The organism is Blastococcus saxobsidens (assembly GCF_002938435.1).
In the GTDB taxonomy this organism is placed as follows: Bacteria; Actinomycetota; Actinomycetes; order Mycobacteriales; family Geodermatophilaceae; genus Blastococcus; species Blastococcus saxobsidens.
Genome location: NZ_POQT01000001.1, coordinates 1 through 226,916, shown reverse-complemented (window position 1 = coordinate 226,916; position 226,916 = coordinate 1). Strand labels below are relative to the sequence as shown.

218 protein-coding genes, 4 tRNA genes, 2 pseudogenes and 2 riboswitches (1 of these 226 running past the window's edge) are annotated in these 226,916 nt (G+C 74.4%); of the genes and pseudogenes, 89 read left to right on the top strand and 135 right to left on the bottom strand.

The window, feature by feature from the left end:
* The 3 genes from C5507_RS01125 to C5507_RS01110 form a co-directional block, all read right to left on the bottom strand.
* On the bottom strand, positions 1-882 hold the 5' portion of the coding sequence (locus tag C5507_RS01125; RefSeq protein ID WP_104526677.1) for an MSMEG_6728 family protein. The gene continues 33 nt to the left of window position 1, outside the view; only the first 882 of its 915 coding nucleotides appear in the window; it begins with the start codon at positions 880-882; its stop codon lies off the left edge, out of view.
* A gap of 342 nt (positions 883-1,224) precedes the next feature.
* Positions 1,225-2,082: an NAD-dependent protein deacetylase gene (locus tag C5507_RS01115; RefSeq protein WP_104526676.1), complete on the bottom strand. Its 858-nt coding sequence runs from the start codon at positions 2,080-2,082 to the stop codon at positions 1,225-1,227.
* Positions 2,083-2,137: 55 nt separating this feature from the next.
* Positions 2,138-2,848 carry a response regulator transcription factor gene (locus tag C5507_RS01110; protein ID WP_104526675.1) on the bottom strand — a complete coding sequence of 237 codons (711 nt, stop codon included), beginning with the start codon at positions 2,846-2,848 and terminating at the stop codon, positions 2,138-2,140.
* Positions 2,849-3,235: 387 nt separating this feature from the next.
* On the opposite strand from C5507_RS01110, the gene C5507_RS01105 reads away from it, so the two are divergent.
* Positions 3,236-3,499 (top strand): GlsB/YeaQ/YmgE family stress response membrane protein, encoded by a 264-nt coding sequence (locus C5507_RS01105; RefSeq protein ID WP_104526674.1) that lies wholly within the window; start codon positions 3,236-3,238, stop codon positions 3,497-3,499.
* Positions 3,500-3,578: 79 nt separating this feature from the next.
* Here C5507_RS01105 and C5507_RS01100 read toward each other — a convergent pair whose 3' ends face one another.
* The 3 genes from C5507_RS01100 to C5507_RS01090 form a co-directional block, all read right to left on the bottom strand.
* Positions 3,579-4,604 carry a CNNM domain-containing protein gene (locus tag C5507_RS01100; RefSeq protein ID WP_104526673.1) on the bottom strand — a complete coding sequence of 342 codons (1,026 nt, stop codon included), beginning with the start codon at positions 4,602-4,604 and terminating at the stop codon, positions 3,579-3,581.
* Positions 4,601-6,007, bottom strand: a complete 1,407-nt coding sequence (locus C5507_RS01095) for a hemolysin family protein (protein ID WP_104526672.1) — start codon at positions 6,005-6,007, stop codon at positions 4,601-4,603. The genes C5507_RS01100 and C5507_RS01095 overlap by 4 nt, the downstream gene beginning before the upstream one ends.
* Before the next feature lie 182 nt (positions 6,008-6,189).
* A tRNA-Arg gene (locus C5507_RS01090) sits at positions 6,190-6,262 on the bottom strand.
* 184 nt (positions 6,263-6,446) lie between these two features.
* Here C5507_RS01090 and C5507_RS01085 point away from each other — a divergent pair.
* The 3 genes from C5507_RS01085 to C5507_RS01075 are packed head-to-tail and all read left to right on the top strand — an operon-like array spanning position 6,447 to position 8,504.
* Positions 6,447-6,767, top strand: a complete 321-nt coding sequence (locus C5507_RS01085) for a GNAT family N-acetyltransferase (RefSeq protein ID WP_104526671.1) — start codon at positions 6,447-6,449, stop codon at positions 6,765-6,767.
* A gap of 35 nt (positions 6,768-6,802) precedes the next feature.
* A complete protein-coding gene (locus tag C5507_RS01080; RefSeq protein WP_104526670.1) occupies positions 6,803-7,612 on the top strand; it encodes an Fpg/Nei family DNA glycosylase in 810 nt (269 codons plus the stop codon).
* Between the two features lie 58 nt (positions 7,613-7,670).
* Positions 7,671-8,504, top strand: a complete 834-nt coding sequence (locus tag C5507_RS01075) for a glycoside hydrolase family 25 domain-containing protein (protein ID WP_104526669.1) — start codon at positions 7,671-7,673, stop codon at positions 8,502-8,504.
* Positions 8,505-8,525: 21 nt separating this feature from the next.
* On the opposite strand, the gene C5507_RS01070 is transcribed toward C5507_RS01075, so the two are convergent.
* Positions 8,526-8,834, bottom strand: a complete 309-nt coding sequence (locus C5507_RS01070) for a putative quinol monooxygenase (protein WP_207225909.1) — start codon at positions 8,832-8,834, stop codon at positions 8,526-8,528.
* An 82-nt stretch (positions 8,835-8,916) separates the two neighbouring features.
* Between C5507_RS01070 and C5507_RS01065 the strand changes: the two genes are divergently transcribed.
* Positions 8,917-10,320: a ferredoxin--NADP reductase domain-containing protein gene (locus C5507_RS01065; protein ID WP_207225908.1), complete on the top strand. Its 1,404-nt coding sequence runs from the start codon at positions 8,917-8,919 to the stop codon at positions 10,318-10,320.
* Here C5507_RS01065 and C5507_RS01060 read toward each other — a convergent pair.
* From C5507_RS01060 to C5507_RS01035, 6 genes are all read right to left on the bottom strand, one after another.
* Positions 10,317-11,426 carry an inositol monophosphatase family protein gene (locus C5507_RS01060; RefSeq protein ID WP_104526666.1) on the bottom strand — a complete coding sequence of 370 codons (1,110 nt, stop codon included), beginning with the start codon at positions 11,424-11,426 and terminating at the stop codon, positions 10,317-10,319. The two genes, C5507_RS01065 and C5507_RS01060, sit on opposite strands and share 4 nt — an antisense overlap.
* On the bottom strand, positions 11,419-14,226 hold the full coding sequence (gene ppc / locus C5507_RS01055) for a phosphoenolpyruvate carboxylase (RefSeq protein WP_104526665.1): 2,808 nt from the start codon (positions 14,224-14,226) through the stop codon (positions 11,419-11,421). Before ppc ends, C5507_RS01060 begins: the two co-directional genes overlap by 8 nt.
* 94 nt (positions 14,227-14,320) lie before the next feature.
* Positions 14,321-15,181, bottom strand: a complete 861-nt coding sequence (locus tag C5507_RS01050; RefSeq protein WP_104526664.1) for a tetratricopeptide repeat protein — start codon at positions 15,179-15,181, stop codon at positions 14,321-14,323.
* A gap of 128 nt (positions 15,182-15,309) precedes the next feature.
* Positions 15,310-16,290 carry a TIGR03557 family F420-dependent LLM class oxidoreductase gene (locus tag C5507_RS01045; protein WP_104526663.1) on the bottom strand — a complete coding sequence of 327 codons (981 nt, stop codon included), beginning with the start codon at positions 16,288-16,290 and terminating at the stop codon, positions 15,310-15,312.
* A 38-nt stretch (positions 16,291-16,328) separates the two neighbouring features.
* Complete coding sequence (locus tag C5507_RS01040) at positions 16,329-17,528, bottom strand: ABC transporter permease (RefSeq protein ID WP_104526662.1); 1,200 nt, start codon at positions 17,526-17,528, stop codon at positions 16,329-16,331.
* On the bottom strand, positions 17,525-18,442 hold the full coding sequence (locus tag C5507_RS01035; protein ID WP_104526661.1) for an ABC transporter ATP-binding protein: 918 nt from the start codon (positions 18,440-18,442) through the stop codon (positions 17,525-17,527). The genes C5507_RS01040 and C5507_RS01035 overlap by 4 nt, the downstream gene beginning before the upstream one ends.
* Before the next feature lie 120 nt (positions 18,443-18,562).
* Here C5507_RS01035 and C5507_RS01030 point away from each other — a divergent pair, with 120 nt between their 5' ends.
* On the top strand, positions 18,563-19,306 hold the full coding sequence (locus C5507_RS01030; protein WP_278044336.1) for a UdgX family uracil-DNA binding protein: 744 nt from the start codon (positions 18,563-18,565) through the stop codon (positions 19,304-19,306).
* A 57-nt stretch (positions 19,307-19,363) separates the two neighbouring features.
* Here C5507_RS01030 and C5507_RS01025 read toward each other — a convergent pair whose 3' ends face one another.
* Both C5507_RS01025 and pdxH read right to left on the bottom strand, forming a co-directional pair.
* Positions 19,364-20,734, bottom strand: coding sequence for an MFS transporter (locus C5507_RS01025; RefSeq protein WP_207225907.1), 1,371 nt, complete (start codon positions 20,732-20,734; stop codon positions 19,364-19,366).
* Entirely contained in the window at positions 20,731-21,378 is a 648-nt protein-coding gene (pdxH, locus tag C5507_RS01020) for a pyridoxamine 5'-phosphate oxidase (RefSeq protein ID WP_104526738.1), read from the bottom strand. The genes C5507_RS01025 and pdxH overlap by 4 nt, the downstream gene beginning before the upstream one ends.
* A gap of 206 nt (positions 21,379-21,584) precedes the next feature.
* On the opposite strand from pdxH, the gene C5507_RS01015 reads away from it, so the two are divergent.
* The 3 genes from C5507_RS01015 to C5507_RS01005 all read left to right on the top strand — a co-directional run bounded on the left by C5507_RS01015 (position 21,585) and on the right by C5507_RS01005 (position 26,723).
* A complete protein-coding gene (locus C5507_RS01015) occupies positions 21,585-22,703 on the top strand; it encodes a citrate synthase 2 (RefSeq protein ID WP_104526659.1) in 1,119 nt (372 codons plus the stop codon).
* Between the two features lie 92 nt (positions 22,704-22,795).
* Positions 22,796-23,908, top strand: coding sequence for a phosphoserine transaminase (gene serC / locus C5507_RS01010; RefSeq protein ID WP_207225906.1), 1,113 nt, complete (start codon positions 22,796-22,798; stop codon positions 23,906-23,908).
* Positions 23,909-24,038: 130 nt separating this feature from the next.
* Positions 24,039-26,723 (top strand): ATP-binding protein, encoded by a 2,685-nt coding sequence (locus tag C5507_RS01005; protein WP_242611327.1) that lies wholly within the window; start codon positions 24,039-24,041, stop codon positions 26,721-26,723.
* A 12-nt stretch (positions 26,724-26,735) separates the two neighbouring features.
* Here C5507_RS01005 and C5507_RS01000 read toward each other — a convergent pair whose 3' ends face one another.
* Together C5507_RS01000 and C5507_RS00995 are read right to left on the bottom strand one after the other, a co-directional pair.
* Positions 26,736-28,211 carry a circularly permuted type 2 ATP-grasp protein gene (locus C5507_RS01000; protein WP_104526658.1) on the bottom strand — a complete coding sequence of 492 codons (1,476 nt, stop codon included), beginning with the start codon at positions 28,209-28,211 and terminating at the stop codon, positions 26,736-26,738.
* Positions 28,208-30,136, bottom strand: a complete 1,929-nt coding sequence (locus C5507_RS00995; RefSeq protein ID WP_104526657.1) for a S9 family peptidase — start codon at positions 30,134-30,136, stop codon at positions 28,208-28,210. Before C5507_RS00995 ends, C5507_RS01000 begins: the two co-directional genes overlap by 4 nt.
* A 246-nt stretch (positions 30,137-30,382) precedes the next feature.
* Between C5507_RS00995 and sepH the strand changes: the two genes are divergently transcribed.
* Genes sepH through C5507_RS00975 form a run of 4 tightly spaced genes read left to right on the top strand, consistent with a single transcriptional unit; the run spans position 30,383 to position 35,459 of the window.
* On the top strand, positions 30,383-31,282 hold the full coding sequence (sepH, locus tag C5507_RS00990) for a septation protein SepH (protein WP_104526656.1): 900 nt from the start codon (positions 30,383-30,385) through the stop codon (positions 31,280-31,282).
* Positions 31,283-31,332: 50 nt separating this feature from the next.
* A complete protein-coding gene (locus C5507_RS00985) occupies positions 31,333-33,117 on the top strand; it encodes an ABC transporter ATP-binding protein (protein WP_104526655.1) in 1,785 nt (594 codons plus the stop codon).
* On the top strand, positions 33,114-34,949 hold the full coding sequence (locus tag C5507_RS00980; protein WP_104526654.1) for an ABC transporter ATP-binding protein: 1,836 nt from the start codon (positions 33,114-33,116) through the stop codon (positions 34,947-34,949). Before C5507_RS00985 ends, C5507_RS00980 begins: the two co-directional genes overlap by 4 nt.
* A gap of 36 nt (positions 34,950-34,985) precedes the next feature.
* Positions 34,986-35,459: a YflT domain-containing protein gene (locus C5507_RS00975; RefSeq protein WP_104526653.1), complete on the top strand. Its 474-nt coding sequence runs from the start codon at positions 34,986-34,988 to the stop codon at positions 35,457-35,459.
* Between the two features lie 25 nt (positions 35,460-35,484).
* Here the strand turns inward: C5507_RS00975 and C5507_RS00970 are convergent, their stop codons facing one another.
* Positions 35,485-36,291, bottom strand: a complete 807-nt coding sequence (locus tag C5507_RS00970; RefSeq protein ID WP_104526735.1) for a TrmH family RNA methyltransferase — start codon at positions 36,289-36,291, stop codon at positions 35,485-35,487.
* Between the two features lie 53 nt (positions 36,292-36,344).
* On the opposite strand from C5507_RS00970, the gene C5507_RS00965 reads away from it, so the two are divergent.
* From C5507_RS00965 to C5507_RS00950, 4 genes are all read left to right on the top strand, one after another.
* Entirely contained in the window at positions 36,345-37,313 is a 969-nt protein-coding gene (locus tag C5507_RS00965) for an NAD(P)/FAD-dependent oxidoreductase (RefSeq protein ID WP_242611325.1), read from the top strand.
* A gap of 130 nt (positions 37,314-37,443) precedes the next feature.
* Positions 37,444-38,163: an ABC transporter ATP-binding protein gene (locus tag C5507_RS00960; protein ID WP_104526652.1), complete on the top strand. Its 720-nt coding sequence runs from the start codon at positions 37,444-37,446 to the stop codon at positions 38,161-38,163.
* Positions 38,160-38,933, top strand: coding sequence for an ABC transporter permease (locus C5507_RS00955; RefSeq protein WP_104526651.1), 774 nt, complete (start codon positions 38,160-38,162; stop codon positions 38,931-38,933). Before C5507_RS00960 ends, C5507_RS00955 begins: the two co-directional genes overlap by 4 nt.
* Complete coding sequence (locus C5507_RS00950; protein WP_207225905.1) at positions 38,849-39,550, top strand: TetR/AcrR family transcriptional regulator; 702 nt, start codon at positions 38,849-38,851, stop codon at positions 39,548-39,550. Before C5507_RS00955 ends, C5507_RS00950 begins: the two co-directional genes overlap by 85 nt.
* Before the next feature lie 183 nt (positions 39,551-39,733).
* Here the strand turns inward: C5507_RS00950 and C5507_RS00945 are convergent, their stop codons facing one another.
* A complete protein-coding gene (locus tag C5507_RS00945; protein ID WP_104526650.1) occupies positions 39,734-40,567 on the bottom strand; it encodes a thioesterase family protein in 834 nt (277 codons plus the stop codon).
* Between the two features lie 27 nt (positions 40,568-40,594).
* Between C5507_RS00945 and C5507_RS00940 the strand changes: the two genes are divergently transcribed.
* Complete coding sequence (locus tag C5507_RS00940) at positions 40,595-41,563, top strand: aldo/keto reductase (protein WP_104526649.1); 969 nt, start codon at positions 40,595-40,597, stop codon at positions 41,561-41,563.
* On the opposite strand, the gene thpR is transcribed toward C5507_RS00940, so the two are convergent.
* From thpR to C5507_RS00915, 5 genes are all read right to left on the bottom strand, one after another.
* Positions 41,475-42,098, bottom strand: coding sequence for an RNA 2',3'-cyclic phosphodiesterase (gene thpR / locus C5507_RS00935; RefSeq protein ID WP_278044354.1), 624 nt, complete (start codon positions 42,096-42,098; stop codon positions 41,475-41,477). The genes C5507_RS00940 and thpR overlap by 89 nt on opposite strands.
* Positions 42,099-42,118: 20 nt before the next feature.
* On the bottom strand, positions 42,119-42,505 hold the full coding sequence (locus tag C5507_RS00930; RefSeq protein ID WP_104526647.1) for a hypothetical protein: 387 nt from the start codon (positions 42,503-42,505) through the stop codon (positions 42,119-42,121).
* A gap of 65 nt (positions 42,506-42,570) precedes the next feature.
* Positions 42,571-43,953, bottom strand: a complete 1,383-nt coding sequence (locus tag C5507_RS00925) for an MFS transporter (RefSeq protein ID WP_242611322.1) — start codon at positions 43,951-43,953, stop codon at positions 42,571-42,573.
* Positions 43,950-44,384: a MarR family winged helix-turn-helix transcriptional regulator gene (locus C5507_RS00920; protein WP_104526645.1), complete on the bottom strand. Its 435-nt coding sequence runs from the start codon at positions 44,382-44,384 to the stop codon at positions 43,950-43,952. The genes C5507_RS00925 and C5507_RS00920 overlap by 4 nt, the downstream gene beginning before the upstream one ends.
* Positions 44,385-44,450: 66 nt before the next feature.
* Entirely contained in the window at positions 44,451-46,004 is a 1,554-nt protein-coding gene (locus C5507_RS00915) for an NCS2 family permease (RefSeq protein ID WP_104526644.1), read from the bottom strand.
* A gap of 144 nt (positions 46,005-46,148) precedes the next feature.
* Here C5507_RS00915 and C5507_RS00910 point away from each other — a divergent pair, with 144 nt between their 5' ends.
* Entirely contained in the window at positions 46,149-46,430 is a 282-nt protein-coding gene (locus C5507_RS00910) for a DUF2530 domain-containing protein (protein ID WP_104526643.1), read from the top strand.
* On the opposite strand, the gene C5507_RS00905 is transcribed toward C5507_RS00910, so the two are convergent.
* The gene (locus C5507_RS00905) at positions 46,427-47,236 is read right to left on the bottom strand and encodes a DUF3027 domain-containing protein (RefSeq protein WP_242611321.1); all 810 of its coding nucleotides are present in this window, start codon (positions 47,234-47,236) and stop codon (positions 46,427-46,429) included. The two genes, C5507_RS00910 and C5507_RS00905, sit on opposite strands and share 4 nt — an antisense overlap.
* Before the next feature lie 108 nt (positions 47,237-47,344).
* Here C5507_RS00905 and C5507_RS00900 point away from each other — a divergent pair, with 108 nt between their 5' ends.
* Together C5507_RS00900 and C5507_RS00895 are read left to right on the top strand one after the other, a co-directional pair.
* The gene (locus C5507_RS00900; RefSeq protein ID WP_104526642.1) at positions 47,345-48,859 is read left to right on the top strand and encodes an MFS transporter; all 1,515 of its coding nucleotides are present in this window, start codon (positions 47,345-47,347) and stop codon (positions 48,857-48,859) included.
* Entirely contained in the window at positions 48,856-49,305 is a 450-nt protein-coding gene (locus C5507_RS00895; RefSeq protein WP_242611320.1) for a DUF2771 family protein, read from the top strand. Before C5507_RS00900 ends, C5507_RS00895 begins: the two co-directional genes overlap by 4 nt.
* Before the next feature lie 12 nt (positions 49,306-49,317).
* On the opposite strand, the gene C5507_RS23450 is transcribed toward C5507_RS00895, so the two are convergent.
* Positions 49,318-49,710, bottom strand: coding sequence for a cold-shock protein (locus C5507_RS23450; RefSeq protein WP_104526640.1), 393 nt, complete (start codon positions 49,708-49,710; stop codon positions 49,318-49,320).
* 139 nt (positions 49,711-49,849) lie between these two features.
* Between C5507_RS23450 and C5507_RS00885 the strand changes: the two genes are divergently transcribed.
* On the top strand, positions 49,850-50,209 hold the full coding sequence (locus C5507_RS00885; protein WP_242611319.1) for a YidH family protein: 360 nt from the start codon (positions 49,850-49,852) through the stop codon (positions 50,207-50,209).
* Positions 50,206-50,526, top strand: coding sequence for a DUF202 domain-containing protein (locus C5507_RS00880; protein WP_242611318.1), 321 nt, complete (start codon positions 50,206-50,208; stop codon positions 50,524-50,526). The genes C5507_RS00885 and C5507_RS00880 overlap by 4 nt, the downstream gene beginning before the upstream one ends.
* On the opposite strand, the gene C5507_RS00875 is transcribed toward C5507_RS00880, so the two are convergent.
* Complete coding sequence (locus C5507_RS00875; RefSeq protein ID WP_104526638.1) at positions 50,513-51,085, bottom strand: nucleotidyltransferase family protein; 573 nt, start codon at positions 51,083-51,085, stop codon at positions 50,513-50,515. The two genes, C5507_RS00880 and C5507_RS00875, sit on opposite strands and share 14 nt — an antisense overlap.
* A gap of 83 nt (positions 51,086-51,168) precedes the next feature.
* Here C5507_RS00875 and C5507_RS00870 point away from each other — a divergent pair, with 83 nt between their 5' ends.
* Positions 51,169-51,936 (top strand): endonuclease/exonuclease/phosphatase family protein, encoded by a 768-nt coding sequence (locus C5507_RS00870; protein WP_104526637.1) that lies wholly within the window; start codon positions 51,169-51,171, stop codon positions 51,934-51,936.
* Between the two features lie 51 nt (positions 51,937-51,987).
* Positions 51,988-52,314 (top strand): hypothetical protein, encoded by a 327-nt coding sequence (locus tag C5507_RS00865; protein ID WP_104526636.1) that lies wholly within the window; start codon positions 51,988-51,990, stop codon positions 52,312-52,314.
* Positions 52,315-52,389: 75 nt separating this feature from the next.
* Here C5507_RS00865 and C5507_RS00860 read toward each other — a convergent pair whose 3' ends face one another.
* Both C5507_RS00860 and C5507_RS00855 read right to left on the bottom strand, forming a co-directional pair.
* Positions 52,390-52,620 carry a hypothetical protein gene (locus C5507_RS00860; RefSeq protein ID WP_104526635.1) on the bottom strand — a complete coding sequence of 77 codons (231 nt, stop codon included), beginning with the start codon at positions 52,618-52,620 and terminating at the stop codon, positions 52,390-52,392.
* Between the two features lie 116 nt (positions 52,621-52,736).
* Positions 52,737-53,249, bottom strand: a complete 513-nt coding sequence (locus C5507_RS00855) for a hypothetical protein (RefSeq protein ID WP_104526634.1) — start codon at positions 53,247-53,249, stop codon at positions 52,737-52,739.
* A gap of 52 nt (positions 53,250-53,301) precedes the next feature.
* On the opposite strand from C5507_RS00855, the gene C5507_RS00850 reads away from it, so the two are divergent.
* Positions 53,302-55,554, top strand: coding sequence for a helicase-associated domain-containing protein (locus C5507_RS00850; protein WP_104526730.1), 2,253 nt, complete (start codon positions 53,302-53,304; stop codon positions 55,552-55,554).
* Between the two features lie 46 nt (positions 55,555-55,600).
* A complete protein-coding gene (locus C5507_RS00845; RefSeq protein WP_104526633.1) occupies positions 55,601-55,918 on the top strand; it encodes a DUF1905 domain-containing protein in 318 nt (105 codons plus the stop codon).
* Here the strand turns inward: C5507_RS00845 and C5507_RS00840 are convergent.
* Positions 55,884-56,384, bottom strand: a complete 501-nt coding sequence (locus tag C5507_RS00840; protein WP_104526632.1) for a DUF1648 domain-containing protein — start codon at positions 56,382-56,384, stop codon at positions 55,884-55,886. The two genes, C5507_RS00845 and C5507_RS00840, sit on opposite strands and share 35 nt — an antisense overlap.
* 38 nt (positions 56,385-56,422) lie before the next feature.
* Between C5507_RS00840 and C5507_RS00835 the strand changes: the two genes are divergently transcribed.
* The gene (locus C5507_RS00835; protein ID WP_104526631.1) at positions 56,423-56,875 is read left to right on the top strand and encodes a PaaI family thioesterase; all 453 of its coding nucleotides are present in this window, start codon (positions 56,423-56,425) and stop codon (positions 56,873-56,875) included.
* A 15-nt stretch (positions 56,876-56,890) separates the two neighbouring features.
* Here C5507_RS00835 and C5507_RS00830 read toward each other — a convergent pair whose 3' ends face one another.
* Both C5507_RS00830 and C5507_RS00825 read right to left on the bottom strand, forming a co-directional pair.
* Positions 56,891-57,382 (bottom strand): SRPBCC family protein, encoded by a 492-nt coding sequence (locus C5507_RS00830; protein ID WP_104526630.1) that lies wholly within the window; start codon positions 57,380-57,382, stop codon positions 56,891-56,893.
* 10 nt (positions 57,383-57,392) lie between these two features.
* Positions 57,393-58,037: a TetR/AcrR family transcriptional regulator gene (locus C5507_RS00825; RefSeq protein WP_104526629.1), complete on the bottom strand. Its 645-nt coding sequence runs from the start codon at positions 58,035-58,037 to the stop codon at positions 57,393-57,395.
* A gap of 183 nt (positions 58,038-58,220) precedes the next feature.
* Here C5507_RS00825 and C5507_RS00820 point away from each other — a divergent pair, with 183 nt between their 5' ends.
* Together C5507_RS00820 and C5507_RS00815 are read left to right on the top strand one after the other, a co-directional pair.
* Positions 58,221-59,906: a DNA repair helicase XPB gene (locus tag C5507_RS00820; protein ID WP_104526628.1), complete on the top strand. Its 1,686-nt coding sequence runs from the start codon at positions 58,221-58,223 to the stop codon at positions 59,904-59,906.
* A 58-nt stretch (positions 59,907-59,964) separates the two neighbouring features.
* Positions 59,965-61,737, top strand: coding sequence for a DUF3592 domain-containing protein (locus tag C5507_RS00815; protein WP_130504321.1), 1,773 nt, complete (start codon positions 59,965-59,967; stop codon positions 61,735-61,737).
* Here the strand turns inward: C5507_RS00815 and C5507_RS22020 are convergent.
* A complete protein-coding gene (locus tag C5507_RS22020; protein WP_158657453.1) occupies positions 61,734-62,129 on the bottom strand; it encodes a PIN domain-containing protein in 396 nt (131 codons plus the stop codon). The two genes, C5507_RS00815 and C5507_RS22020, sit on opposite strands and share 4 nt — an antisense overlap.
* Before the next feature lie 335 nt (positions 62,130-62,464).
* On the opposite strand from C5507_RS22020, the gene C5507_RS00805 reads away from it, so the two are divergent.
* On the top strand, positions 62,465-64,216 hold the full coding sequence (locus C5507_RS00805; RefSeq protein WP_242611317.1) for a DEAD/DEAH box helicase: 1,752 nt from the start codon (positions 62,465-62,467) through the stop codon (positions 64,214-64,216).
* Between the two features lie 342 nt (positions 64,217-64,558).
* Entirely contained in the window at positions 64,559-64,804 is a 246-nt protein-coding gene (locus tag C5507_RS00800; RefSeq protein WP_207225904.1) for a DUF6458 family protein, read from the top strand.
* A 287-nt stretch (positions 64,805-65,091) separates the two neighbouring features.
* Here C5507_RS00800 and C5507_RS00795 read toward each other — a convergent pair whose 3' ends face one another.
* On the bottom strand, positions 65,092-67,518 hold the full coding sequence (locus tag C5507_RS00795) for an ATP-binding cassette domain-containing protein (RefSeq protein WP_104526625.1): 2,427 nt from the start codon (positions 67,516-67,518) through the stop codon (positions 65,092-65,094).
* Positions 67,519-67,559: 41 nt separating this feature from the next.
* Positions 67,560-68,300, bottom strand: a complete 741-nt coding sequence (locus tag C5507_RS00790) for a phospholipid scramblase-related protein (RefSeq protein ID WP_104526624.1) — start codon at positions 68,298-68,300, stop codon at positions 67,560-67,562.
* 63 nt (positions 68,301-68,363) lie between these two features.
* Here C5507_RS00790 and C5507_RS00785 point away from each other — a divergent pair, with 63 nt between their 5' ends.
* Both C5507_RS00785 and C5507_RS00780 read left to right on the top strand, forming a co-directional pair.
* Complete coding sequence (locus C5507_RS00785) at positions 68,364-69,635, top strand: ArgE/DapE family deacylase (RefSeq protein WP_104526623.1); 1,272 nt, start codon at positions 68,364-68,366, stop codon at positions 69,633-69,635.
* Complete coding sequence (locus C5507_RS00780) at positions 69,632-70,303, top strand: HD domain-containing protein (RefSeq protein ID WP_104526622.1); 672 nt, start codon at positions 69,632-69,634, stop codon at positions 70,301-70,303. The genes C5507_RS00785 and C5507_RS00780 overlap by 4 nt, the downstream gene beginning before the upstream one ends.
* Here the strand turns inward: C5507_RS00780 and C5507_RS00775 are convergent.
* Positions 70,239-70,520 (bottom strand): DUF4031 domain-containing protein, encoded by a 282-nt coding sequence (locus C5507_RS00775; protein ID WP_104526621.1) that lies wholly within the window; start codon positions 70,518-70,520, stop codon positions 70,239-70,241. The two genes, C5507_RS00780 and C5507_RS00775, sit on opposite strands and share 65 nt — an antisense overlap.
* Positions 70,521-70,558: 38 nt before the next feature.
* Here C5507_RS00775 and C5507_RS00770 point away from each other — a divergent pair, with 38 nt between their 5' ends.
* Complete coding sequence (locus C5507_RS00770; protein ID WP_104526620.1) at positions 70,559-71,554, top strand: Gfo/Idh/MocA family protein; 996 nt, start codon at positions 70,559-70,561, stop codon at positions 71,552-71,554.
* Positions 71,555-71,654: 100 nt separating this feature from the next.
* Positions 71,655-72,308 carry a hypothetical protein gene (locus tag C5507_RS00765; protein WP_104526619.1) on the top strand — a complete coding sequence of 218 codons (654 nt, stop codon included), beginning with the start codon at positions 71,655-71,657 and terminating at the stop codon, positions 72,306-72,308.
* Positions 72,309-72,353: 45 nt separating this feature from the next.
* On the opposite strand, the gene C5507_RS00760 is transcribed toward C5507_RS00765, so the two are convergent.
* The 4 genes from C5507_RS00760 to thrC all read right to left on the bottom strand — a co-directional run bounded on the left by C5507_RS00760 (position 72,354) and on the right by thrC (position 77,011).
* Positions 72,354-73,136 (bottom strand): DUF72 domain-containing protein, encoded by a 783-nt coding sequence (locus C5507_RS00760; protein WP_104526618.1) that lies wholly within the window; start codon positions 73,134-73,136, stop codon positions 72,354-72,356.
* 258 nt (positions 73,137-73,394) lie between these two features.
* The gene (gene groL / locus C5507_RS00755) at positions 73,395-75,029 is read right to left on the bottom strand and encodes a chaperonin GroEL (RefSeq protein ID WP_104526617.1); all 1,635 of its coding nucleotides are present in this window, start codon (positions 75,027-75,029) and stop codon (positions 73,395-73,397) included.
* A gap of 283 nt (positions 75,030-75,312) precedes the next feature.
* On the bottom strand, positions 75,313-75,513 hold the full coding sequence (locus C5507_RS00750; RefSeq protein ID WP_104526616.1) for a cold-shock protein: 201 nt from the start codon (positions 75,511-75,513) through the stop codon (positions 75,313-75,315).
* Between the two features lie 196 nt (positions 75,514-75,709).
* Positions 75,710-77,011, bottom strand: coding sequence for a threonine synthase (thrC, locus tag C5507_RS00745; RefSeq protein WP_104526615.1), 1,302 nt, complete (start codon positions 77,009-77,011; stop codon positions 75,710-75,712).
* A 12-nt stretch (positions 77,012-77,023) separates the two neighbouring features.
* Positions 77,024-77,150: riboswitch (SAM riboswitch) on the bottom strand.
* A gap of 59 nt (positions 77,151-77,209) precedes the next feature.
* Here thrC and C5507_RS00740 point away from each other — a divergent pair.
* Complete coding sequence (locus C5507_RS00740) at positions 77,210-78,031, top strand: HAD family hydrolase (protein ID WP_104526728.1); 822 nt, start codon at positions 77,210-77,212, stop codon at positions 78,029-78,031.
* A 14-nt stretch (positions 78,032-78,045) separates the two neighbouring features.
* Here C5507_RS00740 and C5507_RS00735 read toward each other — a convergent pair whose 3' ends face one another.
* The 5 genes from C5507_RS00735 to rarD all read right to left on the bottom strand — a co-directional run bounded on the left by C5507_RS00735 (position 78,046) and on the right by rarD (position 84,821).
* Positions 78,046-78,912, bottom strand: a complete 867-nt coding sequence (locus C5507_RS00735) for an ABC transporter permease (RefSeq protein ID WP_104526614.1) — start codon at positions 78,910-78,912, stop codon at positions 78,046-78,048.
* A gap of 83 nt (positions 78,913-78,995) precedes the next feature.
* On the bottom strand, positions 78,996-81,908 hold the full coding sequence (locus tag C5507_RS00730) for an alpha/beta fold hydrolase (protein ID WP_104526613.1): 2,913 nt from the start codon (positions 81,906-81,908) through the stop codon (positions 78,996-78,998).
* Positions 81,909-81,964: 56 nt separating this feature from the next.
* Entirely contained in the window at positions 81,965-83,131 is a 1,167-nt protein-coding gene (locus C5507_RS00725) for a LytR C-terminal domain-containing protein (protein ID WP_130504320.1), read from the bottom strand.
* Positions 83,132-83,448: 317 nt separating this feature from the next.
* A complete protein-coding gene (locus C5507_RS00720; protein WP_104526611.1) occupies positions 83,449-83,787 on the bottom strand; it encodes a DUF3263 domain-containing protein in 339 nt (112 codons plus the stop codon).
* A gap of 116 nt (positions 83,788-83,903) precedes the next feature.
* Positions 83,904-84,821 carry an EamA family transporter RarD gene (gene rarD / locus C5507_RS00715; protein WP_104526610.1) on the bottom strand — a complete coding sequence of 306 codons (918 nt, stop codon included), beginning with the start codon at positions 84,819-84,821 and terminating at the stop codon, positions 83,904-83,906.
* Between the two features lie 53 nt (positions 84,822-84,874).
* On the opposite strand from rarD, the gene C5507_RS00710 reads away from it, so the two are divergent.
* Positions 84,875-85,270 carry a DUF5313 family protein gene (locus C5507_RS00710; RefSeq protein WP_104526609.1) on the top strand — a complete coding sequence of 132 codons (396 nt, stop codon included), beginning with the start codon at positions 84,875-84,877 and terminating at the stop codon, positions 85,268-85,270.
* Here C5507_RS00710 and C5507_RS00705 read toward each other — a convergent pair.
* Together C5507_RS00705 and C5507_RS00700 are read right to left on the bottom strand one after the other, a co-directional pair.
* Positions 85,270-85,342 (bottom strand) — tRNA-Thr (locus tag C5507_RS00705). The two genes, C5507_RS00710 and C5507_RS00705, sit on opposite strands and share 1 nt — an antisense overlap.
* Positions 85,343-85,390: 48 nt before the next feature.
* Complete coding sequence (locus tag C5507_RS00700; protein WP_104526608.1) at positions 85,391-86,059, bottom strand: hypothetical protein; 669 nt, start codon at positions 86,057-86,059, stop codon at positions 85,391-85,393.
* Positions 86,060-86,206: 147 nt separating this feature from the next.
* Here C5507_RS00700 and C5507_RS00695 point away from each other — a divergent pair, with 147 nt between their 5' ends.
* From C5507_RS00695 to C5507_RS00685, 3 genes are all read left to right on the top strand, one after another.
* Positions 86,207-86,980 carry an ABC transporter permease gene (locus tag C5507_RS00695; protein ID WP_104526607.1) on the top strand — a complete coding sequence of 258 codons (774 nt, stop codon included), beginning with the start codon at positions 86,207-86,209 and terminating at the stop codon, positions 86,978-86,980.
* 111 nt (positions 86,981-87,091) lie between these two features.
* A complete protein-coding gene (locus C5507_RS00690) occupies positions 87,092-88,417 on the top strand; it encodes a S1C family serine protease (RefSeq protein ID WP_104526727.1) in 1,326 nt (441 codons plus the stop codon).
* Positions 88,418-88,461: 44 nt separating this feature from the next.
* Positions 88,462-89,742 (top strand): DUF445 domain-containing protein, encoded by a 1,281-nt coding sequence (locus C5507_RS00685; protein WP_104526606.1) that lies wholly within the window; start codon positions 88,462-88,464, stop codon positions 89,740-89,742.
* Positions 89,743-89,760: 18 nt separating this feature from the next.
* Here the strand turns inward: C5507_RS00685 and C5507_RS00680 are convergent, their stop codons facing one another.
* From C5507_RS00680 to C5507_RS00655, 6 genes are all read right to left on the bottom strand, one after another.
* Complete coding sequence (locus C5507_RS00680; protein WP_104526605.1) at positions 89,761-90,189, bottom strand: CBS domain-containing protein; 429 nt, start codon at positions 90,187-90,189, stop codon at positions 89,761-89,763.
* A 173-nt stretch (positions 90,190-90,362) separates the two neighbouring features.
* Entirely contained in the window at positions 90,363-91,343 is a 981-nt protein-coding gene (gene rlmB, locus C5507_RS00675; protein WP_242611316.1) for a 23S rRNA (guanosine(2251)-2'-O)-methyltransferase RlmB, read from the bottom strand.
* Entirely contained in the window at positions 91,325-92,728 is a 1,404-nt protein-coding gene (cysS, locus tag C5507_RS00670) for a cysteine--tRNA ligase (protein WP_104526603.1), read from the bottom strand. The genes rlmB and cysS overlap by 19 nt, the downstream gene beginning before the upstream one ends.
* A gap of 10 nt (positions 92,729-92,738) precedes the next feature.
* Positions 92,739-93,266: a 2-C-methyl-D-erythritol 2,4-cyclodiphosphate synthase gene (gene ispF / locus C5507_RS00665; protein WP_104526602.1), complete on the bottom strand. Its 528-nt coding sequence runs from the start codon at positions 93,264-93,266 to the stop codon at positions 92,739-92,741.
* Entirely contained in the window at positions 93,263-93,952 is a 690-nt protein-coding gene (ispD, locus tag C5507_RS00660; protein ID WP_104526601.1) for a 2-C-methyl-D-erythritol 4-phosphate cytidylyltransferase, read from the bottom strand. Before ispD ends, ispF begins: the two co-directional genes overlap by 4 nt.
* Positions 93,953-94,002: 50 nt before the next feature.
* Positions 94,003-94,485 carry a CarD family transcriptional regulator gene (locus tag C5507_RS00655; protein ID WP_092195384.1) on the bottom strand — a complete coding sequence of 161 codons (483 nt, stop codon included), beginning with the start codon at positions 94,483-94,485 and terminating at the stop codon, positions 94,003-94,005.
* A 131-nt stretch (positions 94,486-94,616) separates the two neighbouring features.
* Between C5507_RS00655 and C5507_RS00650 the strand changes: the two genes are divergently transcribed.
* The 4 genes from C5507_RS00650 (at position 94,617) to disA (ending at position 98,847) form a co-directional block, all read left to right on the top strand.
* Complete coding sequence (locus C5507_RS00650; RefSeq protein ID WP_104526600.1) at positions 94,617-95,465, top strand: UbiA family prenyltransferase; 849 nt, start codon at positions 94,617-94,619, stop codon at positions 95,463-95,465.
* Between the two features lie 131 nt (positions 95,466-95,596).
* Positions 95,597-96,172 carry a copper chaperone PCu(A)C domain-containing protein gene (locus C5507_RS00645; RefSeq protein ID WP_104526599.1) on the top strand — a complete coding sequence of 192 codons (576 nt, stop codon included), beginning with the start codon at positions 95,597-95,599 and terminating at the stop codon, positions 96,170-96,172.
* 107 nt (positions 96,173-96,279) lie between these two features.
* Complete coding sequence (gene radA / locus C5507_RS00640; protein ID WP_207225903.1) at positions 96,280-97,647, top strand: DNA repair protein RadA; 1,368 nt, start codon at positions 96,280-96,282, stop codon at positions 97,645-97,647.
* A 114-nt stretch (positions 97,648-97,761) separates the two neighbouring features.
* Positions 97,762-98,847, top strand: a complete 1,086-nt coding sequence (gene disA, locus C5507_RS00635) for a DNA integrity scanning diadenylate cyclase DisA (RefSeq protein ID WP_104526597.1) — start codon at positions 97,762-97,764, stop codon at positions 98,845-98,847.
* Between the two features lie 30 nt (positions 98,848-98,877).
* Here disA and C5507_RS00630 read toward each other — a convergent pair whose 3' ends face one another.
* On the bottom strand, positions 98,878-99,558 hold the full coding sequence (locus C5507_RS00630) for a MucR family transcriptional regulator (RefSeq protein ID WP_104526596.1): 681 nt from the start codon (positions 99,556-99,558) through the stop codon (positions 98,878-98,880).
* 77 nt (positions 99,559-99,635) lie between these two features.
* On the opposite strand from C5507_RS00630, the gene C5507_RS00625 reads away from it, so the two are divergent.
* Positions 99,636-100,529: an HhH-GPD family protein gene (locus C5507_RS00625; RefSeq protein ID WP_165400488.1), complete on the top strand. Its 894-nt coding sequence runs from the start codon at positions 99,636-99,638 to the stop codon at positions 100,527-100,529.
* A gap of 147 nt (positions 100,530-100,676) precedes the next feature.
* On the opposite strand, the gene C5507_RS00620 is transcribed toward C5507_RS00625, so the two are convergent.
* From C5507_RS00620 to C5507_RS00590, 7 genes are all read right to left on the bottom strand, one after another.
* The gene (locus C5507_RS00620; protein WP_104526594.1) at positions 100,677-103,214 is read right to left on the bottom strand and encodes an ATP-dependent Clp protease ATP-binding subunit; all 2,538 of its coding nucleotides are present in this window, start codon (positions 103,212-103,214) and stop codon (positions 100,677-100,679) included.
* Between the two features lie 347 nt (positions 103,215-103,561).
* Positions 103,562-103,912, bottom strand: coding sequence for a histone-like nucleoid-structuring protein Lsr2 (locus C5507_RS00615; RefSeq protein ID WP_104526593.1), 351 nt, complete (start codon positions 103,910-103,912; stop codon positions 103,562-103,564).
* Positions 103,913-104,060: 148 nt separating this feature from the next.
* Positions 104,061-105,581, bottom strand: coding sequence for a lysine--tRNA ligase (gene lysS / locus C5507_RS00610; protein WP_242611315.1), 1,521 nt, complete (start codon positions 105,579-105,581; stop codon positions 104,061-104,063).
* Between the two features lie 11 nt (positions 105,582-105,592).
* On the bottom strand, positions 105,593-106,399 hold the full coding sequence (locus C5507_RS00605) for a type III pantothenate kinase (protein WP_104526592.1): 807 nt from the start codon (positions 106,397-106,399) through the stop codon (positions 105,593-105,595).
* Between the two features lie 4 nt (positions 106,400-106,403).
* Positions 106,404-106,907, bottom strand: a complete 504-nt coding sequence (panD, locus tag C5507_RS00600; RefSeq protein ID WP_282957575.1) for an aspartate 1-decarboxylase — start codon at positions 106,905-106,907, stop codon at positions 106,404-106,406.
* Positions 106,904-107,785: a pantoate--beta-alanine ligase gene (panC, locus tag C5507_RS00595; RefSeq protein WP_242611314.1), complete on the bottom strand. Its 882-nt coding sequence runs from the start codon at positions 107,783-107,785 to the stop codon at positions 106,904-106,906. Before panC ends, panD begins: the two co-directional genes overlap by 4 nt.
* On the bottom strand, positions 107,782-108,726 hold the full coding sequence (locus tag C5507_RS00590; RefSeq protein WP_104526591.1) for a Rossmann-like and DUF2520 domain-containing protein: 945 nt from the start codon (positions 108,724-108,726) through the stop codon (positions 107,782-107,784). Before C5507_RS00590 ends, panC begins: the two co-directional genes overlap by 4 nt.
* Before the next feature lie 282 nt (positions 108,727-109,008).
* Here C5507_RS00590 and C5507_RS00585 point away from each other — a divergent pair, with 282 nt between their 5' ends.
* On the top strand, positions 109,009-109,761 hold the full coding sequence (locus tag C5507_RS00585; RefSeq protein ID WP_104526590.1) for an SDR family oxidoreductase: 753 nt from the start codon (positions 109,009-109,011) through the stop codon (positions 109,759-109,761).
* A 3-nt stretch (positions 109,762-109,764) separates the two neighbouring features.
* Here C5507_RS00585 and C5507_RS00580 read toward each other — a convergent pair whose 3' ends face one another.
* A complete protein-coding gene (locus tag C5507_RS00580) occupies positions 109,765-111,378 on the bottom strand; it encodes a DUF6779 domain-containing protein (RefSeq protein WP_104526589.1) in 1,614 nt (537 codons plus the stop codon).
* Positions 111,379-111,489: 111 nt separating this feature from the next.
* Between C5507_RS00580 and C5507_RS00575 the strand changes: the two genes are divergently transcribed.
* Positions 111,490-112,095, top strand: a complete 606-nt coding sequence (locus C5507_RS00575; RefSeq protein ID WP_104526588.1) for a DUF1684 domain-containing protein — start codon at positions 111,490-111,492, stop codon at positions 112,093-112,095.
* Between the two features lie 85 nt (positions 112,096-112,180).
* On the opposite strand, the gene C5507_RS00570 is transcribed toward C5507_RS00575, so the two are convergent.
* The 3 genes from C5507_RS00570 to C5507_RS00560 all read right to left on the bottom strand — a co-directional run bounded on the left by C5507_RS00570 (position 112,181) and on the right by C5507_RS00560 (position 114,768).
* Entirely contained in the window at positions 112,181-113,173 is a 993-nt protein-coding gene (locus C5507_RS00570; protein WP_104526587.1) for a glycine betaine ABC transporter substrate-binding protein, read from the bottom strand.
* 147 nt (positions 113,174-113,320) lie between these two features.
* The gene (locus tag C5507_RS00565) at positions 113,321-114,052 is read right to left on the bottom strand and encodes an ABC transporter permease (RefSeq protein ID WP_104526724.1); all 732 of its coding nucleotides are present in this window, start codon (positions 114,050-114,052) and stop codon (positions 113,321-113,323) included.
* A complete protein-coding gene (locus C5507_RS00560) occupies positions 114,049-114,768 on the bottom strand; it encodes an ABC transporter permease (protein ID WP_242611313.1) in 720 nt (239 codons plus the stop codon). The genes C5507_RS00565 and C5507_RS00560 overlap by 4 nt, the downstream gene beginning before the upstream one ends.
* Positions 114,769-114,785: 17 nt before the next feature.
* On the opposite strand from C5507_RS00560, the gene C5507_RS00555 reads away from it, so the two are divergent.
* Positions 114,786-115,976, top strand: coding sequence for an ABC transporter ATP-binding protein (locus C5507_RS00555; RefSeq protein WP_104526586.1), 1,191 nt, complete (start codon positions 114,786-114,788; stop codon positions 115,974-115,976).
* On the opposite strand, the gene C5507_RS00550 is transcribed toward C5507_RS00555, so the two are convergent.
* From C5507_RS00550 to dacB, 10 genes are all read right to left on the bottom strand, one after another.
* On the bottom strand, positions 115,977-116,492 hold the full coding sequence (locus C5507_RS00550) for a DUF3180 domain-containing protein (protein ID WP_104526585.1): 516 nt from the start codon (positions 116,490-116,492) through the stop codon (positions 115,977-115,979).
* Positions 116,493-116,499: 7 nt separating this feature from the next.
* Positions 116,500-117,006 (bottom strand): 2-amino-4-hydroxy-6-hydroxymethyldihydropteridine diphosphokinase, encoded by a 507-nt coding sequence (gene folK / locus C5507_RS00545; RefSeq protein WP_104526722.1) that lies wholly within the window; start codon positions 117,004-117,006, stop codon positions 116,500-116,502.
* Between the two features lie 84 nt (positions 117,007-117,090).
* Positions 117,091-117,468 carry a dihydroneopterin aldolase gene (gene folB / locus C5507_RS00540; RefSeq protein WP_242611312.1) on the bottom strand — a complete coding sequence of 126 codons (378 nt, stop codon included), beginning with the start codon at positions 117,466-117,468 and terminating at the stop codon, positions 117,091-117,093.
* Positions 117,461-118,309 carry a dihydropteroate synthase gene (folP, locus tag C5507_RS00535; protein WP_242611310.1) on the bottom strand — a complete coding sequence of 283 codons (849 nt, stop codon included), beginning with the start codon at positions 118,307-118,309 and terminating at the stop codon, positions 117,461-117,463. Before folP ends, folB begins: the two co-directional genes overlap by 8 nt.
* Complete coding sequence (gene folE, locus C5507_RS00530; protein ID WP_104526583.1) at positions 118,306-118,923, bottom strand: GTP cyclohydrolase I FolE; 618 nt, start codon at positions 118,921-118,923, stop codon at positions 118,306-118,308. Before folE ends, folP begins: the two co-directional genes overlap by 4 nt.
* Before the next feature lie 90 nt (positions 118,924-119,013).
* Complete coding sequence (ftsH, locus tag C5507_RS00525; protein WP_104526582.1) at positions 119,014-120,993, bottom strand: ATP-dependent zinc metalloprotease FtsH; 1,980 nt, start codon at positions 120,991-120,993, stop codon at positions 119,014-119,016.
* Positions 120,994-121,170: 177 nt separating this feature from the next.
* Entirely contained in the window at positions 121,171-121,758 is a 588-nt protein-coding gene (gene hpt / locus C5507_RS00520) for a hypoxanthine phosphoribosyltransferase (protein ID WP_104526581.1), read from the bottom strand.
* The gene (tilS, locus tag C5507_RS00515; RefSeq protein WP_104526580.1) at positions 121,755-122,783 is read right to left on the bottom strand and encodes a tRNA lysidine(34) synthetase TilS; all 1,029 of its coding nucleotides are present in this window, start codon (positions 122,781-122,783) and stop codon (positions 121,755-121,757) included. Before tilS ends, hpt begins: the two co-directional genes overlap by 4 nt.
* An 8-nt stretch (positions 122,784-122,791) precedes the next feature.
* Entirely contained in the window at positions 122,792-123,880 is a 1,089-nt protein-coding gene (locus tag C5507_RS00510) for a zinc-dependent metalloprotease (RefSeq protein WP_104526579.1), read from the bottom strand.
* Between the two features lie 104 nt (positions 123,881-123,984).
* The gene (dacB, locus tag C5507_RS00505) at positions 123,985-125,406 is read right to left on the bottom strand and encodes a D-alanyl-D-alanine carboxypeptidase/D-alanyl-D-alanine endopeptidase (protein WP_104526578.1); all 1,422 of its coding nucleotides are present in this window, start codon (positions 125,404-125,406) and stop codon (positions 123,985-123,987) included.
* A gap of 78 nt (positions 125,407-125,484) precedes the next feature.
* Here dacB and C5507_RS00500 point away from each other — a divergent pair, with 78 nt between their 5' ends.
* Positions 125,485-125,979: an inorganic diphosphatase gene (locus tag C5507_RS00500; RefSeq protein ID WP_104526721.1), complete on the top strand. Its 495-nt coding sequence runs from the start codon at positions 125,485-125,487 to the stop codon at positions 125,977-125,979.
* Positions 125,980-126,187: 208 nt separating this feature from the next.
* Here C5507_RS00500 and C5507_RS00495 read toward each other — a convergent pair.
* From C5507_RS00495 to tmk, 3 genes are all read right to left on the bottom strand, one after another.
* Positions 126,188-126,260: transfer RNA gene (locus C5507_RS00495), tRNA-Thr, on the bottom strand.
* A gap of 104 nt (positions 126,261-126,364) precedes the next feature.
* Complete coding sequence (locus C5507_RS00490) at positions 126,365-127,549, bottom strand: DNA polymerase III subunit delta' (protein WP_104526577.1); 1,185 nt, start codon at positions 127,547-127,549, stop codon at positions 126,365-126,367.
* Positions 127,546-129,792: a dTMP kinase gene (tmk, locus tag C5507_RS00485; protein ID WP_165400486.1), complete on the bottom strand. Its 2,247-nt coding sequence runs from the start codon at positions 129,790-129,792 to the stop codon at positions 127,546-127,548. Before tmk ends, C5507_RS00490 begins: the two co-directional genes overlap by 4 nt.
* Before the next feature lie 219 nt (positions 129,793-130,011).
* Here tmk and C5507_RS00480 point away from each other — a divergent pair, with 219 nt between their 5' ends.
* Positions 130,012-130,824 carry a trans-aconitate 2-methyltransferase gene (locus C5507_RS00480; protein ID WP_242611306.1) on the top strand — a complete coding sequence of 271 codons (813 nt, stop codon included), beginning with the start codon at positions 130,012-130,014 and terminating at the stop codon, positions 130,822-130,824.
* A 749-nt stretch (positions 130,825-131,573) separates the two neighbouring features.
* Here the strand turns inward: C5507_RS00480 and C5507_RS00470 are convergent.
* The 3 genes from C5507_RS00470 to C5507_RS00460 all read right to left on the bottom strand — a co-directional run bounded on the left by C5507_RS00470 (position 131,574) and on the right by C5507_RS00460 (position 137,850).
* Positions 131,574-132,332: a class I SAM-dependent methyltransferase gene (locus tag C5507_RS00470; RefSeq protein ID WP_104526574.1), complete on the bottom strand. Its 759-nt coding sequence runs from the start codon at positions 132,330-132,332 to the stop codon at positions 131,574-131,576.
* Entirely contained in the window at positions 132,332-135,208 is a 2,877-nt protein-coding gene (gene topA, locus C5507_RS00465; protein WP_104526573.1) for a type I DNA topoisomerase, read from the bottom strand. The genes C5507_RS00470 and topA overlap by 1 nt, the downstream gene beginning before the upstream one ends.
* A gap of 377 nt (positions 135,209-135,585) precedes the next feature.
* The gene (locus tag C5507_RS00460) at positions 135,586-137,850 is read right to left on the bottom strand and encodes a sodium-translocating pyrophosphatase (RefSeq protein WP_104526572.1); all 2,265 of its coding nucleotides are present in this window, start codon (positions 137,848-137,850) and stop codon (positions 135,586-135,588) included.
* A 295-nt stretch (positions 137,851-138,145) separates the two neighbouring features.
* Between C5507_RS00460 and C5507_RS00455 the strand changes: the two genes are divergently transcribed.
* A complete protein-coding gene (locus C5507_RS00455) occupies positions 138,146-140,755 on the top strand; it encodes a DEAD/DEAH box helicase (RefSeq protein ID WP_242611305.1) in 2,610 nt (869 codons plus the stop codon).
* Positions 140,756-140,767: 12 nt separating this feature from the next.
* On the opposite strand, the gene C5507_RS00450 is transcribed toward C5507_RS00455, so the two are convergent.
* The 7 genes from C5507_RS00450 to ssd all read right to left on the bottom strand — a co-directional run bounded on the left by C5507_RS00450 (position 140,768) and on the right by ssd (position 145,637).
* Entirely contained in the window at positions 140,768-141,130 is a 363-nt protein-coding gene (locus tag C5507_RS00450; RefSeq protein ID WP_165400485.1) for an Rv3654c family TadE-like protein, read from the bottom strand.
* Complete coding sequence (locus tag C5507_RS00445; RefSeq protein WP_249027805.1) at positions 141,127-141,504, bottom strand: TadE family type IV pilus minor pilin; 378 nt, start codon at positions 141,502-141,504, stop codon at positions 141,127-141,129. The genes C5507_RS00450 and C5507_RS00445 overlap by 4 nt, the downstream gene beginning before the upstream one ends.
* A gap of 3 nt (positions 141,505-141,507) precedes the next feature.
* Complete coding sequence (locus C5507_RS22945) at positions 141,508-141,765, bottom strand: DUF4244 domain-containing protein (protein WP_242611302.1); 258 nt, start codon at positions 141,763-141,765, stop codon at positions 141,508-141,510.
* Positions 141,766-141,881: 116 nt separating this feature from the next.
* Entirely contained in the window at positions 141,882-142,625 is a 744-nt protein-coding gene (locus C5507_RS00435; protein ID WP_104526569.1) for a type II secretion system F family protein, read from the bottom strand.
* Positions 142,622-143,425, bottom strand: a complete 804-nt coding sequence (locus C5507_RS00430) for a type II secretion system F family protein (protein WP_104526719.1) — start codon at positions 143,423-143,425, stop codon at positions 142,622-142,624. Before C5507_RS00430 ends, C5507_RS00435 begins: the two co-directional genes overlap by 4 nt.
* Complete coding sequence (locus C5507_RS00425) at positions 143,422-144,561, bottom strand: TadA family conjugal transfer-associated ATPase (RefSeq protein ID WP_104526568.1); 1,140 nt, start codon at positions 144,559-144,561, stop codon at positions 143,422-143,424. Before C5507_RS00425 ends, C5507_RS00430 begins: the two co-directional genes overlap by 4 nt.
* Positions 144,558-145,637 (bottom strand): septum site-determining protein Ssd, encoded by a 1,080-nt coding sequence (gene ssd / locus C5507_RS00420; RefSeq protein WP_104526718.1) that lies wholly within the window; start codon positions 145,635-145,637, stop codon positions 144,558-144,560. The genes C5507_RS00425 and ssd overlap by 4 nt, the downstream gene beginning before the upstream one ends.
* Positions 145,638-145,762: 125 nt before the next feature.
* Between ssd and C5507_RS00415 the strand changes: the two genes are divergently transcribed.
* Positions 145,763-146,608: an HAD family hydrolase gene (locus tag C5507_RS00415; RefSeq protein ID WP_104526717.1), complete on the top strand. Its 846-nt coding sequence runs from the start codon at positions 145,763-145,765 to the stop codon at positions 146,606-146,608.
* Positions 146,609-146,728: 120 nt separating this feature from the next.
* Here the strand turns inward: C5507_RS00415 and C5507_RS00410 are convergent, their stop codons facing one another.
* Positions 146,729-147,517 carry a Fic family protein gene (locus C5507_RS00410; RefSeq protein ID WP_104526567.1) on the bottom strand — a complete coding sequence of 263 codons (789 nt, stop codon included), beginning with the start codon at positions 147,515-147,517 and terminating at the stop codon, positions 146,729-146,731.
* Between the two features lie 65 nt (positions 147,518-147,582).
* Here C5507_RS00410 and C5507_RS00405 point away from each other — a divergent pair, with 65 nt between their 5' ends.
* A complete protein-coding gene (locus C5507_RS00405) occupies positions 147,583-148,134 on the top strand; it encodes a histidine phosphatase family protein (protein ID WP_104526566.1) in 552 nt (183 codons plus the stop codon).
* Positions 148,135-148,506: 372 nt separating this feature from the next.
* Here the strand turns inward: C5507_RS00405 and C5507_RS00395 are convergent, their stop codons facing one another.
* Complete coding sequence (locus C5507_RS00395) at positions 148,507-149,001, bottom strand: FKBP-type peptidyl-prolyl cis-trans isomerase (protein ID WP_104526565.1); 495 nt, start codon at positions 148,999-149,001, stop codon at positions 148,507-148,509.
* A gap of 86 nt (positions 149,002-149,087) precedes the next feature.
* Between C5507_RS00395 and C5507_RS00390 the strand changes: the two genes are divergently transcribed.
* On the top strand, positions 149,088-150,002 hold the full coding sequence (locus C5507_RS00390) for an epimerase (protein WP_104526564.1): 915 nt from the start codon (positions 149,088-149,090) through the stop codon (positions 150,000-150,002).
* An 11-nt stretch (positions 150,003-150,013) separates the two neighbouring features.
* Here C5507_RS00390 and C5507_RS00385 read toward each other — a convergent pair whose 3' ends face one another.
* From C5507_RS00385 to def, 3 genes are all read right to left on the bottom strand, one after another.
* Positions 150,014-150,343, bottom strand: coding sequence for a tetratricopeptide repeat protein (locus tag C5507_RS00385; RefSeq protein WP_104526563.1), 330 nt, complete (start codon positions 150,341-150,343; stop codon positions 150,014-150,016).
* 40 nt (positions 150,344-150,383) lie between these two features.
* The gene (locus tag C5507_RS00380) at positions 150,384-151,562 is read right to left on the bottom strand and encodes a glucose-1-phosphate adenylyltransferase family protein (RefSeq protein WP_104526562.1); all 1,179 of its coding nucleotides are present in this window, start codon (positions 151,560-151,562) and stop codon (positions 150,384-150,386) included.
* A 72-nt stretch (positions 151,563-151,634) separates the two neighbouring features.
* Positions 151,635-152,192 carry a peptide deformylase gene (gene def / locus C5507_RS00375; RefSeq protein WP_104526715.1) on the bottom strand — a complete coding sequence of 186 codons (558 nt, stop codon included), beginning with the start codon at positions 152,190-152,192 and terminating at the stop codon, positions 151,635-151,637.
* 67 nt (positions 152,193-152,259) lie between these two features.
* Here def and C5507_RS00370 point away from each other — a divergent pair, with 67 nt between their 5' ends.
* The 4 genes from C5507_RS00370 (at position 152,260) to C5507_RS00355 (ending at position 156,404) form a co-directional block, all read left to right on the top strand.
* On the top strand, positions 152,260-153,207 hold the full coding sequence (locus tag C5507_RS00370; RefSeq protein WP_242611301.1) for a cobalamin biosynthesis protein: 948 nt from the start codon (positions 152,260-152,262) through the stop codon (positions 153,205-153,207).
* 216 nt (positions 153,208-153,423) lie between these two features.
* Positions 153,424-154,137: a PAS and ANTAR domain-containing protein gene (locus C5507_RS00365; protein WP_104526560.1), complete on the top strand. Its 714-nt coding sequence runs from the start codon at positions 153,424-153,426 to the stop codon at positions 154,135-154,137.
* Positions 154,138-154,239: 102 nt separating this feature from the next.
* Positions 154,240-154,902 (top strand): lysophospholipid acyltransferase family protein, encoded by a 663-nt coding sequence (locus C5507_RS00360; protein ID WP_104526559.1) that lies wholly within the window; start codon positions 154,240-154,242, stop codon positions 154,900-154,902.
* Positions 154,899-156,404 (top strand): cobyric acid synthase, encoded by a 1,506-nt coding sequence (locus C5507_RS00355; protein ID WP_104526558.1) that lies wholly within the window; start codon positions 154,899-154,901, stop codon positions 156,402-156,404. The genes C5507_RS00360 and C5507_RS00355 overlap by 4 nt, the downstream gene beginning before the upstream one ends.
* Here C5507_RS00355 and C5507_RS00350 read toward each other — a convergent pair.
* Positions 156,391-156,780 (bottom strand): acyl-CoA thioesterase, encoded by a 390-nt coding sequence (locus C5507_RS00350; protein WP_104526557.1) that lies wholly within the window; start codon positions 156,778-156,780, stop codon positions 156,391-156,393. The two genes, C5507_RS00355 and C5507_RS00350, sit on opposite strands and share 14 nt — an antisense overlap.
* 39 nt (positions 156,781-156,819) lie before the next feature.
* Here C5507_RS00350 and C5507_RS00345 point away from each other — a divergent pair, with 39 nt between their 5' ends.
* Both C5507_RS00345 and C5507_RS00340 read left to right on the top strand, forming a co-directional pair.
* The gene (locus C5507_RS00345; protein ID WP_104526556.1) at positions 156,820-157,446 is read left to right on the top strand and encodes an MSMEG_1061 family FMN-dependent PPOX-type flavoprotein; all 627 of its coding nucleotides are present in this window, start codon (positions 156,820-156,822) and stop codon (positions 157,444-157,446) included.
* 31 nt (positions 157,447-157,477) lie between these two features.
* A complete protein-coding gene (locus C5507_RS00340; protein ID WP_104526555.1) occupies positions 157,478-157,903 on the top strand; it encodes a VOC family protein in 426 nt (141 codons plus the stop codon).
* Positions 157,904-157,923: 20 nt separating this feature from the next.
* Here the strand turns inward: C5507_RS00340 and C5507_RS00335 are convergent, their stop codons facing one another.
* On the bottom strand, positions 157,924-158,121 hold the full coding sequence (locus C5507_RS00335) for a hypothetical protein (protein WP_104526554.1): 198 nt from the start codon (positions 158,119-158,121) through the stop codon (positions 157,924-157,926).
* A gap of 172 nt (positions 158,122-158,293) precedes the next feature.
* Here C5507_RS00335 and C5507_RS00330 point away from each other — a divergent pair, with 172 nt between their 5' ends.
* Complete coding sequence (locus C5507_RS00330) at positions 158,294-158,833, top strand: type II toxin-antitoxin system PemK/MazF family toxin (protein WP_104526553.1); 540 nt, start codon at positions 158,294-158,296, stop codon at positions 158,831-158,833.
* A 1-nt stretch (position 158,834) separates the two neighbouring features.
* Here C5507_RS00330 and C5507_RS00325 read toward each other — a convergent pair whose 3' ends face one another.
* Both C5507_RS00325 and C5507_RS00320 read right to left on the bottom strand, forming a co-directional pair.
* Positions 158,835-159,050 carry a hypothetical protein gene (locus tag C5507_RS00325; RefSeq protein WP_242611300.1) on the bottom strand — a complete coding sequence of 72 codons (216 nt, stop codon included), beginning with the start codon at positions 159,048-159,050 and terminating at the stop codon, positions 158,835-158,837.
* A gap of 106 nt (positions 159,051-159,156) precedes the next feature.
* Complete coding sequence (locus tag C5507_RS00320) at positions 159,157-160,230, bottom strand: AbrB family transcriptional regulator (RefSeq protein WP_104526551.1); 1,074 nt, start codon at positions 160,228-160,230, stop codon at positions 159,157-159,159.
* Positions 160,231-160,366: 136 nt separating this feature from the next.
* Here C5507_RS00320 and cobC point away from each other — a divergent pair, with 136 nt between their 5' ends.
* The gene (gene cobC, locus C5507_RS00315) at positions 160,367-161,449 is read left to right on the top strand and encodes an Rv2231c family histidinol phosphate aminotransferase CobC (protein ID WP_104526550.1); all 1,083 of its coding nucleotides are present in this window, start codon (positions 160,367-160,369) and stop codon (positions 161,447-161,449) included.
* 11 nt (positions 161,450-161,460) lie between these two features.
* The gene (gene cobA, locus C5507_RS00310; RefSeq protein ID WP_242611299.1) at positions 161,461-162,684 is read left to right on the top strand and encodes a uroporphyrinogen-III C-methyltransferase; all 1,224 of its coding nucleotides are present in this window, start codon (positions 161,461-161,463) and stop codon (positions 162,682-162,684) included.
* Positions 162,685-162,690: 6 nt separating this feature from the next.
* Here cobA and ygiD read toward each other — a convergent pair whose 3' ends face one another.
* Complete coding sequence (gene ygiD / locus C5507_RS00305) at positions 162,691-163,542, bottom strand: 4,5-DOPA-extradiol-dioxygenase (RefSeq protein WP_207225902.1); 852 nt, start codon at positions 163,540-163,542, stop codon at positions 162,691-162,693.
* Between the two features lie 427 nt (positions 163,543-163,969).
* Here ygiD and C5507_RS00300 point away from each other — a divergent pair.
* Positions 163,970-164,782: pseudogene (locus C5507_RS00300) on the top strand (DUF222 domain-containing protein); the annotation flags it as partial.
* Positions 164,783-164,862: 80 nt separating this feature from the next.
* Positions 164,863-165,117, top strand: a complete 255-nt coding sequence (locus C5507_RS22940; protein WP_242611298.1) for an HNH endonuclease signature motif containing protein — start codon at positions 164,863-164,865, stop codon at positions 165,115-165,117.
* Positions 165,118-165,135: 18 nt separating this feature from the next.
* Here the strand turns inward: C5507_RS22940 and C5507_RS00295 are convergent, their stop codons facing one another.
* Positions 165,136-165,843 (bottom strand): (2Fe-2S)-binding protein, encoded by a 708-nt coding sequence (locus C5507_RS00295; protein WP_104526549.1) that lies wholly within the window; start codon positions 165,841-165,843, stop codon positions 165,136-165,138.
* A 141-nt stretch (positions 165,844-165,984) separates the two neighbouring features.
* On the opposite strand from C5507_RS00295, the gene acs reads away from it, so the two are divergent.
* From acs to C5507_RS00280, 3 genes are all read left to right on the top strand, one after another.
* Positions 165,985-167,934, top strand: a complete 1,950-nt coding sequence (gene acs, locus C5507_RS00290) for an acetate--CoA ligase (RefSeq protein ID WP_104526548.1) — start codon at positions 165,985-165,987, stop codon at positions 167,932-167,934.
* 126 nt (positions 167,935-168,060) lie between these two features.
* Entirely contained in the window at positions 168,061-168,561 is a 501-nt protein-coding gene (locus tag C5507_RS00285; RefSeq protein WP_104526547.1) for a phage holin family protein, read from the top strand.
* Positions 168,562-168,566: 5 nt separating this feature from the next.
* Complete coding sequence (locus C5507_RS00280; RefSeq protein WP_104526546.1) at positions 168,567-169,493, top strand: alpha/beta fold hydrolase; 927 nt, start codon at positions 168,567-168,569, stop codon at positions 169,491-169,493.
* Between the two features lie 70 nt (positions 169,494-169,563).
* Here C5507_RS00280 and C5507_RS00275 read toward each other — a convergent pair whose 3' ends face one another.
* Genes C5507_RS00275 through nth form a run of 5 tightly spaced genes read right to left on the bottom strand, consistent with a single transcriptional unit; the run spans position 169,564 to position 173,351 of the window.
* Positions 169,564-170,745, bottom strand: coding sequence for a MarP family serine protease (locus tag C5507_RS00275; RefSeq protein ID WP_104526545.1), 1,182 nt, complete (start codon positions 170,743-170,745; stop codon positions 169,564-169,566).
* Between the two features lie 5 nt (positions 170,746-170,750).
* Positions 170,751-171,200, bottom strand: a complete 450-nt coding sequence (locus C5507_RS00270) for a plastocyanin/azurin family copper-binding protein (RefSeq protein WP_242611297.1) — start codon at positions 171,198-171,200, stop codon at positions 170,751-170,753.
* Between the two features lie 14 nt (positions 171,201-171,214).
* On the bottom strand, positions 171,215-171,976 hold the full coding sequence (locus C5507_RS00265) for an NUDIX hydrolase (RefSeq protein ID WP_242611296.1): 762 nt from the start codon (positions 171,974-171,976) through the stop codon (positions 171,215-171,217).
* A complete protein-coding gene (locus C5507_RS00260; RefSeq protein WP_104526544.1) occupies positions 171,973-172,551 on the bottom strand; it encodes a TlpA family protein disulfide reductase in 579 nt (192 codons plus the stop codon). Before C5507_RS00260 ends, C5507_RS00265 begins: the two co-directional genes overlap by 4 nt.
* Positions 172,551-173,351: an endonuclease III gene (nth, locus tag C5507_RS00255; protein WP_104526543.1), complete on the bottom strand. Its 801-nt coding sequence runs from the start codon at positions 173,349-173,351 to the stop codon at positions 172,551-172,553. The genes C5507_RS00260 and nth overlap by 1 nt, the downstream gene beginning before the upstream one ends.
* A gap of 100 nt (positions 173,352-173,451) precedes the next feature.
* On the opposite strand from nth, the gene C5507_RS00250 reads away from it, so the two are divergent.
* Positions 173,452-173,694, top strand: coding sequence for a hypothetical protein (locus C5507_RS00250; RefSeq protein WP_104526542.1), 243 nt, complete (start codon positions 173,452-173,454; stop codon positions 173,692-173,694).
* Positions 173,695-173,841: 147 nt separating this feature from the next.
* Positions 173,842-174,516 (top strand): Crp/Fnr family transcriptional regulator, encoded by a 675-nt coding sequence (locus tag C5507_RS00245; RefSeq protein ID WP_104526541.1) that lies wholly within the window; start codon positions 173,842-173,844, stop codon positions 174,514-174,516.
* 72 nt (positions 174,517-174,588) lie between these two features.
* Here C5507_RS00245 and C5507_RS00240 read toward each other — a convergent pair whose 3' ends face one another.
* Genes C5507_RS00240 through sp36 form a run of 3 tightly spaced genes read right to left on the bottom strand, consistent with a single transcriptional unit; the run spans position 174,589 to position 176,062 of the window.
* On the bottom strand, positions 174,589-175,407 hold the full coding sequence (locus C5507_RS00240) for an NUDIX hydrolase (protein WP_104526540.1): 819 nt from the start codon (positions 175,405-175,407) through the stop codon (positions 174,589-174,591).
* Positions 175,404-175,895 carry a RidA family protein gene (locus C5507_RS00235; protein ID WP_104526539.1) on the bottom strand — a complete coding sequence of 164 codons (492 nt, stop codon included), beginning with the start codon at positions 175,893-175,895 and terminating at the stop codon, positions 175,404-175,406. Before C5507_RS00235 ends, C5507_RS00240 begins: the two co-directional genes overlap by 4 nt.
* Entirely contained in the window at positions 175,892-176,062 is a 171-nt protein-coding gene (gene sp36, locus C5507_RS22570) for a Sp36 family protein (protein ID WP_165400484.1), read from the bottom strand. Before sp36 ends, C5507_RS00235 begins: the two co-directional genes overlap by 4 nt.
* Positions 176,063-176,196: 134 nt before the next feature.
* Here sp36 and bagA point away from each other — a divergent pair, with 134 nt between their 5' ends.
* The 3 genes from bagA to C5507_RS00220 are packed head-to-tail and all read left to right on the top strand — an operon-like array spanning position 176,197 to position 180,702.
* Positions 176,197-177,192, top strand: coding sequence for an ATPase BagA (gene bagA, locus C5507_RS00230; protein WP_104526710.1), 996 nt, complete (start codon positions 176,197-176,199; stop codon positions 177,190-177,192).
* Positions 177,189-178,403, top strand: coding sequence for an ATPase BagB (gene bagB, locus C5507_RS00225; RefSeq protein WP_242611295.1), 1,215 nt, complete (start codon positions 177,189-177,191; stop codon positions 178,401-178,403). The genes bagA and bagB overlap by 4 nt, the downstream gene beginning before the upstream one ends.
* A 40-nt stretch (positions 178,404-178,443) precedes the next feature.
* Complete coding sequence (locus C5507_RS00220) at positions 178,444-180,702, top strand: transglycosylase domain-containing protein (RefSeq protein WP_104526537.1); 2,259 nt, start codon at positions 178,444-178,446, stop codon at positions 180,700-180,702.
* 41 nt (positions 180,703-180,743) lie between these two features.
* Here C5507_RS00220 and C5507_RS00215 read toward each other — a convergent pair whose 3' ends face one another.
* The gene (locus tag C5507_RS00215) at positions 180,744-181,196 is read right to left on the bottom strand and encodes a GatB/YqeY domain-containing protein (RefSeq protein WP_104526536.1); all 453 of its coding nucleotides are present in this window, start codon (positions 181,194-181,196) and stop codon (positions 180,744-180,746) included.
* A 52-nt stretch (positions 181,197-181,248) separates the two neighbouring features.
* On the opposite strand from C5507_RS00215, the gene C5507_RS00210 reads away from it, so the two are divergent.
* Positions 181,249-182,160, top strand: a complete 912-nt coding sequence (locus C5507_RS00210) for a metallophosphoesterase (protein ID WP_104526535.1) — start codon at positions 181,249-181,251, stop codon at positions 182,158-182,160.
* An 80-nt stretch (positions 182,161-182,240) separates the two neighbouring features.
* Positions 182,241-182,314: transfer RNA gene (locus tag C5507_RS00205), tRNA-Pro, on the top strand.
* Between the two features lie 101 nt (positions 182,315-182,415).
* Here the strand turns inward: C5507_RS00205 and C5507_RS00200 are convergent.
* On the bottom strand, positions 182,416-183,696 hold the full coding sequence (locus C5507_RS00200) for an MFS transporter (RefSeq protein WP_104526534.1): 1,281 nt from the start codon (positions 183,694-183,696) through the stop codon (positions 182,416-182,418).
* Positions 183,697-183,945: 249 nt separating this feature from the next.
* On the opposite strand from C5507_RS00200, the gene C5507_RS00195 reads away from it, so the two are divergent.
* From C5507_RS00195 to C5507_RS00170, 6 genes are all read left to right on the top strand, one after another.
* Entirely contained in the window at positions 183,946-185,298 is a 1,353-nt protein-coding gene (locus tag C5507_RS00195; RefSeq protein ID WP_104526533.1) for a hemolysin family protein, read from the top strand.
* On the top strand, positions 185,295-186,398 hold the full coding sequence (locus C5507_RS00190) for a hemolysin family protein (protein WP_104526532.1): 1,104 nt from the start codon (positions 185,295-185,297) through the stop codon (positions 186,396-186,398). The genes C5507_RS00195 and C5507_RS00190 overlap by 4 nt, the downstream gene beginning before the upstream one ends.
* Before the next feature lie 4 nt (positions 186,399-186,402).
* On the top strand, positions 186,403-188,223 hold the full coding sequence (locus C5507_RS00185; protein ID WP_104526709.1) for a S9 family peptidase: 1,821 nt from the start codon (positions 186,403-186,405) through the stop codon (positions 188,221-188,223).
* A 91-nt stretch (positions 188,224-188,314) separates the two neighbouring features.
* A riboswitch (cyclic di-GMP riboswitch) is annotated at positions 188,315-188,389 on the top strand.
* A 14-nt stretch (positions 188,390-188,403) separates the two neighbouring features.
* Complete coding sequence (locus C5507_RS00180; RefSeq protein ID WP_104526531.1) at positions 188,404-189,018, top strand: hypothetical protein; 615 nt, start codon at positions 188,404-188,406, stop codon at positions 189,016-189,018.
* A 60-nt stretch (positions 189,019-189,078) separates the two neighbouring features.
* A complete protein-coding gene (locus tag C5507_RS00175) occupies positions 189,079-189,657 on the top strand; it encodes an RNA polymerase sigma factor (protein WP_104526530.1) in 579 nt (192 codons plus the stop codon).
* On the top strand, positions 189,654-190,430 hold the full coding sequence (locus C5507_RS00170) for a hypothetical protein (protein ID WP_104526529.1): 777 nt from the start codon (positions 189,654-189,656) through the stop codon (positions 190,428-190,430). The genes C5507_RS00175 and C5507_RS00170 overlap by 4 nt, the downstream gene beginning before the upstream one ends.
* Before the next feature lie 24 nt (positions 190,431-190,454).
* On the opposite strand, the gene C5507_RS00165 is transcribed toward C5507_RS00170, so the two are convergent.
* Together C5507_RS00165 and C5507_RS00160 are read right to left on the bottom strand one after the other, a co-directional pair.
* On the bottom strand, positions 190,455-191,504 hold the full coding sequence (locus C5507_RS00165) for an aspartate-semialdehyde dehydrogenase (protein ID WP_211295498.1): 1,050 nt from the start codon (positions 191,502-191,504) through the stop codon (positions 190,455-190,457).
* Entirely contained in the window at positions 191,501-192,769 is a 1,269-nt protein-coding gene (locus tag C5507_RS00160) for an aspartate kinase (protein WP_104526528.1), read from the bottom strand. The genes C5507_RS00165 and C5507_RS00160 overlap by 4 nt, the downstream gene beginning before the upstream one ends.
* 75 nt (positions 192,770-192,844) lie before the next feature.
* Here C5507_RS00160 and C5507_RS00155 point away from each other — a divergent pair, with 75 nt between their 5' ends.
* Complete coding sequence (locus C5507_RS00155; RefSeq protein ID WP_104526527.1) at positions 192,845-194,440, top strand: phospholipase D family protein; 1,596 nt, start codon at positions 192,845-192,847, stop codon at positions 194,438-194,440.
* A 44-nt stretch (positions 194,441-194,484) separates the two neighbouring features.
* Here C5507_RS00155 and fdhA read toward each other — a convergent pair whose 3' ends face one another.
* Together fdhA and C5507_RS00145 are read right to left on the bottom strand one after the other, a co-directional pair.
* Positions 194,485-195,699: a formaldehyde dehydrogenase, glutathione-independent gene (gene fdhA / locus C5507_RS00150; RefSeq protein WP_104526526.1), complete on the bottom strand. Its 1,215-nt coding sequence runs from the start codon at positions 195,697-195,699 to the stop codon at positions 194,485-194,487.
* A 151-nt stretch (positions 195,700-195,850) separates the two neighbouring features.
* Positions 195,851-196,621 carry an MIP/aquaporin family protein gene (locus C5507_RS00145; RefSeq protein WP_104526525.1) on the bottom strand — a complete coding sequence of 257 codons (771 nt, stop codon included), beginning with the start codon at positions 196,619-196,621 and terminating at the stop codon, positions 195,851-195,853.
* Positions 196,622-197,004: 383 nt separating this feature from the next.
* Between C5507_RS00145 and leuA the strand changes: the two genes are divergently transcribed.
* A complete protein-coding gene (leuA, locus tag C5507_RS00140; RefSeq protein ID WP_104526524.1) occupies positions 197,005-198,738 on the top strand; it encodes a 2-isopropylmalate synthase in 1,734 nt (577 codons plus the stop codon).
* Between the two features lie 27 nt (positions 198,739-198,765).
* On the opposite strand, the gene mnhG is transcribed toward leuA, so the two are convergent.
* The 9 genes from mnhG to C5507_RS00095 all read right to left on the bottom strand — a co-directional run bounded on the left by mnhG (position 198,766) and on the right by C5507_RS00095 (position 209,226).
* On the bottom strand, positions 198,766-199,209 hold the full coding sequence (gene mnhG / locus C5507_RS00135; protein ID WP_104526523.1) for a monovalent cation/H(+) antiporter subunit G: 444 nt from the start codon (positions 199,207-199,209) through the stop codon (positions 198,766-198,768).
* Positions 199,206-199,547 (bottom strand): monovalent cation/H+ antiporter complex subunit F, encoded by a 342-nt coding sequence (locus C5507_RS00130; protein WP_104526522.1) that lies wholly within the window; start codon positions 199,545-199,547, stop codon positions 199,206-199,208. The genes mnhG and C5507_RS00130 overlap by 4 nt, the downstream gene beginning before the upstream one ends.
* Positions 199,544-200,122, bottom strand: a complete 579-nt coding sequence (locus C5507_RS00125) for a Na+/H+ antiporter subunit E (protein ID WP_104526521.1) — start codon at positions 200,120-200,122, stop codon at positions 199,544-199,546. Before C5507_RS00125 ends, C5507_RS00130 begins: the two co-directional genes overlap by 4 nt.
* Entirely contained in the window at positions 200,119-201,858 is a 1,740-nt protein-coding gene (locus C5507_RS00120; RefSeq protein WP_207225901.1) for a Na+/H+ antiporter subunit D, read from the bottom strand. The genes C5507_RS00125 and C5507_RS00120 overlap by 4 nt, the downstream gene beginning before the upstream one ends.
* Positions 201,855-202,382, bottom strand: a complete 528-nt coding sequence (locus tag C5507_RS00115; RefSeq protein WP_104526520.1) for a Na(+)/H(+) antiporter subunit C — start codon at positions 202,380-202,382, stop codon at positions 201,855-201,857. The genes C5507_RS00120 and C5507_RS00115 overlap by 4 nt, the downstream gene beginning before the upstream one ends.
* Positions 202,379-205,264 (bottom strand): Na+/H+ antiporter subunit A, encoded by a 2,886-nt coding sequence (locus C5507_RS00110; RefSeq protein ID WP_104526519.1) that lies wholly within the window; start codon positions 205,262-205,264, stop codon positions 202,379-202,381. The genes C5507_RS00115 and C5507_RS00110 overlap by 4 nt, the downstream gene beginning before the upstream one ends.
* A gap of 198 nt (positions 205,265-205,462) precedes the next feature.
* Positions 205,463-207,283, bottom strand: a complete 1,821-nt coding sequence (locus C5507_RS00105; RefSeq protein ID WP_104526706.1) for an ABC-F family ATP-binding cassette domain-containing protein — start codon at positions 207,281-207,283, stop codon at positions 205,463-205,465.
* Between the two features lie 54 nt (positions 207,284-207,337).
* Complete coding sequence (locus tag C5507_RS00100; RefSeq protein ID WP_158657452.1) at positions 207,338-208,630, bottom strand: MFS transporter; 1,293 nt, start codon at positions 208,628-208,630, stop codon at positions 207,338-207,340.
* Positions 208,627-209,226 (bottom strand): winged helix-turn-helix domain-containing protein, encoded by a 600-nt coding sequence (locus tag C5507_RS00095; protein ID WP_104526517.1) that lies wholly within the window; start codon positions 209,224-209,226, stop codon positions 208,627-208,629. The genes C5507_RS00100 and C5507_RS00095 overlap by 4 nt, the downstream gene beginning before the upstream one ends.
* A 141-nt stretch (positions 209,227-209,367) precedes the next feature.
* Here C5507_RS00095 and C5507_RS00090 point away from each other — a divergent pair, with 141 nt between their 5' ends.
* From C5507_RS00090 to C5507_RS00080, 3 genes are all read left to right on the top strand, one after another.
* Positions 209,368-210,366, top strand: a complete 999-nt coding sequence (locus C5507_RS00090; RefSeq protein ID WP_104526705.1) for a pirin family protein — start codon at positions 209,368-209,370, stop codon at positions 210,364-210,366.
* 103 nt (positions 210,367-210,469) lie between these two features.
* Positions 210,470-211,438 (top strand): pirin family protein, encoded by a 969-nt coding sequence (locus C5507_RS00085; protein ID WP_104526516.1) that lies wholly within the window; start codon positions 210,470-210,472, stop codon positions 211,436-211,438.
* A complete protein-coding gene (locus C5507_RS00080) occupies positions 211,435-211,875 on the top strand; it encodes a PPOX class F420-dependent oxidoreductase (protein WP_211295497.1) in 441 nt (146 codons plus the stop codon). Before C5507_RS00085 ends, C5507_RS00080 begins: the two co-directional genes overlap by 4 nt.
* 64 nt (positions 211,876-211,939) lie before the next feature.
* Here the strand turns inward: C5507_RS00080 and C5507_RS00075 are convergent, their stop codons facing one another.
* Together C5507_RS00075 and C5507_RS23265 are read right to left on the bottom strand one after the other, a co-directional pair.
* Positions 211,940-212,686, bottom strand: coding sequence for a VOC family protein (locus C5507_RS00075; protein WP_104526515.1), 747 nt, complete (start codon positions 212,684-212,686; stop codon positions 211,940-211,942).
* 78 nt (positions 212,687-212,764) lie between these two features.
* The gene (locus tag C5507_RS23265; RefSeq protein ID WP_104526514.1) at positions 212,765-214,825 is read right to left on the bottom strand and encodes a TPM domain-containing protein; all 2,061 of its coding nucleotides are present in this window, start codon (positions 214,823-214,825) and stop codon (positions 212,765-212,767) included.
* Between the two features lie 121 nt (positions 214,826-214,946).
* Between C5507_RS23265 and C5507_RS00065 the strand changes: the two genes are divergently transcribed.
* A complete protein-coding gene (locus tag C5507_RS00065; protein WP_104526513.1) occupies positions 214,947-215,321 on the top strand; it encodes a Rieske (2Fe-2S) protein in 375 nt (124 codons plus the stop codon).
* A 147-nt stretch (positions 215,322-215,468) separates the two neighbouring features.
* Complete coding sequence (locus tag C5507_RS00060) at positions 215,469-215,888, top strand: nuclear transport factor 2 family protein (protein WP_104526512.1); 420 nt, start codon at positions 215,469-215,471, stop codon at positions 215,886-215,888.
* A 94-nt stretch (positions 215,889-215,982) separates the two neighbouring features.
* Here C5507_RS00060 and C5507_RS00055 read toward each other — a convergent pair whose 3' ends face one another.
* From C5507_RS00055 to C5507_RS00005, 11 genes and pseudogenes are all read right to left on the bottom strand, one after another.
* Positions 215,983-217,134 (bottom strand): ABC transporter ATP-binding protein, encoded by a 1,152-nt coding sequence (locus C5507_RS00055; protein ID WP_104526511.1) that lies wholly within the window; start codon positions 217,132-217,134, stop codon positions 215,983-215,985.
* Entirely contained in the window at positions 217,131-218,177 is a 1,047-nt protein-coding gene (locus C5507_RS00050; RefSeq protein WP_104526510.1) for an ABC transporter ATP-binding protein, read from the bottom strand. Before C5507_RS00050 ends, C5507_RS00055 begins: the two co-directional genes overlap by 4 nt.
* 8 nt (positions 218,178-218,185) lie before the next feature.
* Positions 218,186-219,118, bottom strand: coding sequence for an ABC transporter permease (locus tag C5507_RS00045; protein WP_242611294.1), 933 nt, complete (start codon positions 219,116-219,118; stop codon positions 218,186-218,188).
* 40 nt (positions 219,119-219,158) lie between these two features.
* A complete protein-coding gene (locus C5507_RS00040) occupies positions 219,159-220,172 on the bottom strand; it encodes an ABC transporter permease (RefSeq protein WP_242611293.1) in 1,014 nt (337 codons plus the stop codon).
* 100 nt (positions 220,173-220,272) lie between these two features.
* Positions 220,273-221,979: an ABC transporter substrate-binding protein gene (locus tag C5507_RS00035; RefSeq protein ID WP_104526508.1), complete on the bottom strand. Its 1,707-nt coding sequence runs from the start codon at positions 221,977-221,979 to the stop codon at positions 220,273-220,275.
* 234 nt (positions 221,980-222,213) lie between these two features.
* On the bottom strand, positions 222,214-223,038 hold the full coding sequence (locus C5507_RS00030; RefSeq protein WP_104526507.1) for a MetQ/NlpA family ABC transporter substrate-binding protein: 825 nt from the start codon (positions 223,036-223,038) through the stop codon (positions 222,214-222,216).
* Between the two features lie 52 nt (positions 223,039-223,090).
* The gene (locus tag C5507_RS00025) at positions 223,091-223,750 is read right to left on the bottom strand and encodes a methionine ABC transporter permease (protein WP_104526506.1); all 660 of its coding nucleotides are present in this window, start codon (positions 223,748-223,750) and stop codon (positions 223,091-223,093) included.
* Positions 223,747-224,838, bottom strand: coding sequence for a methionine ABC transporter ATP-binding protein (locus C5507_RS00020; RefSeq protein WP_104526505.1), 1,092 nt, complete (start codon positions 224,836-224,838; stop codon positions 223,747-223,749). The genes C5507_RS00025 and C5507_RS00020 overlap by 4 nt, the downstream gene beginning before the upstream one ends.
* A 337-nt stretch (positions 224,839-225,175) precedes the next feature.
* A complete protein-coding gene (recR, locus tag C5507_RS00015) occupies positions 225,176-225,775 on the bottom strand; it encodes a recombination mediator RecR (protein ID WP_104526504.1) in 600 nt (199 codons plus the stop codon).
* 43 nt (positions 225,776-225,818) lie between these two features.
* Positions 225,819-226,157 carry a YbaB/EbfC family nucleoid-associated protein gene (locus C5507_RS00010; protein ID WP_104526503.1) on the bottom strand — a complete coding sequence of 113 codons (339 nt, stop codon included), beginning with the start codon at positions 226,155-226,157 and terminating at the stop codon, positions 225,819-225,821.
* A gap of 54 nt (positions 226,158-226,211) precedes the next feature.
* Positions 226,212-226,916 (bottom strand): annotated as a pseudogene (locus C5507_RS00005) (DNA polymerase III subunit gamma/tau); the annotation flags it as partial.

Sequence of the window (226,916 nt, the reverse complement as noted above, 5' to 3'; positions counted from 1 at the left end):
GAAGAGCGCGCGGGGGTCCTGGAGGGTCGCGGGCGGCCGGGCGGCCGCCCGCGGCACCACCCGCTCCCAGCGCGCCGGTCGCCGGTGCGGCAGCAGCTCGCGCCCCTGGAAGAGGTAGTCGCCCACCACCTCGCCCATCAGCAGCCCGGCCCCGTGCTCGACGGGCAGGCCGATCCGGTCACCCGGTCGCACCTCGTCGAGGAAGGCCGACAGCTGGCGGAGGTCCTTGGCCGGCCGGCGCCCGGAGATCTCCTTCGACAGCGCGCGCAGCTCGGCGGGGTCCAGTCCGGTGGCGTCGACGTCGATCCCCGACTGCGTGCCGAGCCCGACCACGCCGGCGGCCAGGCACGCGCCCAGCTCGTTGTGCGACCGCGGCCGCGCCACCCAGACCCGCACACCCTGGGGCTCGGGCCGCGGGGGCACGTCGTCCGGCCCCGGCCAGAGGTAGGGCAGGTCGTCCGGCTCGGGGCCGAACAGCTCGGCGAAGCGGCCGCGGTAGAACTCCGGGTCCTTGGCGACCAGGTTGGACCGGTGCGACAGGTGCAGCGCCTCGTTGCCGATCCAGGAGGGCAGCAGGCCGGCCGCCGCCAGCTCAGCCTGCGACCGGCCGATCACCTCGGGGGCGAACTCGCCGATCTGCGCCTCGGTGGTGTCGGCGAAGCCGCGCTCGCGCCAGACCCTGGCCATCGCCAGCCCGTAGGCGACCAGCGCCGGGGTGCGGCCCTTCCACATGAGGACGGCGGGATGGCTCGCCCAGCCGTAGTCGGGGAGCTCGAGCGCTCGCAGGATCTGCAGGGTCTCCACCCGCTGCTTGCCCAGCCGCGGGGAGTCCAGCAGCCGCGCGCTGTCGGCGAAGTCGGCCACCGGCACGAAGGTCTGCATCGCCCACCATCGTGACCGAACGCGCCGTTGCCCGCCGGATCAGCCGTGGCCTTCCTGCAGGGGCCCGCCGCGAGCGTGCGAGCGGTGGGGGGGCAGGGAGGTCCTTTCGCCACCACGCCGGCCCGCGCTCCCCCAGGCCGGTCTTGGCCAGCTGCACCCGGGCGCGGGCGGCGGCGACCGCGGCGTCGTCCCCGGCGGCCGTGCGCACCGCCGAGCGGGCCACGCCCAGGTGGTGCAGCAGCCGGGTCGGCACGTCGTCGGGCAGCGCCGGGTCGGCGGTCCGCCAGCGGCGGCCGTCCACGACGACGTACCGGCCGTCGTCGGTCGGCTCGACCTCGCGGCTCATCCGGCCAGGCGGGCCGCGAGCGCCGGCAGGACCTGGCCGAGCGGGGCGTCGACCCGCACGTCGGCCTTGGCGTCCCCGCGCGTCGGTCCGACGTTGACGATCCCGACCGGGATGCCGAGCTTGGCCGCGCGCAGCACGAACCGGTAGCCGCTCATGACCGACAGGGAGGAGCCCAGCACGAGCAGGCCGCCGGCCTCCTCGACCAGGGCGAAGCAGGAGTCGACCCGGTCGCGGGGCACCGTCTCGCCGAAGAACACGACGTCGGGCTTCAGCAGGTCCTCGCCACAGGCCAGGCAGTCGACCATCACGAAGCCGTCGAGCACCGCGTCGGGCAGCTCGGCGTCGCCGTCGGGGTTGATCTCGTCGACCCGCGGGCCGAAGCCGGGGTTGACCGCCTGCAGCCGTTCGTCGAGCGCCGCACGGTCGGCGACGTCGCCGCAGCCGAGGCAGACGGTGCGGTCGAGGCCGCCGTGCAGCTCGACGACGTCCCGGGCGCCGCCGGCCTGGTGCAGGCCGTCGACGTTCTGCGTGATGACCCCCCGGAGCAGCCCTGCGGATTGCAGCTCCGCCACCGACCGGTGGCCGTCGTTGGGACGGGCGGCCCGCATCTGCCGCCAGCCGACGAAGCTGCGCGCCCAGTACCGGTGCCGACCGCGAGGGTCACGGGTGAAGGTCTGGTAGGTCATGGGGGTGTGCCGGCGGAGGCTGCCGGTGGCGCCCCGGTAGTCGGGGATCCCCGAGTCGGTCGACAGCCCGGCGCCGGAGAGCACCACGACGTCGCCGTCGGCCACGAGGTCGGCCAGCGCGTCCACCGAGGCGCCGGTCCCCGCGGTGGCGGGAGGTGCGAGGGTCACGCCCCCATGGTCCCTGCCCGCAGGCGGGAGCGCCCGTGCCGGATCCCGGGTGCGGTCAGACCTCGGCGGGGACCTCGGCCGGCGCGTGCGCGCCGCAGGTGCAGGCCGGCCCGCGGGCCTTGAGCACCAGGGACACCGCGTGCGACCGGTCGCGGGCGCCCAGCTTGCGCAGGATCGCCTTCACGTGGGACTTCACGGTGTCCTCGGAGATGAACAGGTTCTGGCCGATCGAGCGGTTGGACTGGCCCTTCACCAGCTCGTCGAGCACGTCGGACTCCCGGCGCGTCAGCGGCACCTCGAGCACCAGCTCGCGCGATTCGGGCACGCCGTCGGTCTCACCGCGGCGGATCTGCGGGTCGACGACGGTGCGGCCGGCGCGGGCGGCGAGGATCGCCCAGCCCAGGAGCGTGGACGAGGTGTTCATCAGCAGGTAGCCGCGCACACCGGCGGCCAGGGACTCGTTCACCACGGCGGGGTCGGCGGACACGGCGACGGCGACGATGGCCAGCGTCGGGTAGCGGCGGCGCAGGTCGCGGCAGGCGCTGAGCGTGGCGGCGCGGCCGGCACCGAGCTCGACGATGACGGCGTCGGGGCGGGCGGACTCGGCCAGCGTCAGGGCGCGGCGCGGCTCACCGGGGGCGCTGACCGCCAGGAGCCCGGCGGTCTCGTCCACCATGCCGACCAGACCGCGGCGCAGCACCGGAGCGTCGGCGAGGATCAGGACGCGGATCGCTCCGCGGGTGGTGCCGGGCATCGGGCTGGACACGGTGGCTGCTCTGCTTTCCGTTCGACGAGGTGCTGACCTGCACTCCATCGACCGGGTGAACGCGCAGCTTGAGCGATCACGCAGTGCGTTCCCGGCGTGGCCGGCTCACCGGCGCATCCGCCGTCGCCCGGAGCACCCACGGTCGACCCCCGCGAGGCGCAGCGCGGCTTCCCGCTGACCGTCCGTCCTCGGGCACCGGGCCTCGGCGGGCTGGCCTCCCGACCGGGCCGCACGCACCACCGACGCGTTCATCCGGCGTCGGGATCCCCACCGGTGCACCGTCGTCCGGTCGGCTGCTGCCGGACCGATCGAGGGGGCCGCCGATCCGGAGGCCACCGACGCGCAGTGGGCGTTTGTCGCCGTCGGCCCTCAGGCATCTGTGAGGCCATGATCGGATTCCTCGTCGCCGGCCTCATCATCGGCGCGCTCGCGCGCCTCCTCAAGCCCGGGAAGCAGAACCTGGGCATCGTCGCGACCCTGCTGCTTGGCCTCGTGGGCTCGGTGATCGGGGGCGTCGTCGCCAACCTGCTGGGCACCGGGGACATCTTCGAGCTCAACGTGCTCGGCTTCGTCGTGGCGGTGATCGCCGCGGTGCTGCTCATCGGCGTCGCGGAGGGGATCGCCGGCTCTCGCAACCGCTCGGTGCACTGAGCGCACGCCGCCGGCGAACCCCTGCTGCGGCCGGGCCCCGATCCGGGGCCCGGCCGCACTGCTGTCCGGGCGCCGGTGGTCAGGCCGCCGGAGCGGCGGACCGGGGGAACAGCCGGCGGAGCACGTCGGCCAGCGTGACGACGCCGACGACCGCACCGCCGTCGGTGACGACGGCCAGGTGGTTGCGCGTCTCGCGCATCGACTTGAGCGCCGCGTGCACGGTGGTGCCGGCGGCCAGGGCGAACACCGGGCGGGCGAAGGGAGCCGCCGGTGCCTCGTCGGGTGCGGTGAGGGTGTCGCGGACGTGGACCACGCCGGTGAGCTGCTCGCCCGCGGCCGCGCCGAGCAGGATCCGCAGGTGACCGGAGCGGTGGGTCTCCCCGCGCACCTCGCCGACGGTCGCGGCGGCGCGGACGCCGGTCGGGCGGGAACCGGAGCCGAGCAGTTCCCGGACGGTGAGCCGCTCGAGCTCCAGCGCCACGGAGATCTGCTCGGAGAAGCTCGCGTCCAGGGCACCCACGTTGGCCGAGTGCTCCACCAGGTGGCGCAGCGCGTCCGGGCTGTGCCCGACGGCGAGCTCGTCGGACGGCTCGACCCCGGCCCGGCGCAGGATGGCGTTCGCGGCCGCGTTGAGCGCCCGCAGCAGCGGCCGGAACACCGCCATGAACGCCCGCATGGGTGCCGCCAGCAGGGTGGCCGAGCGCTCCGGGTGCGCGATCGCCCACGACTTGGGGGCCATCTCCCCGACCACCAGGTGGATGAACGTCACCACCAGCAGCGCGAGGACGAAGCCGACGACGTCCGCGGCCACCAGGGGCAGCCCCCACGACCCGAACAGCGGCGTGAGCCAGTGGTGCACCGCCGGCTTGCTGATCGCACCGAGCGCCAGGGTGGCCGCGGTGATGCCCAGCTGCGAGCCGGCCAGCAGCAGCGTCAGCTCCGAGGAGTTGCGCAGCGCCGCACGGGCGGACCGGCTGCTCGGCGCGGCCTCCTCCAACCGGTGCCGCTTGGCGGCCAGCGCGGCGAACTCCACCGCCACGAAGAACGCGCTCAGCGCGACGATCACCACGGTGGCGACGACGACCACCCACGGGTTGTCGCTCATCGGGTCCCCTCCTCGGCTGCCGGGGCCGAACCGGACCCGCCGGTCGTCCTCGCGCGGTCGGGGAGTTCCAGGCGCACCCGGGACGGCACGTGCCGCTCCACGGCGAGCACCTGCAGGTGGAGCAGGCGCGCGGTGGGCTGGTCCTCGTGGACGAGGTCACCGGGATCTGGGGGCAGCTCGACGGTCAGTTCCGTCCCGGGCTCGGGCAGGGTCCCGGAGACGGCGATGACCAGGCCGGCGACGGTCTCGAAGTCGCCCCTCGGCAGGTCGACCCCCAGGGCGCGCTCGACCTCGTCCATGTGGACGTCCCCGGGCATCTCCCACACGCCGTCACCCTCCACGGGCACGTACTCGGGGTGCTCGGTGTCGTGCTCGTCGGTGATCTCCCCGACCAGTTCCTCGGCGAGGTCCTCCAGCGTGAGGACGCCGGCGAATCCGCCGTACTCGTCGATCACGCAGGCCATCTGGTTGTCCGACCCGGCGAGCTGGCCGAGCGCGTCGGGCAGCGGGGTGAACGTGGAGAGGACCAGGCTCTCGCGGGCGATGGCCGTCACCGGCGCGGCTCCCGGCTGCCGGGTGGTCAGGACGTCGGCCAGGTGGACGACACCGACGACGTCACCCGTCCCGGTCTCCAGCACCGGGTAGCGGGAGTGCCCGGAGGTCATCAGCTCGCGCAGGTGGTCGATGGTGTCGGTGTCGGCGACGGTGCCCACCCGGGGTCTCGGGATCATCGCGTGCCCGACGTCGCGGTGCGGGAAGTCGAGGATGCGGTCGAGCATCATCGACAGCTCCTCGGGGAGGTCCCCGCGCTCGCGGGACTCCTCGACGATGTACGCCAGGTCGCGGGCGGTCGCGGCGTGCTCGACGTCGTGCACCGGCTCGATCCGCAACGCCCGCAGCAGCATGTTCGACGCCTGGTCGAACACCGTGATCAGCCAGCCGAAGACCTTCAGGTACACGGTCGTCGACGCGGCCAGCCGGCGGGCGACCGGCTCCGGCCGGGCGATGGCGAGGTTCTTCGGCAGCAGCTCCCCGAACAGCATCTGCACGACCGTGGAGAACAGCAGCGCCAGCACGGCACCGATGCCGACGCTCACGGCGGTCGGGATGCCCACGCCGCCCAGCATCGCGCCCAGGGACCGGCCGATCAGCGGCTCGGCGACGTACCCGACCAGCAGCCCGGTGACGGTGATGCCCAGCTGCGCGCCGGACAGCATGAACGAGGTGCGGCGGGTGACCCCCAGCGCCCGCTCGGCCGCGGTGTCACCGCCCTGGGCACCGACGGCCAGCGCCGAGCGGTCGACCGCCATGTAGGCGAACTCCTGGGCCACGAAGTACGCGGTCACCGCGGTGATCGCCAGGACCACCAGCACGCCCAGCAGCAGGGTGAGCACTTCCGTCACCGGCCGCGCACCTGCTCACCGGAGGTGGGGTGCGCGGCCTGGGTTCTGTGACTTGTGCTCATGGCTCTCTTCGACGGGGGTGGGTCGGCGCGGACGCGCTGCCTCGACGTCCAACGCGCGGGTGGGCGGCGCGGTTCCACCCGAGGTGGTGCGGCTGCCACCCACCCCGTCCACGACTGCGGTGCCCCCGGCAGGATTCGAACCTGCGACACACGGTTTAGGAAACCGATGCTCTATCCCCTGAGCTACGGGGGCCTGGGCGCACTCGACGCGCCCCCGACCGACGCCCGAGAGGCTATCGGGTGGCCGCCCGGGAACCCCGGCCGGACCCGACTCGTCGGCGCAGAAGAGCGACGACGCTGCTCCCCAGGGTTACGGTGCTACGACGAACGTCGCGCTCCGGCAACGACGCCGGGGATGACGGAAGGTGGGTCGCAGCATGGAGACGACAGTGGTCGACGTCCCCGAGAAGGGGCGCTTCGAGGTCCGGCAGGGCGAGCGAGTCGTCGGTCTGGCCAGCTACCACGTCGAGAACGGCCAGATGACGCTCCCGCACACCGAGGTGGACCCCTCCCTGGGCGGCCAGGGCATCGGGAAGGCGCTGGTCGCCGGCGTCCTCACCGCTGCCCGCGAGCGGGGTCTGACCGTGCTCCCCTACTGCTCCTTCGTCCGGCACTACATCCAGCAGCACCCCGAGACGACCGATCTCGTGGCCCCGGCGGACCGGCCGCACTTCGGCCTGGCGACCGCCGCCCACTGAGCGGACCGGTCCGGGCGGCGACCTAGGCTGCGCGGATGCCCGAGGGCCACACCCTGTTCCGCCTCGCGCGGGAGCAGTCGATCCTGTTCGCCGGCCGACCGGTGCACGTCACCAGCCCGCAGGGCCGGTTCGACGCCGGCGCCGCGCTGCTCGACGGTCGGGTGCTGGACGAGGTCTTCTCCTACGGCAAGCACCTGTTCGCCCGCTTCGGCGGCGACCACCTGCACGTGCACCTGGGCCTCTACGGCTCCTTCACCACGGGTGCGGGCATGCCGCCGCCCCCCCGGGGAGCGCTGCGGATGCGCTGGGAGGCCGACGGTCCCGATGGCGCCGGCGTGTGGACCGACCTGCGCGGACCCACCGCCTGCGAGGTGCTCCCCGCCCCCGAGGTGGACCGCATCCTCGACCGCCTCGGTCCCGACCCGCTGCGCCCCCGCGCCGACGGAGCCGCGGCCCTCCGTCGCATCTCCGCCAGCCGGACGGCGATCGGCGCGCTGATCATGGACCAGGCCGTGCTGGCCGGCGTCGGGAACGTCTACCGGGCGGAGATCCTCTTCCGGCACCGGGTGTCCCCCTTCCGGCCCGGTCGCCAGGTCGACGCCGACCTCTGGGCCGCCATGTGGGCCGACCTGGTCACCCTGATGCGGGCCGGTGTCCGGATGGGCCGGATCGTCACCACCCGCCCCGAGGACCGGTCGCGGCGCAGCGGTGCCGTTCGCCGCGAGGACGCGCACTACGTGTACCGGCGCACCGGTCTCCCCTGCCGGATCTGCGGCACGGAGGTGCGTACGCAGGTCATGGTGGGCCGCAACCTGCACTGGTGCCCGGTCTGCCAGGCGGTCTGATCAAGGCATCGCCGGCACCCGGCTGGCACCCGGCTCCGGCGTGTACGTTCGCGCCACGATGAGATCGGCATCACGATGGGTGGTCCCCGCTCTCGCCGTCGGCGCCGCCCTGCTCGGTGCTCCGGCGACGGCGACGGCTGCCCCCGTGGAGACCTCCGGCTTCCTGCGGACCGTCGGGTACGACGTCTCCCACCCGCAGTGCGGCACGGACCTGCCGGACGACGCCGCGTTCGCCGTCGTCGGGGTCAACGGTGGCCTGGCCACCCGGACCAACCCGTGCCTGGCCGACCAGCTGACGTGGGCGGCCGGCTCCTCCGGCGTGGTCCCCGGCCAGCCGGCGCTGCAGCTGTACCTCAACACCGCCAACCCCGGTCAGCTGCGCGACCAGGTCGTCACCTGGCCCTCCGGCGGCGAGACGCCCTACGGACGGTGCGACGGCGGCAACTCGATGGCCTGCTCGTGGCAGTACGGCTGGGAGCGGGCACGCACCAGCGTCGAGGCCTTCTTCCGTCCCGCGGCGCGGGCGGCCCGGCTGGACAGCCGGCCGCAGCGCTACACGTGGTGGCTGGACGTGGAGACGATGAACACCTGGCAGACCGGGTCCGACGACGCACGCGCCCGCAACCGCGCCGCCCTCGAGGGCATGGCCGAGTACCTGACCGACGAGGACGGCCGGGTCGGCCTGTACTCGACCGGCTACCAGTGGGCCCAGATAGTCGGCGAGGTGCCCGACGACAGCCCGCTGGCCGGTCTGCCCAGCTGGCTGGCCGGCGCGACGTCGCTCAGCGGCGCCGTGGCGGCCTGCGAGCGGTCACCGCTGGTGCCCGACGGCGAGGTGGAGCTCACCCAGTACGTGCCGGACGACCTCGACCGCAACCACGCCTGCCGCTGAGCCACCCCGCGCCGGAGCAGGTCAGACGGCGCCCTTGTCCGGGTCGCCGGCCGGCAGCGCCGAGAGCCGGCGCACGTCCGGCGGAGCCGCCAGCTTGTCGGCCAGTGCCGCCCCCAGCGTGGTCAGCGCCTCCGCCTTGCCGTGCGCCCGGAGCGCGTCCGGGCTCTCCCACCGCTCCACCATGACGAAGACGCCGTCGCCCTCGTGCAGGGCGTACAGCTCGCAGCCGGGCTCGGCGTGCACCTTCGGGACCGCGGCCAGGATGGCCTCCCGGACGGCGTCCACCGCGTCCGGCCGTGGGGTGATCGTGGCGACGACGACGACGGGCACGGGTGCCTCCTGGGGCGACGGGGATGGGCCGATCGGACGCCAGCTCTGGTGGAGCGGCTCCGGCGGGGCCAGGATGCCAGTCGTGGCCGACGACGGAACTCCCCCTCCCCCCTCGTCCGCCCATCCCCTGCGCGTGGCGGTCATCGGCGCCGGACCGGCCGGGATCTTCGCCGCCGATGCCCTGACCCGGCAGAGCGACGTCCCGGTCGCGATCGACCTCATCGACCGGCTGCCGACGCCGTTCGGGCTGGTGCGCCACGGCATCGCGCCCGACCACCCGAAGATGCGCGCCATCCGGGACACGCTGCACCGCAGCCTCGACCACCCGCTGGTCCGGTTCGTCGGCAACGTCGAGATCGGCACCGACATCACGCTCGACGAGCTCCGGCGGCACGTCGACGCCGTCGTCTACACCTACGGTGCCGCGCTGGACCGGCAGCTGGGCATCGAGGGCGAGGACCTCCCGGGCAGCCTGGCCGCCACCGAGTTCGTCTCCTGGTACTGCGGCCACCCCGACGCCGACCGCGGGCGGGTGGAGGCCGCGCTCGCCGGCGCCCGCTCCGCGGTGGTGGTCGGGGTCGGCAACGTCGCCCTCGACGTCGGCCGGGTCCTGGCCCGCACCGCCGCCGAGCTGGAGCCCACCGACATGCCGCAGCACGTGCTCGACGCGCTCGCCGCGGCGCCGATCGAGGAGGTCACCGTGCTCGGCCGGCGCGGCCCCGCGCAGGCCACCTTCACGACCCAGGAACTGCGCGAGCTCGACGGGCTGGCCGACGCGACCGTGCTGGTCGACCCGGCCGAGCTGGAGCTCGACCCCGGCAGCGAGGAGCGGGCGGCCGCCGACCGGAACGTCAGCCGCAACCTCGCCGTCCTCCGCGGCTGGGCCGACCACACCGCCACGGCCGGTCGCGTGCGGCTGCGGCTGCGCTTCTTCCGCCGCCCGGTGCGGCTGCTCGGCACCGACCGGGTGACCGGCGTCGAGGTGGAGCGCACCGCGGTCGACGGCGACGGCCGGGCCGTGGGTACCGGCGAGCTGGAGGTCGTCCCCGCCGACCTCGTGGTGCGCTCGGTCGGCTACCGGGGCACGCCGCTGCCGGGGCTGCCCGTGGACGAGCGCTCGGGGACGGTCGCGAACGAGGCCGGGCGGGTGCTGCGCGACGGCCACCCCTCCCCCGGGGAGTACGTGGCCGGCTGGATCAAGCGGGGCCCGACCGGGGTGGTCGGGCACAACAAGCACGACGCGCGGGAGACGATCGCCGGGCTGCTGGCCGACGCCGCGGACGGCACGCTGCTGGTGCGCGGACCGGTCGACGACCTCGTGGCGACGCTGCAGGCCCGCGGCGCGGAACCGCTGCTGCTGGAGAACTGGCGAGCGATCGACGCCGCCGAGCAGTCCCTCGGCGCCACCCGCGGGCGGGCCCGCACCACGATGCACGAGCGGGAGTCGCTGCTGGCCGCCGCCCGCGCCGCGGCCGCCGGGAGCTAGCCGACCGCGCGGATCAGCGCCTCCGCCTCCGACGTCGAGGAGGCGGCGGCGAACCGGATCTTCGCCTCGGTGTCGGGCTCCAGCCGCAGCGGCCGGCCGGCCGGGTCGAGAGCGGCCCCGCCGGCGGCCAGCAGCACCCCGAGGCCGCCGGCGACGTCGTGCACGTGGGTGCCGCTGCGGTCCAGGTCGTGCCATGCCGCCGCCGCGCCGTCGGCCACCAGGCACAGGTCCACCGCGGTGCAGCCGGTCACCCGGATCCGCCGGACCGTCGACGGCACGGCGACCGTCTGCCCGGACGGCCCGCTGGGGACGACGACGGTGCTGCCCGGCCGGGGCGCGATCGGCACCCCGTCCCGCTCGGCACCGATCCCGTGCACGCCCGTCCACCGCCGGCCCGAGGCCAGGTCCGCCACCAGGCCCGCCACCGGGACCCCGTCGTGCACCAGGGCCGCCGAGAACGCCCACGGCGGCATGCCCGCGGAGAAGTTGCCGGTGCCGTCGAGCGGGTCGAGCACGATCCACGGGTCGGAGGCGGTGACCGGGCTGTCGCGGCGCTCCTCGCTCAGCACGGTGACCCCGAGCGCCCCCAGCACGTCCACCGCAGCGGCGTGCGCGGCCTCGTCGGCGGCCAGCGAGGGGCTGCCGTCGTCCTTGGTCCGCTCCTCGCCGCTGTCGCGGGCCAGCCCGACGGCGATCTCCACCCGGCTGGCCGCCAGCGCCGCGAGGTAGCGGAACCGGTCGGCCAGGGCTGAGCCCTCGCCGGGGCCGACGACGGCGCGGCACCGGTCGGTGCTGCCGTGCCGCACCTGGGCGCAGCCCCAGCCCATGGCCAGCGCTCGCACGGCCGGGTGCTCCAGCGGCACCCCCGACCGCCGCAGCACCACCGCCTCGGCGAAGCCCTCGGGGTGCCACTGCCGGCGCACGAGCGCCGCGGCCTGCCCCCCGTCCACCAGCACGCGCAACCGCGGGTCGTGCACCGCGGGCGCCAGCGCCTCGGGCGACATCCCCAGCGACAGCGCCGCCTCCCGGATCTCCGCGCCGCTGACCGCCACCCGCAGCTCGCCGTCGGGCACGGGCCGGCGCCGGAGGAACCAGTGCTCAGCCACTGTTGCGCAGCGCGGTCGCGATGCCGTTGATCGTCAGCTGGATGTTGCGGCTGGTCAGCTCGTCGTCCTCCCCGCTCCGGCGCCGCCGCAGCATCTCCACCTGCAGGTGGTGCAGCGGCTCCAGGTAGGGGAAGCGGTTGCGGATCGACCGGGCCAGCGAGGGGTTGTCGGCCAGCAGCTGGTCGTCACCGGTGACGGCGAGGGTCATCCGGCAGGTGCGCTCGTGCTCGGCGGTGATCCGATCGAACACCCGCGCGCGCAGCTCCTCGTCGGGTACCAGCTCGGCGTAGCGCGCGGCCAGGCCCAGGTCGGTCTTGGCCAGCACCATGCCCATGTTGGACAGCACGGTGCGGAAGAACGGCCACCGCCGGTGCAGGTCGCGCAGCCGCTCCAGCCGCTCGGCGGAGTCGCCCACCCACTCCTCCAGCGCCGACCCGGTGCCGTACCAGCCGGGCAGCATGATCCGCGTCTGCGACCAGCTGAACACCCACGGGATCGCGCGCAGGTCGGCGATGGAGTTCCCGGCCTTGCGCGACGGCGGGCGGCTGCCGATGTTCAGCTCGGCCAGCTCGCCGATGGGGGTGGCGGCCCGGAACCACTCGACGAAGCCCGGCGTCTCGTGCACCAGCTCCCGGTAGGCGCGCTGCGCGCCGCCGGCCAGCTCGTCGAGCAGCGCGTAGGCGTCCTCGGCGTCGTCGCCGAGCCCCTCGACGTCGAGCAGCGTGGACTCCAGCGTGGCGGCGACCAGCGCCTCCAGGTTCCGTCGGGCGAGGTCGGGGTCGGCGTACTTGGCCGCGATGACCTCGCCCTGCTCGGTGATCCGCAGCGCACCGGCCACCGCGCCCGGCGGCTGGGCCCGGATCGCCTCGTAGCTCGGCCCGCCTCCACGACCGACGGTGCCGCCCCGGCCGTGGAACAGCCGCAGCCGCACCCCCTCGTGGCGGGCCAGCTCCACCAGCTCCAGCTCCGCCCGGTACAGCGCCCAGTTGGCGGCGAGGTAGCCGCCGTCCTTGTTGCTGTCGGAGTAGCCGAGCATGACCTCCTGCACGTTGCCCCGGTTGCCCAGCAGCGCCCGGTAGAGCGGTTGGTCGAGCATCGCGCCCAGCGTGCTCGCCGCGCTCTGCAGGTCGCCGATCGTCTCGAACAGCGGCGAGATGCCCACCGGGCACGTGGGGCCGTCGGCGCCCGCCGGGTCGAGCAGGCCCACCTCCTTGAGCAGGACGGCGACCTCGAGGACGTCGCTGACCGACTCGCACATGCTGATCACGTAGTTCGGGATCGTCCGCGGCCCCAGCAGCGCCACCCGTTCGGCCGCGGCGAGCAGCACGTCGAGCTCCGTGCGCGCCTCCTCCGACAGCTCCGCGTCGGGGCGGACCAGCGGACGGCGCAGGGTCAGCTCCCCGGCCAGCAGCTCCACCCGGGCGGCCTCGTCGAGGGCCGTGTAGTCGTCGCACACCCCGGCCCAGGCCAGCAGCTCGCCGACGACCTGCTCGTGCACCGACGAGTTCTGCCGCAGGTCCAGCCCGCAGAGGTGGAAGCCGAACACCTCCACCGCCTCGCGCAGCCGCAGCAGGCGGTCGTCGGCGAGCGAGCCGGCACCGTGGCTGCGCAGCGAGGCGTCGACCACGTCGAGGTCGGCGCGCAGCTCGTCCGGCTCCTCGTACGGCGGCAGCCCCGGCACCGGCTGGGCGCCGCCCGGCACGGAACCCAGCACCCGGGCCGCAGTCGCGGCCAGCCGCGCCGAGATGCCGGTCAGCGCCCGCCGGTAGGGCTCGTCGGCGCGGAACGGGGAGTCGTCGCGCGAGGCGTCGGCCAGCGCGTACAGCTGCGGGGTGGGGGTGACCAGCCGGTCGGACATCGACAGCTCGTTGCGCAGCTCGGCCAGCTCGCCCAGGTGGTGGCCCAGCGCCGTGTCCGCCTGCCGCGTGGTGGCCCGCCGCAGCGCCTCGGCGGTGACGAACGGGTTGCCGTCGCGGTCGCCGCCGATCCAGGAGCCGGGCAGCAGCATCGGCCGGCGCAGCAGCCCGGCCCCGGGCCACCGCTCCTCGACCGCCCGCCGCAGCTCGGCGTTGATGGCCGGGACGACGTCGAACAGCGACAGCTCGTAGTAGCGCAGCGCCTCGTCGATCTCGTCCTGCAGCCGCAGCCGGGACAGCCGCAGCAGCGCCGTCTGCCAGAGGGTCAGGACCGAGCGCCACAGCTGCGCCGACCACGCGTCGTCGACGTCGCCGTCGACCGCGCGGTCGCGCTGCCGGATCAGCTCGGTGATCTGGCGCTGCACCTGGAAGACGGTCTTGCGGCGCACCTCGGTGGGGTGCGCGGTGACCACCGGGCAGACGAGGGCTCCGGCGAGCTCGCGGGCGACGTCGTCGGCGGGGAGGTCGGCCCGGTCCAGCAGCGCGAAGGTCGCCGCCAGGCTGCCCTTCTGCGGGGGTGAGCCGGCGCGACGGTGGTGCCTCCGGCGGCGCTCGTGGTGGATGTCCTCGGCGAGGTTGGCCAGCACGGAGAAGTGGCTGAACGCCCGGATGAGGTGGTTGGCCGACCGCACGTCGAGCTCGGCCAGCCGGTGGGCCAGCTCCACCCGGTCGACCTCCGAGCGGCGGATGCGGAAGGCCTCCCGGCGCGTGGACTCGACGAGGTCGAGCACGTCGGGACCGGCCTGCTCGCCGATCACCTCACCGAGGACCCGCCCCAGCAGGCGGATGTCCTCGCGCAGCGGCAGCTCGTCGGCGCGCTCGTCCGGCGGGGGGCTGTCGGCGTGGGAACGGAGGTCGGCGACGTCGACTGTGGCTTCGGACACACGTGCAGTATCCGACCCTCGTGTGACGGGGAGGCTACGGCCCCGCCCCGAATCCCACCCGGTGCTCGCGACGGGCGGGACTCGGGGTCCGCCGTCAGTCGCGCTCGAGCTCCTGCAGGCACTGGGCGGCCAGCTGGTCCCCGGCTGCGGCTCCCAGGCGGAACTGCTCGACGGCGCCCTCGAGGTCCCCGCGATCGGCCAGCAATACCGCCAGGTTCTGGTGGCAGTACGGGTCCCCGGCGGCGATGCCGCTGCGGTAGGCCTCCTCGGCGGCCTCCTCGTCGCCCAGCTCCTCGCGGTAGAGGTTGCCCAGCGGCAGCCAGGCCACCTGCTCCCCCAGCTTCGCGCCGCGCTCGAGCACCGAGCGCGCCTCGGCCGAGCGGCCGGTCTCGCGCAGCAGGTGCGCGAGGTCGGCGCGGGCGGCCGGGAAGTGGTGCTGCCCGGCGCGCAGGTCCGCCTCGAGCGACGGGTCCAGGCTGGAGCACCAGCGCCAGCAGGCGACGACGGCGGCGGCCTCCTCGTCGCCGGCCGCGGCGAACTCCTCGGCCACCGCCATGGCCTGCTCCCGCTCGCCCTGGTCGCGCAGCAGGAAGGCCAGCTGCAGACCGCCCTCGAGGTCGCCGGCGGCCGCGGCACCCCGGTAGGCGCGCATGGCACCGGCCAGGTCGCCGAGGTCCTCCAGCACCAGGCCGAGGTTGCGCCAGGCGTCGGCCTCGCCGCCGCGCAGCGCGATCTCGTAGGCGTCGACCGCCTCCTCCCAGCGGTCCTGCGCGGCGAGCGAGTTGCCGAGGTTGTAGGCGGCGACGCTGTCGCCGAGGTCGAACGCGCGACGGAAGCACGCCTCGGCGTCGGCCTGCCGGCCGGCGTCGGCGAGATCGCAGCCGAGGTCGATGAGCGCATCGGCGTCATCGGAGGCGAGCAGCCGCCGCAGCCGCACGTCGAGGTCCTCGGTCATGCCGCCGATGATCAGGGCCGCAGGGCCCCCTGCGCTGCCCCCTGCGGCGCCACCTCACCCCAAGGGAGCGGCCGGGAGCCGATCGGTCACCCGATCAGCTGTCCCGGCCCCCGACGACGGCGCGCCCGTCAGCTCCCGAACGCCTCGCGCCAGGCCGGCAGCAGGCGGTCCCGCGTCCACTCCAGGTAGGGCTGCTGCTGGTCCCCGCCGATCTGCACGAGGGCCAGGTGGGTGAAGCCGGCGTCCGCGTACTCCTTGGCGCTCTCGATCACGGCCTCGACGTCGTCCCCGCACGGGATGCTGCCCTCGACGTCCTCCTCGCGGACGAACGAGCTCGCCGCGTCGAAGGCGCTCGGCCCGGGCAGCTCGGCGTTCACCTTCCAGCCGAGGCCGAACCAGCGGAACAGGCTGTGGGCCCGGGTCACGGCGGCCGCCTTGTCGGTGCCGTAGCTGATCGGCATCTGGGCGACCTTCGGCTTCCCCGCGCCCCCGGCCGCCTCGAAGGCCTCCACCAGCTCGGACAGCGGATCGGTCGCGACCAGCACGTCGGCGAGCTCACCGGCGATGGTGGCCGCCTGCTTCCCGCCGGCGGCGAAGCCGATGGGTACCCGCGTGTCCGGGAGGTCCCAGAGCTTGGCCGACTCGACGTCGAAGTGCTCGCCGCGGAAGTTGGTGTGGCCCTCGCCGTCGAACAGGTCCCGGATGATCTGCAGCGCCTCCATGATCATCTCGTGGCGGACGTCGGCCGGCGGCCAGCCGGCGCCGACGACGTGCTCGTTGAGGTTCTCGCCCGCACCCAGGCCCAGGGTGAACCGGCCACCGGACAGGATCTGCAGCGTCGCGGCCTGCTGGGCCACCACGACCGGGTGGTAGCGGAAGATCGGGCAGGTCACGTAGGTCATCAGCGGGATGCGGCTGGTCGCCTGCGCCGCCGCCCCGAGGGTCACCCACGCGTTCGGCGAGTGACCCATCTCGTCCAGCCACGGGAAGTAGTGGTCGCTGCTGACGGCGAAGTCGAACCCGACCTCCTCCGCCCCCACCACGTGGCCGACGAGGTCCTTCGGCCCGGCCTGCTCCGTCATCATCGTGTAGCCCAGCTGCATGCCCATGCGGCGCGGCTACCCCGGGTCGGTTACGGCCAACCGGGTCAGCCGCGCCCGGCCTCCAGCGCCTCCCGCAGCCTGGTCTTCCCGCTCGTGCGCAGCAGCGCGCCGGCGTAGATCCGCCCGCCGATCCGGACCGCCGCGACGATCGCCACCAGCATGATGACGACGGCGACGGCGATCTCCCAGACCGCGACCTCCCCGGCGGCCTGCCGGACCGGCATGACCAGTGGAGACAGACCGGGCACGTAGGACGTGACCACGGCCATCGTGCCCGCGGGGTCCGACGCGGCCTGGAGGCCGATGAAGAAGCCGACCACCAGCAGCAGGATCATCGGGGTGAGCACGCTGCCGAGGTCCTCCTGCCGGCTGACCAGCGACGCCGCCATGGCGAAGATCGCCGCGTAGAACGCGTAGCCGAGGACGAACCAGAGGACCACCGAGACCACCGTGCCGACGAGGTCCCCCGGCACCGCGACGAGGTCGAAGGCCAGCGCCCCGGCGACGCCGATGACGCCGATGATCACGATCTGCGCCAGGCCCAGGACGCCCAGGCCGATGATCTTGCCGGCCAGCAGCTGCCAGGGGCGCATGGTCGCGAGCAGCAGCTCGACCACCCGGCTGGACTTCTCCTCCACCACGCCCTGCGCGATGAACTGGCCGAACATGATCAGCAGGCCGTAGAGCAGGACCACGCCGATGATCGCGACGAGGACCTGCTCCTGCTCGGCCTCGTCGTCCTCACCGCTCAGCGCGGTGACCTCCACCTCGGGCACGGCCGCGAGGTCGACGCCGGCCTCGGCCAGCTGCTCGGCGACCGCGATGCCGGCGACGGCGGCGTTCACGACCGCCTCCATGGTCGGGCTGCGGTCCCGGAGGAGGAGCTCGGGCGCCGGCCCGGACGCCAGCAGCGCGCCGTCGACCTCCCCGGCCTCCACCGCGGCGCGGGCGGCGTCCTCGTCGTCCAGCTCCACGACCGTGACGTCGACACCGACCGCCTCGCCCTGCGCCTCGACGGCGGCGGCCACCGCGGAGCCGTCCCCCACGATGCCGAGTCGCCGCTCGTCGCTCCCGGAGCTCATGAGCACCTGGAAGAACAGGAGCCCGAGCAGCAGCAGGATGGTGACGCCCAGGCCGACGAGGAAGTTCTTGTCCCGCAGCCGGGTGGAGATCTCCCGGCCGGCGACGAGCCGGACCAGCTCGCCGCTGCCCGGGCCGCGCTCGGTGCTGCTGGGCGCACTCACGCCGCCACCTCCTCGTCGGTGCGCGGGTCGGCGACCGCGCCGCGGAACAGCTCGACCAGGGTGGGTTCGCGCCAGGCGAAGTGCGTCACCCGCCCGGTGCGCAGCGCGGCGGCCAGCACCGCCTGGTCGTCGGCCCCGTCGGGGAGCTCGAGCAGCGTGTCCCCGGCCTGCTCGGACACCACCCGGGTCCCGGGCAGCGCGGCCGCCCAGCCGGGCGCGGCGTCCGGCACCACGACCCGCAGCAGCCGGCCGGCCTCCCGGCGGCGAAGCTCCTCCACGGTCCCGGTGGCGACCATGCGCCCCCGGGCGAGGATGCCGACGGAGTCGCACAGCCGTTCCACGAGGTCCAGCTGGTGGCTGGAGAAGACGACGGGAACGCCGGTCCGGACCTGACTCAGCAGCGCCTCGGCGAGCGAGTCGACGCCGACGGGGTCGAGGCCGGAGAACGGCTCGTCGAGGATCAGCACCTCGGGCCGGCTCACCAGCGCGGCGGCCAGCTGGACGCGCTGCTGGTTGCCCAGCGACAGCTTCTCGACGGCGTCGCCGCGGCGGGCACCGAGGCCCAGCCGCTCCACCCACTCCGCGGAGGCGCGGGCCGCGGCGGCGGCATCCAGGCCGTGCAGCCGGGCGAAGTAGGTGATCTGCTCCCCGACCTTCATCTTCGGGTAGAGCCCGCGCTCCTCCGGCATGTAGCCGACCCGGCGGCGGGTCCGCTGGTCCAGCGGGCGCCCCTGCCAGCGGACCTCGCCGGCCTCGGGCACGACCAGGCCCATGGCGATGCGCATCGTGGTGGTCTTGCCCGCGCCGTTGGAGCCGCAGAACCCGAACATCGATCCCGGCTGCACCGTGAAGCCGACGTCGTCGAGCACCTGGTTCGCGCCGTAGCTCTTGCGGAGCCCGTCGAACTCGAGCACCTGTCCTCCTGCCGTCGTGGGACCCGCTCCGGACCTTAGCGGTGCTCCGGACCTGTCCCGTACCGGTACTCCCCTCGGGCGGGCCGCCCGCCGGACCCGCGTGGACGCTGCCGGCCGCGGGTGAACGGACGGCGAACCCGTCGCCTCGCGGGGAGCGCGCCGGTGCGGTGTCATCGGGCCATGAGCGAGCGCGACGGCGTGGCGCAGCCACCCACCGGTGTCGACCTGGAGCAGCTGCGCAGCGCCGCGGCCGGCTGCCGGGCGTGCGAGCTGTGGCAGGACACCACCCAGACGGTCTTCGGCGAGGGCCCCGAGACGGCCCGGGTCGTGCTGGTCGGCGAGCAGCCCGGCGACCAGGAGGACCGGAAGGGCGAGCCGTTCGTCGGCCCGGCCGGACGGCTGCTGGACAAGGCGCTCGGCGACGCCGGGATCGACCGCGCGACGGCGTACGTGACCAACGCCGTCAAGCACTTCGGCCACACGCTCAAGGGCAAGCGGCGCATCCACCAGACGCCGGGCGCCGAGCACCTGCGGGCCTGCCGGCCGTGGCTGGAGGCGGAGTTCGCCGTCCTGCAGCCGGAGGTGGTCGTGGCGCTCGGCGCGACCGCGGCGAAGTCGCTGATCTCGCCGTCGTTCCGGATCACCCGCGAGCACGGGCAGCTGATGCCGTGGACGCCGCCGGGCGTGCGCGCCGCCGAGGCCGCGCTGCCGGAGGCCGACCAGGACGAGGACGCCCCGCACCAGACCTGGATCCTCGCCACCACCCACCCGTCGGCGATCCTGCGCACGCCCGACGAGGCCCGGGACGCCGCCTACGCCACCCTCGTCGCCGACCTGACCGTGGTCGCTCGCGCGCTCGCCTGAGGGCGGGTCCGGACCCCGACCCCGGGGAAGTCGTCGTCCGGACGGCCGATCGGGGCGCTACTTTCCCGAAGCAGCGCTGTCGGTGTCCACCGCCGAGCGCGAGGCGCTGAAGAGCCAGAACGACGGGACGAGCAGGGCGACGGCGACCATCGCCAGCACGACCACGACCCCGCCCGACACCATCGCGACGGTCACCCCGGCGGCGCTGGCCAGCGCCCCCGCCCGCAGGTCACCGAGCCGCGGGCCGCCGGCCACGACCACCAGGAAGACGCCCTGCATGCGCCCGCGCATGTCGTCGGGGGCGGCCAGCTGCAGCATCGAGGACCGCAGCACCGCGCTGACCATGTCGCCGGCCCCGGCGACGGCGAGGAAGAGCACCGCCAGCCACAGCGAGCCCGCGTAGCCGAACCCGATGATCGCCACGCCCCACACCACGATCGCGACGAGGACGGCCGCGCCCTGCCGGTCCATCCGTGACACCCAGCCCGACGTGAGCCCCATGACCAGCGCGCCGATCGAGACCCCGGCGAACAGCCAGCCCAGGGCGTTCGGCGAACCGGCGAAGCGGGTGGCCTCCAGCTCCGGGAACACCGCCTGGGGCCAGGCGAAGAGCATCGCGATGACGTCGACGACGAAGGTCATCAGCAGGACCGGCTGGGTGCGCAGGAAGGCGAAGCCCTCCCCCACGCCGCGCACCGCGGCGCCCAGCCGCACCACCCCGGCCCGGCCGCCGGGCGGCAGCGCCGGCAGACCGCGCAGCAGCAGCGCCGCGACGAGGAAGCCGACCGCGTCGATGACGTAGGTGAGGAACAGCTCGCCGCTGGCGATCAGCACGCCGGCCAGCAGCGGCCCGGCGATCACGCCCACCTGCCGCACGGTCATCGCCAGCGCGTTGGCCGCCGGCACCAGCGGGATCCCGACGACGGCGGGGATGGCGGCGCTGCGGGCGGGCTGGTTCACCGCGGCGAAGCCCGACACGAAGGCGGTCAGGACCCACAGCAGCGCGAGGTCGCCGCCGCCGGGCAGGAGCGCCTGGACGGCGAGCAGCGCACTGGTGACGGCAGCGCCGGTCGAGGTGATCAGCATCAGCCGCCGCCGGTCCATGACGTCGGCGATCGCACCGCCGAGCAGCCCGAACACCATCAGCGGGACGAGCGCGACCAGCGACGTCACGCCCACGAAGAAGCTGTCGCCGGTCAGCGCGTAGACCTGGAACGGGACGGCGACCAGCGTCATCTGCTGGCCGATCATCGTCAGCGCCACCCCGCCGAAGAGCCGCCGGTAGGCGGGGATCCGCAGCGGGGTCGTGTCGACGGCCCAGCCGCGGCGACGGCGCACCGGCTCGGGGACCGGCTCCTCGATCGCGCGGCCGCCCTCGACCGGGTCGACCGGGTCCAGCGGGTCCTGCGGGTCCTGCGGAGGGCTCACGGGGCGAGCCGCTGGACGATCCAGCCGCCACCCTCGGCCTCGTCGAGCACGAACCGCAGCCGGTCGTGCAGCCGGTCGCCGCCGCCCTGCCAGAACTCCACCCGCTCGGGGACCACGCGGTACCCACCCCAGGCCGCCGGCCGGGGCAGCGGCCCCTCCGGCGTCTGGGCGTCGAGCAGCCGCACCCGTTCGGCGAGCTCCTCGCGGGAGCCGACGACCGTCGACTGCACCGACGCCGCCGCCGCGAGCTGGGCGCCGCGCGGGCGGGGGTCCCAGAGCCCGTCGGAGGCCGTCCCACCGATGCGCTCCACCCGGCCGGCCACCCGCACCTGGCGCTGCATCGCGTGCCAGGGGAAGACCAGTGCCGCCCGCGGGTTCACCGCCAGCTGGGCGCCCTTGGTCGAGGCGTAGCTGGTGCCGAACACGAACCCCGAGGTGTCGTAGCCCTTCATCAGCACGATGCGGGCGTCCGGCGCACCGTCGGCGTCGGCCGTGGCGACGACGACGGCGTTGGGCTCGGGCAGTCCGGCGGCGACGGAGTCGGCGAACCAGCGGTCGAACTGCTCGTGCCACGTGGGCGCGAGGTCGTCCTCCGAGAAGCGGCCGGCGTCGTAGTCGCGGCGCATGCGGGCGAGGTCGGGCACGCCGCCATGGTTCCACCGGCCGCCGCCCCCGGCTCGGACGGGCGCCCAGCGGTTCGCGCCGACGAGGCCGTCAGCGGCGGGCACGCGCGTCGGGCGGCATCCACGCGGCCCCCCGTGTGCCTGGCCGTGGACGACGGCCTAGGGTCGGCAGGCAATCGTGCGCCCCCACGGGCGTATGCAGTCCCGCGCGCAGAGGAGCATGCGAGATGGCCGACGACTTCGTACCCGGCCTGGAAGGCGTCATCGCCTTCGAGACGGAGATCGCCGAACCGGACAAGGACGGCGGTTCCCTGCGTTACCGCGGCGTCGACATCGAGGACCTCGTCGGCAAGGTGACGTTCGGCAACGTCTGGGCCCTGCTGGTCGACGGCAAGTTCGGCCCGGGCCTCCCGCCGGCCGAGCCGTTCCCGATCCCGGTCCACAGCGGTGACGTGCGGGTCGACGTCCAGGCCGCCCTGGCGATGCTGGCCCCCTTCTGGGGCTACCGCCCGCTGCTGGACATCTCCGCCGAGGAGGCCCGCGACCAGCTGGCCCGCGCCGCGGTCATGGCGCTGTCCTACGTGGCGCAGTCCGCCCGTGGCATCGGCACCCCCGCAGTCCCGCAGAAGCGGATCGACGAGGCCTCCACCATCGTCGAGCGCTTCATGGTCCGCTGGCGCGGCGAGCCCGACCCGCGCCACGTCGCGGCCGTCGACGCCTACTGGACCTCGGCCGCCGAGCACGGCATGAACGCCTCCACGTTCACCGCCCGCGTCATCGCCTCCACCGGTGCCGACGTCGCCGCCGCCATGTCCGGCGCCATCGGCGCCATGTCCGGCCCGCTGCACGGCGGCGCCCCCTCGCGGGTGCTGCACATGCTCGACGAGGTCGAGAAGACCGGCGACGCCGAGAAGTACGTGAAGGACCTGCTCGGCCGCAAGGAGCGGTTGATGGGCTTCGGTCACCGCGTCTACCGCGCCGAGGACCCCCGCGCCCGCGTGCTCCGCCGGTCCGCCCAGGAGCTCGGCGCCCCGCGTTTCGAGGCCGCGCTGGCCCTGGAGAACGCAGCCCTCAAGGAGCTGCGCGAGCGGCGTCCCGACCGGCCCGTGGAGACCAACGTCGAGTTCTGGGCGGCCATCGTCCTCGACTTCGCCGAGGTGCCCAGCCACATGTTCACCTCGATGTTCACCTGTGCCCGCACCGCCGGCTGGTGCGCGCACATCCTCGAGCAGAAGGAGACCGGCCGCCTGGTGCGCCCGTCGGCCCGCTACGTGGGCCCGGACTCCCGCAAGCCCGAGGCCGTCGAGGGCTGGGACACCATCAACCACCAGGCCGCCGCGATCTGAAAGAGGACCCCGCCCCACTCACCCCTCGCACGCTCGGGGCGAGCCTCCGGACGGGGCCACGACCGACCGACCTGAGAAGGATTTCCTCCCGGATGAGCATCACCATCCCCGCCGAGCTCCTGCCCGCCGACGGCCGGTTCGGGTGCGGTCCGTCCAAGGTCCGCCCGGAGGCGCTGCGGGCCCTGGCCGGCGACGGGGCGGCGATCATGGGCACCTCGCACCGCCAGGCCCCGGTCAAGAACCTGGTCCGGCGGGTGCGGGAGGGCCTGACGCAGCTGTTCGACCTGCCCGACGGCTACGAGGTCGTGCTGGGCAACGGCGGGACGACGGCGTTCTGGGACGCCGCGCTGTTCGGTCTGATCCGCGACCGCGCCGCCTTCGGCACCTACGGGGAGTTCTCCGCGAAGTTCGCCTCCGGCGCCAAGGAGGCCCCCTTCCTGGGCGACCCGGTGGTCGTCACGGCCGCGCCCGGCTCGCTGGCGCTGCCGACGGCCACCCCGGGCGTCGACGCCTACGCGTGGGCGCACAACGAGACCTCGACCGGGGTGATGGCGCCGATCGCCCGTCCGTCGGGCACCGAGGACGCGCTGGTGCTCGTCGACGCCACCAGTGGTGCAGGTGGCCTGCCGGTCGACGTCTCGCAGACCGACGTCTACTACTTCGCCCCGCAGAAGTCCTTCGCCGCCGACGGCGGCCTGTGGGTGGCCCTGATGTCGGCCGACGCCCTGGAGCGGATCGCCGAGATCAAGGCCTCGGGCCGCTGGGTGCCCGGCTTCCTGGACCTCTCGATCGCGGTGGACAACTCGTCGAAGGACCAGACCTACAACACCCCGGCCGTGGCCACGCTGTTCCTGCTCGCCGACCAGATCGACTGGATGCTCGGCTTCGGCGGGCTCTCGGGTGCGGTCGCCCGCAGCCGCGACTCGGCCGGCCGGCTGTACGGCTGGGCGGAGAAGTCGCCGTACGCGACGCCGTTCGTCGCCGACCCCGAGCACCGCAGCCTCGTCGTCGGCACCATCGACTTCGCCGACACGGTCGACGCCGGTGCCCTGGCGACGACGCTGCGCGCCAACGGCATCGTCGACGTCGAGCCCTACCGCAAGCTCGGCCGCAACCAGCTGCGCGTGGGCATGTTCCCGGCCGTCGAGCCCGACGACGTCACCGCGCTGACCGCGTGCATCGACCACGTGGTCGGGCGGCTCTGACGGCCTCCGCCAGGCACCCAGGAGACGTCGGTACCGTGCTCGTCCCTGGACGTCGGAGCCCCGTCGCCTCCCGCCGGTGCACATCCCGTCCGCAGCTGCCGTCGATCCTCGTCCCCCGCCGGAGGTGAGCGTGGTCCCCGACGCATCGGGTCCCGGCACCGATCTGTTCGCCGCCGGCGGCGAGGCCGGCCGGCTGATGGCCGCCTACGACTGGGCCGCCAGTCCTGTCGGGCCGGTCGACTCGTGGCCGGCGGGGCTCTGCCACGCCGTCCGAACCCTCCTGGTCTCCAGATTCCCCATGGTGCTCACCTGGGGCCCCGAGTTCACCCAGTTCTACAACGACGCGTACGCGCCGTTCATCGGCGCCAAGCACCCCGCGATCGGCGAGGACATCCGCGTCACCCTCGCCGAGGGGTGGGATGCGCTGGGCCCACCCATCGCCCGCGCCATGACGACGCTCGAGGCGTCGTGGCTGCCCGGCCTGCTCCTCCGGCTCGAGCGATCCGGGTACGTCGAGGAGACCTACTTCACCGTCTCGCACGCGCCCGCGTTCGACGACGAGGGCCGGGTCGCGGGCATGCACGGCGTCTGCACCGAGGTAACCGGCCAGATCCTCGGCGAGCGGCGGCAACAGCTCCTGCACGACCTGGCCACCGTCGGCAGCCGGCTCGGCGACGAGCAGGAGACGGTGGCGGCGATGTGCCGCGCGCTCGAGGCGGGCGCGTTGGACGTCCCCTTCGCAGCCGTGTACCTCTCCGCGCCCGGCGAGCCCGGGTTCCGCCGCGTCGCGACCGTGGGCTGCGACGCCCGCCTGCTGCCGGACACCGCCGGCAGCGAGGCCGAGCTGACCGGCGTCGTCGCCGGGCTGGACGTCACCGGCGGCCCCTTCGGTGACCGGGTGACCGACGCGGTGGTGCTCCCGCTCACCGCCACCCGGGACGGCGAGCCGCTGGGCCTGCTGCTCGCCGGCAGGAGCCCCAACCGCGCGCTGGACGCCGAATACCGGTCCTTCTACGAGCTCGTGGCCGGCCAGTTCGCCGGTGTGGTCGTGAACATCCGCGCGTTCGAGTCCGAGCGGCGGCGGGCCGAGTCCCTCGCCGAGCTGGACCGCGCGAAGACGACCTTCTTCTCCGACGTCAGCCACGAGCTGCGCACGCCGCTGACCCTGCTCCTGGGTCCCATCGGCGACGTCCTGGAGAGCAGCCCCCACCCCCTGCCGCCGGACGTGCGCGAGCAGCTGGAGCTGGCGATGCGCAACGGCCGGCGCCTGCAGCGGCTGGTCAACGACCTGCTCGACTTCGCCAGCATCGAGGCCGGGCGGGTGACCCCCGTCCGGGTGCGGACGGACGTCACCACGTTCACCGCCGAGCTCGCCGGCATCTTCCGCTCCGCCGCCGAGCGCGCCGGGCTGCGGCTGACCGTCGACTGCCCCCCGCTGGAGCGGCCCGCCCACGTCGATCCCCGCATGTGGGAGAAGATCGTCGTCAACCTGCTGGCCAACGCGGTCAAGTACACGTTCGTCGGCGGGATCGACGTGACGCTGCGGGACGAGGGCGACTCGTTCTCGCTGGCGGTGTCCGACACCGGCGTCGGCATCGTGGCCGAGGAGCTGCCGAACCTCTTCCAGCGCTTCCACCGCGTCAGCGGGGCCACGGCCCGCACCCGCGAGGGCTCCGGGATCGGCCTGGCGATGGTGCACGAGCTGACCGTGCTGCACGGCGGCTCGGTCGCCGTCGTGAGCGAGCCCGGTCGCGGCAGCACGTTCACCGTCACCCTGCCCTTCGGTGCGCCCGACACCGAGGCGGACGGTCCGACGGCGGTCCCGTCGGAGGCCGCGCGCGGCGAGGCGGCCAGCTGGGAGGACGACACGGCCCGCCCCCGGGACGAGGAGACCGGCGGCTCCGACGGCGCCACGGTGCTGGTCGTCGACGACAACGCCGACATGCGGGCGTACCTCACCCGCCTGCTCGCACCGCACTACTCGGTGCGCACCACCGCCAACGGCGAGGAGGCACTGGCCGCCGTCGCCGCCCGGATGCCGGACCTGGTGCTGACCGACGTGATGATGCCGCGCGTCGACGGCTTCGAGCTGCTGCGCGCGCTGCGGGCGGACCCGGTCACCCGTCCCGTCCCGGTGATCATGCTGACCGCCCGGGCCGGCCAGGAGGCCTCCGTCGAGGGCCTGCAGGCGGGCGCCGACGACTACCTGGCCAAGCCGTTCCGGGCCGCGGAGCTGCTGGCCCGCGTGCGCGTCGTGCTGGAGCGCGCCGGCGGCCGGGCGCTCCCGCCCTCCGTGCCCCTGCCGGACGCGGCCCCGGACCCCGTCCGGGACCCGCTGCCGACCGTGCCCGTGCCCGCCCTCCCCGTGACCCGGCCCGAGCCCGAGGCCCAGGGCGGCCAGGCGCCGGCGCTCCGGTCCGGGGACCCGCACGCCGTGGAGTGGCGGCTGCCCGCGGAGCTCGCCTCGATCCCGGTGGTCCGTCGCCGGCTGCGGGCCCTGATGGCGGGTGCAGGGGTGGACCCCGACCAGTCCTACGACCTCCTGCTGGCTGCCTGCGAGGCGGCGAGCAACGCGATCGAGCACGCCCAGGACCCGGTCGTGCCGGTGATCGACGTCGCCGCCCGGGTGAGCGACGAGCAGGTCGAGATCACGGTGCGCGACCACGGCCAGTGGCGCGAGCGGGTGCCCAGCATGGACCGTGGCCGCGGCTCGACGCTGATGAGCGCGTTCGCCGACGTGACCGCGACGCCCAGCCCCGAGGGCACCCTGGTCCGGATCCGCTCCCCCCGGCTGCGAAGCCGCCCCGCCGGCTGATCCGCGGACGGGTCAGCCCAGCAGCCAGGTGTCCTTGCTGCCGCCGCCCGGCACTCCCGGCCGGCCCGGTCCCTCCTCGGGGGCCACCCGGGTCAGGGCCAGCGGCAGCACGGACGTCGTCGCGCCGGCCACCGAGAACACCCGGAGGTCCACGGCGCGGGGGCGCAGCACGCCGTCGGCCAGGGTGGGGACGGTCGAGGGCTCCAGCGGCTCCCGTGCCACGAAACGGTGCGGGGCCGCGGCGATCTCGCGGCACAGCGCCTCGAGCTCGGCGGCGGAGCAGGCGGGGCCGTGCACGATCCGCCGCCCGCCGTACCCCGCGACCTCCTCGACGTCGAGCTCGTGCAGCCGGCCACGCACCTCCGCCCACGCCGCGGGATCGGCCAGCACCCAGGCCGGGACGGAGTCGAGCAGCGGCTCCTCGCCCAGGTAGAACCGGACCATGGAGGGCACCCAGGCGTAGCCGGCGGCGTCGTCGGCCACGCCGTTGCCCGGCACGTTCGCCAGCCCCAGGCGTCCCGCCCGGACCGCCTCGGTGAGGGCCACGTCCAGCGGCACGTCGGCACCGATCCGGTACGCGCCGGAGGTCGCGTCGTCGAAGCGCCGGTACAGCACGTCCACCGGCACCCGCTGCCCGCCGACGGCCGCCTCGAGACCGCCGTCGCCGCGCGGCCACAGGTCACCGGCGCGGACCAGCGGCACGTCGAGGGCGGCGGCCAGCACCTGGTGCTCGAACCACGCGCCGTCGGACTCGCCCTGGGTGAGGAGCGCGATCCGCGGCGCACCCGGGGTCCCGGGCGGTGCGGCGTCGGCCAGCGCCCGGGCCAGCAGCGGGATCGCCTCGGCGGGGTCGGCGACCGGCCGCCCGACGGCGCCGAACAGCTCCGGCGTCACCGTTCGGGCGCTGTCGCGGTTGGCCAGCGCGTAGCCGATGCCCGAGGGCACCTGCAGGTTGTCCCGGACCACGACCCATCGGCCGTCCGTCGACCGCACGACGTCGGTGGCCGCCACGGTCGCCCGTCGCTGACCGGGCCACGCCCGGGAGACCGACTCGGGATCCCGCCCCGGGCTGTGCTCGACCGCCCACCCCGGGAGCACGCCGGCCCGCACGATCTCGGCGGCGCGGTCGGCGTCGCCGCGGCGGCGTCCGGCCGGCCGGTAGGCGTCGGCGAGGAAGGCGTCCAGCGCACGGTGCCGCTGCACGATGCCGGCCGACAGCGTCGCCCAGCTCCGCGCCCCGACCAGCCGGGGGACGGGGTCCATGGGGACCGGGCGCAGCTCCTGCCGGCCGTCCACCCACACCGACGTGGCGACGCCGAGCGCCTCGCGGCGCGCGGCCAGCTCGGTGTCGGCGTCGGCCAGCCCGTCGCGGCCGATCCGCTCCAGGGCAGCCGCCAGCGACACCCACCCGCTGCGCGGCCGGCCGTCCGGACCGACGGCCTCGTCGGTGCGCACAGGTGGGTATCCGGCGAACAGCTCCCCGCTCACAGCCAACGATCGAACCAGGCGGCCAGGCGGCGGCCGAGCTCCACCACGTTCTCCCGGCCGACGACGGCGTGACCCTCGCCGGCGAAGAGCAGCAGGTCGCTGCACGCGCCGCGGGCCTGCAGCGCCTGGTGCGCCTGCACCGACTCGGCGACCGGCACGTTGGTGTCCCGGTCCCCGTGGGCGAGCAGCACCGGGGCGGTGACCCGGTCCAGCGCGGTCATCGGCGAGATCGCGGCCAGCATGTCGCGATCGGTCACCGGATCGCCGTACTCGGTCACCGACGCCGCCGCCATCCACGGCTCGGTACCGGCGAAGAAGGTCCGCAGGTCGCTCATGCCCGCCAGTGAAGCCCCCGCGGCGAAGAGCTCGGGCCAGCGGGTCAGCGCGACGAGCGTCAGGTAGCCGCCGTAGGACCAGCCGTGGGCGCCGATCCGGCCGGGTGCGGCGATCCCGGCGATCACCAGCTCGTCGACGGTGGTGCGGACGTCGGCGAACGAGGCCTCCCGGGCCGGGCCGTCGTCGGCGGTCATGAAGGCACGCCCGAAGCCGCCGGAGCCGCGGACGTTGGGCGCGAAGACCGTCAGCCCCGCGGCGACCAGCGACTGGGTGACCGGCGACCAGGAGGGGCGCTCCTGCCCCTCGGGTCCGCCGTGGAAGCTGACCACGGTGCGGTTCGGCCCCGGCGTCCCGCGCGGGGTGTAGAGCCAGCCGGACAGCGGCATCCCGTCGGGCGCCACGTACTCGTGCAGCACCGGTTCGACGAGCAGCCGGGGATCGGGGCGGGCCGGGGTGCAGGCCAGCGGCTCCGCGGCGCCGTTCCCGTCCAGCGGCACCCGCCAGAGCCCGCGGGGCGCGCGCGGGCCGCTGAGCTCGGCGACGACCGCGGCGCCGCCGGACAGCGGCGCCCAGCCGGACAGCACCGGTTCGGGCAGCGCCAGCTCGCGGACGAGCGCGCCGTCGGAGAAGGCGTGCACCCACAGCTGGCTGGTCCCGCCGCGGGTCCACAGCGCCAGCACGGTGCCGTCCGGACGCAGCGCGTAGCCGTCGAGGTCGGCATCCGGCCGGTACAGGACGCGGCGGCCGGCCGAGGGCACGCCGTCGTCGTCCACCGGCACCTCCACCAGGCCGGCGCGGTCGGTGCCGGGCGGGCCCGGGAGGGCGGCGCGGACCAGCACGGCGCGCCCGTCGCCGCGGAACCGGCCGTCCTCGGAGGCGATGCCTCCGGGGGCGTCCAGCCGGATCGCCCGGCGCTGCACACCGGTGGCGACGTCGATGACCACGACGTGGCGGAAGGCCCGTGGCCCACGGCGGGCGAGCACGGTGCGGTGGTCGGCGGAGACCGCGGTGACCGACAGGAAGCCACCGGAGGCGAGCGTGCGCAGCTCCCCGGCGACGACGTCGACGAGCACGACGTCGGCGTCCGGCCCGTTCCCGGGCGCGATCGAGCAGGCGTAGTGGCCGGGTCCGGCCCAGCAGCCGGCGAAGACGGTGGCCCGGGGATCGGCGCCGGCGAGCACGCGGTGCCCGGTTCCGTCGGGGCGCACCGCGTGCAGCTCGGCGCAGATGGAGCCGCCGGGGCTCACCAGGTAGGCCAGCCACTCGCCGTCGGGGGACCAGGTGACGGAGATGACCTCCTGGTCGGGGTCGGAGAGCACCGCGGGAGGGGCGAGCCCGTCGAGGTCGGCGACCTCCAGGCGGGGCAGGCCCGACCGGTCGGAGACGTAGGCGATGCGGCGCCCGTCCGGCGCCGGGGCGGGGCACCAGACACCGGTCGCGCCGGCGATGGCGGAGATGGCGGCACGGACGTCCGCGGCCAGCGTCTCGGGCGGCGCGAGCGCCTCGAGCGCCGGCATCGACGGCCCGGGGACGCCGGCGGCGAGCCCTGCGGGCACGGCCGTCCGCCGGGAGGTCACCGGGCTGGCCATCGCGCCTCCTCGGCTCGGGGTGGTCCGCGGAGCCCTCCACCGTGCCGGGCGCTCGTTGCGGTTGTGTGTCAGGGCTGTCATCGGCGTGGAAAGCCCGCTTCCGCACCCCCCGCGGGAGGGACCTGCGCCACGCCTCCGCACCGCGCCACGCCGGGCGGCCTGCGCGCGGTGCCCGCCGTCCCCGGATAGCCTCGGGGGCCGGGCCCGGCGATCTGCCCGCCCCCGATGCCTGCAGGAGGCCGCCCCATGCGCACGCTGCGCCTCGTGGCGCTCTCCGAGGACGGGAAGAACCTGATCCTGATGGCCGACGGCCCGGACGGCGCCGACGGCGAGAAGTTCGAGCTGCCCGTCGACGACCGCGTCCGCGCGGCCGCCCGCGGCGATGCCCGGCGGCTGATCCAGATCGACGTCGACATGGGCACCGAGCTGCCGCCGCGGGTGATCCAGTCCCGCATCCGGGCCGGCGAGACGCCCGAGCAGGTGGCCGCGTCCTCCGGGACGCGGGTCGAGCGGATCATGCGGTTCGCCCACCCGGTCCTGCAGGAGCGGGAGCGGGTGGCCGACCAGGCCCGCGAGGCCCGGGTGCGGCTGTCGGAGAGCGCGCCCGGCGTGGCGCTGCAGCAGTTCATGATCGAGCGCCTCCGGCTGATCGACACCGACATCGACGCCGTCCGCTGGGACGCCTTCCGCGGCGACGACGGCTCCTGGGCCGTCACCGGCGCGTGGCGGGCCGGCGAGAAGTCCGGCACCACCCGGTGGCGCTTCGACCTGCCCTCGCGCACCGTCACCCCCTCGGACGCGGCGACGACCGACTTCGCCGAGGGCACCCGCCTGGTGCGGGTCGTCCCCGAGGTGGCGCCCGCCCCGCGTGGCCGGCCGGTGCAGGTGGTCCCCGACCCCGAGCCCGTCCCCGAGCCGGCCCCGGTGCCGCACGCCCTGGCCCAGCCGGCCGACGAGCACGTCCGTGACGTGCACGCCCCCGACGGCACGCCGGACGACGACGCGATGGCGGCCCTGCTCGACGAGGTGGCCGAGCACGACACCGTCGTCCTCGGCCACAACGGCGGCGACGGCGACGACGAGGACCCGCGCGCCCGCATCCCCGCGTGGGAGGACATCGTGTTCGGGGTTCGCCGCAACCGCTGAGCGAAACTCCTTCGCCAGCGTCAGTACCTGCCTCTAGCGTGTGCGGTGCCATGGACGACGCCGCGCACTCCCCCGGTCCCGACGGCGCGGGGAAGCTGTCCGCGCTCGCCCGCCTGTGGCCCTTCGCCCGGCCCTACCGCGGGCTCATCGCGCTCACCTTCGGCGCCGCCCTGCTGGCCACGCTGGCCCAGCTCGCCCTACCGCTGGTCACCGCCGCCGTGGTGGACGGCCCGATCGCCGAGGGCGACCGGTCGGCCCTGGTCCCCCTCCTCGGCCTGGCCCTGCTGTTCGGGGTGGCCGAGGCCGCGCTGTTCTTCGTCCGGCGCGTGGCCATGAACCGCAGCTGCCTGCAGCTCGAGCGCGACCTGCGCGACGCGCTGTACCAGCGCCTGCAGCGGCTGCCGGTCGGCTTCCACGACCGCTGGGCGTCCGGCCAGCTGCTCTCACGGGCGACGACGGACATGTCCACCATCCGCCGCTTCGTCGGCTTCGCCGCGGTGTTCCTGGTGGTCAACCTGATCACGTGCGTCGTCGTCCTGGCCCTGCTCCTGGTCACCTACTGGCCGCTGGGGCTGGCCGTGGCGGCCACCACCGTGCCGCTGACCGTGCTGGGCATGCGGTGGGAGCGCCGCTACAACACCGAGTCCCGGCGCGTGCAGGACCAGCAGGGGGAGCTGACCACCGACGTCGAGGAGGCCGTCCAGGGCATCCGCGTGGTGAAGTCGCTGGGCCGCAGCGGCCTGGTCTTCGACCGCTACGACGCGAAGGCGACGCAGCTGCGCCGGCTGGAGCTGGACAAGGTGCGCACCCTCGCCCTGCTGTGGTGCCTGTTCGAGCTGCACCCCCAGATCACGCTGGCGATGATCCTGGTGGGCGGCGCGATGGCGGTCAGCAGCGGCGCGCTCACCATCGGCGGGCTGGTCGCCTTCGTCGCGCTGTTCACCGTGCTGCTCTGGCCGATCCTGTCGCTGGGCTTCCTGTTCGCCTTCGCCCAGGAGACGGCCAGCGCCTGCGACCGCGTCGGCGAGCTGCTGGACGCCCCGGTGACCGTCGCCGACCGCCCGGGTGTGCGGCCCGCCGTCGTCGGCACCCCGGCCCGGCTGCGCTTCGAGGGTGTCCGGTTCACCTACCCGGGCTCGGCCGAGCCGGTGCTCGACGGCGTGGACCTCGACCTCCGGCCCGGTGAGACCGTCGCGCTCGTCGGGGCGACCGGGTCCGGCAAGACCACGCTGACCGCGCTGGTCCCCCGCCTGCACGACGCCTCCGGGGGCCGGATCACCGTCGACGGCTCCGACGTCCGCGACCTCCCGCTCGCCCAGCTGCGCAGCGTGGTGGCCACCGCCTTCGAGGACGCGACGCTGTTCTCGATGAGCGTCCGGGAGAACCTCACCCTGGGCCGGCCGGACGCCGGGGACGACGCCGTCGCCGAGGCGCTGCGGGTGGCGCAGGCGCAGTTCGTGCACGACCTGCCGTGGGGCCTGGACACCCGGATCGGCGAGCAGGGGCTCTCGCTGTCCGGCGGTCAGCGGCAGCGGCTGGCCCTGGCCCGCGCGGTGCTGGGGCGCCCCTCGGTGCTCGTGCTCGACGACCCCCTCTCCGCGCTCGACGTGCACACCGAGGCGCTGGTGGAGCGGGCGCTGCGGGAGGTGCTCGCCGGCACCACGGCGCTGGTCGTCGCGCACCGCGCCTCGACGGTGCTGCTGGCCGACCGGGTGGCGCTGCTGGCCGGCGGCCGGATCGCCGCCGTCGGCACCCACAGCGAGCTGCTGGCCACGGTGCCCGCCTACCGCGACCTGCTGGCGCAGGGCAGCGAGCTGACGGAGGTGGCCCGATGACCACCGCCGCTCCCCCGCCGGCCGAGCAGCAGTGGCGCGGCGTCGCCACGGAGGACACCGAGGAGCTGTCGGCCGGCGCCGGCGTCTTCCTGCGCGCCCGCTCCCGGCGGCTGCTGCGCGAGCTGCTGCGCCCGCACCGGCGCACGCTGTGGGGTCTGCTGCTGACCATCCTGGTCCAGAACGCCGCCTGGCTGGCCGGCCCGCTGCTCGTCGGCATCGGCATCGACGTCGCCGTCCCGGCGCTGGTCGAGCGGTCCGATCCGTGGCCGCTGATCTGGATCGCCGGGGCGATGGTCGGAGCGGCGCTGGTGGACACCGGCCTGCGCTACGTGTTCCTCACCCGCTCCGGGCGGATGGGGCAGGCGGTGCTGCTGGCCCTGCGCCGGCAGGTGTTCCGGCACGTGCAGCGGCTGCCGCTGTCGTTCCACGAGCGCTACACCTCCGGCAAGACCATCAGCCGGCTGACCAGCGACGTCGAGGCGCTCGCCGAGCTGCTCGACGAGGGGCTGGACAGCCTGGTCACCGCGCTGTTCAGCGTCGTCACCATCGGCGTCGTGCTGCTGGTGCTCGACCTGCCACTGGGGCTGGTCGCGCTCCTCGGGTTCCCGGCGCTGTTCTTCGTGGCCCGCTGGTTCCAGCGCAACTCCACCGCGGCCTACCGGCGCACCCGGGAGACCATCGCCGCGCTCATCGTCCAGTTCACCGAGACGTTCGGCGGCATCAGGGCGGTGCAGGCCTTCCGCCGCGAGCCGCGCAACGACGCCCTGTACGCCGCCCTCGACGAGGACAACCGGCGTGCCCACCACCGGGCCTTCTGGCTGATCGCCGTCTTCATCCCGGCGGTGACCCTGATCGGGAACCTGGTGAGCGTTGCGGTGCTCGGCATCGGGGCGGCGCGGGTCATCGACGGTGGGCTGGCCATCGGCACCCTCGTGGCGTTCCTGCTCTACCTGCGCCGTTTCTTCGACCCGCTGCAGGACGTCGCCATGTTCTACAACTCCTACCAGTCGGCGACGGCGGCGCTGGAGAAGCTGTCCGGGGTGCTGGAGGAGCGGCCCACCGTGCCGGAGCCGAGCGACCCGGTGTCGCTGGGCGAGCCGGCCGGGGAGCTCGTGCTCGACGGGGTCCGTTTCGGCTACACCGACCGGGTCGTGCTCCCGGAGCTGCGGCTGACCGTGCCGGCCGGGCAGACGGTGGCGCTGGTCGGGGCCACCGGCGCGGGCAAGTCGACCCTGGCCCGGCTGGTGGCCCGGTTCTACGACCCGACGGCCGGTGAGGTGCGCCTCGACGGGGTGCCCCTGGACCGCCTGACCGACACCGACCTGCGCCGCGCGGTGGTGATGGTGACCCAGGAGAGCTTCCTGTTCTCCGGCACGATCGCCGACAACATCGCGTTCGGCCGCCCCGGGGCAACCCGCGTCGAGGTGGAGGCCGCCGCCCGCGCCATCGGGGCGCACGAGTTCATCGCCGCGCTGCCCGACGGCTACGACACCGACGTCCACCGGCGGGGTGGGCGGCTCTCGGCCGGTCAGCGGCAGCTGGTGAGCTTCGCCCGGGCGTTCCTGGCCGATCCGGCCGTGCTCATCCTCGACGAGGCGACCAGCTCGCTGGACGTGCCGAGCGAACGGCTGGTGCAGCGTGGCCTGCGGACCCTCCTGGCCGACCGGACGGCCCTGATCATCGCCCACCGGCTCAGCACGGTGGAGTTCGCCGACCGCGTTCTGGTCATGGAGGACGGGCGGATCGTCGAGGACGGCACGCCGGCGGACCTGGTCGGCGGCGCCGGCCGGTTCGCCGGGCTGCACCGTGCATGGGCCGACAGCCTGGTCTGAGTGGAACAGCCCGCCCGGCCGGGTAGTTGACCGGGCATGAGTGCTTCCGTGTCGATGCCTCTGGGCGGCGTCCAGGTGGGTTCCTACGACAGCTACGAGCGGGCGCAGGCCGCCGTCGACCACCTCTCCGACGAGAAGTTCGCCGTGGAGAACGTGACGATCATCGGCACCGACCTGCGGATGATCGAGAAGGTGACCGGCCGGATGAGCCTGGGCCGCGCCGTGGCGGCCGGTGCAGCCGGCGGCGCCTGGTGGGGTCTGTTCGTCGGCCTGCTGCTGGGCATCTTCGCCGAGGACGGCGCCAACTGGGTGGGCTCGGTGCTGACCGGCCTGCTCATCGGCCTGGCGTTCGGTGCCGCCTTCGGCGGGATGGGGTACGCGGCGACGCAGGGCAAGCGGGACTTCACCAGCACCAGCCAGATCACCGCCAGCCGCTACGACGTGATGTGCAACCCGGCCCACGCCGAGGAGGCCCGGACGATCCTCGCCCGCTTCTCCCTGCGCGGCTAGTCGGAGGCCTCCTCACAGGGGGCCGTCAGCGGAGGGTGGCGAAGGCGACCGCCGCGGCGGCCGCCACCCCCAGCGAGTCGACGCCGGCGCGCATCGGGATGCGGGCGCGCACGCGGGCGGCCTGCTGCGCTTCGACGGTGAGCCCCGGCCCCTCGGCGCCGAGGAGCACCGCGGTGCGCGGATGGGCCCGCGGATCGACGTCGTCGAGGTCCACCGCGTCCGCAGCCGGGGTCAGCGCGACCGTGAGGTAGCCGGCCTCGTGCAGCCGGGTGAGACCGCCGGGCCACTCGGGCAGCACCGCGAACGGCAGCGACAGCACGTGCCCCATCGAGACGCGCACCGAGCGCCGGTAGAGCGGATCGGCGCACCGCGGGTCCAGCAGCACCCCGTCCACCCCGAGCGCAACCGCGGACCGCGCGATCGAGCCCAGGTTCTCCGCGTCGTTCAGCGCCTCCAGGACGGCCAGCCGTCGCGGTGCCGCGGGATCCGGTCCGGCCAGCAGGGCGTCCAGCTCGGCCGGGGGGCGGCGGTCGGCCGAGGCGACGACACCCCGGGTGAGCCGGAACCCGATCACCTCCGACAGCACCCACTTGTCCGCCTCGTAGGCGGGCACGTCCGCGGGCAGCTCCAGCGCCGCCACCCGGCCCGGCACGCCGAAGACGGCGCGGACGCGGTACGGCGAGGCCAGGAGGCGCTCGACCGCCGGCACGCCCTCCACGATCACCGGCCCGGTGCCACGCGGGGTGCCCGCCGGCCGGTCGCCCGCCTTGAGGTCGCGGAAGTCGGCCACGCGGGGATCGGCCGGGTCGGTGATCAGGACGGGTGCGGACACGTCGCGATTCTGCCGGGTGGGCACCGGGCGGCCGGAGCCCGCAGGATCGAGCCGTGGCCGATCAGACGCTGGATGCACCCGTGACCGTCGTCGGGGCCGGCATCGCCGGGCTCTCGTGCGCACGCGCCCTGGCCGGGGCCGGTGTCACCGTCCGCGTGCTGGACCGGGGCCGCCGGCCCGGCGGGCGGATGTCGTCGCGCACGATCCACGGCCGCCCGGTCGACCTGGGCGCCTCGTACCTGACCGCCGGCGCGGACTCCCCCTTCGCCGGCGTGGTCGGCGACTGGGTGACCCGTGGCCTGGCCCGGCCCTGGACGGACACGTTCGCGGTCGCGGGGCCGGACGGCCTCCGGCGGAGGACCACGGGCCCGCTGCGCTACGGAGCACCCGCCGGTCTCCGCAGCCTCGTCGAGGACCTCGCGACCGGGCTGACCGTCTCCTCCCAGCACACCGTGCGGCAGGTGACGCCGGGGCCGGTCGTCGACGGCGCCCGCGTGCCGGCCGTGGCACTCGCCATGCCCGGCTCCCAGGCCGGGCGCCTGCTGGACCCGGCGAGCGCCCTCGCCCGGGAGGCCGCGGCGGAGGAATGGCGACCGACCCTCGCCGTCGTGCTCGGGTGGTCCTCGCGCCGCTGGCCGGCCGACCTGCACGGCGTCTTCGTGAACGACTCACCGGTGCTGGAGTGGATCGCCGACGACGGGGACCGCCGGGGCGACGGCGCGCCCGTCCTCGTGGCCCACACGACGCCCGACCTGGCCGCGCGGCACCTCGCCCATCCGGACGCCGCCGTGCCAGAGGTGGTGGGCGCCGTCCGGTCGGTGCTCGGGATGCACGCCGATCCCGACTGGACCCACGTGCACCGCTGGTCGTCCGCGAAGCCGGCGGCTCCCCGCGACGAGCCGTTCGCGCTCGTCGACGGGATCGGCCTGTGCGGTGACGGGTGGCACGCACCCTCGAAGGTGGAGAGCGCGTGGGCCTCGGGCGCCGCGCTCGGCCGGGCCCTCGCCGCCACGCTGTCCTGACGGCGGGGGTCCGCGTGGACCCACGCCGCCCGGACAGCAACGGGCGACGGCGACGGGCTCCCTTGACGTCGGACGAAGAACTCACCTAGCGTTGAGTTTATCAGCCGTTGAGTTCTCCTGGGAGCGCGTCATGGACGCCATCACCGTCACCGATCTCGTCGTCGACCGCGGGAGGCGCCGCGTCCTCCCCGGTCTCACGTTCTCCGTCCCGGCCGGGGAGGTGACCGGCCTGCTCGGGCCCAGCGGCAGCGGGAAGAGCACGCTGATGCGCGCGATCGTCGGGGTCCAGCGCGTCCGCTCCGGAACCGTCGACGTGCTGGGTCACCCGGCCGGCTCCCCCACCCTGCGGTCCAGGGTCGGCTACGTCACCCAGGCGCCCAGCGTCTACGCCGACCTGACGGTGCGGGAGAACGTCCGCTACTTCGCCGCGCTGTACGGGCGCGGAGTCGCGGAGGCCGACGCCGCCGTCGCCGACGTCGGCCTGCGGGATGCCGCCGGGCAGTTGGTCGCCGACCTCTCCGGCGGCCAGCGCGGCCGCGCCTCCCTCGCCTGCGCCCTCGTCGGCGCTCCCGAGCTCCTGGTGCTCGACGAGCCGACGGTCGGTCTGGACCCGGTGCTGCGGGTCGAGCTGTGGGACCGGTTCCACGCACTGGCGCGCGCCGGCGCGACCCTCGTCGTCTCCAGCCACGTCATGGACGAGGCCGCCCGGTGCGACCGGCTCCTCCTCCTGCGCGACGGCGCCCTGCTCGCCGACACCACCCCGGCCCAGCTGCGCACCGACGGCCGCTCGCACGACCTGGAGGAGGCGTTCCTGAACGTCGTCCGCGCCCGCGAAGGAGTGACGGCATGAGCACCACCCAGCACCTCAGCGCACGCCTCGCGCTGGCGACCACCGGCCGCGTGCTGCGCCAGCTGCGGCACGACCACCGCACGATCGCGATGATGCTGATCCTGCCCAGCCTGCTGCTCGGGGTGCTGCACCTGCTGTGGCGCGACCTGCCCACCGCACCGGGGCAGCCGGGCACCTTCGACCGGGTCGGGCTGACGATGCTCGGCGTCTTCCCCTTCGTCGTGATGTTCCTGGTCACCAGCATCGCGATGCTGCGGGAACGCACCTCCGGGACGCTGGAGCGGCTGCTCACCACTCCGCTGTCGCGGCTGGACCTGCTGCTCGGCTACGGCCTCGCCTTCGGGCTCGCGGCGGCGCTGCAGGCGGTCGTGACCGTCACGGTGGCCACCACGCTCTACGACCTGGACGTCGCCGGGCCGGTGCGGCTGGTCGTGCTGATCGCCGTCGTCGACGCGGTGCTGGGTGTCGCCCTCGGCCTGCTGGCCAGCGCCTTCGCCCGCAGCGAGTTCCAGGCCGTGCAGTTCATGCCGGTGATCGTGCTGCCGCAGTTCTTCCTCTGCGGACTGCTCCTGCCCCGCGAGCAGATGGCCGGGTGGCTGCAGGCGATCAGCGACGCGCTCCCGCTGACCTACGCGGTCGAGGCCCTCGGCGAGCTCGGGCGCTCGGCGGAGGCGACGGGCACGATGTGGACCGACGTCGGCGTCGTCGCCGGCGCCGCCCTGCTCGCCCTCGCCCTGGCGGCGGGCACCCTGCGGAGGAGGACCGACTGAGCACCGCGCAACCCCGCCGACGGACCGGACGACGCCCGGGCAGCCCCGACACCCGGAACGCCGTCCTGGCCGCCGCCCGCGCCGCGTTCGCCGAGCGCGGGTTCGACGGCGCCACCATCCGCCAGATCGCCACCGCCGCCGGCGTCGACCCCGCGCTCGTCCACCACTACTTCGGCAACAAGGACAAGCTCTTCCTGGCCGCGATCGAGGCGCCGGCGAACCCCGCGGAGCTGCTGCCCGAGGTACTGGCCGGCGGCACGGAGAACCTGGGCGAGAACGTCGTCCGGCTGCTGCTGCGGGTGTGGGACGGCCCGATGCGGCCGGCGGCGCTGGCGCTGGTCCGCTCCGCGGTGACCAACGAGTGGACCGCCCGGCTGCTGCGGGAGTTCCTCGTCTCCCAGATCCTGCGGCGGGTGGTCGGCACCCTGGGGTTGCCGGCCGCCGAGCGCGAGGCCCGGGGCTCGCTGGCCGCCTCCCAGCTGATCGGGCTGGTCATGGCCCGGTACGTGCTCCGGGTGGAGCCGCTGGCGTCGGCGTCACCGGAGTCGATCGTGGCGGCGGTCGGCCCCACCGTCCAGCGGTACCTGACCGGCGACGTCGACCTACCGAAGCCCTGACCCGTCCTCCCTCACCGTTCCGGGTCCTCCCTCGTGGTCGACCGCGAGGGGGACCCGGAACGATCAGGTCCCCTGATCATCGGGGAGGGCCCTGGTCAGCCTTCCGCGACGGGAACGGCTCCGGCCGGCGGGCGCACCACCGCATGCTCGGCCACCACGCCGGTGCTGTGCCGCGGTCGGTCATCAGGGCGAGCGCGCGAGCTGACGGCTCTGCGCGACCAGCCGGCCGGTGGAGTCCCAGATCCGGTAGTCCTCGTCGACCCAGCCGCCGGAGATCTCGCTGGAACGGGCCTCGACCAGGCACCAGCCGGGTGCCGGCAGGGCACGGACGAGCACCTGCAGCTGGACCGTCGGCGCCCAGCCCAGGTTGCCCATCGCGAAGCTGGTGGGCGGGAGGGCGTCGCCGAAGGTCAGGAGCGCGAGCGGGTCGGGCTCGCGGCCGTCGGTGAACCGCATCCACGCCCGCAGGACGGGCTCGCCCGAGGGCTGCCCGAACGCCCATCCCGCGGTGGCGATGTCGAGACGGGTGTCCACGCGCAGCGACAGCCCCGGCACCTGCACGCCGGGGGGCGCGAGGTCGCGGTGCTCGGCGACGGAGAAGCACTCCTCGACGGGCGGGACGTCGGGCATCGGGTGGGAGTACTCCGACGTCGTGGAGGTGAGCGTCGCCGTCGTGGCCTGGACCGTGAGGGCGGGGCCGCCGTCGTCGGACAGCGTGACGAGCGAGTGGGCCAGCGTGCGGCCGGCCGGACCCGGGAGGACGGTCAGCGTCGCCGGACCGGCGGCGGGCGCGCGCAGGTAGCTGGCCGACAGCGCGACCGGGTGCGCGTGCGGGCTCTCCAGGACCGCGGCCCGGCCGACGACCGCCAGCAGGTACCCGCCGTTGAGGATGCCGCCGCCGATGTCCCACCCCGGATCGAGCTCGGCGACGAGCCCGCCGCCCTCGGACCGGCGGACGTCGGTCGCGGTGTCGAACGCCGAGGTGGGCGCGGGCGGAGGTCCATCGGTCTGCGACACGGCGAACAGGGTGCCAGGGTGGTTCCCATGGAGTACACGCACCTGGGTCGCAGCGGCCTGCAGGTCTCCAGGCTGTGCCTGGGAACCATGAACTTCGGCTGGAAGACGGCCGAGGCCGACTCCCACGCGATCATGGACCGCGCGCTGGACGAGGGCATCAACTTCTTCGACACGGCCAACGTCTACGGCTTCGACGCCGGCAAGGGCCGCACCGAGGAGGTGCTCGGCAGCTGGTTCGCCCAGGGCGGGGAGCGCCGCGAGAAGACGGTCCTGGCCACCAAGGTCTACGGCGGCATGTCGGACTGGCCCAACGACACGTTCCTCAGCGCCCGCAACATCGTGCGCGCCTGCGAGGGCTCGCTGCGCCGGATGGGCACCGACTGGATCGACCTCTACCAGTTCCACCACGTCGACCTCCGCACGCCGTGGGACGAGATCTGGCAGGCCTGCGAGACGCTCGTCGCCCAGGGCAAGGTGCTCTACGTCGGTTCCTCCAACCACGCCGCCTGGCAGATCGTCGAGGCCAACGCGATCGCGGCCCGCCGCAACTCCACCGGACTGGTCAGCGAGCAGTCGCACTACAACCTGCTCACCCGGCACGTGGAGCTGGAGGTGCTGCCGGCCGCGCTGCACCACGGAGTGGGCATCCTGCCGTGGAGCCCGCTGGCCGGCGGCCTGCTGGCCGGGGCGCTGCAGAAGCCGGAGGGCACCCGCCGCACCGAGGACCGGCAGCAGAAGCGGATCGAGGCGCACCGCCCCGCTCTCGAGCAGTACGAGGCGCTGTGCGACGACCTCGGCTCCGCGCCGGCCGACGTCGGTCTGGCCTGGCTGCTGCACCAGCCTGCCGTGACCGCGCCGATCGTCGGGCCGCGCACGATGGAGCAGCTCGAGGGCGCGCTGACCGCGCTCACGGTCGAGCTGGACGACGCGTCCCTGGCCCGGCTGGACGAGATCTTCCCGGGCTATCGGCCCGCGCCCATGGAGTACGCGTGGTGACCGTCCAGGAGGCGACGACCTCGTAGGCGGGGGTCCGCCCCAGCCGGCTCTCCCACAGCCGCACCTCGCGCACCGGCCACTCCGGGCCGCGGTAGCCCGCCAGCCGGTCGGTCAGCGCGCCGTCGGCGGGCCGGCCGGGCCGCCAGCGGCCCAGCGTGAGGTGCGGGCGGAACGGGCGGTCCTCCACCGGCAGGCCCAGTTGCCGCGCGACGCCCGCGAGCCGGCCGGCCAGCCCCACCAGCGGGGCGACGTCGCCGTCGAGTCCCACCCAGGCCACCTGGGGCCGCCGCGCCGAGCCGAACCGCCCACCGCCGGCCAGCCGGAGCGTCATGGGCGGGGTCCCGGCCACCGCCGGCGCCGCGGCGGTCACCAGCGCGGGCTCCTGCGCCTCGGGCACCCGGCCGAGGAACAGCAGCGTCAGGTGCCACCGCTCCGGCGTCCCCCACCGGGGCGCACCGGGGGCGTCCCGGAGCGGGGCGAGGGCTCGGTCGAGGTCGTCCCGGGCGGGCACGGGCGGGTCGACGGCGAAGAACAGCCGCCGGGCGGAGGCGGGGTTCAGACGGGCACCCGCAGTCCGGCCCGCCGCAGCTCGGCGACCAGGCGCAGCCGCTCGACCTCACGAGCACGCCCTTCGGGGCAGCCGGCCAGCGACGACGGCACGCCGAGCATGCCCGCGGCCTCCAGCAGGACGTCGTCGTAGGCGGCGAGCAGTCCCCGGCGCCGGGCCATGGGCGCACCGGCCGGGACCAGGTCCACCTGCCGCCCGAGCCGGCGCAGGTCGGCGGCCACGCGCTCCAGCGGACGGCCGGAGGGGGCGGGGTTCCGCGCCGCGTGCCGACGGGCCGACCGGCGCTCCAGCCACCGGGTCAGCGGACCGAAGAGGACGACAACCGCGGCGAAGCCGGCGAGGATCGCGACGAGCTGGATCAGTGCGGTGGACATGTCCGCCCCCTGCGCCCGATGGGAACCGGTGGTGCCGACGGTACGCCCGGGCGGGGGCAGCCGCCTCAGAGCGACTGCTGGCCCGGCGCCTGCTCGGCCATCTTCTCCTCCTCGGCCCGCAGCCGCGGCGACGGGACGGCGGCCCGCTGCGCTCCCACCCGCAGGCGGAGGCGCAGCGGCGTGCGCCCCAGCTCCAGCCGCACGGTCCGGCGCCGCGCCAGCCAGGCGGCCGCGGCCAGGCCGGCGACGACGCAGATGGCGCCGCCGAGGATCAGCCCCCACGGCGCCCCGAGGTGCTCGGAGATCCAGCCGACCAGCGGGGCACCGACCGGGGTGCCGCCCATGAAGCACATGAAGTACAGGGCCATGACCCGGCCGCGCATCTGCGGGTCCACGCCCAGCTGCACGAAGCTGTTGGCGGCCACGCTGAACATGAGCCCGGCCGCACCGGTGGGCACCAGCATGAGGGCGAAGGCCACGTACGTGGGCATGAGCCCGGAGACGACGGTGAGCAGGCCGAAGAGCACCGCCGAGCCGACCAGGAACCGTTGCCGCGGCCGCACGCTGCGCCGGGTGGACAGCAGCGCACCCGACAGCGAGCCCACGGCGAAGCAGGTGGAGAGCAGCCCGAAGGCCTGGGCGCCCAGGTCGAAGGTCTCGCGGGCCATCAGCGCGATGGTCACCTGGTAGTTGAAGCCGAAGGTGCCCAGCACGAAGGCGAGCGTCATGGCCAGGACGAGGTCCGGGTGCGCCCAGGTGTAGGCCAGCCCCTCGCGCAGCTGACCGCGGCCCCGCGCCACCGGCGGGCTGGGTTGCAGCTCGTCGGTCCGCATCCCGGCCAGCGCGGTGATGGTGAAGGCGAAGCTGGCCGCGTTGAGGAGGAACGCCGGAGCGGTGTTGCCCGACGCCGCACCGATGAGCAGGCCGGCCACCGCGGGCCCGATCAGCCGGGCCCCGTTGAAGATCGTGGAGTTGAGGCTGACGGCGTTGGTGAGCAGCGCCGGCCCGACCATCTCCGACACGAAGGCCTGGCGCACCGGCGCGTCGATGGCCGAGACGGCCCCCAGCGCCCCCGCCAGCACGAAGACGTGCCAGAGGGCGACCACGTCGGCGACGACCAGCAGACCGAGGACCAGCGACAGCAGCCCCATGCACGCCTGGGTGGCCAGCAGCATGCGGCGCTTGGAGTAGCGGTCGGCCAGGACGCCGCCGTACATGCTGAGCAGCAGCGACGGGCCGAACTGCAGCGCGGTGATCAGCCCGAGGGCCACGCCGCTGTCGTCGGAGAGCTGGAGCACCAGCCAGTCCTGGCCGATCCGCTGGATCCAGGTGCCGGTCAGGCTGAAGAGGTTCGCCGAGGCGTAGCGGCGGAAGTTCCGCACCCGCAGGGCGCGGAACATCCCGTTGCCGGGCTCGGGAATCGACTGGTCAGTGCTCGTCCAGGTCACCCACTGGCCAGCTTGTCGATGATCTCGGCCGCCTCGCGGAGCACCGTGCGCTCCTCGGCGGTGAGCTCCTGCAGCCGCCCCGCCAGCCAGGCCTCCCGCGCCCGGGCCTCGACCGAGAGCATCTCCTCGGCCGCGGCCGTCAGCTCGATGACCACCTGCCGCCCGTCGGTCGGGTGCGGCGTGCGGGTGACCAGCCCCATCCCCTCGAGCGCGACGACGACCCGCGTCATCGAGGGCGGCTGGACCCGCTCGTGGCCGGCCAGCTCACCCGGGCTCATCGGACCGTGCCGCTTGAGCGTGGACAGCGCGGCGAGGTGGGTGAGCGTGACCGACGTGTCGACGCGCTGGTTGCGCAGCCGGCGCGAGAAGCGCATGACCGCCAGGCGGAGGTCGTGCGCGAGCGCGGCGGTGTCCAGCGTCGTCCGGCTCACGATGCTTAGCCTAACTCAGCAACACAGCTCCGCTGGGGAGAACGAGCCTCCGGCCACTCCACCGACTCAGAAGAGCTGCTGCAGGGGCTCCAGGGCGAAGTAGACGACGAACATCACCGCGATGACCCACATCAGCGGGTGGACGTCCCTGCGCCGCCCGACCACCAGGCGCAGCAGCACGAAGCTGACCACGCCCGCCCCGATGCCGTTGGTGATCGAGTAGGTGAAGGGCATCAGGGCGATGGTCAGGAACGCCGGGATGACCAGCGACATGTCGTCCCAGGCCAGGTACCGGATCTGGGTGATCATGAGGGCACCGACGATCACCAGCGCGGGCGCGGCGGCCTCCGCCGGGACCACGCCGACCAGCGGCGTGAAGAAGACCGCCACGAGGAACAGCAGACCCGTGACGATGCTGGCCAGGCCCGTGCGGGCGCCGTCGGCGACGCCGGCCGTGCTCTCGATGTAGGTCGTGTTCGACGAGACGCTCCCGGCGCCACCGGCCGCCGCCGCCAGCGAGTCGACCAGCAGCACCGGCTGCGACTTGGGCAGGTTGCGCTTCTCGTCGAGCATGTCGCCCTCGGCGCCGACGGCGGTCACGGTGCCGACGGTGTCGAAGAAGTCGGCGATCATGATCGAGAAGACGATGAGCAGCGCGGCGATGATGCCGATGCGCTCGAAGCCGCCGAACAGCGAGAAGTTGCCCAGGAGGGAGAAGTCCGGGCTGCTGACGACGTCGTCGGGCAGCACGGGCGCCTGCAGCCACCAGCCGCGCACGTTCTCGCCGTCCGCGCTGAAGCGCGGTCCGATGTCGGCGACCGCCTCGACGACGATGGCGAGCACCGTCGTCGCCACGATCCCGATGAGCAGCGCGCCCTTGACCTTGCGGACGACGAGCACCGCGCTCAGCAGCAGGCCGACGACGAAGACGAGCATCGGCCAGCCGGCCAGCTGCCCCTGGTCGCCGAAGCTGATCGGCGTGCCCTGCCCCGCCCGGACGATGCCGGCGTCGGCCAGCCCGATGATGGTGAGGAAGAAGCCGATGCCGACGGCGATCGCCGTCTTCAGCTGGGCGGGGATGGCCTCGAAGACGGCGCGGCGGAAGCCGGTGAGCACGAGAACGGTGATCAGCAGGCCCTCGAGCACGATCAGGCCCATGATCTCCGGCCAGGACAGCTGGGTGGCCGCGAAGACCGCGACGATCGCGTTGATGCCCAGCCCGGTCGCGAGCGCGAACGGGTACCGGCCGACGATGCCCATCAGGATCGTGAGGATGCCGGCCAGGAGGGCCGTGACCGCGGCGATCGACTCGAAGGGCAGGACGGTGCCCTCGACGTCGGCACCCTGGACGCCGTCCGGGCCGACGATGCTGGTCAGGATGATCGGGTTGAGCACCACGATGTAGGCCATCGTGAAGAAGGTGGTGAGACCACCGCGCAGCTCGCGGCTCGTGGTCGAGCGGCGGGCGCTGATCTCGAAGTAGCGGTCCAGCCCGTTCTTCGGCCGGACGCGGGGCCCCTCGCTGCGGCGCGGCGTGGGCGTGCCGGCCGCGACATCGGCGGGGGTGTCCCCGACGGCGGTGGCGGAGGCGTCCGCGGACGGGCGGGACTTGTCGGACATGCGGTCTCTCCGGTGACGAGGCGGCGGGGCATGGCGGGCGGCCCTGCCCGCGCCCGGCCTACGAGGCAACGAGCGGCGACAGCGTGCCACACGCCCGTGCCGGGCAGCTCGGCACGTGACCGACCCGCAATCTAGGGTGCCCTCGTGCCCGGTCCACGGAAGCAGGCCCCGCCTCCGCTGCAGGTCGACACGGCCCGCGTGGTGCTGGCCGGGATCGCGGTGTGGGTGGTCGCCCTCGTCGTGCTCCTGGTGCTCGGCGACCGGGTGGACCGGCTGTGGACCTGGACCTGCGTGGCCGCCATCGCGCTGGCCCTCCTGGGCCTCGGGATCATGCGCTGGCAGCAGTCGAAGGACCCCTCCGCCCCCCACCGCTCGCAGGCTCGCGGCGGGCCCCTGCGGAGGGGCCGTTCCAGCGACGACGCCTAGAGGACGTCGTAGTCCGCGGTGTCGTAGCGCGCCGAGGTGACCACCTCGGTGTCGTCAGCCGGGGCCAGCGTCGCCTGGCTGTGCGCGCCGCAGCCGTAGTCGGCGGTCACCACGCGCCCGTCGGCCGGGGCGTAGGCGTTGCCGCAGGCACCGAGCACCTGCCGGAGCGTTCCGGCCAGCGGCAGGTAGAAGCCGCAGGTCGCGCACGGCCCGGGCGCCTGGCGGGCCATCGGTGCGGAGGGACCGAACTCACCGACGGTCCAGCGGCCCACCGCATCGGAGCGCCCCTCGCGGGACATCACGCGCTCGCGACCGAGCCCGAGCTCGCCGGCGACGACGCGCCCCTCCGGGTCGTCGGCCGAGTCGTCGTCCACCGTGTACGCCGGCACCAGGCGGACGTCGTCCTCGGTCGACGGCAGGACGTCGCCGACCGAGAGGTCGCCGGGCCGCAGCCGCTCGTGCCACGGCACCCACGCGGGGGCGAGCAGGGCCTGCTCGCCGGGCAGCAGGACCACCTCGTCGACGGTGACCTGCTCCTCCCCCGGGACGCGGGCCAGGGTGACCGCCCAGTGCCAGCCGACGTAGCCGGTCAGCCGGCTGGCGAAGGTGTGGGTGAGCACCTCGCCCAGCTCCGCGGCCGAGCCGTCGGCGGCGGCGACCTGTTCCGGGCCGGAGCCCAGGTGCTCCCCGACGAGGTCGGGGTCGCCGGCCGTCTCGACGGCGGCCGCGCGGGCCTGCTCGACCGCGGCGGTCAGCGCGTCGTCCGGGGCGGATGCGGGCCGGACTACGGCGAGGGGATCGGACACCCCCCCATTGTGGCGGACGCCGGACCCCCGGTGGGACAGCGCGTCCCCCGGGGTCGCGGCGGCGGGCGCCGGGACCGGACCGCCAGGTCGGTGCTGCACCATGGTCACGTGTCCGCCGCCCGCCGTCCGCCCGGAGCCCCCCGGCGGTCGCGGCTGTCCCGGCGCGCGCTCCCGCCCGGCCCGGACCGCCAGGACACCACTCCGCTCGGCGTCCCCCGGCCGATGACGCGGCCCCTGCCGTCCGCGGCCGTCCAGCCGCCCGGCGACGACCGGCCGAAGGTCACCGTCACCCGCGTGGCCGCCGCCCGCAGCCGGGAGCTCACCGTCGCCGCGGCCCGCCGGGTGCGCGCCGCGAGCCGGGCCGACGGTGCCGAGGAGAGCGGCCTGTCCCACCTGCTGTCGGTCAACGCGCTGCACATGGCCGGCGACGCGATGATCGCCGTCTCCCTGGCCGGCACCCTGTTCTTCGCCGCCACCACCGATGCGCAGCGGGGCAACGTCGCCCTCTACCTGCTGGTGACGATGGCCCCGTTCGCCCTGCTCGCCCCGGTCATCGGGCCGGCGCTGGACCGGCTGCAGCGGGGCCGGCGCTGGGCGATGGCCACGTCGCTGGTCGGCCGGGCGGTGCTCGCGCTGGTGATGGCCGCGCACTTCGACGACATCTGGCTCTACCCCGCCGCCCTGGGCGTGCTGGTCCTGTCCAAGGCGCACAACGTGCTGCGGGCCGCGGTGGTCCCCCGGGTCCTGCCCGGCGCGATGTCGCTGACGTCGGCGAACGCCCGCCTGTCGGTGTTCGGCCTCGCGACGGCCGGTGTGGCCGGTGCACTGGCCGCCGGGATCGCGGCCGTCCTCGGGTTCGACTGGGAGCTCTGGGCGACCGCCGCGGTGTTCGTCGCCGGCGGGGTGCTCGCCGTGCGGCTCCCGGCGCACGTGGACGTGCCGACCGGCGAGGATCCGGCCGACGTGCTCAGCACCACCGAGATCCGTGTGGCGGGCCGGCGGCGCCGGGTGAGCCCGCACGTGGTGCTGGCGCTGCGGGCGAACGCCGCGCTCCGCGGGCTGGGTGGTTTCCTCACCATCTTCTCGGCCTTCCTCGTGCAGGCGACCTTCGCCGACGGCTGGGAGGCGACCCTCGCCCTGGGCGCGATCGCGGCCGCGGCCGGCATCGGCAGTTTCGCCGGCACGGCGGTCGGCTCCCGGCTGCACACCGCCGCTCCCGACCGGCTGGTGCTCTACGCCGCCGCGACGGCCGCCGCGGTGACCGTGCTCGCCGCGGTCTTCTACGGGTTCTGGATGGCGGTGCTGGTGGCCGGGGTGGCCGCCGTCGCCAACGCCCTCGGCAAGGTGTCCCTGGACGCGATCATCCAGCGGGAGGTCCCCGAGCGGCTGCGCGCCTCGGCCTTCGCCCGCTCCGAGACGATGCTGCAGCTGGCCTGGGTGGCCGGCGGCGCGCTGGGGATCGCCCTGCCGCCCACCGGCTGGCTGGGGTTCACGGTCGCGGCGGCGCTGCTCGCCCTCGCCGTGGCCCTGGTGCTGTGGACCCTGCACCGGAGCCGCCGTCCGGCGGCCCCGACGGGGGCCCCGGACCCGCCGACGGCGCCGGTGGGACCGTCGTGGTCGTGAGAACGCCCGCCGCCGCCCTGCTCGTCCTCGGTCTCGCCGGCTCGCTGGTCGGCTGCGCAGGGGAGCCCGACGGCCCCGGGGACGTCCGCGCGCAGGCCGGCGTCCAGGACGTCACCGCCCGGCCCACGCAGTACTGCGTGGGCGGGGAGCCGCAGCTCTACGAGGCCACCCCGCCGATCGTGGAGGTCTCCCCCGACACGACGATCAGCCTCACCGTGCCGGAGGTGATCGCCGACCGCGGCTGGCAGGTGCAGGTGTTCGACGAGCGGCTGCAGGAGGTCATCGGCGAGGTCGAGGTCCCCGAGGGGACGACGACGTTCGACGGGATCAACTCCTCCGACGTCGTCCCGCCGGCCTTCTACCTCGTGGTGGTCGAGGACAAGGGCGGCGACTGCGGGGAGTGGACCGGCGCCTGGCCGGTCGGCTTCCTGCGCGCCGGCGGCTGAGCGGCTGCCGCCTCAGCCCTCGAGGTCGCCGGCGACGGCGCGCAGCACCGAGGCGACCTTGCGGGCGTGCCCGCGGTCGGGGTACCGGCCGTGCCTCAGGCCCTCGGAGACGTCGTCGAGCAGCTTGATCAGGTCCTCGATGATCGGGACCAGCTCGTCGGGCTTCTTGCGGCCGGCGGCGGCGACCGTGGCCGCGACCGAGGGCAACGGGTCGAGCAGCCGCACCTGCAGGGCCTGGTCGCCCCGGCGGCCCGCCACGATGCCGAACTCCACGCGCTGACCCGGCTTGAGGTCGGTGCCGGCCGGGAGTGCGTCCTTGTGGACGAAGACGTCCGGCCCGTCCTCGCGGGACAGGAAGCCGAAGCCCTTCTCCGCGTTGAACCACTTCACTCTGCCGGTGGGCACGGTGGATCCCTCAGTTCTCGGTGTCGCGGCGCACGGCCGGGGAACGACGACTGCGGCTCGGGACCGCTCGATGCACAGGTTAACCGTCCGTGGTGACCTCCCGGACCTGCCTTTTCGGGCGCGTCCCTACCCTGACCGCGTGCCCGTATCCCCGGAGTTGCCCGACCATCCGGACTACCGCTTCACGCTGGCCAACGAGCGCACGCTGCTGGCGTGGCTGCGCACCGGGCTGGCGCTGGTGGCCGGAGGGGTCGCCGTCGCCACCTACGCGCCCGACCTCGGGGTCCGCTGGGGCAGCGCCGCCGTGTCGCTGGCGCTCGTCCTGCTCGGGCTGCTCACCGCGCTCGCCGGGTACGGCCGGTGGCGGGCCAACGAGGCGGCGATCGAGGCGGGGCGCGCCCTGCCGTCGAGCCTGCTCGTCCCGGCCGTGGTCGCCGCCGTGACCGCGGTCGTGGTCGTCGTCGCCGTCCTGGTCGGCGTGGAGGTGCTGCGCGGGTGATCGTCCCCATGGAGACCCAGCCCGAGCGCACCGTCCTGTCCTGGCAGCGCACCGGTCTGGGGATGCTGGCCGTCGCCGGTCTGGTCGCGCACCGGGCGGTGGGCACGGCGCGGCCCGCACTCCTCGTGGCGGCGGGGATCACGGCGCTGCTCGGGTTGCTGATGCTCGGCCGGCTGGCACCGGCCCGCTACCGGCAGGTGTGCCGCCGGGTGGCCGAGAACCGGGCGGTCAGCGACCCGACGCCGGCCCGGGTGGCGACCGCCGGCGTCGTCCTCGCCGCGGTCGCGGCGGCGGCGGCCGTGCTCATGCCGGACTGACCGCCGGCACGATCCCCAGGCGCTCGAGGAGGGTCAGGAAGACGACGGCGAAGTCGTTGGTCGCCACCTGCCGGGCGACCTCGGCCCAGTCCACCTGCTCGCGCAGCGCCCGGGCGACCGGCAGCATCCGCCCGAAGTCGCAGTAGTGCTCGTCCAGGGCCATCAGCTTGGTGACGAGGATGTCGGTCGGGTCCATCACCGGCATCTGGACCGACAACACCGGCAGGACCTCGGCCCGTTCCACCAGGTCGATCTCCGCGGGGCGGCCGCAGGTCCGCCAGAGCACGTCGACGAAGACGTCGTCCCGCTCCACCTTGAGCAGCCAGTCCTCGGCGGGGTCGACCACCTGCAGGCCGGCGTCGACCAGCGCCTTGGCCGCCCGCTCGGCCTCCGCCGCGGGGACGAGGAAGTCCGCGTCGTGGTCGGGTTCGGGGGCGCCACGGACCCAGGCGGCGTACCCCCCGCACAGCGCGAAGGGCACCTCCCCCTGCTTCAGCGCCACGGCTGTGCGCTTGAGCAGGTCGCGCACCCGGTCGCGGGGAGAGGGAGTGGGCTGCACGGAGGGCTCGCTACCCGCCGGTAGTCGCCGCACGCATGCGGACAGGGGGTAGATCCCGGTCCGGCCGGGGCACAGGAACTGTCGTGCGCATCGCGAGCTTCAACATCCTGCACGGACGCTCCCTGGAGGACGGCCGGGTCGACGTCGACCGGCTGGCCTCCGCCGTCAAGACCCTGGACGCCGACGTGCTCGGTCTGCAGGAGGTCGACCGGGACCAGCCCCGGTCCATGGAGGCCGACCTCACTGCGGTCGCCGCCGAGGCGATGGGCGCGGTGGACTCGCAGTTCGTCGCAGCCCTGTCCGGCACGCCGGGCGGCACCTGGATGGCCGCGACCGGCGACGAGCAGCCCGGGTCGGCCAGCTACGGGATCTCGCTGCTCTCCCGCTACCCCGTCCTCTCCTGGCGGGTGGTGAGACTGGCGCCGCTGCGCGCCAGCGTCCCCCTCTGGTCGCCGGACTCCCGGCGCCCGTTCCTGGCGCGGGACGAGCCGCGGGTCGCCGTCGCCGCGGTGATCGACGGGCCGTCCGGGCAGTTCACCGTCTGCAACACGCACCTGTCCTTCATCCCGCGGTGGAACGGGCACCAGCTGCGCACGCTGGTCCGCTCCCTGGAGGACACCCGGGAGCCTTTGGTGGTGATGGGTGACCTCAACATGCAGCAACGCGCCGCGGCGCGGAACAGCGGGCTGACGCCGATCGCCTCGGTGGCCACCTTCCCGGCCGGCCGGCCGACGCGGCAGCTCGACCACGTGCTCGTGCGCGGCCGCCTGCGCGCGGCCGGCGCCGCCGAGGCGGTGCAGCTGCCGCTGTCGGACCATCGCGCGCTGGTCGTGCCCGTCGAGGCGGGCTGAGTGTTACCGGACGACTCGCGAAGCTCGCGCGGCTAGGCCACGATGCGGTGCATGGCCACCAGCGGAACAGCTCGCATCCTGACGCTCGTCGCCACCATCGTGCGGGTGGTGTTCGCCGTCATCGCCGCGGTCATCGTCGTCCACGCGGTGTTCGTGCTCTTCGAGGCGAACCCGGCCAACGGGCTGGTGCAGTTCGCCGCCGACTGGCGCGACTCGTTCGGCTGGTTCACCAAGGACCTCTTCACGCCGTCGGACCCGAAGATCGCCGAGGCCATCAACTCCGGCCTGGCCGCGCTGGTGTGGGTGGTCGTGGGCAGCCTGCTGTCGAAGCTGATCGTCCGGCTGGCCCCGTCTCCCAAGGTGGAATCGAGGTCCTGACCCACCCGGTGACCGCCACGTCCGGGTGACCGCCCGGCCCGCCGCTGGTCCGCGACGGGCCGGGGCCATGACCTGCTAGCGACGGCGCCGGCCCTCGGCGGTCTGCACACCTGCCCGGTTCGGCTTGTCCGTCGGGTGCGCGTAGCGCACGCGGGCGGCCGGGATCGGGAACGTGTGGTCCTGCCCGAAGGGCGACAGCGGTCCGGCCACCGAGGCGGAGAGCTCGGTCAGCGGCGGGCCACCGTCCTCGGACTCGCCCCAGGTGGGCTCCACCAGGTGCGCGTGCTTCTCGTTGCGCTTGGCCATGACGCCTCCGTGTGCGGTAGCTCGTGCACCGCGCGGTGCACTGTCGGTCCTCATCTTCCTGGATGCCTCCCGCGGAGCGCACGTCACCGCCCCGTGCGGAGGAGCCGGGATCGTGATCAGCGGCTCCGGCCGGCGGTCCGGGCGCCGTGGACGGTGCCCGCGTCCTCGGCGGTGAACACCCACCGGTCGCCGCCGACCGGCGCGGCGAGCACGGCGGCGCCGTCCAGCGCCTGCACCGCACGAGTCCGCCAGACGGCGGTGCTCAGGAGACGGAGCCGGACCGGCTCGTCGAGGCCGTCGGGCTCGAAGGACAGGTGGGCTGCGCCGGCCACCCGCAGCGTCCCGGGTCGCCACGGGGTGCCGGCCAGCGCCCTGCGCCACCGGATCGTGCGCAGCAGCGCACCGGCTCCCACCACGACGGCGGTCGTGCCACCGAGCAGCAGCGCGACGACGACCAGGCCCAGGCCGGGCGGCCGCCGGCCGGCGTCACCGGCCATCGCGACCGCCGCGACGCCGAGCAGCACCGCGAGGACGACGGCGACGAGGCCGCCGCCCAGCCAGCGCAGGGCACCGACCCGGTGGGCGTCCAGGGCGGCCCGGGTGCCGGGGTGTTCACTCGCGGGGTGCATCCGCCCATGCTGGCAGCAGCGTCGCCCGGCACGGCGACGTAGCGTGGACCGGATGCCCACGGAAGCCCCTGCGACGCTCGCCGCCTGGCTGCGCACCCGCAGCGACGAGCAGCTGAGCGCGTTGCTGGTGGCCCGGCCCGACATCGCCCGCCCCGCCCCCTCCGACGTCGTCGCGCTGGCCAGCCGCCTGGCGGTGCCGGTCTCGGTGGACCGCGCGCTCGACGAGCTCGACGCCGCCACCCTCCAGGTGCTCGACGTGGTGCTGCTCGCCCCCACCGACGGCATGGCCCCCGACGAGCTGATCGCGGCGCTGCCCGAGGTGCCCGACGACGTCCTGGCCGCGGCCGTGGACGCGCTCACCACCCGGGCGCTGCTGTGGGGCGACGACGTCCTGCACGCCCCCGACCCGGTCCGGCGGGCGGTCCGCCACCCCGCAGGGCTCGGCCGCCGCGCGCTGGACCTGCGGCTGCAGCTGCCCGCCGACCTGCCCGCGGCTCTGGCGGAGCTGGCGTCCGAGGAGCGCGAGGTGCTCGAGCGGCTGGCGGGCGACCGCCCGGTCGGGCACCTGCCCGACACCCCGGGCAACGGCGCGGGCTCCCCCGCCCGCCGGCTGCTGCAGCGCGGGATGCTCGCGCGCATCGACGCGCTCAACGTCGAGCTGCCCCGCGAGATCGGTCTGGCCCTGCGCGGCGACCTCCCGTACGGCCCGCCGCGGCGCCGTCCGGAGCCGGTGGTCGCCACCCGGGACCCGAAGGCCGTCGACCGCCAGTCCGCCGGCGCGGCCCTGGAGACCGTCGGGCGGATCGGTGAGCTGCTGACCCTCCTGGAGGACGAACCGGCCGGGCTGCTGCGCAGCGGCGGGGTGGGCGTCCGCGACCAGAAGCGGCTGGCCAAGGCGCTGCACGTGCCCGAGCCCGAGGCGGCCTGGCTGCTGGAGCTGGCGTTCGCGGGCGGCCTCCTGGACGTGGGCGGCCCGCATCGCGACGAGTGGCTGCCCACGCGCGGCTACGACGTCTGGCGGGAGCAGGACCTCGCCGACCGCTGGGCCGTGCTCGCGGCCGGCTGGCTGGGCAGCACGCGGTTGCCGTCGCTGGTGGGCGTGCGGGACCTCGCCGGGAAGTCGGGCAACCCGCTGTCGCCGGACCTGGTGCGGCACACCGCGCCGGCGATCCGCCGATCGGCGCTCGCCGTGCTGGCCGAGCTGCCGGCGGGCTCGGGCCTCGGCCCGGACGACGTCACCGCCCTGCTGCGCTGGCGCACCCCCCGCCGAGCCGATCGGCTGGCCCCGGTGCCCGACATGCTCGCCGAGGCGGCCCGGCTGGGCGTGCTCGTCTCCGGCGTGCTCTCCGCCGGCGGGCGCGGCCTGCTGACCGCCGGCGAGGACGGCGCCGCCGATGGCATGCGCGGACTGCTGCCCGAGCCGGTCGACCACGTGCTGGCGCAGCCGGACCTGTCGCTGATCGCCCCGGGACCGCTGGTCGCCGAGCTGGCCGACACGCTCGCCGTCGTCGCCGACGTGGAGTCCTCCGGGGGCGCGACGGTGTTCCGGGTGTCGGAGGGCAGCGTGCGACGGGCCCTGGACGTCGGCTGGTCGGCGTCGGAGCTGCACGACTTCTTCGCCAAGGCCTCCCGGACACCCGTGCCCCAGGCGCTGGACTACCTGGTCGACGACGTCGCCCGGCAGCACGGCCGGCTGCGGGTGGGCGCCATCGAGTCCTACGTGCGCTCCGACGACCACGGGTTGCTCTCCCAGGTGCTGAGCGACCGCCGGGCCGCGTCGGCCGAGCTGCGCCGGCTGGCGCCAGGTGTCCTGGTCAGCGGTCTGGGCGCCGACGAGGTGCTGACGGTGCTGCGCGAGGCCGGGTACGCGCCGGCCGGGGAGACCCCCGGGGGTGCGGTCCTCACCCGGCCGCCCGCCAGGCCGCGCGCCGCCGGGCGGCGCACCGGGCCGGAGCCCTCCCCCGCCGCGCGACCGCTGCGCACCGACGAGCTGGCGGCGGTGGTGCGGGAGATGCGCGCCGGGGACGCCGCGCTGGCGGCCCGCCGCGGCGAGGCGGTCCGCCAGGTGCCGGGGGTGACGACGGCGTCGACGCTGGAGCTGCTGTCGCGCGCGGTGCGCGAGGGCGTGCCCGTGTGGCTGGGCTACGTGGACGCCCAGGGCAGCGGCAGCCAGCGCGTGGTGCAGCCGGTGTCGCTGGTCGGCGGATTCCTGCAGGGCTACGACGAGCGGCGCGGGGAGAACCGAACGTTCGCCGTGCACCGGATCACCTCGGTGGCGCTGGTGGAGGCCGACGACGCGGGCTGACCGCGGGCACCGTTCCCCGTCGGTGGGACGCCCTACCGTGCCGCCCGTGACCGAGACGTTCACCGCCGTCCTCCGGGAGCACGTCGGCCCGGCCCCGTGGCACTTCCTCACCCTGCCGCCGGACCTCGCCGACGACGTGCGGGAGTCCGGTGCGGGCGCCCGCGTCGGGTTCGGCTCCGTGCGGGTCACGGTCACGGTGGGGAGCAGCACCTGGCAGACCTCGGTGTTCCCCGACGCACGCAGCGGCTCCTACCTGCTGCCGGTGAAGCAGCCGGTGCGGGTCGCCGAGGGCCTGCGGGCCGGTGACAGGGTACTGGTGGAGCTCACCGTCAGCCGGGACGCGGCACCGCGTAGCGGCGGGTGACCATCCAGACGGCCCGGGCGATGACGACGATCGAGTAGACGCCGATCGCCACCGGACCCTCCGGCCCCAGGCCGGGATCGGCCATGCCGGCCGTGCGCACCACCAGCACCTGGACGGCGGCGAGCAGCAGGAGCGTCGCTGCCCCGAACCACCACATGTCCTCGGCCAGGAGCCGCCGCAACCGGGCGAGGTGCTCCGGCCGCTTCCAGTGCTCGGGGTGCGGGACGGTGATGTGCTCGGCGGGGATCCGCGCGAGGAACCGCACCAGGCCCACGAAGAGGGCTGCGGCGCCCAGGCCGAGCGCAGCGAAGGTCACCAGCGCGGCGGTCCGGCTGCTCCAGGCGTCGACCTCGCCGCTGCCGCCGAAGTGGATCGGCACGCGCTCCGGCAGCCGGCGCAGCGCCCAGACCCAGGCTGCCGCGAAGAGCACCCCGGCACCGGCGAACCACCTCCGCGCGCTGCCCACGCCCCGAACCTGGCGGGCGGCTCCGGCATGCTGCCGGAGTGACGTCGAGCATCCAGGAGCGGCTCGTCCCGGAGCTCGGCTGCTTCGGCTGCGGGCCGGCCAACGACCGCGGTCTGCGGCTGCGCAGCTTTCCCGGCGACGACGGCGTGACGGCGTCGTTCACCCCGTGGCCGGAGCACGACAACGGTCTGGGTTACCTCAACGGCGGCATCATCTCCACGCTGCTGGACTGCCACAGCGCCGCCGCCGTGCTGCACGAGGCCGACCTGCGCGGCTACCCGACCCTCCCGGGTGCCGATCTGCCCTACGTCACCGCCGGGCTGGACGTCCGCTTCCTGCGGCCGGCGCCGCTGACGGAGCCGGTGTCCCTGCTCGCGGTTCTCATCGAGGCCGGGGAGTCGGAGATGACCGTCGACGTGCAGCTGCACTGGGACGGCAAGCCGCGCGCCACCGCGGTCGCGCACTGGAAGCGCTGGCGCCCGCGCAGCTGAGGGTGGACGGGGCGGTCACCGCGACGCAGCGGCGCCCGCTTCCGCCACCGCCTTCAGGCGGGCGAGCGTGGTCTCCATGCCCTGCCGCAACTCCGTCCGGCGGTTCCCCGCGCGGAAGATCCGCTCGATCACGAACCAGCCCACCCGGGTGACCGGGCGCTCGACCTCGTAGCTCTCGATCACGCGGGTCCCCCCGCCCTGCTCCTCCAGCCGGTACCGCCAGACCACGGTGCCCGCCATCGGCTCGGTGCGGGCGAAGGCGAACTCCCGGCCCGGGGCGGCCACCCGGACCACCGGACGGTTCTTCCAGGTGCGGCCGGCCGCCGTGGCGTTGACCGCCTCGAAGCGGGCGCCGACCGCGGCGCCGGTGGCGCCGTCGAGCCACCGGCAGCTCCGGATCTCCGGGCTGAACTCCGGCGTGCGGGTCACGTCGGCGATCAGGGCGTAGACCTGGTCGGGAGGGGCGTCGACCAGGGTGCTGACCTCGTCGCGGTCCAGTTGCTGCATCGTTCTCTCCTCACATCGTGGTGCCTGGCGGGTCGTAGGCGGACAGGAACAGGTCGATGGCGGTGCCGGTGAGCCGGCTGAAGGTGCCCTCGCCATAGGTCACGCCCGGCTGGTTGGCGAGCTGCTGGGAGATGAGACCGGACAGGACGACCGTGTAGAGGCGCACGGCGTCCTCCCCGTTCGCGGCCGGGGAGAGCTGGCCCAGACGCACCGCTTCGGCGAACTCCTCCTGGACGGTGGCCATGTCCTCGCGGCTGGGCTCGAACGTCTGCGGGGAGGGCTGGAAGCCCGGCACGGGCCGCCAGTGCAGCAGCTGCGCCAGGGCCGGGTGCTCCACCGCCCAGCGCACCACCGCCTCGCCTCCCGCCCGGATGCGCTGCGTTCCCCGCGGGACACCGACCAGCGCCGCCTGGACCGCGGCCTGCTCCTCGGCGAGACCGCGGGCGAAGAGCGCGTCGTACAGGGCGTTGCGGGAGGGGAAGTACTTGTAGAGCGAGGGGCCCCGGATGCCCAGCCGGCGGGCGACCTCCGACAGGCTCAGGGCCCCGGCGCCCTCCTCGGTCATCAGCGCGATGGCGTGGTCGAGGGCCTCCGCCCGCATCGCCGCGCGGCGCGACTCCACCCGGGACGACGGCGGGCTAGCGGGAGTAGCCATGGCTAGAGGGTGTAGCCGAACCGGTCCGGCGTCAAGGCCTCCTTGAGCGACGGCAGCGGTCGGCCGGCGGCTCGCCCGTCCGAGCCGCCGGACGACGGAAGGCACGGTCCTCCCGCCGCGTTACCGTGGACAGTCCGGCGCGCTCGCCCGCGCCGCAGTTCCCGAGCGAAGGATGCGTGCGCGTTGAGCGACGGCCCCCTGATCGTCCAGTCGGACAAGACCCTGCTGCTGGAGGTCGACCACCCGCTGGCCCGTGAGTGCCGCGCGGCGATCGCGCCGTTCGCCGAGCTGGAGCGCTCCCCCGAGCACGTGCACACCTACCGGGTGACGCCGCTGGCACTCTGGAACGCGCGCGCCGCCGGGCACGACGCGGAGCAGGTCGTCGACGCCCTCGTCCGCTACTCGCGCTACCCGGTGCCGCACGCACTGCTGGTCGACGTCGCCGACACGATGGACCGCTTCGGCCGGCTCACGCTGGCCAACAACCCGGTGCACGGGCTGGTGCTCACCAGCACCGATCGCGCGGTGCTGGAGGAGGTCATCCGGTCGAAGAAGGTCGCCCCCATGCTGGGCGAGCGCATCGACGCCGACTCCGTCGTCGTCCACCCCTCGGAGCGCGGCCGGCTCAAGCAGGCGCTGCTCAAGGTCGGCTGGCCGGCCGAGGACCTCGCCGGCTACGTCGACGGCACGGCGCACCCGATCGAGCTCGACCAGGCCGACTGGCAGCTGCGCGACTACCAGCAGGAGGCCGTCGAGGGCTTCTGGGCCGGCGGCTCGGGCGTCGTCGTCCTGCCCTGTGGTGCCGGGAAGACGCTGGTCGGCGCCGCGGCGATGGCCGAGGCCAAGGCGACCACGCTGATCCTGGTGACCAACACCGTCTCCGGGCGGCAGTGGAAGCGGGAGCTCATCGCCCGCACGACGCTGACCGAGGAGGAGATCGGCGAGTACTCCGGGGAGCGCAAGGAGATCCGGCCGGTCACCATCGCGACCTACCAGGTGATCACCACCCGCCGGAAGGGCGAGTACCGGCACCTGGACCTCTTCGACGCGCAGGACTGGGGCCTGATCGTCTACGACGAGGTGCACCTGCTGCCCGCGCCGATCTTCCGGCTGACCGCCGACCTGCAGTCCCGCCGCCGGCTCGGTCTCACCGCCACGCTGGTGCGCGAGGACGGGCGCGAGGACGACGTCTTCTCCCTCATCGGGCCCAAGCGGTACGACGCGCCCTGGAAGGACATCGAGGCGCAGGGCTACATCGCGCCGGCGGAGTGCATCGAGGTGCGGGTGGCGCTCGACGACGAGGAGCGGATGACCTACGCCGTCGCCGAGCCCGAGGAGCGGTACCGGATCGCGGCGACCGCGCAGTCGAAGCTGCCGGTCATCCGCCGCGTGCTGGAGCGCCACCCCGACGAGCAGAAGCTGGTCATCGGCGCCTACCTCGACCAGCTCGAGGCACTGGGTGAGGCGCTCGACGCCCCGGTGATCCAGGGGTCGACCACCAACAAGGAGCGCGAGCGCCTCTTCCAGGCGTTCCGCATCGGGGAGATCAAGACCCTCGTCGTCTCCAAGGTCGCGAACTTCTCCATCGACCTGCCCGAGGCCGCCGTCGCCGTCCAGGTGTCGGGCACGTTCGGGTCGCGGCAGGAGGAGGCGCAGCGGCTCGGCCGGGTGCTCCGCCCCAAGGCCGACGGCCGGCAGGCGCACTTCTACACGGTGATCAGCCGCGACACCCTGGACAGCGAGTACGCCGCCCACCGGCAGCGCTTCCTCGCAGAGCAGGGCTACGCATACACGATCGTCGACGCCGCCGACCTGGCCGGTCCGGGCGAGGTCAACGGCCCCGACTGGGTGGACGAGCCCGCCGACTGAGCGGTTCGACTGTCGCGCGCCACCACGGGTGCCGAAGGCCAGTGACGTGGAGACCTTCGTGACCGCGGTCGGAGGCTTGCTGGTCGGACTGGTCGTGCTGTTCTGCCAGAGCTGGTGGCAGCGGCGGCGGGCGACGGCGCGTCGCGCGGAGCTCGACCGAGGCGGCGGCGCGACGATGCGGGCGCACCTCGCCCTCCCGGGCCACCGTGCGAGGGCGGGGCAGGTGGCCCTCGCCCCCGGGCACGCGGTCTGGGCGGCCAGGTGGGGTGGCCGACGGGTGGACCTGGCGGGTGCGGACGTCCTGTCCAGGGCGATGGCGATCGATTTATCCAGCGGCCCCGACGACGTCGTTCTCCGCCTACGGCTGACCGACGGTCGGGTCGTCTCCCTGACGCTGAGCGAGCACGACGCCGACGTGCTCACCGACTGCCTCCCCACGTTGCCCGCGGCCACCCGGACCTGGCCGGGCACCGCGCCGAAGGCCGGGCACTCGTGGTGGGCCTGGCTGCTCCTGGGCGTGAGCGGGCTGTGGATCGCCTTCTGCCTGTGCATGTACGTCACCGGCTACTCCGCCACGGTCACGGTCCTGGGCGGTGACGGCGAGGGCTTCTGCGACGTCGTGTGGGAGGACCCCGACGGGATCGAACGCAGCGGCGAGGCGGACTGCTACGACGAGCCCGCCGGCAGCCGGTTCGACGTCCGGGTCACCGGCTGGCCGGACCCGGGCGATCCCACGACGGGGGGCACGTACGTGGGCATCGCCCTGATGTTCGGGCTCCCGCCGGCACTCGTGGGCGGTCTCCGTCTCCGCCACCTGAGCAGCCGCCGGAGGGCGTGGGCCGCGTCGGAGGAGCCGCCCGCTCCCGCCGTGCCGGCGTCTCCCCCGCCCCCGCTCACCACAGCCGACCTCGTACCGCGACCCGGGGAGCAGCCGGCGGCGCTCCTCGCCCGGCTCGCGCCCCACGCCCGCCGCCAGGTCCCGACGGAAGGCTGGGAGGACGCCCGCCGTCCCAGTGGTGCCCGCTCGACCGTCCGCCCGATGTCCGTGCTCGCCGGCTTGGCGTGGCCGGTCGGGCTGGTGGTCTTCGTCGTGGCGGTGATGTGGCCAGTGCCTGCGCAGGGGTACGCGCTGGCCACGGGACCCACGGTGAGCACCCAGGCGACGAGCACCGGGGAACGCGCCTTCGACTCCTTCGGTCCCGTCCCCGGCATGGTCACCGTGCGCTTCCGCGACACCCAGGGGCGTGTCCGGGAGACCGATGTCGCCGTCGACCACGGGTTGGCGAAGGGCACGGAGGCGGGCATCGAGTACTCCCGGTCCGACCCATCGGCCGCGCGACTGAGCGGGGACGACGACGCGTTCGACCGGGCTGCGGCCCTCAGCGCGGCCGGGCTCGTGGTCGGGGTGCTGTGGGCAGGAGGCCTCGGCCTGTGGTTCCGGCGTCGCGGGCGGGCCGTCCGCAGCGCCCGCACCGTCGCCTCGCGGCCGGCACTCGGACTGCTCACCGCCGACTTCGTCGGGCACCCCGTCGTGCTGGCCGTCGACCCGGTCGTCGCCCCCGTCACGTTCGTCGCCGTGCCGGTGCAGCTGCCGTTGCCCCAGGGCACCGTCGCTCGGTTCCTGGAGTCCTCGACGCCGCAGCTGTCGGCGCGGGGAGCCCTGCGCGCCGGGGAGCTGGTCGTCCTCCAGGTCGAGGGGGCCGGCGGGCCCATGCTGCCCACGGGACGGGCCGCCGAGCTGCCCCTCGCAGCGGTGCGCGACCTGCTGGACAGTGCCGGCGCGCCGGCTCGGCACGACTCGTGGGAGCCGCTGGACCGGTCGGCACCCTAGGCCGACAGCTGCTCCACGGTCCCGAGCGGCACGATGCCCTCGGCCCGGGCTCGGACGGCCTCGTCGACGGTGACGAACAGGTCGGCCTGCAGCCGGGTCACGGCCAGGTACTCGGCATCCTGCGTCTCCATGCCGCGCTCGCGGGCGATCTGCCAGGCGACCCGGCGGGAGACGCGGTCGCCGAGCAGCCGGACCTTGATCCCGGTCAGGACCTCGTGCCTCCGCAGCGCCTCGGTCTCGGTCAGCTCACCCTGTCGGACGGCGTCGAAGAGCAGCGCGAGCGCCTGCGAGCGGAGCAGCTGCGGGGCGACCAGCTGATGGCCGGCAGCGACCTCCACCCCCTCGGCGACGAGGTGCAGCAGCGTGGGTGCGTCGATCCCGAACCGCGTCATGCGGCGGACCGTAGCGGCGCCGGCGGACCTGCCTCGTTGCTCCGGGCGCGGCGCCCGCGGCGATACGGCCCCGACCCCTCCGTTCCCACCCGCCGCAGGGAGCAGGAGGCGCCTGTGAAAGCCGGGACCGACGGGGCGTGACGAGGCGTTCCGTCCACACATGAGGATTCCCACACCGGCCCTGCCGCTCCCGCGCATTCCCAGCTCAGCGGCGGTATGGCGGTCCGCCATACGTGGCGGCGGGCGAGGCACGCGGCAGGCGGCCGGTTGGGCGTGTCGTCTCCGCGCCAGCGAAGATGGGTCCCGACATGGGGAGTGCATTGCGAGCGGAGACCTTGAGCCCGCAGACGACCGGCCGACCGCTCCGAGCGTGGCAGCAGACCGCGCTCAGCCAGTACGAGGAGAGCTCCCCCAAGGACTTCCTGGTCACCGCTACGCCGGGCGCCGGAAAGACGACCTTCGCCCTGACGCTGGCCGCCCGGCTGCTGTCGAGGCGCGAGGTCGCCCGCGTCGTCGTCGTCTGCCCGACCGACCACCTCCGGCTGCAGTGGGCCGAGGCGGCCGACCGGATGGGCATCGTCCTCGATCCCAACCTGACCAACGCCGTCGGACCCGTCCGCGCCGGCACCCAGGGCTACGTGACCACCTATGCGCAGGTGGCCGGCAAGCCGATGCTGCACGCGGCACGGTCCACGGCGGTCAAGTCGCTGGTGATCCTCGACGAGGTCCACCACGCCGGTGACGGTCTCTCCTGGGGCGAGGCGGTCGAGGAGGCCTACGGCATGGCCGCCCGCCGGCTGTGCCTGACCGGGACGCCGTTCCGCACCAAGCCCGACGAGCGCATCCCCTTCGTCCGGTACGAGGAGGACACCTTCGAGGGCGAGGCGGGCGGCCTGGTCAGCCGCGCCGACTACACCTACGGCTACAAGGAGGCGCTGGCCGACAACGTCGTCCGCCCGGTCGTCTTCGCCGCCTACACCGGCACCTCGCGCTGGCGGAACTCCGCCGGTGACGTCGTCGCCGCATCGCTGTCGGAGGCCGGCACCAAGTCGGTGGAGATGCAGGCCTGGCGTACCGCGCTGGACCCCAAGGGCCAGTGGGTGCCGCACGTCATCGCCGCGATGGACGACCGGATCACGCACCTGCGGGAGGAGGGCGGCATGCCCGACGCCGCCGGCCTGATCCTCGCCAGCGACCAGGACGACGCCCGGGCCTACGCCAAGATCGTCCGCCGGGTCACGGGCAAGCCCGCCGAGCTGATCCTCTCCGACGACCCGAAGGCGTCGAAGAAGATCGAGCGCTTCGCCACCGGGTCGGCCCGGATCGCCGTCTGCGTCCGCATGATCTCCGAGGGCGTCGACGTCCCGCGGGCCGCCGTCCTGGCCTGGATGACCTCCTACCGGACGCCGTTGTTCTTCGCCCAGGCCGTCGGCCGCGTCGTCCGGTCCCGGGCCACGCACGAGTCGGCCACCGTGTTCCTCCCCGCCGTCCGCCCGCTGCTCGCGCTGGCCGCCTCCATGGAGGAGCAGCGCAACCACGTCATGCCCCCGCCGCGGACCCAGCCCGACGAGGAGCTGGAGGCGCTCGACCTGCCGCCGCGGGAGCCGCGCGAGGGCGAGATGAAGCAGTGGGAGGCACTGGAGGCCGACGCACGGTTCGCGCACGTCCTGCACAGCGGCACCGCGCACACCGGAGAGGGCTCCGGCGCCACGGTGGTCGTCGGCGAGGAGGAAGAGGAGTTCCTGGGCATCCCGGGGCTGCTCACCCCGGCGCAGACGGCGGAGCTGCTGGCCAAGCGGGACGACGAGCTGCGGCTGCGGATCGCTGCCAGCCACCGGGCCGACGACGGCGACTTCATGCTGGTCGAGGACCACCCGGACGAGGACGACGCCGGCCGCTCGTGGCGCGACGCCGCCGAGCTGCGCCGGGAGATCAACAAGCTCGTGAACCGGGTCGCGGCACGCACCTCGCAGCCGCAAGCCGTGGTGCACACCCAGCTGCGCCAGTCCGTGCCCGGGCCGCCGTCGGCGTCCGCATCGGTCGACGTGCTGCGCGCCCGCCGGGAGCGCCTCCGCACGATGCTCTGACGACGGCGCCGGCCGAGTGAGCAGTTCCGGTTGCTCGTCTCGGCGCGTCCAGCCGTGTCGGCGCCGACAACTGCACATTCGGCCGCGGCGCCCGACCGGCAGGGGCGACCGCTGACGGATCCGGCCTCAAGCGGTCGGCAGCAGGCTGCGGGTGGCGGCCATGGCGACGGCATCGGGCGATCGCGGTCCTGACGCCGGTGTCCGCGTCTGAGGCCCCTCGGGCCCCACCCGTTCGGGGGATCTCGCGCCCTGAGGGGGTTCGCGGCAGGCCGTGCGGGACACCGCTGCATCCGCGGCGACAGCCGCCGGTTCGTGCTGCGGACCGCGAGGAAGGAGTTCGCCATGCGACTCGGAACCGCCATCGTGCTGCTCGCGCTCGGCGCGATCCTGACCTTCGCCCTCCGGGTGGACGTCAGCGGCGTGGACCTCCAGGTGGTCGGCTGGATCCTGATGATCGTCGGCGCCCTGGGCATCGTCCTGGAGCTCGCCGTCTGGGGTCCCCGCCAGCGCCGGGTGACCCGCACCGACGCCTACGGGGATGCCGACGGTGCGCCCGTCCGCCGGAGCACCACCGAAGAGCGCTACTGAGGGCTGCGCCCTCGGGCGCACCCCCGGTACGAACGCACGAGAGCCCCCGCCCTGACGGCGGGGGCTCTCGTCACGTCAGGTCCGGACCGGATGACGGCCGCCTCGCGGCGGAGAGCACAACACGGCTCCAGGCCCCCGACCGAGGTCGGGGCGGTAGTCCGTGAAGGCGGTAACCAAATGGCACCCGGGGGCACGATGCACCCGGCCCGGACATCACCGAGGCTACCCCCGCGACGACGACGATGCCGCCCCAGCCGCCCCGGCGATCCGCACCGCGACCCCTCTCCTCAGCCGCCCACGTAGGCCGCGAGGTGCTGGCCGGTGAGCGTCGACCGGGCGGCGACCAGGCCGGCCGGCGTGCCCTCGAAGACCACCCGGCCACCGTCGTGCCCGGCTCCCGGCCCCAGGTCGATGATCCAGTCGGCGTGTGCCATGACCGCCTGGTGGTGCTCGATGACGATGACCGACTTGCCGGAGTCCACCAATCGGTCGAGCAGGCCGAGCAGGTTCTCCACGTCGGCGAGGTGCAGCCCGGTCGTGGGCTCGTCGAGGACGTAGACGTCGCCCTTCTCCGCCATCTGGGTGGCCAGCTTCAGCCGCTGCCGCTCGCCGCCGGAGAGGGTGGTGAGCGGCTGGCCGAGGGTGAGGTACCCGAGGCCGACGTCGGCCAGCCGTTCCAGGATCGCGTGCGCCGCCGGCGTGCGTGCGTCGCCGTCGCCGAAGAAGTCGCGGGCCTCGGCGACCGGCAGCGCGAGCACCTCGGCGATGTTCTTCCCGCCGAACGTGTACTCCAGCACCGACGCCTGGAACCGCCTCCCCCCGCACTCCTCGCACGGGGACTCGACGGTGGCCATGACGCCGAGCTCGGTGTAGATGACGCCGGCGCCGTTGCAGGTGGGGCAGGCGCCCTCGGAGTTGGAGCTGAAGAGGGCCGGCTTGACGCCGTTGGCCTTCGCGAACGCCTTGCGGATCGGCTCGAGCAGCCCGGTGTACGTGGCCGGGTTGCTGCGCCGGGAGCCCTTGATCGCCCCCTGGTCGACCGTCACGACCCCGTCCCGGCCGACGACGGACCCCGTGCTGATGCTTCCCTTCGCTCCGCAAGCGTCGCGAACGAGCGAGCTCTTTCCCGATCCGGCCACACCGGTCAGCACGCACAGCACCCCGAGCGGGATGTCGACGTCCACGTCCTGCAGGTTGTGCGTCGACGCGCCGCGGACCTCCAGCGCGCCGGAGGACGACCGCACCGACCGCTTGAGGTGCGCCCGGTCGTCGAGGTGGCGGCCGGTCACGGTGTCGCTCGCCCGCAACGCCTCCACGGTGCCCTGGAAGCAGACCATCCCGCCTTCCGTCCCGGCGCCCGGACCGAGGTCGACGACGTGGTCGGCGATGGCGATGGTCTCCGGCTTGTGCTCGACGACCAGCACGGTGTTGCCCTTGTCGCGCAGCTGGAGCAGCAGGCCGTTCATCCGCTCGATGTCGTGCGGGTGCAGCCCGATCGTGGGCTCGTCGAAGACGTAGGTGACGTCGGTCAGCGACGAGCCGAGGTGGCGGATCATCTTGGTGCGCTGCGCCTCTCCCCCGGACAGCGTGCCCGCCGGCCGGTCGAGGGAGAGGTAGCCCAGCCCGATCTCGGAGAAAGAGTCGAGCAGGTGCTGCAGCCCGGTGAGCAGCGGGGCGACCGATGGCTCCTCCAGCGCCCGGACCCAGTCCGCGAGGTCGCTGATCTGCATCGCGCAGAGGTCGGCGATGTTCTTGCCCCCGATCCGCGACGACCTGGCCTCCGGGGTGAGCCGGGTGCCGTCGCACTCGGGGCAGGTCTGGAACGTGATCACCCGCTCGACGAAGCGCCGCACGTGCGGCTGCATCGCCTCGACGTCCTTGGACAGCATCGACTTCTGGACCTTCGGGATCACGCCCTCGTAGGTAAGGTTGACGCCCTCGACCTTGATCTTGGTCGGCTCCTTGTAGAGGAGGGCGTCCATCTCCTTCTTCGTGTACGTCCCGATCGGCTTGTCCAGGTCGAGGCCGATGCCCTGGAACAGGCGGCCGTACCACCCGTCCATGCTGTAGCCCGGGACCATCAGCCCGCCTTCGTTCAGCGACTTCGAGGCGTCGTACAGCGCGGTGAGGTCGAAGTCGGAGACCGAACCCATGCCCTCGCACCGCGGGCACATGCCGCCGAGGTAGACGACGTCGCGGACGACGTTCTTCTCGACCCGGCCGCCGGACTTCTCGGTGCTCATCACCCCGCTGGCCTTGCGCGTCGGGACGTTGAAGGAGAACGCGGTGGGCGGGCCGATCTGCGGCTGCCCGAGCCGGCTGAACAGGATGCGCAGCATCGCGTTGGCGTCGGTGGCCGTGCCGACGGTGGAGCGGGGATTGGCGCCCATGCGTTCCTGGTCGACGATGATCGCCGTCGTCAGGCCTTCCAGGAGGTCGACCTCCGGCCGGGCCAGGTTGGGCATGAAGCCCTGCACGAAGGCGCTGTACGTCTCGTTGATCATCCGCTGGGACTCCGCGGCGATCGTCCCGAAGACCAGCGAGCTCTTGCCCGAGCCGGAGACGCCGGTGAACACCGTCAGCCGGCGCTTCGGGAGCTCGACGCTGATGTCCTTGAGGTTGTTCTCCCGCGCGCCGAGGACCCGGATCAGGTCGTGGCGGTCGGCGGGATGCAGCTCGGGCGCCTGCGTGCCCGTCTCCGTGGCCGTGCTCATCGGGTCTCCCATCGCCGGCGGTGAGGTCTGCGTCGAACGGGTCAGTTGAAGCCGCGGTCATCCTGCTTGAGCGCGGTGTCCACGGTGAGCGCGGACGCGATGACCATGCTGGCGAGCGGTTCGGGCAGGCGGTAGTGCACGAGGACGACGTACCGGTCCGCGGTGGTGAACATCGTGCGGGCCAGGCCCTCCCACTTCTTCGTGATGCGGGCGACCTCCGTGCCGGCCGCGTCGACGACGGCGAAGTCCCAGGCCCGCCAGTTCTCCGCCTGGATCGCCCCGATCACCTGGTCGCCCACCACGAGGTCGAACCGGATCCTGCCGAAGACGTTGGCCTGCACGATCTCGCCGAGCGGGGTGCCGTCGGGCCGCTCCACGACGACCCGCGACTTCATGACCTTCGCCGGGCGGGTGAGCACCAGCACCGGCCCGCGGGCGTCGCGGACCTCCAGCCGGTGGGTGAGGAACTGGTCGAGCTGGGTGAAGAGGCGGACCGCCTTCTTCGCCGTGCTCTGCCCCACCTGGACGACGGCGCCGATCTGCGCCCCCTGGCCGTCGAGGACCGCGTACTCGTTGGTCAGCTCGATCAGCTTCGTCTTCTGCGAGACGAGGAGCACCGGCTGGTCGTAGAGCGAGGGGCCCGCGGGCACCTGCTGGGCGGGCGCCGGCGGCGGACCCGCCTGCTGCAGGTGCTCGGTCCAGCCCTGGCCGTCCCACCAGCGCGCGCTCGGGCCGCCGGCCGGATCGGGGTACCAGCCGGGGGGCGGCGGAGGTCGGGTCACGGGCGACAAGCTAGCGCCCCGGGGCGACAGATCCGGCCGCCGAGTCGTGCCAGACTCCGCCGCATGGCCGACCGCACCCCCGTCGAGGCCCGCGTGCTCTCCGCCGTCGACGAGCAGTGGGCGGTGGACCGGCTGCGCGAGCTGGTCGCCGTCCCGTCGGTGGGCGGCACCGCCGCCGAGAGCGAGGTGCAGCACCTGCTCGCCGGCCGGCTCGCCGAGCTCGGCTGCGACGTCGACCTGTGGCCGATCGACCTCGCGGAGGCGGCGACCGCGCCCGACGCTCCCGGCCAGGAGGTCGGGCGCACCGAGGCCTGGGGCGTCGTCGGCACCGTGCCCGGGGACGACGACGGCCGGCCCGCGCTGATCCTCTCCGGCCACACCGACGTCGTCCCGCCCGGCGACCGCGCGCTGTGGGACGGCGACCCGTTCGTCCCCCGAATCGCCGGCGGTGCGCTGCACGGGCGCGGCGCCTGCGACATGAAGGCCGGCGTGGCCGCCGCACTCGCCGCGCTGCACGCCCTGCGGACGGCGGGGGTCCGGCTGGTCCGGCCGCTCGCGCTGCACGGCGTCGTCGGCGAGGAGGACGGCGGGCTGGGCGCCTGGGCCACGCTGCGCCGCGGCCACACCGGCGACCTCTGCGTCATCCCCGAGCCCACCGACCGTGCCGTGGTCACCGCGCACGCCGGCGCGCTCACGTTCCGGCTCGAGATCACCGGGCACGCCGCGCACGCGGCCATGCGCGACCGCGGCGTCAGCGCGATCGAGCTGTTCGGCCACGTGCACGCGGGACTGCAGGCCTTCGAGGCCGAGCGGCAGCGGGACGCCGACCCCCGGTTCGGCGAGGCGCGCTTCCCCTACGGGATCTCGATCGGCCGCGTGCAGGCCGGCGACTGGGCGAGCTCGGTGCCCGACCGGCTGGTCGCCGAGGGGCGCTACGGCGTGCGCCTGGGCGAGCCGCTGGAGACGGCGCGGGCGGCGCTGGAGCAGCGGCTGGCCGCGATCTGCGACGCCCACCCCTGGCTGGCCGGCCACCCGGTGCGGCTGTCCTGGACCGGCGGCACGTTCGCCAGCGGTCAGCTGGAGGGCGGGCATCCGCTGCTGCCCGCCGTCCGGGCGGCCGTGACCGACGCCGGGGGCGCACCGCCGGCCGAGCGCGCGCTGGCCGCCGGCACGGACCTGCGGCTGTACGCCGCCGCCGGCATCCCGACGCTGCACTACGGCCCGGGGGACCTGAACCTGGCGCACGGGCCGCAGGAGTCGGTGCCCGTCGCGGAACTGGTCACCGCGGCGCGTGCCTTCGCCCTGCTCGCCCTCCGCACCTGCGGTGCCCGATGAGCACCCTCGTGGGCTTCGACGCCTGGGCCGAGCTCGCCGGCGACTCCCCCACCTCGCGCACCGAGTGGGCCGCCGTCGTCGCCGCCTGGAGCGAGCCGCACCGCCGGTACCACGACCTCGCCCACCTGGCCGCCGTCCTCGGGATGGCCGGCCGGCTCGCTGCCGGGGCGCCCGATCCCGACGCCGTCCGGCTGGCCGCCTGGTACCACGACGTCGTCTACGACCCGCAGCGCCCGGACAACGAGCAGGTCAGCGCCGCGCGGGCCCGCGCCGGCCTGCGCGGCCTGGTGTCCGACGAGCGGGTCGAGGAAGTGGTCCGGCTGGTGCTGCTCACCGCCTCGCACGACCCCGCCCCCGACGACCGCAACGGCGCGGCCCTGTGCGACGCCGACCTGGCCGTGCTCGCCGGCCCGCCGGAGGCCTACGCCGCCTACGCCTCGGCGATCCGAGCGGAGTACGGGCACCTCTCCGACGAGGAGTTCACCGCCGGCCGGATCGCCGTCCTGGAGCAGCTGCTGGCCCTCCCGCGGCTGTACCGGCTCCCCGACGTCGCCGGCTGGGAGCCACGCGCCCGGGCGAACCTGGCCGCCGAGCTGGCGCTGCTCAGGTCGCGCGCTGCGGCGGGCGGGGCTTCCGGGAACGCAACCCCGCCGCCATCAGCCGGCTGAGCAGCTCCCGGGAGCCGACCGGCTGCGCCCCCGCCGCGACGGCGATCTCGTACAGGTCCTCGGGGATGTCGTAGTGGTCGCCCTGGAACGCCCGCCGCGGGATGCCCAGCTCGGCGGCGACGAAGGCGTGCAGCTCGTCGTAGGACACGTCGCTGACCAGGTGCGACCACCTCCGCCCGCGCCACGGCCACACGGGGGTGTCGATCAGCACGGCCACGCAGGGCAGTCTGCCGGGCCGCGACTAGCGTCTGCCGGGTGAGCGCAGAGATCCGCTGGGGAGTCGTCGGACCGGGCCGCATCGCCGAGAACGTGGTGCGCGACTTCCCGCACGTCCCCGCTGCGCGGCCGGTCGCCGTCGCCTCCCGCTCGCAGGCACGCGCCGACGCCTTCGCCGCCCGCCACGGGCTGGACCGGGCGCACGGCTCCTACGCGGGGATCATCGCCGACCCGGACGTCGACGTGCTCTACATCGCCACGCCGCACCCGCAGCACCACGCGATCGCGCTGGCCGCGCTGCGGGCCGGCAAGGCGCTGCTGGTGGAGAAGGCCTTCACCGCCACCACCGCGGGGGCGGTGGAGGTGGTCGAGCAGGCCCGGCGCAGCGGCGTCTTCACCATGGAGGCGATGTGGACCCGGTTCCAGCCGGCCGTCGTCGCCGTCCGCGAGCTGATCGCCGACGGCGCGATCGGGGAGGTCCGCTCGATGCAGGTCGACCTCGGCGTCAGCCGCCAGTACGACCCCGTGGACCGGCTCTTCGCCATGGAGCTCGGCGGCGGTGCGCTGCTCGACCTCGGCGTCTACGTGGTGTCCTTCGCCCAGATGCTGCTCGGAACGCCGGAACGCGTCGTCGCCACCGGATCGCTGTTCCCCAGCGGTGCCGACGCGGAGGCCGCCCTGCTGCTCGAGTACGGCGACGGCCGCTCGGCGACCCTGCTGACGTCGCTGCGCAACGCCCTGCCCGGGCAGGCCCGCATCTTCGGCACCACGGGGTGGATCGACGTCCTGCCGCGCTTCCACCACCCGCAGACGTTCGTGCTGCACCGTGCCGGCGCCGAGCCCGAGGAGATCACCCGCCGTCCGGTGGGTGCCGGGTACGCGCACGAGCTGGTCGAGGTGACCGAGTGCCTGCGGGCCGGCCGCACCGAGAGCGCCGTCATGCCGCTGGCCGACACCCTCGCCGTCCAGGACGTGCTGGGGCGCGCCGCCGAGCAGCTGGGCGTGCGGCACCGCGAGGCGATCGACGTCCTCTGATGGGTGATCCCCGCCCGGCGGACTTCAGGGTTCCCCCGGCCCTGCCGATATCCGAGCGACGAGCCGCATCGGCGGCCCATGTTCGGAGGGAACACGATCCATGGCTCTTCTCGAAGGTCTGGCCGCTGTCATCGCCAAGGTCGCCGGCGCCAGCACCGCAGCGCAGGTGGCGACCGGGCTGGGCATCGCGACCGCCGGGATCACCGGGGCCGGCGCTGCCGGCGCCCTGCCCGAGCCGGTGCAGGACGTCGTCGCTCAGAGCGTGGAGACGGTGTCCCCCTTCGATCTGCCGGACTCGAGCGACTCGTCCTCCGACGACGCCATCGAGACCGACGACTCGGGCATCGACGGCCCCGGTGACGACGCGGCAGGCGATGCAGCCGACGACAGCACCGAGGACTCGACCGGCGACCGCGGCCTGGACAACGCCCTCGAGCACGCCGACGAGCACGCCCAGGAGGCGCTGCTGAAGGCGCAGGAGCGCCAGGCCACGAAGGACGCCGAGAAGGCCACCCGGGACGCCGCAAAGGACGCCGAGAAGGCTGCCCGCGACGCCGCCAAGGAGCAGGAGAAGGCCGCCCGCGAGGCCGAGAAGGCCGCACGGGAAGCAGCCGATGAGGCCCGGGAGGACGCCGAGGAGGCAGCCGAGCAGGCTCGGGAGGCCGCCGAGGAGGCAGCCGAGCAGGCCCGGGAGGACGCCGAGGAGGCCGCTGAGCAGGCCCGCAAGGACGCGGGGAAGCCCGAGGACGACTGACCCCCTCGACGGTCGGGTCCCGGACGGGCCCGGCCGTCGATCGGATCAGGGCGCCGACCAGGCCACCCCGGTCGCCTGGTCGGCGGTGGGCACACGGGTCGGCGTGAGGCCCGCCCGGCGGACGGCGTCGGCGAACACCACGGCGTCGATGACCGCGTTGCAGCCCGGATCGTTGTTGAAGTAGACGAGCACGTCCTCCTCGCCGTACGTCGCGGCGATGCGATCGGCCCACAGCTGCAGGGTGCCGGGGCGGTAGCCCCACCCCTCGAAGCCGTGGTGGAAGCGCAGGTAGCCCCAGTCGGTCGTGCGCCAGAGCGGGGCGACCGGCTGCTCGTCGCGGTCGGCCCAGCACAGCGCTGCCCCGTAGCGCTCCAGCAGCGCCCGGACGTCGTCGGTCCACCACGACTCGTGCCGCGGCTCCACCGCCACCCGCGCCCCGGCCGGGAACTGCGCCAGGCAGTCACGCAGCAGCTCGGCGTCGGCCTTCAGCGTGGGCGGGAGCTGCAGCAGGATCGTGTCCAGCTTGGTGCCCAACCCCGCCGCGCGCTCCATCAGCCGGCCGACCGGCTCCTCCGGTTCGCGCAGCCGCTTGATGTGGGTGAGGAAGCGGCTGGCCTTGACCGACCACCGGAAGTCGTCGGGGGTGCGGTCCTTCCACTTCACGAAAGTCTCGCGCTCGGGCAGCCGGTAGAAGGCGTTGTTGCTCTCCACCGTGGCGAAGTGCTGGACGTAGTGCTCCAGCCACAGGCGCTGGGCGAGCTCCTGCGGGTAGAAGGCGCCCCGCCAGTCGCGGTACTGCCAGCCCGAGGTCCCGATGATCACCGCCACGGCAGCCGCCTACCCTGCGCTGTCATGGCTGACGCGCATCCCGGGGCCCACTCACCCGCCCGGTTCAAGGACCCGCGGAACCCCGACTTCGGGGAAGTAGGGGTTTGGACGACGTCCCAGAGCCCTGGTTCCCCGAAGTAGGGCTCTGCGGGATCCCGCGGAGCCGGCCACCCCAGGAACGCCGACAGGGACGGTCCGCTGGAGAGCGGACCGCCCCTGCCGGGCAGTGCTGGTGTCACATGGTGCAGGGAGCCGGACTCAGAAGTCCATGCCGCCCATGCCACCCATGTCGCCGCCGCCGGCGGCAGCCGCAGAGGCCTTCTCCGGCTTGTCGGCGATGACGGCCTCGGTGGTGAGGAAGAGCGCCGCGATGGAGGCGGCGTTCTGCAGCGCCGAGCGGGTCACCTTGGCGGGGTCGATGATCCCGGCGGCGACCAGGTCCACGTACTCGCCGGTGGCGGCGTTGAGGCCCCAGCCGGTGTCCGAGTTGCGGACCTTCTCCGCCACGACGCCGCCCTCGAGGCCGGCGTTGATGGCGATCTGCTTCAGCGGCGCCTCGAGCGCGACGCGCACGATGTTCGCGCCGGTGGCCTCGTCACCCTCGAGCTCGAGCTTCTCGAACGCGACGGCGGCGGCCTGCGCGAGAGCGACGCCACCACCGGCGACGATGCCCTCCTCGACGGCGGCCTTGGCGTTGCGCACCGCGTCCTCGATGCGGTGCTTGCGCTCCTTGAGCTCGACCTCGGTCGCGGCACCGGCCTTGATGACGGCGACGCCACCGGCGAGCTTGGCCAGGCGCTCCTGGAGCTTCTCGCGGTCGTAGTCGGAGTCCGACTTCTCGATCTCGGCGCGGATCTGGTTGACGCGACCCTGGATCTGGTCGGCGTCACCGGCACCCTCGACGATCGTGGTCTCGTCCTTGGTGACGACGACCTTGCGGGCGCGGCCCAGCAGCTCGACGCCGGCGCTCTCGAGCTTGAGGCCGACCTCCTCGCTGATGACCTGGCCACCGGTGAGGATGGCGATGTCGCCGAGCATGGCCTTGCGACGGTCACCGAAGCCCGGGGCCTTGACGGCGACGGACTTGAAGGTGCCACGGATCTTGTTCACGACCAGGGTCGCGAGGGCCTCGCCCTCGACGTCCTCGGCGATGATGGCCAGGGACTTGCCGCCCTGCATGACCTTCTCCAGCAGCGGGAGCAGGTCCTTGACCGAGCTGATCTTCGAGTTCACGACGAGCACGTACGGGTCGTCGAGGACGGCCTCCATGCGCTCGGCGTCGGTCACGAAGTAGGGCGAGATGTAGCCCTTGTCGAAGCGCATGCCCTCGGTGAGCTCGAGCTCGAGGCCGAAGGTGTTGCTCTCCTCGACGGTGATGACACCTTCCTTGCCGACCTTGTCCATGGCCTCGGCGATGAGCTCACCGATGGCGGGGTCAGCGGCGGAGATCGAGGCGGTGGCCGCGATCTGCTCCTTGGTCTCGACGTCCTTGGCGGTCGAGAGGAGGTACTCCGAGACCGCGGCGACGGCCTTCTCGATGCCCTTCTTCAGGGCCATCGGATTCGCGCCGGCGGCGACGTTGCGCAGACCCTCGCGCACGAGCGCCTGGGCCAGCACGGTGGCGGTGGTGGTGCCGTCACCCGCGACGTCGTCGGTCTTCTTGGCGACCTCCTTGACGAGCTCGGCCCCGATCTTCTCCCACGGGTCCTCGAGCTCGATCTCCTTGGCGATGCTCACACCATCGTTGGTGATGGTGGGCGCGCCCCACTTCTTCTCAAGAACGACGTTCCGGCCACGGGGGCCGAGGGTCACCTTGACGGCGTCGGCGAGGATGTTCATGCCTCGCTCGAGGCCGCGGCGCGCCTCTTCGTTGAACGCGATCATCTTGGCCATGTGGTGATGTCCTCCGAGCATGGATCGCTGCACGGCCGGGTGGGTGCCCGCGACGGACGACACCGGGTGACACGGACTCCCTTGCGTCCGCGCGCCGGCGCCTCACCGTTCCGACCTGATTGGCACTCGGGAGCCCCGAGTGCCAGAAACGAGTTTGGCACTCGACCCCTGCGAGTGCAAGAACGGGGTTCCGGAAGCGACGCTCCGGGGTGACATGCGGACCCCGCGACATGCGCCGAGGCCCGGCCCCCGAACGGGGACCGGGCCTCGGGACGTGCCGGGGTCAGGCCGCGGTGACGCCGTCGGCCTGAGGGCCCTTGGCGCCCTGGACGACCTCGAAGGTGACCCGCTGGCCCTCTTCCAGGCTCTTGTACCCGTCCATCTGGATGGCCGAGTAGTGGACGAAGACGTCCTGGCCGCCGTCGACGGCGATGAAGCCGAAGCCCTTCTCGGCGTTGAACCACTTCACGGTGCCCTGTGCCACGTGTGCTCCCACGTTTCGTGCGTACGGACGGTCCCTCTGGATCGGGGAACCGGGTCTAGCTCTTCCGCCCGTTCGGACACGAACATGGAACTGGAACCGCGCGAGAAGGTACAACAGAAAAGACCTGGTGGAGCGACAACTTCGCCGGATCGATACCCGGATCGGGCTACGCGTCGGCGTCCGGTGGGTCCGGGTGTCAGCCGATCAGGCCCGCCGCCCGGACCGACTTGAGCGACGGGTCGACCCGGTGCGTGGGCCCGACGACGGGCAGCAGCGGGTCGAGCGTCTTCAGGCCCTCACCGGTGTTGAGGACGACGGTCTCCTTCGCCGGGTCCAGCCGGCCGTCGCCCACCAGCTGCCGCAGGACGGCGACGGTGACGCCACCGGCGGTCTCGGCGAAGACGCCGGTGGTGCGGGCCAGGTCGCGGATGCCCTGGACGATCTCCTCGTCACCGACCCGGCCCACCGCGCCACCGGTGCGCCGGATCGCGTCCAGGGCGTACGGGCCGTCGGCGGGGTTGCCGATGCTCAGCGACTTGGCGATGCCGAACGGCTTGACCGGCTTGACGACGTCCCAGCCGTTGTCGAACGCCGTGGCGATCGGGTCGCAGCCGGCCGACTGGGCGCCGAAGATCGTCCACTCGGTCGCCTCGACGATCCCGGCGGCGGTCAGCTCGCGGAATGCCTTGTCCACCTTGGTCAGCAGGGAGCCCGACGCCATCGGGATGACGACCTGGGCCGGGATGCGCCAGCCGAGCTGCTCGGCGATCTCGTAGCCCATCGTCTTGGAGCCCTCGGCGTAGTAGGGGCGCACGTTCTGGTTGACGAAGGCGGTGTCCTCGAACTCGTCGGTCTCCGCGAGCTCGCTGGTCAGCCGGTTGACGTCGTCGTAGGAGCCGTCGACGGCGACCAGCGTCTGCCCGTAGACCGCCGACTGCACGATCTTGCCGGGCTCCAGGTCCGACGGGACGAACACGAACGACGGCAGGCCCATGCGGGCGGCGTGCGCGGCCACCGAGTTCGCCAGGTTGCCCGTGGAGGCGGCGGCGATCTTGGTGTAGCCGAGCTTCTTGGCCGCGGTGGCGGCCAGGCTGACCACGCGGTCCTTGAACGAGTGCGTGGGGTTGGCCGAGTCGTCCTTGACCCACAGCCCACCGGTGAGCCCGAGCTCCTCGGCGAGCCGGTCGGCGCGGACCAGGGGCGTCATGCCCGGGTCGAGCGACACCCGGCCGGCCGGGTCCTGCCCGACCGGGAGGAGGGCGGCGTAGCGCCAGATGTTCTGCGGCCCGGCTTCGATCTGCTCGCGGGTGACGGCCTTCATCAGCTCGGGGTCGTAGTCGACCTCCAGCGGGCCGAAGCACTCGGCGCAGGCGTGCTCGGCGACGAGACCGAACGTGGCCCCGCAGTTGCGGCAGACGAGGCCGCGGGCCGGACACGGAGGAACGGGACCACCGGCGGACGAGTCGGCCTGGGCGGAACCGGGAGCGGTGAGAGTCATACGACGACTACCTCCTCATCTTCCCCGCGTCGGGCCGTCGAGCCGCGCGGGACGGAATTGGCACCTCCCGCTGCGCGAGCGCAGTCGGCGGTTGCCGGGGCTTCATCGGGCCGTGTCCCTCTGCCCCTCTGGATGAGTGAACGCCACGAATCGTACCCAGTGCCGCGCGCCGGGCTGACGACGGCCAGGATGTGGCACGTGGCAGCGCGCGTCGTCTACACCGACCTCGACGGCACGATGGTCGGCCCACGGGGCTCCTTCTGGCACACGGCGGGTCGCGAGCTGACCGACGGCCCGGCCGGCGCGCTGCTGGATCTGCACCGGGCCGGGGTGGCGTTGGTACTGGTCAGCGGGCGCACGTACGAGCAGGTCATCGAGGCCGCGCGCATCTTCGCCGCCGACGGCGCGATCGCCGAGCTGGGCGCCACGATCGGCTGGGGCGCCGGCATCACGCCGCACCGGCTGCGCGGCGAGCTGCCCGAGCGGTACGGCGACCGGACGCCGATGGCGGTGATGGCCGAGCTCGGCGTCGTCGAGGAGCTGATCGCCGCGCACGCCGGCCGGCTGGAGTGGCACGCCCCGTGGCACGCCACCCACGACACCGACGCGCTGCTGCGCGGGCGGGTCGACCCGCTGTCGGTCGACGCCTGGCTGGCCGAGCAGGGAGTGGGCTGGCTGACCATCAAGGACAACGGCGCCATCCCGGGGTCGCCCCGGTTCGGGCTGGACGACGACCCGCTCCCCCCGCGGGTCTACCACCTGATGCCGCGCGGCATCTCCAAGGGCGCCGCGATCGCCTGGGACCTGGAGCGCAGAGGCCTCTCCCCCGACGACGCGATCGCCATCGGCGACAGCGTCAGCGACCTGGACATGGCGCCCGCCGTCGGCCGGCTGTGGATCACCGCCAACGGTGCCGCCGTCGACGGCATGACCGGCCTCATGGACGCCGTTCCCAACGTGACCGTCACCGACGCCGCGATGGGCGAAGGCTGGACCCAGGCCATCAAGGCGTCTCTGTAGACGGGGTCCTTCTACTAGCTCGTGACGTCGCGGCGGGCGAAGTGGCGGAAGCCCAGCGCGGTGAAGATGGCGATGTAGACCAGCGACTGGATGACCCCGCGGTACAGGTCGCCGGAGTCGATCGGCGTCTGCAGCAGGTCGGTCCAGGCGAACTCCTCCGCGGTCGGGAACCAGTCGCGGATCGACCCGAGCTGCTCCACCTGGTCCAGGATCGCGAAGACGACCATGGTGAAGACCGAACCGCCGACGGCGGCCAGCGGCGCGTCGGTGATCGTGGAGAACCAGAACGCCAGCGCCCCCACCACGAGCAGGTGGACGGCCAGGTACCCGAGCATCCCGGCCAGCCGCAGCATGCCGTCGCCCTGGTCGAGGGTGATCCCGATGGGCGTCCGGATGTCGTCGAAGCCGAACGCGATGCCGCCGGCGACCACCGCGACCGTCGCCAGCGTGAGCAGCGCGGCGACCGACTGCACCAGCGCGGCCAGCCACTTCTGGCGGAGCAGCCGCATCCGGGGCACCGGCGTGGCCAGCGCGTACCGCAGCGAGCCCCACTGCGCCTCGACGGCGACGGTGTCGCCGAAGAAGAGCGCGTAGACCACGACCAGGAAGAAGCCGGTGGTCGCGAAGAGCACGAACAGGGTGAAGTTCAGCCCGCTGGAGGTGGCGACGTCGACCAGGTTGATCCGGCTGTTCTCCTGCGCCTCCTCCGAGGCGCCCAGCTGCAGCGCCCCGATCAGCACCAGCGGCAGGGCCACCATGAGCGCGTACACGCCGAGGGTGCGGCGCCGCTTGAACTGGCGGCGCAGCTCGACCGAGAGCCGCAGGGTGCGCTCGGGCCGGTAACCGGCGACCGCACCGGTCGGTTGCACGTGCTGTGTCATGGCTCGACTCCGGCCTCGATCCGCTCCTCGGTCGCTGGCGCTCCCTGCGATGCTCTCTCGGCCGTCGTTCTCGCGAGTCGCGGTCATGACTCCCCCACCAGCGCGAGGAAAGCGTCCTCGAGCCGTCGTCGTGGCGTGAACTGGTCGACGGCGACGCCCGAGGACACCAGCGCCTGGAGCGCGTCGGACCGGCGGGCGCCGTCCAGCTCCGCCACCAGCCCCTCGTCGGTGCGGGCGGCGGTCACCCCCGGCACGGCCCCGAGGACGGCGATGGCGCGGTCGGTGTCGGCGTCGTCGGTGAGACCGACCAGCACCGACCCGCCGGTGCCGACGATCTCATCCACCGTGCCCTGCACGATCTTCTGCCCCCTGGCCATGACGACGACGTGGCTGCAGGTCTGCTCGATCTCGCTGAGCAGGTGGCTGGAGACGATGACCGTCCGGCCGGTGGCGGCGTAGTCGCGCAGCACCTCGCGCATGGCGTGGATCTGCGGCGGGTCCAACCCGTTGGTCGGCTCGTCGAGCACCAGCAGGTCCGGCAGGCCCAGCATCGCCTGGGCGATGGCCACCCGCTGGCGCATGCCCTGGCTGTAGCGGCGGACCGGCCGGTCGATCGCCGCGCCGAGCCCGGCCACCGCGATCGCCTCCTCCATGTGCGCGTCCTCAGGCGGACGGCCCGTGGCGGCCCAGTACAGCGTCAGGTTGTCCCGGCCGGACAGGTGCGGCTGCAGCCCGGTGCCCTCGACGAAGGAGCCCAGCCGCGACAGGACCGGAGCCCCCGGGCCGGCGGCGTGACCGAAGATGCTGATCCGCCCCTCGGTCGGCTTGATCAAACCCATGAGCATGCGCAGCGACGTCGTCTTGCCCGCGCCGTTGGGGCCGAGCAGCCCGAGCACCTGACCCCGGCGCACCTCGAACGACAGGTCCTTCACCGCGACGAAGCCGTCCTTGTAGGCCTTGGTCACGCCCTCGAAGCGCAGCGGGACGTCCTCGCCGTCGGGCTGGACGTGCGACACCTGGCGGCGCCGGCGAGCGCCCCACCAGCGAGCGGCCAGCCAGCCCAGGAGCCCCAGCGCGGCGAGGACGCCGAGCAGGACCCACCAGCGCGAGGAGCCGGCGGCGTTCTCGGCCTCCCCACCGACCTGGGGCACCGCGAGCACCGCGGCGTCGCCGTCGGCGAGCGCGACGGAGTAGACGCCGGCCTCGGCCGGCAGGGCGAACGCCTGGTCGGTGGAGGAGACGACCACCCGCATCGTGTGGCCGGTCTCGAACCGGTGCACGATCCCGGGCAGCGTGACGCTCACCTGCGTCGGGCTCGTCGGGTCGGCCGAGATGCCGGTCAGGGCCAGCGGGGCGACCAGGCCGCCGGGCAGGGTCATGCTGCCGTCGGGGCCGACGTCGTAGAGCTTGGCGAACAGCGTCGCCTCGCCCTCGGGCGCGGCCACGAGCAGGTCGACCGTCGCGGCACCGACGACCTCCACCGGCTGCTCCAGCGGGGTGCTGTCGAAGGCGGCGTACTGGCCGGGGATCTCCAGCGTCATGCCGCCGAGGGCGGCGGTGAGCGCGCCGAGGCCGGGCACGGTGGTGAGCGAGGCCGGGGTGCCACCGGCGGGGGTCACGACGGGTTGCAGCGGCCCGCTGACCCGCACGTCGCGGCGGGCGGTGGGCTCGTCGCCGCCGAGGCCGGGGTACTGCTCGGCGACGATGGTCCGGTTGCCGCCCTGGACCCGCCCGAGGGTGCTGCCCAGGCCGGTGGGCGCGGGGTACTCGAAGCCGGTCCCCGGGTCCTCGCCCTGCTCGCGCAGGTGCCAGTCGAACCAGCCGGCCACCTGCTCGCGCAGGGCCTGGGTCTGGCTCTCCGACGACGACGCGTCGTGCCCGCCGCCGAACCACACGACCTTGACCGGGGTGCCGTCCGCGGCGATCCCCCGCGCGTTCGCGTCGGCCTGCCCCAGCCCGAAGAGCGAGTCCTGGGTGCCCTGGATCAGCAGGGTCGGCGCCTCGATGCGGTCGAGCACGCCGGCCGGGCTGCTGCGATCGAGGACCGCGGCCACCTCGGGCGTCAGCGTCCCGGATTCCGCGGCGGTCTGGTACGCCGCGCAGATCTCGGCGCGGAAGCGACCACAGGTGAGCAGCTGCTCCACGGCCTGCGGGTCCTGCGCGGCTCGCTCGAGCAGCTCGGCCGGGACCGCGCCCGGCCGGCGCTGCGAGGCGCCGGGGGCCGCTGCGGTGCCGTCGTCGACGGTCGGGCCGCCCTCGTCCCCGTCCCCGTCGCCACCGGTGCCGCCGCCGAAGCCGTCGAGCAGCCCGCCGGAGGAGCCGATGCCGAAGAAGAGGCCGGCCCACAGCCGCTTGTAGACGCCGGCCCCCTGCGTCTGCGGGGTGGCGGCGACGGTGTCGGCGTCGACGTCGCCGGTGTGCGAGGGGAAGAGCGCGGTGGTCAGGGAGTTCCAGGTGATCTGCGGGACGATCGCGTCGACCCGGTCGTCGTAGGCGGCGCCGAGGAGGGCCAGCGCTCCGCCGTAGGAGCCGCCGGCCACGCCGACGCGCGGGTCGCCGTCCCCGTCCAGCTGCACCTCGTCGCGCTCGGCCAGCAGGTCGAGCAGCGTGGAGAGGTCCTCGACCTCGAAGCGCGGATCGTTGAGGCCGATCTGGCCGGTGCTCTCGCCGAACCCGCGAGCCGAGAAGGTGAGGACGACGTAGCCGCGCTCCGCCAGGTCCACGGCGTCGTCGGCGACCGACCGCTTGCTCCCCCCGAAGCCGTGCGCCAGCACCACGGCCGGGGCCGGCTCGTCGCTGTCGGGCAGGTAGAGGGTGGTGTCGATCTCGGCCGCGTCCCGGCCGCTACCGGAGGGGACGCGGGCGTCCTCGGTCCGGATGTCGGCGGCCGCTGCCGGGGGCGCGAGGACCAGGGCGGCCGAGGAGACGACGGCGGCGAGCAGCGCCGCGAGCGTGGCGCGCCCGCCCGCTCGCGCGGGCCTACGGAGGGAGCGCACGCAGCGCCCAACGGCCGGGACCCCGCGAGTGTTCCGCGAGGCCCCGGACGGCTGGATCAGGGCTGCCAGTTGCCCGTGGCGACGATGACCAGGCCGGGCGCGGGGGTGCCGCTGACCTCGAAGAACCGGGGCGCGGGGCCGGCCAGCTCCGGGAACTGCGCGACCAGCTGCTCGGCGGCCTGCCGCTGCTGCTCGTCGCCCTCGGTGAAGAAGACCGTGGTGGTCGGGATGTCGCTGCCGGGGTAGGCGCCGGTGCCGGGCGACTCCCAGCCGCCGGCGACGACGACGGAGGAGATCTTGCCGGCCAGGCCGTTGACGGTGGTGGCGTTGAGCACGGTGACCGGCGCACGCACGTCGGAGGCCACCTCGGGCTCGAGGGAGATCGGCTCGTTGGCCAGCGGCGGCAGCTCGGCGGTGGGCGGCGCGACGACCGGGGCGGTGGTCTCCGGCGCGGTCGCCGCCACGGGCTGCGTGGGCTGGGGCTTGGTCACGGTGTAGACGCCGAGGACGGCGAGCGCGACCACGACCATGGCGACGAGCCCCTTGAGGACGAGACGGGGCTTGCGCTCCTCCTCGTCCTCGAACAGGACGTCAGGGGTGCCGTTGCGCTTGGCCGCCTTGCGGCGCGCGGCGTCGGCGGCCTGGCGCTGGGCGCGGTAGGCGGCGCGACCGCGCTGGCCCGATCCGGCCTCGGCCTCCGCGTCGACGGCGAGGTCGTCGTCAGCGGCGTGGTCCTCGTCGATCTCGAACGCGTCGACCTGGTCGTAGTCGTCGTACCCGTCGTCGAGGCGGTCGGACTCGCGGCGGGCCGCGGTGCCGCGCTCGGGGATGGCCGTCGTGGCGGGCGGGATCAGCGCCTGCGGGAGGTCCAGGTCGGTGCCCAGGTCGAAGGCGGGACGCGAACCCTCGTCGGCCCGGGACGGCTTGGTCCAGTCCCCGTAGGAGATGGACGGGGCGCCCGCGGGGGTGGTCTGGCGCGGCACCCGGGGCACGCGGGGAGCCGGACGGGGCGCGCGGGTGAGGTTGCGGCCGGTGGAGACGAGCGGCTCGTCCTCGACCCAGGTGCGCGACGGCGCGAAGCTCGGGGAAGCGGTCTTGGCGGCGGTGTGCACGGGCGCGGCGAACAGCGCCTCCCCGTTGGACACCGGGGCCAGCACGTCGGCACCGCGGCCGGGGGCGGCCGCACGCACGGGCACCGACCGGTCGAGACGGGGCTCCGCCACCGAGGCGCCGCGCACGGGGCCGGCGGGCCGCGGCGCGGGGGCGACGACCGCACGGCCACCGACGGGGACCGGGGGCAGCGGCAGCCGTGAACGCGACTTCGGCCGCCCAGCGTCGGCGGGCGGTGCGTCGAGCCGGGCCTCGCGGCGCTCCGAGCGTTCCCGCCCCGGTGCCGTCGGGTGATCACCCAGGCCACGGGCCGCCCCCGGCCACGAGCCATCGGGGGCATCGGTCCTGCGCCGTCCAGCGGCTGCAGGAGCGTTCCCCTGGTTCAGTCCGTCACTGCCTGACGCGGCGTGCCTGCCCACGGTGAGCGAATCTAATCGATGTCATTCGATCTGCCCAGGATTTGAGACGAACGCGTTCGTTGCCGCGCCGTCCGCAGCCTGCGGAGGCGCTGCACGAGCAGCGGATCGGCGGCCAGCGCCTCGGGGCGGTCGACCAGGGCGTTGAGCGCCTGGTAGTAACGGGTGGGCGTCGTATCGAAGAGGTCGCGGATCGCCGTCTCCTTGGCTCCGGCCCGCCGCCACCACTGCCGCTCGAACCCGAGCATCTCGTGCTCGCGCCGGGACAGAACTCCCGCGCCGACCTGCGTGGATGCCTCCCCTGACCCGTTCGCCCGGGGCGGGGAGACCACGGGGGCTGGGTCGCTGGTCATCGCTCGTTCATCTCCTGGGCCGTCCCGTCTCCCGGGCAACCCGGGAGGCTCGGGACCGACCGTAGACGGGGCCACCGACGTTTTCGCTCTCCCGCCGCGCCGGGGTTCCGAGCAGGTCAGGGGACGAGCGGAACGACCTCGCGTGACGTCCGCCGGGCCCCCGCCCGGGCGTGTCGCAGCATGTCCGCGGTGAACACCGCCAGCGCGACCCAGACGATCACGAAACCGACCAGCCGGGCGGGCGGCATGGGCTCGCCGTAGACGAAGACGCCGATGGCCAGCTGCATCAGCGGCGTGAGGTACTGCAGCAGGCCGACCGTCGAGAGCGGGATCCGCCGGGCCGCCGCCGCGAACAGCAGCAGCGGTATCGCCGTCGCCACCCCGGAGCTGACGAGCAGCAGGGCGTGCCCGGCGCCCTCACCGGTGAACGTGCCGGCTCCGTCGGCGTGCAGCAGCGACAGGACGACGACGGCGGGACCCGCGACGAGCGCCGTCTCCAGGAACAGGCCCGGGGCGGCCTCCACCGACACGAGCTTCTTCATGAGCCCGTACAGGCCGAAGGTCAGGGCCAGGCTCAGCGCGATCCAGGGCGGCCGCCCGTAGTCCACCGTCAGGACCGCGACCGCCACGGCGGCGATCCCGACGGCGGTCCACTGCAGGGGGCGCAGCCGCTCGGAGAAGACGACGACGCCGAGCACCACGCTCACCAGCGGGTTGATGAAGTAGCCCAGCGACGTCTCCACGACCTGGCCGGAGTTCACGCCGAACACGAAGATCAGCCAGTTCCCCGCGATGAGCACCGCCGCTCCGGATAGCACCAGGAGGGTCCGCCGGTCGCGGACCGCGGCCCGCACGTGCCCCCACCGGCGCAGCGCGCTCAGCAGGAGGCCGACGAACAGCAGCGACCAGAGCACCCGGTGGGCGACGATCTCCACCCCGCCGGCCGGCTCGAGCAGCGGGAAGTACAGCGGGAAGAGGCCCCACAGGGCGTAGGCGCCCAGCCCGGAGACCACCCCCAGGCGACGCTCGTCCACCCGAGAACCGTACGCCGCGTCGTTCCCGGCCCCGTGCGGCTTACCGTCGAGGGGTGAGCAGACAGCGACCGAACCCGCTGCAGTGGGTCTGGTACGCCCTCGGGGGGCGGCTCCCCCGCCACCTGTCGCCCTGGGTGCTCGCCGACACCACCCGCCGGACGTGGGTGTGGCGCCACCTGGCCCGCGCCGCCGTCCAGATGCTGCCGATCGTGGTGCTCTGCCTGCTGGTGCCGGTGCCGATGGCCTACCGCGTGTCCGCGGCGGTCGGCGGGTTCCTGCTCGGCCTGCTGTTTTCCCTGGCGTTCATGGTGGAGACCATCGAGCACCGGGTGGTCAAGGCCGGCTACGAGCCGGGGACGGCGGCGCGGGTGCGGGCCGAACGGGTGGAGCGGGAGCGCCTGGAGCGGCTGTCCCCCTACCGGCGCGACGGCTCGGGCAGCTTCGACTGAGCCGACGAGGGGACTCGAACCCCTAACCGCTCGATTACAAGTCGAGTGCGCTACCAATTGCGCCACGCCGGCGGCGGCCAGCACCGCCGGCCGCGTCGATCGTAAGTGCCGGACCCTCGCTCAGGCCGCTTTGGTCTCCGAGCTCGGGCCCGACCGCCGCGGTCCCCCGCGGACGAAGCCCGTCGGGTCGGCGCTGTCCAACGGTCCGGCGGCGAGCCACCGGGCGAAGCCGTCGGGGTCGCGGCGCTCCAGTTCGTCGAGCAGCTGGCTCCGCCGGACGACGAGCCCCTGCCGCGTCGCCGGCTCGAGCGACCCGCGCAGGGCGACCCCCGTACGCACCCACTCGTCGGCCAGCTCGGACGTCGGCAGACCGGCCGCGACCGGCATCCCGAGAACGACCGGGTGCCCGAAGTCCTGCACCCGCGCAGGGCGCCCTGCTTCCACCTGACGCCTGCGCAGCCAGCGGGTGACGGCCCAGCCGGCGCCGGCCATGCCCACCAGCAGCACCGCGAACCCGCCGCCGAGGAGCAGCGCGGCCCCGCTGAGCACCAGGAGCACCGCCACGGTCACCGCCGCCGTGTGCAGCGCGGACTCGGTGATCGAACGACGGCGCGGCGCCGGCGTCTCGCGGGCGACGCCGGCGGCGATGCAGCCGGCCATGGCGCCGGACACGAGGACGGCGACCAGCCCCGGCCCGCGCAGCGCGACGCCCCCGATGACCGCGACGGCAGCGAGGAGGACCAGGGCGACCCCGGCCAGGAACCGGGCGAAGGGACCACGGACGGGCACGAGCAGCCTCCACGGCGGACGAAGCGAACGGCGGCCCCGGGGCCGCCGGCCCTGCCACTACCCGGGATCGGCCGCTCATGCACACCGCGCCACGAACCGGTCACCCGCTTCCCGTCCGCGCCGGGCCCCCGGGCAGGATTCCCCGCCGTGGGCTCCTCCGTGGTCGACGTCGACGTCCGGCTCGCCGTCGTCCTGGTGGTCCTGACCGCCGTGGCCGTGGTGGCCGGCCGGCTGTCCGGGCTCGGCGAGGACCGCCCGGTGCTGGTGGCCGCCGCGCGGGCCACCGTGCAGCTCGCCGTCGTCTCGGCGCTGCTGCTCGTCGTCATCGAGTCGCTCTGGCTGTCGGCGGCCTTCGTCCTGCTGATGATCAGCGTCGCGACGGTCACCGCGACCGGCCGCGTCACCGATCGCCCCCTACGCTCGCCCGGCTCCGCCCGCAGGCTGCTCGCCGTCGCCCTGCCCGTGGTCGGCGGCGCCGCCCCGGTGGTGGCGCTGGTCCTGGCCAGCGGCACGGTGCCGCTGCGCGGCGCGGCCGTCATCCCGGTCGCCGGCATCCTCATCGGCGGGGCCATGACCGCCACCTCGCTGGCCGGCCGGCGGCTGCGCGAGGAGCTCGACCAGCGCCACGGCGAGGTGGAGGCGGCCCTCGCCCTCGGCCTCCTGCGCCGGGACGCCGTCCTGCTCGTCGCCCGGCCGGTCGCCGGCACGGCGCTCGTCCCACCGCTGGACCAGACGCGCACGGTCGGTCTGGTCACGCTCCCGGGCGCATTCGTCGGCGTGCTGCTCGGTGGCGGCAGCCCCCTGGAGGCCGGCGCGGCACAGCTGCTCGTGCTGATCGGCCTCCTCGCCGCCGAGGTCCTGGCGGTCTGGGCCGTCACGGAGCTGGTGGCCCGAGGCCGGCTGCTGCCCGTGCCCCGCTGACCGGTGCGTCCAGGAACCTCACAGCCCGCCCCCAGCGACGAAGCAGCCCGGCGGCGCACAGTGGGTGTCGACGGCACGGCCGGACGGCAGCGCCAGGAGAGGATCGGACCCGTGAGCGAGCCCCAGCACCCCGGAGCAGGTCAGCACTTCGGCTGGCAGCCCCCGCACGCGACGCCCCAGCACCAGCCCACGGCGCCGCACCCGACCACGCCCCACCCGACCACCCCGCACCCGACCACCCCGCACCCGACCACCCCGCACCCGATGGCCCAGCAGCCCTACCCCGGCTACGGCGGCCTGCCGACGCCCCCGGCCGAGAACCCGGAGCGCCGCTCCGCCCCCCGCGGCGGCCGGCTGCGCATCGGCCTGGCCGGGCTCGTCGCCGGCGCCCTGATCGGCGGTGGCGCCGGCGCCGGCGTCGCGACGCTGCTGGACGACCAGGGGTCCTCCTCGGTCACGTCGTCGGGCACGCAGAGCGTGACCATCGAGAACCCCGAGCGCGCCACCACCGCCACAGCCGCCGCCGCCAAGGCCGCGCCGAGCGTCGTCACCGTCTACGTCGCCAGCGGCTCGGGCGCAGGCAGCGGTTCGGGCGTCGTGCTCACCGCCGACGGCTACGTGCTGACCAACAACCACGTCGTCGCCGGGGGCGGCCCGAACGGCTCGGTGCAGGTGCGCACGGCCGACGGCACCCTCTACGACGCCGAGGTGGTCGGCACCGACCCCGCGTTCGACCTGGCGGTGCTCCGGCTGGACGGGGCCGACGACCTGACGGCGGCCACGTTCGCCGACTCCGACGCGCTGCAGATCGGCGACGTCGCCGTGGCCATCGGCGCCCCGCTCGGCCTGTCCAACACCGTCACCGACGGCATCATCAGCGCCACCGGGCGGGCCGTCGCCACCGGTTCCACGCAGGACGACGCGACCGTGCTCGACGCCATCCAGACCGACGCCGCCATCAACCCGGGCAACTCCGGTGGCGCGCTGGTCGACGCCGCCGGCGAGGTGATCGGCATCAACACCGCGATCGCCACGGTCGCCTCCGGCATGCCCGGCGGGCAGTCGCAGAGCGGCAACATCGGCGTGGGCTTCGCCATCCCCGGCAACACCGCCCAGCGCGTGGCCCAGCAGATCATCGAGACCGGCAGCGCCACCCGCGCCTTCCTCGGGGTGAGCGCCCGCACCGCGGCCGACGACGAGAACAGCGAGGTGGGCACCGGCGCCCGGATCGAGACCGTCGAGCCCGGCAGCGCCGCCGAGCAGGCCGGCCTGCAGGTGGGCGACGTCGTCACCGCCGTCGGCGACCGCCCCGTGACCACCTCCACCGAGCTGACCGCCGCGGTCCGGAGCGAGGCCCCGGGCGAGACCGTGGACCTCTCCGTCCGGCGCGGCTCGGACACCCGGACCGTCGAGGTCACCCTCGGCGAGACCAGCTGAGGCGCGGGAGCGACCACCCGCGCCCGATCCCTAGGCTGGGCCGGGTGGCCGCTCCCCGACTGACCGTCCCCTTGGCCGGCTCGCTCGACGACCCGGCCCGGGCCCGCGACCTCGCCCGCATGAAGCGGCTGGCGACCGGCCTGTTCGGGCTCGCCGCCGCCGTCTTCCTCGCCTGCGTGCTGCTGGGCGAGGACGCCGGCGCCTGGGTGGGGTACGTGCGGGCCACCGCGGAGGCCTCGATGGTCGGGGCGCTGGCCGACTGGTTCGCCGTCACCGCGCTCTTCCGGCACCCGCTGCGGCTGCCGATCCCGCACACCGCGATCATCCCGCGCAAGAAGGACCAGATCGGCGAGAGCCTCGGCACCTTCGTGCAGGAGAACTTCCTGACCCGCGCCGTCGTCGAGGAGAAGCTGGCCACCATCGACGTCCCGGGCCGCCTGGGTGCCTTCCTCGAGTCCCCCGGCCGGGCCGAGCGCCTGGGTGGGGACGCCGCCGCCGTCCTCACCGCCGTCACCGACCTGCTCAAGGACGACGACGTGCAGCCCGCCGTCGCCGCACTCGTCGACCGCAAGCTGCACGAGACGCCCGCCGCCCCGGCCGTCGCCCGGGTGCTGGAGCTCGTCGTGGACGGCGACCGGCACCAGGAGGTGCTGTCCGCGGCGCTGCGGCTGATGGCCCGCTTCCTCGAGGAGAACCGGCTGGTCTTCCGCGCCCAGCTCGGCGACGCCTCCCCGGCCTGGGTCCCCGACTGGGTGGACGACCGCGTGTTCGACCGCGCGTTCGCCGGGGTGCACAGCTTCCTGGAGGAGGTCGGCGCGGACCCGCGCCACGAGCTGCGCCGCGCCTACGACGTCCGGCTGCGCGAGTACGTGCACGCACTGCGCACCGATCCCGCCGCCGCCGCCCGGGTCGAGGAGTTCAAGAAGGAGCTGCTGGAGCACCCGGCGGTGCGCGACTGGTCGGGGTCGCTGTGGACCACCGCGAAGAAGGCCGTGCTGACGGCGGCCGCCGATCCGACGTCGCCCCTGCGGGCCCGGGTCACCGCGCTGGTCCTCGACGGCGCCCGCCTGCTCAGGACCGACCCGACCGTGCGGGAGCTGGTGCAGCGGCACAGCCGGCGCGCGGCCGGCTACGCCGTCGAGCGGTTCGCCGCCGACGCCGCCGACCTGGTGAGCAGCACCGTGGCCCGCTGGGACACCGAGGAGACCAGCCGGCGGATCGAGCTGCAGGTCGGCCGCGACCTGCAGTGGATCCGGGTCAACGGCACCGTCGTCGGCGGGCTCGCCGGCCTGGTGATCTACACCGTCGCCCAGCTGCTGGGCTGAGCCTGCGAGGGCAGACGGTCAGCTCTGGATGTAGTCGACGAGCTGCCGCCGCTCCTCCTCCAGCTCGTCCAGCCGCGCCTTGACGACGTCGCCGATCGAGACGATGCCCACCAGCACGCCCTCGGCGACGACGGGGACGTGCCGCACACGGTGGTCGGTCATCGTCCGCGCGAGGCTGTCCACGCTGGCTTCGGGCGGGCAGACGTGCACCTGGGTCGTCATCACGCTGGAGACCGGATCGGCGAGGAGCCCGGCCCCGCGGTCGTGCAACCCGCGGGCCACGTCCCGCTCGGAGACGATGCCGTCGATACGGCGACCGTCGGAGGACACGACCAGCGCGCCGATCCCCTTCTCCGCCAGCAGCGCGAGTGCCGACCGGACGCTGTCGGAACCGTCGATGGTCGCGACCGCGCGTCCCTTGGTGCGGAGCAGTTGGCTGATCTGCACGCCGGCCTCCCGGGAGCCTCCATCACCGCCGCGGACGCGTCCGTCCTCGACGCGGAAGCCGACTGTGGCAGAGGACCTCCCCGCGCGCCAGGGGTCGCGGCACGGGACGTCCGGTACGCCCCCGGGCGAGGCACGTGGCCCGCGCGCCCCCGGGCGAGGCACGTGGCCCGCGCTCAGCGGCGGGCGGCCGCCGCCTGGTACAGCGCGATGCCGGCCGCGACGCTGACGTTGAGCGACTCCGTGTCCCGGCCGATGGGGATCCGGACGACGACGTCGCACTTCTCCCGGACCAGCCGCGACAGGCCGGTGCCCTCGGCGCCCACGACCAGCGCCACGGGGTCGGCGAAGCCGTCGTACTCGTGCAGGTCGACGTCGCCGTCCCCGGCCAGGCCCACCGTCTGCAGCCCGGCGTCCTGGTAGGCGGTGAGCGCGCGCGGCAGGTTCACCGCGCGGGCCACACGCAGCCGGGCGGCGGCCCCGGCGCTGGTCCGCCAGGCCGACGCCGTCATGCCGACGGCCCGCCGCTGCGGGACGACGACGCCGTGCGCGTCGAACGCCGCCGCCGAGCGCACGACGGCGCCCAGGTTGCGCGGGTCGGTGACGCCGTCCATGGCGACGATCAGCGGGGCCCGGCCCGAGTTCCGCGCGGTCTCGAGGAAGTCCTCCGGGTGCGCGTAGTCGTAGGGCGGCACCTGCAGGCCGATGCCCTGGTGCAGCGCCCCCTGGGACATCCGGTCGAACTCGGACTTCCCGACCTCGAGCAGCGGCAGCCCGCGGTCGGCGGCCAGGCCGAGCGCCTCGGTGATGCGCTCGTCGGCGCCGGCGCGCGTGGTGTCACCGGTGACGACGTACAGCGCCGTCGCCGGGATCCGCGCGCGCAGGGCCTCCACGACCGGGTTCCGGCCGAGCAGCAGCTCCGGCTGCTCCTCGTTGCGCTGGCGGGCGCGGGCGCGGTCGGCCCGCTGCCGCTGCTCGGCCAGGGCGCGTCGCTGCGCGGGGTGCCCGGGGCGCGCCTCGGCCGGCGGGGTCGCGCCCCGGCCGGCGAGGGAACGGCGGTTCTTGCCGCCGGTGCCGGCGGTGGCGCGCTTCTTGCCCGCTCCGTCGCTGCGGCCGCGGCGCTGGCTGTTGCCGGCCATCAGTGGGTCAGCTCCCATCGGGGTCCTTGCGGGGTGTCCTCGACCGAGAGGCCGAGGGCGGCGAGCTGGTCGCGGATCGCGTCCGCCGTCGCGTAGTCCTTGCGCGCCCGGGCCGCCTGGCGCTGCTCCAGGGCGAGCGCCACCAACCCGTCGGTCGCGCGGGCCAGCCGCTCGTCGGCGCCGGCGGTGGCCCACTGCGGGTCGAGCGGGTCCAGGCCCAGGACGCCGAGCATGGCCCGCACCGACCCGAGGGTGCCGGCGACCGCGGCGTCGTCGCCGTCAGCCAGCGCGCTGTTGCCCGCGCGGACCGTGTCGTGGATCGCGGCGACCGCCGCCGGGGTGCCGAGGTCGTCGTCCAGCGCGTTGGTGAAGTCGGCGCAGAGCACCGGCGACCCGGCGTCCGCACCGACCCGCTCCGCCGCGCGCTTCACGAACGACTCGATCCGGCGGAAGGCCTGCCCGGCCTCCTCCAGCGCCGCGTCGGTGAACTCGATCGTCGACCGGTAGTGCGGCGCGACCAGGTAGTAGCGGAGCTCGATCGGGCGCACCCGCTGCACGACCTCGTCGACCAGCGCGGTGTTGCCCAGCGACTTGCTCATCTTCTCGCCGCCGAGGGTGACCCAGCCGTTGTGCATCCAGTACTGGGCGAAGTCCTCACCCGCCGCGCGGGACTGGGCCTGCTCGTTCTCGTGGTGCGGGAAGCGCAGGTCCAGGCCGCCGCCGTGGATGTCGAACGCCTCGCCGAGGTAGCGCCCGGCCATGGCCGAGCACTCCAGGTGCCAGCCGGGGCGGCCGCGTCCCCACGGGGTCGGCCAGGAGGCGGTGTCCGGCTCGCCCGGCTTGGTGCCCTTCCAGAGGGCGAAGTCGCGGGGGTCGCGCTTGCGCTCGTCGGTGTCGGTGTCGGCGGCCGGCTCGAGGTTCTCCAGCCGCTGGCCGGTGAGGGCCCCGTACTCCGGAAAAGAACGCACGTCGAAGTACACGTCGCCGTCGACCGCGTAGGCGTGACCGCGTTCCATCAGCCGCTCCATGAGCGTGACCATCTCCGGGACGTGCCCGGTGGCCCGCGGCTCGTAGGTGGGCGGCAGCACACCGAGGACGTCGTAGGCGCGCGTGCAGGCCCGCTCGTTCTCGTACGCCCAGGCCCACCACGGCACACCGTGCTCGGCGGCCTTGGCCATGATCTTGTCGTCGATGTCTGTGACGTTCCGGACGTAGGTGACGTCGAGCCCGCCCGCGGTCAGCCAGCGGCGCAGCACGTCGAAGGAGACGGCGGCGCGGATGTGCCCCACGTGCGGCCGGCCCTGCACGGTGAGACCGCAGACGTAGACGGACGCCTGACCGGCACGCAGGGGCGTGAAGTCGCGGACCGCGCGGGCAGCCGTGTCGTACAGGCGGAGGCTCACTGGGGGGAGTCTACGGAGCGCCAGGACCCTCTCGTACCGCCTCGGTGCCGCTCTCCCCCGTCCGGACCACCAGTGCGGTGGCCACGGCGGCCCGGCCCTCGCCCCGGCCGGTCAGCCCGAGACCGTCCGTGGTGGTGGCGGTCACGCTGACCGGGGCTCCCAGCGCCGCGGAGAGGGCCGCCTCGGCCTCGCCCCGACGCGGCCCGAGCTTGGGGGTCGTGGCGATGAGCTGCGCCGACACGTTGCCCACCCGCCAGCCGGCCGCGTCGAGCACCTCGCGCACGTGCACCAGGACGTCGGCCCCGCGGGCGCCCGCCCAGCGCGGGTCGTCGGTGCCGAGCAGCCCGCCGATGTCGCCGAGACCCGCCGCGGAGAGGACGGCGTCGGTGATCGCGTGCGCCACGATGTCGCCATCGGAGTGGCCGGCGCACCCGTCGACGCCGGGCCACTCCAGGCCGGCCAGCCAGCACGGCCGGCCCGGCTCGACCGGGTGGACGTCGGTGCCGACGCCGACCCGCGGCAGCTCGGGGGAGGTCATCGGGCCACCGTGCCAGACGATCCGTCGAGGGTGACCGCGAGCTCGGCCAGCGTCAGGTCGTGCGGCACCGTGACCTTCGCCGACCGCTCGTCGCCGGGGACGGTGACCACCGGGACGCCCGCGGCCCGGACGACGGCGGCGTCGTCGGTGAGCTCGGTGCCGACCGGCAGCGCCGCGTAGGCCGCCGCGAGCGTGCCGCGGTCGAATCCCTGCGGCGTCTGCACCCGCCGCAGCGGAGCGCGGGGCACCGCCTCGGCGATCGTGCCGTCGTCCGCGACCAGGATGGTCGTGTCGACCACCGGCAGCACCGGGACGACCGCCTGCGCGCCGGCGGTCAGCGCACCGAGCACCCGCGCGACCACGTCGGGCGGGGTGAGCGGACGGGCCGCGTCGTGCACCAGGACCACGTCGGCCTCGCGGGGAAGGGCGGCCAGTCCGGCACGCACCGACGCCGTCCGGGTGTCCCCCCCGTCGACGATGCGGACCGTCGATGGGAGGACGGCGGCGAAGGCGGCCCGCTCGATGGCGGGCACCGTGACGACCACGTCGGCGACCCCGCCGACGAGCAGCCCCTCGACGGCCCAGGCGACGAGTGGCCGCCCGGCCAGGAGTACGAGGGCCTTGGGCCGGTCGGCCCCCAGACGCGAACCGCTCCCAGCCGCTGCGACGATCGCTGCAGCGTGCACGGGAGCGGTTCGGTGGGTGCGTGGTGCTACGAGTGCGCCGGGAGGCGTGCTCAGCTGGCGAGGACCTCGTCGAGGAGGACCTCGGCCTTGTCCTCGTTGGTGCCCTCCGCGAGCGCCAGCTCGCTGACCAGGATCTGCCGGGCCTTGGAGAGCATGCGCTTCTCGCCGGCGGACAGCCCGCGGTCCTTGTCACGACGCCAGAGGTCGCGGACGACCTCGGCGACCTTGTTCACGTCGCCCGAGGCCAGCTTCTCGAGGTTGGCCTTGTAGCGCCGCGACCAGTTGGTCGGCTCCTCGGTGTGCGGCGCGCGCAGCACCTCGAAGACCTTGTCCAGGCCCTCCTGGCCGACGACGTCGCGGACGCCGACGATCTCTGCGTTGTCGGCCGGCACGCGCACGGTCAGGTCGCCCTGGGCGACCTTCAGCACGAGATAGGCCTTCTCGACGCCCTTGATGGTCCGCTGCTCGATCGCCTCGATCAGCGCGGCACCATGATGCGGATAGACGACGGTCTCGCCGACAGTGAAGCCCATGTGAATGTGACCCCTTTCGCTTCCTCGAGGTTAGCACGGCACACTGACTCAACGGATCGGTCCGGGGCAGTAAATCTGCAGGTCAGCGCCCTGATTGGATGCCCTGGAGGGGTTGACAGAGCGTGATTGATGTGCCTCGGGCACCCGGACGGGCCGTCACCCTGGGTCGCGCGCTGGCCCTCGCCACGCACCCCGGGCCGACCGTCGCGGTGACCGTCGTCGCCACGCTCCTCGCCGTCGCCGCGGGGGTGCCCGCCGGCCGCACCGCACTGCTGTGCATCGCCGTCCTCGCAGGTCAGGCGTCCATCGGCTGGAGCAACGACTGGCTGGACGCCGACCGCGACCGGGCCGTCGCGCGGGCGGACAAGCCGGTGGTCCAGGGGGGCGTGACGCCGTCCCTGCTGCGCCGTGCGGCGCTCGCCGCGGCCGCCGTCGCCGTCGTCCTGTCCCTCCTGCTCGGCCTGGTGCCGGGACTGCTCCTGCTGCTCCTGGTCGCCAGCGGATGGGCCTACAACGCCGGCCTCAAGCGCACGATCTGGTCCGGAGCCGGCTACGTCGTCGGGTTCGGCGCACTCCCCGCGGGCGTCGTGGCCGCCACCCCCGGCGGGGCGGCGGCCCCGTGGTGGCTGGTCGCCGCCGGCGCCGCGCTCGGCGCGGCGGCCCACGTGGCCAACGTCGCCCCCGACCTGGAGGACGACCTCGCGACCGGCGTGCGCGGCCTGCCGCACCGGCTCGGGGCCCGGGTGTCCGCCGTGACCGGCGCGGTGCTGCTGGCCTGCGCGTCGCTGCTGCTCGTCCTGGGCCCGGAGGGGCGACCGACCGCCACCGGCTGGGCCGCGCTGGCGCTCGCCGGGCCCGCCGCCGCCGTCGCCGCACTGGCCGGCACGCAGCGGTTCCAGCGGCTGGCGTTCCCCGCGGTGATGGTGCTGACCGTGCTCGACGTCGCGCTGGTCCTCCTCGGCGGCTCCGCGCTCGCCTGACCACCCGGAGGGCCGGACGCGCGACCGGCCCCTTCCCTGCGGGCGGGGCGCGGACGCGACCGATACGCTGACCCCGTCTCCGCGCCACCGATCCCCGGTGGCCGGCACGGTCCTGCTGGAGGTCGACAGCTGTGAACCGCGCTCTGCGCGCCGCAACGACGGGCGTTCTGCTCCTCTCCCCGCTCGCCCTCTCGGCGTGCAGCGCCGGGCAGGTCACGCAGACCGCCACGCAGGAGCGCGACAAGGTCGGCGCCTTGGCCGCGGTCGGCGACATCACCCTGCGCGCGGCCAACCTCGTGCATCCCGACGGCGGCCTCTACGAAGCCGGCGACGACGCCGAGCTGACCGTCGCGATCGTCAACTCGACCCCCGAGGCCGACACCCTGGTCGAGGTGTCCGGCGAGGGCTTCGACGCGGCGGAGATCAGCCCGGCCGACGGCCAGGGCTCGGAGCTGGAGATCCCCGGGCGGTCGACGGTGTTCGTCGGCCAGCGCGACGCCGCCTCCATCACGCTCACCGGCCTCGACGAGCCCCTCACCACCGGTCGCTACGTGGAGCTCGTGCTCACCTTCGAGAACGCCGGCGAGGTCACCATGCTGGTCCCCGTCGGCACCCCCGACCGGGTGCTCGAGCGCGGCGAGGGCTTCGACTTCCACGACGAGGAAGCAGGCGCCGAGGAGTCCGCGGAGGGTGACGGGGGCCACTGAGCCCGTCCCTGCTCCGCTGAGCACCGCCGCGAGGGCGGCCCCGGTACCGGGGCCGCCCTCGCGCGTTCGCACCGGTTCTGTCGGCCCTCCCGGTTAGCGTCGATCGCGTGCCACCCGCAGGAGTGAAGTCCACCCGCCCCGCCCACCGCTGCACCGAGTGCGGCTACGCCTCGGCCAAGTGGGTCGGGCGCTGTCCGGAGTGCCAGGCCTGGGGCACCTTGCAGGAGGCCGGAGCCCCCGCGAGCGGTCTGCGCGCGGTCTCCGCCGGGCAGGTCAGCGCGCCCGCCCGGCCCATCGCCCAGGTGGAGCTGGCCGGGGCGCGCGCCGTGCCCACCGGGATCGCCGAGTTCGACCGCGTCCTCGGGGGCGGACTCGTCCCGGGCGCCGTCCTGCTCGTGGCGGGCGAGCCGGGCGTCGGCAAGTCCACGCTGCTGCTGGAGGTCGCCCAGCGGGTCGCGGCGAGCAACGGTCCCGCACTCGTCGTCTCGGGCGAGGAGTCGGCGGGCCAGGTGCGGCTGCGCGCCGAGCGCATCGGAGCCCTGCACGACCAGCTGTACCTGGCCGCCGAGACGGAGTTGTCAGCGGTCCTCGCGCACGTCGAGGCGGTGAACCCCACACTGCTCGTCCTCGACAGCGTGCAGACCGTCCGCTCCCCCGCCGTCGACGGCACCGACGGCGGCTCCACCCAGGTGCGGGCCGTTGCCTCCGCGCTCACCGGCGTGGCCAAGAGCCGCGGGATGACCACCATCCTCGTCGGTCACGTGACCAAGGACGGCGCGATCGCCGGCCCCCGCACACTCGAGCACCTGGTCGACGTCGTCATCTCCTTCGACGGCGAGCGCCACTCCACCCTCCGGATGGTGCGGGCCACCAAGAACCGGTTCGGACCCGCCGACGAGATCGGCTGCTTCGAGATCGGCGACAGCGGGGTCGTCGGCGTACCCGACCCCTCGGCGCTGTTCGTGTCCCGCCGGGCCGACCCGGTACCCGGCAGCTGCGTCACGGTCACCCTCGAGGGCAGCCGGCCGCTGCTGGCCGAGGTGCAGGCTCTCGTGGCGAGCACCGGCGGGGGCGGTTCCCCCCGCCGGGCCGTCAGCGGGCTGGACTCCCAGCGGGTGGCCATGGTGAACGCCGTGGTCGAACGACGCGGCCGGGTGAAGCTCGCCGACGCCGACGTGTTCGCCGCCTCGGTCGGCGGCGTGCGGATCGCCGAGCCCGCCGCCGACCTCGCCCTCGCGCTGGCCATCGCCTCCGCCGCCAAGGACCACCCGCTGCCGGCCGGCATGGTCGCGCTCGGCGAGGTGGGGTTGTCCGGGGAGATCCGCCGCGTCGGTGGCACCGGCCGCCGGCTGGCCGAGGCCGCCCGTCAGGGCTACCGGATCGCCCTCGTCCCACCGGACGCCGGAGCGGCGCCGTCGGGCATGCGGCTGATCGAGGTCCCCGACCTGGGGGCAGCCTTCCACCGACTGTTCTGAGCCCGTAGGGTCTCGTATCGACCGGTCCCCGGGGCTCCCCACCCGGCCACGTCCCCGACCGACGCCGGGGCACGTAGACTCAGCCGCCGTACCACTCGACCGTCAGGAGCGCTCGTGCCCGCCGCCGTGGACCCCGAGGTCGCGCTGCGCGAACTCCTCGGTCGCATCGCCCCTGGCACGGCGTTGCGCGACGGCCTGGAGCGGATCCTGGCCGGTCGCACGGGCGCCCTGATAGTGCTGGGGTACGACCGGGTGGTCGAGTCCCTCTGCACCGGCGGCTTCGCCCTCGACGTCGCCCTGTCCGCCACCCGCCTGCGCGAGCTGGCCAAGATGGACGGCGCGGTGATCGTCTCCTACGACGGCACACGCATCGTGCGAGCCGGCGTGCACCTCATGCCCGACCCGACGGTGCCCACCGAGGAGTCCGGCACCCGGCACCGCACGGCCGAGCGGGTCGCGCTGCAGACCGGCTTCCCGGTCATCTCGGTCAGCCAGTCGATGCACATCATCAGCGTCTACGTGGCCGGCCGGCGGTACACCCTCGAGCACCCGACCACGATCCTGGCGCGGGCGAACCAGGCACTGGCAGCCCTGGAGCGCTACAAGCTCCGCCTGGACGAGGTCGCGAGCACGCTCTCGGCGCTGGAGATCGAAGACCTGGTCACGGTGCGCGACGCCATGAGCGTCAGCCAGCGGCTGGAGATGGTCCGGCGCATCGCCGACGAGATCGAGGGCTTCGTCGTCGAGCTGGGCACCGACGGCCGGCTGCTCGCCCTCCAGCTGGACGAGATGCTGGCCGGCGTCGAGGAGGACCGCGGTCTGCTGGTCCACGACTACCTGCCCTCCAACGGCCGCCGCCCGCGCACGATCGACCAGGTGCTCGTCGACCTGCGGGCGCTGACCGCCACCGAGCTGCTCGACCTGTCGGCCGTGGCCCGCTGCTACGGCCTGCCCACCTCCCCCGACGCGCTGGACTCCCCGGTGAGCCCGCGGGGCTACCGCCTGCTGGCCCGGGTGCCCCGGCTGCCCGCCGGGATCATCGACCGCCTCGTGGAGCACTTCGGCGGGCTGCAGAAGCTCCTGGCCGCCACCATCGAGGACCTGCTGGCGGTCGAGGGCGTCGGCGAGGCCCGCGCCCGCGGCATCCGCGAGGGCCTGTCCCGGCTGGCCGAGACCTCGATCCTCGACCGCTACAGCTGACCCCGTCCCTGGGGGGACCGCGAGGACCCGTCAGCCGATGACGAGCGGGGCGTCGCCGGACGCCTTGGTGTCCAGCCGGCCGCGCACCACGTAGGAGCCCGGCGCCGGCGGCACCCGCGGCGCGGTGCAGGTCGGCTCGCTGGTCAGCCCACCCCACAGGAGCGGCACCACCACCGTCTCCCCCGGCGCGAGCTCGCGCGGCTCGTCGCTGTTCTCCGGAAAGCAGTCGTTGCTCCCCCAGACCCGTGCGCCGGACGCGTCGATGAGCACCAGTTCCTGCAGTTCCTTGTCCAGGGCCCGCACGCACGGCACCGGCGAGGTGTTGGTCAGCACCAGCTCGAAGGTCGGCTTGCTCCCCGGGGCCACCTGCCCGGGCGTCCGCACCTCGAGTGCCACCATGTCGTCCGCACAGGGCCCGCCCGGTGCCGGTGCGGACGCCGCGGCGGGCGGCGGCTCCTCGCTGGGCGGCGGCGGGGGCGCAGCCGGCGCCTCAGGGGTGCGCAGGGCCGCCACGGAGGGCACCACCCGCTCCAGGGCGGGCAGCTCGGTCGGCGTGGCCGTGCCGGTGGACTCCCCACCCGCGCCCCGGCTGCCCACGAGCGCCACGGCCCCCCAGGTCAGACCGCCGACCACCGCGGCCAGGACCACCAGCACCACCAGGCGGCGCCGCCAGTAGACGGCTGCAGGCAGCGGGCCGACCGGGTGCAACACGCGGGGAACGGTAATCGGCCGCCGACTCCTCGGTCCCCTCGGCGCGCCGCACCGCGGCAACGGCACACTGGGTGCCCGTGACCGCTGCCGCCGCTCCCCCGCCCCGCGAACCGGCCGGTGAGACGATCGTCGACTGGTACGCCTCCGCTGCGCGGGACCTCCCCTGGCGCACCCCCGACGTCGACGCCTGGGCGGTGCTGGTCAGCGAGGTCATGCTGCAGCAGACCCCCGTCGCCCGGGTGGAACCGGTCTGGCGCACCTGGATGGTTCGCTGGCCGCACCCAGCCGACCTGGCCGCCACGCCCCCGGCCGAGGTCATCCGCGCCTGGGGGAAGCTCGGGTACCCGCGGCGGGCGCTACGGCTGCGCGAGGCCGCTGTGGCCATCACCGAGCGGCACGGCGGGATCGTGCCCGACGACGTCGCCGCGCTCGAGGCGCTCCCGGGGGTCGGCACGTACACCGCGCGGGCGGTGGCGTGCTTCGGCTACGGGCAGCGGCAGCCCGTCGTCGACACCAACGTCCGGCGGGTGGTGGCCCGGCTCGTGCACGGCTGCGCGGAGGCGGGGAACGCGCGCGCCTCGGACCTCACCGACATCGAGGCCCTGGCGCCGGAGGACGAGCAGCGGGCCGTGCGGTTCTCCGTGGCGGTGATGGAGCTCGGCGCGCTGGTGTGCGTCGCGGGGACGCCGAGGTGCGCCGTCTGCCCGGTGCGCGACGTCTGCGCCTGGCGCCTGGCGGGTTCGCCGGCCTACGACGGGCCGCCGCGGCGGGTGCAGAAGTTCGCCGGCACCGACCGGCAGGTGCGCGGCCGACTGCTTGACGTCCTCCGCTCCGCGCACGAACCGGTGCCGCCGGCCGCGCTGGAGGACGCCTGGGAGGACGCGGCCCAGCGCTCCCGCTGCCTGGACTCCCTGCTGACCGACGCCCTGGTCGAGCAGACCGAGGACGGCCTCTTCCGCCTCCCCACCTGACCCACCCTCGTGCCGAGATCGCGGGATCTCGGCGCTCCGGAGCAGCTGATGTGCCGAGATCACGGGATCTCGGCGCTCAGGGCTCCCGGGGACGGCGAAGGGGCCGCCTCCCTCGCGGGAGACGGCCCCTCCGTCGGTGCTACCGGGTCACTCGGCCTGGGCCACGGGACCTTCCTCGTCGCCACCGGACAGCGCGACCGGCGGGGTGTCGGGCAGATCGAGGGGCTTGGCCTCGCCGCGGAAGGTGAACTTCTGCATGGGGCCCTCGGCGTCCGCGTCGTCGACGTCCACCACCACGATCTGACCGCTGGTCAGCTCGCCGTAGAGGATCTTCTCGCTGAGCGCGTCCTCGATCTCGCGCTGGATGGTCCGGCGCAGCGGCCGGGCACCCAGGACGGGGTCGAAACCACGGGTGGCCAGCAGCTTCTTCGCCGCGGGCGTCACCTCGATCGCCATGTCCTTGTTCTTGAGCTGCGACTCGAGTCGGCCGAGCATCAGGTCCACGATGTGGATGATCTCGTCCTGGGTCAGCTGGTGGAACACGACGATGTCGTCGATGCGGTTGAGGAACTCCGGCCGGAAGTGCTGCTTGAGCTCTTCGTTGACCTTGAGCTTCATCCGCTCGTAGTTGCTCTGGTTGTCATTCCCGGCCTGGAATCCGAGACCGACGGCCTTCGAGATGTCCCGCGTACCGAGGTTGGTCGTGAGGATCAGGATCGTGTTCTTGAAGTCCACGATCCGGCCCTGACCATCGGTGAGCCGGCCGTCCTCGAGAACCTGCAGCAGCGTGTTGAACACATCTGCGTGCGCCTTCTCGATCTCGTCGAAGAGGACCACCGAGAACGGCTTGCGCCGCACCTTCTCGGTCAGCTGGCCGCCCTCGTCGTACCCGACGTAGCCGGGAGGGGCGCCGACCAGACGCGACACGGTGAACTTGTCGTGGAACTCGCCCATGTCGATCTGGATGAGCGCGTCGTCCTCACCGAACAGGAACTGCGCCAGCGCCTTCGCCAGCTCCGTCTTACCGACACCCGAGGGGCCGGCGAAGATGAAGGACCCACCCGGACGGCGCGGGTCCTTGAGGCCCGCACGCGTGCGCCGGATCGCCTGGCTGACGCTCTTGATGGCCTCTTCCTGGCCGATGATCCGCTTGTGGAGCTCGTCCTCCATGCGGAGCAGCCGGGAGGTCTCCTCCTCGGTCAGCTTGAAGACCGGGATGCCCGTCCAGTTCGCGAGGACCTCGGCGATCTGCTCGTCGTCGACCTCGGCGACGACGTCCATGTCGCCGGCCTTCCACTGCTTCTCGCGCTCGGCCTTCTCGCCCAGCAACTGCTTCTCGGTGTCGCGCAGCGACGCGGCCTTCTCGAAGTCCTGCGCGTCGATCGCCGACTCCTTCTCGCGGCGCACGGCCGCGATCCGGTCGTCGAACTCGCGCAGGTCCGGCGGCGCGGTCATCCGCTTGATGCGCATCCGAGCGCCGGCCTCGTCGATCAGGTCGATCGCCTTGTCCGGCAGGAAGCGGTCGGAGATGTACCGGTCGGCCAGCGTCGCGGCAGCGACGAGCGCGCTGTCGGTGATGCTGATCCGGTGGTGCGCCTCGTAGCGGTCCCGCAGGCCCTTGAGGATCTCGACCGTGTGGGCGAGCGTCGGCTCGCTGACCTGGATGGGCTGGAAACGACGCTCCAGTGCCGCGTCCTTCTCCAGGTGCTTGCGGTACTCGTCCAGCGTCGTGGCACCGATGGTCTGCAGCTCGCCACGGGCGAGCATCGGCTTGAGGATGCTGGCGGCGTCTATCGCGCCCTCGGCGGCACCGGCCCCGACGAGCGTGTGGATCTCGTCGATGAACAGGATGATGTCGCCGCGGGTGCGGATCTCCTTGAGGACCTTCTTCAGCCGCTCCTCGAAGTCACCGCGGTAGCGGGAACCGGCGACGAGCGCGCCGAGGTCGAGGGTGTAGAGCTGCTTGTCCTTCAGCGTCTCGGGCACCTCGCCCTTGACGATGGCCTGCGCCAGACCCTCGACGGCCGCCGTCTTGCCGACGCCGGGCTCGCCGATGAGGACCGGGTTGTTCTTGGTGCGGCGGGACAGCACCTGCATGACCCGCTCGATCTCCTTGGCCCGCCCGATGACCGGGTCGAGCTTCTGGTCGCGAGCGGCCTGGGTGAGGTTCCGGCCGAACTGGTCGAGGACCAGGGACGTCGAGGGTGTGCCCTCGGCGGGGCCGCCGGCCGCGGCCGGCTCCTTGCCCTGGTAGCCCGACAGCAGCTGGATGACCTGCTGGCGGACGCGGTTGAGGTCGGCTCCGAGCTTGACCAGGACCTGGGCGGCGACGCCCTCGCCCTCGCGGATCAGGCCGAGCAGGATGTGCTCGGTGCCGATGTAGTTGTGGCCGAGCTGCAGCGCCTCGCGCAGCGACAGCTCCAGCACCTTCTTCGCCCGCGGGGTGAAGGGGATGTGGCCGGACGGGGCCTGCTGCCCCTGGCCGATGATCTCCTCGACCTGCTGGCGGACACCCTCGAGCGAGATGCCCAGGGACTCCAGTGCCTTGGCAGCGACGCCTTCACCCTCGTGGATCAGGCCCAGGAGGATGTGCTCGGTGCCGATGTAGTTGTGGTTGAGCATCCGGGCCTCTTCCTGGGCCAGGACAACAACGCGGCGGGCTCGGTCGGTGAACCGTTCGAACATCTGCTGCTTCTCCTTCGACCGGCTGGTCCGGCACTGCCCTTCCCTGGTCTGGGGAAGGGGCACCCGACGTCCGTCGGCGCTGGGGGCACCGGTCATTCCACTGTAGTCGCGGACCACGCCGTCCCGTCGCCGTGCGGCGGTGCGGTGGATGGCTGTCGGGTGCAACGGCCCCTCGGGGGGTGGTGTTCCAGGTCGGTTACGCCGTCAGCGGACGTCGGCGTGCCGCCCCGGAACGCCGCAAGCCCGGCTCCCCATCACAGGAACCGAGCTTGGCGACGTTCTGGAACGGCCCCGCTCCAGGGGCCCGGCCCGAGCGTGCGAGGGCTGGGGAGGAGCGGGGTCCTTCTTCAGTGCGCGGCCTCGTAGGCCTCGACGACGCTGGCCGGGATGCGGCCGCGGTCGCTGACCGCGTGCCCGTTCTTCCGGGCCCAGTCGCGGATGGCGCCGGCCTGCTCGCGATCCATGCGACCACCGCCGGTGGCGCGGGAGCGGCCACCGCCGGAGGAGCGCCCGGAGCCACGACCGACCTTGCGCGCCGCCGAGACGTAACGGGCGAAGGCGTCGCGCAACTCCTTGGCGTTCTTCTCCGCCAGATCGATCTCGTACGAGGTCCCGTCCAGGGAGAAGCTGACGGTCTCGTCGGCCGGGAGGTTCTCGTCGAGATCGTCGCTCAGGATGACCTGGACCTTGCGCGCCATTCGTTCCTCGCTTTTCGCAGCGACTCCGGGGAGCCGGTCGATAATGCGCACCCGGCGGGTGCGAAGTCGATTAAAGCACAAGCCCCTTCTATTCGAGGGATTGTGCCCGACTCCTGCTGCCCTTTTCTGGTGACGCGGGAGTAACTGTTCAGGAACTAATTGGTCTCACCAGTGGAAAGAGGATCGTCTCGCGGATTCCGAGCCCGGTGAGCGTCATCATGAGCCGGTCCATGCCCATGCCCACGCCACCCGTCGGCGGCATTCCGTACTCGAGCGCCTCGAGGAAGTCCTCGTCGAGCGCCATCGCCTCGGGGTCACCGGCCGCCGCCAGCAGCGCCTGCTGGGTGAAGCGCTCGCGCTGCACCACCGGGTCGACCAGCTCGGAGTAGCCGGTCCCGCGCTCGATGCCGCCGATGTAGAGGTCCCACTTCTCGGCCACGCCCGGCTCGGACCGGTGCGCCCGGGTCAGCGGCGAGGTGTCCACCGGGTAGTCCAGGACGAACGTCGGGGCCAGCAGCGACGGCTGCACCAGCGCCTCGAACAGCTCCTCGACGACCTTGCCGTGGATCCACGCCGGGTCCACCCCCACGTCGTGCCGCTCCGCCAGCGCCCGCAGGTGCTCGATCGGGGTCTCCGGCGTGACCGGCTCCCCCACCGCCTCCGACACGAGGTCGAACAGCTTGACCTGCCGCCACTCGCCGGAGAGGTCGAGCTCCGTGCCGTCGTGGTGACGGGCCACGTGGTCGCCGAAGAGGGCCACGCAGCTCTCCTGGATCAGTTCCCGGGTGATGGCGGCGACGTCGGAGTAGTCGGTGTAGGCCGCGTAGAACTCCAGCATCGCGAACTCCGGGGAGTGCGAGCTGTCGGCACCCTCGTTCCGGAAGTTCCGGTTGATCTCGAAGACCCGATCCAGCCCGCCGACGATGCAGCGCTTGAGGAACAGCTCGGGCGCGATGCGCAGGTAGAGGTCGAGGTCGAAGGCGTTCATGTGGGTGCGGAACGGCCGGGCGGCCGCGCCACCGTGGACCGTCTGCAGCATGGGCGTCTCGACCTCGATGAACTGCCGCCGGGTCAGGCCGGCCCGCAGCGTGGACATGACGGTGGCCCGCTGGCGCACCGTGCGGCGCGCCTCGTCCCGCACGATCAGGTCCACGTAGCGGCGGCGGACGCGCAGCTCCTCGCTCATCGGCTTGTGCGCCACGGGCAGCGGGCGCAGCGCCTTGGCGGTCAGCTGCCAGGAGTCGGCGAAGACCGAGAGCTCGCCGCGTCGCGACGTCCCGACCTCGCCGGTGACCTGCACGTGGTCACCGAGGTCGACGTCGGCCTTCCAGGCGGCCAGGGCGTCCTCGCCGACGCGATCGCGGGAGAGCATCACCTGCAGCTCCGCGTCGCCCTCGCGCAGGGTGGCGAAGCACAGCTTGCCGGTGTTGCGGAAGAAGATGACCCGCCCGGTCACCGCCACCTGCCGGTCGGTCATCGTGTCCGGCGCGAGGTCGGGGTGCTCGGTCCGGACCGCGCCGAGCGTGGTCGTGCGCGGCACGCCGACCGGGAAGGGGTCGATGCCCGCTTCCCGCAGCCGGTCGAGCTTGGCGCGGCGGACGCGCATCTGCTCGGGCAGCTCCTCGCCGCCGTTGTCGTCGCCGGGGCCGCTGGGTCCTACGTCCGTCACGGGGGCCCAGCCTACGGGGCGGCGGTACGCCGCTCGGCGGCCTGCTGCCGCTGGAAGGCCAGCCGGAGCCCGTGCACCGTGAGGTCGGGCTCCCGCTCGCCGATCGTGCGGCAGCTGTCGACGACCACCGGGGCGAGCCCGCCGGTGGCCACGACGACCGGCGGGGTCCCGAACTGGGCGACGAGCTCGGCGGCGATCCGGCCGACCAGGCCGTCGACCAGACCGGCGAACCCGAGCACCAGACCGGACTGCAGGGCGGCCACGGTGTTCTTGCCGATGGCCTGCGGCGGACAGGTCAGCTCCACCGAGCGCAGCTGTGCGGCACGGTTGGCCAGCGCGTCCAGGCTGACCTCCACGCCGGGGGCCAGTGCGCCGCCGAGGAACTGCCCCCCGGGGCCGACGGCGTCGACGTTGGTCGAGGTCCCGAAGTCGACGACGACGACCGGCCGGCCGCGCCCGTCGGGTGTGCGACCGAACAGCTCGTGGGCCGCCAACGCGGTCACCACCCGGTCGGCGCCCACCTCGCGCGGGTTGTCCACGTGCAGCGGCACCCCCGTGCGCACACCCGGGCCGATCAGCACCACCGGGACGTCGAAGGAGTCCAACAGCTGGCGCAGCGAGGGCAGCAGCGCCGGCACCGTGGAGCAGGCGGCGACGCCGGTCACCTCGGTGTCGCGCAGCAGCCCGCGCCAGACCATCCGCAGCTCGTCGGCGGTGGCCCGTGCCGCGGTGGTCACCCGCCAGGTACCGATCCGCCGGTCGCCGTCGAAGGTGGCCAGGACCGTCTGGCTGTTGCCGACGTCGACGGTCAGCAGCACCGGGTCACCGGATCGGGACGCCGAGTGGAAGGACCTCGTCCTGCTCTCCGCTCGCAAGCTCGCGAGGGAACCCGGGACGAGGCCGGAAATCAGCAGCTGCAGAGGGGCTGCGCTGCATGTCGGAGGACCCGGGCACCGGGGCCGACGGGTCCGCGCCGAGTTCGACCACGCGGTTGGCGGCGTCGACGTGCACGACCTTGGGCAGGTAGCTCTTGGCCTCGGTCTCGTCCATCAGGCCGTAGCTGATGAGGATGACCAGGTCGCCGGGGTGCACCAGGTGCGCGGCGGCACCGTTGATGCCGATCACCCCGGTGCCGCGCTCGCCGGGGATCACGTAGGTCTCCAGCCGGGCGCCGTTGGTGACGTCGACGATCGCGACCTGCTCACCGGGCAGCAGGTCGGCGGCGTCGAGGAGGTCCTCGTCGATGGTCACCGAGCCGACGTAGTGCAGGTCCGCCTGGGTGACCGTCGCCCGGTGGATCTTGGACTTGAGCATCGTGCGCATCATCGGGCGTCTCCCGTGGGCTGGGTCGGGCGGTGGAGGTCGACGTGGGTGTTGTCGAGGAGCCGGGTGCTGCCGGCGCGGACGGCCACCAGCAGTCGGGCGGGACCGGCGGTCGGCGCCGGCCCCAGGTCGAGATCGGTCAGCTGCAGGTAGTCCTGGAGCAGGCCGGGGTGGTCGGCGAGGACGGCGCGGGCGGCGGCCAGGACGGCATCGGGGCCCTGCGGTCCGGCGGCCGCCCCGGCGCGGAGGGCCGCGGAGACGGCGGCGGCAGTGGCCCGCTGCTCCGGCGAGAGGTACCGGTTGCGGCTGGACAGCGCCATGCCGTCGTCCTCGCGGACCGTGGGCACGCCGACGACCTCCACGCCCAGCGCCAGCTCCCGGGCCATGGCGCGGATCAGCGTGAGCTGCTGGTAGTCCTTCTCGCCGAAGAGGGCCAGGTCGGGACGGACGAGCCCGAACAGCTTGGCGACGACGGTCAGCACGCCGGCGAAGTGCCCGGGACGGACCGATCCCTCGATGACCGAGCCCAGCGGACCCGGGTCGACCGTCACGCCCAGGGCGCCGGCCGGGTAGACCTCCTCGACCGGCGGGTGGAAGACGACGTCGGCGCGCTCCTCCGCCAGGGCCGCCAGGTCGGCGTCCCAGGTGCGCGGATAGCGGTCGAAGTCCTCACCGGGGCCGAACTGCGTCGGGTTGACGAACACCGAGACGACGACGCTCCCGGCGCGCTCGCGGGCCGCACGCACCAGGGTCCGGTGCCCCTCGTGCAACGCGCCCATGGTCGGGACGAGGGCCACCGGGCCCGGGAGGGCCGCCACGAGACGGCGCAGCTCGACGACGGACTCGGCCACGGCGGGGGCGGTGGGCACGGCCGTCGTCACCGCGACTCCGCCGGGTGTGCGGAGCCGTCCAGCAGCTCCAGCAGCGGCGCCCCCTCGTGCCGCTTGAGCCGGCCGGCGGCCAGCGCCCGCTCGGTGGTGCGGCGGGCCATGGCCACGTAGGCGGCCACGGCCTCGGGCGCGCGCTCGGTCAAGGTGTCGAGGTGGTGGCCCACGGTGCCGACGTCGCCCCGGCTGACGGGGCCGGTCAGGCCGCGGTCGCCGCGGCGCAGACCGTTGTCCAGCGCGGCCGTGAGCAGCGGACCCAGCACGCGGGCCGGATCGGTGACGCCCGCGGTGCGCAGCAGGTCGGCCGCCTCGGCGACCAGCGTGACCAGGTGGTTGGCGCCGGTGACCAGCGCCGCGTGGTAGAGCCCGCGGTCGGCCTCGGCGACGAAGAAGGGTTCTCCGCCCATCTCCAGGACGAGGGTCTCGGCGACCGGGCGGTGCTCGGGGCGGCTGGTGACGCCGAACGGGGCGCCGGCGAGCCGGTCGGCATCCTCGGGCGCGCCGGAGAAGGTCATGGCCGGGTGCAGCGCGAGGGCGAGCACGCCGCACTCCTCGGCGGGCGCGAGCACGGCCAGGCCGTGGGCGCCGGAGGTGTGGAAGGCCAGCTGACCCGCCCGCCAGTGACCGGTCTCGGCCAGACCGGCGACCAGCCCGGGCAGCGTGTCGTCGGGGACGGCCAGGACGACCAGGTCGGCGGCGAGGACGACCTCGTCGGCGGGGACCAGCGGGACGGCCGGCAGCAGGCGACCGGCCCGCAGGTGCGAAGCGGCGGAGAGTCCGGATGCGGCGACCACGTCGTGGCCGGCGGCGGCGAGTGCGGCACCCAGGACGGCGCCGACGCGGCCGGCGCCGATCACCCCGACGCGCAGGCGGGCGGGGGCCTCGGAGGCCGCCGGGAGACCGGCGGCACGGACGGTCCTGCGGGCAGCAGGCATCGGTGCACCTCTCGTTCCAGTCCCTGCCGGGTACCGGACGTCGGTCACGGCCACCGCTGGCGGCGGCCGCGAAGGGGTCGTGCGGGTCGTGCTGCGGTCGGCGTCCGCTGCAACCAGGTGTGTCACGCGGGCGACGTGCCGATGGCGAGTGTGTGACCGCTTCCGGCCGCCCGCAACGTCTGCCGCCTGTGTCATAGCTCACCCGGGTGCCGGCGACCCGCGGAGCAGCGGCCCGCCGGCCGGACCTACCGTGACCTCCGGCACACCGACGAGGGAGGCACCGTGCGCACGTTCGAGGGACGCACCGCTCTGGTCACCGGCGGCAGCCGGGGCATCGGGCTGGGCATCGCGAAGAGCCTGGTCGACCGCGGAGCGCGGGTGGTCCTCACCGCCCGCAAGCCCGACGCGCTGGCCGAGGCGGTGGAGGCGCTGGGCGGGCCGGAGGTGGCCGTCGCCGTCGCGGGGAACGCCGGGGACGCCGAACACCGCGCCGAGGCCGTGCGCACTGCCGTCGACACCTTCGGCAGCCTGGACGTGCTGGTCGGCAACGTCGGCATCAACCCGGCGTACGGGCCGCTCATGGACCTGGACCTGGCCGCCTTCCGCAAGATCCTCGACACCAACGTGGTCGCCGCCCTCGGCCTCGTGCAGGAGGCGTGGCGCGCCTGGATGGCCGAGCACGGCGGGTCGATGCTCTTCGTCGCCTCGGTGGCCGGCCTGCGCTCGTCGCAGGAGATCGGCGCCTACGGGGTGAGCAAGGCCGCCCTCATCAACCTCACCACCCAGCTGGCCGTGGAGCTCGCGCCGAAGGTCCGAGTCAACGCCGTCGCCCCGGCGGTCGTGAAGACGCGCTTCGCCGGGGCGCTGTTCGAGGGCCGCGAGGCCGAAGTCGCCCAGGCCTACCCGATGGCCCGGCTGGGGACGCCGGAGGACATCGGCGAGGCGGCGGCCTACCTGCTCGGCGAGGGCGCGGGCTGGGTCACCGGCCAGACGCTGGTGATCGACGGCGGAGGTCTGTCCCGCGGCCCGCGCTGAGAGTCACTCCCGGCCGAGCACCCGGGCCAGGACGTCGTCGGACTCGCCGTCCTCCCGGTAGCGGCGCCGGCGACGACCACCCGACTCCGGGGTCACCCCGTTCTCGGCGAGGATCCGGGCCAGCCGGTCGGAGGTGTCGGGGCCGGAGGCCTCGTGACCCTGCTCGGACCAGCGCGGCGCGGCGGCGGGGTGCTCCGTCGTCGGCGCGTGGGCCGGCGGGAGCGGCGTCTCCGGCGGTCCGTCGGTGCGCCGGCGGCGCGGCCCGTCGCCGGCGGGAGCCGCGGGCGGCGGGTCCAGCAGCGACCACGTGACCGGCCGGTCCAGGGGTGGCTGCTGCGGCTCCGGCGGGGACGGCAGCACCGACGACGGCGTGACGACGGGTGAGGCCACCGTCGGCGGTGCGGCCGGCGCGACGTCGACCGGCGACCACGACGACCCGAGATACGGATCCGCCTCGTGCGCCGCGGCGCGGGGGTGCCGGTCGAAGGCCGGGGGCGCAGCGGGCTTCTCCGGCGGCGCCGCGCGGGGCGGCTCGGGAGCCGGCGGGGCGGCGGCGCGCGGGTCGGAGAGGTAGGAGGCGAGCGGCTCGTGCGTCGTCGCCGGACCCGGTGCCACGACGGGCGTGCCATAGGTGCCGCCGGGCTCCTGGCTCCAGCTGACCGGCGCGACCGGTGCGACGGTCGGCGGTGCGGCCGAGGACACCGGCGGGCGGGACAGCGGCGGCGGGGGCGGCGGCGCGGCGAACCGCGAGGGCGTCGGCTGCTGGACGGCGGCGAAGGTGGTGGTCGGCGGCGTGGCGGGGGTCCACGCCGTGCTGGTGCGCACCTGCTCGAAGTGCTGCGTCGGCCGTGGCTCGTCCAGGCGGATGGCCGGCCAGCCACCGGTCAGCTCGCGGGGCGGCGCGTCGTCGGTCCACGACGCCCCGCCCTCGAGGGTGCGCGCCGGGCCGTCCAGCCGGGCGGCCTCCCCCGGCAGCCGGCTGGCCTGCGTGCGCATCGTGATCCGCTCGACGAGCATCTCGCTGGACAGCTGCTCGGTGAGCTCGGCGCGCAGCCGGCCCATGTCCTCCCGCAGCGCGGCGATCTGCCCCAGCTCGCCGCGCAGCGACGTCAGGGCGGCGACGTCCTCGCGCAGCGCGGCCACGCGGGCCACCTCCTCGCGCAGCCCGCCCAGCGCCGCCAGGTCGCCGCGCAACGAGGAGACGCGGGCGACCTCGTCGCGCAGGTCGGCCAGCGAGGCGATCTCGCCGCGCAGCGCGTCGAGCTCGTCGCGCATCGAGTCCTCGGCCTCGCGGCGCAGCTCGTTCTCCAGCGCGAGCTCGTACTCGCGGCGCGCCGCGACCTCGCGCTCGAGCTCCAGCTCGTACGCCTGGCGCAGCTCCGCCTCGCGGGCGGCCGCCCGCACCCGGTCGGCGCCACGGCGCCCCGCGGCGAAGGTGGCCAGCACGAAGGCCCAGGCCACGGCCACGACGGCGAGCCGCAGGAGCCGGGCGTCGTCGGTGAGGAAGACGGCGAGGGTGGCCGCCGCGGCGAGCATGAAACCGCCGGCCTGCACCAGGGTCCGTGGGCCGGCGAGGGCAGCGCCCCGGGCGACGTCGTCGTCCTCGCGGCGGGGCATGGGTCCAGCGTAGCGACGAGCGGCGCTCACGGGGAGCATCCGTGCCCGTGCCCACAGTGGCCGCTCCCGGACCGCGCGGCGCCGCGCGGGAGAAGGTGCCACAGTGCCCCGGTGACCCTCTCGCTGCTCGACTGGCGCCGCCGCGTGGCCGCGCTGCACGCCTCCGTCCGGGACGCCCGCGATCCGGAGCAGGGCTGGCGCCGGTGGCGGGACGGCCGGGACGAGCTGTTCGCGGGGCATCCGCAGTCCCCGTTGTCGGCGGAGGCCCGCCGCGCGTTCGAGGGGCTGCCCGTGGCCGCCTACGACTCCGCGCTCCGGTTCGAGCCGGAGGTCGCCCCGGCCCCGCCGCTGCGCCTGGAGGTGCCGACCGCAGCCGACGGCGTGGTGCCGCTGGACCGGATCGGCACGGTCGACCTGCCGAACCTGGGCCGGCTCGACGTCTGGTGGGTGGCGCTCTACGGCGGGGGGATCTTCCTGCCGCTGCGGGACAGCACCGCCGGGTCGGCGACCTACGGTGGCGGCCGCTACCTGCTCGACACCGTGAAGGGCGCCGACCTCGGTGGGAACGACGGCCGGCTGGTGGTGGACCTCAACTTCGCCTACCACCCGTCCTGTGCCTACGACCCGCGCTGGTCGTGCCCGCTGGCGCCGGAGGGCAACCGGGTCGAGGCGCCGGTCGCCGCCGGGGAGTTGCTGCCCCCCGGCGGCTGGTACTGACGCTGGTGATCAGGAGACTTGATCACCACGGGTCCTGGCTCACCACCGATGGTGAGTCAGGACCCCGGACGGTGCGGCGGGTGCCCTACTCGGCGAGGAAGCCCGCCGAGCTGAAGACCAGACCCATCGAGACCTCACCGCGCTCGATCGCGGCGCGGGTCAGCGGGCCACCGGCGTCCAGCTCGCGGAAGCTGTCGAACTCCAGGCCGTAGGTCTCCTCCAGACCCCGCTGGCAGAACGGCCGCTCCGGGCACTCGGCCGGCCCGCCGAGGACCAGCGAGCCGTCGCCGCACGCCTCGGCCAGCTCCGACAGGGTGCTGATCCCCAGCTCGTCGGCGAACGCCTGGGTGACGGCGAAGGCGTTCTGGTCCGCGGCCTCCGACGGCTCCCCGAAGACGAGCCCGGCGTCGGCGGCCAGCGGCTCGAGCACGGCCACCGTCTCCTGGACGTCCCCGGAGGCGACCTCCCGGGACTCGTCGCCGTCCAGGAACTCGGTCACCGTGGCGAGGTACTCGGGGAACACCTGGATCTCGCCCGCCTGCAGCGCCTGCAGGTACAGCTCGCGGTTGCCGACCTCCTGGACGGTCGCGTCGAACCCGGCCGCCTGCAGCACGTCCGCGTAGATGTTGGCCAGGGTGGCGGACTCGGGGAAGTTGGCCCCGCCGACGCTGATCGCGCCGCTGCCCTGCTCGAGCCCGGCGGTGTCGATGTTCTCCTCGACCCAGGCCGCAGCGACGTCCTCGGAGCTCTCCCGCTGGACCTCCACGGCCGCGTTCAGGTCGATCAGCTCGTCGGTGGTGAGCTCCGCCGACACCTGGTTCAGCGCCGGCAGCAGGGCCGGGTTGGCCTGGGCCGCCTCGGCGTTGACCGCCGGGATGATGTTGTCGGCGTTCTGCAGGTTCTGGTCGTCCTCGAGGACCACCAGCTGCTCGCCGGCGACCGGGGCGCAGGCGTCGCCGGAGGCCTGGGAGCCGCCGCCGCCTCCCCCGCCGCTCCCGGAGGACCCGGACTCCCCGCACGCGGCGGTCAGGGCGACCGCGAGGGCGAGAGGAGCGATGGTTCGGATGCGTGCGCGCATGTCGTGACGCCCCGCCTTCTGTGTCCCGTGGCAGCCGGCTGCCACGCGTGTCTGGCGAGAGGATTCCCGCGCCGGTATGCAAGCACTGCGTTGCGTGCAATGCAATCGGCGGCGCAGGACCGTGCCCTCCCCGTGACCTGCGGGACGTCAGAGGGGCATTCCGGCTGCGGTGGGCTCCGGCGCGGTCGCGGACAGTCGCCGCCGGACCGGGAAGGGGAACCGCTTCTGGCCGGGTGTGACCGCCCAGGAGAGCAGGACCAGGAGCACCTCGGTGGCCAGCGCCAGCACGGCGATCAGCAGCGCCCCGGCGATGATCTGGCCGTAGTCCTGCTGGCCGAACCCGAGGTTGACGATCCGGCCCAGCCCGCCCCCGCCCACGAGCGCCGCCAGGGACGCCGTCGCCACCACCTGGACCGCCGCCGTCCGGATGCCGGTCATGACCAGCGGCAGCGCGAGCGGTAACTCCACCCGGGCGATCACCTGGCGACGGCGCAGCCCCATCCCGCGGGCGGCCTCCCGCACGTCGGCGTCCACCTCGCGGAAGCCGACGAAGGTGTTGGTCAGGATCGGCGGGACGGCGAACACCGCCAGGGCGATGGTGGTCGCCCGGTTGCCGAAGCCGATCGGGCTGACCGCGAAGAGCGTCAGCAGTGCCAGGGTGGGCACCGCGCGGCTGACGTTGGACAGCACGACGACGATCCCGCTGCCCCGGCCGGTGACCGCCAGCGCGATCCCGGTGGGGACGGCGAGGACCAGCGCGGCCAGCACCGCGACGGCGGAGATGGCCAGGTGCTCCCCGAGCAGCTCCAGGATGCCGCCGCGGCGGGTCCAGTTGAGCGGGTCGTTCAGGTAGAGGAACGCCTCGGAGAAGCCGTTCATGCGCGTGCCCGCGCCCACGGGGTGGACAACCGCTCGACGCCGGCGAGGAGTACGTCGGCGACCAGGGCGAGCAGCACGCAGCCGATGGTGCCGGTGACGATCTCGGCCCGGTAGAAGTTCGCGTTGAAGCCGCCGAAGATCAGCTGCCCGAGGCCGCCGTGGCCCACCAGCACGCCGACCGTCACCAGGGCGACGGTGGAGACCGTGGCGATGCGCAGCCCGGCGATGAAGGCGGGCAGGGCCAGGGGCAGGTCGATCTGCCAGAACAGCCGGGCGGAGCCGTAGCCCATGCCGCGGGCCGCCTCGCGGACGTCGGCCGGCACACCCTGCAGCCCGGTGAGGAAGTTCCGGATCAGGATCACCAGCGAGTACAGGGTCAGGCCGACCAGCACCGTCGTCGCCGTGAGGCCGGTGAACGGGAAGACGAAGGCGAACATGGCCAGGGAGGGGATCGTGTAGATGCCTGCCGACAGTCCGAGCACCGGGCCCGACAGCCAGCGGTACCGCCGGGCCAGCAGGGCCAGCGGAAGGGCGATCAGCGCGCCGAGGACGACGGCGCCGATCGTCAGCCTGACGTGCTCGCCGAGGTACCGCACAATGGTGTCCCAGTTGTCGACCACGTAGGACGCGTCGAACCACGGGTTCGGCGCGGCGTCCGCGGCCAGCACGTCACCGGGGGCGGACACCATCGCTCCGGCGCTCAGCACCAGGCGCATCCCAGGAAGGCCACCCCGTGGACGCTACTGCGCACACTCCCCCGCCGGCGACCGCGACCGGGGAGGCGCTGGAGATCAGGCTGGACGGGGTGAGCAAGGTCTACGCCGACGGCACCGTCGGCGTAGCCGAGCTGGACCTGACCTTCGCCGCCGGTGAGCTCACCGTGCTGGTCGGCCCGTCCGGGTGCGGCAAGACGACGACGATGAAGATGATCAACCGGATCATCGAGCCGACCACCGGCCGGATCCTGCTCGGTGGCGAGGACGTCACCCGGGCCGACCCCGACCAGCTGCGCCGCCGGATCGGCTACGTGATCCAGAGCGTCGGGCTGTTCCCGCACCAGAGCGTCCGGACGAACGTCGGCACGGTCCCGCGCCTGCTCGGCTGGGACAAGGAACGGATCCGGGCACGGGTCGACGAGCTGCTGGGCACCGTGGGGCTGGACCCGGCCGTGCACGGCGACCGCTACCCGGCCCAGCTCTCGGGTGGGCAGCGCCAGCGCGCCGGCGTGGCCCGTGCCCTGGCCGCGGACCCGCCGGTGCTCCTGATGGACGAGCCCTTCTCCGCCGTCGACCCGGTGGTGCGCGAGCGGCTGCAGGCGGAGTTCCTGAGGCTGCAGGCCGCGGTGCGGAAGACGATCGTCTTCGTCACCCACGACATCGAGGAGGCCGTGCGCATCGGCGACCGGATCGCCGTGATGAGCGAGGGCGGGCGGGTCGAGCAGTTCGCCACGCCCGCCGAGCTGCTGGGGCGGCCGGCCAACGCCTTCGTGGCCGACTTCGTGGGCTCCGACCGCGGGCTGAAGCGGCTGGCCGTCACCGGGATCGACCCCGCCGACCTCGAGCAGCCCCCGGTCCTGCACGTCGACGACGGGCTGGCCGACGCCCGCGCCGCACTGGTCCGCTCGGGCGCCCGCTGGGCCGTCGTCCTGGACGACCGCAAGGCGCTGCACGGCTGGCTGTCCCTGGACCGCGCGAGCGGCAGCGGCACGGTCCGGGAGGCCTGCCGCCGCATGGAGGCCTGGGTGCCGGCCGACGCCTCCCTGAAGACGGCGTTCGCGCAGATGCTCCAACTCGAGGCGGGCTGGGTCGCCGTGCTCGACGGGGACCGGTTCCTCGGCGTCCTGACGCCGGAGTCGCTGCACGCCGCCCTCCGCCGGTCGGTCGATGGCACCGCCCCCGAGGTCGCCGGGGCGGCCAGGGTCTGATCAGGCGCGCGCCGTCGGCCCTTCGTCGCCGGAGTCCGGCGGCACCTTGCAGACGGTCTCCAGCCACAGCGCCGCCGCGACCAGCGCCGCCGAGCTCACCAGCCCGGTCAGCGCGGTGACGGTGTCGTCGCCGGCGGCGGCCAGCCTGCTCACCGCCGGGGCCGTGTACAGCAGAACCCCGCCCCAGATCCCGGCGAAGACGGCACCGACGTAGGCGCTGGCCTGGGCGAGCACCGCCAGCCGGGCGACCAGCATCGGCTCGACCGGGCGGAGCAGGGCCGAACGGCCGTCGGCCGCCGTGGGGCCGCGGCCGGCGCGCGCCTCCCGCTGGGCGTCCAGGCGGGCCCGGAGCGTGCGGGCGCCGAGCGCCTCGGCGACCGCGAGCACGGCCAGGGGCGCGGGCAGCCACCAGCGCAGCGGCGGCAGGTCGCCGTACCAGGTCCGGACCAGCAGCCAGGCCGCCACCGCCAGCCCCAGGGCCAGGGCGGCGAGGTCGCGACGACGGACGGGGCTCACGGTCGGCTCAGTGCAGGTGGTCCCAGCGCACGACCGCGGCGACGTCCGCCGGGTCGAGCGCCGCCACCAGGTCGGCGACCTTCCCGTGGCCCGCCAGGACCGCGGTGGGGTCGGCGATGGACCACGGGACGAGCACGAAGGCGCGCTCGTGCGCGCGGGGGTGCGGCAGGGTGATCTCCGGGTCGTCGGACAGCACCGGGGTGCCGTCGTCCGCGGTGACGGTCACGACGTCGACGTCCAGCGTGCGGGCGCCCCAGCGGACCTCCCGCGTGCGGCCGGCCGCCTGCTCCAGCTCGTGTGCCCGCTGCAGCCAGCCGCGGGCGTCGCGGTCCCCCCGCACGACCACGATGGCGTTCAGGTACGGCGGCTGCTCCACCGGTCCCCACGGCGGGGTCTCGTAGAGGGTCGAGCGGGCGACCAGCACCCCCTCGTCCTTCAGGGCCGTGACCGCGGCCCGCAGCGTGCCGGCGCGGTCCCCGAGGTTGGCGCCGAGCGAGAGGACGGCCCTAGACATCAGCACGGCCGTTCCGGTCTGCTCCTCGGCCCTCCTCAGGGGCCCGCGGCGAGCTGGCGAGGCGCGGGGGGAGGTGGGTCCTTCTCATGCGCGTCGGCGGCGGATGCTGACCACGACGTCGTCGAACGGGACGCCCAGCTCGGCCTCGGGCTTGTGCACGGTGATCTCCACCGCTTCGACCAGCTCATCGGCCAGGCAGACGTCGGCCAGCCGCTGGGCGAGGGTCTCCAGCAGGTTCACCGGCTCGCCGGACAGGACCGCGTGCAGCTTCTGCGCGAGGTCGGCGTAGTTCACGGTGCGGGCGAGGTCGTCGTCCGCGGCCGCCGGGGCGGTGTCGAGCTCCAGGACGGCGTCGACGCGGAACATCTGGCCGCGCTCCCGCTCGAAGGCGTAGACGCCGTGGTGGGCGTGGGCCCGGATGCCGCGGACGACGATCCGGTCGGGGGTGCGGTCCTCAGCCACGGTGCGCTCCTCTCGCCATGCGGACGGCCGCGACGGTGCGCACGGCGTCCACGGAGGAGGCGGCGTCGTGCACGCGCACCCCCCAGGCGCCCGCCTCGGCGGCGAGCACCGTGGTGGCCAGGGTGGCAGCATCCCTTCGCTCCGCCGGGCGCGGGGTGCCGTCGGGCCCGGCCAGGAGCCGGCCGAGGAAGGTCTTGCGGGACGCGCCCACGAGCACCGGCAGGCCCAGCCCGATCAGCCGGTCGAGCCCGGCGAGCAGCGCCCAGTTGTGCTCGGCGTTCTTCGCGAAGCCCAGTCCGGGGTCGAGCACCAGCTGCGCGGGCTGCACCCCGGCGGCGACGACGTCCTCGACCCGCGCGGTGAGCTCGGCGCAGACCTCGGTGACGACGTCGCCGTACTGCGCGGCCGCGTACATCTCCCGGCTGTGGCCGCGCCAGTGCATGAGCACCCACGGGACGCCGGCGGCGGCGACGAGCTCGGCCATGTTCTTGTCGGCCAGCCCGCCGCTGACGTCGTTGACGAGCACCGCACCGGCCGCCAGCGCCGCCTCGGCGACCTCGGCCCGGGTGGTGTCCACGCTGGTGCGCACCCCGGCGGCCGACAGCTCGCGGATCACCGGGACGACCCGGCCGCACTCCTCGGCCGCGTCGACCCGGTCGGCGCCCGGCCGGGTGGACTCCCCGCCGACGTCGACGTAGTCCACGCCCGCGGCGTGCATGGCCAGGCCGTGCGCCACCGCGACCGCCGGATCGGCGAAGCACCCGCCGTCGGAGAAGGAGTCCGGGGTGACGTTCAGGACGCCCATGACCACGCACCGGCCGGGGCGCGGCAGCTCGGTCATCGGCCCAGGATGAGGCTCATCGCCTCGCTGCGTGTCCGCGCGTCCTCCCGGAAGATGCCGCGCACGGCCGAGGTGACGGTCGTGGACCCGGGCTTGCGGATGCCGCGCATCGCCATGCACAGGTGCTCTGCCTGGATGACGACGAGCGCGCCACGGGGCTTCAGCACGTCGGCCAGCGCGTCGGCGATCTGGCTGGTCATGCGCTCCTGCACCTGCGGACGGCGCGCATAGACCTCCACCAGCCGGGCGAGCTTGGACAGGCCGGTGACCCGCCCGTCGCTGCCCGGGATGTACCCGACGTGCGCGACCCCGTGGAAGGGCACCAGGTGGTGCTCGCAGGTCGAGTACATCGGGATGTCCTTGACCAGCACCAGCTCGTTGTGGTCCTCGTCGAACGTCGTCGCGAGGATCTCGTACGGGTCCTGCCAGAGCCCGGCGAAGGTCTCGGCGTAGGCCCGCGCCACCCGCGCCGGGGTGTCCTGCAGGCCGGGGCGGTCGGGGTCCTCCCCGACCGCGACCAGCAGCTCGCGGACGGCGGCCGCGGCCCGCTCCTGGTCGACCCCCGGGGCCGGCGTCAGCAGCAGGTCCTCGGGCTCGGCCGGGATCTCGCTCACGACTCCTCCTCGCTCACGACTCCTCCTCGCTGGCGCTCGTCGTCCGCGTTCGCGACACTGCTCTGCTCATGGGTGAGCTCGCGAGCTCGCTCACCTCTGCGCCGGGGCTCCGACGTCGCCGACCGGGGTGGTGTCGTGCGGGGAGCTGCCGTTCTGCCCGGCCCGCTCGGCAGGCGTGAGCACCGGCGGCTGGGTGGAGGGGGTGCGCTTGCCGAACCCGTTGTAGGGCGCGAGGGAGGGCCGCTTGGTGACCGGCGCGCAGATGCGGGCCATGTCGTCCTTGGACAGCGTCTCCTTCTCCATCAGCTCCAGCACGAGCTGGTCGAGGACCCCGCGGTACTCCACCAGGATCTCCCACGCCTCGTCGTGCGCGGCCTCGATCAGCGCCCGGATCTCGGCGTCGATGTCGGCCGCGACGGCCTCGGAGTAGTCCGGCCGGGTGTGCATGTCCCGGCCCATGAAGGGCTCGGAGTCGCCGCTGCCGTACTTCACGGCGCCGAGCTTGGCGCTCATGCCGTACTGGGTGACCATCGCGCGGGCCATCGCGGTGGCCTTCTCGATGTCGTTGCCGGCACCGGTGGTCGGCTCGTGGAAGACGAGCTCCTCGGCCGCCCGGCCACCCAGCGCGTAGGCGAGGGTGTCGATCATCTCCGAGCGCGTCTGGGTGTACTTGTCCTCGGTCGGCAGCACCAGGGTGTGCCCCAGCGACCGGCCGCGGGGAAGGATCGTCACCTTGTGCACCGGGTCCAGGTTGGGCAGTGCGTGCGCCACCAGGGCGTGCCCGCCCTCGTGGTAGGCGGTGACCTTCTTCTCCTTCTCGCTCATCGCCCGCGTCTTCCGCTCGGGGCCGGCGATGACGCGGTCGATCGCCTCCTCGAGGAGCGGGTCGGTGATCAGCGAGCCGTTGTTGCGTGCGGTGAGCAGCGCGGCCTCGTTGAGCACGTTGGCGAGGTCGGCGCCGGTGAAGCCCGGTGTGCGGCGGGCTACCGTCTCCAGGTCGACGTCGGGCGCCAGCGGCTTGCCCTTGGCGTGCACCGAGAGGATCGCCTTGCGGCCCTCCAGGTCCGGCCGGTCGACGGCGATCTGGCGGTCGAAGCGGCCCGGCCGCAGCAGCGCCGGGTCGAGGATGTCGGGCCGGTTCGTGGCCGCGATCAGGATGACCCCGCCCTTGACGTCGAAGCCGTCCATCTCGACCAGCATCTGGTTGAGGGTCTGCTCGCGCTCGTCGTGCCCGCCGCCCATGCCGGCGCCGCGGTGCCGGCCCACGGCGTCGATCTCGTCGATGAAGATGATCGCCGGGGCATTGGTCTTGGCCTGCTCGAACAGGTCGCGGACGCGGCTGGCGCCGACGCCGACGAACATCTCGACGAAGTCCGAGCCGGAGATGGAGAAGAACGGCACGCCGGCCTCACCGGCGACCGCGCGGGCGAGCAGCGTCTTGCCGGTCCCGGGCGGGCCGAACAGCAGCACGCCCTTCGGGATCTTCGCGCCCACGGCCTGGAACTTGACCGGGTTCTGCAGGAAGTCCTTGATCTCGTGCAGCTCCTCGACGGCCTCGTCGGCGCCGGCGACGTCGGAGAACGTCGTCTTCGGGGTGTCCTTGGTGACCTGCTTGGCCTTGGACTTGCCGAAGGCCATGACGCCGCGGCCGCCACCCTGCATGGAGTTGAACAGCCAGAACAGCAGCAGCAGCAGGATCAGGAACGGCAGGAAGCTGACCAGGAGGCTGACCAGCAGGCTGTCCTGCGTGACGTTGGTGTCGAACTCGGTGGCCTCGCCGTCCTCGGCGCGCAGCAGGTCGACGATGTCGCCCTCGACCGCGACGGGGTAGGACGCGCGCACCATGTCGCTGCCCTGCACCTCGTCGGCGAGCTCGAGGTCGAGCGTCTGCTCCTTGGTGTTCAGAGTCGCGGACTCGACGTTGCCGTCCTCGATCTGGGCGAGAGCGGTGGAGGTGGAGATCTCCTTGAAGCCGCCGTTCCCGCTGAAGAGGCTCGAGACCGTCAGGGCCACCAGGATGACCAGGACGATCCAGAACCAGACGGAGCGGAAGATCTTCTTACGTTCCATACACCGATGCCGGGCGCCGGCGTGCCGGCCTGCCCGTCGACCCTCCTGATCGTCCCCGGGACACCGCCGGCGGCCCGGGTGGGGACCCCGGCGCTCGGTTCAGCGTCGTCACGATCGACGGTACACCGGCGATCCTGCGCATCTCCTGCGTGCGACCTGGGAATGCGCCGTCGTCCCTCAGCTGGAGTACACCTCGGGCTTGAGCGTCCCGATGTAGGGCAGATCCCGGTAGCGCTCGGCGTAGTCCAGGCCGTAGCCGACGACGAACTCGTTGGGGATGTCGAAGCCGACGTACCTGACCGGCACCTCGACCTTGATCGCGTCGGGCTTGCGCAGCAGCGCGCACACCTCGAGGGACGCCGGGGAGCGGCCGCCGAGGTTCTTCAGCAGCCAGGACAGCGTCAGGCCGGAGTCGATGATGTCCTCGAGCACCAGGACGTGCTTGTCGGTGATGTCGCGGTCGAGGTCCTTGAGGATCCGCACGACACCCGAGGAGCTGGTGGAGGAGCCGTAGGAGGAGACGGCCATGAACTCCATCTGCGTGGGCAGCTGCAGCGCGCGGGCGAAGTCGCTCATGAACAGCACCGCGCCCTTGAGCACGCCGACGAGCAGGACCTCCCGGCCGGCGTAGTCGGCGGCGACCGCCGCGGCGAGCTCGCCGATCTTCTCGCGGATCTGCTCCTCGCTGAGCAGCACGTGGTCGATGTCCGGCCCGTAGCCGTGGTCGGGACCGAGTGCCCCGGGGGTGCTGGCGGGGTCCGTCACGGAAGGGGCTCCTCGAGTGCTGCGGTACCGGGATCGCCGCGCCGGAGACCGGGCGGCAGCACCACCAGAGTGCCAGACGCCCGGACGACGCCCGCGCCGCCGGGTAGGTCCACCCGGCCCTGCCCGCGCCAGGCCGTGACCAGGGCCTCGACCGCGTGCAGGTGCACCGCCTGCAGGTCGGGCACGCCCGCGGCGAGCAGCCAGCCGCGCAGCACGCGCCGGCGCAGGGCAGCCGGCAGCGCGCCCAGCGGCCGGGCCGGCAGACCGCCGTCCCCCGCCTCGCCGGCCAGCCGCGCCAGCTCGGTCGCGGCCATCGCGTCGAGGGCGTCGAGGTCCTCGCGCAGCTGCCCGGCGGTCCGCGCCAGGGCGGGGGCGACGCCGCCGCCGAGTACGTCCTCGAGCAGCGGCAGCACCTCGGTGCGCAGCCGCACGCGGGTGTAGGCCGGATCGGCGTTCCACGGGTCGTCCCAGACGGGCAGGCCCTGGTCCGCGCACGCCTGCCGGGCGGTCGCCCGCCGCACGCCCAGCAGGGGGCGCCACCACCGGACGCCGTCGTCCTCCCGCTCGGCGACCATGCCCGCCACCGACCGCGGACCGGAGCCGCGGCCGAGCCCCAGCAGCACCGTCTCCGCCTGGTCGTCGAGCGTGTGCCCGAGTGCGACGCGGGCGCCGTGCTCGCCCGCCGCGCCGGCGAGCGCGGCGTAGCGCGCCGCACGGGCGGCCGCCTCCGGACCGCCGGTACCGGTGGCGTCGACGGTCAGCACCAGCACGGGGTCCAGCCCCAGCTCCGCCAGCAGCGACGCGGTTCGGCGGGCGCGGACGTCGGACCCGGGCTGCAGCCCGTGGTCCACGGTCACCCCGCCGACCGGCACACCCGCGTCACGGGCCTCGAAGGCCAGGGCCGCGGCGAGGGCCACGGAGTCCGCTCCCCCGCTGCAGGCGGCGAGCACCGGCTGCGCCGAGGAACGCAGCCCACACCGGACGGCATGCCGCAGGACGGCGACCGCGCGCGGAGGCCCGCCCACGCCGGCGGTCAGGCGGGGAGGGACGGGCGCCCGAGCACCCGCTCGACCCAGCGCTCCGGCGCGGTGAGCTCGTCGATGCGGGGCAGGTTGTGCGGCCCCTCCCACACCCGGTTGAAGCCCTCCATGCCGGCGAGCTCGATCACCCCGCCGACGAAGACCCGCCCCTCGGCGTACTGCTTCATCTTCTGCTCCAGGCCGAGCAGCCGGCGCAGGACGCGGTCCACCGGGCCGCGGCCCTTGCGGCGCTGGGCGAACCGCTTGCGCAGGGTGCGCACCGACGGGACGACGTCGGGGCCAACGCCGTCCATGACGTACTCGGCGTGCCCCTCGACCAGGCTCATGACCGCGGTGACCCGGTCGAGCACCTCGCGCTGGCGCGGGTCCCGGACCAGCGCCATCAGGCCCTCCGGCTCGCTGCCGGACTCGGTGCCGCGGACGGCGTCGCCCACGCTGCGGAGCACGTCCTGCAGCCGCTCCCGCAGCACCTCGGGGGCCAGATCGGTGGCCGCGACGAACTCGCCGATCTGCTGCTCCAGGTACTCGTGCAGCCAGGGGACGCCGGTGAACTGGAGCTGGTGGGTGACCTCGTGCAGGCAGACCCAGAGCCGGAAGTCCGACGGGTCGACGCCGAGCTTGCGCTCGGTCGCGACGATGTTGGGCGCCACCAGCAGCAGCCGCCCGCCGGTGCCGAAGATCTCGTACTGGCCGAGGACCCGGCTGGACAGGAAGGCCAGCAGTCCTCCGGCCTGCAGCCCGGTGGCCCGGGAGCCGATGGCGGTGGCCAGCGCGCCGGGCCTGCTGTCCTGGCGCTCGGCGAGCTTGGCCACGAGCGGGTCCAGCAGGGTCGCCATGCCGCGGGCGTTCGCGTCGGCCCAGCCCGGGCGGTCGACGACGGCGATCTCGGGCACGGCGCCGTCGGGGGCGGGCCGCAGGCCGGTGAGCGCCTCGACGTGGGCGACGGCGGTGGCCGCCGCCTCGTGCAGTTCGCGGACGACGGCGGCGGCCTCCTCCCGCGTCGTGCGCGGACCCGGACTCACCAGCCGCCGGGCGGTGCGACCGGCGAGGTCCCAGTCGACCATCGAGGAGGCGCTGCTCATCGACCCACCTCCGGTGCAGGAGCGGAGTGGCTCCGCCACGCTGAAGAGCACATCCGCCTCACCGTACGCGGCGGAGGCCGTCCCGCCCGTCCGGAGCCCGGGCCTCAGCTGCAGCCGCAGGCGGCGAGCTGGGCGGCGAACTCGTCCAGCGCCGCCTCGGCCGCGACCTCGCCGCCGGTGGCGTCGTCGGCGACGACGGCGAACGCCAGCAGCCGCCCGTCGACGGTGACGACGGTGCCGGCGAGCGCGTGCACGCCGAGGAGGGTGCCAGTCTTCGCGCGGACGGTGCCGGGCGCGGTCGCGGGGTCGTCGTCGCCGCGGTCGGCGAGGGTGCCGTCGTAGCCGGCGATCGGCAGGCCGGCGAGCAGCCCGGCGGCGTTGCCCAGGCTGCCGTCGGCCGCACCGGTGATGATCGCGCTGAGCACGTCGGCGGTCACGCTGTTCGTCCCGGAGAGACCGCTGCTGTCGGCCAGGCTGACGTCGGCGACGGGGATGCCGGCCTCCTCCACCGCGTCGGTGACCGCCCGCGCTGCGCCGTCGAAGGTGGCCGGCTCGCCCCGGGCGATGGCGACCTGGCGGCCCAGGGTCTCGGCGAGCACGTTGTCCGACATGGACAGCATCTGCTCCACCTGCCGCACGACCGGGGCGGACTCGACCGTCCCGAGCGTCCGGGCGCCGGCCGGGGCCTGACCGAGCACCACGGTGGCGCCCGGGGCGCCGAGTGCGTCGGCGAAGGCCGCGCCGGCGTCGAGGCCGGGCTGCCCGCTGCGCGCCAGGGAGCCGGGGCTCACCCGGGCGCCGTCGACGGCGGTGGCGGTGATGGGGGCGGCGTATGTGGAGGGGGCGTCCCCCGGGCCCCAGCCCGGGGCGGTCAGGGGGCCGCTGTACAGCGAGCTGTCGACGACGACGCGGGTGACCGCGGTGCCGGCGGGCAGCGCGGCGACCACCTGGGTGGCGAGGTCGGCGACCGTGGGGGCGCCCGGGTAGCTGAGGGACGGCTCCGTGCGGGACAGCGTGGGGTCACCGCCGCCGACGAGCACCACCTCACCGGGCGAGGCGCCGCTGACGACGGTGGTCTCGAAGGTGTCGCCGGGGTCGAGCGTGGTGAGGGCTGCGACGGCGGTGAGCAGCTTGACCGTCGACGCCGGGGTGACGGGAGCGTCCGCCTCCTCCTCGAACAGCACTTCACCGGTCGCGACGTCGACGACGCTGGCCGTGGCACCGCTCCCGAGCGCGGACCCGGTGACCAGCGGGGTCAGCCGGGTGGCGAGGACGTCGGCGCCGGGCACCGGGGCGTCGCTGGAGAGCGAGGCGAGGACCGGGTCGGCCGGGCCGAGCTCGGGCAGCTCGGCGTCCTCGACCGCGACGGCACCCTCGGGGTCGTCGCGACCGAGCAGCACCGCGAGCCCGATGCCACCGCCGACGAGCAGCAGGACCACCGTGACGACGGCCATGATCATGCGTCGGCGGAACCGTCCGTAGTTCGCGGTGATGACCGTCGATCCACCCGACGAAATGCTCTCCACCCCCCAGAAGGGGGCTCTTCGCCCCTCGGAACGAGACCTGGCCCGACCGGATCGACCCCCGTGGGCCACACTACGTTCGTGCAGTTCGACGTGACGGTAGAAATCCCGAAGGGCCAGCGGAACAAGTACGAGCTGGACCATGAGACCGGACGCATCCGCTTGGACCGGATGCTGTTCACCTCCACCCGCTATCCGGCGGACTACGGCTACATCGAGAACACCCTGGGGCAGGACGGCGATCCGCTGGACGCCCTGGTGATCCTCGAGGAGCCGACGTTCCCGGGGTGCCTGGTGACCTGCCGGGCCATCGGCATGTTCCGCATGACCGACGAGGCAGGTGGGGACGACAAGGTCCTCTGCGTGCCGGCGACGGACCCGCGGGTGGCCCACCTCAAGGAGATCCACGACGTGTCGGAGTTCGACCGTCTGGAGATCCAGCACTTCTTCGAGACCTACAAGGACCTGGAGCCGGGCAAGTCGGTCGAGGGCGCCGAGTGGGTCGGGCGCGAGGAGGCCGAGGCCGAGATCACGGCCTCGATCCAGCGGGCCAAGGACAACTCCACGCACCACTGAGCCCGGTACCCGGCCCTTCGGTCCGGGCGCCGAGCGCACCGACGGCGGCACACCCCACGGGGGCGTGCCGCCGTCAGCCGTACCCGCGGGAACAGCTGGGGCCGGCCAGCACGGCTCGACCCGGCGCGCGATTCCGGCCGGTCGCCGCTCGGCCCCGGAGACGACGCAGCGGGCCCGTTCTGGTGGACGGGCCCGCTGCGTCTGGGAGAGCCGCCTGTCGGAATCGAACCGACGACCTTCTCATTACGAGTGAGATGCTCTACCGACTGAGCTAAGGCGGCGAACTGCCCGCACAGCCTACGACACGTCGCCCGCGGTGCTGCGTGGCCCTCCTGCAGGGGCCCGCCGCGAGCTCGCGAGCGGTGGGGGGCAGGAGGGCCCTTCTTCAGGCGGGCAGCCGAAGCGCGACCGTGAGCGCCTCCAGCGCCACCTGCGGCTTCACGTTCTGCTCCAGCGCGCGGCGGCAGGCGAGGATCGCGTCGATGCGGCGCAGCGCCCCCTCGGCGCCGATCCGGCGGGCCAGCTCCTCGGCGTCGGCGCGCCGGTCGGGGTGGTTGAGCTGCGGGACGTCGGCCCCGACCGCGTGCAGGACGAGCGCGTCGCGGTACAGCCCGGCCAGGTCGACCAGCGCCCGGTCCAGCGAGTCGCGACCGAGCCGGGTGGCCCGCGACTTCTGCCGCTTCTCCAGCTCCTTGAGCTGCCCGGCGCCCCGGCTGGCGGCAGCGATGCCCGGCCCCCGGGCGCCGACGCCCAGGCTGTTCTTGACCGCCTCGGTCTCGGCGCCGTCCAGGGCGGCGGAGGCCTGGTCGGCCTCCTCCTTGGCCGAGCCGACCAGGTCGTCCGCGGCGTCGAGGCAGGCGGCCAGCGACACCAGCCGCAGCGGGACGTCGAGCACCGCCTTGCGGGCCATCCGCGCGTCCTCGTCGCGGGCCAGCCGGTGGGCGCGGCCGACGTGCCCTCCGGAGGCGGCGGCCGACCAGGAGGCCAGCGCGGGGTCGATCCCGTCGCGGCTCACCAGCACCTCGGCGACCGCCTCGGCCGGCGGCGTGCGCAGCGCCACCACGCGGCAGCGGGAGCGGATGGTGACCGGCACGTCCTCGGGGTGCAGGCTCGGGGCGCAGAGCAGGAAGACCGTCCGCGGCGGCGGCTCCTCCAGCATCTTGAGGACGGTGTTGGACGCCTGCTCGGTCATCCGGTCGGCGTCCTCGACGACGACCACCTGCCAGCGGCCCTGCGACGGCGCCCGGCCGGCGATGCGGACCAGCTCCCGGACCTCGGCGACACCGATGGACAGGCCCTCCGGCACGACGGTCTGCACGTCGGCGTGGGTGCCGGCCAGCACCGTCCGGCAGGCGTGGCAGGTGCCGTCACCGCCCGCCGGGCACTGCAGGGCGGCCGCGAAGGCACGGGCGGCCACCGATCGACCGGAGCCTGGGGGGCCGGTGAAGAGCCAGGCGTGCGTCATCGCCGTGGGGTCCGCGATCGCGCCCCTCAGCTCCGCCACGACGGCCGGCTGGCCGACCAGCTGGGTCCACACACCCTCGCTGGGTGCCGTCACCGGGGCGCTCATGGGTGCAGCTGGGGGGTGGTGCCGGTCTGGGCGTGCGGGTGGTGGGTGGTCGTGGCCAGCTCCTCGTCGCTCCGGCGGGCACGCCCGCCGCTGTGCCCGGCGGCGGGCTGCGCCAGGGTCTGCAGCGGCAGCCCGGACAGCAGCTCGGCCACGCGCACCCGGATGGCGGCGGCGATCTCGTCGGGGCTGCGGCGCGCATCCAGCACCAGGTAGCGGTCCGGGTCGGACTCGGCCAGCGCCCGGAACGTCTGGCGCACCCGCTGGTGGAAGTCCAGGGACTCCGACTCGAGCCGGTCGGCGGCCGCCCGCCCGCGCGCCCGCGCCAGACCGACCTCCGGGGGGAGGTCGAGCAGCACCGTCAGGTCCGGCTGGAGGCCTTCGGTGGCCCAGCGCGAGAGCATGCGGACGTCCTCGAGCGGGATCGTCCGGCCCGCCCCCTGGTAGGCCAGCGAGCTGTCGACGAACCGGTCGGTGATGACGACCTCGCCGGCGTCCAGCGCCGGCCGCAGCACGTCGTGCACGTGCTGGGCGCGGTCGGCGGCGTAGAGCAGCGCCTCCGACCGGGAGGCGATCCCGGCGTGCGCCCGGTCGAGCACGATCGCACGGATGCCGGCCCCGGAGGGGGTAGCGCCCGGCTCGAACGTCGCGCGCGCGACCAGCCCCTCGTCGGTGAGCCACTCCTGCAGCCGGCGGACCTGGGTGGACTTGCCGGCGCCCTCACCGCCCTCGAAGGCGATGAGGACCCCGCCCTTCGCGAGCCGGCGACGGGCGGTGGTGTCCCGCCGCACCGCGGTGAGCACGTCGGCCAGCAGCGGGACCGGCCGCCCGTCGTCCATCTGCCGGTAGGCGAGCACGCCGACGCCGATGGCCAGCAACCCGGCCACGAACAGCATCAGCCGCTCGCCGGTGACCGTCAGGGAGAAGACACCGAGGTCCAGGGTGTGCCGGCGCAGCGCACCCACGGCGAACGGCACCACGGCCAGGGAGAGGATCAGCGCCGCCCGCACCAGCGACTGGACCAGCGCGAAGGTGCGCCCGCGGATCGAGTCCTCGATCTCGGTGCCGAGCAGGGTGAAGCCGGCCAGGTAGGCGATCCCTGCGAAGAAGCCCATGGCCACGATCAGCAGGAGCGCGATCCACAGCGTGAAGGTCCAGGCCAGCAGCAGGAGCGCGGTGCCGGCGCCGACGATGGCCACCCCGAAGAGCCGCTCGCGCGACAGGTCGCGCGCCACGCTGGGCCCCGCGCCGATGCCGATGCCCAGCCCGATGAAGACCGCACCGAAGAGCAGTCCGTAGGCGGCACCGCCGCCACCCACGGAGGCGGCGAACGCCTGCGCGGTGGCGATGACGACGCCGGCCGCGACGAACGCGCCCGTGATGCCGACGACCAGCCCACGGACCAGCGCGGTGTGCCCGGCGAAGGAGAAGCCGTCCCGCAGCGAACGGAGGAAGCTCTCCTGCTTGACGGCGGCCCCGGCCGCCCGCCGCCCGCTGATCGAGGGCAGCCGCCAGATCACGGCGGCGGCGACCAGGAAGGTGAGCGCGTTGAGGTAGAGCGCGAGGTCCGCCTGGTCGACCGAGGGCAGCAGCTCGCCGTCGCCGTTGAGGGCGTTCAGCAGGGCGAAGACGACGGCCGCCAGCACGGGGGTGAAGCCGTAGGTCGTCACCAGGGACAGCTGGTTGGCCGGCTCCAGCTGGTCCTTGCGCAGCATGTTCGGCACCGCGGCGTCCTTGGCCGGGATCCAGAACAGGCTGAGCGCCTCGATCAGGAACTGCGCGATGAACAGCCAGATCAGCTCGCCGACGATCGGGATCGAGGCGAAGAGGCCGAAGCGGAGGATGTCGGTGACGACCATCGTCTTGCGCCGGTCGAACCGGTCGGCGAAGGCGCCGGCCAGCGGGCCGAGCAGGATGGCCGGCAGCAGCCGGAAGGCCAGCACGCCACCGAGCGCGAAGTTGGCCGCATAGCCGTCGACCAGCGAGTACGCGGTGAACGTGATGGCCAGCAGGCCCAGCCAGTCACCGAAGCTCGACAGCGCCGTCGACAGCCACAGCTTCCGGAAGTCCCGGATCCGGAGGACGGCGCGGATCTTGGCCGCCAGGCCCACGGCGCCCGGCCCGCCCGCGTGCTCCGCGTCGTCCGGCCCACCGGGGGCCAGCTCGCCCAGCGGCACAACGGCGTCGGGCGCTACGGGCGTCCCGGCCGGCGGCAGGCCGTCCCCCTGGGCACCCGGACCCACCACCGGGGCAGCCGCCGCCGACTCGTCGGACGGGGGTACCGGGGGCGTCGGGTCGGCCGGAATGACGGGCTCCCAAGGTCGATGGGCACCGGGACGGAGCGGGCCCCGGCGGGGGTCACGGTACCGGTCCGCCGTGACGATTTCGGCCCCTTGCCGCTCCGGCGGGGTGAACGGCTACCTGGCGTTCCGGTGCCCGCCACCCCCGGCACTAGGCTGACGGCGGTGACCGGGACAGAGGACACGACGCACCCCGCCGCGGCCGGCTCGTGGCATCCCGGCACCTACCTGCGCTACGCCGGTGAGCGCGCCCGGCCGTTCGTCGAACTGCTCGCGCGGGTGGACGCGCCCTCCCCACACACCGTGGTCGACCTCGGCTGCGGCGAGGGCAGCCTCACCGCGTCGCTGGCGCAGCGCTGGCCGGCCGCCCGCGTCACCGGCGTCGACTCCTCCCCCGAGATGCTCGCCGCCGCGTCGGTGGTGCCCGGCCGGGTCGGCTTCGAGCTGGGCGACGTGCGCGAGTGGGCCCCTGCCGAGCCGGTCGACGTCGTCGTCAGCAATGCGGTCCTGCACTGGGTGCCCGACCATCCGCAGTTGCTGACCCGCTGGGCGGCGGCCGTACCGCCGGGTGGATGGCTGGCGGTGCAGGTGCCGGGCAACTTCCGTGCGCCCACCCACGCCCTGCTCGCCGAGCTGTGCCGCTCTCCCGGGTGGGCCGACCGGCTGGCCGGGGCGGCACCGCGTCCCGACACCGTGCTGGAGCCGGCCGGCTACGCCGACGTCCTGACCGGCGCCGGGCTGGTGCCCGACGTCTGGGAGACCACTTACCTCCACGTCCTGCAGGGGGAGGATCCGGTGCTCGGCTGGGTGCGGTCGACGGCCCTGCGGCCGGTGCTCGGCCTGCTCGACGACGCCGACGCCAGACGCTTCACCGAGGCGTACGCCGCCGCGCTGCGGACTGCCTACCCCCGCCGCGCCGACGGCACGACCGTGCTGCCCTTCCGGCGGGTCTTCGCCGTCGGCCACCGCCCGTCCTGATCCCGGAGGTCCTGCGCTCACCGGTCTGCACCACGTCCAGGTCGCCTGCCCCGCGGGGAGCGAGGACGCACTGCGCGCCTCCTGCGCCGGGGTCCTCGGGATGACGGAGGTGGAGAGGCCACCGGTGCATACCCCCGCGGCGGCACCCGGTCGAGCGAGACCCGCGCTCCCCCGGCCACCGGAGGCGCTACGTCGTCGACCCCCTGGGCAACCGGCTGGAGGCGCTCGAGCCGATCGGCGACGGGTGGGCGACGGGTGGGCGACGGACCACGTGCGAGGCTGCGCAGCTCCGGTACCGGGGAGTGCGCTCCGGCGGGCGGCACGCCCGGACGAGGTCGGGACGGGGCGGACGCCGGCACGACCGGGATCTGCGGCCCGGGAGGCGCGCCATGCGTTCGGCGCAGGTGACCGGTGGCCGGTTCTTCGTGGCTCGCTGGACGGACAGGCCGGGCCGTACGCCTCTTCCCGGCGGGATCGGCAACTCCTAGCGTCCGACCATGGCCGGGAAGCCACTGAGGTGCCGATTCGGGTTCCACTCCTATGTCCAGCGACACCCGGACGGAGAGCGACCTGCGGAACCGGACGACAAGATGTGCCGGCGGTGCGGCAAGCGCACGGGCACCCCGTTCGGCAACGCGCCATGGGTCCTGCCCGGGTGACGTCCCCGGCGATGGTGGTGGTGGAGGCGCCGGCGACCTCCGACACGACCCACTGACGCCGGAGCCGCCGCACCGGCGGGCGGCGACCGCTCAGCGCGAGGTGAGCCGGTAGGCGTGCGTCCGGTAGGGCAGCTCGAGCTCGGCCCGGCCCCGGGTGTCGGGGTGGCCGGCCAGCAGGTCGCGGATCGAGGACAGGAACGCCTCCCGGCCGGCGTCGTCCATGACCGCCACGTAGCTGCGGGTCGCGATGGCCCCGACGACGTCCTCGGGCGCCAGCCGCTGGACCACCTGCGACTCGACGACCCCCACCTCCGCGTCCAGCTCCGCGGCGAGCCGGTCGACGAGGCCCAGGTCGGCTCCGTGCCCGCGCACCACGAGGTCCGGCAGCTCCTCCAGGGCGGCGACCCATGGCACGCGGTCGTCCCGGGTGTTCCAGATCAGCCCGAGGACGCCGCCGGGGCGGAGCACGCGCCGGATCTCCCGGGCGGCCGGCGCCGGGTCGAACCAGTGGGCGGCCTGCCCGGCGACGACGGCGTCGATCGAGCCGTCGTCGGCCGGGATCGACTCAGCGGTCCCGACGGCGGTGCGGACCGAGGGCAGGCGGACGCCGAGCTCGGCGAGCATCCCCGCGGAGGGGTCGACGGCGCGGACGCGGTGGCCCAGGCCGAGCACGACCTCGGTCAGCAGCCCGGTGCCGGCGCCGACGTCCAGCACGTCCAGCGGCCCGTCGCGGCCGAGCAGGAACTCGACGGCGTCGGTGGGGTAGCTCGGCCGCAGCGTCGCATAACTCGCCGCGACGGCGCCGAAGGAGCGCGCCCGGGCGTGCAGCGCGTCCTCGGGGCCGGCCATCAGCCGGCCGTGACCGGGGCGGTGGCCGCCTTCGCCGTCGTCTTCTTCGCCGTCGTCTTCTTCGCCGTCGTCTTCTTCGCCGTCGTCTTCTTCGCCGTCGTCTTCTTCGCCGTCGTCTTCTTCGCCGTCGCCTTCTTCTTCGACGGCCCGGCAGCACGGCGGTCGGCCAGCAGCTCCGCCGCCCGCTCGATCGTGATCGACTCGACGTCGTCGCCCTTGCGCAGGCTGGCGTTGGTCTCGCCGTCGGTCACGTAGGGGCCGAAACGCCCCTCGCGCACGGTGACCACGCCCTGGGTGACCGGATCGGGGCCGAGCTCCTTGAGCGGAGCCTTGGCTGCGGCCCGGCCGCGCTGCTTGGGCTGGGCGAAGATCGCCAGCGCCTCGTCGAGGGTGACGGTGAACAGCCGGTCCTCGCTCTCCAGGGAGCGCGAGTCGGTGCCCTTCTTCAGGTAGGCCCCGTACCGGCCGTTGAGCGCCTGGATCTCCTCGCCCTCCGGCGTCGTCCCCACCGCGCGCGGCAGCGTGAGCAGCTTCAGCGCGTCCTCGAAGGTGACCGTCTCCGGCGACATCGAGGAGAACAGGCTCGCCGTCCGGGGGGCGTCCTTGCTGCCCTCGGGGACGACCGTGGTGACGTAGGGGCCGTAGCGGCCGGCCTTGACCACGACCGGGTGGCCGGACTCCGGGTCGGTGCCCAGCTCGCGGTCGCTCGACGGCGCGGCCAGCAGCTCGCGCACCTTCTCGGTGGTCAGCTCGTCGGGCGCGAGGTCCTCCGGGATGCTGACCCGCGCACCGTCCTCGCTGTCGACCTGCAGGTAGGGGCCGTAGCGGCCGACCCGGACGACGACCGGGCGGCCCGCTTCGTCGGTGGCGCGCAGCGGGATGGAGTTGATCCCGCGGGCGTCGATCTCCTCCAGCCGCTGGCCGATCACGTGCTTGAGGCCGCCGGACTGCGCGATCGCGCCGGCGTGCCGGCCCTCGCCGCCGAAGTAGAACTCGGTCAGCCAGGTGACCCGCTGCAGGCTGCCGCCGGCGATCTCGTCGAGCTCCTCCTCCAGCGAGGCGGTGAAGTCGTAGTCCACCAGCTGGGTGAAGTACTGCTCCAGCAGGTTGACCACGGCGAACGCGACGAACGACGGGACGAGGGCGTTGCCCTTCTTCCAGACGTACCCGCGGTCCTGGATGGTCTGCATGATCGACGCGAAGGTCGACGGCCGGCCGATGCCCAGCTCCTCCAGCCGGGCGACGAGGCTCGGCTCGGTGTAGCGGGACGGCGGCTGGGTGGTGTGCCCCTTGGCGTCCAGCGACCGGGTGTCCAGCTGCTGGCCGCGCTCGAGGCGGGGCAGCCGACGCTCGGCGTCGTCGCTGCCGTGGTCCTCGTCGCCGTCCTTCGTCGCACCCTCGTCGCGGGATTCGACGTAGGCGCGCAGGAAGCCGGGGAAGGTGATGGTGCGGCCCGACGCGGTGAACTCCACCGCCTCGTCGGTGGTGCTGCGGCCCGCGAGCCGGACGCTCACGGTCTGCCCGACGGCGTCGGCCATCTGGGAGGCGACGGTGCGCTGCCAGATGAGCTCGTAGAGCCGGAACTCGTCCCGGGCCAGCCCGGCCGCGAGCTGGCCCGGGGTCCGGAAGCTGTCACCGGCGGGACGGATCGCCTCGTGCGCCTCCTGCGCGCCCTTGGCCTTCTTCGCGTAGCGGCGGGCCTCCGCCGGGACGTAGGCGTCGCCGTAGAGCTCGCGCGCCTGCTGCCGGGCGGCGTTGATCGCCTCCTGCGACAGGTTCGTCGAGTCGGTCCGCATGTAGGTGATGTGGCCGTTCTCGTACAGCCGCTGGGCCACCCGCATGGTCTGCGCGGAGGACCAGCCGAGCTTGCGACCGGCCTCCATCTGCAGCGTGGAGGTGGTGAACGGGGCGTACGGACGACGGCGGTAGGGCTTCTCGTCGACGCGGCTGACCGTCATCTGACGGCCCTCGAGCCGGGCGGCCAGGCCGCGGGCGCCGGCCTCGTCGAGGTGGACGACGTCGCCGCTGACGCTGCCGGTGGCCGCGTCGAAGTCCTTGCCCGTCGCGACCCGGCTGTCGTCGACGCCGACCAGCTTGGCGCGGACGGTGGTGGGCTCGCCCTCGTCGGCGCCGGCGGCCTTGCCGGGGACGGCGAAGGTGCCCTCGAGCGACCAGTAGTCGGCGGCGTGGAAGGCCATCCGCTCCCGCTCGCGCTCGACGACGATCCGGGTGGCCACCGACTGCACGCGGCCGGCCGAGAGCTTCGGCAGGACCTTCTTCCAGAGGACCGGGCTGACCTCGTAGCCGTAGAGGCGGTCGAGGATGCGCCGGGTCTCCTGGGCGTCGACCAGGGCGGTGTCCAGCTCGCGGGGATTGGCGACGGCGCGGGCGATCGCCTCGGGGGTGATCTCGTGGAAGACCATCCGGCGGACCGGGACGCGCGGCTTGAGCGTGTCGATGAGGTGCCAGGCGATGGCCTCGCCCTCGCGGTCCTCATCCGTGGCCAGGAAGATCTCGCTGGCGTTCTTGACCAGCTGCTTGAGCCGGGTCACCTGCTGCTTGCGGTCCGGGCTGACGACGTAGAGCGGCTCGAAGGAGTTGTCGACGTCGACGCCGAGCCGGGCCCACGCCGCACCCTTGTGCTCGGCCGGGACGTCGGCGGCGTTGCGCGGCAGGTCGCGGATGTGCCCGACGCTGGCCTCGACGACGTAGCCGCTGCCGAGGTAGCCGGCGATCTTGTTCGCCTTGGTCGGCGACTCGACGATGACCAGCGGCCGTCCGCCGGGCGCGGCCGAGCCCCGGCGGGCGGGCTTCTTCGCCGCCCCGTCGGTCGTCGGGTCGCTGTCGGCTGCGGGCTGCGTGGTCTTCGTGGGCACGGGACTCCTGTCGGTGGTGCTGAGGTGGTGCAGGCGCGGCGTACCTGGCCGCACCGGGAAACCCTGGTGCGTCGGCCCCGTGGGCCGGGACCGGGTGGGCGCCACCGCGGAACGCCCCTCGGCGCGCCACGGTAAGCCACCCCGGCGCCGGGGCGCCGGGCGCGACCCTCCGTGGGCGCGCCGTCACCCCGACCAACGCGGATGCTGCGGCCGTGTTCCCAGGGAGGGAAGAGGACGTACCGCGAAGGGGGCAGTCAGCATGCCCCGGCGCGCTGACCTGGGCCCTCACCCGTCCACAGCCGAGCCGTCCGTCCACAGCCGCCCGCGCGGCGGACCACCGGCCGGCCCGCCACCGCAGGATCGCCGACGTGCGGAGATCAGGGAGCGCTGGCGGTGAGCGGAGCGTCGTCGGGAGAGGTCGCCATCTCGCCCACCACCACGGACCGGCGCTTGGACACCACCACGGCCACCACCACGATGGCCACGGCGGCCAGCGCGATGCCCAGGCGCAGGCCGGTGTCGGCGTCCTCCCCCACCGACAGCCCGACGACGGCGGGCGCGATCAGCAGCGCGACCAGGTTCATCACCTTGATCAGCGGGTTGATCGCCGGCCCGGCGGTGTCCTTGAACGGGTCGCCCACCGTGTCGCCGATGACCGTCGCCGCGTGGGCCTCGCTGCCCTTGCCGCCGTACGCGCCGTCCTCCACCATCTTCTTGGCGTTGTCCCACGCGCCGCCGGAGTTGGCGAGGAAGACGGCCATGAGCGTGCCCGCCGCGATGGCGCCCACGAGGTAGGCGGCCAGCGGGCCGATGCCGAGCCCGAAGCCGACGGCGACCGGGGCGAGCACGGCGAGCAGGCCGGGCGTCGCGAGTTCGCGCAGCGAGTCCTTGGTGCAGATGTCCACGACGGCGCCGTAGTCCGGTCGCTCGGTGAAGGTCATGATCCCGGGGTGCCGGCGGAACTGCTCGCGCACCTCGAACACCACCCGGCCGGCCGCGCGGGACACGGCGCTGATGGCCAGCCCGGAGAAGAGGAAGACCACCGCGGCCCCGAGCACCGCGCCGACGACGTTGTTCGGGTTCACCAGGCTGAACGCATCGCCCAGCGAGGTGCCCGCCTCCTCGAGGGCGACGAGCACCTGGGCGTTGTAGCTGCCGAAGAGCGCCGTCGCGGCCAGGACCGCGGTGGCGATCGCGATGCCCTTGGTGATCGCCTTGGTGGTGTTGCCGACGGCGTCCAGGTCGGTGAGCACCTGGGCGCCGGCCTCGTCGATGTCGCCGGACATCTCCGCGATGCCCTGGGCGTTGTCGCTGACCGGGCCGAAGGTGTCCATCGAGACGATGACCCCGGCCGTCGTGAGCAGGCCGCAGCCGGCCAGCGCGACGGCGTACAGCGCAGCCCCGCCACCGATGAGGAAGGCGCCGTAGACTGCGCCGCCGATGAGCAGCGCCGCGTACACCGCCGACTCCAGCCCCAGCGAGATCCCCGAGAGGATCACCGTCGCCGGGCCGGTCAGCGAACTGCGCCCGACGTCCTTGACCGGCTTGCGGCTGGTCTCGGTGAAGTAGCCGGTGAGTTGCTGGATGGCCGCGGCGAGCACCACGCCGATCAGCACCGCGACGAAGCCGAGCACCTGGGGGCTGACCGGCAGGTCCTCCACGTCGCCCACGCCCGGCAGCAGGGTGAAGGAGGCGACCGCCACCAGCAGCAGCGAGACGACGGCGGAGACGAAGAACCCGCGGTTGATCGGGGCCAGCCCGGTGGTGTCCCGCGCCCCCGGGCGGGTGGCCAGGATGCCGACCACCGAGGCGATCACCCCGACCGCGGCCACCACCAGGGGGAACACCATGCCCACCGAGCCGAAGAAGACCTGGCCGAGGATGAGCGCGGCGACGAGGGTGACGGCGTAGGACTCGAAGAGGTCGGCCGCCATGCCCGCGCAGTCGCCGACGTTGTCCCCCACGTTGTCGGCGATGGTCGCGGCGTTGCGGGGGTCGTCCTCGGGGATGCCGGCCTCCACCTTGCCGACCAGGTCGGCGCCGACGTCGGCCGCCTTGGTGAAGATGCCGCCGCCGACACGCATGAACATGGCCAGCAGGGCGCCGCCGAAGCCGAAGCCCTCCAGCACCACCGGCGCGGTCTCGTCGAACAGCAGCAGCGCCAGGGCCGCTCCGAACAGGCCCAGCCCGACGGTGATCATCCCGCAGACGCCGCCGGTCCGGTACGCGATCCGGAAGGCCGGCTGGTACCCGCCGCCCCGCGCCGCCGCGGCCATCCGGACGTTGCCGCGGGTGGCCAGCGTCATGCCGATGAACCCGACGAGCGCGGAGAACGTCCCCCCGACGAGGAAGAACAGCGCGCGACCGATGCGGGTCCCCCAGCCGCCATCGGCGACCGGGAGGATCAGCAGGACCACGAACACGATCACGGCGAAGACGGCGAGGGTGCGGAACTGCCGCCGGAGGTAGGCGGCCGCCCCCTCCTGGATCGCCCGGGCGATCTCCCGCATCTTCTCGGTGCCCTGGTCCGCTGCCGTGACGGCCCGTACCAGATAACCGGCGAAGACCAGAGCGGCCAGCGAGATGACGAGGATGACGGCGACCAGCGCCATCTCCCCACCGGACAGGGAGCTGTCGGGCATGGATCCTCCAGGCGTCGGCCGCCCGGGAGGCGCCGTGCTCCCCGGTGCGGCGGAGGTCGGCGTTCCCGCGCCGGCCAGGTCGACCGGCTCGGGAACGGAGCGAAGTGTAAGGGAGATCACACTTTCGGCAACCGTTTCCGGCTCTCCCTTCGCCGGTCCCCGCGGCCGGAGCCCCGGCCGCGCAGCGGCGGCTTGCCGGCAGGTGTGACAGTGGGGAGGTGACGGAGCGTGCGACGTCACCCAGAGAGGCAGCACCCGTGGACACGCGGACGACGAGCGCCAGCGAGGAGGATGCGTGACCACGCTCCACCAGGTCCTGTCGGCTCCCCCTCCCGGCACGGACGACCGGTCCGCGGGTGGCAGCGGCGGGTCGCCGGGAGGCCCCCGTCCCGTCGGCGCGGTCCCGCCCGGGGGCGAGCTGCTGGACGAGCTGCTCGCCGGCACGGCGGAGGACGAGCAACCGGTCACGCACGTGCACCACCTGCCGGTGCGGGACAGCCGGACCTCGGCCTGGCCGGAGTGGGTCGAGCCGGGCCTGCGCGAGCGGCTGGTCACCCGCGGGGTCCACGCCCCGTGGCAGCACCAGGTGGCCGCGGCGCAGCTGGCCCGCGAGGGCAGGCACGTGGTGGTGGCCACCGGCACCGCCTCGGGGAAGTCGCTGGCCTACCAGCTGCCCGCGCTCACCAAGCTGGCCGAGGACCCGCGCGCCTGCGTCCTGTACCTGGCACCGACCAAGGCGCTGGCCCGCGACCAGCTGGCCTCGGTGGCCGAGCTGGCCGATCCGTCGGTGCGGCCGGCGGCCTACGACGGCGACACCCCGGCCGAGGAGCGCGACTGGGTCCGCCGGCACTCCCGCTGGATCGTCACCAACCCCGACATGCTGCACCGCGGGATCCTGCCGGCCCACCAGCGCTGGTCGAGCACGCTGCGCCGGGTGGCCTACGTGGTCATCGACGAGTGCCACGCCTACCGAGGGGTGTTCGGCTCGCACGTCGGCCACGTGCTGCGCCGGCTGCGGCGGATCTGCCGCCGCTACGGCGCCGAGCCGGTCTTCGTCCTCGCCTCGGCCACCGTCGCCGATCCCGCCGCAGCCGCCGCCCGGCTGGTCGGCGAGGACGTGGTCGCGGTGACCGACGACGGTTCGCCGCGCCCCGGCGCCACCTTCGCGCTGTGGGAGCCGCCGCTGACCGAGCGGACCGGCGAGCACGGGGCACCGCTGCGCCGCTCGGCCGCGGCGGACGCGGCCGGGCTGCTCGCCGACCTGGTGGAGCGGGGCGCGCGGACGCTGGCGTTCGTCCGGTCCCGCCGCAGCGCGGAGTCGGTGGCCGAGCAGGCCCGCCGGATCCTCGGCGAGCGCGGCCGCACCGACCTGGTGGGCCGGGTGGACTCCTACCGCGGCGGCTACCTCCCCGAGGAGCGCCGCGAGCTGGAGCGCGCCCTGTCCTCGGGCGACCTGCTCGGGGTCGCCACCACCAACGCCCTCGAGCTGGGCATCGACATCGCGGGCCTGGACGCCGTCGTGCTGGCCGGCTATCCGGGCACTCTCGCGTCGCTCTGGCAGCAGGCGGGCCGGGCCGGCCGGGCGCAGCGGGAGTCGCTGGTGGTCTTCGTGGCCCGCGACGACCCGCTGGACCACTACCTCGCCCACCACCCCAAGGCGGTCTTCGGCCGGCCGATCGAGGCCACCGTCACCGACCCGGCCAACCCCTACGTGCTGGGCCCCCAGCTGTGCTGCGCCGCGGCCGAGCTGCCGCTGGCACATGCGGACCTCGCCGACTTCGGCGGGCCGGTCGCCGAGGCGCAGATCGAGGAACTGGTCGCCGACGGCCAGCTCCGTCGGCGGCCGACCGGCTGGTACTGGGCCGGGCGCGGGCGGCCGGACGTCGACATCCGCGGCAGCGGCGGTGAACCGGTGGCGATCATCGAGGCGGCGACCGGCCGGCTGCTCGGCACCGTCGACGGCGGGGCCGCGCACGCCACCGTGCACGAGGGTGCGCTGTACGTGCACCGCGGTGACACCTTCGTCGTCGACGAGTTCGACGTCGAGGACGCCTGCGCGGTGGTGCACCCGGAGAACCCGGACTGGACGACCGTCGCCCGCGACGTCACCGACCTGTCGATCGTCTCGATCGAGCAGACCCGTTCCCTGGGCGCGGTCACCGCGCACACCGGCGTGGTCGACGTGACCAACCAGGTGGTGGCCTACCAGCGGCGCCGGCAGGGCACCGGCGAGGTCCTGGCCGAGTTCCCGCTGGACCTCCCCCCGCGGCAGCTGCGCACCAAGGCCGTGTGGTTGACGCTGGACCACCGCGCGGTCGAGCGGGCCGACGTCGACGACGCCGCCCTGCCCGGGTCGCTGCACGCCGCCGAGCACGCGGCGATCGGCATCCTGCCGCTGCTGGCGACCTGCGACCGCTGGGACCTCGGCGGGCTGTCCACCGCCGTGCACCCGGACACCGGGACCGCGGCGATCTTCGTCTACGACGGCCACCCCGGCGGCGCGGGCTTCAGCGAGCGCGGCTACGCGGCGCTGCGCCGGTGGCTGCAGGCCACCCGGGCGACCGTGGCCAGCTGCGAGTGCGAGAGCGGTTGCCCATCGTGCGTGCAGTCGCCCAAGTGCGGCAACGGCAACGACCCGCTGGACAAGGCCGGCGCGGTGCGGGTGCTCGACGTGGTCCTGGACGAGCTGGCCGCGCGCGACGACGCGAGCTCCACGGACGACGAGCTGGGCGGCGACGACCCCGAGGCGGGCGTCGCGGTCGAGGAGGACCCGCCGTCGTCGCGCGACCAGCTGCCGGACGCACCGGTCGCCGCCCCCCGGCGGACCGCCGACCCGCAGCGGGTCCGGGAGCCCGAGCCCGAGCCGGCGGCCACCGCCGAGGAGCAGGACGACCTGGTCTTCTGACCGGACGGCGGCTCAGGGCGGTACCGGACCCGCGCGGGCCCGGCCCACCGCCTCGTGCACGCCCAGCCCGAGCCGGGCGGCGACGCGGACCTCCACGTCCACGACCGCGCCGGACCCGATGTGGCAGCCGGTCAGCTCGGCGCCGTTCGCCTCCGCCACCTCCGCCGCCGCGGCACATGCCGTCGGGTCCCCGGCCACGGCCCGGCCGGCGGCCGCCAGCGCGGACAGGTCGGCCGCAGCCGCGGCCCGGTGCCGGGCGACGACCGCCGCTCCCACCAGGACCGCGGCCGCGGCCACGACCGCCAGGACGCCCGCCAGGAGCAGCACCCAGACGGTGGCCGACCCGCGCTCCCGCGAGCCCCTTCCGGCGCTCACCCGGCCGGCCCGGCGCCGGGTTCGCGCTGCCCCACCGCCTCGGCGGAGACGGTCACCCGCCACGGCAGCGGCCCCAGCGGGGCGACCTCGACGGTGACCACCACCCGCACCTCGGCGTCGGTCGTCGTCATGGCCGTGCGGGCGCCGTCGGGCGCGGCGGCCGCGGCCCAGCCCGCCACCGTCGCGGCGTCCTCGCCCCGGGCCGCGGCGCGGGCCCCCTCCCGGGCGGCGTCCACGCACCGCAGCTGGGCGCCCACCACCGTCACCGCCGCGACCGCACCCACGAGCACCAGCAGCAGCACCGGCAGGACGACGGCGGTCTCGGCGGTGACCATGCCCGCTTCTCCCCGCTCCCGCCGGACCGGTCGCGCCACGGCTCAGGACAGGGTCGCGAGCGCAGCGTCGACGAGCTCGGTGAGCCCGGTGACGATCGAGTCACCGCTGACCACGCGGTAGAGCACGGCCGCGAAGGCGCACGCCGCCACGGTGCCGACGGCGTACTCGGCGGTGCTCATCCCCGCCTCGGCGGTGGCCGTCAGCCGCGCCCAGCGGCGGCCGAGCCGGGTGCCGCCGACCCTCCCGGGACGGTCGGGATGGGGCGTGGGGCTCTCGATGTCCTGCTCTGCTTCGTCCACGGGTCCTCCTCGGTCGGGGCCCCGGCGGGGCCGACCCCCTGAGCCTCGGGCGACGGGCGCGCCGGTTCGAGAGCCCCGGGGCATCTGTGGAGAGGGCCCGCGACTGTGGACCGGGCTCACCGGAACACCTCCCCGGCGATGCCGAGGACGAGCGGCACGACGCCCAGGCACACGAACGCGGGCAGGAAGCACAACCCCAGCGGCGCCAGCACCCACACCCCCGCCCGCTGCACCGCCGCCTGGGCCTCGGACCGGGCCGACGACCGCAGCTCCTGGGCCAGCGCGCGCAGGGCCGGCACCGCTGCCGCACCCGATTCCCCGGCCCGCACCAGCACCCGCCCGAGAGCGGCCAGGGGTGCGGGCACGTCGGCCCAGGCCTGCCGGTCCTCGGCACCCAGGCGGGAGAGTGCGGCGATCCTGCGCAGCTGCGCGCCGAGCGGATCAGGGGCGGCCCCGCCCACCGCCGCCAGTGCGGCGGTCACCGGCAGCCCCGCCGCGAGGCAGCCGGCGATCAGCTCGCAGGCCACCGGCAGCTCGCGCTCGAGCGCCGTCCGCACGGCCTCCCCGGGATCGGCCTCGGCGGCCCGGAGCAGCCACTGGCCGGTCACCGTGGTGACGACCGCCGCGCAGGCACCGGCCGCTCCGCCCACCAGCAACCCGGCCGCGAGTCCCGCGGCCCCGGCCAGGGCCCACCGCCGCCGAGCGCTGCTGACGGTGCCCGTCGCAGGGGTGGGTGCGGACCGGGGCGTCAGCAGCCCGGTCAGCCGCCGTGCCCGCATCCCGGCGAGGGCCGAGCCCGGCGCCCACAGCGCCAGCGCGGCGCCGATCAGCAGCACCGCCGGCCAGACCCCGGCCTTCATCGTGCGATCCGCCGGACGAGCCGGCCCGTCCACGCGATCCCCGCCACCTCCAGGGCCACGCCGCCGACCAGCAGCGCCTGCCCCGTCCCCGTCGTGGTCAGCACGCCCCACGGATCCGCCCCGGCCCCGCTGCCCAGGGCCAGCCCGAGCACCGGCAGCCCCGCCAGCAGCCGTGCGCTGGACCGCGGACCCGCGGTGGCCACCAGCAGCTCCCGCCGGCGCCGCAGGCGCGCGCGCAGGTCGTCCTCCACGGCGGAGACGACCGTCGCCAGCGAGCATCCGGTCCGGGCGCTCAGCGCCACCGCGGCCGACAGCCGGGCCAGTGCACCGGTCAGCCCGTCGGACTCGTCGTGCTCCCCGCCGCCCGGCTCGCGCTGCGGGGGCGACCCGCGTACGGCGCGCAGCAGGGCGGCGGCGCACTCCCGGTCCGGGCAGGCCTCGGCCACTCCTTCGGCCGCCTCACCCAGCAGCCGCCCGGCCCGCAGCTCTGCCGCCAGCGCCGCCAGGGACTCCGCCAGGACCGCCAACCGTGCTCCCTCCACCGCCTCGGCCCGCCGCGACCGCCACCCGCGGACCGCGAGCGCCGCGCAGGCGGCGGCCAGCGCCGCCACCAGCGGGGTGCTCAGGACCGAACCGATCCCGGCGGCGAGCACCGCGGCGGCCACCGGCAGCGGCACCGCCGGCCCCGTCCGGCTCCCGGCGACCGCCGGGGTGACCTGCCGCACCCGGTGCCGCAGCACCGCCCGCGCATCGGGCCACAGCAGCACCGCGCCCGCAGCCGAGAGCAGCGCGAGGGTCACGGGCCGGCCAGCCGCTCGCGCAGGGCGTCGCCCGCCGGGCAGGGCCCGCCGTCGGCCCGCCATCCCGGCTCGACCACCACGAGGTCGCCCCGCCGCCGCAGCACCCCGATCTCCTCCACCCGACGCCCCGCCGGCCCCCGCCGCAGGTGCACGACGACGTCCAGCGCGGCCGCGGTCTGGCTGTGCACCGCGGCCCGGCCGAGACCGGCTGCTACCCCGAGCGCCTCCAGCCGGGCCGGCACCTCGGCCGACCGGTTGGCGTGCAGGGTGCCGCAGCCGCCGTCGTGCCCGGTGTTCAGCGCCGCCAGCAGGTCGACCACCTCTGCGCCGCGCACCTCCCCGACCACGAGCCGGTCGGGCCGCATGCGCAGGGCCTGGCGCACCAGGTCGCGCAGCTCCACCGTGCCGGCGCCCTCGACGTTGGGCGGTCGGGTCAGCAGCCGGACGACGTGCGGGTGCCGCGGGGTGAGCTCCGGGGCGTCCTCGCACAGCAGCAGCCGCTCGCCGGTGTCCACCTCGCCGAGCAGCGCCGACAGCAGCGTCGTCTTCCCCGAGCCGGTACCGCCGGTGACGAGGAAGGCCAGCCGCCGGTCGATCACGGCGCGTACCAGCCCGCAGCTCTCGCCGGGCAGCGTGCCGGCCTCCGCCAGCTCGGCGAGCGTCTGCGCGCACCGCCGGAGCACCCGCAGCGACAGGCAGGTGCCGTCGCCCGACACCGGCGGCAGCACCGCGTGCAGCCGGATGCCGCCGGGCAGGCCGACGTCGACCCACGGGGAGGCGTCGTCGAGCCGCCGCCCTCCCGAACCGGCCAGCCGGACCGCCAGCCGGCGGACGGCCGCGTCGTCGTCGAAGCGGACCCCCGGCGCCGGCTCGAGCCCGGCGCCCCGGTCGACCCACACCTCCTCCGGCCCGTTGACCAGCACGTCGGTGACCCCCGGCAGCCGCAGCAGCGACTCCAGCGGTCCGGCGCCGGCCAGCTCGTCGACGGCGTGCCGGACGGCGAGCAGCACGTCGTCGTCACCCAGGAGACCACCGGCCTCCTCGCGCACCAGCGCCGCCACCTCAGCACGGGACGGCGGCGCCTCCGCCACGGCGAGCCGCGCGCGGACCCGGTCCAGCAGCGACGGCGCGCTCACTGCCGGCCCGCCACCGCACCGAGCACCTGGCGGGCCACCCGGGCCAGCGGCGTCCGCGTACCGAGGCCCGGTGGCTCACCCCGCTCGCCGCGGGTCACCGCGCCGCGATCGTGCGGCAGCTGCGCGAGGACCGGGCAGCCGACCAGGTCGGCCACGTCGTCGGCACCCAGGCCACCGGGCACCTCCCGGACCACCAGCCGGGCCGGCTCCCAGGGCGAGCCGGGGCCGGTGACGAGCAGCCGTGCGGCGGTGGCGGCACGCAGCCGCGCGGGCACCACGAGCACGGCCAGGTCTGCATCGGCGAGGATTCCGCGGGGCCCCTCCCCCAGGCCGTCGGGCCCGGGCCGGGGCAGGTCGACGACGACGAGCCGGCCCGTGGCGCGCGCCGCGTCCACCACCGCCGCCAGCGCTTCCGCGGGCACGGGTGCCGGCCGCGCCCGGTCGGCGGCCAGCAGGTGGACGCCCTCGACCTCGGGCAGCGCGGCGAGCAGCGCGTCGCCCGCCACCCGCCCGCGCAGCCCGGTCAGCTCCGGCCAGCGGAGCCCCTCGACCAGCTCGGCCCCCAGGACGAGGTCCAGGCCGCCGCCCCACACGTCGGCGTCGACGAGCACCGCGCCGTCGGGCGCGGCGACCGCGAGGGCCGCGGCCACCGTGCTGGCCCCGCCGCCCCCGCAGGCGGCCCCGACCGCGATCAGCGGCCCCTGCTCGACCGGCGCGCGGACCGCCGCGGCCGACCGGGCCAGCAGCCATGACTCGTCCCGGGGGAGGACCACGACGCGCTCGGCACCCACCTCGACCGCCGCAGCCCACTCACGGGGCGGCAGCTCCGCGCCGGCGACCACCACGACCCCCGGCCGCCGGGGGAGCGACCGCAGCGCCCCGCCGGCCAGCGCGTCGGCACCCAGCAGGACCAGCGGCGCCTCGCGGAAGGCGCGGCGCAGCGCCGGGCCGCCGGCCGCCCGCTCCGCCTCCGCCCCGGCCGCGGCGAGCAGCCGGAGCACGTCGTCGAGCAGGTCCTCGTCGGCGCAGACGACGAGCGGACGGGCGGAGCGCACCGCGGGCGGGAGTGGGAGCACGTGCCGACCCCATCCCGCGGGGTGCAGCAGGACCACGGGGACGGCGCAACTGTGGATGACCCCATCGGGTGTGGATCCGGGTCCAGTCGGGCGGCCGACCTGCCGAAACAGCTACCGTGGCCACCGTGACGCGCTCAGCGGCGTTCTTCGACCTGGACAAGACGGTCATCGCCAAGTCGAGCGCGCTCGCCTTCGGCCGGCCCTTCTTCCAGGGCGGGCTGATCAACCGCCGCGCCGTGCTGAAGTCCGCCTACGCGCAGTTCGTCTTCTCCCTCGCCGGGGCCGACGAGCAGCAGATGGACCGGCTGCGCGCCCAGCTCACCGCGATGGTCACCGGCTGGGACGCCGCGACCGTCCACGAGATCGTCCGCGAGACGCTGCACGAGATCGTCGACCCGCTGGTCTACGCCGAGGCCGCCGACCTCATCGAGGAGCACCGCGCCGCCGGCCGCGAGATCGTCATCGTGTCCAGCAGCGGCGCCGAGATGGTCGAGCCCATCGGCGAGATGCTCGGCGTCGACCGCGTCGTCGCCACCCGGCTCGTCGTCGAGCACGGCCGCTACACCGGCGACATCGAGTTCTACGCCTACGGCGAGAACAAGGCCGAGGCCGTCCGCCGGCTCGCCGCCGAGGGCGGCTACGACCTGGCCGACTGCTACGCCTACAGCGACTCGATCACCGACCTGCCGCTGCTGGCCGCCGTCGGCCACCCGACCGCCGTCAACCCCGACCGCGGGTTGCGCAAGGCCGCCCTGCAGCAGGGCTGGCCGGTGCTGCGGTTCGAGCGCCCGGTCACCCTGCGCTCCCGCTTCTCGGCGCCCTCGACGCCGGTCGTCACCGGCGCCGCGATGGGCGTCGGCGCCGCCGTCGTCGGCCTCGCCTGGTACGCCCGGCACCGGGCGACGCGTGCCGGGTTGCTGGCGCCGGACCCGGCTCCGCTGCCGGGCCGCCGCCGGCGTCGCGGGGCCTGAACCACCGCGCGAATCAGCGCCGCCCCCCGGGCGACAGGTCCACTCCTGACGGAGTACCTCTCTGCCCCACCGGGGTGGGCAGAGAGGTGCTGCCCCGGACCGGCGACCGGCCGCGGGAGGTCAGCCGCGGAGCAGGCTCTCGCAGATGGCCAGGCCTTCCAGTGCGCCGTGCTCGGTGGCCCGGCAGCAGTGCACCAGCCACGCCGCCACCCCCTCGGACGTGCCCGCGGCGTACCCGGCCAGGGCCTGCTCGTAGGCCTCCCGCCCGAACTCGGCGAACCCGACCTCGGGCACCGAGCACGCCTTGGGGTCCAGGCCGCGGGTGATCCCGGTCAACCGGGCGGCGGCGCGGGCGACGACGCCGTCGGCGACGCCGAAGGGCGCCAGGGCGGCGATCTCGCCGTGCACCAGGCCGGCCACGAGCACGGCCGGCGCCGTGGTGGCGCCGGTGGAGAGGGCGAACAGCCCGGACAGCCGCTGACCGGCGTGCGGGGCAGGGCGCCCGAGGTCGGCGCGGTCGGCCAGGTCGGCCGCGGCCAGCACGTGCAGCCGGGCCAGCACCTGCCCCGGGGCCTTCGGCCACGTCTCCACCATCGATCCCAGCGCGGCCGACACCCGCAGCGCGCCCTGCACGACCGGGTCCTCCACCGAGCCCGCGCGCAGCTCCGCCAGCGGGACGTCGACGCCGGCCAGCGCCGCCGACGCGCGCGCGCCGCGCAGCGCCGACTCGGTGCTCACCCCGGCCGACTCACGCCGCAGGACGCGGTGGCCCAGCAGCCGGTCGACCGCCGCACGGGCGCCGTCGGCGGCCTCCCGCACCCCCGGCAGCTCCAGCAGCGGGGCCAGCGGGTCGGGCGTGCCCGGGCGGGCGGCGGGGCGCGAGGCGCCGGGACGGACGGGGATGCTCACGCCGACGACGGTACGAGGCGTCCGGGAGCGCTCCGCACACCCCTGCCCTACGCTGCCTCCTTGCCATGACTGCCCCGATGACGTTGCTGCTCGTCCGACACGGCCAGAGCGAGTGGAATGCCCGAGGCCTCATGCAGGGCCAGACCGCGCACGTGCCGCTCACCGCGCTCGGGCACTCGCAGGCCGAGCTGGCGGCGCGGGAACTGGCCGAGCTGCGCCCCGGGGTCCTGCTGTCCAGCGACCTGCTCCGGGCGGTGCAGACGGCCGAGCACTGCGCCCGCGCGACGGGGCTGCCGTTCAGCACGACACCGGCGCTTCGGGAGCAGGGCTACGGCGTGCTCGAGGGGCGTCCCTCGCACGAGCTGTGGGACGTCGTCGACTGGACGGACGCGCACTGGTCCGCCGAGGGCGGCGAGAGCCTGGCCGAGCTGCACGCCCGGGTCGCGGCGTTCCTGGGCCACCTCTGCGCCGAACCGCCGGCGGACGTCGTCGCGCTGGTCACCCACGGCGACACGATCCGTGCCGCGCAGGCCGTGGCGGCAGGGCTCGGCCCCGACGCCATGCCCGGCATCACCCCGCACAACGGCTCGGTGACCAGGCTCGAGATCTGCGAGTGACGTGCCGGCCGGATGGCCGGCACGTCAGCTCTGCGTCAGCGGCGGCGGAGGAGTCCGCCCACGATGCGGCCGAGACCGCCGCCGGAGGCGGCAGGCACCCCGCGACCGCGACTCATCCCCCGGCCGGCGGTCGTGGCGCGGCCCATGCCCCGCCCCGGTCGTCCGGTCGTGCGTCCACCCCGGGCCGCGCCTCGGGCTGCGGTCTCCGCGGTACCCATCAGTCTTCCCAGAATGCTCATGGGGACCCCGGTGCCCATCGGGGGCGGCACCGATGCGGTGGCGGAGACCGGACGGAACGATCACCGGCGTGCCGTCACCGCGCGGAGGCCGGCGGACCCTCTCCGGTTGGGCCGGGACGGTGGTCCGTGCTGGTCAGCTCACGTCGACGAGGTCGATGACGAAGACGAGGGTGGCGTCGCCGGGGATCGGGCCGGCCCCACCCGCGCCGTAGCCGAGCTCGCTGGGGATGGTCACCATCCGCCGTCCGCCCTCCTGCATGCCGGTGATGCCCTGGTCGAAGCCGGGGATGACCCCGCCGGACCCCAGGGTCACCGGCAGCGTCGTGTCCTCGCCCCGGCTCCAGGAGGAGTCGAACTCCTCCCCGGTCTCGTAGAAGGCGCCCACGTACTTGACCTCGACGGTGCTGCCGGACACGGCCTCGTCACCCTCGCCGACGACGACGTCGTCGATGACCAGGTCGGTCGGCGGCTCCTCGTCCGACGCGGGCACCTCCGGGGCGACCGACAGGTCGGTGGTGACGACCTCCGCGCCCGACGATGCCGGCGCCGCGTCGTCCTCCCCGCAGGCGGTGAGGGGCAGGAACAGGGACAGGGCGAGGAACGCCCCGGGCACGGTGCGGCGGGTCATGGCCCCATGCTCCCAGAGCCCCGGCCCGCACCCCGGCTCCGGCATGATCACCGCGTGACCGCCTCCCCCAGCTTCCCGGCCGCGCGGTGAAGGTCGTGGTCGCCGGCGGTTCCGGCGCGCTGGGCCGCCGGCTCTGCGACGACCTCGCCGCCCGCGGGCACGACGTCGTCGTGCTGAGCCGCACCCCGCGGCCGGGCGGTCACCGGCAGGTGCGGTGGGACGGCCGCACGGTCGGGCCGTGGGCCACCGAGCTCGCGGGCTCCGCCGTGGTCAACCTCGCCGGGGAGCTGGTCGACCGGCGGCCGACCGCGCGGAACCGGGAGCTGCTCACCCGTTCGCGGGTCGAGCCGACCCTGGCCTTGCGCGGGGCGGCCGAGCAGCTCGGCGTCCCGGTGCCGGTCTGGCTGCAGGCCAGCACCACCGCGATCCACGGGGACGCCGGCGAGGCGCTGCTCGACGAGGGTTCACCACCCGGCGACGGGCCACCGCAGATGGTCGACGTGGCCCGGGCCTGGGAGGCCGCCGCGGCCGGCGCCCCCGCCGAGCGCCAGGTGATGCTGCGCACCAGCGTCGTGCTGGACCGGGACACGCCCGCCCTGGACCGGCTGGCCGGCCTGGCCCGCTGGGGCCTGGGCGGCCGGGTCGGCAGCGGCCGGCAGCGGACCAGCTGGCTGCACGTCGAGGACTGGCTGGCGATCACCCGGTGGGCGCTCGGGGTGGACGACGACGTGCCCGCGCCGCCGCTGTCGGGGGTGCTGGTGGCCAGCTCCCCGAACCCGGTGCGCAACGCCGAGCTCATGGCGGCCCTGCGCCGGGCCCTCCACCGGCCTGCCGCGCCCCCCACCCCTGCGCCGCTGGTGCGGGTGGGCGCGGTGCTGCTGCGGACCGATCCGGCGCTCGCGCTGGCTGGGCGCCGGGTGGTCTCCCGCACGCTCGCCGAGGCGGGGTACCGCTGGCGGCACCCCGACCTCGACGAGGCCCTGGCGGACCTGCTGGGCTGAGCGCGCCCGCCTCAGCCGGCGCCGAGCGCGTCGGCCATCCGGTGGTGCGCGGTCGCCTCGGGTCCCCGGCTGAGCCGCTCCAGCGTGCGCGCCAGGGCGCGGCGGGCCCACCCGTCGGACGGCGACAGCTCGACGAGCCGGGTCAGCGCCTCCTCGGCGCGGGTCAGCTGCGCGGAGCCGTAGTAGGCGCGTGCCAGCAGCTCCAGGGCCGCCTCGTTGCGCGGCTCGGCGTCGACCACGGCCTGCAGGATGCGCGCGGCCTCGGCCGGCTGACCGATGTTGAGGAGGAGGTCGGCCCGGAGGAACTCCGAGTGCAGATCGAGCTGGAACGGCCTTGTCATGCCCGCCCCAACGCGGGCACGGTCCCGCCGCTTCCCGGGCTCACTCCTCCGGCTCGGGGTACCGCGCCCCGGCGGAGAGCTCGGTCCCGTCGGCCACCCGCGCGGCACGCCCCACGAGGGTGATGTCGCCGTCGCCGCCCACCGAGGCACCCGCACCGACGTCGACGCCGTCGTCGAGCACCGCGCGGGTGACCGTCGCGCCGGCGCGCACCCGCGTGCCCGGCAGCAGCACCGAGTCGACGACGGTCGCCCCTCGCTCGACGTGCACGCCCGGGGAGAGCACCGACCCGCGCACGTTGCCGGAGACGCGGGTGCCACCGGAGAGCAGGCTGTTCTCGATCTGCCCGTCGTCCAGCACCCGGGCCGCGCTGTGCCGCCCGCCCCGGGTGTGCACCGGCCAGCGCGGGTCGTCGAGGTCCAGCGGCGGCTCCTCGTCGAGGAACTCCCGGTGCGTCCGCCAGTAGGACTCGACCGTGCCGACGTCGCGCCAGTAGCCGTCCAGCGGGTACGCGCGGGCCAGCCCGTCCTTCGTCTGCGCCGGCAGCAGGTGGGTGCCCAGGTCCTCCAGGCCCTCCTCGCCGACGTCGGCGCCGAGCGCCTCGAGCCGGTCCAGCGTGGGCCCCGGGGAGAAGACGAACACCTCGTTGGTGGCCGTCGTCGTCGCCGGCTCGTCGGGCTTGTAGGCGTAGCCGGTGACCCGGTCGCCCTCGCCGACCTCCACGATCCCGTAGCGCGGGGCGTCGTCGGCCGCCACCTCGGTGGTCACCATCGTCACCTCGGCACCGGAGCCCAGGTGGGCGTCGACGACGTCCCGGTAGTCCAGCTTGTAGACCGCGTCGGCGCTCACGACGACCAGCGCGTCGGCCTCGTACTCGCGGATCAGCTCGGCCTGCCGCCACAGGGAGTCCGCCGTGCCGGTGTTCCAGCCGCCGCGCTCGGTGCCCCGGTACGGCGGGAGGGTCATCAGGCCGCCGGTGGTGCGGTCCAGGTCCCACGGGCGCCCGTTGGCCAGGTGCTCGTGCAGCGACGTCGGGTGGAACTGGATGGACACCCAGACGTCGGAGAGCTGCGAGTTCTGGCAGTTGCTCAGCGGGAAGTCGATGAGCCGGTAGACCCCGGCGAAGGGCACCGCGGGCTTCGCTCGCTGCTCGGTGAGCAGCTCGAGACGACCTCCCGCGCCACCGGCGAGCACGAGCACGAGGATGCGGGGAAGCGCCATGGGCTCCCGCTACCCGCCGCGGACGTCGCACACCCCCGGGAGGGGGCCCCTTATCCGCCGCGCGCCGGCCGATCAGGCCGGGAGGTCCCCGCCCGGGCCGGCGGCCTCGGCCAGCAGCCGGTCGCGCAGGTCCTCCGGCAGCCGGTCGACGTACACGGTGCCGTTCAGGTGGTCCACCTCGTGCTGCAGGCAGCGGGCCGCCATCCCGGTGGCCTCGATGCCCACCGCGTCGCCGTGCAGGTCGACGCCGTCCACGCGGGCGCGGAACGCCCGGGGCAGCTCCGCGTACGGGCCGGGCACCGAGAGGCAGCCCTCCTCGGTGACCTCCTCGGCGGGGTCGTCCCCCACCGGGTCGAGCACAGTCAGCACCGGGTTGACGACGTAGCCGACGACGTCCTCGCCGTCGGCGTCCGGGCAGTCGATGACGAACACGCGCGCGTCGACGCCGATCTGGTTCGCGGCCAGGCCCACGCCGTCGGCGGCCTCCATGCTGGCGAACATGTCGAGCACCAGCCGCCGCAGGCCGTCGTCGAACACGGTGACCTCGGCGCACCGCCGGTGCAGGACCGGGTCGCTGCCGTAGGTGACGATCGGCCGGGCGACGCCGTCGTAACGGCCGAACAGGCGCATGGCCACCGATCCTAGGGAGGTGGGTGGCCGACGGCGCCTCCCGCCGGCGGCTTGGCACCATGTCGCGGTGCCCCTCCCCCGTCCCGACGCCGCCACCGCGGCCGGTCTGGCCCTCGGCGCGCTCGCCGATGTGGCCCTGGCCGATCCCCGCCGATGGCACCCGGTCGCGGGCTTCGGCAGCCTCGCGGCGGCGCTCGAGCGGCGGTCCTGGCGGGATTCGCGCGCTGCCGGAGCCGGGCACTGGCTGGTGCTGGTGGGGAGCACCGCCGCCCTGGGAGCGACGGCGGATCAGGCCACCCGCGGGCACCCCGCCGCTCGCACGGTGCTCACCGCGGCGGCGACCTGGGCGGTGCTGGGCGGCACGTCGCTGGGCCGGACGGCCGGCCGGATGCACGACGCGCTGGCGGCGGGGGACGTCGTCGCCGCACGGGCCGTCCTCCCCAGCCTGGCCGGGCGGGACCCGCGCCACCTCGACGAGGCGGGCCTGGCGCGGGCCACCGTGGAGTCCGTCGCGGAGAACGCCTGCGACGCCGCCGTCGCACCGTTGTTCTGGGGCGCCGTCGCCGGTCTGCCCGGGCTGCTGGGCTACCGAGCGGTCAACACGCTCGACGCGATGGTCGGCCACCGGTCGCGCCGGTACGAACGGTTCGGCTGGGCATCGGCCCGCGCGGACGACGTCGCCAACTGGCTGCCCGCCCGCCTCACCGCGACCCTGACCGTCGCCTGCGCACCGCTGGCCGGGGGCTCGGCTGCCGGCGCGTGGCGCACCTGGCACCGGGACGGCGCCGCACACCCCAGCCCGAACGCCGGGCGGTGCGAGGCGTCCCTGGCGGGTGCGTTGGACCTGCGGCTGGGCGGGCGCAACGTGTACGGCACCCGCGTCGAGGACCGGCCGCCGCTCGGGGACGGCCGCACCCCGCAGCCGGCGGACATCGCCCGCGCGACCCGGCTGTCCCGCGCCGTCTGGCTCGCCGCCGCGACCCTGGCCGTACTGGCACGGATGCGCCGGACCTGACGCACGGCGTCCGCGAAGGGACGCACGGTCACGACACGAGTTCTCCCGCCACGAGTCGCGGCGACGTGCGGTCGAGAGCTGCCGGAGCCTCGCGCCGGACGTAATGTCGCGCGCAGCGGAGCGGCCGGTCCGGGAGGACCGGCGGTGCACGCCGTCCAAGACACGGCGGTGGGGCCCTGCCGGATCAACCGGCACGCTGCACCGAGGAGTACTCCCATGTCGTCACCGGCATTCCCCCTCCACCGGCCGGCCCCCCGCACGCCCAGCAGCACCGCGCGCACCCGCTCGGTCGACCGCCGAGCGGCCGGCCCGCCGACCGGGCGCTACCGGTTCGACGCCACCACCGGCAGCTGGTGGTGGTCGCCGGAGATGCGCCGGCTGCTCGGCCTCGACTCGGCGGTCGAGCCCTGCACCGAGACCCTCCTGGACGCCCAGCACCCCGACGACGTCGCCCGGGTGCGCGACGCGCTCGGAGCCGCCTGCGCCGACGGGCGGACGTTCGCCCTGGAGACCCGCGTCCTGCATCCCACGCGGGGCCAGCGGGCGGTCGTCCTGCTGGGCGAGCCCGTGCACGGCGAGGGCGGAGCCGTGCGCGGCGTGGAGGGCGTCTGCGCCGACGTCACCGGGGCACGGCCGGCCGATCCCGTCGCCGGGCACGCCGAGGCGCTGCAGACCGAGATCGCGCAGTTGAGGACGGCCATGGCCAGCCGGGCGGTCATCGAGCAGGCGAAGGGCATCCTGATGCTGCTCACCCACTGCGGCGAGCAGACGGCGTTCGACCTGCTGGCGCACATGTCCAGCCACACCCACCGCAAGGTGCGTGACGTCGCCGCGGCGCTCACCGGCTCGGCAGCCGGCCACGCCCGGCTCCCGGGCGACCTGGCGGCGATCCTGCGCGATGCCTGCCCACCCGCGCGGCCGATGCACTGAGTGCTCCGCGGCTGCCCTGGGTGGGTCCCGTGGTCGGTCGTTCGGAACAATGCGGGAGCTGCCGCCGGCATGCACCGAAGTGCCCGGAAGGGGACGCGTCCCGTGGTCTACCTCATCGCCCGCCTGATCCTCCGCCCCCTGTTCCTGCTCTGCCGCCCGCGGGTGACCGGCAAGGAGAACGTGCCGGTCAGCGGCCCGTTCATCATCGCCAGCAACCACCTGTCCTTCATCGACAGCATCGCCATCCCGCTCATGGCCCCGCGCCGGGTGGGCTACCTCGCCAAGGCCGAGTACTTCACCGGGTCCGGGGTTCGCGGTTGGCTGATCCGCACGCTCTTCACGGCCCTCGGCGCCCTGCCGGTCGAACGGGGCACCCACCGCGCCGCCCAGGCGGCGTTGGACACCGCGATGTCGGTGCTGCGCGCCGGCGGCGGGTTCGGCATCTACCCGGAGGGCACGCGCTCGCGGGACGGCCGGCTGGCCCGCGGCAAGACCGGCGTGGCGTGGCTGGCGTTGACCGCGGACTGCCCCGTGGTGCCCGTCGGGGTCATCGGCACCGACCGCATCCAGCCGGTCGGGGCGCGCTGGCCGTGGCCGCGCCGCTTCACGATCACCTTCGGCGAACCGATGACCTTCCCCGAGCACCGCGGCAAGGCCGGCAACGGCCGGGCCCGTCGCGAGGTCACCGACCGGATCATGGTCGCGATCGCGGAGCTCTCCGGCCAGGAGAAGGCCGGCTGGGAGGCACCGGGCGCCGCCGCGTGAGCGGATCGCTGCTCGTCGCGGGCACCACGTCCGACGCCGGGAAGTCGGTGGTCACGGCTGGGATCTGCCGCTGGCTGGTGCGCCAGGGCGTCTCGGTGGCGCCGTTCAAGGCGCAGAACATGAGCAACAACTCGATGGTCACCGCCGACGGCGCGGAGATCGGCCGGGCGCAGGTGATGCAGGCCGCCGCCGCGCGGGTGGAGCCCGAGGCGGCGATGAACCCGGTGCTGCTCAAGCCCGGCGGCGACAACTCCAGTCAGGTGGTCGTCCTCGGCCGCGCGGTGGGCGAGGTGACCGCGTTGTCCTACCGGCCGCGCAAGGCCGCGCTGCTGGAGCAGGTGCTCAGCTGCCTGGCCGACCTGCGGTCGCGCTTCGACGTCGTCGTCTGCGAGGGCGCCGGCTCCCCCACCGAGATCAACCTGCGCGCCGACGACATCGCCAACATGGGCCTGGCCACCGCGGCGGGCCTGCCCGTCCTCGTGGTGGGCGACATCGACCGCGGAGGCGTCTTCCCCGCCCTGTACGGGACGGTCGCCCTGATGCCGCCGGCCGACCAGCGACTGGTGGCCGGGTTCCTGGTCAACAAGTTCCGCGGCGACGTCCGGCTGCTCGAGCCCGGCCTGGTGGAGCTCGCGCGCCTGACCGGGCGGCCGACGTTGGGCGTGCTCCCCTGGCTGGGCGGCCTGGAGATCGACGTCGAGGACTCCCTGGGCGTGCCCACCGGCGTCTCCTCGGGCGGCCCGCCGCACGGCGAGGACGTCCTGCGGGTGTCGGTCGCCCGGCTCCCCCGGCTGTCGAACTTCACCGACCTGGACGCGCTCGCCGCCGAGCCCGGCGTCCTGGTCCGCTACGCCACCCGGCCGGAGGAGCTGGCCGACGCCGACCTGGTCGTGCTGCCCGGCTCCCGGGCGACCGTCGCCGATCTCGGCTGGCTGCGGTCGACGGGGCTGGCCGAGGCCGTCGCCCGCCGGGCGGCCGACGGCACGCCGGTGCTCGGCATCTGCGGCGGGCACCAGATGCTGGCCCGCACGATCACCGACGAGGTCGAGTCCGGCGCCGGTACGGTCCCGGGCCTGGGGCTGCTGCCGGCCGACGTGCGGTTCGCGCGGGAGAAGACGCTGGGCCGGCCGGTGGGGACGGCGCTCGGCGAGCGGGTGGCCGGCTACGAGATCCACCACGGCATCGTGACCGTCGACGACGACGCCGAGCCGTTCCTCGACGGAGCGCGGGCCGGCTCGGTGTTCGGGACGACGTGGCACGGGGCGCTGGAGAACGACGGGTTCCGGCGGGCCTTCCTCAGCGAGGTCGCCCGGACCACCGGCCGCCGGTTCGTGCCGGCACCGGGCACGGACTTCGCCGCCGTCCGGGAGGCCCGGCTGGACCGGCTCGGTGACCTGATCGCCGAGCACGCCGACACCGACGCGCTGTGGCGGCTGATCGAGGCGGGGCCGCCGCCGGGTCTGCCGCTGCTGCCGCCGGGCTCGCTGCTCAGCCCGCGCTGAGCCGCGCCCGGACGTCGTCCGGCCAGGGAGTGGCGGCGCCGTCCGCGACGCAGACGTAGGTGTTGCGGACGACGCAGCACACCCGCTCGCCCACGCGCACGGTGAACCGCACGGTCACGCTGGTGCGGCCCACCTTCTCCGTGTCGGCGTCCACGGTGACGGTGTCGCCCCAGCGGGCGGACGCCGCCCACTCCAGGGAACTCGCCTTGACCACCGGGTCGATGCTGCGGGCGACCAACTCGTCCCACGTCAGCCCGTGGGCGGACCACCACCCGTTGGAGGCCTCGTCGGCCCACACCAGGTAGTGGGCGTTGAAGACGACTCCCTGCTGGTCGCACTCCACGTAGCGGACGGGGGAACTCCAGACCTCGGGCACGGGCGACCACGGTAGTGCGGGCCGGTCTACGGTCTGGCCGTGGACCCCGACACCCTCCTCCCGGACGCCCCTCCCGCACCGGACGCGCTGGAGGCCTACCGGTCGCCCTCGAAGCGGGTGCTCGACAAGGAGATCGGCCTCCTCGACCACCACTGCCGGACGTTCATCGGGCTGTCCCCGTTCGCGACGCTCGCCACGGCCTCGGCGGAGGGGTGGCCGGACGTGTCGCCCCGCGGCGGGGCGCCCGGCTTCGTGCACGTGCTCGACGAGCACCGGCTGGCGCTGCCCGACCGGCTCGGCAACAACCGGATCGACAGCCTGCGCAACCTCGGGGCCAACCCGCGGGCCGCGCTGATGTTCTTCGTCCCCGGGTTCGACGAGACGCTGCGCGTGTACGGCACCACCACGGTGGTCGCGCCCGGCGAGCTGGACGTCGACCTCACCGAGTTCGGCAAGCCACCGCTGTCGGTGCTGGTGCTCCAGGTGGAGAAGGCCTACTTCCAGTGCCCGAAGTCGGTCATGCGGTCGGGCCTGTGGGACCCGGAGCGCCGGGTGGACCGGTCGGCCTACCCGACGTTCGGCGCCGTGCTGCGCGACCACTGCCGGGACACCACCATCCCGGCCGACGACGCGGTGATGCGCGCGGCGCTGGCCGAGGAGCTGTAGTTCCGTCGGCACCCCGCCCTAGCCTGCCGGCATGTCCTTCGACGTCCAGATCGTGGTCGACAGCTCCTCGCCGCACGCGCTGGCCGACTGGTGGGCCGAGGCGCTCGGCTGGCAGGTGGAGCCGCAGGACGAGGCCTTCATCCGGCGGATGGTCGGGGCCGGCGCGGCAGCGGAGTCCGACACCACCACCCACCGGGGCGCGCTGGTCTGGAAGGTCGGCGCCGCGATCGTCTCCCCGGAGCCCGGCCGCCCACGGGTGCTGTTCCAGCTCGTGCCCGAGGCGAAGACCGTCAAGAACCGGCTGCACCTCGACGTGCGCGTGGGCAGCGAGCGGACCGAGGAGGAGGTGGCCCGCCTCGTCGGGCTCGGCGCGCGGGAGCTGTGGCGGGGGCAGCAGGGCCCGTATGCCTGGGTGACGCTCGCCGACCCGGAGGGCAACGAGTTCTGCGTGACCTGACCATCGCCTTCGTTGCCGGGTCAGCTGGCGCGGAGGTCCCTCGCGAGCTTGCGGTCGGCCACCGCGCGCTCGGCCATCAGGCGCATGCGTGCACGCCGACGTCTGCGGTCGCGGCCGCGGTAGCGCGCGTCCTCCACCAGCTGGAAGGCGGCGAGAACGCTCGCCTTCACCTCACGCGCCCGCGGAACGGCGGGTCGGACCGGCTCGGCCGATGTCATGGAGACCCCCTCCTCCTGGGGGGCGTCGCCACGCTCCCCGTGCGGTCATGGTTCCCCCATTTCGGCGACATGAACCCTCACCGTGACCAATTGGTGTCGATGTGTCACATGTGACATCGGGTGACCGTTTCGTGTCCTGGGCCGCCGCCCCGCCGGTCCGTACGGTGCTCGCATGGCAGCTCCTCGACACCTCGGGCGGACCGCCGTGCGGCTGGCCGGTCGCCTGCTGGGCCGGCTGCGGCCCGCGGTGGGTGCGCCGGGGCCCCCACGGACGCCGGGTGGACGCCCGCGGCCCGGCTCCGCTCGGCCTGCGACGGCGCCCACGGACGAGCCGGACGTCACCTACCGGCCCCGGGACGACGGGCGGCCCGACCCGGGCGAGATCGTGTGGGCCTGGGTGCCCTACGACGAGGACGACGGCCGCGGCAAGGACCGCCCGGTCCTGGTGATCGGCCGGCGCGGGGAGCAGCTGCTGGGCCTGATGCTCACCAGCCGGGACCACGACCGGGACGCCGCCGACGAGGCCCGGCACGGCCGGGTGTGGACCGACATCGGCACCGGGGCGTGGGACTCCCGGGGCCGCGCCAGCGAGGTGCGGCTGGACCGGCTGCTGGTGGTGGATCCTGCCTCGGTGCGCCGCGAGGGCGCCGCGCTGGACCGGGCCCGCTTCGAGCGGGTCGTCGGCGAGGCCCGCCGCGTCCAGGGCTGGTGACTCAGTCCGCGATCGACTCGTCCCGGGCGGGCCGGCGCGCGGGCGGCCGCAGGTTGTAGACGCCCACGCCCTCGGTGAGCGGTTCCAGGTCGTAGCGGTGGACCACCTTGGGCCCGCCGTGCAGGTGCACGTGGGTCACGGTGGGCAGCGGGTCGCCGTGCCGCGCCTCCCGGATCTGCACCCGCCCGTCGAGGGGCCCACCGACGAACAGCAGCACCGCGTCGTCGGTGGCTGCGTCGGTGGCGGCCGCGTTCTCCTCGGACAGCTGGGTCTCCTCCCGCTCGTGCGCCGACCCACGAGAGTAGGCGCGGACGGGCCGCTCGTCAGGTGCCCGCGTCCCCCCGGGAGGAACGGCGCAGCCATCGGGCGATCAGCGGGGCGCTGAACAGCATCACGAACAGCCGCAGCATCTGGACGGCCAGCACGAACGTCGTGTCGGCCCCGGCGTCGCGCGCCGTGGCGAGCACCGCGTAGAGCCCGCCGGGCGTCGTCGCCAGATACCCCTCCAGCGCACTGGCCCCGGTGACGCCGGCGAGCAGCGCCCCCAGGCCGGCGCAGGCGAGCACCAGCGCCGCCATGAGCGCCAGCGCCGACGGCAGGGCGCGGCCGATGACCCGCAGGCTGTCCCGGGTGAAGCTCAAGCCCACCTGCAGCCCGATCACCAGGAAGGCGGCGCTCTCCACCAGGCCGGGCACCTGCGCACCGCGCGACAGCCCGGTGAGGTCGGCGACGGCAGCCGCGGTGAGCGGTCCCAGCAGCGCGGCCACCGGCATCCGCACCAGCCGGCCCACGACCAGCCCGACCAGTGCGCACCCCGCGGTGAACGCCAGGCCTGCGGCCCAACCCGGCCCGTCGGGATCGGCGGGGCCACCGGACCCGGCGCTGGCGCCGTAGACCGTCGTCGCCGCGACGGGCATCAGCAGCACGATGAGGAGGACCCGCAGGTACTGCAGGACGGCGACCATCCGCTCGTCCGCGCCCAGGTCACGGGCCATCGCCACGATGCCGCTGGCACCGCCGGCGACCATCGCGAACGCGCCGGTGACCGGGCTGATGCCGCGGTGGAGCCGGAACGCCGCCCCCGCCAGCAGGCTCAGCGCCAGCGTCGCGACCGTGACCGACAGGACGGGCAGCCAGTCGGCCGCCACCGCCCTGAGCGTGCCCACCTCCACCACGGCACCGATCGCCACACCGATGACGGCCTGGCCGGCGATCGTGACCCGCTCCGGCAACCGGACCGCGGTGCGACCGGCCAGCGCACGCACGAGGCCGGCGAGCAGCCCGCCGAACAGCGCGGGTGACGGGAGGCCGACCAGGGCGACCAGCAGGCTCAGCCCGACGCCCCCGGCGACGACGACGGCGGCGTCGAGCAGCCGTGCGCCGCGCCTGCCGCCCACCCGTCCCCCGTTCAGCACCGGTCGTCGGCGATCACTCTGCCGGTGTGCGATGGCCCACGCGACGGGGGCTCCGGGCCCTCTGCCGTGGTCGAATGTCGGCCGGCCCCACGCGACCGCACCGGAGGACCCCCGCCCGATGACCGGCTCCGACCTCCGCCACCACGGCGACGCCGAACTGGCGCCCGGGCTGGTCGACCTCGCCGTCAACGTGCGCGCCGGCACCCCGCCGGAGTGGCTGCGGGCCCTGCTGCACGAGGCGCTGGACGCGGGCGCCGCCTACCCCGACCCGCGCCGGGCCCGCGCCGCCGTCGCCACGGCCCACGGGCGCGACCCGGCCGAGGTGCTGCTGACCGCGGGGGCCGCCGAGGCCTTCGTGCTGCTGGCGCGGGCGCTGCGCCCGCGGCACGCCGTCGTCGTCCACCCGTCGTTCACCGAGCCGGAGGCGGCGCTGCGCGCGGCCGGCCACCCGGTGTCCCGGCTGCTGCTCGGCGCCGACGACGGCTACCGGGTCGACCCGACCGCGGTGCCGGACGACGCCGACCTGGTGGTGGTCGGCAACCCCACCAACCCGACCTCGGTCCTGCACCCGGCCGACGCCCTCGCCGGCCTGACCCGTCCCGGCCGGGTCGTGCTCGTGGACGAGGCGTTCGCCGACACGGTGCCCGGGGAACCGGAGTCGCTGGCCGGACGCCGCGACCTGCCCGGGCTGCTCGTCGTGCGCAGCCTGACCAAGACGTGGGGGCTGGCCGGGCTGCGGGTCGGCTACGCGCTCGGCCCGCCCGATCTCCTCGCGGCGATGGCCGAGCAGCAGCCGCCGTGGGCGGTCTCGACCCCGGCGCTCGCCGCCCTGACGGCGTGCACCGCGCCGGCTGCCCGCGCAGAGGCCGAGGCCGCGGCCACCGACCTGGTCGCGCACCGGGCGGCCCTGCTGGACGCCCTGCCGCCGCACGTGGAGGTGCTCGGCGAGCCGCGGTCCTCCTTCGTGCTGCTCCGCGTCGCCGACGGGGTGCGGGTCCGGCAGGCGCTGCGCGCACGCGGGTGGGCGGTGCGCCGCGGCGACACCTTCCCCGGCCTGACGACCGATCACCTGCGGGTGGCCGTCCGCGATCCGGGGACCTCGCGCGCGTTCGCGACCGACCTCGCTGCGATCCTGGTCGGTGCGGACCGGACCGGCTCCGCAGCGGAGGCCTCCTCCGCCGGCCTCGAGGAGATCCGCTGAACGCCACCCCGGTGCCGCCCGAGTCGGGCACCGTCTACCCGGTCGGCCTCCGACTGCTCGACCGGCTCGTCGTCGTGGTCGGCGGCGGCCGGGTGGCGCACCGGCGGGTGGCCGGGCTGCTGGAGTCCCGGGCCCGCATCACCGTGATCAGCCCGGAGGTGACCCCGGCGCTCGAAGCCCTCGTGGCCCCCGGATCGGTCACCTGGCTGCGCCGCCGCTACGAGGCCGGCGACCTGGCCGGCGCCTGGTACGTCGTCGCCGCCACCGACGACCCCGGCGTGAACGCGGCCGTGGCGGCGGAGGCGGAGCGCGACCGGATCTTCTGCGCGCGCGCCGACGACCGCGCCGCCTCCAGCGTGTGGACGCCGGCGATCGGGCGGCAGGGCGACCTGGTCGTGGGCGTGCACGGAGGCGGTGACCCGCAGCGGGCGATCGGCGTCCGCGACGCCGTCGTCGCCGGCCTGACCGACGGCAGCATCCGCGACCGCGCCGCCCGGCCCGCACCCGGCGGCAGCGTCGTCCTCGTGGGCGGCGGCCCGGGCGACCCGGGGCTGATCACCGTCCGCGGCCGCCAGGCGTTGGCGCACGCCGAGGTCGTCGTCGCCGACCACCTCGCCCCGCAGGCGCTGCTGGCCTCGCTGCCGCCGGAGGTGGAGGTCATCGACGCCTCGAAGCTCCCGCGCGGCCGGTCGATGGCGCAGGAGCGGATCAACGACCTGCTGGTCCAGCACGCCCGCGCCGGCCGCCGGGTCGTGCGGCTCAAGGGCGGCGACCCGTTCGTGTTCGGCCGGGGCATGGAGGAGGTCGAGGCCTGCGCCGCCGCCGGCATCCCCGTCGAGGTGGTGCCCGGCATCACCAGCGCCATCGCCGTGCCCGCCCTGGCCGGCGTCCCGGTCACCCACCGCGGGCTCACCCACGAGTTCGTCGTCGTCTCCGGCCACCTGCCCCCGGGGCACCCGCAGTCGCTGGTCGACTGGCCGGCGCTGGGCCGGCTCCGCGGCACGGTCGTCGTGCTGATGGGCGTGGACACCGCGCCGGCGATCGCCGCGGCGCTCGTCGAGCACGGCCGCGCGCCGGACACCCCCGTCGCCGTCGTCAGCGACGGCTCCACCGCCACCCAGCGCACGGTCCGCACCACGCTGGCCGGGTTGCCCGGCGCCCTCGCCGAGAGCGGCGTCCGGCCGCCGGCCGTCTGGGTGGTCGGCGAGGTCGTGGCGCTCGGCGACCCGGGCTGACGCCGGCTAGATGTTGGCGCCGTCCGGCGGCGGGCCCTCGGGCAGCGGTGCGGCGAAGCCGGTGCCCGAGGGCGCGGGTGCATCCATGCCGACGGTGTAGGCGGTCATCGACAGCGAGCCGTAGGCGTAGCCGTCCACCAGCACGTCGACCGGGGCGTCGGTCGCGCCCGCCATCCCCGCCACGTACAGCAGCGGGAGGAAGTGGTCCGGTGTCGGGACGGCGAGGTCGTAGTCGCGGTGCCCGTCCAGCCGCCCGGCGTTGCCGGGGTCGGTGAGCATGAACTCCTTCGCCGCCTCGTCGAAGCGCTGCGCCCAGTCGAAGCCGGCATCGGGCAGGGCGCGGCTCACCCCGCCGAGGTTGTGCACGACGTTGCCGCTGCCGATCACCAGCACGCCGTCCTCGCGCAGCGGAGCCAGGGCCGCCCCGAGCTGCAGGTGGTAGTCGAACGACTTGAGCGCGTTGATCGACAGCTGCACCACCGGGATGTCGGCGTCGGGGAAGGCGTGCATCAGCACCGACCAGGTGCCGTGGTCGATGCCCCAGCTGTCGACGTCGGCACCCACCCAGGTCGGGTGCACGATGTCGGCCACCTCGTCGTAGAGCTCGGGCAGACCGGGCGGCTCGTAGCGGACGTCGAAGAGCTCGCGGGGGAACCCGTAGAAGTCGTGGATGGTGCGCGGGCGGGGCATCGCGGTCAGGGCGGTCGCCTGGACGTACCAGTGCGCGGAGACGACGAGGATCGCCCGCGGCCTGGGCACCGCCTGGCCGAAGGCCCGCCAGGCCTCGGTGTAGCGGTTGGTCTCGAGCGCGTTCATCGGGTTGCCGTGACCGAAGAACGCGGCAGGCATGAGCGACATGTCCGACCTCCTCGTCGTCGACGCCGATCATCGCCCCAGGCGCGTCGGGCTGCGCGGTCATCGGCTCGACCCATTCCTCCCGACCGCTCGAACCGATCTACCGGTAGTCGTCCAGCACCTCCCCGCAGCACGGCATCCATGCCCCGCGGCATGACGGGCCTCGTGCCGTCCGACACCACCATCGCCGCGCCCCGCGGTGAGCTGCTGAGGGTCGGCGTCAAGCCGTTCTCCGAATCTGTGGACAAGTGGTTGACCTGCGGTTTCGTGCTGCGAGACCGGCCGGGCGGCGGTAGTATTCGAACAGGTGGTCGAACGTTTGGGAGGTGTCGTGGACCAGCTGGACGAGGCGCTGGACGCGCTCGCCGCCGAGCGGATCGACGGCCTGTACGGCCCCGCGCTGCTGGACCACCTGGCCCCGCTGCTGGCGATGCAGAACCGGCTGGCCGCCGAGGTCGCGCGCACCGTGCGGCAGTGCGAGCTGGCCGGCGCCGCCGAGCACGACGGCAAGGCGACGATGGCCTCCTGGCTGCGCGGCCACGCCCGGCTGTCTGCCACAGCGGCCAACCAGCTGGTCCGCAACGGTCGCACCCTCGCCCAGCTGCCCGCGGTGGCCTCGGCGGCGGCCCGCGGTGAGGTGAGCCCGGAGGCGGTGGCGGTGATCGCCCCGGTCGTGGCGCCGGACAACCTCGCCGCCGCCGAGGCCCAGGGCGTGGACCTGGCCGGGGTCGACGAGACCGTGGCCGAGGTGGCCGCCACCCGCCCGCACGCCGAACTCCGGCAGGTCGTCGGCCACTACCTCACCCGCCTGGACCCCGACGGCCCCGAACCCGACCCCACCGAGCAGCGGTCGCTGACCATGGCCAAGCACGCCGACGGCAGCCTGTCCTTCCGCGGCGAACTCGACGCCGTCGGCGGGGAGAAGTTCCAGGCCGCGCTGGAATCCATCGTGCAGGCTTCCCGACCGGCCGGGGACACCCGCACCCGCGCCCAGCAGTCCGCCGACGCCCTCGTCCAGCTGTGCGACAACCAACTGGCCGCCGGCACCCTGCCGATCCTGCGCACCGCCAAGCCGCACGTGGTCGTCACCATCCCGCTGGCCGACCTGATGGACCCGGCCACCGGCCCCGCCACGGCGCGCACCGGCTTCGGCGCGGCCATCTCCGCCGCCCGCGCCCGCTGGCTGGCCTGCGACGGCGGCATCAGCCGCATCGTCATCGGCCCCGACGGCCACCTCCCCGACCTCGGACGCACGCACCGCGTGACCCCACCCCACCTGCGCCGAGGGATCGAACACCGCGACCGCGGCTGCGGCGTAGTTGAGTGTGCAGGGCGCCGGCTCGACGCCCCCGCCCCCACTGGTGCGACGTCCACCACCTCCTGCACTGGGCCCACGGCGGCGAGACCGAACCGGGCAACCTCGCGCTGCTGTGCGAACGGCACCACGCCAAGGTCCACCACGGCTTCCGGGTGGAACGAGACACCGACGGCCGGTGGCGCACCTGGCGCCCCGACGGCACCGAGATCCTGCTCCTGCCCCACCTCACCCGGCGGACCGCCGACGCCCGTGCGGGCTGACAGCCGCGGAGCGTGCGCTCATCGCCAGCGGGCGGCGGCCTCGAGGAGTGCTCTGCGCTCCTCGGGCGGGCGCTGCGGGCAGGAGGCGCACGTCGGCATGCCCGCGGTCCGGTCGACCAGGCAGCACGAGGACCGCCGGACGAACCGCCGCCCCGCCACGTCCTCGTACCGCGGCGCCGGCAGCGGTGGCCCGACGGCGGAGACGAGCGGTGCGGCGAGCCCCGTGGCCCGCTCGACGTCACCGACCGCCTCCCCGAGCGCGAGCAGCCGGTTGGCCACGGTGTCGGTGGCGATCGCCCACAGCGGCCGCTCCCGCATGCGGCCCGCCTCGGCCACGGCGGCCGTCACGGCGCCGATCGAGCCGCGCAGGTCGTCGGCCAGGTCCCGGGACCCACCTCCGGCCGCCACGGCCGCGATCGGCTGGAGCCCGGGCAGCAGGGACACGGACAGGTCGGCGAGCCGGGCCGAGAGCGGGATGCCGGCGACCAGGCCGGCCAGCGCAGGGGTGAGCAGCGCCGACGACACCGAGTACCACCACACGGTGGCCAGGACGCGGCGGTCCGTCGTCCGCTGCACCCGGGCCCGCGCGGCCAGGAGCTCCGCCGTCCAGCCGGGGTCCGCCAGCACAGCCGCCGGCACGACCCTGGTCCCCGCCGGGACGAGCAGCCCGAGGGCCCCGGCGCCGGGGATGCGCCCGGCCACGGCGGTCTGCTCCGGCGTGGTCACCCGGTCAGTCTGACCGGCCGCCGCACGGAACCGGCCGCCCGCCGTCCAGGGGCAGACGGCGGACCCCGGACCCCATACGGTGTGGCCCAAGCCACGTCGCGTCGCCGGGCTCCGAGCGACGCCGGACCTTGGAGGTAGCGCATGAGCGAGACGAGCCAGGCGACCGAGAGCCGGAGCTACCCACCGCCGGAGGACCTGGCCGCCCAGGCGAACGTCGGCCCCGAGGTCTACGAGGAGGCCGCCCGCGACCGCCTCGCCTTCTGGGAGTCGGCCGCCCGCCGGCTCACCTGGGAGCGGGAGTGGGACACGGCGCTGGACTGGACGAACCCGCCGTTCGCCAAGTGGTTCGTCGGCGGCAAGCTCAACGTCGCCTACAACTGCCTGGACCGGCACGTCGAGGCCGGCCACGGTGACCAGGTCGCCTACCACTGGGAGGGCGAGCCCGGCGACACCCGGACGCTCACCTACGCCGACCTCAAGGACGAGGTCTGCCGGGCGGCGAACGCACTGCTGGAGCTCGGCGTGCAGGCCGGCGACCGGGTGGCCATCTACCTGCCGATGATCCCCGAGGCGGTCATCTCGATGCTGGCCTGCGCCCGCATCGGCGCCGTCCACATGGTCGTGTTCGGCGGCTTCTCCGCCGACGCCCTGGCCAGCCGGATCACCGATGCCGGCGCCCAGGTCGTCATCACCGCCGACGGCGGCTACCGCCGCGGCGCACCGAGCGCGCTCAAGCCCGCGGTCGACGACGCCGTCTCCCGCACCGAGGGCGTCCGCCACGTGCTGGTGGTCAAGCGCACCGAGCAGGACGTCGAGTGGTCCGAAGGCCGTGACCTGTGGTGGCACGACGTCGTCACCAAGCAGTCGGCCGAGCACACCTGCGAGTTCTTCGACGCCGAGCACCCGCTCTACATCATGTACACGTCCGGCACGACGGCGAAGCCGAAGGGCATCCTGCACACCTCCGGCGGCTACCTCACCCAGGTCGCCTACACGCACTGGGCGACCTTCGACCTCAAGCCGGACCGGGACGTCTACTGGACCGCGGCCGACGTCGGCTGGGTCACCGGCCACAGCTACATCGTCTACGGGCCGCTGGCCAACCGGGCGACGTCGGTGATGTACGAGGGCACCCCGGAGACCCCGCACCGCGGTCGCTGGTTCGAGCTGATCCAGAAGTACGGCGTGACCATCCTCTACACCGCGCCGACGGTCATCCGCACGTTCATGAAGTGGGGCGAGGACATCCCGGCCGGCTTCGACCTGAGCTCGCTGCGCCTGCTCGGCTCGGTCGGTGAGCCGATCAACCCGGAGGCCTGGAGCTGGTACCACCAGCACGTCGGTGGTGGCCGCTGCCCGATCGTGGACACCTGGTGGCAGACCGAGACCGGCGGTCACATGATCAACCCGCTGCCCGGCGTCACGTCGCTGGTCCCCGGCTCCGCGCAGGTGCCCTTCCCGGGCATCTCCGCCAAGGTCGTCGACGACGAGGGCAACGAGCTGAGCGACGACTCCACCGGCCTGCTGGTGCTCACCGAGCCGTGGCCGTCGATGCTGCGCACCATCTGGGGCGACGACGACCGCTACGTCGACACCTACTGGTCGCGGTTCGGCAACATGTACTTCGCCGGCGACGGGGCGAAGAAGGACGCCGACGGCAACATCTGGCTGCTCGGCCGGGTCGACGACGTGATGAACGTGTCCGGCCACCGGATCTCCACCACCGAGGTCGAGTCGTCCCTGGTGGGCCACCCGACGGTCGCCGAGGCCGCGGTGGTGGGCGCCAGCGACCCGACCACCGGTCAGGGCATCGTCGCCTTCGTGATCCTGCGCGGGAACGCCGAGGACTCCGGGGACGAGCTGGTGCAGCAGCTCAAGACGCACGTCGCCAAGGACATCGGCCCCATCGCCAAGCCGCGCCAGATCATGGTCGTGCAGGAGCTCCCCAAGACGCGCTCCGGGAAGATCATGCGGCGGCTGCTGCGCGACATCGCCGAGAACCGGGAGCTGGGCGACGTCACCACGCTCACCGACTCCTCGGTGATGAACATGATCAAGGACAAGCTCCCCGCGGCCCCCGCGGAGGACTAGGTCCCGGTCCTGCGGACGATCCGCACGCCCCCTCGGCAGCTCTTCCGAGGTGCCGAGGGGGCGCGCGTGTCCGTCGTGGGGCACCATTCTCCTGTCCAGCCAGTGCCGAACGAAGGAGTTGCCCCCGTGGCCCACAGCGTCTCGACCGGGCGGGACGACCGGTCCACCGGAGCCGCCGAGCCCTCCATCGGCACCCTCGTGCAGAGCGCGATGGCCGACGTCTCGACGCTGGTGCGCAGCGAGATCGAGCTCGCGAAGGCCGAGATCGGCGGATCGGCGAAGAAGGCCGCCATCGGTGGCGGCGCGTTCGGCGCGGCCGCCGTCGTCCTCGGCTTCTCCTCGTTCTTCCTCTTCATCGCGATCGCCGAGGCGCTCACCGCGCTCGGGCTACCGCGCTGGGTGTCCTACCTGATCGTCTGGTTCTTCCTCGTGCTCATCGCCGTGGTCGCCGCGCTGGTCGGCAAGAAGATGATCAAGAAGATCGAGAAGCCCGAGCGGACCATCGAGTCGCTGCGCGAGCTGCCCGACGTGATGCACCGGGAGGCCCCGGGCGCCCGGCGTCGCGACGTCCCCGTCGTCAGCGGCGGCAAGGTCCAGCTGCCGGGCAACGAGCGCTACTCGGTCTGAGCCCGGTGACCGTCCCCCCGGACGGCCGTCCCGACGCCACCAGCGTCCTGCTCCCCGGGCCGTGGACCCACCGCGACATCTCGGCCAACGGCATCCGGCTGCACGCCGCGGAGGCCGGTGAGGGTCCGCTGGTCCTGCTGCTGCACGGGTTCCCGCAGTTCTGGTGGACCTGGCGTGCGCAGCTGACCGGGCTGGCCGACGCCGGCTTCCGCGCCGTCGCCCCGGACCTGCGCGGGTACGGCGCCAGCGACAAGCCGCCTCGCGGGTACGACCTGCCCACCCTGGCGGCCGACGTCGCCGCCCTCGTGCGGGCCCTGGGCGAGCGGGACGCCGTCGTGGTCGGCCACGACTGGGGCGGCCTGCTCGGCTGGACGATGGCCGCCCTCCACCCGCGCACGGTGCGCCGGCTGGTCGTGCTCTCCATGGCACACCCGCGCCGGCTGCGGGCCGGGATGGCGTCCGGGGATCAGCGGCGCGCGTTCCGGCACGCGCTCGGCTTCCAGATGCCCCGGCTGCCCGAGCGCCGGCTGACCCGCCCGGACGACGACCCCGTCGCCGACCTGATGCAGCGCTGGGCCGGTCCGGACTGGGCTCGGACGGCGGACTTCGCGACCGCCGTGGAGCGCTACCGCGCCGCTGCCCGCATCCCCCAGGCCGCCTACGGCGCGATGGAGTACTACCGGTGGGCCGGTCGCTCGCAGCTGCGGCCCGACGGGCTGCGCTACGCCCGGCGGATGGCGGCCCCGGTCACCGCGCCGACCCTGCAGCTGCACGGCGCGCTGGACCCCTGTGTCCTGCCGGCCACCGCGCGCGGCTCGGGCCGCTACGTGGCCGGCGCCTACGAGTGGCGGGAGCTGCCGGGCATCGGCCACTTCCCGCACGAGGAGGCCCCCCACGAGGTCACCCGCGCCATCGTCGCCTGGGCCAGGTGACGTGCTGGAACGGCCCCTTCGCAGGGCCCCGACCTGAGCGGAGCGAAGGTCGGGGGGCGAAGGGGTCCTTCTATTCGCAGGGGCCGGTGCCGACCTCGGCGCGCGCCTGGCTGCCCGTCGTCGCTGCCGCGGCCACCTGCGGTCCGGTGAGCGCGTAGCCGGTCTGCGGGTCGTCGATCGCCGAGGCGAACACCACTCCCAGGACGCTGCCGTCGGGGGCGAACAGCGGCCCACCGGAGTTGCCGGCCCGCACCTGGCCGAACAGCGCGTACACGTCGCGGACCACCGTCCTGGTGTTCCGGAAGTCCGGCCCGCTGATCTCACCGCGGTCCCGGACGCGGGCGGAACCGACGTAGAACGGCCCGCCACCCGGGTAGCCCATGATGATCGCGTCGTCGCCGGTCTCGGCCTCGTCGGGCGTGAACGACAGCGGCACCTGCGGCAGCCCGGGCACCGCCAGGACCGCCACGTCGATCTCCTCGTCGACGAGCACGGGCACCGCGTCGTACTCCTCACCCTCGGCGACCACGACCGGATCGGTGACGCCGGCCAGCACGTGCGCGTTGGTCATGACCCGCTCCGGGGCGTAGACGAAGCCGGAGCCGTCGATCTGCCGCGAGCAGGACGGCGCGATGCCACGGATCCTGACGACCGAGCCCTGGACCGACGCCACGACCTGGCTGTTCTCCAGCGCAGGGTCGGGGGCCGGCACGTCGCGCGCCTCGGTCGGGGTGAGCGGGTCGAGCACGTCGGGCAGGCCGCGCCGGTCGATCGCCTCCCGCAGGCTGTCGTAGACCCGGCGCACGCCGTCGGGCACCGCGGCGTCGACCGCCTGCACCAGCGCCGACTGCCGCACCTGGCTGGCCACCTGCGGGAACGGCGAGCTCGCCAGCGGTGAGGCGACCATCCAGGCCACCAGCAGCACCGCCGCCGCCGACACGACCGCCCCGGCGACGGAGTCGACCATCTTGGCCGGCTCCCAGGTCACCCTGGACCGCACCGCCCGGCCGATCGCCCCGGCCAGGATCTGGCCCAGCAGCGCACCGGCGAGGACGACGACCAGCGCCGCGAACACCCGGGTGACGCTCGACCCGTCGATCCGGTCGGCGACCGGGCCGGAAAGCTGGGCGCCCAGGACGGCCCCGCCGAGGAAGCCGAGGATCGAGGTGGCCGACACCAGCAGCCCCTGGCGGAACCCGGACAGGGCGAAGGCGAGCGCGAGGACGATCAGCAGCAGGTCGACGAAGGACACGGCCGCTACCCGCTGACCGTCATCGTGCCCACCTGTCCCAGCTGCACGTGGAAGGTGCAGCTGAACGGGTAGTCGCCCGGGGTCGTGACCTCGAACTCGATGGTCTCCTCCTCCCCGGCGGCGAGCATGCTGATGCCCTCCTCCACGGGCGCCGGCAGCTCGTCGTCGGTGAACTCGAGGTTGTGCGGCATCTCCTCGGCGACGTTGACCACCGTGAGCCGGACCCGGCCCGGCTCGACGGTGAAGGTGTCCGGGGTGAAGAGGTAGTCGTCCTGCGTCTGCAGCGTGACCTCCTGGACGCCGTCGGCGCCGACGGTCACCTCGCCGAGGCCCTCGGGGACCGGCGCCGGCGCGGGCGGCTCCTCCGCCCCGCAGCCGACGAGGAGCACCATCGCGGCGGCGACCGCGGCCTTCTTGCAGGGGCCCGCCGCGAGCCTGCGAGCGGTGGGGGGCAAGGAGGTCCTTTCCGTCATCGGGGCCGAACCGTACGCGTCGCGGGGCCGTCCGGCGCGGGATCGGCCACCGTCGGCGCGGCGCCGTCGCCCGCCTCGTCGTCGTCCCCGGACCCCGGCAGGGTGTAGGGCCGCAGCATCGACTCGGGGATCGGGCGGACGTCGTGCTGGTCCCACGGCCGGGCCAGACCGGCCGCCTCGAGGATCGCCTCCAGCAGCCCGGCCGTGAAGCCCCACACCAGCATGTCGGCCACGGCGAACGCCGGCCCGACGTAACCCGACGGGTGTCGCAGCCGGAACCGGTTGCCCGGGTCCGCCAGCTCCGCGAGCGGCACCCGCGCCACCCTTGCCACCTCGTGCGGATCGCCGACGCTCACGTCGCGCGGGTCGTCCCACCAGCCCACCACCGGGACGACCAGGCGGTCCGACGGCGGCAGGTAGAGCTCCTGGAGCGTCGCGAGCACGCGCACCCCGTCCGGGTCGATCCCGGCCTCCTCCTGCGCCTCGCGCAGCGCCGTTCCCACGGGGAAGTCGTCCCCGGGATCCACCCCGCCACCCGGGAAGGCCGGCTGGCCGGCATGGCTGCGCAGGTGCGCCGACTTCTCGATGAGCAGGACGTCGGGCCCCTGGGCGCTCTCGCCGAACAGGATGAGCACCGCGGACCGCCGGGCGGTGGCACTGGCCTTCGGCATGCGGTGCCGCAGCGGCAGGTCCGCGGCGGCGTCCAGCAGCCGCTGCAGGTACCCGGGGAGCCCGTCCGCGTCCGGCCCGGCGTTCACAGCTGCACCCCGAGGTGCTCGCCGACCAGTGCCCGCAGTTCGTCGACGGAGGCCACGGGACCCGCCTCGGTGTGCACCAGGGCGCCGTCGGCGTCGAGGAAGTAGGTGAAGGGCAGCGCGTTGATCCCCAGCTCGGCCATCAGCTCGCCGTCGGCGTCGTACGCGCTGGGGAAGGTGACGCCGGCGTCCTGGGCGAAGGAGGTGGCCTGCGGGAGGCCGTCCTTGCTGATGACCCCCACCAGGCGGACCTCGTCCCCGGCGGTCTCGGCGAACCGCTGCAGGATCGGCATCTCCTCCCGGCACGGCGGGCACCAGCTCCCCCACAGGTTCACGACCATGGGGACGCCGGGGGCGCGGCCCAGGTCCAGGGACCCGCCGCCGGGGCAGTCGAAGGCCAGCGCCGGCAGTCGCTCGGCGCCGGTGGCACCGGTCGCGGGCTGCTCCGGGCACGGGGTCAACGGCGAGGGCGCCGCGGAGCCGCTCGGCGCGGCGGCGCGCGGGCCACCGTCCGAGGCGGTGCAGCCGGCGGCCAGCAGCGACAGCCCGGCGAGCAGGGCGGGGACCAGTCGGCGCATCACTCGGTGTCCGACGCGGCCGGGGTCTTCACCAGGCCGCCCGCCACCTCGGGGTCGACCGGTCCGATGCCGAACGAGGGGCACCACTGCGCCAGCCCGCAGGCACCGCAGGCCGCGCGCTTGGCGTGGCACACCCGCCGCCCGTGGAAGATCACCCGGTGGCTGAAGTCGGTCCACTCCTTCTTCGGGATCAGCTGCGCGATCTCCGCCTCGACCTTGACCGGGTCCTCCTCCGCGGTCCAGCCGAACCGGCGGACGAGGCGGCCGAAGTGGGTGTCGACGGTCAGCCCGGGCACGCCGAACGCGTTGCCCAGGACGACGTTGGCGGTCTTGCGGCCCACCCCCGGCAGGGTCACCAGGTCGGCCATCCGGCCGGGCACCTCGCCGTCGAAGCGCTCCACGAGCGCCTGCGCCAGACCCAGCGCGGAGTTCGCCTTGGCGCGGAAGAAGCCGGTCGGCTTGAGGATCTCCTCCAGCTCGGCCCGGTCGGCTCCGGCCAGCGCCGCGGCGTCGGGGTAGCGCGCGAACAGCGTCGGGGTCACCTTGTTGACGGTCTTGTCCGTGGTCTGCGCCGAGAGCACCGTGGCGACGAGCAGCTCGAAGGCGTTGGTGAAGTCCAGCTCGCAGTGCGCGTCGGGGTGGATCGAGGCCAGTTCCCGCGCCATCCGGCGGGCCCGCCGGGTGCGGCTCAGGGAAGTCTCCGCCGGGTCGTACGGCGAGGCGCCGGTCAGCGCCGCACGCGTGGGTCGGCGGGCTCGGGCAGGGCGCGCGTAGTCCGGGGAGGACGCGGGTGCGGACACGCGGTCGAGCGTAGGCGGCCCTGCCGACGCTCCGCTCCCGTGCCATGATCGAGGACGGTCCGCTCCCCCGGACCGCCGCCCGAGCAGAGGAGGACGCCCCGTGGTCTCCTTCAGCGTCATCCTCTTCCCGCCGCTGCTGATCGCCTTCCTGCTGGTCATGGAGCGGGTGGAGGAGCCCCTTCGCCGGCCGGCGTCACAGCGCGAGGTGAACGAGTTCCTCGCCAGTGCGACCCCCGGTGAGGTCGACACGCTGGCGTCGTCGGGCATCCGCAGGGCGCTGACGCGGTGGCGTCGTCGCCGTCGCGGCCGCAACGCGCGCACCGGCAACCCGCCGATGGTCTGAGGCCACCCAGGAGACCGTGTGGCCGCCGTCTCTCGCCCCAACGGGGTACGTCGTGGGACGCCGAACGGGTGACAGACCGCACAGCCACCTAGACTCGCTGCGGACGCGGGCACCCCTGCGTCCGCAGACAGTGTGAGAGGACGTGCAGTGGACGAGGTGCTGGCTCAGTCGGGGCTCTTCCAGGGGCTCTCCGAGGATGCGGTGGACCCCGTCATCAGCCGGCTCGAGACGATCACGCTGCCCCGCGGCCGCGTGGTGTTCAACGAGGGCGAGCCCGGCGACAGCCTCTACATCGTCATGACCGGCAAGATCAAGCTCTCCCGGCGCTCCCCGGACGGCCGCGAGAACGTGCTCGCCGTGATGGGTCCGTCCGACCAGTTCGGTGAGCTGTCGGTCTTCGACCCCGGTCCGCGCACCGCCACCGCGACCGCCGTCACCGACGTGAAGCTGGCCCGCATGCCGCAGTCGGTGCTGCTGCCCTGGATCGAGGCGCACCCGGAGATCGGCGAGCAGCTGCTGCGCGTGCTGGCCCGCCGCCTGCGCCGCACCAACGACTCCGTCGCCGACCTGATCTTCACCGACGTCCCCGGTCGCGTCGCCAAGGCTCTGCTGCAGATGGCCGACCGCTTCGGCAGCCGCGACTCCGATGGCCTGCGCGTCAAGCACGACCTCACGCAGGAGGAGCTCGCCCAGCTGGTCGGCGCCTCCCGCGAGACGGTGAACAAGGCCCTGGCCGACTTCGTGCACCGCGGCTGGATCCAGCTGCAGGGCAAGTCGGTCGTCGTCCTCGACGAGGAGCGCCTGCGCCGCCGCGCGCGCTGACCTCGCCGGCCACTGCGCGAAGAAGGACCCTTCCCGGCACCGGGAGGGGTCCTTCTCCGCGCAACGGCCCCGTCAGGACGGGAGCGGTACCGCCAGCCGGATGCGGGTGCCGTCGGGCAGGACCGCCCACTTCCCGTCCGGGGCCTCCTCGAAGACCGGGCTGATCGGCTCCATCGGCTGGGGTGGCGAGCCGGCGAGGGCCGCGGCGACGTCGGGGAAGGCCTGCAGCTGGGTGAGCGTGTGCGAGGTCGGCGGCAGCATCGGCCGCGTACCGGCGGCCAGCTCGGCCAGCGCGGAGGCCGGCGCGAGCCAGGCCGCCTCGTCGGCCTCCCCGGAGACGTCGCGCGCCTCCTGCCCCACCGGGAGCGCCGCGGCGAAGAACTTGGTGTCGTAGCGGCGCGGTTCCACCCGGGGGGTGATCCAGTGCGCGAACGGGCGGAGCAGGTCCGACCGCAGCAGCAGCCCGCGGTCGGCCAGCAGCTCGGCCAGGGACAGCTCCCGGGACAGCAGCGCCTGCCGCTGCTCCTCCCAGTCGGCACCCGACACGTCGGGCACGACCGCGCCGTCCGGCAGCCCGGCCAGCAGGACACCGGCCTCCTCGAACGTCTCGCGCACCGCGGCACACACCAGTTCGCGGGCCGTGCGCTCGTCGCAGCCGAAGGCGGTCGCCCACTGCGCCGGGGCCGGCCCGGCCCAGCCGAGGTCGGTCTCCCCGTCCCGCGGGTCGACCCCACCGCCGGGATAGGCGGTCATCCCCCCGGCGAACGGCATGCCCCTGGTCCGCCGCAGGAGGTAGACCTCGAGCCCGGCCGCGCCGTCGCGCAGCAGCAGGACGGTCGCGGCCTGCTTCGGCTCGGCGGCCGGGCGGCCGGAGGTGCCCTCGGAGGTCACCGCAGCTCGACGGTGAGCTCGACCTCCACCGGGGCACCGAGCGGCAGCTCGGCGACGCCGACCGCGCTCCGGGCGTGCGTGCCGGCGTCACCGAAGATCCGGCCCAGCAGCTCGCTGGCGCCGTTGACCACGCGCGGCTGCCCGGTGAACCCCTCGGCACTGGCCACGTAGCCGACGACGCGGACCACCCGGGCGACCGAGTCGAGCCCGACCAGGTCGTCGATCGCGGCCAGCGCGTTCAGGGCGCAGAGCTTGGCGTCGGCGGCGGCGGCCTCGACGTCGACCGAGCCGCCGACCTTGCCGGTGCGGCGCAGACCGCCGTCGACGAAGGGCAGCTGGCCGGAGGTGAACACCAGCGAGCCGGTGCGGATCGCCGGGACGTAGGAGGCCACCGGGGCCGCGACCGGCGGCAGCCGGATGCCGAGCTCGGCCAGCCGGGCGTGCCAGCTCGGCGCGGGGGCGCCGGCCGGCGACGCGGGGCCGGTCATGCCGGGCGCTTGAGGTAGGCCACCAGCTGGTCGGCGCCGCCCGGGCCCGGGAGCACGGTCACCAGCTCCCACCCGTCGACACCCCAGGAGTCCAGGATCGCCTTGGTGTTGTGCACCAACAGGGGGATGGTCGCGTATTCCCACTTCTGGCGGGCCGTGTCGCTCATGGACGCGACGCTACTGCAGCAGGTGACCTGAGCGGGCGGCCCCGTGGTGACGTGCTGGAACGGCCACCCTTCAGGGACCCGGACCGAGCTTGCGAGCGGTGGGGGGCACGGGGTCCTTCTTCTACGCTGGTGCGGTGACCTCCGATCCCTCCTCCGCACGTCTGCACGTGGTCACCGGCAAGGGAGGGACCGGCAAGACCACCGTCGCGGCCGCGCTGGCGCTCGCCCTGGCCGCCGACGGCCGCTCGGTCCTGCTGGTGGAGACCGAGGGCCGCCAGGGCATCGCCCAGCTCTTCGACACCCCGCCGCTGCCCTACGAGGAGCGCCGGGTCGCCGTCGCCCGCGGGGGCGGCGAGGTGAAGGCGCTGGCCATCGACGTCGAGGAGGCCCTGCTGGACTACCTCGACATGTTCTACAACCTCCGGCGGGCCGGTCGGGCGCTGCGGAAGATGGGCGCGATCGACTTCGCCACGGCCATCGCGCCAGGGCTGCGCGACGTGCTGATCACCGGCAAGATCAAGGAGGCCGTCACCCGCCGGCACGACGGCCGCCAGGTGTACGACGCGGTCGTCGTCGACGCCCCGCCCACCGGGCGGATCACCCGCTTCCTGGGCGTCACCGGCGAGATGTCGCAGCTGGCGCGCTCCGGGCCCATCAAGACGCAGAGCGACGGCGTCATGGCCGTGCTCCGGTCGCCGCAGACGGCGGTGCACCTGGTGACGATCCTGGAGGACATGCCGGTGCAGGAGACCGCCGACGCGATCGCCGAGCTGACCGCGGCCGGGCTGCCCATCGGTTCCGTCGTCGTCAACATGGCCGCCGAGCCGGTGCTGCCGGACGAGGACCTCGCCCGTGCCGCCGCCGGCGAGCTGACCGGCGCCGACCTCACGCCGGCGCTGGCCGGGGCGCAGCTCCCCGGCGGCGCCGAGCTCGCCGACGCGCTGGCCGCCGAGGTGGTGGAGCACGCCCGCCGCTGGGCGGCGCAGGACGCGCTGCGCGCGGAGGTGGACGCGCTGGGCCGGCCGACCGTCGAGCTGCCGCTGCTCCCGGGACCGGTGGACCTGGGCTGCCTGTTCGAGCTGGCCGGGCGGCTCGAGGAGCACCTGGACGCCGCCGAGGTCGCCGCGTGAGCGCTCGGCAGGAGGAGGCACCCGCGGCGAGCCGGCGGCAGGCGCCCCCCATGGACCTGGGCGCGCTGATCGCCGACCCTGCCACCCGGATCGTGGTGTGCTGCGGCGCCGGCGGCGTCGGCAAGACGACCAGCTCCGCGGCGCTGGCGCTGGCCGCCGCCGAGGCCGGGCGCACCGTCGTCGTCCTCACCATCGACCCCGCCCGTCGGCTGGCGCAGAGCCTCGGTCTGGTGGAGCTGGACAACGAGCCACGGCGGGTGGACGTCCCGGGGGCACCGGGCGAACTGCACGCGATGATGCTGGACATGAAGCGGACGTTCGACGACATCGTGTCCGCGCACTCCACGCCCGAGCGGGCGCAGGCGATCCTGGAGAACCCCTTCTACCAGGCGCTCTCCTCGTCGTTCTCCGGGACGCAGGAGTACATGGCGATGGAGAAGCTGGGGCAGCTGCGGGCCAGCGACAACTGGGACCTGATCATCGTGGACACGCCTCCGTCCCGGTCGGCGCTGGACTTCCTGGACGCCCCGAACCGGATGAGCCGCTTCCTCGACGGCACGATGATCCGGCTTCTCATGGCGCCGAGCCGGGCGGGCTTCAAGTTCGCCAGCGCCGGTTTCCTGCTGTTCAGCCGGATCGTGAGCAAGATCCTCGGCGGCCAGCTGCTGCGCGACATCTCCGCCTTCGTGGCCGCCCTGGACACGATGTTCGGCGGCTTCCGTGAGCGGGCGACCGCCACCTACGAACTCCTCCGCCGTCCGGGCACCTGGTTCGTGGTGGTCGCCGCCCCCGAGCCGGACGCGCTGCGGGAGGCCTCCTACTTCGTCGACCGGCTGTCGGCGGAGGGCATGCCGCTGGCCGGGCTGGTCGTCAACCGCACCCACCCCCCTGCGACGACGGCGCTGTCGGCCACCCGGGCCGAGGGCGCGGCGGAGGGCGTCGCCGACGGCGGCGGGCCGTCCGCCGCACTCGCCGCCGCGGCGCTGCGCGTGCACGCCGGGCGGATGCAGCTCGCCGCCCGCGAGCAGCACCTGGCCGACCGGTTCACCAGCGCCCATCCCGACGTCGCCGTCCGCACCGTCCCCGCCGCCGCGGGCGACGTCCACGACCTCGACGGACTGCGGGTGATGGCCGAGGCGCTGACCGGGCCGGACGCCGACACGCCGACCGGGACCCCGCGCACGCGCGTCCTGCCCGCGCGCCGCGGCTGACCCGGCCGTCCGGCGCTCCGGACGTCGTACGCTGACCGCGATGTCGGAGAACGCGCGCATCCGGACCCGTCTGCTCGCCAAGCTCGCCGCGACCATCGTCGTCGCAGGCGCGCTCGTGGCCGGCCTCATGCTGCCCTGGATCGGCGGCACGGGGCTGATCGCCAGGAACTCCGCGACCCTGCTGGACGCCCTTCCGGTGGAGCTCACCGACGAGTCGCCGGCCGGCGCCACCCGGGTGCTGGCGGCCGACGGCTCGCTGATCACCAACATCTACGAGCAGAACCGGACGCCGGTCCCCTCCGACCAGATCGCCGACGTCATGAAGCAGGCTCTCGTCGACATCGAGGACTCCCGCTTCTACGACCACAACGGCCTGGACGTGCAGGGCACGATGCGGGCGCTGCTGACGAACCTCGCGGCGGGCCAGGTCCGCGAGGGCGGCTCCACGATCACCCAGCAGCTGGTGAAGCAGACGCTGCTGGAGACGGCCGACACCCAGGCCGAGCGCGACGCCGCGGTCGAGCAGGACGGCGTCGCGGGCGTGGCCCGCAAGCTGCGCGAGGCCCGCCTGGCGATGGCGCTGGAGGAGAGGTACGAGAAGGACGAGATCCTCACCCGCTATCTGAACCTCGTCTACTTCGGCCAGGGCGCGTACGGCATCCAGGCCGCGGCCCAGCGCTATTTCAGCGTGAACGCGGCCGACCTCACGCTGCCGCAGGCCGCGATGCTCGCCGGGCTGGTCCAGAGCCCGTTCTACGACGAGCCGATCAACAACCCGGAGAACGCGCAGATCCGCCGCAACCAGGTGCTGCAGCGGATGTTCGACCTCGAGCACATCTCCGAGCAGGAGTTCACCGAGATCTCCGCCCAGCCGGTGCAGGTGGCGCCGGGGCTGAACCCGCCGAACGGCTGCATCGACGCCACGATCGGCGGCTTCTTCTGCGCCTTCGCGCTGCAGCACGTCACCGGCACGCTGGGGGTCTCCCAGGCCGAGCTCGAGCGCGGCGGCTACACCATCCGGACGACGCTGCGCCCCGACCTGCAGGCGCACGGCGACCAGGCGGTCCTCGACACCCTCGCGATGGGCGACCGCCTCGCCGGTATGTTCACCGCCATCGAGCCGGGCACCGGGCACGTGCTGGCGATGAGCGTGAACCGCCGGTACGGGTGCTCCGACCCCGACTGCGAGTCCGTCGTCCTCAACACCGTGGCCAGCAAGGGCGCGGGCTCGACCTACAAGGTCTTCACCGCGGCGGCCGCGCTCGAGGCGGACATCGGCGCCGGGACCACGATCACCACCCCCGGCAACCGGTACACCTCGCGGGTGTACCGGGGTCCCGCCTGCGGCGCCGAGGACCGCAACGGCACCAACGAGCGCGGCATGTACTGCGTCGAGAACGTCGGCAACTACCCCGACACGCTGGACATGGTCGGCGCGCTCATCCGCTCGTCGAACACCTACTTCCTGGCGCTGGAGGACCGGCTGGGCAGCGTGGAGGGCCCGGTCCGCATGTCCGAGCGCCTGGGCATGACCTACGACCAGCCCACCCAGAACTCGGCGGACGAGATCGTCGAGGGCAATTTCGGCTCCTTCACGCTCGGCGCCGAGGCCACCAGCCCGCTGGACCTGGCGAACGCCTACGCCACGCTCGGCGCCGAGGGCACCCGCTGCACCCCCCTCCCGGTGCTCGAGGTGCTCGACCGGACGGGGGCGCCGGCCACCGGCGCGGACGGGCAGCCCCTGGTGATCGAGGACAACTGCACGGAGGCCGTCTCCCCGGCCATCGCCAACACGCTCAGCCAGATCCTGGTGGGGGACGTCTCCACCCCGGCGGGCACCGGCACCCGGGCCGCCATCCCCGGTCGCGAGATCGCCGGCAAGACCGGGACGTCGCAGGGCCGGGACTCGGTCGCCTTCGTGGGCTACATGCCCGAGTACGCGGCCAGCGTGATGGTGTTCAACCCCAAGGAGAAGCAAGACGTCGGCGGGTTCGGCGGCAACATGCCCGCGACGATCTGGCGCAACGCGATGGCGCCGTTCCTGGCCGACAAGGAGACCTCCCCGTTCCCGCCGGCCGACCAGAAACTGCTGAACGGCGGCCGCCCCGCTCCGCGGCCGACACCCTCCCCTGCCCCGGCACCCGCACCCGCCCCGGCTCCGGCTCCGGCTCCGGCACCTGAGCCGGTGCCAGACCAGACACCGATCGTCCCGCCCGCGGGTGAAGAGGGCGGCGAGCCGCCCACCGCCACAGGGCCGGACGGGACCGACACCGGGGCCGCTGGGCCGGCCGGGGCCTGAAGGACCGGCGTCGCCGGCCGGCGACGCCGGTCCGGTGCAGCTCAGCCGAGCTGGCGACGCACCTCGGCGGCCACCCGCGAGCCCTCGGCCCGCCCGGCGACGACGCCGTTGGCCGCGCCCATGACCTTGCCCATGTCCTTCATGCCCGAGGCGCCGGTCCGCGTGATGACGTCGGCGACGATGGCCGCCAGGTCGGCGTCCTCGAGCTGGGCCGGCAGATAGGCGGCCAGCACCTCGCCCTCGGCCTGCTCGCGGGCGGCCTGCTCGGCCCTGCCCGCGGAGCCGAACGCGTCGGCGGCCTCGCGCCGCTTCTTCGCCTCCCGACGGAGCACGGCCTGCACCTCGTCGTCGGAGAGCTCCCGGGCCTCCTTGCCCGACACCTCCTCGGCGCTGACCGCGGCGAGCACCATGCGCAGCGTGGCGGTGCGCAGCTCGTCGCGGGCCTTCATGGCGGTGGTCAGGTCGGCGCGCAGCTGTTCCTTGAGGTCGGACACGAGGTCCAGCGTGACACGACACCTTTCCGGCACGCGCCCGTAGGCTCTCCGGGTGCGCTGGTACACCGCCGTCCCCACCGCCGCCGTCGCCTCGGGCGCGGCGGTGACCGCCTACGCGAGCCTGTACGAGCGCACGCGCTGGACGCTGCGCCGCTTCGAGCTGCCGGTGCTGGACCCGGGCTCCGCGCCGCTGACCGTCCTGCACATCTCCGACCTGCACATGACCGCCGGTCAGCGCTCGAAGCAGGAGTGGGTGGCCGGGCTCGCGGCGCTCGAGCCGGACCTGGTGATCAACACCGGCGACAACCTGGCCGGGCACGACGCCGTGCCGGGGACCCTGCGCGCCCTCGACCCGCTGATGGACCGTCCCGGCGCCTTCGTGCTGGCCAGCAACGACTACTACGCCCCGCGGCCGAAGAACCCGCTCAAGTACTTCAAGCGCGACCACAAGCGGGTGCACGGCGACGAGCTGCCCTGGCGCGACCTGCGCGACGGCATGCGCGAGCGCGGCTGGCTGGACCTGACCAACGCCCGCGGCGAGCTGGAGGTGGGCGGCCGGCGGATCTCCTTCGCCGGCGTCGACGACTCGCACCTCGAACGGGACCGGTACGACCTGGTGGCAGGCGTGGCCGACCGCTCCGCCGACCTGCGCATCGGCCTGGCCCACTCCCCCGAGCCGCGGGTGCTCGACCACTTCGCCGCCGACGGCCACGACCTGCTGCTGTGCGGGCACACCCACGGCGGGCAGCTGCGGGTGCCCTTCTACGGCGCGCTGGTCACCAACTGCGGCATCGACCGCGCCCGGGTGCGCTGGCTGCACCGCTGGGCCCCGCCGGGGCCGGCGCGCCCGGCCGGCACGTGGCTGCACATCTCGGCCGGCCTGGGCACCAGCCCGTACGCGCCGGTGCGCTTCGCCTGCCCGCCGGAGGCGACGCTGCTGACCCTCACGGCGCGCCCGGCCTGAGGAAGGGCGGCCCAGGGGAAGGAGCCCCGACCCGGCGCCGACCCGGTGGAAGGGGAGCGCTAGACTCCTCCTGCGCACCTCGGGGTGTGGCGCAGCTTGGTAGCGCGCGTCGTTCGGGACGACGAGGCCGCAGGTTCAAATCCTGTCACCCCGACAACAGCTCAGGGGCCGCCGATTCGGCGGCCCCTGAGTCGTTCCGGCCCCGGAACGCCCACCGGCACGGCGCCCGGGGGACGCCGTGCCGGTGGTGGTGGATCAGGTGCGGGCGAGCCGCGGCGGCACGTTCATCCGCCGTGCGTCGACCAGGAACAGCGCGGCGATGCCCACGATGGGCAGCAGCGTGAGCTGGACCAGGCCGGCGCCGTCCCAGCCCATGCTCCCGACCAGGCGGGCGAACAGCAGCCCGGAGAAGGCCGCGGCCACGTAGTAGGTGAGCATGAACAGGCCGGCCCCGCGGCCCACGTGCTCGGGGCGCACCGCCCGCTGCATCGCCGTCGTGCAGTTGGTGAACAGGAAGCCGCTGGCGAAGGCGCCCATGAGGAACGCCAGCACGTACTGGGCACCCGCGCCCTCGGCGAACCGGTAGGCCAGCAGCGCCGTCAGGGAGGACCCGACGAAGCCGATCGCGAGCAGCATCCGCTGGTCGTAGCGGTCGGCCAGCCAGCCGACCGGCAGCGCCGTCATGGCACCGAAGCCGATGAGCGACGCGGCGAGCGCGGCCTGCGGGGGCTGGAAGCCCAGCTGCTCCTGGAGGAAGGTCGGGTAGAGGCCCAGGAAGCCGTAGAAGACCAGGCCGGAAATGGCCGAGGCGATGCCCAGGCCCAGCGTGCCGCGGTTGTAGGGGCTGGCGGGCACGTGCGCGTAGGAGGCGGTGTCGGCGGTGCCGGAGCGGCCGGCGACGGCCTCGCTCATCGCGCGGGGGACGGCCACCGCGAGGATCAGCGCCATGACCAGCCCGGCGGCGCCGAACACGTAGAACGGCGTGCGCCAGGTGTCGGAGGCGGTGGCCAGGGACTGACCGACGATCGGCCCGAGGAAGACCCCGAGACCGAACGCGACGCCGATGAAGCCTGCCGCCAGCGCACGACGGTGGAAGAAGAAGGCGCCGATGACGGCGTAGATCGCCGTCGCCTGGACGCCCTCGCCGATACCCGAGACGAGGCGGTAGACGGACATGTCGCCGAACCCGGCGGACAGCGGGATGGCGACCGTGCCCAGCGAGTAGACGACCACGCTGACGACGATGATCCACTTCCGGGACAGCCGGTCCAGCAGGTAGCCGGCGGGCACGCCGGTGAGCGCGATGCCCAGGGTGAACCCGGTGGCGAGCAGGCCGGTCTGGTCCAGGGAGAACCCGAAGTCCTCCCGGATCTGCGGCAGGAGCGGGTAGAAGACCTGCCGGTCCATGGCGTTGAGCATGTACGACAGGCACAGCACGGTGAAGCCGATGATCACGGCGGTCGTCGACGCCGTCGTGCTCGGCCCGGCGGCCGGTGCGGATTCCGGCTCGGGCGCCCGGGTGCGGGACTGGGTCATGGGGGCTCCTGGACTCGTGGTCAGATGTCCGTAGTGCGGACGACGGTCCGCATAGGGTGCAGATCACATGTGACCCCCGTCAAGCCCCCGCCGCCCGACGTGATCCCGCGTATGCGCGAGCACGAGACAGATGACGCACGCGTAGCGGACATTTGTCCGCTGTCCTCGGTGGCGCGGCCCCGGCCGGCGGCCGGCCACGCGCGACCGCCACCGGTTGGACCGGCCCCCAGGGGGGCACCGTCCCCCGCGATGACCGAATGGGTGCTCCTCCTCGCCGCCGTCGTGCTGACGGCCTTCACCGGGTTCTTCGTCGCCGCCGAGTTCTCGCTGACCACCGTCGACCGCGGCCGGGCCGAGGAGGCGGCGGACAGCGGGAACCGGCGCGGGCGCAGCGTCGTCCGTGCGCTGCAGACGCTGTCCACCCAGCTCTCCGCCGCCCAGCTGGGCATCACGATCACCACGCTGCTGGTCGGCTACCTCGCCGAGCCCGCGATCGGCCAGCTGCTGCGCGGTCCGCTCGAGGCCGTCGGCCTGAGCGGCGGGTCGGTGACGGCGGTGTCGGTCGCGTCGGCCATCGCGCTGGCGACGACGCTGCAGATGCTGCTGGGCGAGCTCGGGCCGAAGAACCTGGCCATCGCCAACCCGCTGGCCGTCGCGGGCTTCATCGCCCCGGGCATGCGCGGCTTCACCCGCGTCGCCGGCCCGCTGGTCGGGAGCCTGCAACGGGTGTCGAACGCCATCGTGCGGCGGCTGGGTTTCGAGCCCCGGGAAGAGCTCGACACCGCCCGCGACGCCGAGGGGCTGGCCGCCGTCGCCCGCCGGTCGGCGGCCGACGGCGACCTCTCGCCCGTCGCCGCACGGCTGCTGGAGCGCTCGCTGAAGCTCGGCGGGAAGTACGCCACCGACGTCATGACGCCCCGCACCCAGCTCTGGACCCTGCGGGCCAGCGCCACCGCCGCCGACGTCATCGCCGCCGCGGTCGAGTCCGGCAACTCCCGCTTCCCCGTCTACGGCTCCGACCTGGACGAGGTGACCGGTGTGGTGCACGTCAAGCACGCCGTCGCCGTCCCGGAGGCCGAGCGGGCCACGCGGACCGCCGGGGAGCTGGCGGTCCCGGTGCTGGCGGTCCCCTCCTCGATGCACCTCGAGCGGCTGCTGGACCTGCTGCGGGACCAGGGGCTGCAACTGGCGCTCGTCGTCGACGAGTGGGGGGCGACGCACGGTGTGGTGACCCTGGAGGACATCGTGGAGGAGCTGGTCGGCGAGATCGCCGACGAGACCGACCAGCCGCTGCGCGCGCTGCGCCGGGTGGACGCCGACACGTGGGTGCTCTCCGGCCTGCTGCGCCCCGACGAGGTCCAGGAGCGCGCCGGCATCGCCGTCCCCGAGGGGCGGTACGAGACGCTCGCCGGCTTCCTCACCGACGAGCTGCAGCGACTGCCCGAGGAGGGCGATGTCGTCCGCGTCGACGGGTTCGAGCTCGCCGTCGAGACCGTGCAGGGACGACGGGTCGCTCGTGTCGTGGCGCGCCGCCTGCCCGCCCCGGTGGGCGACGACGCGGTCGAGCCGGTGACGGCCGACCGCGAGCAGGTCCCCGCATGACCGCGGTCAGCCTGCTGGTCCTGGTGGCGCTGCTGCTGGGCAACGCCTTCTTCGTGGCCGCGGAGTTCGCGCTGGTCTCCGCACGCGTCGACCAGATCGAGCCACGGGCCGAGGCCGGGCAGCCGCGCGCGGTGAAGACCCTGGCGGCGATGCGCAACGTGTCGCAGATGATGGCCGGGGCCCAGCTCGGCATCACGCTGTGCTCCCTGGGCCTGGGCATGGTCGGTGAACCGGCGGTGGCACACCTGATCGAGGTGCCGCTGCACGCCGCCGGGGTGCCCGACGCGCTGCTGCACCCCATCTCGCTGGTCATCGCGCTCTCCCTGGTGACCGTGCTGCACATCGTCCTGGGCGAGATGGTGCCCAAGAACATCACCATCGCCGGCCCCGACAGGGCCGCGCTGGCGCTGGGCCCGCCGCTGGCGGTGATGGTTCGGCTGCTCAAGCCGTTCATCTGGTTCTTCAACACCATCGCCAACGGGTTCGTGCGGCTGTTCGGCGTGCAGCCCACCGACGAGGTGGCCGCCAGCTTCGACGCCGGCGAGATCCGCTCGATGGTCACCCAGTCGCAGCAGGAGGGGCACCTCGGCGCCGGGATGGGTGAGCTGGCCGCCGGCGCGCTCGCCTTCGAGCACACCGACCTCTCCTCGGTCCTCCTGCCGCTCGACCGGCTGGTCACCGTCCCCCGCCGCACGACCCCGCGGGAGCTGGAGGGCGTCGTGGCCGAGCACGGCTTCAGCCGTTACCCGGTCTGCGACGAGGGCGACGAGCCGGCCGGCTACGTGCACGTGAAGGACGTGCTCGACGTCCCGGTCGACCGCCGGGACCAGCCCATGCCGGACCGGGACGTCCTGCCGTTCGTGGAGCTGCGCGCCGGCGACCCGCTGCCGGAGGTGCTGGCCACCATGCGCAAGGCCGGCGCCCACCTCGGCCTGGTCCGGGACGGCGACGGCATCCGCGGCATCGTGGCGCTGGAGGACGTGCTCGAGCAGCTGATCGGTGACGTGCGGGACGCCGCCGCCGAACGACGCCGGGTCGACGAGCGCCGGCCCCGCGTCGAGGGCGCCGCCGCGACCGGCGCGGGGGGCGGGGGAAGATGACCGGGTGAGCGACCCGAGCACCGTCCCCGCACTCCCCCTCGCGGTCACCGCCCGCTGGCAGGCGCGGTTCCGCGCACCCCGGGTGTCGCTGCCGGACTGGGCCGAGGAGGCGCCGCACCGGAACGTCTACTCCTCCGACGTCAGCGGCGTCGTCGAGCAGTACGCCTGGGACCGCTCGACCGACGAGCACCGGCCGGTGACCGACCGACCCAACGGCACGCTGATCAGCACCCTCAGCCCGGACGGCGGGACCATCTGGTGGTTCGCCGACACCGACGGCGACGAGTTCGGCGTCTGGATGACCCAGCCGTTCCCCGGCGGCGAGGACACCGTGGCCGTCCCCGAGGTGGGAGCGGCCTACCCGGCGGGGCTGGAGGTCGGCCGCTCGCTCGTCGCGATCGGGCGGAGCACCGACGACGGCAGCGAGCTGTGGCTGGCGCCGCACGGCGGGACGCCCCGGGTGATCTACCGGCACGCCGACCCGGCGTCCGTCGACGCCCTCACCCGGGACGACGAGCTGCTGGTCGTCTCGCACTCCGAGCACGGCGATCCGCGCTACCCCGCGTTGCGCGTGCTGCGCACGGCCGGCACCACCGAGGACTCCCCCGCGGTCGTCACGGAGAAGTGGGACGGCGAGGGGCTCGGCCTGCACGCGCTGGAGTTCGCCCCGCTCCCCGGTGACCGCCGGCTCCTCGTCGGCCACGAGCGGCGCGGCCGGGAGGAGCTGCTGATCTGGGACGTCGAGGCCGGCACCGAGACCGAGCTCGTCCTCGACCTGCCCGGTGACGTGACGGCCGGCTGGTACCCCGACGGCACGGCGCTGCTGGTCGGGCACGACCACGCCGCCCGCACGGAGCTGTACCGCTACGACCTCGCGACCGGTGTGCTGGAGAAGCTGGACACGCCGCCGGGCGTCGTCCGGGGCGCCACCGCGCGCCCCGACGGCACCGTCGAGCTGGCCTGGTCGAACTCCGAGCTGCCGCCGGTGATCCGCCGCGCGGACGGGCCGGTGGTCCTGTCCGTCGCCGACGAGGACCCGCCGGCGGCCTACCCGGTGGAGGACCGCTGGGTGCCCGGCCCCGGTGGGGACATCCACGCGCTGCTCGTCCGGCCCGCCGGCCGGGGTGGGCCGGCCGGACCGTTCGCCACGGCGTTCCTCGTGCACGGCGGCCCGGAGGCGGCCGACGACGACTCCTACCGCGCCCGCCGCGCGGCCTACGTGGACGCCGGGTACGCGGTGGTGCACGTGAACTACCGCGGCTCGACCGGCTACGGGTCGGCCTGGCGGGACGCGCTCACCGGCCGGCCGGGGCTCACCGAGCTCGAGGACATCGGCGCGGTCCACGATGCGCTGGTCGCCGAGGGCGTCGTCGACCCGCGGCGCACGCTGCTGACCGGCGGTTCGTGGGGCGGGTTCCTCACGCTGCTCGGACTGGGCACCCAGCCGGAGCGCTGGACGGCCGGCATCGCCGAGGTGCCGGTGGCCGACTACCTGGCCGCCTACGAGGACGAGATGGAGGGGCTGCGGGCCTACGACCGGGCGCTGTTCGGCGGCTCACCGGCGGAGGTGCGGGACGTGTACGTGCGGTCCTCCCCGATCACCTACGCCGACGCCGTCGCCGCGCCGGTGCTCGTGGTGGCCGGCGCGAACGACCCGCGCTGCCCCATCCGGCAGATCGACAACTACCTCGGCCGGCTCGAGGAGCTGGGCAAGGAGCACGAGGTCTACCGGTTCGACGCCGGCCACGGGTCGCTGGTCATCGAGGAGACCATCCGGCAGGTCGAGGTCGCGCTGGACTTCGCCCTGCGCCACGTGCGGCCCTGACCCCGGGCGCTTTCGCCTCTCCCCCCATCGAGGGAGGCCGGCGGTAGCGCGTAACCCTGCGGCGGCTCCGATCGATCACAGCAACGTCAACCCACGACAAGGGCGACCTGCCGGCAACGGCAGTCAGCAAAGCAACCGGCCCCTCAGGGGCATCGGGGCTACCGAACGGAAGGCACCACCATGCTGAACCTCCTCCCCCTCCTGCTGGCCAAGGCCGGCGCCGCCACCGTGACCGCCAAGGTCGCCGTCGCGGGGGTCGTCTCGGCCGCGGCAATCGGCACCGCCGGCGCCACCGGGGTGGTGCCCCTCGACGAGATCCTGCCGGGCGACGAGCCCGCCGTGGTGGTCGAGGACGACAGCCAGGTCGACTCGCTGCTGGACTCCGAGCTCTCCGCGGACGACGTCACCGAGGACGACAGCACCGGACCGGACGCGGACGGCGCCGCGGACGGGCTCTACGAGGCCCGGGAGAAGGCCGCGGACGAGGCCCAGGAGGCGCTCGAGGCTGCGGAGGAAGCCGCGGAGGAGGCCGCGGAGGAGGCCCGTGAGGCCGCCGAGGAGGCCGAGGAGGGTGCCCGCGAGGCCGCCGAGGAGGCCGCCGAGGCTCAGCGCGAGTCCGACGAGGAGGCCGCCGCGCAGCAGCGCACCTCCGACGAGGAGTCCGCCGAGGCCCAGCGCACCTCCGACGAGGAGGCCGTCGAGCAGCAGCGCACCTCCGACGAGGAGGCCGCCGCGCAGCAGCGCACCTCCGACGAGGAGTCCGCCGAGGCCCAGCGCATCTCCGACAACGGCTGACCACCACAGGGCGGGCGGACTGGCCTCCAGTCCGCCCGCCCTCGTGCCGATAGGACTCGCATGCCACCGACCGATCCCGCGGGGCTCGACGATGCCCTCGCGGCGGCCCAGGCCGGCCGGCCGGAAGCCCTGCGAGAGGTGTACGAGCAGCTGGCCCCTCGAGTGCACGGCTACCTGAGTGCCCGGGGCGCGAGCGAGCCCGATGACCTGACGAGCGAGGTGTTCCTGACCGTGTTCTCCAAGCTGGCCACCGTGACCGGCGGCGCCGCAGGTCTGCGCACCCTCGTCTTCTCCGTGGCCCATGCGCGCCTCGTCGACGACCTCCGCCGGCAGTCCCGCCGAGGGAACGCCGTCTCCTACGAGGACTGGCAGGACGACCGGACGGCGCCCTCTCCCGAGGACGAGGCCGTCGACCGGATCCGCACCGCCGAGATCCGCGCCCTGCTCGACGAGCTGCCGGCGGACCAGCGGGACGTCCTGCTCCTGCGGGTGGTCGCCGACCTGAGCGTCGAGCAGACCGCCGCGGCCGTGGGCCGCAGCGCAGGCGCCGTCAAGCAGCTCCAGCGCCGTGCCCTGCTGGCGCTGCGCGCGCAGATCCACGACGGCTTCTCCTTCGGCCTGGCACCGGTGACCCCGTGACCGGCCGAAATGCACGCACCGTCCTCGACGGCGCGGCCGCCGACCCGGACCTGCACCGGGCCGTCGCCCTCATCGCGACGCTGGCCGACGGACCGGCTCCACCGCCGAGCGCGGCCCTCGCTGATCTGCTCGCCCGGGGCTTCGAGCCGACCGTGGTGCCGTTCCGGCGTCCGGCCGGGCAGCGACGGCGCTGGGCGGCACGCACCGGCGCCGGCCTGGTCGCGGCCGCGGCCTCCGTCGTCGTGGCCGGGACGGCGGCGGCACTCCCGGCGCCGGTGCAGGCCGTGGTCGCCGACCTGGTCAGCGCACTGACGCCGTTCGAGCTGCCGCGGCCCACACCCGACGTGGCTCCGCGGAAGGACGAGCGGGAGACGGCCGATGAGGCCTCGCCGTCAGAGAAGGCCGGCTCGTCGGCCCCTCCGTCGCCATCAGCCACGCAGAGCGGCGGCGGCCCGGCGACCCGGACGACCGGGGCCCCGCGCGACACCGAGCCCGAGCACGACGCCGACGACTCGTCGGTGCCGGAGCGTTCGCAGCGCGAGGGTCAGCGTTCTGCCGAGGCCGCCGAGCAGCAGCGCAGCTCCGACGAGGAGGCCGCCGCGCAGCAGCGCAGCTCCGACGAGGAGGCCGCCGCGCAGCAGCGCACCTCGGACGAGGAGGCCGCCGCGCAGCAGCGCACCTCCGACGAGGAGGCCGCCGCGCAGCAGCGCACCTCCGACGAGGAGGCCGCCGCTCAGCAGCGCGAGTCCGACCAGGCATCAGCCGGGAGCTGAGGCCACGGTCGCCGTGCGCGCTCCTCAGCGGGAGGCGGCGATCAGCTCCGCGATCTGGACGGTGTTGAGGGCGGCACCCTTGCGCAGGTTGTCGTTGCTGACGAACAGCGCGAGCCCACGGCCGCCGTCGACGCCGGGGTCCTGGCGGATCCGGCCGACGTAGCTGGGGTCACGACCGGCGGCCTGCAGCGGGTTGGGCACGTCGGACAGCTCCACGCCGGGCGCGGTCGACAGCAGCTCGGTCGCCCGCTCGACGCTCAGCGGCCGCTCGAACTCGACGTTCAGCGACAGCGAGTGCCCGGTGAACACCGGCACCCGGACGCAGGTCCCCGAGACCCGCAGGTCGGGGATGCCGAGGATCTTGCGGCTCTCGTTGCGGAGCTTCTGCTCCTCGTCGGTCTCGAAGGAACCGTCGTCCACGACGGAGCCCGCCATCGGCAGCACGTTGAACGCGATCGGCGCCACGTACTTCGCCGGGGCGGGGAACTGGACCGCGGACCCGTCGTAGGCCAGCTCGTCGGCCTTGTCGACGACGGCCTTGACCTGGCCGTGCAGCTCCTGCACGCCGGCGATGCCCGAGCCCGAGACCGCCTGGTAGGTGCTGGCGACGATGCGGACGAGACCCGCCTCGTCGTGCAGCGGCTTGAGCACCGGCATCGCGGCCATGGTGGTGCAGTTCGGGTTGGCGATGATCCGCCCCGCGGCCTGCGCGATGTCCTGGGGGTTGACCTCGCTGCAGACCAGCGGGATCTCCGGGTCGCGCCGGAAGGCCGAGCTGTTGTCGATCACGACGACGCCGGCCGCGGCGTACCGCGGGGCCTGCGCCCGGGACGTGGTGGCGCCGGCGGAGAACAGCGCCACGTCCAGCCCGGTGGGGTCGGCGGTGGCGGCGTCCTCGACGGTGATCTCGCCGTCGCCCCAGGGCAGCGTGGTGCCGGCCGAGCGTGCCGAGGCGAAGAAGCGGATCGAGGCGATCGGCAGGTCGCGCTCGGCCAGGATCGAGCGCATGGCCGCGCCGACCTGGCCGGTCGCGCCGACGATGCCGATGTGCAGGGGGCGCATGTCCGCGCTCATCGTCCGGTCCCTCCGTAGACGACCGCCTGGGCCTCGTCGGTGCCCAGGTCGAAGGCGTCGTGCACCGCGCGGACGGCGATGTCGACGTCGGTGTCGCGGCAGACCACGGAGATGCGGATCTCCGAGGTGCTGATCAGTTCCAGGTTGACCCCCGCATCGGCAAGCGCGCCGAAGAACTTGGCGGACACACCGGGGTGCGAGCGCATGCCCGCGCCCACCAGCGACACCTTGCCGATGTGCTGGTCGAACTCCACGTCCGCGTAGCCGACCGTGTGCTTGACCTTCTCCAGGGCGGCGATGGCGGTGGGGCCGTCGCTCTTGGGCAGCGTGAAGGAGATGTCGGCGAGCTTGCTGGCCCCGGCCGACACGTTCTGCACGATCATGTCGATGTTGACCTCGGCGTCGGCGAGCACGCGGAACAGCTGCGCCGCCTCACCGGGCCGGTCCGGGACGCCGAAGACGGTGATCTTGCCCTCGGAGCGGTCGTGCGCGACGCCCGTGATGATCGCCTGTTCCACCGGGAGGTCCTCCATCGAGCCGGCCACGATCGTGCCGGAGAGCTGTGAGTAGGAGCTGCGGACGTGCACGGGGATGCCGTAGCGGCGGGCGTACTCGACGCAGCGCAGCATGAGCACCTTGGCCCCGGAGGCGGCGAGCTCGAGCATCTCCTCGTAGGTGATGGTCTCGAGCCGCTTGGCGTTCGGGACGATGCGCGGGTCGGCGGTGAAGACGCCGTCGACGTCGGTGTAGATCTCGCAGACGTCGGCGTCCAGCGCCGCCGCCACGGCGACGGCGGTGGTGTCCGAGCCGCCGCGGCCGAGCGTGGTGATGTCCTTGGTGTCCTGGCTGACGCCCTGGAACCCGGCGACGATCACGATCGAGCCCTCGTCGAGCGCCGAGCGCAGCCGGCCGGGGGTGACGTCGATGATCCGCGCCTTGCCGTGGCTGCCGGTGGTGATGACACCGGCCTGCGACCCGGTGAAGGAGCGGGCCTCGTAACCATGGGTGGAGATGGCGATGGCCAGCAGCGCCATGGAGATCCGCTCGCCGGCGGTGAGCAGCATGTCGAGCTCACGACCGGGCGGGTCCGCGGTGATCTGGCTGGCCTGGTCGAGCAGCTCGTCGGTCGTGTCGCCCATGGCGGAGACGACGACGACGACGTCGTCGCCGTTCTTCTTGGCGGCGACGATCCGCTCGGCGACGCGCAACATGTGCGTGGGCGAGGCGACGGAGGAACCGCCGTACTTCTGGACGACGAGGGCCACGGCTCATGAGGCTACCGAGGTGGCGCGCGGTACCGGCGGTTGCGTCCTCCGGTTCCCGCAGGATGAGATCACCCGGTGGACGACCAGAGCGACTGGCTGCTGACCGAGGAGGAGCGCGGCAACCCCGGCACCCCCATCCCCTCCTGGACCGGAGGCAACCTGGTCCGGCCGCTGGTCCACGGGGTCGCCTACTTCGAGCGGCTGGTCGAGGAGGTGGAGCGGCTGGGTCCGGGCGACCGCGTCTGGTTCACCGACTGGCGCGGTGATCCCGACGAGCGGTTGCGTCCCGACGGCCCCACGGTCGACCAGCTCTTCAGCGCGGCGGCGCACCGCGGCGTGGACATCCGCGGCCTGGTGTGGCGATCGCACACCGACGCGCTGTCCTACAGCAAGGAGGAGAACCGGGCCCTCGACCGGGAGATCGAGGAGGACGGGGGCCGGGTGGTCCTCGACCAGCGCGTGCGCCGCGTGGGCAGCCACCACCAGAAGATCGTCCTCATCCGCTGCCCCGCCGACCCCTCACGCGACGTCGCGTTCGCCGGCGGCATCGACCTGTGCCACAGCCGGCGCGACGACGCCGACCACCGCGGTGACCCGCAGGCGGTGGACATGGCGTCGGCCTACGGGCCGACGCCTCCGTGGCACGACGTCCAGGCCGAGATCCGCGGGCCGGCCGTCGCCGTCCTCGACACCGCGTTCCGGGAACGGTGGGACGACCCGACGAGCCCGGTCCAGGGCAATCCGGTGGCCTACGTCGTCGACCGGTTCCGCCGCGCCCGCCTCGATCCGTCGCCGTTGCCGCCGGAGCTCCCCCCACCCCCACCCTGCGGGCCGCACCTGGTGCAGACGCTGCGGACCTACCCCAGGATCCGGCCGCGCTACGACTTCGCCCCGGAGGGCGAGCGCTCCATCGCCCGGGGGTACAGCAAGGCGGTCAAGAAGGCCCGCCGGCTGATCTACCTCGAGGACCAGTACCTGTGGTCCGCCGAGGTCGCCCAATTGTTCGCCGACGCGCTGACCGCCAACCCGGAGCTGCACCTGGTCGTCGTGGTGCCGCGCATCCCCGACCAGGAGGGGGCCTTCAACGCGACACCCCAGTACGTCGGCCGCCGCCAGGCCATCGATCTCTGCGTCCGGGCCGGCGGCGAGGACCGGGTGCACGTCTTCGACGTGGAGAACCGCGCGGGGACGCCGGTCTACGTGCACTCCAAGGTCTGCGTGGTCGACGACGTCTGGGCCAGCATCGGCAGCGACAACTTCAACCGCCGCTCCTGGACGCACGACAGCGAGCTGTCCACCGCTGTCGTCGACACCACCCGTGACCCCCGCGAGCCGCGGGACCCGGCCGGCACCGGCGACTGCGCGCGCACGTTCGCCCGCGACCTGCGCCTGGAGCTGGCCCGCGAGCACCTGGACCTGCCGCAGGACGGGAGCGCGGACGACCTGCTGCTCGATCCCGAGCACTTCGTCGCATCCCTCGAGGCACGTGCGGCCGCACTGGACGAATGGCACGAGGCCGGCCGGCGCGGCCCCCGTCCACCGGGCCGGCTGCGACCGCACCGCCCCGAGAAGCTGTCCTGGCTGACCCGCCTCTGGGCGACGCCGGTGTACCGGCTGCTGGTGGACCCCGACGGGCGCCCGCTGGGGATGCGGTTCAGAAGGCAGTTCTGACCCGCTGACGGGGCGACGGGCCTAGGCCCGCCGCCCCACCGCGCTCAGGCGACCATGCCGTGCGGGTCGAGGACGTACTTCTTCGCTGCACCGCTGTCGAAGTCCGCGTAACCCTCAGGAGCCTTGTCCAACGGGACGACCGTCGCGTTGACCGCCTTCGCGATCTGCACCCTGTCGTGCAGGATCGCCATCATCAGGCCGCGGTTGTACCTCATCACCGGGCACTGGCCGGTGGTGAAGGACAGCGACTTGGCCCAGCCGGTGCCCAGGCTCAGTGACAGTGCCCCGATCTTCGCCGCCTCGTCGATGCCACCCGGGTCCCCGGTGACGTACAGGCCCGGGATGCCGATCGCACCGCCGGCCGCGGTGACCTCCATCAGCGAGTTGAGCACGGTCGCCGGCGCCTCCGTCGCCGACCCTTCCCCGTGCCCACGCGCCTCGAAGCCGACCGCGTCGACCGCGCAGTCCACCTCGGGGACACCGAGGATCTGCTCGATCTGGTCCTTGGGATCACCTCGGGAGACGTCGACGGTCTCGCACCCGATGCTCCGGGCCTGCGCCAGCCGGGACTCGACCAGGTCCGCGACGATGACGACGGCGGCGCCGAGCAGCTGGGCGCCGACGGCGGCGGCGATGCCGACAGGTCCGGCACCGGCGATGTACACCGTGGAGCCGGGCTTCACCCCGGCCGTGACACAACCGTGGAACCCGGTCGGGAAGATGTCCGACAGCATGGTGAGGTCGCGGATCTTCTCCATCGCCTGGTCCCGGTCGGGGAACCTGAGCAGGTTCCAGTCGGCGTACGGGACCATCACGTAGTCCGCCTGGCCGCCGACCCAGCCGCCCATGTCCACGTACCCGTAGGCGGCCCCCGGCCTCGCCGGGTTCACGTTGAGGCAGATGCCGGTCTTGCCCTCCTTGCAGTTGCGGCAGCGCCCGCAGGCGATGTTGAACGGCACCGAGACGAGGTCGCCCTCCTTGATGAACTCCACGTCGCGACCGCACTCGATGACCTCGCCGGTGATCTCGTGCCCGAGGACGAGGTTCTCCGGAGCCGTCGTCCGACCGCGGACCATGTGCTGGTCGCTACCGCAGATGTTGCTGGTGACCACCTTGAGGATGACCCCGTGCTCGGTCTTGCGCCCGACGTTCGCGGGGTTCACCCCGGGGCCGTCCTGGAGCTCGAGCTTCGGATAGGGGATGTCCTGCACCTCGACCTTGCCGGGCCCGATGTAGGCGACGCCTCTGTTGCCTGCCATGTGTCCGTTTCCCTCCATGAGACTGGGTGCGCGACGGGCCCGGGGCCCGATCCGCGCCGTGCAACGCTTCTGACCACACCGCCGGGTGCGGTGTCCGACTCACCTCCTCCGGCCGGGCCGTCCCAGGTCGTGCGGCTGGTCTGCTTGTGGGTCAACCGCGGGAGCCGGTGACCTCCCCCTGGGTCCCCTGGACCTCGGGCTCCTCGGGCTCGGCCGCGCCCGGGCGGGCCAGGACCTCGTAGAGCACCGCGGCGGCCAGCGCCCCCAGCAGGGAGCCGACGACATAGGCGGGGAACTGGGTCCAGGCGACGTCGCCGCCGAAGATCGCGGCCACGGCGTTGGGACCCAGGGCCCGGGCCGGGTTGACGGCGGCGCCGGTGAGGGGCGCGAAGACCAGGACGAGGCCGGTGACGGAGAGGCCGATGAGCCAGCCGGCCCACCCACCCGGCGCCCGGCGGTCGACGGCCAGCGCCATGATCGTGAGCATGAGGAGGAAGGTGGCCAGCGCCTCGGCGAGGATCGCCTGCCCGTACCCCACGCCGTCACCGAACGCGACGCCGCCGATGTTCCCGAGGTCGACCGCTCCGGTGCCGAAGGCACCCACGAGCAGGAGCGCGCCCACCAGCGCGCCCAGGAGCTGGGCCACCACGTAGGGGCCCACGTCGGTCCAGGGGAAGCGACGGGTCACGGCGAGGACGACGGTCACCGCCGGGTTGATGTGGGCCCCGGACGTGCTGCCGAAGGCGTAGATGACCAACGCGACCACCAGCCCGAAGGAGAGCGCGATCATCCCGAGGCCCGCGTAGTCGAGCTCTCCGCCGCCGACGGTCAGAGCCGCCACGACCGACCCCGGACCGAACACCACGAGCAGTGCCGTACCGACCAGTTCCGCGGCACAACGCCGCCCCAGCGAGCCCGACATGACGCCCCCCTCTGGACGCTCATCCCGCATGTATGGTGCGCGTCACACTCTGGCGCGCCGTCCCCTCGCGCGCAACGCGAGAGAGCCGCCGGCTGCCGGGGGCGCGCCATCGGGATGTCGTCTGCAGGCGCCCGCGGGGATGCACGGAGGACTGCGGCGGCACGCCGCCGTTCCACACCGCCGACCGCCCGTGTCGCTGCGACGTGGGCCGAGCCGCTGCTACCGTGGACGACGTGCGCGGCAGCCTCCTGCTTACCCGCCGCGGCGAGGCCCTCTCCTAGGTCGGCTCCCTCGCCGCGGGGTTCAGGCGTCCCCGGCGTCCGCTGACCGTCCCCGGAGCTGTGCGCACTCCGCGCACGGCAGCCCGCACCAGGAGCCTCCTCATGAGCGACACCCACCCGCACGCCCGCCATCCCCAGCAGCCGTCGGGGATGCCGGTCCACCGCTACGCGCCCTTCACGCCGGTCGCGCTGCCCGACCGCACCTGGCCGGAGACGGTCACCACGAAGGCCCCGCGCTGGTGCGCCGTCGACCTCCGCGACGGCAACCAGGCGCTGATCGACCCCATGACGCCCGACCGCAAGCGGCGGATGTTCGACCTGCTGGTCCGGATGGGCTACAAGGAGATCGAGGTCGGCTTCCCCGCGGCGAGCCAGACCGACTACGACTTCGTCCGGCAGTTGATCGAGGGCGACCTGGTACCCGACGACGTCACGATCCAGGTGCTCACCCAGGCCCGTGACGAGCTGATCGAGCGCACCTTCGAGTCCCTGCGCGGCGCCGAGCAGGCGATCGTGCACCTCTACAACTCCACCAGCACGTTGCAGCGCCGGGTCGTCTTCGCCTCCGACCGCGCCGGCATCGTCGACATCGCCGTCCACGGCGCCCAGGTGGTGCGCAAGCTCGCCGAGCAGATGGGCGACACCGACATCCGGTTCGAGTACTCCCCCGAGTCCTTCACCGGCACCGAGCTCGACTTCGCCGTCGAGGTCTGCAACGCCGTCACCGACGTCTGGGAGCCCACCCCCGACCGGCCGACGATCCTCAACCTGCCGGCGACCGTCGAGATGGCCGAGCCGACCGTCTACGCCGACCAGATCGAGTGGATGCACCGCAACCTGGCCCGGCGCGACTCGGTGGTGCTGAGCCTGCACCCGCACAACGACCGCGGCACCGCCGTCGCCGCCGCCGAGCTGGGCTACCGGGCCGGCGCCGACCGCATCGAGGGCTGCCTGTTCGGCAACGGCGAGCGCACCGGCAACGTCGACCTCGTCACCCTCGGCCTGAACCTGTTCAGCCAGGGCATCGACCCGGAGATCGACTTCTCCGACATCGACGAGATCCGCCGCACCGTCGAGTACTGCAACCAGCTCGGCGTGCACGAGCGGCACCCCTACGGCGGCGACCTGGTCTACACCGCCTTCTCCGGCTCCCACCAGGACGCGATCAACAAGGGCTTCAAGGCCCTCGAGGCCGACGCCGCGCAGGCGGGTGTCCCCGTCGAGCAGCAGGCCTGGGCCGTGCCGTACCTGCCGATCGACCCCAAGGACGTCGGCCGCAGCTACGAGGCCGTCATCCGGGTGAACAGCCAGTCCGGCAAGGGCGGCGTCGCCTACATCATGAAGACCGAGAACCACCTCGACCTGCCCCGCCGGCTGCAGATCGAGTTCAGCGCGGTCATCCAGCGGCACACCGACGACGAGGGCGGCGAGGTCACCGCCGAGCAGATGTGGACCGCCTTCAGCAGCGAGTACCTGCCCGACCCCGACGCACCCTGGGGCCGTTTCGCGCTGACCGGCCACCGGCACACCGCCCACGGCGACCAGCTCGACGAGATGGTCGTCGAGCTGGTCGACGACGGCGTGCCGGTCACGGTCGAGGGGCGCGGCAACGGCCCCATCGCGGCGTTCGTCGACGCCCTGTCGACCGTCGACGTCGACGTGCGGGTGCTCGACTACGCCGAGCACGCGATGTCCGCCGGTGGCGACGCGCGCGCCGCCGCCTACGTGGAGTGCGCTGTCGGCGAGCGGGTGCTGTGGGGCGTCGGGATCGACCCGAACATCGTCACCGCCTCGCTGCGCGCCGTCGTCTCGGCGGTCAACCGCGCCCAGCGCTGATCCGCAGGCGGGACGGGGCGCGCGAGCTCAGCGCGCCCCGTCCCGCCGCCGGCTCTCCTCCAGGGCCGTGCCGGGCTGCTCCGGAGGCGCGTCCGCCGGCTCGTCGCCCTGGTAGACGCGGTCGCGCACGGCGCCGCCGGTGGTCAGCTCGTCGACCAGCATCCGGTCGCGACGCACGTGCCGACGGCGGTAGGCCACCCGGCTGATCATGTGCGCGCTCACCGGCGCGGTGAGCAGCTGGAACGCGGCGACCAGCAGCAGCATCCAGGTGGCCGACCACCCCTGCAGCCGGATGGCCGCGCCCACCATGACCAGCAGCACGCCGAGCACCTGCGGCTTGGTCCCGGCGTGCATCCGGGTGAGCACGTCGGGGAAGCGCAGCAGCCCGAGCCCCGCGGTGAGGCACAGGAACGCGCCCAGGAGCAGCAGGACCACGGCCACGACGTCCCGTGCCATCTCCAGCTCGTTCACCGGCTTTCCTCCGTGGCCCGGGCCGACTGCTCCTCGGCCGCCACCGGCAGTCCGACGTCCGACCCGTCGTCGGCGGACGAGATGAGCATGCCGCCGACGTAGCGGGCCACCGACACCGATCCGACGAAGGCGAGCAGCGAGACCACGACCAGGACCGGGACGACGGTCGGGTCCCGCTCCAGCCCTGCGTGGACGGCGAGCCCCGCGGCGATGATGACCAGGAGCGTGTCGGTCGCCACGACCCGGTCCAGCAGCGAAGGACCCATGCCCAGCCGGATGAGGGCCAGCAGCGCCCCGATCCCGAGCAGGCCGTAGGCGATCCAGTAGACGACGGTCACCGCGCATCCCTTCCCGTCCCCGCCTCGGCCCCGCCGAGCGCCGCGACCGCCTCCGGGGAGCCGAACGCGCGCACCACCCGCTCCTCCTGGGCCAGCACCGCGGTCCGCTGCGCCTCGACGTCGGCGTCGTCGCGCACGTGCAGGACGTGCAGCGCGAGCGTGCGCCGCTCGCGGTCGAGGTCGATCACCATCGACCCGGGCACGAGCGTCAGCGACTCGGTCAGGACGGTGAGCAGCAGATCGGAGTCGGTGCGCAGCTGCACGGTGATGATCGCGCTCCGGTCGATGCCGCGCGGGCGGATCGTCTGCCAGGCCACCAGGGCACCGGATCGGATCAGGTCGACCAGGAAGTAGCCGAGGAAGAACAACGTCGGCAGGGGGCGCACCCGGGAGCCCCCGACCACCGGCGGCAGCGGGAGCAGCCAGGTCACCGCGAGCGCCACGGCGACGCCGCCGAGCAGGTTCGCCCACGACCACGTGCCCCACAGCAGGTTCCAGACCAGCACCAGCCAGACCAGCAGCGGGATCTGGTGGCGGACCCGGTGACCGGACTCGGGGGTGGACTCGTCGCTCACGGCACCTCCTCCCCGCCGAAGACGGCCGAGACGTAGGGGGTGCGGTCCCGGAGGTCCGCGGCGGCCCGCTCGGCGATGCCGTACAGGGGGCCGGCCACCAGGGTGAGACCGACGGTCACGACCACCATCGCGGCGGTCGAGGCGACCATCACCCGCGGCAGCGGGCGCAGCGGCCGCTCGCGGCCGTCGTCCTCACCGAGGCCGTCGGTGACCGGCGTGGTCGCCGTCGCCACCGCGGTGTGCCGTTCCCAGGCCGCGCGGCGCGCCTCGGCGCGGGTACCGGCACCCCGACCGGCAGCTTCCTTCTCGTCCGCGGGCTGCTCCTCGTCCGCCGGGTCCGGCAACGGACCGGGGGCCAGGTCGGGGCCGGCGTCGGCCGCGGCGGCGTCGAACGTGTCGGCCTCCGGGGCCTGCGCCGGAGGGCGCCAGAAGGCACGGCTCCACACCCGCGAGATCGCCAGCAGCGTCAGGAGGCTCGTCACCGCACCTCCGGCGACGAGGACCAGCGGCAGCCAGCCGCCGTCGGCGATCCCCGCCTCCAGCAGGCCGAGCTTGCCGATGAAGCCGGAGAACGGCGGGATGCCGGCCAGGTTCATCGCCGGGACGAAGTAGAGGATCGCGAGCAGCGGGGAGGCCGTCGCGAGGCCGCCGAGCCGGTCCACGCCCGTGGAGCCGCCCTGGCGCTCGACCAGCCCCGCGACGAGGAACAGCGTCGTCTGGATCGCGATGTGGTGGACGACGTAGAAGATCGCCCCGGCCAGGCCCGCCGTGGACGCCAGCGAGATGCCGAAGACCATGTAGCCGATGTGGCTGACCAGCGTGAACGACAGGATCCGGCGGATGTCGGTCTGCGCCACCGCCCCCAGGATGCCCACGACCATCGTGGCCAGCGCGGCCCACATGAGGACCTGGTCCAGCGCGCCACCGGGGAACAGCAGCGTCTGCGTGCGGATGATCGCGTAGACGCCGACCTTGGTCAGCAGGCCGGCGAACACGGCGGTGACCGGCGCCGGGGCGGTGGGATAGCTGTCCGGCAGCCAGGCCGACAGCGGGAAGACCGCCGCCTTGATCGAGAAGGCGATCAGCAGCATCGACTGCAGGAGCAGCTGCGTCCCCTCGGGCAGCTCCGCGAGCCGCCCGGCCAGCTGGGCCATGTTCACCGTGCCCGTGGCCGCGTAGACCAGGCCGATCGCGGCGAGGAAGAGGATGGAGCTGAGCAGGCTCACGATGATGTAGGTGATGCCGGCGCGGATGCGCGCTGCCGAGCCCCCCAGCGTCAGGAGCACGTAGCTGGCGGTCAGCAGGATCTCGAAGCCGACGTAGAGGTTGAACAGGTCACCGGCCAGGAAGGCGTTGGCCACGCCGGCGATCAGTACCAGGAACGTCGGGTGGAAGATCGAGATCGGCGTCTCCTCGTCACCGTCGGCGGCACCCTGGCCGACCGCGAAGACGAGGACCCCCAGCGCCACCGTCGCGGCGACCACCAGCATCAGCGCCGACAGCCGGTCGACCACCAGGACGACGCCCAGCGGCACCGGCCACCCGCCGACGGAGATCGCGTCGGCGCCGTCGGCGTCGGCGAGCACCAGCAGCACGACCGACACGGTGAGCACCGCGCTCAGCACGAGGACGCTCAGCGTGCGCTGGATGCGCGGGTGCCGGCCGCCGACCAGCAGCGCCGCCGCCGCCCCGAGCAGCGGCAGCAGCACCGGCAGCGGGGTGAGCACCCGGATCATCGCTTCCTCCGCTGGGTCGGCGGCAGGTCGACGTCGTCGGACGCGATGCCGGAGTACTGCCGGGCCAGGCTGCGCTCCACCTCGTTGTCGGCCGCGAAGGTGTCCGCGTGCATGGCGGGCCGGTCCTCCGGTGCAAGGTCGTCGGGGTCGATGTCGTCGGCGTCGGTGTCCGACCGCCGGGCGATGCGGCGGTCCTCCTCGTCGACCTCGATCACCTCCTGGCGGACCAGGCGCCAGGACCGGTAGATGATCGCGAGCACGAACGCCGCGATCCCGAACGTGATGACGATGGCGGTGAGGATCAGCGCCTGCGGCAGCGAGTCGCTCATCTCCTCGGGCTCGGCGTACCCCAGGATCGGCGCAAGACCCGACGGCCCGCCGGCCGACAGCAGCAGCAGGTTGGTCGCGTTGCCGAGCAGCAGGAAGCCCAGCAGCACGCGGGTGAGGCTGCGGTCCAGCAGCAGGTACACCCCGGCCGCGTAGAGGACACCGATGATCACCGGCAGGACGACGGTGGGGGTCATCGGAGGATCACCTCTCCGGGCTGGACGTCGATCGGGTCGTCCTCGTCGGCCTCGCGGTCCAGCTCAGCGCCGAGGCTGCGCAGGATGTCCAGCACCAGCCCGACGACGATCAGGAAGACGCCGATGTCGAAGAACAGCGAGGTGACGAGCTTGACGTCGCCGAGCACCGGCAGCGTGGTCTCCAGGATCGCCGTCTGCAGCACCTGCGCACCGAGCGTCAGCCCGACGACACCGGTCGCGCCGGCGAACAGCAGGCCGAGCCCGAGCAGGAGGCCGGGGTCGACCGGCGCGGCCTCGCCGAGCTCGTAGCGTCCGCCGGCGAGGTAGCGCAGCACGAGCGCCAAGCCCGCGACGAGGCCACCGGCGAACCCGCCCCCGGGCTCGTTGTGCCCGCTGAAGAGCAGGAAGACCGCGAACACCAGGATCGTGTGGAACAGGATCCTGGTGATGACCTCGAGGATCACCGAGCGCCGCTCGGGCGCGAGGGCCGCCGTGGCCGCCAGCCACTTCCCGCGGGGGGCCCGCCGGGAACTGCGCTCCTGCCGGGCCAGCTGCACGGGGTCCAGCCGGTCGACGGCGCCGGTCCGCCGCCGGAGGAACACCAGGCTCGCGACGCCGGTGGCGGCGACGACGAGCAGCGCCACCTCGCCGAGGGTGTCCCAGGCCCGGATGTCGACCAGGGTCACGTTGACCACGTTCTGCCCGCCGCCGAAGTCGTAGGCCGCGTCCGGGTGGGCCACGGACACCGGCGTCGCGGTGCGGGCGGTCAACGCCACGGCACCGGCGCCGGCCATCAGCGCCCCGACGGCGACGGCGATGACCCCGCGGCCGACGCGCTCCCGCGGGCGGTGCCGCTCGGTGATGTCCTTGGGCAGCTTGCGCAGCACCAGCACGAAGACGACCAGGGTCAGCGTCTCGACCAGGAACTGCGTGAGCGCCAGGTCGGGCGCGCCCTGGAGCGCGAACAGCACGGCGAGCCCGTACCCGGTGACGCCGACGACGAGGACGGCGGACAGCCGCTGCCGGATCCGCAGCGCGAGGAGCGCGGCGCCGACCACAACGACCCCGACCAGGGCCTGCACGGGTGTGTCCCAGGCGCGCCACTCCCCCGGCCACGGCGCACGGAACAGCAGCACCGCCCCGGGCAGGGCCAGCACGACGACGAGGATCGTGCCCAGGTAGGCCGGCAGCGAGCCGCGCTGCGTCGTCCCCGTGACGAGCACGGCGAGCCGGTCCAGCGCCTGCAGGGTGTTCCAGTAGCCCTCGTCGGCCGAGGCGCCGACGGCGAACCGGCGCTGCAGCCCGAAGACCGGGGCCCGCGCGAGGAACAGCAGCGCACCCCCGACGACGGTGACCGCCGAGAGCAGCAGGGCCGGCTGGAGGCCGTGCCAGAGCGCCAGCTTCTCCGCCTCGTCCGCCACCAGGGGCATCGTGTCGGCGTACTCCGCGACCAGCGGCTCCAGCAGCGGGCTGAACGGCCCGGCGAGGAGGCCGGTGAGCGCCAGCACGCCCGGCGCGGCCAAGAACAGGGCCGAGGGCGGGTGGATGAGCTCGGTGGGCTCGTCCGCCGGCAGGTCGGGCTTGCGCGCGAAGGCGCCCCAGACGAACCGCGCGGTGTAGCCGGCGGTGAGCACCGAGCCCAGCACCAGCCCGACGAGGACGACGACGGCGGCGGTGCGGTCGGGCAGGCCGCCGTCCCACAGCGCGGTGAACGCCGCCTCCTTGCCCACGAAACCCAGCAGCGGGGGCAGGCCGGCCATGGAGGCCGCGGCGAGCGTGCCGATCCCCGCCAGCACCGGCAGCCGCCGACCGAGCCCCGAGAGCCGGCGCAGGTCGCGGACGCCGGTGGCGTGGTCGACGACGCCGACGGTGAGGAACAGCGTGGACTTGAACAGCCCGTGCGCGAGCGTCATCGCCAGCCCGGCGGCGGCCAGCTCCCGGGTGCCGCCCCCGACCAGGACCATCAGGAAGCCCAGCTGGCTCACCGTGCCGAACGCCAGGAGCAGCTTCAGGTCGTTCTGGCGCAGCGCCCGGTAGCCGCCGGCCAGCATCGTGGCCAGCCCCAGCCCCAGCACCACCGGGCGCCAGCCCGGCACCTCGGCGAACCCGGGGGCCAGCCGGGCCACCAGGTAGATGCCGGCCTTGACCATGGCCGCGGCGTGCAGGTAGGCGCTGACCGGGGTGGGGGCCTCCATCGCGGCCGGGAGCCAGAAGTGGAACGGGACCATCGCCGACTTGGTGACCGCTCCGGCCAGGACGAGCATCGTGCCGGCGACGAGCAGCGGGCCGCTGCCCGGATCGGCGACGACCTCCGACAGCAGGTAGCTGCCGCTGGTCTCCCCCAGCATGATCAGCCCGATCAGCATCGCCAGCCCGCCGGCCGTGGTGAGGATCAGCGCCTGGCTGGCCGCGCGACGGGCCGTCAGCTTGGTCCCCGCCCCGCCGATGAGCAGGAACGAGAAGACGGTCGTGAGCTCCCAGAAGACGTAGAGGAGCAGCAGGTCGTCGGCGAGGACGAGGCCGAGCATGGAGCCGGCGAACGCGGTCAGGGAGCCGGCGAACCGGCCGGTCCCCTCGTCGTCGGGCTCGAAGTAGCGCGCGCAGTACAGCAGGACGAGCGCGCCGACCCCGGTGACCAGCAGCGCGAAGACGAGCGCCAGGGAATCCAGCCGCAGGGTGAGGGCGAGGTCCAGCGCCGGCACCCACGGCACCGTCTCGGTGACCTCACCGCCCCCGGTCACGCCCGTCAGCCGGGTCAGGACCCAGACGAACGAGGCCGCCGGCACGAGCGCCAGCGCGAGGAAGGCGTCCCGACCCCACCACCGCACGAGGACCGGCGCCAGGACGGCGGCCACCAGGTGGAGGAGCAGGAGTGCGAGCACAGGTCTCCGGGAGTCTCGATGGGCTCGGGGACGACCACAGACGTCCGGGGACGAGCGGCGGGCGCTTCCTGCAGATTACCTGGGACACCACCGACCGGCCCCCTCGCCGATGATCAGGGGACCTGATCGTCAGGCGTCCTCCCTCGCGGTCGACGGTGAGGGAGGACCCCGCACGGTGAGGGAGGACGAGCGGGCGGCCTACCCCTCGGCGGTCTCGGAGGCGACCAGCCACTCCTCCTCGACCTGCTCCTTCTCCGCCTGCACGGCGCGCAGCCGGGCGTCGAGCTCGGCCGCCTGCGCGTAGTCGGTGGCCGCGGCGGCGAGCTGCTCGTGCAGCTTCTTCTCGTCGGCGTCCAGCTTGAGCATCCGCCGCTCCAGCCGGCCGGCCTCCTTCCGCGCCGCCCGCGCCTCGGCGGCCGAGACCGCCGGCGCCGACGTCGAGGGAGCCCCGACGGGGCGCGGTCCCCCGCCGCCGGTCGCCGTCGTCAGGGGTGCACCGCCCGCGGCCCGCCGGCGCAGGTACTCGTCCACCCCGCCGGGCAGCTCGGCGAGCGTGCCGTCGCCCAGCAGCGCGACGACCTTGTCGCACACCCGGTCGACGAAGTACCTGTCGTGGCTGACCACCAGCACGGTGCCGGGGAAGCTGTCGAGCAGGTCCTCCAGCGCGGTGAGCGTGTCGATGTCCAGGTCGTTGGTCGGCTCGTCGAGCACCAGCACGTTCGGCTCGGCCATCAGCAACCGCAGCAGCTGCAGCCGCCGCCGCTCGCCACCGGAGAGGTCACCCACCGGCGTCCACTGCCGGTTGGCGGCGAACCCGAACCGCTCGGCCAGCGTGGACGCCGAGATCTCCTGGTTGCCGATCCGGGCGATGCGGGCGACGTCCTGCACCGCCTCCAGCACCCGGGCCCGCGGCGGCAGCTCCGTGACGTGCTGCGACAGGTAGGCCGGTGCCACGGTCTGGCCGACGACGACGGTGCCCGAGTCGGGCTTCGTCTCCCCCACCAGCAGCTTGAGCAGCGAGGTCTTGCCCGCGCCGTTGACCCCGACGATGCCGATCCGGTCGCCCGGGCCGACGTTCCAGGTCAGGTTCTCGAACAGCGTGCGGGGACCGTCCTCGGTGGGGACGGCGTAGTCGACGCCCTCGACGTCGTAGACGGTCTTGCCCAGGCGCCGGGCGGCGAAGCCCTTGAGCGCCATCGAGTCGCGGGCCGGCGGCTCGTCGGCGATCAGGGCCTGCGCGGCCTCGATGCGGAACTTCGGCTTGCTGGTGCGGGCCGGCGGGCCGCGGCGCAGCCAGGCCAGCTCCTTGCGGACCAGGTTCAGCCGCCGCTCCTCGGTGACCGAGGCGATCCGCGCCCGCTCGGCCCGGGCGAGGGTGTAGGCGGAGTAGCCGCCGTCGTAGGAGTGGACGTCGCCGTCGGCGACCTCCCACGTCGTCGTGCAGACCTCGTCGAGGAACCAGCGGTCGTGGGTGACGACGACCATGCCGCCGGCCCGCTGCTTCACGTACTCGGCGAGCCAGGCCACGCCCTCGACGTCGAGGTGGTTGGTGGGCTCGTCGAGGATCAGCAGGTCCAGCGGCCGGATGAGCTGCGCGGCCAGGGCCACCCGGCGGCGTTCGCCACCGGACATCGGGGCGACCGGGGCGTCGAGCCCCAGCCGGTCGAGCTCCAGCCCGGTCAGCACCGAGCGGACGGCCGGGTCGCCGGCCCACTCGTGCTCGGCGGCGAACATCGAGGAGGGGAGGACGACGTCGCGCACGGTCGTCCCGGCCGGCAGGGTGCCGGACTGGTCCAGCACCCCCATGGCGAGGTCGCCGCGGCGGGTGACCCGGCCGGAGTCGGGCTCGTCGGCGCCGGTGAGCAGCGACAGCAGCGTGCTCTTGCCCCCGCCGTTGCGGCCGACGACGCCGATCCGCTCGCCGGCGGCGACGCCGAGGGAGACGTCGTCGAGGATCACGGTCGTGCCGTGCGCCTTGTGCACCCGCTCGAGGTTGACCAGGTTCAGGGGTGCGCTCATCACCACCAGTATCCGCGCCGCCCGGCGGCGGCCACCCGCGGGGAGCTTCCGAGGTCAGACCACGTTCAGCTCGGTGCCGTCGGTTGTCACCGGTTCCGCCCGGACGGTGCGGGGCAGTCGGAGGCAGGCGAGCCCGCTGAGCAGGACCACCCCGGCGATGGCGAGGAAGGCGCCGTCCTGCCCGATCAGGCGCACCACGACCGGGACGGCGAGGTTGCCGAGGATCCCGCCGAGGGCCATCGACAGCGACATCGCGGAGACCGCCGTGGCCCGGTGTGCCGCGGTGACCCGGTCGTGCAGGACCGCGCTGGTCAGCGGCCAGGTGGCGCCGTGCGACACGTAGTACAGCGCGAACCCGACCGCGGCCACGACGAGCAGGTCGGGGCCGGAGAACAGCGCGAGCGCCGCGGCGCCGAGCAGCGCCAGCACGGCACAGGTGACGCGGGTCGAGCCGCCGAACACCCGGCGCATCGCCGGGGTGGCCATCGCGCCGACCGCGGCCGCCGCGAACGAGATCGCCAGCACCGTCCCGTAGACCGCGGCGCCGTCGTCCCGGCCGCCGGCGAGCTCGGCGAAGCGCAGCGGTCCCAGCAGCTCGCAGCCGACCAGCCCCACACCGCCGGCGGCGGTGATCAGCAGGACCAGCCGCAGCGGCCCGTCGGTGACCGACAGCCGCAACGCCCCGGCGACCGTCCCCGGCACCGTCCCGGCGCCGGCGGCCAGCGCCGTCCGGACGCTGCCCTCGCGGGGCGGCCGGTCCTCGGTGAGCAGGCGGAGCACGAAGCCCACGTAGAGCAGGTCGAGGACGGCGGCGACGGCGAACGGCAGGGCGAGCGCGGCGCCGGTGGACCCGCCGAGCAGGCCGGGGAGCAGGCCGCCCGCGACGGCACCGATCGCGAGCCCGCCACCGTCGGCCGCGGAGTGGCGGGCGAGCCCGGGGGCGACGTCGGCGCCCGGGTCGATGCGGTGGACGCTGTCGACGTACCAGGCCTCCAGCGGTCCGGAGTCGAGGGTGCGGCCCAGCCCCAGCGCGAGGACCGCCAGCACGAACCCGGGCAGGCTCGTCGCCACGGCGAACAGCACGCAGGAGGCGAGGTGCAGCGCCGCCCCGGCGAGCAGCACCGGGCGCCGGCCCAGGACGTCGGCCAGCCCGCCGGTGGGCAGCTCCAGGGCGACGACGACGACACCGTGCAGCGTGAACAGCAGGCCGATCTCGGCCAGCGACAGCCCGCGGGCCTGGGCGAGCAGGACGGTGACCGGGGTGGTCAGCCCGACCGGCAGCCAGCGCAGGGCGGTGAGGCCGACCAGCCGCCGGGTGGCCGAGCGGACGGTCTGCGGTGGGGTCACGCCGGCCACTCCTTCAGCGGGACCACGTCGACGAGGACGCTGACGAGGTCGGACCCCTCCGCGGGGCGGTCGGCGGGGTGCTCGGCGAGCCAGCGCATCAGCACGGTGCTCAGCTCGCGGGTCAGCGCCTTGGCCTGGTCCGGACGCAGCCGCAGCGCGTAGTCGCTCAGCGAGGCGGCCTCCGCCCACGCGGGGCCGAGCTCCGCCTCCTGCGCCTGCCACGCGGTGAGCACGCGGGCATGGCCGGCCAGCTGCTGCCGGCGCAGCTCGTCCTCGACCTCGGCGCCACCCTCCTGCGACAGGACGTCGGCGGCCTCCCAGCTGGTCATCCGGTGGCGGGCGCGCCACCACCGCTCACGGGCGGTCCCCTGGTCCTCGACCTCCTCCACGAAGCCGTACGCGGCCAGCTGGCGGAGGTGGTAGCTGGTCGACCCGCTGCTCTCGCCGACGCGGCGGCCGAGCCCGCTGGCGGTGGCCGGGCCGTGCAGGCGGAGCAGCCCGAGGAGGCGGTTGCGCAGCGGGTGCGCCAGCGCGCGCAGCGCCCGCACGTCGCTCACCTGGACCTGGGGTTCCAGGGCGTCGTCCCGCGTGGCCATGCCGGCGAGCGTAGGACTGCAAAGGTGTCTTTGCAACGAGTTCTTTGCATTGATCGGCCGGCGTGGGCCGCACGGGGGAAGACAACGACCCCTGCGCGGGTTACGGTCAGCACTAGTTGAATGTTCAACGAGGAGGACCGGATGCCTGCCGTGACCGTCGAGGACACCACCACCCTGCCGCGGGTCCCGCTGCCGGCGCCCCGGACGGTGCGCCGCCGCACCCGGTCGGTGACCACCGCACCCTCGGCCTTCGAGGGCGAGGGCTTCCCGGTCCGCCGGGCCTTCGCCGGGGTCGACCTGCGGGCGCTGGACCCCTTCCTGCACATGGACCAGATGGGCGAGGTCGAGTACGCCCCCGGCGAGCCCAAGGGCACCAGCTGGCACCCGCACCGGGGCTTCGAGACCGTCACCTACCTCCTCGACGGCACCTTCGAGCACGCCGACTCCCACGGTGGCGGGGGCACGATCAGCAACGGCGACACGCAGTGGATGACCGCCGGCGGCGGCGTCCTGCACATCGAGCGGCCGCCGGAGGAGCTCGTCGTCAGCGGGGGGCTGTTCCACGGGCTGCAGCTGTGGGTGAACCTGCCCCGCGCGCAGAAGTGGGTGGAGCCGCGCTACCAGGACCTGCGCGCCGACGCCTCCGTCCTGCTCGCCAGCCCCGACGCCGGGGCGCTGCTCCGGGTGATCGCCGGCGACGTCGCGGGGCACACCGGGCCGGGCTCCACCTACACGCCGATGGCCATGGTGCACGCCACCGTCTCCCCCGGCGCCACGCTGGACCTGCCGTGGCGGCCGGACTTCAACGCCCTGGTCTACGTGCTCTCCGGCGCCGGTTCGGTCGGCATCGACGGTGCCCCGGTGCGAACCGGTCAGCTCGCGGTGCTCGGCCCCGGCGACACGGTGACCGTTCGGGGCGCCGTCCACCAGGAGTCGCGCACCCCGGCCCTGGACGTCGTCGTCCTGGGCGGCCGGCCGATCAACGAGCCGATCGCCATGTACGGCCCGTTCGTCATGAACACCGCGGACGAGGTCAGGGGCGCGTTCGACGACTTCGCGGCCGGCCGGCTCGGCACGATCCCCGCCCAGCGGGTCTCCGGCCCGGTTCCGCACGGCGACCTGCGGGGCCAGACTGACTGACGGCAGCATCCCGCGTCCCCCGCGCCGAGATCACGGGCTCTCGGCGCACCATGCCCCTGGAACCGTCGAGATCCCGTGATCTCGGCGAAGGAGTGAGCGCGCCATGAGCAACCTTGACCGCCGCCCCGCCGCCCGCGACCTCGGCGGCCTGCAGCAGACCTCGGCCGGGCCGGCGCTCGACCTGCTCCCGGCCAAGGAGGTGCTGCTCGGCGAGTCCACCCGCGTGCGCCGGCTGCTGCCCACGCTCGGCCGGCGCATGGTGGGCGCGTGGGCGTTCGTCGACCACTACGGGCCCGACGACATCGCCGCCTCCTCCGGCATGCAGGTGGCCCCGCACCCGCACACCGGGCTGCAGACGGTGTCCTGGCTGCTCGACGGCGCGGTGCACCACCGCGACTCGCTCGGCAGCGACGTGACGTTCCACCCGGGCGAACTGGCGCTCATGACCGCCGGGCACGGCATCGCCCACTCGGAGCAGTCGCCGGTGAGCCACCCGCGGTTCCTGCACGGCGCCCAGCTGTGGGTGGCCCTGCCGGACGCCGACCGCGACGTTGCACCGCACTTCGAGCACCACGACACCCTTCCCAGCTTCAGCTCCGACGGGCTGCGCACCACCGTCCTCATGGGCACGTTCGCCGGCGCGACCTCGCCGGGGCGGGCCTACACGCCGCTGGTCGGTGCGGACCTCGACCTGACGGCGGGAGCCGACGTGGAGGTGCCGCTGGAACCGGGCTTCGAGTACGCGCTGCTGGCGTCGTCGGGGTCGGTCTCGGTCGAGGAGGCGTCCCTGGAGCGCGGGGCGATGCTCTACCTGGGCACCGGCCGGCGCTCGCTGCGGCTGCGTGCTGCCGACGCCTCGCGCCTGCTGCTCCTGGGCGGGGAGCCGTTCGAGGAGCGGCTGGTCATGTGGTGGAACTTCGTGGGCCGGTCCGGCGAGGAGATCGCCGAGTACGCCGAGCGGTGGAACGCCGGGGACGAGCGGTTCGGCGCGGTGGTGGGCTACGAGGGCGAGCGGCTCGCCGCCCCGCCGCTTCCCCCGGTGCCGCTCATGTCCCGCGGACGCGTGCGGTGACGGGCGACCACGGGGACCGGCCCCTCGACCCGCGGCTGCTCGACTTCGTCGCCGACCGGCGCTGGGGCGTGCTCACGACGCTCAAGCGCGACGGCCGGCCCCAGCTGTCCAACGTCGGCTACTCCTGGCACGACGGGGTGATCCGCGTGTCGGTGACCGCCGACCGGGCGAAGACGCGGAACCTGCGCCGCGACCCGCGGGTGACGCTGCACGTCGCGTCGCAGGACTTCTGGTCGTGGGTGGCGGTCGAGGGCACCGCCGAGCTGACCCCGGTCGCCGCCGACCCGCACGACGCCACGGTCGAGGAGCTGATCACCTACTACCGCGGCATCAACGGCGAGCACGAGGACTGGGACGCCTACCGCGCGGCGATGGTCGCCGACGGCAGGCTGGTCGTCCGGTTCCACCCCGAGCACGCCTACGGCCAGGTCGGCTGACCCCTGGCGGCCCCGTCCAGGGGCCCGCCCTGAGCGTGCGAAGGGTGGGGAGGACGGGGTCCTTCTACTCCATGACCGAGAAGGACCCGCCCCAGGGGTCCTCGACCACGGCGAACCGGCCGAACTCGGTGTCCTCCGCCGGGTGCAGCACCTTGCCGCCCCGGCTCTCGACGGTGGCGACGGCGCCGTCGGTGGACTCCACCGCGAAGCACACCGTCCACCCGGTGGGCAGGCCCGGCTGGACCGCACCGAGGCCGCCGAGGGGGCGGTCACCGGTGCGGAACGTGGCGTAGGGCGCCATGCCCTCCATGGGGTCCCACTCGAATCCGAAGACGGCGCTGTAGAAGGTCTGCGCCGCGTCGGTGTCCCCGACCGCCGCCTCGTTCCAGACCAGCGAGCCCGGCTCGTTGAACCGCTGCACGCCGGTGTGCTGGCCGGCCTGCCAGAGCCCGAAGAGGCTGCCCTGCGGGTCGAGGGCCACCACCATCCGGCCCATCGGCCCGATCTCCATCGGCTCGACCAGGACCGTGCCACCGGCCTTGCGGATGCGGGCCACCGACGCGTCGGCGTCGTCGGTGGCGAAGTAGGTGGTCCAGCCGGGCTGCCCCGCCTCGTCCATCCGGGGACCCAGGCCGGCGACCTGGCGGCCGTCCTTCTCGGCGTTCAGGTAGCCGCCGAACTCGGCCTCCCCGCCGGTGTACCGCCAGGCCAGCAGCTCGGCGTAGAACTCCTTCGCCGCGTCCAGGTCACTGGCGCCGTAGTCGATCCAGCACGGGGTTCCCGCCGGCCAGGCGGTGTCTCGGGTGGGCATCGTTGCCTCCTCCTGATGTGGGGGAGGCCACCGTGGCACCGGGCACCGACAGTTCCCAGGGGCTCGCGCGCGCCGGGGTCAGAAGCGGCCGCCCCCGGCACCGCCGCCGCCACCGCCGCCGAAGGAGCCGCCCCCCGCGCTGCGGCCGCCGAAGCCGCCGCCACCGCCGAAGCCACCGCCGAACCCGCCACCGAAGCCACCGCCGTGGCCACCGCGCCGGCCGCCGCCCAGCAGGATGCCGCCGAGCACCAGGCTGCCCAGGTCGACGCCACCCCGCCGGTAGCCGCCCCCGAATCCGCCGCCCATGCCGGAGCCGTAGCCGCCGCCGGAGTTCCACCGGTCGACGTCGTCCTGCGCCAGGTCGAGCGCGTGCTGGGCCAGCAGTCCCGCCTGGTGCGCCGATCGCAGCGCCGCGACCGGATCGGTGCGGCCCCGGTCGACGGCCGCCTCCAGGTAGCGCCGTGCCTCGGCGAGCCGGGTGCGGGCCTCCGGGCCGATCGCGCCACGGCGGGTGTCGATGAAGTCCTGCGCGGCGGCCACCGTGGACCGGGCCGTGAGCAGCGCCTGGTCGAGCGCGGCCGCGGCCCGGCGGGCCTGGGTCTGGGCGTCCCGGGCCACCGCGAGGGTCTGCTCCAGCGCGGCGTCGGCGTCCTCCAGCTGGCGGAGCGCGGCCAGCGGGTCCCCCGGCGAGGCGTCGGAGGGGCGCAGCGCCGCGTCCGCCGCGGCCAGCGCCGCCTCGGCGCGGGCGATCTGCGGCTCCAGCCCGCTGCGGTCCCCGGCGCCGAGCAGCGCCCGGGCCTCCGCCAGGTCCTTCTCGGTCTCCGCGCGGGCGGCGGCGACCTGGCCCGCGGCGGCGTCGAGGTCGGCGGCCAGCCGCCCCACGGCGTCGAGCAGGGTCCCCGTCTGCGCGACGGCGTCCTCCGCGGCGCGGACGTCACCGACGGCCTCCCCGGTCCGGCCGGCGGCGATCGCCTCCCGGGCCTCCCGGATCTCCTGCTCCGCAGCGTCCAGCCGCGCGCCGGCCTCGGTCACGTTCTCCGCGACCGCGGCGACCGCCGAGCCGGCGAACCGCTGCCGGAGCCCGGCCAGCCGCTGCTCCTCCTGCGGCAGCCGGCCGCGCAGCTCGGCGATCCGTGGCTCCAGCGCCGCCAGCACCTCCGGAGCGCGGTGCTCCAGGTCCCGCAGCTGCTGGAAGGCCGCGCTCTGCTCGTCCAGGCGCGCGTCGGCGGCCCCGGTCAGGGAGAGGATCTCGGCCAGCATGCGCCGGGTGGTCGGCTCGTCCCTGCCGGTCCCCCGCCCGCCCGAGTCGTCGTCCAGCTCCTGGCGCAGCGCGAAGGCCCGCGACAGCTCGGCCTTGGACTGCTCGAGCGCGGCACCGAAGCCGGCGACCGCCTCCTCCCCGTACTGCGAGCGGGCGAAGTCCAGGTCCAGCTGGGAGGTCTTGACCGCCTCGTCCACCTCCAGCAGCGCCTCGCTGGCGCGGCCCTGCAGCTCGGGAGTGGGCGTGCCCTCGTGGGGGTCGGGCTCCCGGCGCTGCCGGCCGGGCGGCACGGCCGTGCCGCTGCGGTTCCGCCGCGACCGGCTGACCAGGTAGGCCCCGCCGCCGACGACCGCGATCCCGCCGAGCACGAGCAGCGGGCCGGCGCCGCCACCGGACCCGTTCCCGTCGGACCCGGCGGTGGCGGCGGAATCGGTGCGCAGGATGTCGGTGAACTCGGCCACGCCGCCGGCCCAGTCGCCCTCGCCGAAGGCAGGGTCGACGGTGGTGGCGGCGAGGTCCTCGATCTCGGCGCGGGACAGCGGGAAGCCCGGCGGCGGGACGAACCCGTAGAGCCGGTCCTCGACCGCGACGGCGAGGAGGGCGTCGTTGCGGGCGAGCTGGCTCAGCTCCGCCGTCGCCGCCGCCCACTCGGGACCGTCGGCCCCGTCGAAGCTGGCGACGAACACCACGAACAGCTGGGTGCCCTCCTCGGCCCGCAGGTCCTCCAGCGTCGCCTCGACGCCCGCCCGTTCACCGTCCAGCGCGCCCACCTCGTCCACGACCTGCTCGGCCAGCCGGAACGGGGGGACGGCGAGCGCCGGGCCGGCGGTCAGCACGAGGACGGCGAGCACCCCCAGGGCGACGCACAGCCGGCGCACGGAGGACCTCCAGGACGGTGGGAGCAGAACCCCCGCGACACTACCGACGCGGGAGGGGTCCGGCCCGGCCGCAGTGGGTAGGGCGCCACGGCGACCCGCTGCCGTCCGAGGAGGACAACCCGTGCCCGACCGCGAATCCGTGCCCGCCGCCGACCTGCCGCCGGGCGCCGTGCGCCGCGTCGGTGACTGGGCCGTCGGCAACCGCGGCCCCGGCCCCGACGGCCGGGAACGGCACTTCGCGGTGTCCCGGCGCTGCCGCCACCAGCTCGCCGACCTGTCCGACGGCACCGTCGACGCCGACGGCTGCCTGGTCTGCCCGTGGCACCAGAGCCGTTACGACGTGCGCACCGGGGAGATGGTCGAGGGCCCGCGCGGCTTCCTCGGCTACCACGGCCCGACGCCGGTCTACAGCCGGCTGGTCCGCCTGCTCGGGTCGGTGGCCCGGCTCCGCGTGCGCCGGGCGACCCGCGAGGGCGACGAGGTCGTCCTGGAGTAGCGCCGTCCGCAGACGGTGACGTGCGCGAAGCCCCCGGTGACGGCAGGTCCCGGCTCGCCCCGCTGGTGCGCCACCCGGACGCTCACCGGCCCTGGCACTGCCACGACGGCGCTAATCTGCCGCCCCACCTTCGGCAGGGAGGCTGCCATGACAGGAACAGTGAGCGACCCCGTCACCCGGATGAAGGGGCTGTACGACGCGTTCGGCCGCGGCGACATCCCCACGGTTCTCGCGGCGATGGACGAGGGAATCGAGTGGTATGAGGCCGAAGGAGGCCCGTGGTTCCTCGGCCGCCCCTTCGTCGGGCCGCAGGAGGTCGTCGACGGGGTCTTCCAGCGGATAGCCACCGAGTTCGAGGGGTTCGAGATCCATCCGACCCGTTTCCTGCGGGACGGCGACACGGTCATCATGGAGGGTCGTTACCGCGCCCGGAGCCACGCGGCGACCGGTAAGCCGCTGGACGCCGAGGTCGTCCACGTGTGGGACCTGCGGAACGACAAGCTCGTGCGCTTCCACCAGTACGTCGACACTCGCCAGCTGGCGGATGTGATGGGGGCCGACGGCTGAAGCAGGGCGGTCGACCGCTCCGTGTGCTCACGCGAGTGCGACCCCCCGCTTCCCGCCCTGATCGCCTGTGCCGCTGATCCGACTCCGCGTCGGGTCAGCGGCGCTCGATGGGTTCGTCGACGCCCTGCACCAGGGCGTCGGTCTCGATCGGCCCCGCCCCGGTCGCCCGGACGGAGACGCCCATGAGGGCCGCCACCTCGTCCGCCGACTTCGGCTGCAGGACGCCGTCGCGGATCTCCTCGGCCCAGTGGCAGCTGACCAGCCGCCCCGGTGCCAGCTCGCGCAGCACCGGGACCTCGTCGTCGCACCGGGTCTCCTGGCGCCACGGGCAGCGGGTGTGGAACCGGCAGCCGCTGGGCGGGTTCGCCGGCGACGGCAGGTCGCCGGCCAGCAGGATCCGCTCCCGCGTCTCCTCCACGACCGGGTCCGGCACGGGGACGGCGCTCATCAGGGCCCGCGTGTAGGGGTGCAGCGGCTGCTCGTACAGGTCGTCGGCGGGGGCCTGCTCGACCAGCGAGCCCAGGTACATGACGCCGACGACGTCGCTGATGTGGCGGACCACCGCGAGGTCGTGCGCGATGACCAGGTAGGTGAGGCCGAGCCGTTCCTGCAGCTCCTCGAGCAGGTTGAGCACCTGGGCCTGCACGCTGACGTCGAGGGCGGAGACCGGCTCGTCGGCGATCAGCAGGTCCGGCTCCAGGGCGATGGCCCGCGCGATGCCGATGCGCTGCCGCTGCCCGCCGGAGAACTCGTGCGGGTACCGGCGCAGCGCGGCCGAGGGCAGACCCACGGCGTCCAGCAGTCCACGGATCTTCTCCGCGATCCCCGCGGTCCCTCCGCCCAGGCCGTGCGCGCGCAGCGGCTCGGACAGCAGCGACTCCACGTTCTGCCGGGGGTCGAGGCTGCCCAGCGGATCCTGGAAGACCATCTGCATCCGGCGGCGCATCGTGCGCAACGCCTCGCCCTTCAGCGAGGCGACGTCGGTGCCGTCGAAGAGCACCTCGCCGGCGGTCGGCTCCTCCAGCCGCAGGATGGCCCGGCCCAGCGTCGACTTGCCGCAGCCGGACTCCCCGACCAGCCCGTAGGTCGAGCCGCGGGCGATGGAGAGGTCGACGCCGTCGACGGCCTGGACGTGCCCGACGGTCCGGTCGAAGACGACCCCCCGCTTGATCGGGAAGTGCACCTTGAGTCCCCGGACCCGCAGCAGCGGCTCCTCCCCCCAGGCGTGCGCAGCGGCGGCGGTCATCGGGGGGCTCCCAGGGCGGTGGCGCCGGACGGCGCCGTCGGGTGCTCCAGCGGATGGCGGCAGCGCAGTTCCCTGCCGGGCCCGTCGTACGCCAGCGGCACGACGCTGCCGGACACCTCGGTCAGGCAGTCGTCCTGCGCGTTGTCGCAGCGCGGGGCGAACGCGCACCCCTCGGCCCACGGGATGGCGTCGCGCGCCGACCCGCGGATGGGCGTGAGCGGCGTGCCGCGGCCGGCGTCCAGCCGGGGCACCGACGCGAGCAGGCCCCCGGTGTAGGGCTGACGGGGCCTGGCGAACAGCTCGTGCCGGTCGGCGGTCTCGATGATCTTGCCCGAGTACATGACGTGCACGCGGTCGCACAGCCCCGCGACGACGCCCAGGTCGTGGGTGATCATCACCAGCGCCGTCCCGGTGTCGACGACGAGCTCCTTGAGGAGCTCCAGGATCTGGGCCTGGATGGTGACGTCGAGGGCGGTGGTCGGCTCGTCGGCGATCAGCAGCCGCGGGGAGCAGGCCAGCGCCATGGCGATCAGCGCGCGCTGGCGCATGCCGCCGGACAGCTGGTGCGGGTACTCCTTGAGCCGGCGCCGCGGGTCGGGAATGCCGACGCGGTCCAGCAGGGTCACGGCCTCCGCCGCCGCCTCCGCCTTGGACATGTCGCGGTGCTCGAGCAGCACCTCGGTGACCTGCGTGCCGATCTGCACCGTGGGGTTCAGCGAGGACAGCGGGTCCTGGAAGACCATCGCCATGTGCGCCCCGCGCAGCGAGCGCAGCTTCCGGCTGCCGGCCCCGATCAGCTCCTCCCCCTCGAGGCGCACAGATCCGCCGACCTTCACCCCGCGGCTGGGCAGCAGGCCCATGATCGCCAGCGACGTCACGGACTTGCCGCAGCCGGACTCCCCGACCAGGCCGACGGTCTCGCCCGGCGCGACGGAGAAGCTGACGCCGTCGACGGCGCGGGTGGGCTTCTCCCCCTTGCGCTGGAAGGTGACCGAGAGGTCCTCGACCTCGAGCACGGGGGCGCCGCCCTGCAGCGAGCTCATCGGGGTGCTCACCTCCGGAACTTCGGGTCGAGGGCCTCGCGCAGCGACTCGCCCAGCAGCGTGAAGCCGAGCGCGACCACGATGATGCACAGCGCCGGGTAGACGGCCAGCTCCGGTCGGACGGACAGGAAGGCCTGCGCGTTGGCCAGCATCGCGCCCCACTCCGGCCGAGCCAGGTCGGGGTCGCCCAGGCCGAGGAAGGACAGGGCCGCCGCCTCGATGATCGCGGTGGCCAGCGACAGCGTGGCCTGCACGATCACCGGGCTGAGCGAGTTGGGCAGCACGTGGCCGAACACGATCCGCCGCTTGCGGATGCCCAGCGCCCGCGCGGCCAGGGCGTAGTCGCTGCCGCGCTGCACCAGCATCGAGCCGCGCAGCAACCGAGCGAAGATCGGCACCTGGGTGACCGCGATGGCGATCATCAGCGCGTACTGGTTCTGGCCCAGCAGCACCGAGATGCTGATGGCCATCAGCAGGCCCGGGATGGACAGCAGGATGTCGACGAACCGCATGACCACGGTGTCGACCCAGCCGCCGAACGCGCCGGCGATGATTCCCAGCGCCATGCCGGCGGCGACGCCGAGCACGGTGGAGACGACCCCGATCATCAGCGACTGCCGCGATCCGTAGATCAACCGGGAGAGCAGGTCGCGGCCGAGGTTGTCCACCCCGAGCGGGAAGCCCTCCTGGCTGCCGGGGATGAGCCCCGGCCGGATCTGCGACAGCAGCGTCTGCGCCAGCGGGTCGCGCGGGGCCAGCCACGGCGCGAAGAGGGCCACGAGCAGGAACGTGACGACGATGACCGCACCGATGATCGCGACCGGGTCGCGCCGCAGCCGGCGGAAGGCGCTCCGGGTCAGGGAGACCCCGCCCTCGCCCTCGGGCACCTGGCCGGCCCGCGCCGCCAGCTCGTCGATCCGACGCCGCTTGACGTCACCCATCGCGGTCACCGCTGTGCCCCCCGGTCCGATTCCGCACGCTTCATCGAACTCTCACTCTCGGGTCGAGCAGACCGTAGGAGATGTCGACGAGGAGGTTCACCAGCACGTAGACGATCGCCAGCATGAGGATGAACCCCTGCAGGACGGCGAAGTCCCGCGCGAACAGGGCGTCGTAGAGCGCCGAGCCGACCCCGCCGAAGGCGAAGACGCTCTCGGTCAGCACCGCCCCGGACAGCAGCAGACCGGTCTGCAGGCCGATCGTCGTCGACACCGGCAGCAGCGCGTTCTTGATGATGTGCCGCCGCCGCACCGTCGACGTCGCCAGCCCCTTGGCGTTCGCCGTCCGCACGTAGTCCTCGTTGACCACGTCGAGGACCGAGGCCCGGGTGATCCGGACGATGATGGCCAGCGGGATGGTGCCGAGCGCGATCGCCGGCAGGACCAGGTGCAGCACGGCGTCCCACGCGGCGTCCCACTCGCGGGTCAGCAGCCCGTCGAGCACGTAGAAGTTGGTGATGCGGGTGGCATCCATCCGCACGTCCTGCCGCCCGGAGCCGGGCAGCCAGCCGAGCTCGACGGCGAAGCCCAGGCGCAGCAGGTAGGCCAGGAAGAACACCGGGATCGCGACGCCGAGCAGCGAGCCGATGACCGACGTCGAGTCCAACCAGCTGCCGTGCCTGCGGGCGGCGAGGTAGCCCAGCGGGATGCCCACGCCGATCGCGAAGATCATCGCGAAGATCGTCAGCTCGATCGTGCCCGGCATGCGCTCGAGGAACTCGGTGGTGACCGCGCGGCCGGTGCGCGCGGAGGTGCCGAAGTCCAGCCGGATCGCGCGACCGAGGAAGCGCAGGTACTGGACGATCAGCGGCTCGTCCAGGCCGAAGAGCTCGTTGTAGCGGGCGATCGCCTCAGGGGTGGCGCGCTCCCCCAGCGCGGCCTGGGCCGGACCGCCGGGGAGGGCGCGCAGCCAGGCGAAGAGCAGCACCGACAGGCCCAGCAGGATGGGGATCAGCTGCAGGAGCCGCCGGACGATGAAACGGAGCACGTGCTCCATTCCCCTCTCACGGAACGGACCGGACCAACAGGCTCGCGGCGGCCCCCTTGCAGGGGCCCGCCGCGAGCCTGCGAGCGGTGGGGGGCGAGGGGGTCCTTCCTCAGTCGTTGAGCGAGACCGTCGAGAAGACCTCGGCGGTGAGCGGGCTGGGCTCCAGGCCCTGGACCCGCTCGGAGACGACCAGGGCCGGCGGCGAGTGCGAGACCGGGACAGCCGGCAGGTAGTCCATGATCAGCCGGTTGGCCTCCTGGTACATCTCCGTCCGGTTGGCCGGGTCGGGTTCGCTGTCGGCCTCGGCCAGCGCGGCGAAGATCTCCGGGGCGCTGAACGCCCCGAACTCGGCCGACGCCTGGTTGTTCGACGCCTCGGCGAAGAACGTCCCGATGAAGTTGTAGGCGTCGTTGTAGTCACCGGTCCACCCGAGCAGGTGGATGTCCGCCTGGCCCGCCTGCACGGCGTTCAGGTAGTCCGGGTTCCACGGCAGCGCCGTGGGCTGGACGGTGAAGCCGGCGTCGGTCAGGTTCTGGCTGATGACCTGGAACATGGCGGCCGGGTCCGGCAGGTACGGCCGGCTCACATCGGTCGGGTAGAAGAAGCGCAGCGTCGTGCCGGTGGCGCCGGCCTCGGCGAGCAGCGACTTGGCCTTCTCGACGTCGTACTCGTAGGTGGTGACGTCCTCGGCCCAGCCGTCGACCGTCGGCGGCATGAACTGGGTGGCCACCTCCGCGCCCTCGGGCAGGAGCGAGTTCACGATCGTCTCGCGGTCGATCGCGTGGGCGATCGCCTGGCGGACCCGCTCGTCCTGCAGTGCCGGGTTGGCACCCGAGTCGGGCACGTTCCCGCCGTTGATCCCCAGGTAGAGGATGTTGAACGGGTCGCGGACCAGCACCTGGGCGCCGGTGTCCTCGAGGGTGGCGTAGTCGGCCGGCGCGACGAAGTCGTAGCCGTCGATCGAGCCGGCCTGCAGCTCCTGGCGGCGGGTGTTCCCGTCGGAGATCGTGCGGAAGATGACCTTGTCGAGCTTCGCCTTCTCGCCCCAGTAGTCGTCGTTGCGGACGATGGTGACCTCGCCGTTGCTCCGGTCCCAGCTGTCGAACTTGAAGGGCCCGGTGCCGACCGGGTGCTCCATGGCGTACTCGGAGTAGGTCAGCGCGTCCTCGCTGCCGCTCAGGTCGTCCGCGTCGTACTCCTCCAGGGCCGTGGGGCTCTGGATGGAGAAGGCCGGCAGCGCCAGGGCGGAGGGGAACTTCGAGGTCACCTGGGTGAGCCGGATGACCGCGGTGTTCTCGTCGGTCGCCTCGCAGCTCTCGTAGATGCTGGGGGTGTCCGGCGTGCTGGCGAAGCCGCCGAAGACCGCCTGGTAGTAGTACGAGGCGCTCGGGCTGGTGGCCAGGCCGTCGAAGTTGTACCAGCGGTCGAAGTTGAAGCAGACGGCCTCGGCGTTGAAGTCCGTGCCGTCGTGGAACTGCACGCCCTCCTGCAGCTCGAAGGTGTACTCGAGGCCGTCCTCGCTGACCTCCCAGTCGGTGGCGAGCTCGGGCACGGGGTCGGTGCCGCCGAGCTCGTTGCCCAGGAGACCCTCGAAGATCTGGCGGGAGACGCGGAAGGTCTCACCGTCGCTGCCGAACGCGGGGTCCAGCATCGCCGGGTCGCCGGCGGCGCCGAAGACCAGCGTGCCCCCGGACTCCTCGCTGCCGCTGCCCTCGCCGCCGGAGTCCCGGTCGCTGGAGGCGCAGGCAGACAAGGTCACTGCGGTGAGCGCGGCCGCGGAGGCAGCGAGCGCTCGGGTGGTACGACGACGTGTCATCGCGGAAGACCTGCCTTCCCGGCTCGTGCGAGCCGGACGTGTTCCGGACGGGGGCGCCGCGGACCGGAAGGGGTCCACGTGCGTTTTCGGACCCTAGGCGGCCGTCACCGCTCCGCGTGAGGCCCCGCCGTCCATCGACACCAAGCCGTGACCTTCGGCGTGTCGGGGTCCGCCGCGCCCGGCGGTGCACGTCGTGGCGCCGTCCGGGCCGGACGGCGCCACGGCGCACTCCGTTCAGAAGGCGGGCAGGACCGCTCCGGAGTAGGTCTCCTCGATGAACTGCCGGACCTCGTCGGAGTGCAGCAGCTCCTCCAGCTGCTGGATGCGCTCGTCGTCCTCGTCGCCGCTGCGGACGACCACCAGGTTCGCGTTGGGGTTGCCCTCGGCCTCCTCGAGCACCAGCGCGTCCTCGGCCGGCGAGAGGTCGGCGTCGATCGCGTAGTTGCCGTTGATGACCGCGGCGTCGACGTCGGCCAGCGAGCGCGGCAGCTGGGCGGCCTCGACCTCGGTGATCTCCAGGTTCTTCGGGTTCTCCTCGATGTCGAGGGAGGTGGGCGCCGCGTCCCCCGTGTCGGCAAGCGTGAGCAGGTCGTTGGCCGCGAGCAGCCGCAGCGCGCGGGCGGCGTTGGTCGGGTCGTTCGGGATCGCGACCGTGGCGCCGTCGGGCAGGTCGGCGACGTCGGTCAGCGACGCGGAGTAGAGGCCCAGCGGCTCGATGTGCACCGGCTCGAGCGCGGCGAAGTCGTAGCCGGCGTTGGCCTCCTGCTCCTCCAGGTAGGGCACCGTCTGGAAGTAGTTGGCGTCCAGCGACCCGTCGTCGAGGGCCACGTTGGGCTGCACGTAGTCGGTGAACTCGACCACCTCGAGCTCCAGGCCGGCGTCCGCGGCGAGCTCCTCGTCGATGAACCGCAGGATCTCGGCGTGCGGCACCGGGCTGGCGCCGACGCGCAGCGGCTCCTCGGCACCCGAGAGCTCCGCCTCCCCACCCCCGCACGCGGTGAGGCCGAGCAGCGCGGCGGTGGCGAGGGCGGCGAGGGCGGACCTGGTGGGGCGGGTCATGCGGGGTTTCTCCTTGCGGGGTGGGGTGGTGCGGGACGTTCGGAGGGGTCGCTCAGGCGTGGGCGAGGCGGCGGGCCCAGCGGTCGCCGGCCCACTGCAGGGCCTGGACGACCACCAGCAGCAGCACCACGGTGGCCACGGTGATGTCGGTGCGGAACTGCTGGTAGCCGTAGCGGATGGCGAAGTCGCCGAGGCCGCCACCGCCGATGGCGCCGGCCATGGCCGAGTAGCTGATGAGGGCGACGACGGTGACGGTGATCCCGGCGACCAGCGACGGCAGCGCCTCGGGCAGCAGCACGGTGCGGACGACGTCGCGCCGGCGGGCACCCATGGCCAGCGTCGCCTCGACCTTGCCGTGCCCGACCTCGCGCAGGCTGGTCTCGACCAGCCGGGCCAGGAACGGGACGGCGCCGATCGTCAGCGGGACGATCGTGGCGGTGGAGCCGATGGTCGTGCCGACGATGCCGCGGGTGACCGGGGCGACGAGGACCAGCAGGATGATGAAGGGCAGCGACCGTCCGAGGTTCACCACCAGGCCGAGGACGCGGTGCACGAGCGGGCTCGGCGAGAGCGCGCCGGGCGCGGTGATGGTGAGCAGCACGCCGAGCGGGACGCCGATCAGCACGGTGAGCAGCGTGCTGACGCCCACCATGTAGAGCGTGTCCCAGGTGGCCTCGGCCAGCTGCGGGGCGATGCGGTCCCAGTCGTTCACCGCTGCACCTCCGGGGCGTCGAGGAGGTGGGGGACGACGCGACCGTCTGGTGCCGCGGGATCGGGGTCGTCGTGGGCGTCCATCGGCGCCGGCTCGTCGCCGGGGACGGCGCGCTCGACCAGCGAGCCGCCCTCGCGCAGCCGCTGCAGCGCGGCGTCCAGCCGGCCGTCGTCGCCGGTGACCGAGAGCAGCAGCCGGCCGAAGCGGTGGCCGGCGACGGTCTCGACCGAGCCGCCGACGACCTCGACGTCGAGACCCAGCTCCCCGGCGAGCGTGCGCAGCACCCGGCCCTCGGGGGCCGACTCGGTGACGGTGATGCGGAGCAGGTCGCCGGTCGCCCCCGCCACGGCCGGCGCGGGCAGCAGCTGGGCGGCCAGCGGCGAGTGCGGTCGGGTGAGCACCTCGGTCAGCGGTCCGCCGTCGACGACCCGGCCCCGGTCGAGCAGCACCGCGCTGTCGCAGACCGCGCGGACGACGGCCATCTCGTGGGTGATGAGCAGGACGGTCAGCCCGAGCTCCGCGCGCACCTGGCGCAGCAGGTCCAGCACGCCGGTGGTGCTCGCCGGGTCCAGCGCGCTGGTGGCCTCGTCGCAGAGCAGCACCTTGGGGCGGGCGGCCAGGGCCCGGGCGATGGCCACGCGCTGCTTCTGACCGCCGGAGAGCTGGGCGGGGCGGGAGGCGTGCCGGTCCCCCAGGCCCACGAGGTCGAGCAGGTCGGCGACGCGCCGGCGGCGCTCGGACCTGCCGACGCCGGCCAGCTCCAGCGGGTGCTCGACGTTGCCGGCCGCGGTGCGGGAGTCCAGCAGGTTGAAGTGCTGGAACACCATGCCGACGGTGCGCCGGGCCTGACGGACGCCGTCGTCGTCGAGGTCGGTGAGCACCTGGCCGTCGACCACGACCCGGCCGGAGGTGGGGCGTTCGAGCAGGTTGACCAGCCGCGCCAGCGTGCTCTTGCCCGAACCGCTCGGGCCGACGACGCCGGCGAACTCCCCGTCGGCGACCGACAGGCTCACGCCGTCGACGGCGACGACCTCGGCCGCCCCGCGACGAGCGGGGAAGACCTTGCGGACGTCGGTCAGTTCGATCACAGGGGGCCTCGGCAGGGCTGGGCGGTGCAGTGCGGACGGCGGGGCCGGCACGCGGGGTCTCCCCCGGCGTACCCGGCGGGGGCCGGGCTAGAGCCGGCTGGCCGTGCGCATGAGATCGATGGCGCGACGACGAGTCAGCGCACACCCCTTCAGCACCGGTCGATCATGCCCGGGGCGCCCGGTCGACTGCCAATCCGCGGCCTCGAATGTGAGGGAACGCTCAACCGCCCGTGCGGCCGACCGGGAGCAGGCCGTGGCCCCAGCGTCCGTCCCGGGAGCCGGCAGCATCCCGTCTGAACGCCTGTCGACGGGCACCCCTGGCCCTCCCGACCCTCGCTCAGGCGTCGATGCGGCGGCGGCCCTCGAAGGCGCGGCCCAGCGTGACCTCGTCGGCGTACTCCAGATCGCCACCGACGGGCAGGCCGCTGGCCAGCCGGGACACCGCGAGCCCCATGGGACCGACGAGCCGCGCGAGGTAGGCGGCGGTCGCCTCGCCCTCGAGGTTCGGGTCGGTGGCGATGATCATCTCCTTGACGGAGCCGTCCATCAGCCTGGTCATCAGCTCCTTGACCCGCAGGTCGTCGGGGCCGACGCCGTCGATGGGGCTGATGGCGCCCCCCAGCACGTGATAGCGCCCGCGGAACTCGCGGGTGCGCTCGATCGCGACGACGTCCTTGGGCTCCTCGACCACGCACAGCACGTCGTCGGAGCGGCGCGGGTCACGGCAGATCCGGCACTGCTCGGCCTCGGCGACGTTGTAGCAGGTCACGCAGAAGCGGACGGACTCCTGGACGCGGGTCAGCGCGGCCACCAGCCGGCTGACGTCGGCGGACTCCGACGACAGCAGGTGGAAGGCGATGCGCTGGGCGCTCTTGGGCCCCACGCCGGGCAGGCGACCGAGCTCGTCGATCAGGTCCTGGACGGCACCCTCGTACACGGTGCTCCTCGGGTTGCGAAGTGGATCGGGCGGAGCCGCTCGATCAGAGGCCCGGCAGGCCCAGCCCCCCGCCACCGAGACCCCCGGCGAGCGGACCCATGGCGTTGGCGGCGAGCTCGTCGGCCGCGCGCTTGGCATCGCGGACGGCGGCGACGACCAGGTCCTGCAGCGTCTCCAGGTCGTCGGTGTCGACGGCCGCGGGCGCGATGGTCACCGCGGTGAGCTCACCGTCGCCGGTCATGGTCGCGGACACCAGACCGCCACCGGCCGAACCGGTGACCTCGCTGGCGGCCAGCTCCTGCTGGGCGGCGACGAGCTGCTGCTGCATCTGCTGCGCCTGCTGCATGAGCTGGGACAGGTCGGGCTGGCCTCCGGGGAACATGCCACGAGAGTAGGCCGCGGGTGCGACAGGTGACGCCGACACGGCGCGCGGTGATCAGCTCTCGACGGGCCGGGCGCCCAGCTGAGCGCGCAGGAGCTGCAGCGCCGCCTGTTCCTGGTCGACGGCGGGCTCGGGCTCGCGGTCCCCACCCGCGCCGACCTCGGCGGCGCGCTCGGCCATCAGCTCCCGGGCCTCGGCGGCCTCCGCCTGCCGCGCCGCCTCCCGCGCCACGTCGGGGGTGACGGTCGGACCCGCGGCGGGGCCGGAGCCCTCGACGACGGCGTCCACCCGCCAGCGGACGCCGAGCAGCTCGTTGAGCGCCTCTCGCAGGACGTCCTTGTTCAGGTCGTCACCGAGCCGCCGGGCCAGGGCCGGCGAGGAGGTCGACAGCGTCAGGACGCCGTTGGCCAGCTGGTGCACCTGGGCGTTCTTGAGCAGCGCCTCGGTCGTGCGCTTGTGCTTCTTGACGACGGAGAGCAGCTCGGGCCACACCCGGCGGACGTCGGCGGTGGTGAGCTCGCCGTCGTCCGCGGCGTCGGGCGGGTTCGCCGAGACGACCGGCGTCGGTTCGCCACCGCGCGGGGCGGGCGCGGACTCGGCGGCCGCGCGCGGCGGGGACGCCGGCGGTCGCGGCTGCTCGAGCCGGGACTCCGCGGCCCGGACGGCGGCCGGCCGGGCCGCGTGCGGCCAGTCCTCGTCGTCCGTGGGCTCCGGCGGGAGCGGGATGTCGGGCTCCGCCACGGCCTCGCGGGGATGGCG

Coding starts and splice junctions, on each gene's coding strand:
- C5507_RS01105 (WP_104526674.1), top strand. CDS start 3,236: ATGATCGGATTCCTCGTCGCCGGCCTCATCATCGGCGCGCTCGCGCGC.
- C5507_RS01100 (WP_104526673.1), bottom strand. CDS start 4,604: ATGAGCGACAACCCGTGGGTGGTCGTCGTCGCCACCGTGGTGATCGTC.
- C5507_RS01085 (WP_104526671.1), top strand. CDS start 6,447: ATGGAGACGACAGTGGTCGACGTCCCCGAGAAGGGGCGCTTCGAGGTC.
- C5507_RS01080 (WP_104526670.1), top strand. CDS start 6,803: ATGCCCGAGGGCCACACCCTGTTCCGCCTCGCGCGGGAGCAGTCGATC.
- C5507_RS01075 (WP_104526669.1), top strand. CDS start 7,671: ATGAGATCGGCATCACGATGGGTGGTCCCCGCTCTCGCCGTCGGCGCC.
- C5507_RS01050 (WP_104526664.1), bottom strand. CDS start 15,181: ATGACCGAGGACCTCGACGTGCGGCTGCGGCGGCTGCTCGCCTCCGAT.
- C5507_RS01045 (WP_104526663.1), bottom strand. CDS start 16,290: ATGGGCATGCAGCTGGGCTACACGATGATGACGGAGCAGGCCGGGCCG.
- C5507_RS01015 (WP_104526659.1), top strand. CDS start 21,585: ATGGCCGACGACTTCGTACCCGGCCTGGAAGGCGTCATCGCCTTCGAG.
- serC (WP_207225906.1), top strand. CDS start 22,796: ATGAGCATCACCATCCCCGCCGAGCTCCTGCCCGCCGACGGCCGGTTC.
- C5507_RS00995 (WP_104526657.1), bottom strand. CDS start 30,136: ATGGCCAGCCCGGTGACCTCCCGGCGGACGGCCGTGCCCGCAGGGCTC.
- sepH (WP_104526656.1), top strand. CDS start 30,383: ATGCGCACGCTGCGCCTCGTGGCGCTCTCCGAGGACGGGAAGAACCTG.
- C5507_RS00985 (WP_104526655.1), top strand. CDS start 31,333: ATGGACGACGCCGCGCACTCCCCCGGTCCCGACGGCGCGGGGAAGCTG.
- C5507_RS00980 (WP_104526654.1), top strand. CDS start 33,114: ATGACCACCGCCGCTCCCCCGCCGGCCGAGCAGCAGTGGCGCGGCGTC.
- C5507_RS00975 (WP_104526653.1), top strand. CDS start 34,986: ATGAGTGCTTCCGTGTCGATGCCTCTGGGCGGCGTCCAGGTGGGTTCC.
- C5507_RS00960 (WP_104526652.1), top strand. CDS start 37,444: ATGGACGCCATCACCGTCACCGATCTCGTCGTCGACCGCGGGAGGCGC.
- C5507_RS00955 (WP_104526651.1), top strand. CDS start 38,160: ATGAGCACCACCCAGCACCTCAGCGCACGCCTCGCGCTGGCGACCACC.
- C5507_RS00940 (WP_104526649.1), top strand. CDS start 40,595: ATGGAGTACACGCACCTGGGTCGCAGCGGCCTGCAGGTCTCCAGGCTG.
- C5507_RS00930 (WP_104526647.1), bottom strand. CDS start 42,505: ATGTCCACCGCACTGATCCAGCTCGTCGCGATCCTCGCCGGCTTCGCC.
- C5507_RS00915 (WP_104526644.1), bottom strand. CDS start 46,004: ATGTCCGACAAGTCCCGCCCGTCCGCGGACGCCTCCGCCACCGCCGTC.
- C5507_RS00865 (WP_104526636.1), top strand. CDS start 51,988: ATGGCCACCAGCGGAACAGCTCGCATCCTGACGCTCGTCGCCACCATC.
- C5507_RS00860 (WP_104526635.1), bottom strand. CDS start 52,620: ATGGCCAAGCGCAACGAGAAGCACGCGCACCTGGTGGAGCCCACCTGG.
- C5507_RS00855 (WP_104526634.1), bottom strand. CDS start 53,249: ATGCACCCCGCGAGTGAACACCCCGGCACCCGGGCCGCCCTGGACGCC.
- C5507_RS00850 (WP_104526730.1), top strand. CDS start 53,302: ATGCCCACGGAAGCCCCTGCGACGCTCGCCGCCTGGCTGCGCACCCGC.
- C5507_RS00830 (WP_104526630.1), bottom strand. CDS start 57,382: ATGCAGCAACTGGACCGCGACGAGGTCAGCACCCTGGTCGACGCCCCT.
- C5507_RS00825 (WP_104526629.1), bottom strand. CDS start 58,037: ATGGCTACTCCCGCTAGCCCGCCGTCGTCCCGGGTGGAGTCGCGCCGC.
- C5507_RS22020 (WP_158657453.1), bottom strand. CDS start 62,129: ATGACGCGGTTCGGGATCGACGCACCCACGCTGCTGCACCTCGTCGCC.
- C5507_RS00800 (WP_207225904.1), top strand. CDS start 64,559: ATGCGACTCGGAACCGCCATCGTGCTGCTCGCGCTCGGCGCGATCCTG.
- C5507_RS00795 (WP_104526625.1), bottom strand. CDS start 67,518: ATGAGCACGGCCACGGAGACGGGCACGCAGGCGCCCGAGCTGCATCCC.
- C5507_RS00785 (WP_104526623.1), top strand. CDS start 68,364: ATGGCCGACCGCACCCCCGTCGAGGCCCGCGTGCTCTCCGCCGTCGAC.
- C5507_RS00780 (WP_104526622.1), top strand. CDS start 69,632: ATGAGCACCCTCGTGGGCTTCGACGCCTGGGCCGAGCTCGCCGGCGAC.
- C5507_RS00765 (WP_104526619.1), top strand. CDS start 71,655: ATGGCTCTTCTCGAAGGTCTGGCCGCTGTCATCGCCAAGGTCGCCGGC.
- groL (WP_104526617.1), bottom strand. CDS start 75,029: ATGGCCAAGATGATCGCGTTCAACGAAGAGGCGCGCCGCGGCCTCGAG.
- thrC (WP_104526615.1), bottom strand. CDS start 77,011: ATGACTCTCACCGCTCCCGGTTCCGCCCAGGCCGACTCGTCCGCCGGT.
- C5507_RS00735 (WP_104526614.1), bottom strand. CDS start 78,912: ATGACACAGCACGTGCAACCGACCGGTGCGGTCGCCGGTTACCGGCCC.
- C5507_RS00720 (WP_104526611.1), bottom strand. CDS start 83,787: ATGACCAGCGACCCAGCCCCCGTGGTCTCCCCGCCCCGGGCGAACGGG.
- rlmB (WP_242611316.1), bottom strand. CDS start 91,343: ATGGGAGCTGACCCACTGATGGCCGGCAACAGCCAGCGCCGCGGCCGC.
- ispF (WP_104526602.1), bottom strand. CDS start 93,266: ATGACCTCCCCCGAGCTGCCGCGGGTCGGCGTCGGCACCGACGTCCAC.
- C5507_RS00655 (WP_092195384.1), bottom strand. CDS start 94,485: ATGGGCTTCACTGTCGGCGAGACCGTCGTCTATCCGCATCATGGTGCC.
- C5507_RS00620 (WP_104526594.1), bottom strand. CDS start 103,214: ATGTTCGAACGGTTCACCGACCGAGCCCGCCGCGTTGTTGTCCTGGCC.
- C5507_RS00615 (WP_104526593.1), bottom strand. CDS start 103,912: ATGGCGCGCAAGGTCCAGGTCATCCTGAGCGACGATCTCGACGAGAAC.
- panD (WP_282957575.1), bottom strand. CDS start 106,907: ATGATGCGCACGATGCTCAAGTCCAAGATCCACCGGGCGACGGTCACC.
- C5507_RS00590 (WP_104526591.1), bottom strand. CDS start 108,726: ATGCCTGCTGCCCGCAGGACCGTCCGTGCCGCCGGTCTCCCGGCGGCC.
- C5507_RS00580 (WP_104526589.1), bottom strand. CDS start 111,378: ATGCCCCGCCGCGAGGACGACGACGTCGCCCGGGGCGCTGCCCTCGCC.
- C5507_RS00570 (WP_104526587.1), bottom strand. CDS start 113,173: ATGCGCGCACGCATCCGAACCATCGCTCCTCTCGCCCTCGCGGTCGCC.
- C5507_RS00565 (WP_104526724.1), bottom strand. CDS start 114,052: ATGAACGGCTTCTCCGAGGCGTTCCTCTACCTGAACGACCCGCTCAAC.
- C5507_RS00560 (WP_242611313.1), bottom strand. CDS start 114,768: ATGCGCCTGGTGCTGAGCGCCGGAGCGATGGTGTCCGCCCCCGGTGAC.
- folK (WP_104526722.1), bottom strand. CDS start 117,006: ATGTCTAGGGCCGTCCTCTCGCTCGGCGCCAACCTCGGGGACCGCGCC.
- folP (WP_242611310.1), bottom strand. CDS start 118,309: ATGACCGAGCTGCCGCGCCCCGGCCGGTGCGTGGTCATGGGCGTCCTG.
- ftsH (WP_104526582.1), bottom strand. CDS start 120,993: ATGGAACGTAAGAAGATCTTCCGCTCCGTCTGGTTCTGGATCGTCCTG.
- C5507_RS00510 (WP_104526579.1), bottom strand. CDS start 123,880: ATGAGCAGCGCCTCCTCGATGGTCGACTGGGACCTCGCCGGTCGCACC.
- C5507_RS00490 (WP_104526577.1), bottom strand. CDS start 127,549: ATGAGCGCCCCGGTGACGGCACCCAGCGAGGGTGTGTGGACCCAGCTG.
- C5507_RS00470 (WP_104526574.1), bottom strand. CDS start 132,332: ATGGCCGGCCCCGAGGACGCGCTGCACGCCCGGGCGCGCTCCTTCGGC.
- C5507_RS00460 (WP_104526572.1), bottom strand. CDS start 137,850: ATGCCCGACAGCTCCCTGTCCGGTGGGGAGATGGCGCTGGTCGCCGTC.
- C5507_RS00435 (WP_104526569.1), bottom strand. CDS start 142,625: ATGAAGGCCGGGGTCTGGCCGGCGGTGCTGCTGATCGGCGCCGCGCTG.
- C5507_RS00405 (WP_104526566.1), top strand. CDS start 147,583: ATGACTGCCCCGATGACGTTGCTGCTCGTCCGACACGGCCAGAGCGAG.
- C5507_RS00395 (WP_104526565.1), bottom strand. CDS start 149,001: ATGACCCGCCGCACCGTGCCCGGGGCGTTCCTCGCCCTGTCCCTGTTC.
- C5507_RS00385 (WP_104526563.1), bottom strand. CDS start 150,343: ATGACAAGGCCGTTCCAGCTCGATCTGCACTCGGAGTTCCTCCGGGCC.
- C5507_RS00380 (WP_104526562.1), bottom strand. CDS start 151,562: ATGGCGCTTCCCCGCATCCTCGTGCTCGTGCTCGCCGGTGGCGCGGGA.
- def (WP_104526715.1), bottom strand. CDS start 152,192: ATGCGCCTGTTCGGCCGTTACGACGGCGTCGCCCGGCCGATCGTCACC.
- C5507_RS00365 (WP_104526560.1), top strand. CDS start 153,424: ATGTCGTCACCGGCATTCCCCCTCCACCGGCCGGCCCCCCGCACGCCC.
- C5507_RS00340 (WP_104526555.1), top strand. CDS start 157,478: ATGTCCTTCGACGTCCAGATCGTGGTCGACAGCTCCTCGCCGCACGCG.
- C5507_RS00335 (WP_104526554.1), bottom strand. CDS start 158,121: ATGACATCGGCCGAGCCGGTCCGACCCGCCGTTCCGCGGGCGCGTGAG.
- C5507_RS00330 (WP_104526553.1), top strand. CDS start 158,294: ATGGCAGCTCCTCGACACCTCGGGCGGACCGCCGTGCGGCTGGCCGGT.
- cobC (WP_104526550.1), top strand. CDS start 160,367: ATGACCGGCTCCGACCTCCGCCACCACGGCGACGCCGAACTGGCGCCC.
- ygiD (WP_207225902.1), bottom strand. CDS start 163,542: ATGTCGCTCATGCCTGCCGCGTTCTTCGGTCACGGCAACCCGATGAAC.
- acs (WP_104526548.1), top strand. CDS start 165,985: ATGAGCGAGACGAGCCAGGCGACCGAGAGCCGGAGCTACCCACCGCCG.
- C5507_RS00260 (WP_104526544.1), bottom strand. CDS start 172,551: ATGCGCCGACTGGTCCCCGCCCTGCTCGCCGGGCTGTCGCTGCTGGCC.
- C5507_RS00235 (WP_104526539.1), bottom strand. CDS start 175,895: ATGACCGGCCCCGCGTCGCCGGCCGGCGCCCCCGCGCCGAGCTGGCAC.
- sp36 (WP_165400484.1), bottom strand. CDS start 176,062: ATGAGCGACACGGCCCGCCAGAAGTGGGAATACGCGACCATCCCCCTG.
- C5507_RS00220 (WP_104526537.1), top strand. CDS start 178,444: ATGTCGGAGAACGCGCGCATCCGGACCCGTCTGCTCGCCAAGCTCGCC.
- C5507_RS00200 (WP_104526534.1), bottom strand. CDS start 183,696: ATGACCCAGTCCCGCACCCGGGCGCCCGAGCCGGAATCCGCACCGGCC.
- C5507_RS00195 (WP_104526533.1), top strand. CDS start 183,946: ATGACCGAATGGGTGCTCCTCCTCGCCGCCGTCGTGCTGACGGCCTTC.
- C5507_RS00190 (WP_104526532.1), top strand. CDS start 185,295: ATGACCGCGGTCAGCCTGCTGGTCCTGGTGGCGCTGCTGCTGGGCAAC.
- C5507_RS00180 (WP_104526531.1), top strand. CDS start 188,404: ATGCTGAACCTCCTCCCCCTCCTGCTGGCCAAGGCCGGCGCCGCCACC.
- C5507_RS00175 (WP_104526530.1), top strand. CDS start 189,079: ATGCCACCGACCGATCCCGCGGGGCTCGACGATGCCCTCGCGGCGGCC.
- C5507_RS00165 (WP_211295498.1), bottom strand. CDS start 191,504: ATGAGCGCGGACATGCGCCCCCTGCACATCGGCATCGTCGGCGCGACC.
- fdhA (WP_104526526.1), bottom strand. CDS start 195,699: ATGGCAGGCAACAGAGGCGTCGCCTACATCGGGCCCGGCAAGGTCGAG.
- C5507_RS00145 (WP_104526525.1), bottom strand. CDS start 196,621: ATGTCGGGCTCGCTGGGGCGGCGTTGTGCCGCGGAACTGGTCGGTACG.
- leuA (WP_104526524.1), top strand. CDS start 197,005: ATGAGCGACACCCACCCGCACGCCCGCCATCCCCAGCAGCCGTCGGGG.
- C5507_RS00120 (WP_207225901.1), bottom strand. CDS start 201,858: ATGATCCGGGTGCTCACCCCGCTGCCGGTGCTGCTGCCGCTGCTCGGG.
- C5507_RS00115 (WP_104526520.1), bottom strand. CDS start 202,382: ATGACCCCCACCGTCGTCCTGCCGGTGATCATCGGTGTCCTCTACGCG.
- C5507_RS00105 (WP_104526706.1), bottom strand. CDS start 207,283: ATGAGCGCACCCCTGAACCTGGTCAACCTCGAGCGGGTGCACAAGGCG.
- C5507_RS00095 (WP_104526517.1), bottom strand. CDS start 209,226: ATGGCCACGCGGGACGACGCCCTGGAACCCCAGGTCCAGGTGAGCGAC.
- C5507_RS00090 (WP_104526705.1), top strand. CDS start 209,368: ATGCCTGCCGTGACCGTCGAGGACACCACCACCCTGCCGCGGGTCCCG.
- C5507_RS00085 (WP_104526516.1), top strand. CDS start 210,470: ATGAGCAACCTTGACCGCCGCCCCGCCGCCCGCGACCTCGGCGGCCTG.
- C5507_RS00075 (WP_104526515.1), bottom strand. CDS start 212,686: ATGCCCACCCGAGACACCGCCTGGCCGGCGGGAACCCCGTGCTGGATC.
- C5507_RS00060 (WP_104526512.1), top strand. CDS start 215,469: ATGACAGGAACAGTGAGCGACCCCGTCACCCGGATGAAGGGGCTGTAC.
- C5507_RS00055 (WP_104526511.1), bottom strand. CDS start 217,134: ATGACCGCCGCCGCTGCGCACGCCTGGGGGGAGGAGCCGCTGCTGCGG.
- C5507_RS00050 (WP_104526510.1), bottom strand. CDS start 218,177: ATGAGCTCGCTGCAGGGCGGCGCCCCCGTGCTCGAGGTCGAGGACCTC.
- C5507_RS00045 (WP_242611294.1), bottom strand. CDS start 219,118: ATGGGTGACGTCAAGCGGCGTCGGATCGACGAGCTGGCGGCGCGGGCC.
- C5507_RS00040 (WP_242611293.1), bottom strand. CDS start 220,172: ATGGAGCACGTGCTCCGTTTCATCGTCCGGCGGCTCCTGCAGCTGATC.
- C5507_RS00035 (WP_104526508.1), bottom strand. CDS start 221,979: ATGACACGTCGTCGTACCACCCGAGCGCTCGCTGCCTCCGCGGCCGCG.
- C5507_RS00030 (WP_104526507.1), bottom strand. CDS start 223,038: ATGACCCGCCCCACCAGGTCCGCCCTCGCCGCCCTCGCCACCGCCGCG.
- C5507_RS00010 (WP_104526503.1), bottom strand. CDS start 226,157: ATGTTCCCCGGAGGCCAGCCCGACCTGTCCCAGCTCATGCAGCAGGCG.